This window comes from Streptomyces sp. NPDC048416 (assembly GCF_043200435.1).
Classification (GTDB): Bacteria; Actinomycetota; Actinomycetes; order Streptomycetales; family Streptomycetaceae; genus Streptomyces.
Genome location: NZ_JBICXU010000008.1, coordinates 938 through 229,410, shown reverse-complemented (window position 1 = coordinate 229,410; position 228,473 = coordinate 938). Strand labels below are relative to the sequence as shown.

General features: G+C 71.2%; 197 protein-coding genes, 1 tRNA gene and 1 pseudogene. 73 read left to right on the top strand and 126 right to left on the bottom strand.

Translation table 11 applies throughout. The annotated features are described in order from the left end of the window. Window positions 1–685: 685 nt before the first annotated feature. The 3 genes from ACGFW5_RS13920 to ACGFW5_RS13910 all read left to right on the top strand — a co-directional run bounded on the left by ACGFW5_RS13920 (window position 686) and on the right by ACGFW5_RS13910 (window position 3,712). On the top strand, window positions 686–1,594 hold the full coding sequence (locus tag ACGFW5_RS13920) for a 5'-3' exonuclease H3TH domain-containing protein (protein WP_393834464.1): 909 nt from the start codon (window positions 686–688) through the stop codon (window positions 1,592–1,594). Between the two features lie 48 nt (window positions 1,595–1,642). Continuing rightward, window positions 1,643–2,488 (top strand): siderophore-interacting protein, encoded by an 846-nt coding sequence (locus tag ACGFW5_RS13915; RefSeq protein ID WP_393834428.1) that lies wholly within the window; start codon window positions 1,643–1,645, stop codon window positions 2,486–2,488. A gap of 363 nt (window positions 2,489–2,851) precedes the next feature. Continuing rightward, window positions 2,852–3,712, top strand: coding sequence for an alpha/beta fold hydrolase (locus ACGFW5_RS13910; RefSeq protein ID WP_393834427.1), 861 nt, complete (start codon window positions 2,852–2,854; stop codon window positions 3,710–3,712). Between the two features lie 228 nt (window positions 3,713–3,940). Here ACGFW5_RS13910 and ACGFW5_RS13905 read toward each other — a convergent pair whose 3' ends face one another. From ACGFW5_RS13905 to ACGFW5_RS13855, 11 genes are all read right to left on the bottom strand, one after another. Then, window positions 3,941–6,769 (bottom strand): DEAD/DEAH box helicase, encoded by a 2,829-nt coding sequence (locus tag ACGFW5_RS13905; RefSeq protein ID WP_393834426.1) that lies wholly within the window; start codon window positions 6,767–6,769, stop codon window positions 3,941–3,943. 190 nt (window positions 6,770–6,959) lie between these two features. Then, complete coding sequence (gene tatC / locus ACGFW5_RS13900; RefSeq protein ID WP_393834425.1) at window positions 6,960–7,916, bottom strand: twin-arginine translocase subunit TatC; 957 nt, start codon at window positions 7,914–7,916, stop codon at window positions 6,960–6,962. Between the two features lie 73 nt (window positions 7,917–7,989). Beyond that, a complete protein-coding gene (gene tatA, locus ACGFW5_RS13895) occupies window positions 7,990–8,274 on the bottom strand; it encodes a Sec-independent protein translocase subunit TatA (protein WP_393132623.1) in 285 nt (94 codons plus the stop codon). Window positions 8,275–8,485: 211 nt separating this feature from the next. After that, entirely contained in the window at window positions 8,486–8,683 is a 198-nt protein-coding gene (locus ACGFW5_RS13890) for a hypothetical protein (RefSeq protein WP_393834424.1), read from the bottom strand. Then, entirely contained in the window at window positions 8,668–8,949 is a 282-nt protein-coding gene (locus ACGFW5_RS13885) for a hypothetical protein (protein WP_393834423.1), read from the bottom strand. Before ACGFW5_RS13885 ends, ACGFW5_RS13890 begins: the two co-directional genes overlap by 16 nt. Window positions 8,950–8,963: 14 nt before the next feature. Further along, a complete protein-coding gene (locus ACGFW5_RS13880) occupies window positions 8,964–9,938 on the bottom strand; it encodes a helix-turn-helix transcriptional regulator (RefSeq protein ID WP_393834422.1) in 975 nt (324 codons plus the stop codon). 15 nt (window positions 9,939–9,953) lie between these two features. Next, window positions 9,954–10,904: a helix-turn-helix transcriptional regulator gene (locus ACGFW5_RS13875; protein WP_393834421.1), complete on the bottom strand. Its 951-nt coding sequence runs from the start codon at window positions 10,902–10,904 to the stop codon at window positions 9,954–9,956. A gap of 147 nt (window positions 10,905–11,051) precedes the next feature. Beyond that, the gene (locus ACGFW5_RS13870; RefSeq protein ID WP_393834420.1) at window positions 11,052–11,423 is read right to left on the bottom strand and encodes an FKBP-type peptidyl-prolyl cis-trans isomerase; all 372 of its coding nucleotides are present in this window, start codon (window positions 11,421–11,423) and stop codon (window positions 11,052–11,054) included. A gap of 40 nt (window positions 11,424–11,463) precedes the next feature. Further along, window positions 11,464–12,477 (bottom strand): FKBP-type peptidyl-prolyl cis-trans isomerase, encoded by a 1,014-nt coding sequence (locus ACGFW5_RS13865; protein ID WP_393834419.1) that lies wholly within the window; start codon window positions 12,475–12,477, stop codon window positions 11,464–11,466. A 138-nt stretch (window positions 12,478–12,615) separates the two neighbouring features. Next, window positions 12,616–13,977 carry a Pup--protein ligase gene (gene pafA / locus ACGFW5_RS13860; RefSeq protein ID WP_267054116.1) on the bottom strand — a complete coding sequence of 454 codons (1,362 nt, stop codon included), beginning with the start codon at window positions 13,975–13,977 and terminating at the stop codon, window positions 12,616–12,618. Between the two features lie 9 nt (window positions 13,978–13,986). Continuing rightward, complete coding sequence (locus ACGFW5_RS13855; protein ID WP_393834418.1) at window positions 13,987–15,246, bottom strand: MFS transporter; 1,260 nt, start codon at window positions 15,244–15,246, stop codon at window positions 13,987–13,989. 55 nt (window positions 15,247–15,301) lie between these two features. Here ACGFW5_RS13855 and ACGFW5_RS13850 point away from each other — a divergent pair, with 55 nt between their 5' ends. Beyond that, window positions 15,302–16,456, top strand: a complete 1,155-nt coding sequence (locus ACGFW5_RS13850) for a LacI family DNA-binding transcriptional regulator (RefSeq protein WP_393834417.1) — start codon at window positions 15,302–15,304, stop codon at window positions 16,454–16,456. Window positions 16,457–16,501: 45 nt separating this feature from the next. On the opposite strand, the gene prcA is transcribed toward ACGFW5_RS13850, so the two are convergent. The 6 genes from prcA to arc form a co-directional block, all read right to left on the bottom strand. Continuing rightward, a complete protein-coding gene (gene prcA / locus ACGFW5_RS13845; protein WP_393834416.1) occupies window positions 16,502–17,260 on the bottom strand; it encodes a proteasome subunit alpha in 759 nt (252 codons plus the stop codon). Window positions 17,261–17,315: 55 nt separating this feature from the next. Beyond that, window positions 17,316–18,161 carry a proteasome subunit beta gene (prcB, locus tag ACGFW5_RS13840; RefSeq protein WP_393834415.1) on the bottom strand — a complete coding sequence of 282 codons (846 nt, stop codon included), beginning with the start codon at window positions 18,159–18,161 and terminating at the stop codon, window positions 17,316–17,318. Further along, complete coding sequence (locus tag ACGFW5_RS13835; protein WP_393834414.1) at window positions 18,113–18,718, bottom strand: endonuclease VII domain-containing protein; 606 nt, start codon at window positions 18,716–18,718, stop codon at window positions 18,113–18,115. Before ACGFW5_RS13835 ends, prcB begins: the two co-directional genes overlap by 49 nt. Before the next feature lie 5 nt (window positions 18,719–18,723). Next, the gene (locus ACGFW5_RS13830; RefSeq protein ID WP_393834413.1) at window positions 18,724–18,942 is read right to left on the bottom strand and encodes a ubiquitin-like protein Pup; all 219 of its coding nucleotides are present in this window, start codon (window positions 18,940–18,942) and stop codon (window positions 18,724–18,726) included. A 134-nt stretch (window positions 18,943–19,076) separates the two neighbouring features. After that, window positions 19,077–20,588 (bottom strand): depupylase/deamidase Dop, encoded by a 1,512-nt coding sequence (dop, locus tag ACGFW5_RS13825; RefSeq protein WP_393834412.1) that lies wholly within the window; start codon window positions 20,586–20,588, stop codon window positions 19,077–19,079. A gap of 234 nt (window positions 20,589–20,822) precedes the next feature. After that, window positions 20,823–22,589: a proteasome ATPase gene (gene arc, locus ACGFW5_RS13820; protein ID WP_393834411.1), complete on the bottom strand. Its 1,767-nt coding sequence runs from the start codon at window positions 22,587–22,589 to the stop codon at window positions 20,823–20,825. Between the two features lie 240 nt (window positions 22,590–22,829). On the opposite strand from arc, the gene ACGFW5_RS13815 reads away from it, so the two are divergent. After that, window positions 22,830–23,108, top strand: coding sequence for a ferredoxin (locus tag ACGFW5_RS13815; RefSeq protein ID WP_388411314.1), 279 nt, complete (start codon window positions 22,830–22,832; stop codon window positions 23,106–23,108). A 74-nt stretch (window positions 23,109–23,182) separates the two neighbouring features. Here the strand turns inward: ACGFW5_RS13815 and ACGFW5_RS13810 are convergent, their stop codons facing one another. From ACGFW5_RS13810 to ACGFW5_RS13800, 3 genes are all read right to left on the bottom strand, one after another. Continuing rightward, window positions 23,183–23,761: a hypothetical protein gene (locus ACGFW5_RS13810; protein ID WP_393834410.1), complete on the bottom strand. Its 579-nt coding sequence runs from the start codon at window positions 23,759–23,761 to the stop codon at window positions 23,183–23,185. A gap of 186 nt (window positions 23,762–23,947) precedes the next feature. Then, the gene (locus ACGFW5_RS13805) at window positions 23,948–24,835 is read right to left on the bottom strand and encodes a tRNA (adenine-N1)-methyltransferase (RefSeq protein ID WP_393834409.1); all 888 of its coding nucleotides are present in this window, start codon (window positions 24,833–24,835) and stop codon (window positions 23,948–23,950) included. Window positions 24,836–24,894: 59 nt separating this feature from the next. Continuing rightward, window positions 24,895–26,142, bottom strand: a complete 1,248-nt coding sequence (locus ACGFW5_RS13800; RefSeq protein WP_393834408.1) for a site-2 protease family protein — start codon at window positions 26,140–26,142, stop codon at window positions 24,895–24,897. Between the two features lie 178 nt (window positions 26,143–26,320). Here ACGFW5_RS13800 and ACGFW5_RS13795 point away from each other — a divergent pair, with 178 nt between their 5' ends. Continuing rightward, a complete protein-coding gene (locus ACGFW5_RS13795) occupies window positions 26,321–27,178 on the top strand; it encodes a RecB family exonuclease (RefSeq protein ID WP_393834407.1) in 858 nt (285 codons plus the stop codon). Between the two features lie 140 nt (window positions 27,179–27,318). Then, entirely contained in the window at window positions 27,319–27,984 is a 666-nt protein-coding gene (locus ACGFW5_RS13790) for a response regulator (protein ID WP_393834463.1), read from the top strand. Between the two features lie 381 nt (window positions 27,985–28,365). Here ACGFW5_RS13790 and ACGFW5_RS13785 read toward each other — a convergent pair whose 3' ends face one another. The 4 genes from ACGFW5_RS13785 to metH form a co-directional block, all read right to left on the bottom strand. Then, window positions 28,366–29,955, bottom strand: a complete 1,590-nt coding sequence (locus ACGFW5_RS13785) for an ABC transporter substrate-binding protein (RefSeq protein WP_393834406.1) — start codon at window positions 29,953–29,955, stop codon at window positions 28,366–28,368. A 75-nt stretch (window positions 29,956–30,030) separates the two neighbouring features. Further along, window positions 30,031–31,632: an ABC transporter substrate-binding protein gene (locus ACGFW5_RS13780; RefSeq protein WP_393834405.1), complete on the bottom strand. Its 1,602-nt coding sequence runs from the start codon at window positions 31,630–31,632 to the stop codon at window positions 30,031–30,033. 485 nt (window positions 31,633–32,117) lie between these two features. Then, the gene (locus tag ACGFW5_RS13775; protein ID WP_393834404.1) at window positions 32,118–32,819 is read right to left on the bottom strand and encodes an HAD family hydrolase; all 702 of its coding nucleotides are present in this window, start codon (window positions 32,817–32,819) and stop codon (window positions 32,118–32,120) included. Window positions 32,820–32,948: 129 nt separating this feature from the next. Further along, window positions 32,949–36,458 carry a methionine synthase gene (gene metH, locus ACGFW5_RS13770; protein WP_393834403.1) on the bottom strand — a complete coding sequence of 1,170 codons (3,510 nt, stop codon included), beginning with the start codon at window positions 36,456–36,458 and terminating at the stop codon, window positions 32,949–32,951. A 288-nt stretch (window positions 36,459–36,746) separates the two neighbouring features. On the opposite strand from metH, the gene ACGFW5_RS13765 reads away from it, so the two are divergent. From ACGFW5_RS13765 to ACGFW5_RS13740, 6 genes are all read left to right on the top strand, one after another. Beyond that, window positions 36,747–37,511, top strand: a complete 765-nt coding sequence (locus ACGFW5_RS13765) for an IclR family transcriptional regulator (RefSeq protein ID WP_393834402.1) — start codon at window positions 36,747–36,749, stop codon at window positions 37,509–37,511. A 328-nt stretch (window positions 37,512–37,839) separates the two neighbouring features. Continuing rightward, the gene (locus ACGFW5_RS13760) at window positions 37,840–38,616 is read left to right on the top strand and encodes an MIP/aquaporin family protein (protein WP_393834401.1); all 777 of its coding nucleotides are present in this window, start codon (window positions 37,840–37,842) and stop codon (window positions 38,614–38,616) included. Window positions 38,617–38,659: 43 nt separating this feature from the next. Then, window positions 38,660–40,186, top strand: a complete 1,527-nt coding sequence (gene glpK / locus ACGFW5_RS13755; RefSeq protein ID WP_393834400.1) for a glycerol kinase GlpK — start codon at window positions 38,660–38,662, stop codon at window positions 40,184–40,186. 5 nt (window positions 40,187–40,191) lie between these two features. Then, window positions 40,192–41,820, top strand: a complete 1,629-nt coding sequence (locus ACGFW5_RS13750) for an FAD-dependent oxidoreductase (protein ID WP_393834399.1) — start codon at window positions 40,192–40,194, stop codon at window positions 41,818–41,820. A gap of 236 nt (window positions 41,821–42,056) precedes the next feature. Continuing rightward, window positions 42,057–43,067 (top strand): PAC2 family protein, encoded by a 1,011-nt coding sequence (locus tag ACGFW5_RS13745; protein WP_393834398.1) that lies wholly within the window; start codon window positions 42,057–42,059, stop codon window positions 43,065–43,067. A gap of 160 nt (window positions 43,068–43,227) precedes the next feature. Continuing rightward, on the top strand, window positions 43,228–44,634 hold the full coding sequence (locus tag ACGFW5_RS13740; RefSeq protein ID WP_393834397.1) for an NADP-dependent succinic semialdehyde dehydrogenase: 1,407 nt from the start codon (window positions 43,228–43,230) through the stop codon (window positions 44,632–44,634). Window positions 44,635–44,777: 143 nt separating this feature from the next. Here the strand turns inward: ACGFW5_RS13740 and ACGFW5_RS13735 are convergent, their stop codons facing one another. The 5 genes from ACGFW5_RS13735 to ACGFW5_RS13715 form a co-directional block, all read right to left on the bottom strand. Continuing rightward, window positions 44,778–47,825, bottom strand: coding sequence for an NPCBM/NEW2 domain-containing protein (locus ACGFW5_RS13735; protein WP_393834396.1), 3,048 nt, complete (start codon window positions 47,823–47,825; stop codon window positions 44,778–44,780). A 115-nt stretch (window positions 47,826–47,940) separates the two neighbouring features. After that, window positions 47,941–49,170 carry a cysteine--1-D-myo-inosityl 2-amino-2-deoxy-alpha-D-glucopyranoside ligase gene (gene mshC, locus ACGFW5_RS13730; RefSeq protein WP_393834395.1) on the bottom strand — a complete coding sequence of 410 codons (1,230 nt, stop codon included), beginning with the start codon at window positions 49,168–49,170 and terminating at the stop codon, window positions 47,941–47,943. Between the two features lie 596 nt (window positions 49,171–49,766). After that, a complete protein-coding gene (locus ACGFW5_RS13725) occupies window positions 49,767–50,597 on the bottom strand; it encodes an SCO1664 family protein (RefSeq protein WP_393834394.1) in 831 nt (276 codons plus the stop codon). Next, the gene (locus ACGFW5_RS13720) at window positions 50,561–51,151 is read right to left on the bottom strand and encodes a DUF3090 domain-containing protein (RefSeq protein ID WP_053723476.1); all 591 of its coding nucleotides are present in this window, start codon (window positions 51,149–51,151) and stop codon (window positions 50,561–50,563) included. The genes ACGFW5_RS13725 and ACGFW5_RS13720 overlap by 37 nt, the downstream gene beginning before the upstream one ends. A gap of 83 nt (window positions 51,152–51,234) precedes the next feature. Continuing rightward, window positions 51,235–51,921, bottom strand: coding sequence for a histidine phosphatase family protein (locus ACGFW5_RS13715; protein WP_393834393.1), 687 nt, complete (start codon window positions 51,919–51,921; stop codon window positions 51,235–51,237). Between the two features lie 59 nt (window positions 51,922–51,980). Here ACGFW5_RS13715 and corA point away from each other — a divergent pair, with 59 nt between their 5' ends. Next, on the top strand, window positions 51,981–52,976 hold the full coding sequence (corA, locus tag ACGFW5_RS13710) for a magnesium/cobalt transporter CorA (protein WP_393834392.1): 996 nt from the start codon (window positions 51,981–51,983) through the stop codon (window positions 52,974–52,976). Between the two features lie 205 nt (window positions 52,977–53,181). Here corA and ACGFW5_RS13705 read toward each other — a convergent pair whose 3' ends face one another. Together ACGFW5_RS13705 and ACGFW5_RS13700 are read right to left on the bottom strand one after the other, a co-directional pair. Beyond that, window positions 53,182–53,970: a ferritin-like domain-containing protein gene (locus tag ACGFW5_RS13705; protein ID WP_393834391.1), complete on the bottom strand. Its 789-nt coding sequence runs from the start codon at window positions 53,968–53,970 to the stop codon at window positions 53,182–53,184. 255 nt (window positions 53,971–54,225) lie between these two features. Continuing rightward, the gene (locus ACGFW5_RS13700; RefSeq protein WP_393834390.1) at window positions 54,226–55,287 is read right to left on the bottom strand and encodes an LLM class F420-dependent oxidoreductase; all 1,062 of its coding nucleotides are present in this window, start codon (window positions 55,285–55,287) and stop codon (window positions 54,226–54,228) included. Between the two features lie 174 nt (window positions 55,288–55,461). Between ACGFW5_RS13700 and ACGFW5_RS13695 the strand changes: the two genes are divergently transcribed. Both ACGFW5_RS13695 and ACGFW5_RS13690 read left to right on the top strand, forming a co-directional pair. After that, window positions 55,462–56,445: an aldo/keto reductase gene (locus ACGFW5_RS13695; RefSeq protein ID WP_393834389.1), complete on the top strand. Its 984-nt coding sequence runs from the start codon at window positions 55,462–55,464 to the stop codon at window positions 56,443–56,445. A 350-nt stretch (window positions 56,446–56,795) separates the two neighbouring features. Next, a complete protein-coding gene (locus ACGFW5_RS13690; RefSeq protein WP_393834462.1) occupies window positions 56,796–59,159 on the top strand; it encodes a helix-hairpin-helix domain-containing protein in 2,364 nt (787 codons plus the stop codon). A 275-nt stretch (window positions 59,160–59,434) separates the two neighbouring features. Here the strand turns inward: ACGFW5_RS13690 and ACGFW5_RS13685 are convergent, their stop codons facing one another. After that, a complete protein-coding gene (locus ACGFW5_RS13685; protein WP_393834388.1) occupies window positions 59,435–60,112 on the bottom strand; it encodes a hypothetical protein in 678 nt (225 codons plus the stop codon). 47 nt (window positions 60,113–60,159) lie between these two features. Here ACGFW5_RS13685 and ACGFW5_RS13680 point away from each other — a divergent pair, with 47 nt between their 5' ends. Continuing rightward, window positions 60,160–60,348 (top strand): DUF5703 family protein, encoded by a 189-nt coding sequence (locus ACGFW5_RS13680; protein ID WP_111666225.1) that lies wholly within the window; start codon window positions 60,160–60,162, stop codon window positions 60,346–60,348. Between the two features lie 112 nt (window positions 60,349–60,460). Here ACGFW5_RS13680 and ACGFW5_RS13675 read toward each other — a convergent pair whose 3' ends face one another. From ACGFW5_RS13675 to ACGFW5_RS13665, 3 genes are all read right to left on the bottom strand, one after another. Further along, complete coding sequence (locus ACGFW5_RS13675) at window positions 60,461–61,312, bottom strand: chaplin family protein (RefSeq protein ID WP_393834387.1); 852 nt, start codon at window positions 61,310–61,312, stop codon at window positions 60,461–60,463. A 139-nt stretch (window positions 61,313–61,451) separates the two neighbouring features. Beyond that, window positions 61,452–61,685, bottom strand: coding sequence for a chaplin ChpH (chpH, locus tag ACGFW5_RS13670; RefSeq protein WP_393834386.1), 234 nt, complete (start codon window positions 61,683–61,685; stop codon window positions 61,452–61,454). 161 nt (window positions 61,686–61,846) lie between these two features. Further along, window positions 61,847–63,178 carry a M20/M25/M40 family metallo-hydrolase gene (locus tag ACGFW5_RS13665; RefSeq protein WP_393834385.1) on the bottom strand — a complete coding sequence of 444 codons (1,332 nt, stop codon included), beginning with the start codon at window positions 63,176–63,178 and terminating at the stop codon, window positions 61,847–61,849. Window positions 63,179–63,365: 187 nt separating this feature from the next. Between ACGFW5_RS13665 and ACGFW5_RS13660 the strand changes: the two genes are divergently transcribed. Then, window positions 63,366–63,453, top strand: a tRNA-Leu gene (locus ACGFW5_RS13660). A 1,107-nt stretch (window positions 63,454–64,560) separates the two neighbouring features. On the opposite strand, the gene ACGFW5_RS13655 is transcribed toward ACGFW5_RS13660, so the two are convergent. From ACGFW5_RS13655 to ACGFW5_RS13615, 9 genes are all read right to left on the bottom strand, one after another. Beyond that, window positions 64,561–64,920: a hypothetical protein gene (locus tag ACGFW5_RS13655; protein ID WP_393834466.1), complete on the bottom strand. Its 360-nt coding sequence runs from the start codon at window positions 64,918–64,920 to the stop codon at window positions 64,561–64,563. A 2-nt stretch (window positions 64,921–64,922) separates the two neighbouring features. Continuing rightward, window positions 64,923–65,858 (bottom strand): sulfate adenylyltransferase subunit CysD, encoded by a 936-nt coding sequence (gene cysD, locus ACGFW5_RS13650; protein ID WP_393834384.1) that lies wholly within the window; start codon window positions 65,856–65,858, stop codon window positions 64,923–64,925. Continuing rightward, entirely contained in the window at window positions 65,855–66,166 is a 312-nt protein-coding gene (locus tag ACGFW5_RS13645) for an adenylyl-sulfate kinase (protein ID WP_393834383.1), read from the bottom strand. Before ACGFW5_RS13645 ends, cysD begins: the two co-directional genes overlap by 4 nt. 526 nt (window positions 66,167–66,692) lie before the next feature. Next, window positions 66,693–67,442, bottom strand: a complete 750-nt coding sequence (locus ACGFW5_RS13640; RefSeq protein ID WP_393834461.1) for a class I SAM-dependent methyltransferase — start codon at window positions 67,440–67,442, stop codon at window positions 66,693–66,695. Window positions 67,443–67,588: 146 nt separating this feature from the next. Next, a complete protein-coding gene (locus ACGFW5_RS13635; protein ID WP_393834382.1) occupies window positions 67,589–68,473 on the bottom strand; it encodes a sulfotransferase family protein in 885 nt (294 codons plus the stop codon). 46 nt (window positions 68,474–68,519) lie between these two features. Continuing rightward, a complete protein-coding gene (locus ACGFW5_RS13630; RefSeq protein WP_393834381.1) occupies window positions 68,520–69,119 on the bottom strand; it encodes a nitroreductase family protein in 600 nt (199 codons plus the stop codon). Between the two features lie 4 nt (window positions 69,120–69,123). Further along, window positions 69,124–70,650 carry a hypothetical protein gene (locus tag ACGFW5_RS13625; protein ID WP_393834380.1) on the bottom strand — a complete coding sequence of 509 codons (1,527 nt, stop codon included), beginning with the start codon at window positions 70,648–70,650 and terminating at the stop codon, window positions 69,124–69,126. 2 nt (window positions 70,651–70,652) lie between these two features. Then, a complete protein-coding gene (locus tag ACGFW5_RS13620) occupies window positions 70,653–71,255 on the bottom strand; it encodes a TOMM precursor leader peptide-binding protein (RefSeq protein ID WP_393834379.1) in 603 nt (200 codons plus the stop codon). Next, a complete protein-coding gene (locus tag ACGFW5_RS13615; protein ID WP_393834378.1) occupies window positions 71,234–72,403 on the bottom strand; it encodes a YcaO-like family protein in 1,170 nt (389 codons plus the stop codon). Before ACGFW5_RS13615 ends, ACGFW5_RS13620 begins: the two co-directional genes overlap by 22 nt. A gap of 740 nt (window positions 72,404–73,143) precedes the next feature. Here ACGFW5_RS13615 and ACGFW5_RS13610 point away from each other — a divergent pair. Further along, window positions 73,144–75,009 (top strand): BTAD domain-containing putative transcriptional regulator, encoded by a 1,866-nt coding sequence (locus tag ACGFW5_RS13610; protein ID WP_393834377.1) that lies wholly within the window; start codon window positions 73,144–73,146, stop codon window positions 75,007–75,009. A gap of 634 nt (window positions 75,010–75,643) precedes the next feature. Here the strand turns inward: ACGFW5_RS13610 and ACGFW5_RS13605 are convergent. Beyond that, window positions 75,644–77,167, bottom strand: a complete 1,524-nt coding sequence (locus tag ACGFW5_RS13605) for a beta-ketoacyl-[acyl-carrier-protein] synthase family protein (protein ID WP_393834376.1) — start codon at window positions 77,165–77,167, stop codon at window positions 75,644–75,646. A 204-nt stretch (window positions 77,168–77,371) separates the two neighbouring features. Here ACGFW5_RS13605 and ACGFW5_RS13600 point away from each other — a divergent pair, with 204 nt between their 5' ends. Further along, window positions 77,372–78,337 carry a pseudouridine synthase gene (locus ACGFW5_RS13600; protein ID WP_393834375.1) on the top strand — a complete coding sequence of 322 codons (966 nt, stop codon included), beginning with the start codon at window positions 77,372–77,374 and terminating at the stop codon, window positions 78,335–78,337. 206 nt (window positions 78,338–78,543) lie between these two features. On the opposite strand, the gene ACGFW5_RS13595 is transcribed toward ACGFW5_RS13600, so the two are convergent. The 4 genes from ACGFW5_RS13595 to ACGFW5_RS13580 form a co-directional block, all read right to left on the bottom strand. Next, window positions 78,544–79,179: an MBL fold metallo-hydrolase gene (locus ACGFW5_RS13595; RefSeq protein ID WP_393834374.1), complete on the bottom strand. Its 636-nt coding sequence runs from the start codon at window positions 79,177–79,179 to the stop codon at window positions 78,544–78,546. Then, window positions 79,179–80,267, bottom strand: coding sequence for an S-(hydroxymethyl)mycothiol dehydrogenase (locus ACGFW5_RS13590; RefSeq protein WP_393834373.1), 1,089 nt, complete (start codon window positions 80,265–80,267; stop codon window positions 79,179–79,181). The genes ACGFW5_RS13595 and ACGFW5_RS13590 overlap by 1 nt, the downstream gene beginning before the upstream one ends. A 46-nt stretch (window positions 80,268–80,313) precedes the next feature. Beyond that, window positions 80,314–81,957 (bottom strand): amidohydrolase, encoded by a 1,644-nt coding sequence (locus tag ACGFW5_RS13585; protein WP_393834372.1) that lies wholly within the window; start codon window positions 81,955–81,957, stop codon window positions 80,314–80,316. A 166-nt stretch (window positions 81,958–82,123) separates the two neighbouring features. Then, a complete protein-coding gene (locus tag ACGFW5_RS13580; RefSeq protein WP_393834371.1) occupies window positions 82,124–83,689 on the bottom strand; it encodes an APC family permease in 1,566 nt (521 codons plus the stop codon). A 69-nt stretch (window positions 83,690–83,758) separates the two neighbouring features. Between ACGFW5_RS13580 and ACGFW5_RS13575 the strand changes: the two genes are divergently transcribed. Further along, complete coding sequence (locus tag ACGFW5_RS13575; RefSeq protein ID WP_393834370.1) at window positions 83,759–84,466, top strand: TetR/AcrR family transcriptional regulator; 708 nt, start codon at window positions 83,759–83,761, stop codon at window positions 84,464–84,466. Window positions 84,467–84,661: 195 nt separating this feature from the next. On the opposite strand, the gene ACGFW5_RS13570 is transcribed toward ACGFW5_RS13575, so the two are convergent. Next, window positions 84,662–86,119 carry an amino acid permease gene (locus ACGFW5_RS13570; RefSeq protein WP_393834369.1) on the bottom strand — a complete coding sequence of 486 codons (1,458 nt, stop codon included), beginning with the start codon at window positions 86,117–86,119 and terminating at the stop codon, window positions 84,662–84,664. Window positions 86,120–86,326: 207 nt separating this feature from the next. Further along, window positions 86,327–87,028, bottom strand: coding sequence for a FadR/GntR family transcriptional regulator (locus tag ACGFW5_RS13565; protein ID WP_393834368.1), 702 nt, complete (start codon window positions 87,026–87,028; stop codon window positions 86,327–86,329). A 138-nt stretch (window positions 87,029–87,166) separates the two neighbouring features. Here ACGFW5_RS13565 and ACGFW5_RS13560 point away from each other — a divergent pair, with 138 nt between their 5' ends. Then, window positions 87,167–87,676, top strand: a complete 510-nt coding sequence (locus ACGFW5_RS13560; protein ID WP_393834367.1) for a gluconokinase — start codon at window positions 87,167–87,169, stop codon at window positions 87,674–87,676. A 12-nt stretch (window positions 87,677–87,688) separates the two neighbouring features. Beyond that, the gene (locus tag ACGFW5_RS13555) at window positions 87,689–89,095 is read left to right on the top strand and encodes a gluconate:H+ symporter (protein WP_393834366.1); all 1,407 of its coding nucleotides are present in this window, start codon (window positions 87,689–87,691) and stop codon (window positions 89,093–89,095) included. Here the strand turns inward: ACGFW5_RS13555 and ACGFW5_RS13550 are convergent. From ACGFW5_RS13550 to ACGFW5_RS13530, 5 genes are all read right to left on the bottom strand, one after another. Continuing rightward, the gene (locus ACGFW5_RS13550; protein WP_393834365.1) at window positions 89,081–89,779 is read right to left on the bottom strand and encodes a cytochrome b/b6 domain-containing protein; all 699 of its coding nucleotides are present in this window, start codon (window positions 89,777–89,779) and stop codon (window positions 89,081–89,083) included. The two genes, ACGFW5_RS13555 and ACGFW5_RS13550, sit on opposite strands and share 15 nt — an antisense overlap. Continuing rightward, window positions 89,721–90,452: a molybdopterin-dependent oxidoreductase gene (locus ACGFW5_RS13545; protein WP_393834364.1), complete on the bottom strand. Its 732-nt coding sequence runs from the start codon at window positions 90,450–90,452 to the stop codon at window positions 89,721–89,723. The genes ACGFW5_RS13550 and ACGFW5_RS13545 overlap by 59 nt, the downstream gene beginning before the upstream one ends. A 133-nt stretch (window positions 90,453–90,585) precedes the next feature. Further along, window positions 90,586–91,257: a formylglycine-generating enzyme family protein gene (locus ACGFW5_RS13540; protein ID WP_393834363.1), complete on the bottom strand. Its 672-nt coding sequence runs from the start codon at window positions 91,255–91,257 to the stop codon at window positions 90,586–90,588. Between the two features lie 12 nt (window positions 91,258–91,269). Then, window positions 91,270–91,647 carry an SCO0607 family lipoprotein gene (locus ACGFW5_RS13535; RefSeq protein WP_393834362.1) on the bottom strand — a complete coding sequence of 126 codons (378 nt, stop codon included), beginning with the start codon at window positions 91,645–91,647 and terminating at the stop codon, window positions 91,270–91,272. 136 nt (window positions 91,648–91,783) lie between these two features. Beyond that, window positions 91,784–93,439, bottom strand: coding sequence for an FAD-binding dehydrogenase (locus tag ACGFW5_RS13530; RefSeq protein ID WP_393834361.1), 1,656 nt, complete (start codon window positions 93,437–93,439; stop codon window positions 91,784–91,786). 166 nt (window positions 93,440–93,605) lie between these two features. On the opposite strand from ACGFW5_RS13530, the gene ACGFW5_RS13525 reads away from it, so the two are divergent. From ACGFW5_RS13525 to ACGFW5_RS13500, 6 genes are all read left to right on the top strand, one after another. After that, complete coding sequence (locus ACGFW5_RS13525) at window positions 93,606–94,502, top strand: DMT family transporter (RefSeq protein ID WP_393834360.1); 897 nt, start codon at window positions 93,606–93,608, stop codon at window positions 94,500–94,502. A 52-nt stretch (window positions 94,503–94,554) separates the two neighbouring features. Beyond that, entirely contained in the window at window positions 94,555–95,058 is a 504-nt protein-coding gene (locus tag ACGFW5_RS13520; protein ID WP_393834359.1) for an NUDIX hydrolase, read from the top strand. A gap of 92 nt (window positions 95,059–95,150) precedes the next feature. Continuing rightward, on the top strand, window positions 95,151–95,543 hold the full coding sequence (locus tag ACGFW5_RS13515) for a YidH family protein (protein WP_393834358.1): 393 nt from the start codon (window positions 95,151–95,153) through the stop codon (window positions 95,541–95,543). A 161-nt stretch (window positions 95,544–95,704) separates the two neighbouring features. Beyond that, a complete protein-coding gene (locus ACGFW5_RS13510) occupies window positions 95,705–96,025 on the top strand; it encodes a DUF202 domain-containing protein (protein ID WP_393834357.1) in 321 nt (106 codons plus the stop codon). Window positions 96,026–96,166: 141 nt separating this feature from the next. Continuing rightward, window positions 96,167–97,189, top strand: a complete 1,023-nt coding sequence (locus ACGFW5_RS13505) for a phosphotransferase family protein (RefSeq protein ID WP_393834356.1) — start codon at window positions 96,167–96,169, stop codon at window positions 97,187–97,189. A 9-nt stretch (window positions 97,190–97,198) separates the two neighbouring features. Then, entirely contained in the window at window positions 97,199–98,413 is a 1,215-nt protein-coding gene (locus tag ACGFW5_RS13500; RefSeq protein WP_393834355.1) for an acyl-CoA dehydrogenase family protein, read from the top strand. 12 nt (window positions 98,414–98,425) lie between these two features. Here ACGFW5_RS13500 and ACGFW5_RS13495 read toward each other — a convergent pair whose 3' ends face one another. The 4 genes from ACGFW5_RS13495 to ACGFW5_RS13480 all read right to left on the bottom strand — a co-directional run bounded on the left by ACGFW5_RS13495 (window position 98,426) and on the right by ACGFW5_RS13480 (window position 103,431). Then, window positions 98,426–99,022 (bottom strand): TetR/AcrR family transcriptional regulator, encoded by a 597-nt coding sequence (locus ACGFW5_RS13495; RefSeq protein ID WP_393834354.1) that lies wholly within the window; start codon window positions 99,020–99,022, stop codon window positions 98,426–98,428. Between the two features lie 143 nt (window positions 99,023–99,165). Continuing rightward, a complete protein-coding gene (locus tag ACGFW5_RS13490) occupies window positions 99,166–100,818 on the bottom strand; it encodes a class I adenylate-forming enzyme family protein (protein WP_393834353.1) in 1,653 nt (550 codons plus the stop codon). After that, a complete protein-coding gene (locus ACGFW5_RS13485; RefSeq protein WP_393834352.1) occupies window positions 100,815–101,588 on the bottom strand; it encodes an SDR family oxidoreductase in 774 nt (257 codons plus the stop codon). The genes ACGFW5_RS13490 and ACGFW5_RS13485 overlap by 4 nt, the downstream gene beginning before the upstream one ends. 538 nt (window positions 101,589–102,126) lie before the next feature. Then, complete coding sequence (locus ACGFW5_RS13480; RefSeq protein WP_393834351.1) at window positions 102,127–103,431, bottom strand: hypothetical protein; 1,305 nt, start codon at window positions 103,429–103,431, stop codon at window positions 102,127–102,129. 212 nt (window positions 103,432–103,643) lie between these two features. Between ACGFW5_RS13480 and ACGFW5_RS13475 the strand changes: the two genes are divergently transcribed. After that, a complete protein-coding gene (locus ACGFW5_RS13475; RefSeq protein ID WP_393834350.1) occupies window positions 103,644–104,927 on the top strand; it encodes an exo-beta-N-acetylmuramidase NamZ domain-containing protein in 1,284 nt (427 codons plus the stop codon). Window positions 104,928–105,038: 111 nt separating this feature from the next. Continuing rightward, window positions 105,039–106,340 (top strand): serine-threonine protein kinase, encoded by a 1,302-nt coding sequence (locus tag ACGFW5_RS13470; protein ID WP_393834349.1) that lies wholly within the window; start codon window positions 105,039–105,041, stop codon window positions 106,338–106,340. Window positions 106,341–106,366: 26 nt separating this feature from the next. Here ACGFW5_RS13470 and ACGFW5_RS13465 read toward each other — a convergent pair whose 3' ends face one another. Next, on the bottom strand, window positions 106,367–109,204 hold the full coding sequence (locus ACGFW5_RS13465; protein ID WP_393834348.1) for a penicillin acylase family protein: 2,838 nt from the start codon (window positions 109,202–109,204) through the stop codon (window positions 106,367–106,369). A 546-nt stretch (window positions 109,205–109,750) separates the two neighbouring features. On the opposite strand from ACGFW5_RS13465, the gene ACGFW5_RS13460 reads away from it, so the two are divergent. Next, window positions 109,751–110,362, top strand: coding sequence for a hypothetical protein (locus tag ACGFW5_RS13460; RefSeq protein WP_393834347.1), 612 nt, complete (start codon window positions 109,751–109,753; stop codon window positions 110,360–110,362). Window positions 110,363–110,570: 208 nt separating this feature from the next. Here the strand turns inward: ACGFW5_RS13460 and soxR are convergent, their stop codons facing one another. Beyond that, window positions 110,571–111,032, bottom strand: coding sequence for a redox-sensitive transcriptional activator SoxR (gene soxR / locus ACGFW5_RS13455; RefSeq protein ID WP_393834346.1), 462 nt, complete (start codon window positions 111,030–111,032; stop codon window positions 110,571–110,573). Window positions 111,033–111,149: 117 nt separating this feature from the next. On the opposite strand from soxR, the gene ACGFW5_RS13450 reads away from it, so the two are divergent. After that, the gene (locus ACGFW5_RS13450; protein WP_393834345.1) at window positions 111,150–111,611 is read left to right on the top strand and encodes a MaoC family dehydratase; all 462 of its coding nucleotides are present in this window, start codon (window positions 111,150–111,152) and stop codon (window positions 111,609–111,611) included. Between the two features lie 222 nt (window positions 111,612–111,833). On the opposite strand, the gene ACGFW5_RS13445 is transcribed toward ACGFW5_RS13450, so the two are convergent. The 3 genes from ACGFW5_RS13445 to ACGFW5_RS13435 all read right to left on the bottom strand — a co-directional run bounded on the left by ACGFW5_RS13445 (window position 111,834) and on the right by ACGFW5_RS13435 (window position 114,161). Next, window positions 111,834–112,469 carry a TetR/AcrR family transcriptional regulator gene (locus tag ACGFW5_RS13445; protein WP_393834460.1) on the bottom strand — a complete coding sequence of 212 codons (636 nt, stop codon included), beginning with the start codon at window positions 112,467–112,469 and terminating at the stop codon, window positions 111,834–111,836. Window positions 112,470–112,541: 72 nt separating this feature from the next. Then, a complete protein-coding gene (locus tag ACGFW5_RS13440; protein WP_393834344.1) occupies window positions 112,542–112,829 on the bottom strand; it encodes a YiaA/YiaB family inner membrane protein in 288 nt (95 codons plus the stop codon). Between the two features lie 180 nt (window positions 112,830–113,009). Beyond that, the gene (locus tag ACGFW5_RS13435) at window positions 113,010–114,161 is read right to left on the bottom strand and encodes an acyl-CoA dehydrogenase family protein (RefSeq protein WP_393834343.1); all 1,152 of its coding nucleotides are present in this window, start codon (window positions 114,159–114,161) and stop codon (window positions 113,010–113,012) included. A gap of 55 nt (window positions 114,162–114,216) precedes the next feature. On the opposite strand from ACGFW5_RS13435, the gene ACGFW5_RS13430 reads away from it, so the two are divergent. Both ACGFW5_RS13430 and ACGFW5_RS13425 read left to right on the top strand, forming a co-directional pair. After that, window positions 114,217–114,882: a TetR/AcrR family transcriptional regulator gene (locus ACGFW5_RS13430; RefSeq protein WP_393834342.1), complete on the top strand. Its 666-nt coding sequence runs from the start codon at window positions 114,217–114,219 to the stop codon at window positions 114,880–114,882. Between the two features lie 147 nt (window positions 114,883–115,029). After that, window positions 115,030–115,998, top strand: coding sequence for a DMT family transporter (locus ACGFW5_RS13425; RefSeq protein WP_393834341.1), 969 nt, complete (start codon window positions 115,030–115,032; stop codon window positions 115,996–115,998). A gap of 151 nt (window positions 115,999–116,149) precedes the next feature. On the opposite strand, the gene ACGFW5_RS13420 is transcribed toward ACGFW5_RS13425, so the two are convergent. The 5 genes from ACGFW5_RS13420 to ACGFW5_RS13400 form a co-directional block, all read right to left on the bottom strand. After that, window positions 116,150–117,229, bottom strand: a complete 1,080-nt coding sequence (locus ACGFW5_RS13420) for a Zn-dependent alcohol dehydrogenase (protein ID WP_393834340.1) — start codon at window positions 117,227–117,229, stop codon at window positions 116,150–116,152. Between the two features lie 47 nt (window positions 117,230–117,276). Continuing rightward, window positions 117,277–118,671, bottom strand: a complete 1,395-nt coding sequence (locus tag ACGFW5_RS13415; protein WP_393834339.1) for an aldehyde dehydrogenase family protein — start codon at window positions 118,669–118,671, stop codon at window positions 117,277–117,279. A 124-nt stretch (window positions 118,672–118,795) separates the two neighbouring features. Beyond that, a complete protein-coding gene (locus ACGFW5_RS13410) occupies window positions 118,796–120,187 on the bottom strand; it encodes a CitMHS family transporter (protein ID WP_393834338.1) in 1,392 nt (463 codons plus the stop codon). A gap of 122 nt (window positions 120,188–120,309) precedes the next feature. Further along, complete coding sequence (locus ACGFW5_RS13405) at window positions 120,310–122,535, bottom strand: molybdopterin oxidoreductase family protein (RefSeq protein ID WP_393834337.1); 2,226 nt, start codon at window positions 122,533–122,535, stop codon at window positions 120,310–120,312. Between the two features lie 78 nt (window positions 122,536–122,613). After that, window positions 122,614–123,234, bottom strand: a complete 621-nt coding sequence (locus ACGFW5_RS13400) for a TetR family transcriptional regulator (RefSeq protein ID WP_393834336.1) — start codon at window positions 123,232–123,234, stop codon at window positions 122,614–122,616. Window positions 123,235–123,336: 102 nt separating this feature from the next. On the opposite strand from ACGFW5_RS13400, the gene hmgA reads away from it, so the two are divergent. Genes hmgA through ACGFW5_RS13385 form a run of 3 tightly spaced genes read left to right on the top strand, consistent with a single transcriptional unit; the run spans window position 123,337 to window position 126,697 of the window. Then, the gene (hmgA, locus tag ACGFW5_RS13395; protein WP_393834335.1) at window positions 123,337–124,680 is read left to right on the top strand and encodes a homogentisate 1,2-dioxygenase; all 1,344 of its coding nucleotides are present in this window, start codon (window positions 123,337–123,339) and stop codon (window positions 124,678–124,680) included. A gap of 29 nt (window positions 124,681–124,709) precedes the next feature. Then, a complete protein-coding gene (locus ACGFW5_RS13390; protein ID WP_393834459.1) occupies window positions 124,710–125,456 on the top strand; it encodes a GntR family transcriptional regulator in 747 nt (248 codons plus the stop codon). A 35-nt stretch (window positions 125,457–125,491) separates the two neighbouring features. Next, complete coding sequence (locus ACGFW5_RS13385) at window positions 125,492–126,697, top strand: type ISP restriction/modification enzyme (protein ID WP_393834334.1); 1,206 nt, start codon at window positions 125,492–125,494, stop codon at window positions 126,695–126,697. A gap of 30 nt (window positions 126,698–126,727) precedes the next feature. Here the strand turns inward: ACGFW5_RS13385 and ACGFW5_RS13380 are convergent, their stop codons facing one another. Together ACGFW5_RS13380 and ACGFW5_RS13375 are read right to left on the bottom strand one after the other, a co-directional pair. Further along, on the bottom strand, window positions 126,728–127,261 hold the full coding sequence (locus ACGFW5_RS13380) for a GNAT family N-acetyltransferase (protein WP_393834333.1): 534 nt from the start codon (window positions 127,259–127,261) through the stop codon (window positions 126,728–126,730). A 53-nt stretch (window positions 127,262–127,314) separates the two neighbouring features. Beyond that, window positions 127,315–128,022 carry a TetR/AcrR family transcriptional regulator gene (locus ACGFW5_RS13375; RefSeq protein ID WP_393834332.1) on the bottom strand — a complete coding sequence of 236 codons (708 nt, stop codon included), beginning with the start codon at window positions 128,020–128,022 and terminating at the stop codon, window positions 127,315–127,317. Between the two features lie 64 nt (window positions 128,023–128,086). Between ACGFW5_RS13375 and ACGFW5_RS13370 the strand changes: the two genes are divergently transcribed. The 3 genes from ACGFW5_RS13370 (at window position 128,087) to ACGFW5_RS13360 (ending at window position 131,158) form a co-directional block, all read left to right on the top strand. Further along, window positions 128,087–129,049, top strand: coding sequence for an ATP-binding cassette domain-containing protein (locus tag ACGFW5_RS13370; RefSeq protein ID WP_393834331.1), 963 nt, complete (start codon window positions 128,087–128,089; stop codon window positions 129,047–129,049). Then, the gene (locus tag ACGFW5_RS13365) at window positions 129,046–129,828 is read left to right on the top strand and encodes an ABC transporter permease (protein WP_393834330.1); all 783 of its coding nucleotides are present in this window, start codon (window positions 129,046–129,048) and stop codon (window positions 129,826–129,828) included. The genes ACGFW5_RS13370 and ACGFW5_RS13365 overlap by 4 nt, the downstream gene beginning before the upstream one ends. Window positions 129,829–129,961: 133 nt before the next feature. Beyond that, on the top strand, window positions 129,962–131,158 hold the full coding sequence (locus ACGFW5_RS13360; protein WP_393834329.1) for a CaiB/BaiF CoA transferase family protein: 1,197 nt from the start codon (window positions 129,962–129,964) through the stop codon (window positions 131,156–131,158). 29 nt (window positions 131,159–131,187) lie between these two features. Here the strand turns inward: ACGFW5_RS13360 and ACGFW5_RS13355 are convergent, their stop codons facing one another. Beyond that, complete coding sequence (locus tag ACGFW5_RS13355; RefSeq protein WP_393834328.1) at window positions 131,188–131,451, bottom strand: hypothetical protein; 264 nt, start codon at window positions 131,449–131,451, stop codon at window positions 131,188–131,190. A 350-nt stretch (window positions 131,452–131,801) separates the two neighbouring features. Next, window positions 131,802–132,611: an SGNH/GDSL hydrolase family protein gene (locus ACGFW5_RS13350; protein WP_393834327.1), complete on the bottom strand. Its 810-nt coding sequence runs from the start codon at window positions 132,609–132,611 to the stop codon at window positions 131,802–131,804. Between the two features lie 309 nt (window positions 132,612–132,920). On the opposite strand from ACGFW5_RS13350, the gene ACGFW5_RS13345 reads away from it, so the two are divergent. The 4 genes from ACGFW5_RS13345 to ACGFW5_RS13330 all read left to right on the top strand — a co-directional run bounded on the left by ACGFW5_RS13345 (window position 132,921) and on the right by ACGFW5_RS13330 (window position 136,319). Next, entirely contained in the window at window positions 132,921–133,298 is a 378-nt protein-coding gene (locus ACGFW5_RS13345) for a hypothetical protein (protein WP_393834326.1), read from the top strand. 329 nt (window positions 133,299–133,627) lie between these two features. Continuing rightward, the gene (locus ACGFW5_RS13340; protein WP_393834325.1) at window positions 133,628–134,491 is read left to right on the top strand and encodes a glycosyltransferase family 2 protein; all 864 of its coding nucleotides are present in this window, start codon (window positions 133,628–133,630) and stop codon (window positions 134,489–134,491) included. Beyond that, on the top strand, window positions 134,488–135,513 hold the full coding sequence (locus tag ACGFW5_RS13335) for a glycosyltransferase family 2 protein (RefSeq protein ID WP_393834324.1): 1,026 nt from the start codon (window positions 134,488–134,490) through the stop codon (window positions 135,511–135,513). The genes ACGFW5_RS13340 and ACGFW5_RS13335 overlap by 4 nt, the downstream gene beginning before the upstream one ends. Beyond that, window positions 135,510–136,319 (top strand): polysaccharide deacetylase family protein, encoded by an 810-nt coding sequence (locus tag ACGFW5_RS13330; RefSeq protein ID WP_393834323.1) that lies wholly within the window; start codon window positions 135,510–135,512, stop codon window positions 136,317–136,319. The genes ACGFW5_RS13335 and ACGFW5_RS13330 overlap by 4 nt, the downstream gene beginning before the upstream one ends. A 19-nt stretch (window positions 136,320–136,338) precedes the next feature. Here the strand turns inward: ACGFW5_RS13330 and ACGFW5_RS13325 are convergent, their stop codons facing one another. Next, a complete protein-coding gene (locus tag ACGFW5_RS13325) occupies window positions 136,339–137,661 on the bottom strand; it encodes a xylan 1,4-beta-xylosidase (protein ID WP_393834322.1) in 1,323 nt (440 codons plus the stop codon). 398 nt (window positions 137,662–138,059) lie between these two features. Between ACGFW5_RS13325 and ACGFW5_RS13320 the strand changes: the two genes are divergently transcribed. Next, window positions 138,060–139,154: a DUF5925 domain-containing protein gene (locus ACGFW5_RS13320; protein ID WP_393834321.1), complete on the top strand. Its 1,095-nt coding sequence runs from the start codon at window positions 138,060–138,062 to the stop codon at window positions 139,152–139,154. A 42-nt stretch (window positions 139,155–139,196) separates the two neighbouring features. On the opposite strand, the gene ACGFW5_RS13315 is transcribed toward ACGFW5_RS13320, so the two are convergent. Further along, window positions 139,197–139,571 carry a GntR family transcriptional regulator gene (locus ACGFW5_RS13315; RefSeq protein WP_393834320.1) on the bottom strand — a complete coding sequence of 125 codons (375 nt, stop codon included), beginning with the start codon at window positions 139,569–139,571 and terminating at the stop codon, window positions 139,197–139,199. Between the two features lie 367 nt (window positions 139,572–139,938). Between ACGFW5_RS13315 and ACGFW5_RS13310 the strand changes: the two genes are divergently transcribed. After that, window positions 139,939–140,445, top strand: coding sequence for a DUF402 domain-containing protein (locus tag ACGFW5_RS13310; protein WP_393834319.1), 507 nt, complete (start codon window positions 139,939–139,941; stop codon window positions 140,443–140,445). 129 nt (window positions 140,446–140,574) lie between these two features. Here ACGFW5_RS13310 and ACGFW5_RS13305 read toward each other — a convergent pair. Further along, window positions 140,575–141,147, bottom strand: a pseudogene (locus ACGFW5_RS13305) (class I SAM-dependent methyltransferase); the annotation flags it as partial. A 313-nt stretch (window positions 141,148–141,460) separates the two neighbouring features. Between ACGFW5_RS13305 and ACGFW5_RS13300 the strand changes: the two are divergent. Next, entirely contained in the window at window positions 141,461–142,546 is a 1,086-nt protein-coding gene (locus ACGFW5_RS13300; protein WP_393834318.1) for a lytic polysaccharide monooxygenase, read from the top strand. A gap of 93 nt (window positions 142,547–142,639) precedes the next feature. Here the strand turns inward: ACGFW5_RS13300 and ACGFW5_RS13295 are convergent, their stop codons facing one another. Further along, window positions 142,640–143,500, bottom strand: coding sequence for an esterase/lipase family protein (locus ACGFW5_RS13295; RefSeq protein ID WP_393834317.1), 861 nt, complete (start codon window positions 143,498–143,500; stop codon window positions 142,640–142,642). 216 nt (window positions 143,501–143,716) lie between these two features. After that, a complete protein-coding gene (locus tag ACGFW5_RS13290) occupies window positions 143,717–144,364 on the bottom strand; it encodes a TetR/AcrR family transcriptional regulator (protein WP_393834316.1) in 648 nt (215 codons plus the stop codon). A 102-nt stretch (window positions 144,365–144,466) separates the two neighbouring features. On the opposite strand from ACGFW5_RS13290, the gene ACGFW5_RS13285 reads away from it, so the two are divergent. Beyond that, a complete protein-coding gene (locus ACGFW5_RS13285; RefSeq protein ID WP_393834315.1) occupies window positions 144,467–145,204 on the top strand; it encodes an SDR family oxidoreductase in 738 nt (245 codons plus the stop codon). Window positions 145,205–145,495: 291 nt separating this feature from the next. Here ACGFW5_RS13285 and ACGFW5_RS13280 read toward each other — a convergent pair whose 3' ends face one another. The 3 genes from ACGFW5_RS13280 to ACGFW5_RS13270 form a co-directional block, all read right to left on the bottom strand. Continuing rightward, window positions 145,496–146,464 (bottom strand): hypothetical protein, encoded by a 969-nt coding sequence (locus tag ACGFW5_RS13280; protein ID WP_393834314.1) that lies wholly within the window; start codon window positions 146,462–146,464, stop codon window positions 145,496–145,498. After that, the gene (locus ACGFW5_RS13275; RefSeq protein WP_393834313.1) at window positions 146,461–149,958 is read right to left on the bottom strand and encodes a DNA polymerase III subunit alpha; all 3,498 of its coding nucleotides are present in this window, start codon (window positions 149,956–149,958) and stop codon (window positions 146,461–146,463) included. The genes ACGFW5_RS13280 and ACGFW5_RS13275 overlap by 4 nt, the downstream gene beginning before the upstream one ends. A 237-nt stretch (window positions 149,959–150,195) precedes the next feature. Then, a complete protein-coding gene (locus ACGFW5_RS13270) occupies window positions 150,196–150,984 on the bottom strand; it encodes a VOC family protein (protein WP_393834312.1) in 789 nt (262 codons plus the stop codon). Window positions 150,985–151,148: 164 nt separating this feature from the next. Between ACGFW5_RS13270 and ACGFW5_RS13265 the strand changes: the two genes are divergently transcribed. Next, complete coding sequence (locus ACGFW5_RS13265; protein WP_393834311.1) at window positions 151,149–152,171, top strand: ABC transporter permease; 1,023 nt, start codon at window positions 151,149–151,151, stop codon at window positions 152,169–152,171. A gap of 33 nt (window positions 152,172–152,204) precedes the next feature. On the opposite strand, the gene ACGFW5_RS13260 is transcribed toward ACGFW5_RS13265, so the two are convergent. Both ACGFW5_RS13260 and ACGFW5_RS13255 read right to left on the bottom strand, forming a co-directional pair. After that, window positions 152,205–153,332 (bottom strand): SPFH domain-containing protein, encoded by a 1,128-nt coding sequence (locus tag ACGFW5_RS13260; RefSeq protein ID WP_393834310.1) that lies wholly within the window; start codon window positions 153,330–153,332, stop codon window positions 152,205–152,207. Between the two features lie 72 nt (window positions 153,333–153,404). Next, window positions 153,405–154,208 (bottom strand): aminoglycoside N(3)-acetyltransferase, encoded by an 804-nt coding sequence (locus ACGFW5_RS13255; protein ID WP_393834309.1) that lies wholly within the window; start codon window positions 154,206–154,208, stop codon window positions 153,405–153,407. Between the two features lie 853 nt (window positions 154,209–155,061). Between ACGFW5_RS13255 and ACGFW5_RS13250 the strand changes: the two genes are divergently transcribed. Then, the gene (locus ACGFW5_RS13250) at window positions 155,062–155,958 is read left to right on the top strand and encodes a DUF4231 domain-containing protein (protein ID WP_393834308.1); all 897 of its coding nucleotides are present in this window, start codon (window positions 155,062–155,064) and stop codon (window positions 155,956–155,958) included. Between the two features lie 12 nt (window positions 155,959–155,970). Here ACGFW5_RS13250 and ACGFW5_RS13245 read toward each other — a convergent pair whose 3' ends face one another. The 5 genes from ACGFW5_RS13245 to ACGFW5_RS13225 all read right to left on the bottom strand — a co-directional run bounded on the left by ACGFW5_RS13245 (window position 155,971) and on the right by ACGFW5_RS13225 (window position 161,728). Continuing rightward, the gene (locus ACGFW5_RS13245) at window positions 155,971–156,450 is read right to left on the bottom strand and encodes a hypothetical protein (protein WP_393834307.1); all 480 of its coding nucleotides are present in this window, start codon (window positions 156,448–156,450) and stop codon (window positions 155,971–155,973) included. A 164-nt stretch (window positions 156,451–156,614) separates the two neighbouring features. After that, window positions 156,615–157,526: a S1 family peptidase gene (locus tag ACGFW5_RS13240; protein WP_393834306.1), complete on the bottom strand. Its 912-nt coding sequence runs from the start codon at window positions 157,524–157,526 to the stop codon at window positions 156,615–156,617. A 331-nt stretch (window positions 157,527–157,857) separates the two neighbouring features. Then, window positions 157,858–159,819 (bottom strand): hypothetical protein, encoded by a 1,962-nt coding sequence (locus tag ACGFW5_RS13235; protein WP_393834305.1) that lies wholly within the window; start codon window positions 159,817–159,819, stop codon window positions 157,858–157,860. Window positions 159,820–159,958: 139 nt separating this feature from the next. Further along, complete coding sequence (locus tag ACGFW5_RS13230; protein ID WP_393834304.1) at window positions 159,959–161,185, bottom strand: helix-turn-helix domain-containing protein; 1,227 nt, start codon at window positions 161,183–161,185, stop codon at window positions 159,959–159,961. 228 nt (window positions 161,186–161,413) lie between these two features. Next, window positions 161,414–161,728: a hypothetical protein gene (locus tag ACGFW5_RS13225; RefSeq protein ID WP_393834303.1), complete on the bottom strand. Its 315-nt coding sequence runs from the start codon at window positions 161,726–161,728 to the stop codon at window positions 161,414–161,416. A 277-nt stretch (window positions 161,729–162,005) separates the two neighbouring features. Here ACGFW5_RS13225 and gntD point away from each other — a divergent pair, with 277 nt between their 5' ends. From gntD to ACGFW5_RS13170, 11 genes are all read left to right on the top strand, one after another. Next, complete coding sequence (gene gntD / locus ACGFW5_RS13220; protein ID WP_393834302.1) at window positions 162,006–163,028, top strand: guanitoxin biosynthesis L-enduracididine beta-hydroxylase GntD; 1,023 nt, start codon at window positions 162,006–162,008, stop codon at window positions 163,026–163,028. 49 nt (window positions 163,029–163,077) lie between these two features. After that, a complete protein-coding gene (locus tag ACGFW5_RS13215) occupies window positions 163,078–164,181 on the top strand; it encodes a GNAT family N-acetyltransferase (RefSeq protein ID WP_393834301.1) in 1,104 nt (367 codons plus the stop codon). Then, the gene (locus tag ACGFW5_RS13210; RefSeq protein WP_393834300.1) at window positions 164,174–164,551 is read left to right on the top strand and encodes a nucleotide pyrophosphohydrolase; all 378 of its coding nucleotides are present in this window, start codon (window positions 164,174–164,176) and stop codon (window positions 164,549–164,551) included. Before ACGFW5_RS13215 ends, ACGFW5_RS13210 begins: the two co-directional genes overlap by 8 nt. After that, window positions 164,548–165,219 (top strand): hypothetical protein, encoded by a 672-nt coding sequence (locus tag ACGFW5_RS13205; protein WP_393834299.1) that lies wholly within the window; start codon window positions 164,548–164,550, stop codon window positions 165,217–165,219. The genes ACGFW5_RS13210 and ACGFW5_RS13205 overlap by 4 nt, the downstream gene beginning before the upstream one ends. Continuing rightward, complete coding sequence (locus tag ACGFW5_RS13200; protein WP_393834298.1) at window positions 165,216–166,562, top strand: hydroxymethylcytosylglucuronate/cytosylglucuronate synthase; 1,347 nt, start codon at window positions 165,216–165,218, stop codon at window positions 166,560–166,562. Before ACGFW5_RS13205 ends, ACGFW5_RS13200 begins: the two co-directional genes overlap by 4 nt. A 13-nt stretch (window positions 166,563–166,575) precedes the next feature. After that, window positions 166,576–167,568: a cytosylglucuronate decarboxylase gene (gene blsE / locus ACGFW5_RS13195; RefSeq protein WP_393834297.1), complete on the top strand. Its 993-nt coding sequence runs from the start codon at window positions 166,576–166,578 to the stop codon at window positions 167,566–167,568. Between the two features lie 89 nt (window positions 167,569–167,657). Beyond that, window positions 167,658–168,557, top strand: coding sequence for a CGA synthase-related protein (gene blsF / locus ACGFW5_RS13190; protein WP_393834296.1), 900 nt, complete (start codon window positions 167,658–167,660; stop codon window positions 168,555–168,557). A gap of 162 nt (window positions 168,558–168,719) precedes the next feature. Further along, the gene (locus tag ACGFW5_RS13185) at window positions 168,720–169,883 is read left to right on the top strand and encodes a DegT/DnrJ/EryC1/StrS family aminotransferase (RefSeq protein WP_393834295.1); all 1,164 of its coding nucleotides are present in this window, start codon (window positions 168,720–168,722) and stop codon (window positions 169,881–169,883) included. A gap of 69 nt (window positions 169,884–169,952) precedes the next feature. Next, window positions 169,953–171,182, top strand: coding sequence for an MFS transporter (locus ACGFW5_RS13180; RefSeq protein WP_393834294.1), 1,230 nt, complete (start codon window positions 169,953–169,955; stop codon window positions 171,180–171,182). Between the two features lie 231 nt (window positions 171,183–171,413). Further along, window positions 171,414–172,643, top strand: coding sequence for an ATP-dependent carboxylate-amine ligase (locus ACGFW5_RS13175; RefSeq protein WP_393834293.1), 1,230 nt, complete (start codon window positions 171,414–171,416; stop codon window positions 172,641–172,643). A gap of 83 nt (window positions 172,644–172,726) precedes the next feature. Next, on the top strand, window positions 172,727–174,346 hold the full coding sequence (locus ACGFW5_RS13170) for an ABC-F family ATP-binding cassette domain-containing protein (RefSeq protein WP_393834292.1): 1,620 nt from the start codon (window positions 172,727–172,729) through the stop codon (window positions 174,344–174,346). Window positions 174,347–174,386: 40 nt separating this feature from the next. On the opposite strand, the gene ACGFW5_RS13165 is transcribed toward ACGFW5_RS13170, so the two are convergent. Continuing rightward, entirely contained in the window at window positions 174,387–175,562 is a 1,176-nt protein-coding gene (locus ACGFW5_RS13165; protein WP_393834291.1) for a DUF5685 family protein, read from the bottom strand. Between the two features lie 322 nt (window positions 175,563–175,884). On the opposite strand from ACGFW5_RS13165, the gene ACGFW5_RS13160 reads away from it, so the two are divergent. Next, window positions 175,885–176,325, top strand: a complete 441-nt coding sequence (locus ACGFW5_RS13160; protein WP_393834290.1) for a cell division protein SepF — start codon at window positions 175,885–175,887, stop codon at window positions 176,323–176,325. 103 nt (window positions 176,326–176,428) lie between these two features. On the opposite strand, the gene ACGFW5_RS13155 is transcribed toward ACGFW5_RS13160, so the two are convergent. After that, window positions 176,429–177,622: an acyl-CoA dehydrogenase family protein gene (locus ACGFW5_RS13155; RefSeq protein WP_393834289.1), complete on the bottom strand. Its 1,194-nt coding sequence runs from the start codon at window positions 177,620–177,622 to the stop codon at window positions 176,429–176,431. A gap of 73 nt (window positions 177,623–177,695) precedes the next feature. Further along, window positions 177,696–179,399 carry an MFS transporter gene (locus ACGFW5_RS13150; protein WP_393834288.1) on the bottom strand — a complete coding sequence of 568 codons (1,704 nt, stop codon included), beginning with the start codon at window positions 179,397–179,399 and terminating at the stop codon, window positions 177,696–177,698. Window positions 179,400–179,925: 526 nt separating this feature from the next. Between ACGFW5_RS13150 and ACGFW5_RS13145 the strand changes: the two genes are divergently transcribed. Then, on the top strand, window positions 179,926–180,927 hold the full coding sequence (locus tag ACGFW5_RS13145; protein ID WP_393834287.1) for a phosphatase PAP2 family protein: 1,002 nt from the start codon (window positions 179,926–179,928) through the stop codon (window positions 180,925–180,927). Window positions 180,928–181,028: 101 nt separating this feature from the next. Here the strand turns inward: ACGFW5_RS13145 and ACGFW5_RS13140 are convergent, their stop codons facing one another. The 4 genes from ACGFW5_RS13140 to ACGFW5_RS13125 all read right to left on the bottom strand — a co-directional run bounded on the left by ACGFW5_RS13140 (window position 181,029) and on the right by ACGFW5_RS13125 (window position 185,176). Next, the gene (locus tag ACGFW5_RS13140; RefSeq protein WP_393834286.1) at window positions 181,029–181,244 is read right to left on the bottom strand and encodes an I78 family peptidase inhibitor; all 216 of its coding nucleotides are present in this window, start codon (window positions 181,242–181,244) and stop codon (window positions 181,029–181,031) included. 590 nt (window positions 181,245–181,834) lie between these two features. Then, window positions 181,835–182,668, bottom strand: a complete 834-nt coding sequence (locus tag ACGFW5_RS13135; RefSeq protein ID WP_393834285.1) for a hypothetical protein — start codon at window positions 182,666–182,668, stop codon at window positions 181,835–181,837. Then, complete coding sequence (locus ACGFW5_RS13130) at window positions 182,665–183,945, bottom strand: glycosyltransferase family 4 protein (RefSeq protein WP_393834284.1); 1,281 nt, start codon at window positions 183,943–183,945, stop codon at window positions 182,665–182,667. Before ACGFW5_RS13130 ends, ACGFW5_RS13135 begins: the two co-directional genes overlap by 4 nt. Before the next feature lie 541 nt (window positions 183,946–184,486). Beyond that, complete coding sequence (locus ACGFW5_RS13125) at window positions 184,487–185,176, bottom strand: transglycosylase family protein (RefSeq protein ID WP_393834283.1); 690 nt, start codon at window positions 185,174–185,176, stop codon at window positions 184,487–184,489. Between the two features lie 505 nt (window positions 185,177–185,681). Between ACGFW5_RS13125 and ACGFW5_RS13120 the strand changes: the two genes are divergently transcribed. Then, window positions 185,682–186,452 (top strand): hypothetical protein, encoded by a 771-nt coding sequence (locus ACGFW5_RS13120; RefSeq protein ID WP_393834282.1) that lies wholly within the window; start codon window positions 185,682–185,684, stop codon window positions 186,450–186,452. A gap of 311 nt (window positions 186,453–186,763) precedes the next feature. Beyond that, window positions 186,764–187,153 (top strand): hypothetical protein, encoded by a 390-nt coding sequence (locus ACGFW5_RS13115; RefSeq protein WP_393834281.1) that lies wholly within the window; start codon window positions 186,764–186,766, stop codon window positions 187,151–187,153. Window positions 187,154–187,243: 90 nt separating this feature from the next. Here ACGFW5_RS13115 and der read toward each other — a convergent pair whose 3' ends face one another. The 5 genes from der to aroH form a co-directional block, all read right to left on the bottom strand. Continuing rightward, window positions 187,244–188,692 (bottom strand): ribosome biogenesis GTPase Der, encoded by a 1,449-nt coding sequence (gene der / locus ACGFW5_RS13110; RefSeq protein WP_393834280.1) that lies wholly within the window; start codon window positions 188,690–188,692, stop codon window positions 187,244–187,246. A 70-nt stretch (window positions 188,693–188,762) separates the two neighbouring features. Beyond that, entirely contained in the window at window positions 188,763–189,350 is a 588-nt protein-coding gene (locus tag ACGFW5_RS13105; protein ID WP_393834458.1) for a lysophospholipid acyltransferase family protein, read from the bottom strand. A gap of 53 nt (window positions 189,351–189,403) precedes the next feature. After that, on the bottom strand, window positions 189,404–190,111 hold the full coding sequence (cmk, locus tag ACGFW5_RS13100) for a (d)CMP kinase (protein ID WP_393834279.1): 708 nt from the start codon (window positions 190,109–190,111) through the stop codon (window positions 189,404–189,406). Window positions 190,112–190,212: 101 nt separating this feature from the next. Then, the gene (locus ACGFW5_RS13095; protein WP_393834278.1) at window positions 190,213–191,298 is read right to left on the bottom strand and encodes a prephenate dehydrogenase; all 1,086 of its coding nucleotides are present in this window, start codon (window positions 191,296–191,298) and stop codon (window positions 190,213–190,215) included. Next, window positions 191,295–191,657 (bottom strand): chorismate mutase, encoded by a 363-nt coding sequence (gene aroH, locus ACGFW5_RS13090; RefSeq protein ID WP_393834277.1) that lies wholly within the window; start codon window positions 191,655–191,657, stop codon window positions 191,295–191,297. Before aroH ends, ACGFW5_RS13095 begins: the two co-directional genes overlap by 4 nt. 267 nt (window positions 191,658–191,924) lie before the next feature. Between aroH and ACGFW5_RS13085 the strand changes: the two genes are divergently transcribed. Both ACGFW5_RS13085 and ACGFW5_RS13080 read left to right on the top strand, forming a co-directional pair. Further along, entirely contained in the window at window positions 191,925–192,377 is a 453-nt protein-coding gene (locus ACGFW5_RS13085; RefSeq protein ID WP_393834276.1) for a Rieske (2Fe-2S) protein, read from the top strand. A gap of 18 nt (window positions 192,378–192,395) precedes the next feature. After that, window positions 192,396–193,088: a DNA polymerase beta superfamily protein gene (locus ACGFW5_RS13080; RefSeq protein ID WP_393834275.1), complete on the top strand. Its 693-nt coding sequence runs from the start codon at window positions 192,396–192,398 to the stop codon at window positions 193,086–193,088. 10 nt (window positions 193,089–193,098) lie between these two features. Here the strand turns inward: ACGFW5_RS13080 and ACGFW5_RS13075 are convergent, their stop codons facing one another. The 14 genes from ACGFW5_RS13075 to ACGFW5_RS13010 form a co-directional block, all read right to left on the bottom strand. Continuing rightward, window positions 193,099–193,854: a DNA polymerase beta superfamily protein gene (locus ACGFW5_RS13075; RefSeq protein ID WP_393834274.1), complete on the bottom strand. Its 756-nt coding sequence runs from the start codon at window positions 193,852–193,854 to the stop codon at window positions 193,099–193,101. Window positions 193,855–193,857: 3 nt separating this feature from the next. Next, a complete protein-coding gene (locus tag ACGFW5_RS13070; RefSeq protein ID WP_393834273.1) occupies window positions 193,858–194,871 on the bottom strand; it encodes an ADP-ribosylglycohydrolase family protein in 1,014 nt (337 codons plus the stop codon). Beyond that, on the bottom strand, window positions 194,868–195,542 hold the full coding sequence (locus tag ACGFW5_RS13065) for an NUDIX domain-containing protein (RefSeq protein ID WP_393834457.1): 675 nt from the start codon (window positions 195,540–195,542) through the stop codon (window positions 194,868–194,870). The genes ACGFW5_RS13070 and ACGFW5_RS13065 overlap by 4 nt, the downstream gene beginning before the upstream one ends. A gap of 125 nt (window positions 195,543–195,667) precedes the next feature. Continuing rightward, a complete protein-coding gene (locus ACGFW5_RS13060) occupies window positions 195,668–196,750 on the bottom strand; it encodes an AAA family ATPase (protein WP_393834272.1) in 1,083 nt (360 codons plus the stop codon). Next, the gene (gene pnuC / locus ACGFW5_RS13055) at window positions 196,747–197,364 is read right to left on the bottom strand and encodes a nicotinamide riboside transporter PnuC (RefSeq protein WP_393834271.1); all 618 of its coding nucleotides are present in this window, start codon (window positions 197,362–197,364) and stop codon (window positions 196,747–196,749) included. Before pnuC ends, ACGFW5_RS13060 begins: the two co-directional genes overlap by 4 nt. Window positions 197,365–197,638: 274 nt before the next feature. Continuing rightward, on the bottom strand, window positions 197,639–198,841 hold the full coding sequence (locus ACGFW5_RS13050; protein WP_393834270.1) for a pseudouridine synthase: 1,203 nt from the start codon (window positions 198,839–198,841) through the stop codon (window positions 197,639–197,641). Beyond that, the gene (scpB, locus tag ACGFW5_RS13045; RefSeq protein WP_393834269.1) at window positions 198,841–199,476 is read right to left on the bottom strand and encodes an SMC-Scp complex subunit ScpB; all 636 of its coding nucleotides are present in this window, start codon (window positions 199,474–199,476) and stop codon (window positions 198,841–198,843) included. Before scpB ends, ACGFW5_RS13050 begins: the two co-directional genes overlap by 1 nt. Continuing rightward, window positions 199,473–200,660 (bottom strand): segregation/condensation protein A, encoded by a 1,188-nt coding sequence (locus ACGFW5_RS13040; RefSeq protein WP_393834268.1) that lies wholly within the window; start codon window positions 200,658–200,660, stop codon window positions 199,473–199,475. Before ACGFW5_RS13040 ends, scpB begins: the two co-directional genes overlap by 4 nt. 63 nt (window positions 200,661–200,723) lie before the next feature. Further along, window positions 200,724–201,254, bottom strand: coding sequence for a hypothetical protein (locus ACGFW5_RS13035; RefSeq protein ID WP_393834267.1), 531 nt, complete (start codon window positions 201,252–201,254; stop codon window positions 200,724–200,726). Beyond that, the gene (locus ACGFW5_RS13030; RefSeq protein ID WP_393834266.1) at window positions 201,239–202,357 is read right to left on the bottom strand and encodes a ParA family protein; all 1,119 of its coding nucleotides are present in this window, start codon (window positions 202,355–202,357) and stop codon (window positions 201,239–201,241) included. Before ACGFW5_RS13030 ends, ACGFW5_RS13035 begins: the two co-directional genes overlap by 16 nt. Window positions 202,358–202,761: 404 nt before the next feature. Further along, window positions 202,762–203,877, bottom strand: a complete 1,116-nt coding sequence (ald, locus tag ACGFW5_RS13025) for an alanine dehydrogenase (RefSeq protein ID WP_393834265.1) — start codon at window positions 203,875–203,877, stop codon at window positions 202,762–202,764. A 163-nt stretch (window positions 203,878–204,040) separates the two neighbouring features. Next, a complete protein-coding gene (locus ACGFW5_RS13020; protein WP_393834264.1) occupies window positions 204,041–206,068 on the bottom strand; it encodes a tetratricopeptide repeat protein in 2,028 nt (675 codons plus the stop codon). A 208-nt stretch (window positions 206,069–206,276) separates the two neighbouring features. Then, window positions 206,277–206,903, bottom strand: coding sequence for an NUDIX domain-containing protein (locus tag ACGFW5_RS13015; protein ID WP_393834263.1), 627 nt, complete (start codon window positions 206,901–206,903; stop codon window positions 206,277–206,279). 104 nt (window positions 206,904–207,007) lie between these two features. Beyond that, window positions 207,008–208,690, bottom strand: coding sequence for a CTP synthase (locus ACGFW5_RS13010; RefSeq protein WP_393834262.1), 1,683 nt, complete (start codon window positions 208,688–208,690; stop codon window positions 207,008–207,010). A gap of 434 nt (window positions 208,691–209,124) precedes the next feature. Here ACGFW5_RS13010 and ACGFW5_RS13005 point away from each other — a divergent pair, with 434 nt between their 5' ends. Continuing rightward, window positions 209,125–210,930 (top strand): glycoside hydrolase family 15 protein, encoded by a 1,806-nt coding sequence (locus tag ACGFW5_RS13005; protein WP_393834261.1) that lies wholly within the window; start codon window positions 209,125–209,127, stop codon window positions 210,928–210,930. 198 nt (window positions 210,931–211,128) lie between these two features. After that, the gene (locus ACGFW5_RS13000) at window positions 211,129–212,763 is read left to right on the top strand and encodes a PucR family transcriptional regulator (RefSeq protein ID WP_393834260.1); all 1,635 of its coding nucleotides are present in this window, start codon (window positions 211,129–211,131) and stop codon (window positions 212,761–212,763) included. A 193-nt stretch (window positions 212,764–212,956) separates the two neighbouring features. Here the strand turns inward: ACGFW5_RS13000 and ACGFW5_RS12995 are convergent, their stop codons facing one another. Then, window positions 212,957–214,036 (bottom strand): glycosyltransferase family 4 protein, encoded by a 1,080-nt coding sequence (locus ACGFW5_RS12995; RefSeq protein WP_393834259.1) that lies wholly within the window; start codon window positions 214,034–214,036, stop codon window positions 212,957–212,959. 881 nt (window positions 214,037–214,917) lie between these two features. Further along, complete coding sequence (gene recN / locus ACGFW5_RS12990; protein ID WP_393834258.1) at window positions 214,918–216,663, bottom strand: DNA repair protein RecN; 1,746 nt, start codon at window positions 216,661–216,663, stop codon at window positions 214,918–214,920. A gap of 150 nt (window positions 216,664–216,813) precedes the next feature. On the opposite strand from recN, the gene ACGFW5_RS12985 reads away from it, so the two are divergent. Then, a complete protein-coding gene (locus ACGFW5_RS12985) occupies window positions 216,814–218,166 on the top strand; it encodes an FtsX-like permease family protein (RefSeq protein WP_393834257.1) in 1,353 nt (450 codons plus the stop codon). 177 nt (window positions 218,167–218,343) lie between these two features. Here ACGFW5_RS12985 and ACGFW5_RS12980 read toward each other — a convergent pair whose 3' ends face one another. From ACGFW5_RS12980 to ACGFW5_RS12970, 3 genes are read right to left on the bottom strand one after another with little or no spacing between them, the layout of a single operon-like run. Further along, window positions 218,344–219,288: an NAD kinase gene (locus ACGFW5_RS12980; protein ID WP_393834256.1), complete on the bottom strand. Its 945-nt coding sequence runs from the start codon at window positions 219,286–219,288 to the stop codon at window positions 218,344–218,346. Further along, window positions 219,285–220,100, bottom strand: coding sequence for a TlyA family RNA methyltransferase (locus tag ACGFW5_RS12975; protein ID WP_393834255.1), 816 nt, complete (start codon window positions 220,098–220,100; stop codon window positions 219,285–219,287). The genes ACGFW5_RS12980 and ACGFW5_RS12975 overlap by 4 nt, the downstream gene beginning before the upstream one ends. Before the next feature lie 49 nt (window positions 220,101–220,149). Continuing rightward, on the bottom strand, window positions 220,150–220,476 hold the full coding sequence (locus tag ACGFW5_RS12970; RefSeq protein WP_393834254.1) for a hypothetical protein: 327 nt from the start codon (window positions 220,474–220,476) through the stop codon (window positions 220,150–220,152). Between the two features lie 42 nt (window positions 220,477–220,518). On the opposite strand from ACGFW5_RS12970, the gene ACGFW5_RS12965 reads away from it, so the two are divergent. Next, entirely contained in the window at window positions 220,519–220,866 is a 348-nt protein-coding gene (locus ACGFW5_RS12965) for an SCP2 sterol-binding domain-containing protein (protein ID WP_393834253.1), read from the top strand. A gap of 228 nt (window positions 220,867–221,094) precedes the next feature. On the opposite strand, the gene ACGFW5_RS12960 is transcribed toward ACGFW5_RS12965, so the two are convergent. The 4 genes from ACGFW5_RS12960 to ACGFW5_RS12945 all read right to left on the bottom strand — a co-directional run bounded on the left by ACGFW5_RS12960 (window position 221,095) and on the right by ACGFW5_RS12945 (window position 225,163). Beyond that, window positions 221,095–221,895 carry an ABC transporter ATP-binding protein gene (locus ACGFW5_RS12960; RefSeq protein WP_393834252.1) on the bottom strand — a complete coding sequence of 267 codons (801 nt, stop codon included), beginning with the start codon at window positions 221,893–221,895 and terminating at the stop codon, window positions 221,095–221,097. 101 nt (window positions 221,896–221,996) lie between these two features. Further along, on the bottom strand, window positions 221,997–222,971 hold the full coding sequence (locus ACGFW5_RS12955; RefSeq protein WP_393834456.1) for a FecCD family ABC transporter permease: 975 nt from the start codon (window positions 222,969–222,971) through the stop codon (window positions 221,997–221,999). A gap of 50 nt (window positions 222,972–223,021) precedes the next feature. Next, complete coding sequence (locus ACGFW5_RS12950) at window positions 223,022–223,981, bottom strand: FecCD family ABC transporter permease (protein ID WP_393834455.1); 960 nt, start codon at window positions 223,979–223,981, stop codon at window positions 223,022–223,024. A 153-nt stretch (window positions 223,982–224,134) separates the two neighbouring features. Further along, window positions 224,135–225,163 (bottom strand): HAD-IIA family hydrolase, encoded by a 1,029-nt coding sequence (locus ACGFW5_RS12945; RefSeq protein WP_393834251.1) that lies wholly within the window; start codon window positions 225,161–225,163, stop codon window positions 224,135–224,137. Between the two features lie 72 nt (window positions 225,164–225,235). On the opposite strand from ACGFW5_RS12945, the gene ACGFW5_RS12940 reads away from it, so the two are divergent. Then, window positions 225,236–226,519: a DUF1015 family protein gene (locus ACGFW5_RS12940; protein WP_393834250.1), complete on the top strand. Its 1,284-nt coding sequence runs from the start codon at window positions 225,236–225,238 to the stop codon at window positions 226,517–226,519. 133 nt (window positions 226,520–226,652) lie between these two features. Here the strand turns inward: ACGFW5_RS12940 and ACGFW5_RS12935 are convergent, their stop codons facing one another. Together ACGFW5_RS12935 and ACGFW5_RS12930 are read right to left on the bottom strand one after the other, a co-directional pair. After that, a complete protein-coding gene (locus ACGFW5_RS12935; protein ID WP_393834249.1) occupies window positions 226,653–227,552 on the bottom strand; it encodes a hypothetical protein in 900 nt (299 codons plus the stop codon). Next, window positions 227,552–228,473 (bottom strand): hypothetical protein (locus ACGFW5_RS12930; RefSeq protein ID WP_393834248.1); only part of this gene is annotated, 922 nt, incomplete at its 5' end. The genes ACGFW5_RS12930 and ACGFW5_RS12935, both read right to left, overlap by 1 nt.

Below are 228,473 nucleotides of genomic sequence, written 5' to 3'. Positions count from 1 at the left end.
GCCGTGGAGCGGCGCGGATTCGGTCCGCAGCCCGAGAAATGGTTGAAATCCATACCTGGGTCCGCTCCGGCGACGCGCCTGCCCGGGTCCTGGCGGGGCAAACACAACAGTGACCCAGTTCACTTGTTCACGAGCGCCTGCGTCGCGCCGGCGGGGCCCCGGCCCGCATGAGCGCCGTCAACCCGCCTGCGGGTGCGGACCGTGCATGGCCGGGCGGCCCGGCACCCTTGACCCGCGCCTCCGGGTGCGGACCGTGCTCGGCTGAGCGCGCAGTTCCCCGCGCCCCCAGCCACTCGACGCCGGGCGGCACGGCACCCTTGACCCGCGCCTCCGGGTGCAGACCGTGCATGGCCGAGCGCGCAGCTCCCCGCGCCCCCAGCCACTCGACGCCGGGCCGCACGGCACCCTTGACCCCGCCCGCGGGTGCAGACCGTGCTCGGCCGAGCGCGCAGCTCCCCGCGCCCCCAGCCACTCGCCGGGCGGCCCAGCACCCTTGACCCGCCCTGCGGGTGCAGACCGTGCATGGCCGAGCGCGCAGTTCCCCGCGCCCCCAGCCACTCGACGCCGGGCCGCACGGCACTCTCGGCTACCTCGCACGGGCGGCCATCCGGCCCGGCTCCTCGCCGGTGGGGCGAGGTGGCTGTCGGTGGTGTGCGGCATCATCGGGAATGTGACGCGACGCCTGATGCTCCTCGACACCTCCTCCCTCTACTACCGGGCCTATTTCGGGGTTCCCGACACGGTCAGGGCTCCGGACGGCACGCCGGTCAACGCCGTGCGCGGCCTGCTCGACTTCATCTCCCGGCTGGTCCACGACCACCGCCCCGACGACCTCGTGGCCTGCATGGACGCGGACTGGCGACCCCAGTGGCGGGTCGATCTGATCCCCTCCTACAAGGCGCACCGGGTAACCGAGGAGACGCCGGTGGGACAGCCCGACGAGGAGGAAACCCCGGACACGCTCGCTCCGCAGGTCCCGGTGATCGACGACGTCCTGGATGCCCTGGGCATCGCCCGCGTCGGCGTGCCGGGCTACGAGGCGGACGACGTGATCGGCACCCTGTCCGGCCTCGCGACCGGCCCGGTCGACATCGTCACCGGCGACCGCGACCTCTTCCAGCTGGTCGACGACGTGCGCGCGGTGCGGGTGCTCTACCCGCGCAAGGGCGTGGGCGACTGCGACCTGGTGGACAACGAGCTGATCCGGACGAAGTACCAAGTACGCCCCGATCAGTACGCGGACTTCGCGGCTCTGCGCGGCGACGCGAGCGACGGGCTGCCCGGCGTGAAGGGCATCGGCGAGAAGACGGCGGCCCAGCTCATCAACGACTACGGGGACCTGGCGGGGGTGCGTGCGGCCGCCGCCGACCGGTTCTCCAAGCTGACCCCGGCCAAGCGCCGGGGAATCCTGGAGGCGGCCGACTATCTGGACGTCGCGCCGAAGGTCGTGCGGGTCGCGATGGATGTGGCGCTGCCCGAGTTCGACCCCGTCCTGCCGTCGGAGCCGCGGGATCCGGCGGCCCTGGAGAAGCTGGTGACCCGGTGGGGCCTCACGGGAGCGACGGGCAGGCTGCTCTCCACGCTGCGCCCCTGAGTGCTAGCTTAGGTAAACCTAACTCATGGTGGATCAGGGGAGCGCACTGTGGCAGAACGTCCGTCTCGCAAGGCACCGAAAATCAACGAGGCGCAGGTGGTGCGCACCGAACGGATCACGCCGCACATGGTGCGCGTCGTGCTCGGCGGTGAGTCGCTGGCCGGTTTTCCCGTGGGCGAGCACACCGACCACTACGTCAAGCTGCTGTTCCCTGCCGAGGGCGTGAGCTACCCGGAGCCCTTCGACATGGAGCGGATCCGCGCCGAGTTCCCACGCGAGCAGTGGCCCAGCACGCGTGCGTACACGGTGCGCGGCTGGGACGCGGAGCTCGGTGAGCTGTCCCTCGACTTCGTGGTGCACGGCGACGAAGGCCTCGCGGGACCGTGGGCGGCCCGGGTACAGCCCGGCGAAACGGTGCGCTTCCTCGGCCCCGGCGGCGGATACGCCCCGGACCCGGCGGCCGACTGGCACCTGCTCGCCGGCGACGAGAGCGCCCTGCCGGCCATCGCGGCGGCCCTGGAGCGCATGCCCGCGGGGGCCGTGGTGCATGCCTTCGTGGAGGTGAGCGGGCCCGGTGAGGAGCAGAAGATCAGCACCCCGGACGGCGCCACGGTCACCTGGCTGCACCGGGGGGACGCCGCGGTGGGCTCCGAACTGGTGCGCGCCGTCAAGGACTTGGAGTTCCCGGCGGGCGAGGTCCACGCCTTTGTGCACGGCGAGGCGGGTTTCGTGAAGGAGCTGCGCGCCCTGCTCCGCGTCGAGCGCGCCGTACCGCGTGAGCGCCTGTCGATCTCGGGCTACTGGCGCCTCGGCCAGGACGACGACGCCTGGCGCGCGGTCAAGCGCGAGTGGAACGCGCAGGTCGAGCGCGAGCAGGAGCCCCCGGCCGCCTGAGCCCCACCCGACTGAGCCCCGCCTGGCTCAGCCCCACCCGCCCGGCGGGCCGGGGCACTCCCCCACCGAGATCCCCACCGAGACCCCCGGCGTCTGCTTCGCCGGGGGTCTCGCACATCCGGGCCACCCCTCCGCCCGCCCTCCCTCCCCGCACAGCGGGAACTGGGCGTCCACGCAACGCCGGTGCCGCATGAGGCAGTTGTGTGCACCACCCCGACGGGGGCAGAAGGCAGGGCGTGCCGGTTCAGCACGCGTCGGCGGGATGAGCGTCTGTCGGCCGGGGGGGCAGCGAGTGAGGGGCCGCCCCGGACGGGTGGGTGCCGCCGTGGGCGGATGCGTCAACGAGGTCGGGGGGAACAGGGCGTGTTCGAGGGCTTTGAAACCAGGCGGGTTCAGGTCGATGGAGCGTCCATCTTCGTGCGTCACGGCGGGGAGGGGCCGCCGGTGGTGCTGCTGCACGGCCACCCCCGGACGTCCGCGACATGGCATCGCGTCGCTCCCCTCCTCGTCCGGCGCGGCTTCACCGTGGTCTGTCCCGACCTGCGCGGGTACGGCCGGTCCACCGGCCCGACGCCCACCGCGGACCACGCGGGACACTCCAAGCGTGCCGTCGCCGGTGACGTGGTCGAGGTGATGCGCTCGCTCGGCCATGAACGGTTCGCGCTCGCCGGGCACGACCGGGGAGACCCTGTCGCGCTGCGTCTCGCACTCGACCACCCGGGGGCGGTCTCACGGGTGGCGCTGCTCGACTGCCTGCCCCTGACCGAGCATCTGTCGCGCATCACGGCCACGTTCGCCACCCAGTGGTGGCACTGGTTCTTCTTCGCCCAGCCGGACATTCCCGAGCGTGTCATCAACGCCGACCCGGACAGCTGGTACCGCGGCGATCCGCAGGTCATGGGGCAGGAGAACTACGACGAGTGGCGCGCGGCCACGCGGAACCCCGATGTGGTGCGCGCGATGCTGGAGGACTACCGGGCCGGCCTCACCATCGACCGGCGGCACGAGGAGGACGACCGCGCCGCCGGGACACGGATCCAGTCCCCCGCCCTGATCCTCTGGTCACTCCGCGACGACCTGGAGGACCTGTACGGGGACCCGCTGAAGATCTGGCGACAGTGGGCCCCGGACGTACGCGGCCACGGCATCGACTCCGGGCACCACATGGCCGAAGAGGCACCGAAAGCCCTCGCGTCCGCCCTCGCGGACTTCTTCGCCGAGTGACCCCACGCCCCCCTCGCAGTCGAGAAGCACCCCGTCCGACGCCGCGCCCCTACGCTTCCCCCTTGACCAACTCCTTTGCCAGGGAGGCCAATTCGGCAGCCCCCGGCATCCGTGGGGAAGCGAGCCGCATGCGTCGGGGTCCGTCCACCCGTGCCGCGGCCCCCGCCGGAGTCCCGGTGGGGGCCGTTCGCTCGGGGGTGGTGCGGGGTGCGCACCGTGGGCGGTGGCTCAGCCGACCGAGCTGTAGGCGACGACGCCGCGCAGCAGGGCGTCGACCGCCTTGCGGGCGTTCTTGGACACCGTGCTGTTCTCGCGCGGTGCCGCGGCCGCGATCTGGCCCAGGACGTCGATCACCTGCTTGCACCAGCGGACGAAGTCGCCGGCGGGCATGTCGGCCTCGCGCAGCACTTCGTCCAGGCCCTTGTCGGAGGCCCACTGGTAGGCCGCCCACGCGAAGCCGAAGTCGGGTTCGCGCTGGCCCACGCCCTCCGCCTGGTTGATCTTGTGGTCCTCTTCGAGGGCGTCGAGCCTGCCCCAGATCCGTACCATCTCGCCGAGCGCCGCCTTGGCGTTGCCGGACGGCGTCTTGGGCGCCACCGCGTCGTCGGACTGGCGCGCCTCGTACACCAACGCCGATACGCACGCGGCGAGTTCGGCCGGGGTCAGGCCTTCCCAGACGCGGGCGCGCAGGCATTCGCTGGCCAGCAGGTCGAGCTCGCCGTAGAGACGGGCGAGGCGCTTGCCGTGCTCGGTGACCTCGTCGTTGCGCAGGTAGTCGAGCTCGGTGAGGAGCGACACGATGCGGTCGAAGGTGCGCGCGATGGTGTTGGTGCGCCCCTCGATGCGCCGCTCCAGCTGCTGGGTGTCGCGCTGGAGACGGTGGTAGCGCTCGGCCCAGCGGGCGTGGTCCTCGCGCTCGTCACAGCCGTGGCAGGGGTGGGCGCGCAGAGCGGTGCGCAGCCGGGTGATCTCGCGGTCGTCGGCCGCCTCGGAGCGGGCCTTGCGGTGCCGCTCGGGGACGATGTGCCCGGCCTTGGTGCGCAGCGCGGACGCCAGGTCCCGGCGGGACTGCGGCGAGCGCGCGTTGAAGGACTTCGGGACCCGCATCCGCTCAAGGGCCTCCACCGGCACCGGGAAGTCCATCGACGCGAGCCGTTTGACCTGGCGCTCCGCGGTCAGCACCAGCGGGCGCGGCCCGTCGTGCTGCTCGAAGCCGCGGTGTCCGTTGGTGCGGCCCGCGGGGGTCCCCGGGTCGAGGACCAGGGCGAGGCCCGCGAACTTGCCGGTCGGCACGTGGATGATGTCGCCCGGCTTGAGCTTTTCCAGGGAGGCGGCGGCAGCGGCACGGCGCTGGGCGGCGCCGTGCTTGGCGAGCTCGGTCTCGCGGTCCTTGAGGTCGCGCCGCATCCGCGCGTACTCCTCGAAGTCCCCGAGGTGGCAGTGCATGCCCTCCCGGTATCCCGTCAGGCCCTCCTCGTTGCGCTGGACCTGGCGCGAGATGCCGACCACGGACTTGTCCGCCTGGAACTGCGCGAAGGAGGTCTCCAGCAGTTCGCGCGAGCGGTGCCGGCCGAACTGCTGGACCAGGTTCACGGCCATGTTGTACGAGGGCCGGAAGCTGGAGCGGAGCGGATAGGTGCGCGTGCCGGCCAGGCCCGCAAGGGCGTCCGGGTCCATGCCGCGCTGCCACAGCACCACCGCATGGCCTTCGACGTCGATGCCGCGGCGGCCGGCCCGGCCGGTGAGCTGGGTGTACTCGCCGGGCGTGATGTCGGCGTGCTGTTCGCCGTTCCACTTGACCAGCTTCTCCAACACCACGGACCGGGCGGGCATGTTGATGCCGAGGGCCAGGGTCTCGGTCGCGAAGACGGCCTTCACCAGGCCGCGCACGAACAGCTCCTCCACGACCTCCTTGAAGGTCGGCAGCATGCCGGCGTGGTGGGCGGCGATGCCGCGCTCCAGGCCCTCGATCCACTCGTAGTAGCCGAGGACGTGCAGGTCCTCACCGGGGATGGAGGCGGTGCGCTCCTCGACGATCTCGCGGACCTTCTGACGGCCCTCCTCGTCGTTGAGCCGCAGCCCCGCGTACATGCACTGCTGGACGGCGGCCTCGCAGGCGGCGCGGCTGAAGATGAAGGTGATGGCCGGCAACAGGCCCTCGGCGTCGAGCCGTTCGATGACTTCGGGGCGGCCCGGCGTCCAGATCCGGGAGCGCGAGCGGCGCTCGCGCTCGCGGTCGGCCTCGCGCACCATCTTGCCGCGGCGCCGGTCACGCGGGTTGTACGTCTTCTGGTTCTCCAGGCGCGCCATGCGCAGCAGGTCGGGGTTGACCTCGCGCCGGGCGATGCCGCGGCCGCCGTGGTCGGACTCCTCCTCGAAGAGGTCGTACATCCGCCGCCCCGCCATGACGTGCTGCCACAGCGGCACCGGACGGTGCTCGGAGACGATCACTTCGGTGTCGCCGCGGACGGTGTCGAGCCAGTCGCCGAACTCCTCGGCGTTGGAGACCGTCGCCGAAAGGGAGACCAGGGTGACGGACTCCGGGAGGTGGATGATCACCTCTTCCCAGACGGCGCCGCGGAAGCGGTCGGAGAGGTAGTGCACCTCGTCCATCACCACGTACCCGAGACCGATGAGCGCCTGGGAGCCGGCGTACAGCATGTTGCGGAGCACTTCGGTGGTCATGACGACCACCGGCGCATCCGCGTTGACACTGTTGTCGCCGGTCAGCAGGCCCACCTTGTCGGCGCCGTAGCGTCGCGCGAGGTCGGCGTACTTCTGGTTGGACAGCGCCTTGATGGGTGTGGTGTAGAAGCATTTGCGGCCCTGCCCGAGGGCCAGGTGCACGGCGAACTCGCCGACGATGGTCTTGCCCGAGCCGGTGGGGGCCGCGACGAGCACGCCCTTCCCGGCTTCGAGAGCCTGGCACGCCTCGATCTGGAACGGGTCCAGATCGAATTCGTACAGGTCACGGAAGGGTGCGAGCGCGGTGGCCTGCTCGGCGGCGCGGAGCCGGGCAGCTGCGTACGCTTCGGCTGGTGAGAGGTCCTCTGTCATCTTGTCTTCGAGCCTACCCGCCGCCTCTGACAGAGGTCGCGATCTTTATTGGAGGCCGGCTTCCACCGGCCTTCCGGCCGGGCGCCGGTACCGGTGGGGATACCCGCGCCGCGGGGCGTGCACACTCCCGGTGAGCCGCCCGTCACGCGGGCGGGCGCCGGACCCCGCGAGGCCCGGCGGCTCTTGTGGATCAGGTGACGTCGTCGTAGCCGTTGAGCCTGCTGCCGCGTCCGCCGTCGGACTGCTCGGGCAGCGCAGGGGGCGACGTCACGGCTTCGACGGTGCCGATGTCCTCGGGCGTGAGGTCGAGGTCGGATGCCTCGTCGTCGGCGGGCCCCGCTGCGGCGCGTTCCTTGCGCCGCTTGTCGTTCACCATCGAGATGCCGACGGCGACGAAGTAGAGGGCGACGATGGGGGTGGCGAGCGAGAGCATCGAGACCGGGTCGACGGTCGGCGTCGCGAACGCCGCGAAGACCGTGACGCCCATGATCATGCCGCGCCACCAGCCCAGCATCCGGCGGCCGGTGAGGATGCCGCTGAAGTTGAGCATGACGAGGAACAGCGGCAGCTCGAAGGAGAGGCCGAAGACGATGATCATGCGGGTGACGAGGTCGATGAGCTCGTTCAGCGGCAGGAGGTTGGCCACCCCTTCGGGGGTGAAGCCCAGCAGCACCTCGGCGGCCGCCGGCAGGACGTGGTACGAGAACCAGCCACCGGCGAGGAAGAGCGGGAAGCCCGCCGCGACGAAGCTCAGCGAGTAGCGCTTCTCGTGCTTGTGCAGGCCGGGCGAGACGAACGCCCACAGCTGGTAGAGCCAGACCGGGCTGGCCGCGACGACGCCCGCCACGAGGGACACCTTGATCATCAACGTGAACGGCCCCATGAGGCCGGACATCGTGATGTTGCCGCAGACCTTCGCGCCGTCCTTCTCGGTGAGCTTCGTGAACGGCACCGTGCAGTCCACGGCCTCCTTGATCGGCTTGGTGATCAGCTCGGCGATGTCCTTGTAGTAGAACGCCGCCACCACAGCGCAGATCAAAATGGCGAGCACCGACTTCGCGAGCCGGTTGCGCAGCTCACGAAGGTGGTCCGAGAGCGGCATCCTGCCCTCGGGGTCCCTCTCTTGTTTGCGGGCAGACTTGAGCAACCCACGTCCTCATCTCGTGCGGCAGGTCGCTCTGGTCACACCGGAGGTGAACAGCGCCTGCTGGGGCCCGGTGTCAGCGCTGCGTCGTGTCCGTCGGCTCGTTCACCGGACGCGCGCTGCTCACGTCGCCGGGAGCCGACTGGATCGTGCGCTGGGCCGGCGGCTGCTCGCCCGGCACCGGCGGGTCGGCCGGTGCGGGCTGCTGGCCCTCGGACTTCATGGCCTTGGCCTCGCTCTTGAGGATGCGGGCCGACTTGCCGAGCGACCGCGCCATGTCCGGGAGCTTCTTCGCGCCGAACAGCAGGACGACGACGATGAGGATGAGAATGATCTCGGGGGCGCCGAGCCTTCCGAACATAAGCGTTTACCTTCTCACCGAGGCTGCAGGGGTGGGACTGCTTGAGGACTGCCGGACTCTTGTCCGGCCGCCTTACGTGCAGCGATCGTAACGCGCAAGGGTGAACGCCGGGCAATCCCCGTGCGCACTCCCGTTTGCGGACCGTGCCTCGCTCTCTGGACCGCGTTGTGCAGCGTACCGCCCCGAAACGGGCGGCATCGGAGCGCACCGGTCATCCCCGTGTCTCTCCGGCCCCCGCGAGGTGGACGGCGGCGCGCTCCAGGTCCTCGGCGGCGCGATTGATCTTGTGTGTGGTGTCGGCCACCTGGCGGCCGAGCCGCTGGGCCTCGACGAACACCTTGACGGCGAGCACGCCGAGGACGGCGATCCCGAGGAAACCGAGGGCGATGGCGGTCATCGGCCAGAACATGGATGCGGCCCCTGGACGGTGGAGTGGAGGCGGAGGGTGCGGACGCCGCCGCCGGTGAGGAGTTCGACGATGCGCTCCCCGGCCGGCTTGCGGACGGCGGAGCCGCACTCGGGGCAGGTGAAGGAGTAGAAGGTCGTACGGCGGCTGGCGCCGATCGCCAGGCGGAACGCGGGCGCGCCGAGCTCGAAGCGGGCCCGGCACTCCGGACAGGCCGCCCTGAAGAGCACCGGGATCACAGGACGGGAAATACCGGGCAACACCGACACGTTCCGTACTCTCCTCAGCGCTGGTCGTCGAGCGAAGGCTTGTCCTCGTACGCCGCGAGCGCCTCGGTGGCCGCACGCCGGGCGCTCTCGGCGAGATCGTCCGGCGAGACGATCCGGCCGTCCTGGCCAAGGCGCAGCGCCAGGCGGCGCAGCGACGCCGGGTCGGGGGTGCGCAGCGTGATCCGCAGGCCGCCGTCGGGCAGTTCATCGGCGCTGTCGTGCGGGTAGTACTCGGCGACCCAGCGGCCGCCGGGGCTCACCTCCACCACGACCTCGGGGTCGTCGGCGGAGGGCTGGACGAGCCCTTCGGACAGGTCGCGCAGCTCCAGCTCGGGCGGCGCGGACGCCTCGTCGAGCAGCCGGATCTCGGCGACCCGGTCCAGGCGGAAGGTGCGGCGGGCCTCGGAGAGGCGGCACCACGCCTCCATGTAGGTGTGGCCGACGGCGAACAGCCGGATAGGGTCGACCTCGCGCTCGGTGAGCTCGTCGCGGGCCGGTGAGTAGTACTTCACCCACAGGCGGCGCCGCTCGGAGATGGCCCGGTCGACCTCGGCGAAGACGCCGCCCTCGGATTCGAAGGTGACCGAGAGCCGGGAGCTGGCGCCTGCTGCCTCGCCGGCCGCGGCCTCCAGCTTGGCCGTGGCGCGCAGCAGCGCCTGCCGGTCGCCCTCGCGCAGCCCGGGCAGCGTGGAGACGGCCCGCGCGGCCACGAGCAGCGCGGTCGCCTCGTCGGCGGCGAGCCTGAGCGGCGCCGCGACGTCGTCGGGGTTGTGCCACCAGATGCGGTCGCCGTCGGTGTCGATGTCCAGGAGGTCACCGCCGCGGAAGCTGGTGCCGCACATGGGCAGCACGTCGAGGTCGGAGATCAGTTCGTCCTCGGTGATGCCGAAGGCGCGGGCGACGTCCGCGACATGGGCGCCGGGGCGCTCGCGCAGATAGGTCACGAGCGACAGCATCCGCCGCGTCTGGTCGATGGCGTTGGCAGCCATGGTCTACGGTTCCCCTCAGCCCTTGGCCACGGCGCGCAGCCGGTCCATCACGTCGGCCCGCAGATCGGCGGGTTCCAGCACGACCACGTCGGGGCCGAACTCCACGAGGTGGGCATCCAGCCCGTGCCCGTACGGAATCTCCAACTCGTCCCACCCGTCGCCGAGTTCCCGGGCCGCGGTGGCCCGCGAGCGCAGCGGGTAGCCGGCGCCCGCGCGCAGCCGGATCCTCGCCGAGCGGGTCGCGGTCTCCCCCGCCCAGGTCTCGACGGTCTCGCGCACCGTGACGACATCGGGCACGGGGGCGGTGAAGGCGCCCGCGCGGGAGCGGACCCGGCCGCAGATGCGGCTGAGCCGGAACACCCGCTCGGCGCCCCGGTCGCGGTCCCAGCCGGCCAGGTACCAGTGGCCCCGCCAGCATTCCAGGCCCCAGGGCTCGACCTGGCGCACCTCGGGGCGTACGGCGGTCACCTTGCGGTAGTCGAAGACGACCGGGCGCCGGTCGCGGCAGGCCAGCATCAACGGCTCGAAGGCCGCCTCGTGGACCGGGATGCGCGGCTCGATCGCGCTGTGCTCATACGGATTGTCCGCTTCGGGCATGCCGGCGGCGCGCAGCTTCTGGAGTGCGCCGCTGGCCGCTCCCGCGAGCCGGGCCTGCTGCCAGACGCGGGCGGCGAGCCCGAGGGCCGCGGCCTCCTCGGCGTCGAGCTGGACCGGGGGCAGACGGTTGCTGTCACGGCGGGCGAGATAGCCGGTCTCGCCGTCCATGTTCTCGACGGTGTCGATGACCAGGCCGAGTTCCCGCAGATCGTCCTTGTCCCGCTCGAACATGCGGTTGAAGGAATCGTCGGAACCGGCTTCGAGATAGGCCTCGATGGACTCGCGCAGCTCCCGCTTGCTGAGTGCGCGCCGTGTCCCGAGCAGACACAGCGCCAGGTTCATCAGCCGCTCGGCCTTGGCAATCGCCATCGATGCCCTACGCCCTCTCTCATTGTGCGCTACGACCGTTGACCGTACCGCTCCGCGCTGCCGGGGCAAAAGCCGAGGGCCCATGCCCGCAGGCATGGACCCTCGGTCCGATCAGGTCCGATCACTCGGGACCGGTCACGGTGTGTCTCAGACGGAGACCAGGTCGCAGACGAAGATCAGCGTCTCGCCCGGCGCGATGGCGCTACCGGCGCCGCGGTCGCCGTAGGCGAGGTGCGGGGGAATGGTCAGCCGGCGGCGGCCGCCGACCTTCATGCCCTGGATGCCCTGGTCCCAGCCGCGGATGACACGGCCGGTGCCGAGCTGGAACTGCAGCGGGGTGCCGTGGTTCCAGGAGGCGTCGAACTCCTCGCCGGTGGAGAAGGCCACGCCCACGTAGTGGACCTTGACATTGTCCCCGGCCTTGGCGACGGCGCCGTCGCCCTCCCAGATCTCCTTGATCTCCAGGTCCGCCGGCGGCTGACCCTCGGGGAAGTCGATCTCGGGCTTGTCGATGCTCACGTAATGCTCCTACTGATCGCTAAGTGCAACCGGAACAGTCTTACATTGCTCCGAGGATGTCCACGACGAAGACCAGGGTCGAGTTGGCGGGGATGTCCGTGCCCTGCGCCTTGTCCTTGTAGCCCTGCTCCGGCGGAATGACGAGCAGCACCCGGCTGCCGACCTTCTTGCCGACCAGGCCCTTGTCCCAGCCCTCGATGACCTGGCCCTGGCCGATCGCGGTCGAGAACGGGGCGCCGGTCTTCCAGGAGGTGTCGAACAGCTTCGCCTGCGGCGCGCCCTCGTTGGGCTTCCAGGTGGCGCCGCTGTACTGCATGTAGACGGTCTGGCCGCTCTTGACCTCGGCGCCCTTGCCCTCGATGAGCACCTGGTCGACGAGCTTCTTCGGCGGGTCGTTCTTCGGGACGGTGATCGTGGCGGCCTCTTCCTTGTCCGCCTTGATCTGCGGCAGGTCCGACGGGATGGCCGCCTGGGTGCCGTCGACCTTCTTCGGCATGATGCTGTCGACGTCCAGGACGAAGACCAGGTTGTCGGTGCCGCTGACCCCCAGCTGCTCCTTGCCCGCGGTGCCGAACGCGGCGGCCGGCGGGGCGACGACCAGGACGCGGGCGCCGACCTTCTGGCCGAGCACCGCCTGGCTGAACGCCGGGATGTACGTCTGCGAGCCCGCCGGGATGACCTGGGGCACGCCACCCTGGTCGTAGGAGCCCGCGAGATCCTTGCCGCTCTTCCAGATCTTCCCGGTGTACTTGGTGACCGCGAGGTCGTCCTTCTTGACCTCGGCGCCGGTGCCCGCGGTCAGCGTCTTGACGACGAACTTCCCGCTCGGGTCACCCTTGGGGATGGTGATCGTGGGCTTCTTGCCCGCGTCACCCGCGACGGTGGGCATCGGCGAGGCGTCGGACACCGGCTTGGGCGCGGGAGCCTGCGACGGCTGCGCGGAGGGGGAAGCGGACGCGTCCTTCTTCTTCGCTGCGTCGTCGTCACCTCCTCCGCAAGCCGCGGTGAGCATCAAGGCCGGCACGATGAGCGCGGCTGCAAGTCGGCGTCGCACAGTGGTCCTCGGGGGTAGCTGGAACGGTCGGAGCGGCCACTCTACGGCCCCCAACGGCCACCACAAGGGTCCGGCATGCCCGGGGGCCCCGTGCGCCACAGCGCACGGGGCCCCCGGATCACGGCCTCTGCCGAGGCGTCACATACCGGCGATCAGCTTCTCCACCCGGTCGTCCACCGACCGGAAGGGGTCCTTGCACAACACGGTGCGCTGCGCCTGGTCGTTGAGCTTCAGGTGCACCCAGTCGACGGTGAAGTCCCGCCGCTGTTCCTGCGCGCGGCGGATGAAGTCGCCGCGCAGTCGGGCCCGAGTGGTCTGCGGGGGCACCGACTTGCCCTCGAAGATCTTCAGGTCGTTGCAGATGCGCGCCGCCTGGCCCTTGCGCTCCAGCAGGTAGTACAGACCCCGCCTGCGGTGGATGTCGTGGTAGGCGAGGTCTATCTGGGCGACCCGCGGGTGCGACATGGTCATGTTGTTCTTCGCCCGGTACCGCTCGATGAGCTGGTACTTCATGACCCAGTCGATCTCGGTGCCGATCCGGTCGAGGTCTTCGGCCTCGATGGCGTCCAGGGTGCGGCCCCACAGTTCGAGTACCTGGGCGACGGTGCCGGTGCGGATGCCACGGTGCTCGACGAAGTCCACGGCCTTCTCGTAGTACTCGCGCTGCACTTCGAGGGCGGAGGCCTCGCGGCCGCTGGCCAGGCGCACCTTGCGCTGGCCCGTGATGTCGTGGGAGACCTCGCGGATGGCCCGGATCGGGTTCTCCAGGGTGAGGTCGCGCATGACGGTGCCGGCCTCGATCATCCGCAGCACGAGGTCGGTGGCGCCGACCTTGAGCAGCATCGTCGTCTCCGACATGTTGGAGTCGCCGACGATGACGTGCAGACGCCGGTAGCGCTCGGCGTCCGCGTGCGGTTCGTCGCGGGTGTTGATGATCGGACGCGAGCGGGTGGTCGCGGAGCTGACGCCCTCCCAGATGTGCTCGGCACGCTGGCTGACGCAGTAGACCGCGCCGCGCGGGGTCTGGAGCACCTTGCCGGCGCCACAGATCAGCTGGCGGGTGACCAGGAACGGGATGAGGATGTCCGCGAGCCGGGAGAACTCCCCATGGCGGGCGACCAGATAGTTCTCGTGGCAGCCGTAGGAGTTTCCCGCCGAGTCGGTGTTGTTCTTGAAGAGATAGACGTCGCCCGCGATTCCCTCCTCGTGCAGGCGTCGTTCGGCGTCGACGAGCAGGCCTTCGAGAATGCGCTCACCGGCTTTGTCGTGCGTGACCAGTTCGGTCACGTTGTCGCATTCGGGTGTTGCGTATTCCGGATGCGATCCCACGTCGAGGTAGAGGCGGGCGCCGTTCCGCAGAAAGACGTTGCTGCTGCGGCCCCATGACACAACACGGCGGAAGAGGTAGCGCGCCACTTCGTCAGGAGACAGTCGGCGCTGTCCCCTGAACGTGCACGTGACGCCGTACTCGTTCTCCAGCCCGAAAATGCGGCGGTCCATGAGTGAACATTACGCCTGATGGCCTGAGCTGAAACCGGGTTCGACGGCACGGTTTCGATCATTTTCGTCAACTCCGACGACATCGCGCCGATACCCGGGTGCGGCCAGCACCTTGTGCGTCGCGAGCAGGACGACAAGCGCCGCCACTCCGCCGCCTCCCGCGACCGCGAAACCCGCTCCCGTTCCGCCGAGTTCGAGCATGGGCCCGGCGACCGCGGTGCCGATCGCGGTGCCGACGCCGAACGCCGTCACCAGCCACGAGAACGCCTCGGTGACCGTGCCGCGCGGCGCGTGCCGGTCCACGACGATGAACGCGCAGGCGATGCAGGGCGCGAGGAACACGCCGGACACGACGGTCAACACGGCCATCGCGGGGACGCCCGGGACCAGCGCGAGCGGCAGGTAACCGACGGCGAGCAGCGCCACCAGGACCCGCAGCCGCCTCTCGGGGGCTCCGCTCCACTGCCGGGCCCCGTAGACGAGCCCGCCCAGCAGGGCGCCGAGGCCGTTGGCCGCCATCAGCCACCCGTAGACGGTGTCGCTGCCGTGATCGTCGGCGTAGGCGGACGCGGCGACGATGATGGCGCCGAGCGCGAGCCCGACGAAGAAGAACGAACCGAGCAGCGCGAGAAGCCCGGACGAGCGCAGCGCGCCCAGCCAGTGCGCCTCACGCGGCGCCGAACGCCACGCCCTTGACGGCTGGGACAGGACGACGCTCAGCGCGCCGATGACCCCGAGCGCGTTGATCAGGAGCAGGGCCGTGGCGGGCGACCAGAGCGCGATGGAGACGGTGACGAGCAGCGGGCCGACCGTGAACATCACCTCCTGGGCTATCGCGTCCATGGCGTACGCGGTGTGCACCTGGTCCTCGCGCCCGAGGACGCTGGGCCACAGCGCGCGAAGGCCGCCCTCCAGGGGCGGGGTGGCGATCCCGGCCACGAAGACGGCCGCGTACGCCAGGAACACCGGCTCGATGCCGACGACGGCGAGCAGGGCCATGCCGAGGGCGGCGAGCACGGACGCGGGGAGCATCACGCGGGGCTGTCCGTACAGGTCGACGGCGCGCCCGAGCACGGGCTGGCCCACGGCGGTGGCCACCCCGTACACGGCGGTCAGCGCGCCCGCGAGGGAGTAGCTGCCGCCCTCGGCCCGCACGAAGAGGACGACCGCGATGGCGGCGGTCGCGTTGGGCAGCCGGCCGGTGAGGGTGCCCACGAGCAGCCGTGCGGCATGCCGGGTCCGAAGGATCTCCGCGTATCCCGCCGCCATGGCCACTCCTCAAGTGTTACGTATAACGTCCGACGTCATACGTACCATGTGGCCCATGGGCGGGTCCACCCCGCGCACCTCGACCACCCGCCCCGGAGGACCCGTGTCAGGACCGGACGCCCCGCAGACCCCGCACCCCGCACCGGTGCCGGCCCGTGCCGGGGTGCGCGCCGCCCGCGCCGCGCTGTCCGGACGGCCCGCCGGCGCCCGGCCGCCGACCAGCAGGGACGTGGCCGGCGCGGCAGGCGTCTCCCAGGCCACCGTGTCACTGGTCCTCGGGGACAAATGGCGCGGCCGGGTCTCCGAACGGACCGCAGGCCTGGTCAGGGAGGCCGCTCAGGAACTCGGCTACCGCCCCAACCTCGCGGCCCGCAGCCTGCGGCTCGGCCGCACCCGCACGGCGCTCCTCGTAGTGCCCGCCATGACCAGCGAATTCTTCGCCCAGGTCTACGCGGGCGCGGCCAGGGTCGCCGCCGAGCACGGCTTCGGCGTGGTGCTCTATCCCTCGCCCGAGGGCGTCGGCCCGGCCCGGGACCCCTTCGACTCCGCCCGCACCGCACTCGACGGAGTCATCGCCTCCTCGATGGCAGCCGGAGCCCTCGCCTCCATCCGCGGCAGCGACCTGCCCCTGGTGATGCTCGACAGCGACCCCGCCGAACCCGGCCCGGCGGCCCATGTGAACCTCGACATCGCCGACGGCGTACGCCGCCTGACGGAACATCTGCTGGGCCTCGGCCACCGCCGGTTCACCCACATCGCCGCCGACGTGGACTCCTGGACCTTCGTCGTACGCGCCCGGGCGCTGGCCGACGCCCTCAGCGCAGTGCCGGACGCCGAGCTGCGCACGATCCGGGCCGCACTCACCGTGGACGGCGGCCGACAGGCCGCGGAACAGGCCCTGCGCTCCCCCGGTGCGCAACCGACCGCGCTGATCTGCGACGACGACTTCCTCGCCGCGGGCACCTGCAAGGCCGCCCACCGGCTCGGGCTGCGCATCCCCGACGACCTCTCGGTCACCGGCTTCGACGGCCTGACCCTCGCGACCGCCCTCGAACCCGAGCTGACCACCCTCGCACTGCCCGCCGAACAGGTCGGCGCCCGCGGCATGACGGCACTGCTCGCCGTCCTGGAGGGCCGCAGGCCCGAGACATCGGATCTGCCCGTTTCACTCGCCGTACGGGGCTCAACGGCCGCGCCCCGGCCCGCCTGAGGCGGAACCGGGGCGCGCGAACAACAGCATTCGGGGCAGCGGGGACTACTTGTCCTCCGTCTCCTCCAGGTCCGAAGGGGCCTCGGTGGGTTCGGTCTTGGCGACATCGGCCTGGAGCAGCCGGGACAGCTGACGGCCGACGATGCGCTTGAACTTCCGCTGCTGGGGGCGCGTCCGGTCAAGGACCGCGACCTCAAGGCGCTCGGCGGGAATCTCCCGGTCGGCCCCGTTCGACTGGCTCGACAGAGCCTGCACGGCCAGCATCAGGGCCTCGGCGAGCGACATCCCGTCCTGATGACGCTGGTCGAGGAAGGTACTGATCTGCTCGGCATTGCCACCGACCGCGACCGAGCCGTGCTCGTCCACGATCGAGCCGTCGTGCGGCAGCCGGTAGATCTGGTCCTCCTCGGGCGTGCTGCCCACCTCGGCGACGACCAGCTCCACCTCGTACGGCTTCTCACCGACGCTGGAGAAGATGGTGCCCAGCGTCTGCGCGTAGACGTTGGCCAGCCCACGGGCCGTCACATCGTCGCGGTCATAGGTGTATCCGCGCAGATCGGCGTAGCGCACGCCGCCGATCCGCAGGTTCTCGTACTCGTTGTACTTGCCGGCCGCCGCGAAGCCGATCCGGTCGTAGATCTCGCTGAACTTGTGCAGCGCGCGGGACGGGTTCTCACCGACGAACACGATGCCGTCGGCGTACTGGATCACAACCAGGCTGCGGCCGCGGGCGATGCCCTTGCGGGCATACTCCGCACGGTCGGCCATGGCCTGCTGGGGTGAGACATAAAACGGGGTCGACACCGGCTAACCGTCCCTTTCTGTCAGTGGCTGAGTCATCTCGTGGCCTGCCCGGGCCTCAGAGGAGGGAGGCCCGGGGGCCGTCGGGCTGCTCCAGCCGCCGTGCCAGGACGGAGCGGGCAAGCTCGGAGGACTCGGCATCGGTGAGCCTGCGGAAGCCGTCCTCGGTGATGACCGTGACGATCGGGAAGATCCGGCGCGCCATGTCCGGGCCGCCGGTCGCCGAGTCGTCGTCGGCGGCGTCGTAGAGCGCCTGGATGACCAGAGTGGTCGCCTCCTGCTCCGTCAGGTCCTCGCGGAAGAGCTTCTTCATGGAGCCCTTCGCGAAGATCGAGCCAGAACCGGTGGCGGCGAAGCCGTGCTCCTCGGAGCGGCCGCCGGTGACGTCGTAGGAGAAGATGCGGCCCTTGTCGCGGTCGACGTCGTACCCGGCGAACAGCGGGACCACGGCCAGCCCCTGCATGGCCATGCCGAGGTTGCCCCGGATCATCGTGGAGAGCCGGTTGGCCTTGCCCTCCAGGGAGAGCGTGGTGCCCTCGACCTTCTCGAAGTGCTCAAGCTCCAGCTGGAAGAGCTTGACCATCTCCACCGCGAGGCCTGCGGTGCCCGCGATGCCGACCGCCGAGTACTCGTCGGCCGGGAAGACCTTCTCGATGTCACGCTGGGCGATCATGTTGCCCATCGTGGCCCGCCGGTCACCGGCCAGGACGACACCGCCGGGGAAGATCGCCGACACGATGGTCGTGCCGTGCGGCGCCTCGATGTGGCCCTGCATGGGAGGCATGACGCGCTTACCGGGCAGCATCTCCGGCGAGTGGTCGGAGAGGAAGTCCATGAATGAGGAGGAGCCAGGCGTCAGGAAGGCAGCTGGTAGACGCCCGGTGCCACGAGTGTTGGCTTCCACGAGTTTCCTTCCAAGTAGGCGGCAGCGCGACGGACGGTGCTGGGGTTTTCCCCCAACTTGCCGATGGCCGAATTGCAGTTGAAGCAGAGTACGCCTCGGACCCTACCCGTCTTGTGGCAGTGATCCACGTGAACAGCGGGGGCGGAGAGGCAGATGACGCAGAGACCCTTCTGTACAGCGATCATCCGGTCACGGTCGTCTTCGGTGATGCCGTACTGGCGCTTGAGGTGCCCCGCACGACCCTCGATGGCCCGGCACGCCTTGCAGCGCGTGGAGAGGCCATCAGAAGCGGTCACATTGCGGTGCCACTCACTGTGAGGCTTCACTTCGCCGCAGGAGCGGCACTCTTTGTAGCCCGGCGGGACGTCCACCTTCTCGCGCACACTCTTGCCTTGGGCCTCACGTCGGCGTCGGCAATGCGCGGCCCCGTACTCCGCCACGCATTCCCGACACCTGACCTGAAGGCCGTCGCGCCTGTTCCTGTCGGCAGCGAAAGAGTCGAGAGAAAGGGTCCGCTTGCAGCCGGTGCATTTCTTCACATCGACTGAATCGGGCATAACGCCTATTGACCACCTTTTTGCACAAATGAGCGCACGAAGTCCTCTGCGTTTTCCTCAAGTACGTCGTCGATTTCATCCAGCACGGAGTCCACGTCGTCCGACAGCTTCTCCTGCCGTTCCTTGAGGTCTTCCGAGGCCTGCGCGTCCTGCGTCTGCTCCTCGGCCTCCTCGGTGGAGCGCGTCGCCTTCTGCTGCCCACCGCCGCTGTCCTTGGTCGCCATCTACCTCACCCCGCTCGGTTCGATGTCCGTGATCAGAGTCCTTGATCAGACCCTACAAGCCGGGTCCGACATCGGCCCCGCACTTTGGTGGAACGCGTGGGGCCTACCCCTGTGTTTCCCACACCCGCGGGCTTTCAGCCGCCCGAGAGGACCCGAACCAGATCTTCGGCCGTCCGGCACCGGTCGAGCAGCGCCTTCACGTGGTTACGCGTTCCGCGTAGGGGCTCAAGGGTTGGCACCCGCTGGAGCGAGTCGCGGCCCGGCAGGTCGAAGATCACCGAGTCCCAGGAGGCCGCCGCGACGTCGTCCGCGTACTGCTCGAGGCAGCGGCCGCGGAAGTACGCCCTGGTGTCCTCGGGCGGGGCCGTCCGGGCCCGGGTGACGGCCGGGTCGTCCAGGAGCCGCTTCATCTTGCCGCGGGCCACCAGGCGGTTGTAGAGCCCCTTCTCGGGCCGTACGTCCGCGTACTGGAGGTCCACCAGGTGGAGCCGGGCCGCGTCCCACTCCAGGCCGTCACGGCGCCGGTAGCCCTCCATCAGCTCGCGCTTGGCGACCCAGTCCAGCTCGCCCGACAGGCTCATCGGGTCGTTCTCCAGCCGGTTCAGGACGTCCTCCCAGCGGACCAGGACGTCCTTGGTCTGCTCGTCGGCGTCCGCCCCGAAGCGTTCGTCCACGTACTTGCGCGCCAGCTCGAAGTACTCCATCTGGAGCTGCACCGCCGTGAGGGTGCGGCCGCTGCGCAGCGTGATCAGTCGCTGCAGGGTGGGGTCGTGCGAGACCTGGTGGAGGGTGCGGACGGGCTGGTCCACGGCCAGGTCGACGTTGATGAACCCTTCCTCGATCATGGAAAGGACCAGGGAGGTGGTGCCCAGCTTGAGGTAGGTCGAGATCTCCGAGAGGTTGGCGTCGCCGATGATGACGTGCAGGCGGCGGTACTTCTCGGCGTCGGCGTGGGGTTCGTCGCGGGTGTTGATGATCGGGCGCTTGAGGGTCGTCTCCAGACCGACCTCGACCTCGAAGTAGTCGGCGCGCTGGCTGATCTGGAAGCCGTGCTCATGGCCGTCCTGGCCGATGCCGACGCGTCCGGCGCCGGTGATGACCTGGCGCGAGACGAAGAACGGCGTCAGATGGCGCACGATGTCCGAGAAGGCGGTCTCCCGCTTCATCAGGTAGTTCTCGTGCGTGCCGTACGAGGCGCCCTTGTTGTCGGTGTTGTTCTTGTACAGGTGGATCGGCTGGGCTCCGGGCAGCTGGGCCGCGCGCTCGGCCGCCTCGGCCATGATGCGCTCGCCGGCCTTGTCCCACAGGACGGCGTCGCGCGGGTTGGTGACCTCGGGCGAGCTGTACTCGGGGTGCGCGTGGTCGACGTACAGCCGTGCCCCGTTGGTGAGGATCACGTTGGCGAGGCCGATGTCCTCGTCGGTGAGCTGGGTGGAGTCGGCGGCCTCGCGGGCGAGGTCGAAGCCGCGGGCGTCCCGCAGCGGGTTCTCCTCCTCGAAATCCCAGCGGGCGCGGCGCGCCCGGTGCATCGCCGCCGCGTAGGCGTTGACGATCTGGGACGAGGTGAGCATGGCATTGGCGTTGGGGTGGCCGGGGACGGAGATCCCGTACTCCGTCTCGATGCCCATTACTCGCCGTACGGTCATGCGGCCCTCCTTGCCCGGCGGCGCTCCCCCGCGGGGGCGTCGCTCAAGTACCGCTGGTTCTCCGGTGCGTGTGCGGTGTCCGTCCCCGCACTGCGCGACTCGGCGGTACCGAAGAGCCTAGAACGCCTTTGCGCTGGTGGGGAGATCAATTGCGTCATTGCTGTGGTCTGCTTGTGGCCTGAAAAGCAGTCGGCTGCGGATGCCCGCACCGGGCATCCGCAGCCGGCCTGCCTTTTACAGGTATTGACCGGTGTTGGCCACCGTGTCGATGGAGCGTCCGGTGTCGGCGCCCTGCTTTCCGGTGACGAGCGTGCGGATGAATACGATCCGTTCGCCCTTCTTTCCGGAAATCCGGGCCCAGTCGTCCGGGTTGGTGGTGTTCGGCAGGTCTTCGTTCTCCTTGAACTCATCCACGCAGGCCTGGAGGAGGTGGGAGATGCGAAGGCCCTTCTGGTTCTGGTCGAGGAAGGCCTTGATGGCCATCTTCTTGGCCCGGTCCACGATGTTCTGGATCATGGCGCCGGAGTTGAAGTCCTTGAAGTAGAGGACTTCCTTGTCGCCGTTGGCGTACGTGACTTCCAGGAAGCGGTTCTCCTCGGATTCCGCGTACATCTGCTCCACCACGGACTGGATCATCGCGTGGGTGGTGCCGTCCTTGTCCCCGTCGTGTTCGGCGAGGTCGTCGGCGTGCAGGGGCAGCGAGGACCTGAGGTACTTGGCGAAGATGTCCTTCGCCGCCTCCGCGTCCGGACGCTCGATCTTGATCTTCACGTCGAGCCGGCCGGGCCGCAGGATGGCGGGGTCGATCATGTCCTCGCGGTTGGAGGCGCCGATGACGATGACGTTCTCCAGGCCCTCCACGCCGTCGATCTCGGCGAGCAGCTGGGGGACGATGGTGTTCTCCACGTCCGAGCTGACGCCGGATCCGCGGGTGCGGAAGAGGGATTCCATCTCGTCGAAGAAGACGATGACGGGGGTGCCCTCGCTCGCCTTCTCCCTGGCTCGCTGGAAGACGAGACGGATGTGCCGCTCGGTCTCACCGACGTACTTGTTGAGGAGCTCGGGGCCCTTGATGTTGAGGAAGTAGCTCTTCCCCGCGGGCTGGCCGGTGACCTCGGCGACCTTCTTGGCAAGGGAGTTGGCGACCGCCTTGGCGATCAGCGTCTTGCCGCATCCCGGCGGTCCGTAGAGCAGGATGCCCTTCGGCGGCCGCAGTTCGTGCTCCTTGAAGAGGTCGGGGTAGAGGTAGGGGAGTTCGACCGCGTCGCGGATCAGCTCGATCTGGTTGCCCAGGCCGCCGATCTTGTCGTAGTCGACGTCCGGGACCTCTTCGAGGACCAGTTCCTCGACCTCGCTCTTGGGGACCACTTCGTAGACGTAGCCGGACCTGGGTTCCAGCAGGAGCGCGTCGCCGGGGCGGATGGTGATGTCCAGTAGCGGCTCGGCGAGCCTCACCACCCGTTCCTCGTCGGTGTGCCCGATCACCAGGGCGCGCTCGCCGTCCTCCAGGATTTCCTTGAGGGTGACGATGTCCCCGGCGCGCTCGAACTCCATGGCCTCGACCACGTTGAGCGCTTCGTTGAGCATGACTTCCTGGCCGCGCCTCAGTTCGTCGGGTTCGACGCCGGGGCTGACGTTCACCCGGAGCTTGCGGCCCCCGGTGAAGATGTCGACGGTGCCGTCCTCGTTGGACTGCAGGAAGACTCCGAAGCCGGCCGGCGGCTGCGCGAGCCGGTCGACTTCCTCCTTGAGGGCCACGATCTGGTCGCGGGCCTCACGGAGGGTGTTGGCGAGCCGCTCGTTCTGTGCGGACACGCCCGCCAGGCTGGTCTGCAGCTCGACGATCCGCTCTTCGAGAATCCTCGTATGACGCGGCGAGTCGGCGAGCTTACGTCGCAGGACGGCGATTTCCTGCTCTAGATAGGCAACCTGGCCGGCTGGGTCCTCAGACCCCCGCCCGGGCCGGATGCCGCGGTTGTTGTCGTCGTCGTGGGCTGCCACGGTCCTCACCTCCTCCAAGGGGAGCTGGACGCTTCCTGACCCTACCTGGGCTGGTGGTGATTGAAACCCCTAGATCACAAAGACTCTGAGGTGTGTCTGATCTTCACCCTTGCGCTCTCCCTCACGTCAGGGGAATACCCACCCAACAACATCGGAAAGCGGGCGGTTGTTATCGTCGATGGAGTCAACACCCGTCAGGGCTGGCACCGATTGATTCATTCGCGCAGGAACGGCAGGCACATGAACGAGGCTCTTGAAGTCTGGATCGACCAGGACCTGTGTACCGGCGACGGCATCTGCGTCCAGTACGCCCCCGAGGTCTTCGAGCTGGACATCGACGGGCTTGCGTATGTGAAGAGTGCCGACGACGAGTTGCTGCAGACGCCGAAGGCCACAACACCCGTGCCGCTGCCCCTGCTCCAGGACGTCGTGGACTCGGCGAAGGAGTGCCCGGGCGACTGCATCCATGTGCGCCGGGTTTCGGACAGCGTCGAGGTGTACGGGCCCGACGCGGAGTAGCCGAGGGGTGACCGCGCGCCGCGCGGATCGGCCCGTTCTCCGGTGCTGGGCCCGGACTTCCGTCCGCCCTCGGTTCAGATGCCCATCGCGGCGGTGCCGGTCGAGCGCACGAACTTTCCGCCCCGCCAGCGCCACTTGACCTCCTGGCGCACATCCGGTTCGTAGCGCGGCACGTCGTCGGAGGAGTAGCCGAGCAGTGTGGCCGCCACCGCGTGGTCGCGTACCGCGAAGTCGGTCACGGTCTGCTTGTCCTTGGGGTCGACCAGGGTGGCCACCACGCGCGGCGGGGCTCCGGGGACGGCGGGCCGGGTCAGGACGTAGACGCCGCTGGGCGGGGTGCCTCCGCCGGCGTTGCAATGCACGACCGCGACGGTTTCCGGGACGCCGTCGCCGTCGAGGTCGCCGGTTGCCTTCTTCTCCACCACCGTGCCGAGGTTCCCGCAGTCCAGCGGGAAGGTGACCGTACCCGCGTCGGGGGCGGCGGCCGTCGTGAGCGGGGTGTCCTGTCGGCCGGGGGTCGGGGACGCCTTGGCCGGATCCGGCGTCAGGAAGCCGGCGAGCGCGACCACGGCGGCCATCGCGGTGGCGGTGGCGAGCCAGTGGACGGGGCGGGCGTGGGTGTGCGCGAGCTCAGGGACGGCGGCATTCTGCACGCGGTAGGTCTCCCGTGGAGGGCGGTGCGGGTGGTGGGGTGGCCAGCATCGTGCCACACGTCACAGGTGGGCGGAATACCGGGGCTACAGGCTCAACGCGAAGGCGCCGCCGCCGAGTTCCCGGGTCGGTCCGGGAACTCGGCGGCGGCGCCGGTTCGTTGTACGAGGCCCAGCCTCAGGACTGGGTCAGTCCTTGTTGGGGCCCTCGTAGTCGTCGCCGTAGGCGCCCTTGGCGGGGCGGCGGCGGCGCATGGGCGGCTCCACGCCGTCCGCGAGGCGGCGGGCGGTCACCAGGAAGCCGGTGTGGCCGATCATCCGGTGGTCGGGGCGTACGGCCAGGCCCTCGACGTGCCAGTTGCGGATCATCGACTCCCAGGGCTGCGGCTCGGCGAAGCAGCCGATCTCGCGGATGGACTCGACGGTGCGCGAGAGCTGGGTGGTGGTCGCCACGTAGCAGCACAGGATGCCGCCGGGCACGAGCGCCTTGGAGACCGCCTCCAGGCACTCCCAGGGGGCGAGCATGTCCAGGATGACGCGGTCGACGTCGGTGTCCGACAGGTTGTCCTGGAGGTCGCCGACGGTGAGCTGCCAGGCGGGGTGCGGGCCGCCGAAGTAGCGCTCCACGTTCTGCGTGGCGATCTCGGCGAAGTCCTCGCGGCGCTCGTAGGAGTGCAGCATGCCGTGGTCGCCGATGGCGCGCAGCAAGAAGGCACTGAGCGAGCCCGAGCCGACGCCGGCCTCGACGACGCGGGCGCCGGCGAAGATGTCGGCGAAGGCCAGGATCTGCCCCGCGTCCTTGGGGTAGACCACGGCTGCGCCGCGGGGCATGGACAGGACGAAGTCGGGGAGCAGGGGGCGCAGCGCGAGGTAGGCGACGTTTCCCGTGGTTCGGACAACACTGCCCTCGGGAGCACCGATCAGCTCGTCGTGCGGGAAGGAACCCTTGTGGGTGTGGAAATTCTTCCCGGCTTCGAGCGTGAACGTGTAGTGGCGTCCCTTGGGGTCGGTGAGCTGGACCTGGTCCCCGACCTTGAAGGGCCCGCGACGGCGGGCGGCACCGGTCGGTTCGGACATACGACCAGAGTACCGGCCGTTCCAGGTCTCGAACGCCACGCCGCCCGGTGGCGCGGGGGTCAGGAGCCGGGCCGCGCCATGGCGGCCACGAAGGCCTTCTCGACGTCGGCGGCGGACAGCACCCCGTAGATCTCGCCGGTCTCCTCCACGACCAGGTATTCGGTCGCGGGGGTGGCCCTGAGCAGGTCGAGCAGGGGCTCTCCGGCGAGTTCGGCCGGGACGCGCATGCCGTCGGTGAGGTCCTGGGCGAGTCCGCTGACGGCGACCCAGGGGCGGCGGTGTTCGGGTACGCCCACGATGGCCGCCTCGCGGACCAGGGCCGTCGGGTCGCCGTGTCCGTCGACGACGACCAGGGCGCGGGCGCCGGACTGGTTGGCTCGGCGCAGCGCCTCGGACAGCGGCGTGGTGGACTCGACGGGAACGGCCCGCCGGGTCAGGGTGCGGGCGCGCAGCTCGGGAAGGTGTTCGCGCAGCCGGGCCATGCGCAGGCTGTTGCCGGCGCCGGTCCAGATGATCGCGGCGAGGATGGCGGCGAGCAGCGCGTCGGTGACGGTGTCCATGCCGCTGACCTCGTCGGGCGAGTTGCCGAGCGCTCCGGTCTGGGTGAGCATCGGCAGGCCGATGAGGACGGTGACGGCGAGCGCGCGGCCGACCCAGGCGGCGGCGACGGTGCCGCTCATGGGCTTGCCGGTGATCTTCCAGACGACGGCGCGGAGCATGCGGCCGCCGTCGAGGGGCAGCCCGGGCAGCAGGTTGAATCCGGCGACGATGAGGTTGGAGATCATCAGTCCGGCCAGCAGGACGCCGGGGACAGTGCCGGGTTCGACGCCCTTCATGCCGAGGTAGAAGAGGCCGGAGAGGACCAGCGAGAGCAGGGGGCCGACGAAGGCGAGGACGAATTCACGCCCGGGCGTCTCGGTCTCCTTCTCGATCTCGGAGACACCGCCGAAGAACTGGAGCTGGATGCGGCGCACCGGCAGTCTGAAGCGGAGCGCGGCCACCGTGTGGGCGAGTTCGTGGACCAGGACGGAGGCGTAGAAGGCGACGGCGAAGAAGAGCGAGACGAGGTAGCGGGCCGCGCCGAGTTCGGGCAGGACGCGGTCGAGCTGTCCGCCGAAGACCCAGGTGATGAGGGCGGCGACCAGGAACCAGCTGGGGGCTACGTAGACGGGCACTCCGAAGGGGCGGCCCATCAGGAGACCGCCGCCGGGGCTGGGGCGTGGCGGTTTGCCGTTGCCCGGGCCGGTGCCGGGTTTTTTGTCCTCCGCGCCGGACCGCGGCCGTCCGCGCTTGCCGCTGTCTTCCACGGGTTCCCTTCGTCGGTACGATGTCTGCCCTGGGAATGTGCCCCCGGGGCACCGGCCGGACTCTCTTCGTCCGCCGGATGTTCGCCGCATGCTGCGATGTCACGATCATGCAGGGTGAGGGCGCCTGTCGTCGATGGTATTCCGCTCGCTGTCAGTGGCGGGTCGTAGGGTCTGAGTCATGAGTACGAGCACTGGTGGGGCCGCGGCCGCACAGCAGCCCACGTCGCTGTCGCCGTCGCGGGCGAACGACTTCATGCAGTGTCCGCTGCTCTACCGGTTCCGGGTGATCGACAAGCTGCCCGAGAAGCCGAGTGAGGCCGCCACCCGGGGCACGCTGGTGCATGCGGTCCTGGAGCGGCTCTTCGACGATCCGGCGGCCGAGCGCACCGCGCCGCGCGCCAAGTCGATGATTCCCGGGCAGTGGGACCGGCTGCTCGAATCGAAGCCGGAGCTGACCGAGCTGTTCGCCGAGGACACCGAGGGTGAGCGGTTCGCGCGGTGGCTCGGCGAGGCCGAGCGGCTGGTGGAGCGCTGGTTCTCGCTGGAGGACCCCACGCGGCTCGAACCGGTGGAGCGGGAGTTCTTCGTGGAGACCGAGCTCGACTCGGGGCTGCGCCTGCGCGGGGTCATCGACCGGGTCGACGTGGCACCCACGGGCGAGGTCCGCATCGTCGACTACAAGACGGGCAAGGCCCCGCGTCCGCAGTACGCGGAGGGCGCGCTGTTCCAGATGAAGTTCTACGCCCTGGTGGTGTGGCGGCTGAAGCAGGTCGTGCCGCGCCGGTTGCAGCTGGTCTACCTCGGCAGCGGCGATGTGCTGACGTACGACCCGGTCGAGGCGGATCTGCTCCAGGTGGAGCGCAAGCTGCTCGCGCTGTGGGAGGCGATCCGGCTCGCCACCGAGACGGGCGACTGGCGGCCCCGGCCCACCAAGCTGTGCGGCTGGTGCGACCACCAGGCGGTCTGTCCTGAATTCGGGGGGACTCCCCCGGTATACCCGCTGTCCATCACCCCGGCGTCCGATTCGGCAGGCTGAGTCCCAGCGGCGGCCCCCGGGCCCGGGGCGTTCCCTGGGCGCGGGCCGCAGGGGCCCTCGCCCGGACGAACCCTGCCTGGGGTGAGCAGGGCAGAATGGGCCCGGTCCAGCAACCCCGATGAGGAGTACCCGTGGCGACGATCCGCGTCCTATTGGTCGACGACCAGCCGCTGCTGCGCACCGGTTTCCGGATGATCCTGGAGGCCGAGCAGGACATCGCGGTGGTCGGCGAGGCCGGTGACGGTCTGCAGGCCCTCGATCAGGTGCGGGCGCTTCAGCCCGATGTGGTCCTCATGGACATCCGGATGCCCCGGATGGACGGGGTGGAGGCCACGCGTCAGATCAGCGGTCCCGGCAAGGACGGCCCGGCCAAGGTGCTGGTCCTGACGACGTTCGATCTCGACGAGTACGTGGTGGAGTCGCTCAGGGCGGGGGCCAGTGGCTTCCTTCTGAAGGACGCGCCCGCCACGGAGCTGGTGCAGGCGATCCGGGTGGTGGCGGCCGGCGAGGCGATGCTGGCGCCGTCGATCACGCGCCGGCTGCTCGACAAGTACGCCGACCATCTGCCGTCGGGTGAGGACCCGGTGCCGGACACCCTGCACACGCTGACCGACCGCGAGGTCGAGGTCTTGAAGCTGGTGGCCCGGGGTCTGTCCAACGCGGAGATCGCTGCGGATCTGTTCGTCAGCGAGACGACGGTCAAGACGCATGTGGGGCATGTGCTGACGAAGTTGGGGCTGCGGGATCGGGTGCAGGCGGCGGTCTATGCGTATGAGAGTGGGCTGGTTCGGCCTGGTGCGCAGTAGGGCGGGGTGGCTCCCTGAGCTACCGGGGGCTCCGCCCCCGGACCCCGGCTCCTCAAACGCCGGAGGGGCTTGACCGGTGTCCGCACGGACGTCGGTCGGGTGCCGGTTGGGTGTGGCCGATCGCGCAGTTCCCCGCGCCCCCAGCGGGGTTACCCGCGGGCGCGACTCACATGCTCGGGCCGCACGGCTGATGGCGCCTGCGGGTTGTTGCGTGGTCGATCGCGCCGTTCCCGCACACCCAGCGGGTCGACCCCCGGCCCCGTCTCACATGCTCGGGCCGCACGGCTGATGGCGCGTGCGGGTTGTCGCGGGCCGATCGCATCGTTCCCCGCGCACCCAACCGGCCGGCCCCCGGGCGCGACGCGGGTCCAAGGGGTCGGCTCAGCCCTTTTTGATTTCCCAGAAGCGGAAGACCGTTGAGGGGTCCAGGGTCCATTCAAGGCCGGTGATGCCGGTGCGGGCGACCGCGTACTGCTTGCCCTGCCACAGGGGCAGGACGGGGAGCTCGTCGGCGACGATGTCCTGGAGCCTGCCGAACTCCGCTTCCGTGGCGGCGCGGTCGGCCGTGGCGGCGGTCGCCGGCAGGATGTCGTCGGTGATCTCCTTGTTGGCGTAGTTGTTGGACAGCACGTTGCCCTTGCCGAAGAACGGCTGGGTGAAGTTGTCCGGGTCGGGATAGTCGGGCACCCAGCCCTTCACGTAGACGCCGTACTTCCCCGCCTCGATGTCCTTCTCGTACTGCTTGAACTCGACGGACTTCACGTCGGCGTCGAAGAGCCCGCTCGCGTTGAGCTGGGCCGCCAGGGTCCGCAACTCCTCGTCCGTGGAGGGTCCGTAGCGGCTCGGCGTGGACCACAGGGTCAGCTTGACCTTGCCGGTGATGCCCGCCGAGTGCAGCGCCGCCTTGGCCTTGGCGGGCTGGGGGCTGCTGCCGTACGTGTCGAAGAACGAGGTGCTGTGCGCGGTGATGCCGCTCGGGACGACCGAGTACAGCGGGCTCGCGGTGGAGGAGTAGACGTCGCGCACCAGGGCCTCGCGGTCGACGAGGAAGGCGATCGCCTTGCGCACCCCGAGCTTGCCGACGACCGGGTCCTTCATGTTGAAGACCAGGTCCTGGACCTCGGCGCTGGTGCCCTCGACGACGTCGACGCCCTTCTTGCCTGCGGCCGACGACGCCTGGAGGGCGGCCGTGTCCTTCGCGGTGAGGCCTCGGTAGGCGACGTCGATGTCGCCGCTGTCCAGGGCGGAGGCCAGGGCCTTCTGGTCACCGTGGAACAGCTTCAGGGTGAGGCCGGAGTTCCTGGCCTCGACCGTGCCCTTGTAGGAGGAGTTGACGGAGAAGACGGCCTGCTTCTCGCCGAAGGAATCCAGTTTGTAGACGCCCGAGCCGACGGCCTTGCCGTCGGTGCGCAGCGTGTCGGCCGGGTACTGCGTGTGGTCGACGATCGAGCCCGCGCCGGAGGCGATCTTGCTGGGGAAGGTCGCGTCCGGAACCTTGAGGTGGAAGACGACCGTCGCGGCGTCGGGGGTGTCGATCTTGCCGAGGGTGGCGAGCATCGGCGCCGGGCCGCTGGCGTCGTTGATTTTCAGGACGCGCTCGAAGGAGTACTTGACGTCCTCGGCGGTGAGTTTGTCGCCGTTGCTGAAGGTGAGGCCCGGCCGCAGGGTGCAGCGGTAGACCGTGGAGCCGCCCGTGTCGAAGCTGCACGCCCGGGCGGCTTCGGGCTGGGGCGTCGAGCTGCCCTTGGGGAAGCTGAGCAGCGACTGGAACACGTTGTTGAACAGCAGCCACGAACCGGGGTCGTAGCCGGAGGCGGGGTCGGTGGCCAGGATGTCGTCGGACATCCCCATGACCACCGAGCCGCCGTCGCCGGGCGAGGTACCGCCCTGTTGTGTGCCGCACCCAGTGAGGGCGCCGGCGGCCACTCCCGCCGCGAGCGGGGCCGTCAGCCATCGGTTGCGTATCTTCACGTGGGGGTGCCTCACAGTGCTGCGTGCGGGGGGAGGCCGGCCGCGTCGCGTGGGGGGACGCGGCCGGGTCGTGCGTCAGGCCTTGCCGCGGCCGAGCTCCCAGAGCCGGAGGTTGGACGAGGAGTCGATGGCCCATTCGGTGCCGGTGATGTCGGTGCGGGCCGCGACGTACTGCTTGCCCTGCCAGAGCGGGATGACCGGGACGTCGTTGGCGACGATGTCCTGGATCTGCTCGAACGACTTCGACGCCTGGTTGCGGTCCGCGGCCACGCGCGACTCGGGGATGAGCGTGCTGCGGATGTCGTTGTTGACGTACGGCGTGTTGAGGAAGTTGTCCTTGCCGAAGAACGGCGCGATGAAGTTGTCCGGGTCGGGGAAGTCGGGGAACCAGCCGAGGCCGTAGACCGCGTACTCGCCCTTCTTCTGCGCCGGGCGGAACTTCGACCACTCGGTGCCCTGGACGGTGGTGTTGAACAGGCCGGTCGCGTTCAGCTGCTCGGAGAGGTTCTTGAACTCGTCCGCGGTGATCGAACCGTAGTGGTCCTTGGTGTAGTTGAGCGTGAGCTTGACCGGCGTCTGGACGTTGGCGGACTTGAGGATCTGCGCCGCCTTGGACTTGCTGGCCTCGCCGTACTTGTTGAAGAACGAGTTGGTGTGCCCCGCTATCGAGGTGGGGATCAGCGAGTACAGCGGCTCGGCGGACTGCCCGTACACCTTGCTCACCAGGGAACTGCGGTCGATGGACTGCGCCATCGCCTGCCGCACGGCCTTGTTCTTGACCGACGCGTCATCGGTGTTGAAGCCCAGGTAGCGGATTTCGAGGCCCGGCATCTCGACCAGGTTGATGTCCTTGCTCGGGCTGACCTGCATCTGCTGGATCTGCCCGGGCGACATGGCGCGCGCCATCAGGTCGATGTCGCCCTTGCCGAGCGCCGTGCCCATGGCTTCGGCGGTCGGGAAGGAGCGCAGCTCGACCTTGTCGTTGGCGAACTTCACGTCGCCCTTGTAGTTCGGGTTCTTGGTGAAGGTGAACTTCACGGCCTGGTCGTTCTTGACCTCGGCCTTCATCTTGTACGGTCCCGAACCGTCCACCTGGAAGCCGCTGCGGAGCTTCTTCGGCTCGTACTTGTCCTTCGGCACGATGCCCGCGGCGGGCGTCGCCAGCTTGTACGGGAACGTGGCGTCGGGCGTCTTGAGGTGGAAGACGATCTCGGCGTCGCCCTTGGTCTCCATCGTGTCGATGTTGTCGAGGAGACCGGCGGGGCCGTTGTCGTCCTTGATGTCGATGACGCGCTGGATGGAGTACTTGACGTCGTCGGCGGTCACCTTGGTGCCGTCGGAGAATTCGAGGCCGCTGCGCAGGGTGCAGCGGTAGCTCTCGTTCTCCTTGTCGGTGAAGCCGCACGAGGAGGCCGCGTCGGGGACGGGCAGGCCACCGCCGCGCGGAACGTGGACCAGCGACTGCGTGGTCTGCATCATCACGTTCCAGATGCCGGTCTCATACGCGTGTGCCGGGTCGAAAGGAGCGGGGGCGTCCTTGGTCGCCACGAACTGGTCCGTGGTTCCCACGACGATGGTCTTGCCGCCGTCTCCCCCGCTCTCCGATCCGCCGCAGGCGGCGAGTACGGGGGCGAGCAGGCCCACTACGGCCGGCAGCACCAAAGTCTTGCGGTTCATCCTGGACGATCTCCCTTGTCCGGCACTTTGGGGTGGAGCTGTGTACGGGACACTCCGCCGCGTCCGCCCGTTCGGGGCGGGGCGATCGGGCCGGGTTTGTGCGATCGGACCTGCGCTCCCGTCCGCTGGGTGTGCGGCGGGGCAGATAAGGGTGCGGCGAAGTTCTCGCGATGAGATTAGTGCGCGCCGCGCACAAAGCTGGAACTGGCTCCGGTGTACGGGGAATCAATCGGTCCGTGCGTCCGTCGGCCCCCGGACACGGGACGCCGGAATGTTTCGTACACCGGTTCACCAAATGGGACACAAGGGCGCCCCTGGCGGCTTCGGAGGGCCGGGATCGGCTCCCTGTCGACCCTTGGGCAGGTGACGAACATCACCCGCGGGTCCCTTTGACTCCCTGTGAATTCGTGGAGTGGCAGGTCACGGACAATGCACGCGCGGATGCGATGAGTTTCCGCCACATTCCGCGGCGCGCTCCCTACCGGTCAGTTCACCCGCGTGATCAGGGCGCGCAGAAAAGCCAGATCGACTTCTTCGAGCGAGCCGACCACGGTACGGCCCCCGATGGCCGGGATGGGGGCCACCGACGGCACCGCGACGACCCGGCAGCCCGCGGCCTCCGCCGCGGCCACTCCGGTCGCCGTGTCCTCGACGACGGCGCATCTGGCGGGGTCGGCCCCGAGGCCGCGGGCCGCGATCAGATACGGGTCGGGGTGCGGCTTGGTGCGCGCCACCTCGTCGCCCGCCACCGTCAGCGCGAAGTGCTCGGGGCCGAGCGAGTGCACGATCTTGTCGATGATGCGGCGGTGGGAGGCGGAGACCAGAGCGGTGGGGATGCGGTGGGCGGCGAGCTCGCCGAGCAGCCGGGCGGCGCCGGGCATGAGCGGCACCCCGCGGGAGATGCGCGCCTCGAAGTGGTCGTTGAGCAGCACGGTCAGCTCGGCCACGGTGACGTCGGCGCCGGTGGCCTCGATGAGGAAGGCGGCGCTGCGCGTCATCGGGCCGCCCACCACCACGTCCCGCCAGGACTCGTCGAGGACGTGCCCGAGGGCCGCGAAGGCCTCGCGCTCCGCGTCCCACCAGAAACCCTCGGTGTCCACGAGGGTGCCGTCCATGTCGAGCAGGACGGCCTGAAGGGCGGAGCCATCGGCCACACGTGTGATGGCTGTGGGGACCGTACTGGTCATCGGCACACCTCCTGGGGGGACGGAAAAGCCGGTCGCCTTCCCCAGCTGGGAAGAGCGACCGGCCTTCACTGGGCCGACCAGTGTACGTCCGTCCCGCTGAACGCGCGCTGAATTGGCGGTGGCGCCCGCTCAGCGGGCGTTGAAGTACTTGGCTTCGGGGTGGTGGATGACGATGGCGTCGGTGGACTGCTCGGGGTGGAGCTGGAACTCCTCGGAGAGGTGGACGCCGATGCGCTCCGGCTCAAGCAGCTCGGCGATCTTCGCCCGGTCCTCCAGGTCGGGGCAGGCGCCGTAGCCGAGCGAGAAGCGCGCGCCGCGGTACTTGAGCGCGAACATGTCCTCGACGTCGGAGGGATCCTCGCCGGCGAAGCCGAGCTCGGAGCGCACCCGGGCGTGCCAGTACTCGGCCAGCGCCTCCGCCAACTGCACGGACAGGCCGTGCAGTTCGAGGTAGTCGCGGTAGGCGTTGGCCTCGAACAGCTCGGCGGTGGCCTCGCCGATCTTCGAGCCGACCGTGACGACCTGAAGCCCCACGACGTCCGTCTCGCCTGACTCCTCCGGGCGGAAGAAGTCCGCCAGGCACAGCCGCCGGCCGCGCCGCTGGCGCGGGAAGGTGAAGCGGGTGCGCTCGGAGCCGTCCTCGTTCAGGAGGATCAGGTCGTCGCCCTTGGACACGCAGGGGAAGTAGCCGTGCACGACGGCGGCTTCGAGCAGGCCCTCGGTGTGCAGCTTGTCGAGCCAGCCCCGCAGCCTCGGCCGGCCCTCGGTCTCGACCAGCTCCTCGTAGGTGGGGCCGCCCGCCCGGGCCTGCTTGAGGCCCCACTGGCCCTTGAACAGCGCGCCCTCGTCCAGCCAGGACGCGTACTCCTTGAGGCCGATGCCCTTGATGACGCGGGTGCCCCAGAACGGCGGGGTGGGCACCGGGTTGTCGGTGCTCACGTCGGAGCGCACCGAGCCCTCCGGCTCGTCCGGCTCCAGGACGGGAGTGTCCCGCTTTGCCACCCGGCGCTGCTTGAGCTCGGGGAGCACCGCGCCGGGCACCCCGCGCTTGACGCCGATCAGGGCGTCCATGAGGCGCAGGCCCTCGAACGCGTCGCGGGCGTAGCGGACTTCGCCCTCGTAGATCTCGTGCAGGTCCTGTTCGACATAGGCGCGGGTCAGCGCGGCGCCGCCGAGGATGACCGGGTAGTCGGCGGCCAGCTTGCGCTGGTTCAGCTCCTCCAGGTTCTCCTTCATGATCACCGTGGACTTGACCAGGAGGCCGGACATGCCGATGACGTCGGCCCGGTGCTCCTGTGCGGCGTCGAGGATCGCCGATACGGGCTGCTTGATGCCGAGGTTGACCACGTTGTAGCCGTTGTTGGACAGGATGATGTCGACGAGGTTCTTGCCGATGTCATGGACGTCGCCGCGCACGGTGGCCAGCACGATCGTGCCCTTGCCGTCCGCGTCGGACTTCTCCATGTGCGGCTCCAGGTGGGCGACCGCCGCCTTCATGACCTCGGCGGACTGGAGCACGAACGGCAGCTGCATCTGGCCCGAGCCGAACAGCTCACCGACCACCTTCATGCCGGCCAGGAGCGTGTTGTTCACGATGTCCAGGGCGGGCGTGGTCCCCAGGGCCTCGTCGAGGTCGGCCTCCAGGCCGTTCTTCTCGCCGTCGATGATCCGGCGCTGAAGGCGCTCGTCCAGCGGCAGCGCCGCCAGCTCCTCGGCCTTGCCGGCCTTCATCGACTTCATGTTGACGCCCTCGAACAGCTCCATGAGCCGCTGGAGGGGGTCGTAGCCCTCGGCGCGCCGGTCGTAGATCAGGTCGAGCGCGACCTTCACCTGTTCCTCTTCGAGACGGGCGATCGGCAGGATCTTGGAGGCGTGCACGATCGCCGAGTCCAGGCCCGCCTTGACGCATTCGTCGAGGAACACCGAGTTCAGGACGACACGGGCGGCCGGGTTCAGGCCGAAGGAGATGTTGGAAAGGCCGAGGGTGGTCTGCACGTCGGGGTGGCGGCGCTTGAGTTCGCGGATCGCCCCGATGGTGGCGACGCCGTCGCCCCGGGACTCCTCCTGGCCGGTGCAGATGGTGAAGGTGAGGGTGTCGATGAGGATGTCCGACTCGTGCACCCCCCAGTTGCCGGTCAGGTCCGCGATGAGGCGTTCGGCGATGGCGACCTTGTGCTCGACGGTGCGGGCCTGGCCCTCCTCGTCGATGGTCAGCGCGATCAGCGCCGCGCCGTGCTCGGCGGCGAGCTCGGTGACCTTCGCGAAGCGCGACTCGGGCCCGTCGCCGTCCTCGTAGTTGACGGAGTTGATGACCGCGCGGCCGCCCAGCTTCTCCAACCCGGCCCGCAGCACCGGGAGTTCGGTGGAGTCGAGGACGATGGGCAGCGTGGAGGCGGTCGCGAAGCGGCCGGCCAGCTCGGCCATGTCGGCCACGCCGTCGCGGCCCACGTAGTCGACGCACAGGTCGAGCATGTGGGCGCCCTCGCGGATCTGGTCGCGGGCCATCTCCACGCAGTCGTCCCAGCGGCCCTCCAGCATGGCCTCGCGGAACTTCTTCGACCCGTTCGCGTTCGTGCGTTCGCCGATCGCGAGGTACGCGGTGTCCTGCCGGAACGGCACCGTCTGGTAGAGCGAGGCGGCGCCCGGCTCGGGACGCGGCCTGCGCTCGCCGGGGGCGACGCCCCGCACCCGCTCCACGACCTGGCGCAGGTGCTCCGGCGTGGTGCCGCAGCAACCGCCCACCAGGGACAGCCCGTAGTCGCGTACGAAGTTCTCCTGCGCGTCGGCCAGGCCCTCGGGGCCGAGCGGGAAGTGGGCGCCGTCGCGGGTCAGGACGGGCAGGCCGGCGTTGGGCATGCAGAGCAGCGGGATGCGGGAGTGCCGGGCGAGATAGCGCAGGTGCTCGCTCATCTCGGCGGGGCCGGTCGAGCAGTTCAGGCCGATCATGTCGACGCCGAGGGGTTCCAGCGCGGTCAGCGCGGCGCCGATCTCGGAGCCGAGCAGCATCGTGCCGGTGGTCTCGAACGCCAGCGAGACCACGAGCGGCAGGTCGGTCCCGGCCGCCTCCATGGCGCGGCGGGCACCCAGGATGGCGGACTTGGTCTGGAGCAGGTCCTGGGTGGTCTCGACGATCAACGCGTCGGCGCCGCCCGCGATCAGGCCCTCGGCGTTGGCCTGGAAGCCGTCGCGCAGCGTGGCGTAGTCGATGTGGCCGAGCGTCGGCAGCTTCGTACCGGGGCCGATGGAGCCGAGGACCCAGCGCTGCTGTCCGCCGGACACCGTGAACTCGTCGGCGACCTCGCGGGCGATCCGGGCGCCGGCCTGGGACAGCTCGAAGACCCGCTCGGGGATGTCGTACTCGCTCATCGCGGTGTGGTTGGCGCCGAAGGTGTTGGTCTCCACGCAGTCCACACCGGCCGCGAAGTACGCCTCGTGCACCGAGCGCACGATGTCGGGCCGGGTCACGTTCAGGACCTCGTTGCAGCCTTCGAGGTCCTGGAAGTCCTCCAGGGTGGGGTCCTGCGCCTGCAGCATGGTGCCCATCGCGCCGTCGGCCACCACCACGCGGGTGGCAAGAGCCTCACGGAGGGCGTCGATACGGGTCCGGCTGTCAGCGGAAGGGGTCGGCAACGAGGCCATGGATGTACTCCCTGGAGTGCGACGGCTGTCGGCTTTGCGCCTTCCGGTGGGAGGGCGCACGTCGTCAGCCTAACCGGGCCCGCCCCGGGCGCGCGCGGGTGTATCAGGGGGCGGACGCCGGGGGCGGGCCCGTCGGTCGCTGTCCCGATGTGTCACGCGAAGCCACCGTCACGGTGACACGGGTCGACAACGGCCGATACTGTTCAGCATTGTCGAACCACACGAATTCAGGGCGACCGCCGCAGCGTCGACAGCCGGCTCGGCAGTGCCAGAAGGGGAGGGAGCGCGATGGCGCGCAACATCCAGTCGCTCGAACGGGCGGCCGCCATGCTGCGGCTGCTCGCCGGGGGCGAGCGGCGGCTCGGCCTGTCCGAGGTGGCCTCCACGCTCGGCCTTGCGAAGGGTACCGCGCACGGCATTCTGCGCACCTTGCAGGCCGAGGGCTTCGTGGAGCAGGACCCGGCGTCCGGCCGCTACCAGCTGGGCGCGGAGCTGCTGCGCCTGGGCAACAGCTACCTGGACGTGCACGAGCTGCGGGCCCGTGCGCTGGTGTGGACGGACGACCTGGCGCGTTCCAGCGGCGAGAGCGTGTACGTGGGGGTGCTCCACCAGCAGGGGGTGCTGATCATGCACCACGTCTTCCGGCCCGACGACAGCCGCCAGGTGCTGGAGGTGGGCGCCATGCAGCCGCTGCACTCGACGGCCCTGGGCAAGGTGATTTCCGCGTACGACCCGGTGGCGCACGGCGAGGCCGTCCACAACGCCCGCGAGGCGTTCACGCCCCGCACGGTGACGGGCGCCGAGGAGTTCGAGGGGCTGCTCGACCTGATCAGGGCGCGCGGGTGGGGATCGGACGTCGAGGAGACCTGGGAGGGCGTCGCCTCGGTGGCCGCGCCCATCCACGACCGGCGCAGGATGCCGGTCGGCGCGGTGGGCGTCACGGGCGCCGTCGAGCGGGTCTGCAAGGACGACGAGGTACGCCCGGAGCTGGTGGCGGCGGTGCGCGACTGCGCCCGTTCGGTCTCGCGCGACCTGGGCGCGGGGCGCTTCTAGCGGGGCGCTTCCAGGGTGCGCCGGGCCTTTCGCCGGGGCGGCCCATAGCACCGCACGATCTTGGTGCGGGGTCCGGGTCCATGTTTGGCGGTTCGTACCACCTGGTAACGATCAGGGATTCCCGTCACAGAAGTCTTGACGGGCAGTTGACCCGAGGACAAAACTGCCGTTCAACGGTCGGCATTGTCGAACACCTACCGGCAATACGAGTTAGAGTGTGACAACGCCATGGGCCGGCAGCCCTCAGCCATGAGGGCGCGGTTCACCGGAGGAACCCGGTGTTCCGCCTGTTGGGGTTTCCCCTGGACGAAGGACAAAGGAGTCGCGGGTGTCCAGCCACGACATCTTCATCGGCGAGACCATCGGTACCGCCGTGCTCATCCTGCTGGGCGGTGGCGTGTGCGCCGCCGTCACTCTGAAGCGCTCGAAGGCGCAGAACGCCGGCTGGCTCGCGATCACCTTCGGGTGGGGCTTCGCGGTACTGACCGGCGCCTACATCTCCGCGCCCCTCTCGGGTGCCCACCTCAACCCCGCGGTGACCCTGGGTCTCGCGATCGAGGGCGGCACCAAGTGGAGCGACGTCCCCGTGTACCTCGGTGGACAGATCCTCGGCGCCATGCTCGGCGCGGTGCTCGTGTGGCTGGCCTACTACGGCCAGTTCCACGCCCACCTGACCGACCCCGAGATAGTGGGCGAGAGCAAGTCCGTCGAGGCGCGCGAAAGCGCGGCCGGCCCGGTGCTCGGCGTCTTCTCGACCGGCCCGGAGATCCGCAACGTGGTCCAGAACGTGGTCACCGAGGTCATCGCCACCATCGTGCTGGTCCTGGCGATCCTGACCCAGGGCCTCAACGGAGACGGCAAGGGTCTCGGCGTCATCGGTGTCCTGATCACCGCGCTCGTCGTCGTCGGCATCGGCCTCTCGATCGGCGGCCCCACCGGCTACGCCATCAACCCGGTCCGTGACCTCGGCCCGCGCATCGTGCACTCCCTGCTGCCGCTGCCCAACAAGGGCGGCTCGGACTGGAGCTACGCGTGGATCCCGGTCGTCGGACCGCTGATCGGCGGCGCCATCGCCGGCGGTATCTACAACATCGCCTTCGCCTGACGAGACACGTCGAGAACCCCCTTCGGACTTTCCAGGAGCACCCATGAGCGACATCCACTCCACCGGCCCGTTCATCGCCGCCATCGACCAGGGCACCACCTCAAGCCGCTGCATCGTCTTCGACAAGGACGGCCGGATCGTCTCGGTCGACCAGAAGGAGCACGAGCAGATCTTCCCGAAGCCGGGCTGGGTCGAGCACGACGCCACCGAGATCTGGACCAACGTCCAGGAAGTCGTGGCGGGCGCGATCGACAAGGCGGGCATCACCGCCGCCGACGTCAAGGCGATCGGCATCACCAACCAGCGTGAGACCACGCTGATGTGGGACAAGAACACCGGCGAGCCCGTGCACAACGCGCTGGTCTGGCAGGACACCCGTACCGACGCACTCTGCCGCGAGCTCGGCCGCAACGTCGGCCAGGACCGCTTCCGCCGCCAGACCGGGCTGCCGCTGGCCTCGTACTTCGCGGGCCCGAAGGTGCGCTGGCTGCTCGACAACGTCGAGGGCCTGCGCGAGCGCGCCGAACGCGGCGACATCCTCTTCGGCACCATGGACTCCTGGGTCATCTGGAACCTGACCGGCGGCACCGAAGGCGGTGTGCACGTCACCGACGTCACCAACGCCTCGCGCACCCTCCTGATGAACCTGCACGAGATGGCGTGGGACGACAAGATCCTCGCGTCGATGGACATCCCGGCGGCCGTGCTGCCCGAGATCCGCTCCTCCGCCGAGGTGTACGGACACGCCAAGGGCGGCGTCCTGAACGGCATCCCCGTCGCCTCCGCGCTCGGCGACCAGCAGGCGGCCCTGTTCGGCCAGACCTGTTTCTCCGAGGGCGAGGCCAAGTCCACCTACGGCACCGGCACCTTCATGCTGATGAACACCGGTGACAAGCCGGTGAACTCCTACAACGGCCTGCTCACCACCGTGGGCTACCAGATCGGCGACCAGAAGCCGGTCTACGCCCTCGAAGGCTCCATCGCCGTCACCGGCTCGCTCGTCCAGTGGATGCGCGACCAGATGGGCATGATCAAGACCGCCGCCGAGATCGAGACCCTGGCCTCCTCGGTGGAGGACAACGGCGGCGCCTACTTCGTGCCGGCCTTCTCCGGTCTGTTCGCCCCGTACTGGCGCCCCGACGCCCGCGGTGTGATCGCCGGCCTCACCCGGTACGTCACCAAGGCGCACATCGCGCGCGCCGTCCTTGAGGCCACCGCCTGGCAGACCCGCGAGATCAGCGACGCCATGACGAAGGACTCGGGCGTCGAGCTGACCGCGCTGAAGGTCGACGGCGGCATGACCTCCAACAACCTGCTGATGCAGACCCTCTCGGACTTCCTGGACGCGCCGGTCGTGCGTCCGATGGTCGCCGAGACGACCTGCCTCGGCGCCGCCTACGCCGCCGGTCTCGCCGTCGGCTTCTGGCCGGACACCGACGCTCTGCGCGCCAACTGGCGCCGGGCGGCGGAATGGACCCCTCGCATGGACGCCGACAGGCGTGACAGCGAGTACAAGAACTGGCTCAAGGCCGTCGAGCGGACCATGGGCTGGATCGAGGACGAGGAGTAATCGACATGACCACCCTGCAGAGCGTCCCTGCCCTCGGGACGCACCCGGCTTCCGGCTCCACTGTGTCTTCCTTCAAGGCAGTGAGCCGCGCCGAGACTCGGGAGCAACTGTCCAAGGCGACGTACGACCTCCTGGTCATCGGCGGCGGCATCCTGGGCATCTCCACCGCCTGGCACGCCGCGCAGTCCGGTCTGCGGGTGGCCCTGGTGGACGCCGGCGACTTCGCCGGCGCCACCTCATCCGCCTCCTCCAAGCTGCTCCACGGCGGTCTGCGCTACTTGCAGACCGGCGCGGTGAAGCTGGTCGCGGAGAACCACTTCGAGCGGCGTGCGGTGTCCCGTCAGGTGGCCCCGCACCTCGCCAACCCGCTCACCTTCTACCTGCCCGTGTACAAGGGCGGCCCGCACGGCGCCGCCAAGCTGGGAGCCGGTGTCTTCGCCTACTCGGCGCTCTCGGCCTTCGGTGACGGCGTCGGCCACCTGCTCTCCCCGGCGAAGGCCTCGGCGGACGTGCCCGAGCTGCGTACGGACAACCTGAAGGCCGTGGCCGTGTACGGCGACGACCAGATGAACGACGCCCGCATGGCTCTGATGACGGTCCGCGCGGCCGTCGAGGCCGGCGCGGTCGTCCTCAACCACGCCGAGGTCACCGGCCTGCGCTTCACCAAGGGCCGGGTCACCGGCGCCGACCTCAAGGACCGCCTGGACGGCGAGGAGTTCGGCGTCGACGCGCGCCTCGTCCTCAACGCCACCGGTCCCTGGGTCGACCACCTGCGCAAGATGGAGGACCCGAACTCGGCGCCCTCCATACGCCTGTCCAAGGGCGCGCACCTGGTCCTCAAGCGCACCGCCCCCTGGAAGGCCGCGCTGGCGACCCCCATCGACAAGTACCGCATCACCTTCGCCCTCCCCTGGGAGGACATGCTCCTGCTCGGCACCACCGACGAGGAGTTCGAGGGCGACCCGGCGGACGTCCGCGTCACCGAGGCCGACACCGCGCAGATCCTCGACGAGGCCGCGTTCTCGATCCGCGACCAGCAGCTGTCCCGCGATCTGATCACGTACTCCTTCGCCGGCCTGCGGGTCCTGCCCGGTGGCCCCGGCGACACCTCGAAGGCCAAGCGCGAGACGGTCGTCACCGAGGGCCGCGGCGGCATGCTGTCGGTGGCCGGCGGCAAGTGGACGACCTTCCGCCACATCGGCCGTACGGTGATGAAGAAGCTGGAGCAGCTGCCGGGGCACCCCCTCGGCGACGACTTCGAGCCCATCTCGCAGCTCCCCGGCAAGATGCCGCTGCCCGGCATCGCCAACCCGCGCGCGGTCGCCCACCGTCTCATGGTGGACGGCCCGGCGCCCGGCCCGCGCATGTCCGCCGACACGGCCAAGCACCTGGCCACGCACTACGGTTCGCTGTCCTTCGACATCGCGCGCCTGGCCAACGAGGACGCCTCGCTCGCCGAGCGCATCCACCCGGACGCCCCGGAGATCTGGGCCCAGGTCGCCTACGCCCGCGACCACGAGTGGGCCGAGACGGCCGACGACGTCCTGCGTCGCCGTACGACCCTGACGATCCGGGGTCTGGCCACCGACGAGATCCGCGGCAAGGTCGACGACCTCCTGAAGAAGAAGGACTGACAGCGCGACAGCCCGGCAGCGCGCGGCGCTGACCGAGGGGGCGGTTCCGTGAGGGGCCGCCCCTTCGGCGTGCCCGCGGGCGGGAACGCGCACGGGGTGCGCATCGGGCGCGCAACGGACCGCCCCCACCTGTCCCATACACCGCGTCATGGGGCCGTGCACAGGGGCTGCGGCGGGGTAGGTCTGAAGCCGTAAGGTTGGGGCGTACACATGGGAACTTCGGAGGGAGGCACTGGGTGATCGAGCTGGAGGGCGTTCCCGAGCTGGTCGACCCGGTCATGATCGCCGCGTTCGAGGGCTGGAACGACGCGGGCGACGCCGCATCCTCCGCGGTCGCGCACCTGGACGCGGTATGGAAGGGCGAGGTCTTCGCGGCACTTGACGCCGAGGACTACTACGACTTCCAGGTCAACCGGCCGACCGTGTGGCTGGACGGCGGGGTCCGCAAGATCACATGGCCCACCACCCGGCTCTCCGTGGTCCGGGTGGGCGGCGACAAGCCGCGCGACCTGGTCCTGGTGCGCGGCATCGAGCCGTCCATGCGGTGGCGCTCGTTCTGCAACGAGATCCTGGGCTTCGCCCATGAGCTGGGCGTCGAGATGGTGGTGGTCCTGGGCGCACTGCTCGGCGACACCCCGCACACCCGGCCCGTGCCGGTCAGCGGTGTGACCTCCGACCCGGACCTGGCGCGGACCATGGATCTGGAGGAGACCCGGTACGAGGGTCCGACCGGCATCGTCGGCATCCTCCAGGAGGCCTGTACGCATGCGGGCGTTCCCGCGGTCAGCCTGTGGGCGGCGGTGCCGCACTACGTGTCCCAGCCGCCGAACCCGAAGGCGACGCTCGCCCTGCTCAACCGCCTCGAAGACCTGATCGACCTCAGGATTCCGCTCGGCGAGCTCGCCGAGGACGCGCGGGCCTGGCAGCTGGGCGTCGACCAACTGGCCGCCGAGGACAGCGAGGTGGCCGAGTACGTGCAGACGCTGGAGGAGGCGCGGGACACCGCAGACCTGCCCGAGGCGTCCGGCGAGGCCATCGCCCGGGAATTCGAGCGGTACCTCAGGCGGCGTGACGGCGGGCCGGGGCCCGGTGGCCAGAGCACGGCGGGCGGCCATGCCACCGAAGCCGACGGTTCGTATCTGCGGGACACCTCCAGCGGGCGCACCCGGCCGCCGAAGCCCCCCAGGGCGGAGGACCCCAAGGACCCCAAGGCGGAGGGCCCGGGCGAGGAGCCACCCGACGAATAACCGCGTAGCCGCGTAGCCGCGCAGCCACGCAGCCGCCCGGTTCCGGTCACCGGCCGCCCACCGGGGTGGTGCCTCGCGTTGCGGGGCCCGACGTCGCGCGGGATGGTCGAAGCACCAGTGCCTTCAGTGCACCAGTGCCTTCAGGAAGGTGTCGTACGCCATGCCCATCGCCACGGTGAATCCGGCTACCGGTGAGACGCTCAAGAGCTTCGACTCGATGGGCTCCGAGGAGGTGGAGCGCCGGCTCGCCACGGCCGAGACCGCCTTCGGCGCCTACCGGACGACGCGCTTCGACGAGCGCGCCCGGCTCGTGCTGCGGGCAGCCGATCTCCTGGACGGCGACCGGGACGACATCGCGCGCACCATGACCCTGGAGATGGGCAAGCCGGTGTCGGCGGCGCGCGCCGAGGCGGCGAAGTGCGCGAAGGCGCTGCGCTGGTACGCCGAGCACGCGCCCGCCCTGCTCGCCGACGAGGAGCCCGCGGCGGACGACGTCCACGACTCCGGCGCCGACCGGGCCCGGGTCCTGTACCGGCCGCTGGGCGTGGTCCTCGCCGTGATGCCGTGGAACTTCCCGCTGTGGCAGGTCGTGCGCTTCGCGGCGCCCGCTCTGATGGCGGGCAACGTGGCCCTGCTCAAGCATGCGTCGAACGTTCCGCAGACCGCGTTGTACCTGGAGGACCTGTTCCGCAGGGCGGGCTTCCCCGACGGCTGCTTCCAGACCCTGCTCATCGGGTCCGACGGCGTCGAGAAGGTGCTGCGCGACCGGCGGGTGGCGGCGGCGACGCTGACCGGCAGCGAGCCGGCGGGCCGTTCCGTCGCGGCGGTCTGCGGCGACGAGATCAAGAAGACCGTGCTCGAACTCGGCGGCAGCGACCCCTTCGTGGTGCTCGCATCCGCCGACGTGGAGCGGGCCGCGCGGACCGCGGTGACCGCCAGGACGCAGAACAACGGGCAGTCCTGCATCGCCGCCAAACGCTTCATCGTCCACACCGACGTCTATGACGCCTTCGCCGAGCAATTCACCGCAGGGATGCGGGAGTTGACGGTGGGCGACCCGCTGGATGAGCACACCGACATCGGCCCACTGGCCAGCGAACAGGGCCGCAGCGACCTGGAAGAGCTCGTCGACGACGCCGTACGCAAGGGAGCGACCGCGCTGTGCGGCGCGGGCCGCCCCGAGGGGATGGACCAGGGCTGGTTCTACGCGCCGACCGTACTGGCCGGCATCACCGTCGACATGCGGATCCACCAGGAGGAGACCTTCGGACCCGTCGCCACGCTGTACCGGGTGCGGGACCTCGACGAGGCGGTGTCCATCGCCAACGACACGCCGTTCGGGCTGAGTTCCAACGTCTGGACCCGTGACGACGCCGAGGTGGAGCGCTGCGTACGCGACCTCCAGGCGGGCGGGGTCTTCTTCAACGGGATGACCGCCTCCCACCCGGCCCTCCCGTTCGGCGGTGTGAAGCGCTCCGGCTACGGTCGCGAGCTCTCGGGCCACGGCATCCGCGAGTTCTGCAATGTGACGACCGTGTGGCACGGGGCGGAGCCCTCGGGTTCCTGAGGACGGTTCCCCGTATGGCGGGAGCCGGGCGGGTTGCCCCGCCCGGCTCCCGCCGTGCCCCTAGGGGGGTGTCTGGTGGATCGGGGTCGGTCAGGGTGCCGTGCCAGGCGCCGCACCCCCGGCCATGATCCACCAGACACCCCCTAGGCGCAGCTGAACTTCGCTCCGGCCCAGTCGCCGTGGTCGCCTGACTTGGAGTTGTTGGTGTCGGTGATCCTCAGGTGGACGTGCCGCGCCCCGGCGAGCGGGACGTTCACCGGCACGGGCGCCGATGCCCCGGTCACCTTCGGCGAGGTCCACAGCACCTTGCCGTCCGCCTCCACGGAGAAGGCCACCTCGCCGTAGCCGTTGATCTCGTCGTCGATGCCGGTGTCGGCGGTGAAGGCGGTGCACCGGCCACCGGTGTAGACCTCGATGTCGGAGTCGGCGTGCGCCCCGATGCCCTTGGTGTACGTGGTGCCCGCGAGCGTGAGGGGGTGGCCGTCGGCCGCCCCCGATTCGCCGTTGGACCGGTCGCGCTCCGGCGGTCCGTAGCCGTTGACCGACGTCAGCCAGACCATGTCACTGGCCCAGGTGTCACCGGAGGGCGGCGCCGGCATGACGGAGACCGCGATCCGCTGTTGTGAACTGCCGCCGCTGTAGCCGGAGTCGACGCTCAGCGTGGTCTCGCCCGGCTTGGCGTCCTCGGCGGGGGTCACCCCCACCTCGACGCGCCGGGTGGTGCCCGCCGGGACGCGGTCGAGCGCGGACGCCGGGGTCACGGACCAGCCGGCCGGCGCGGCGAGGGAGACGCGTACGTTCGTGGCGTCCCTGGTGCCCGCGGTGACATCCACGGCCACCTTGCCGGGTGCGCCCGCGCCGAGTTCCTGCCCGGCGGGCGCGGCCAGGGTAACCGCGGCGCCGGCGGTCCTGCCGCCCACGGCGCTGGTCCCCTTGAGCTTCACATCGAACGCCTTGTCGGTGCGCAGGGTGGCGGTCTTCACCAGGACCACGCCGCCCCGGTCGGCCGGGTCGTAGAACCAGCCGGTCGCCGCCTTGTCGTACGCGGCTTTCGTGCCGAGCCGGGCGAGCTTGTGGCCCTGGACCTGCACCTGGGAGGGCGCGCTTCCGGTGTGCAGGGTCAGCTGGTAGGGGCGGGCGGTCTGCTTGCCGTTGAACTGCCCCTGACTGGCGCCCACATGGACGGTCACATCACCGGCGCCGCGCTGCGGTGCGGTGACGTCGGCGCGCTGGGTGGCGTAGGCGCCGGTGCGGTGGGCGCGGGTCACGCCGTCGTCCTCGTACAGCTGGAAGGAGGAGCGGCCCTGCGGGTAGATGTCCCAGGCCAGCGGGGAGGTGGCGGTGCGGTCCTGGTAGGAGCGGATGCCGGGCCACATCGGGACGGCTGCGCCCGCCTTCACGAACAGGGGCAGCGTGTCGAGCGGCGCGCTGTAGCCGTCGACGGTCGTCGGGCCCTGGTAGGTGCGGCCGCTCCAGTAGTCGATCCAGGTGCCCTTGGGCAGGTAGATCCCGTTGCGTACGGTCGTGTCCTGGTAGACCGGCGCGACCAGGAAGTCCTCGCCGGACAGGAACTCGTACTTGGCGGCGTCGGTGGCGGCCTTCGGGTCGTCGGGGTATTCGAGCGCCAGCGGCCGGACCGCGCCCACGCCGGTCCGGGTGGCCTCGTGGGCGTAGGAGTACATGTAGGGCAGCAGCGACTCCTTGAGCTTGAGGTAGTCGCGGTTGATGGAGGTGTAGGGCTCCCCGTACTGGTAGGGCTGCTTGTCGCTCGCGGCCCAGCCGTCCATGGTCATCACGGCGGGCAGGAACGACTTCCACTCCAGGTCGCGGGTGTACGTCTTGGGGCTGCCGCCGAAGATGCCGTCGATGTCGCCGCTGGTGTAGGCGAGCCCGGACATGCTGGCGCCCGCGTAGGTCGGGATCTGCCAGCGGATGTAGTCCCAGCTGCCCGACTGGTCGCCGGACCACTGCACGCCGCAGCGCTGGGCGCCGGACCAGCTCTCGGGGGCCCAGGTGAAGCCGCGGGCGTCGCTGTTGGCCTCGATGCCCTGGTAGGCGTCCTTGCAGCCGTCGAGGGCGTGCTTGTATCCGTCGCCGACCCAGGCGACGTCGAGCTTGGCCACGCGCTGGCCGGCCTTGACCTGGTCGGCGAGCTTGTCGAGACCGTCCTCGGTCCACAGGCCCATGTGCATCGCGTCCTTCTGGAGGCCGGCGCCGGTCTCGGGAAGGTTCTCGTAGCCGCAGCCGTAGCCGTCGTTGACCAGCATCCAGCCGTTGGGCATGCCGTTGGTCCTGTACGCGTCGGCGACCTTGAGGGCGTCCAGGGTGTGGCGCTCGCCGCGGTTGGCGTTGTGCAGATAGCAGTCGGAGTCGCCGGGTTCGAGCCCGTAGACCGGCGGCAGGAACGGCTTTCCGGTCAACTGGGTGTAGTCGCCGATGACGTGCTTGCTGTCGCCCGCGAAGTAGTAGGCGTCGAAGCGCTGTTCCTTGGCGCTGGTGGTGACGGGCTGCCCGAAGACGTACGTGTTGGGGGCGTACGTGTTGCGGAAGACGCCGTAGCCGGCCGTCGAGAGGTAGAACGGCACCGAGTTGGGGTGGCCGCCGTCGTTCCAGTTGTCGTCGACGCCGATCTGGACGGTCTGGTCGCGGTGCGAGGTGTTTCCGCGGCCGTTCTGCATGCCGCCGCCGTAGAACTGCTCGGTGGCGCCGCGGGACAGGGTCTGGGTGGTGGTGTCCTTGGTCCAGCTGAGGGGCTTGGTCTCGGACCAGAGCTGGGTGCCGTCGGCCTTGTAGAGCGCGAAGTGGAGCGGGGACTTGAAGGCACGCAGGGTGACCTTGTCGGTGCTCAGCTCGTAGCGGTCGCCCTTGTCCTTCCAGCGGGCGGCGGGCGGCTTGCCCTGGGGCAGGACGATGTCGGAGCCGGTCGGGTCGGTGAACGTGCCGTCCGGGGCGAGCTGGATGCGGAAGGTGTCGGCCGTCACGAAGCTGACGCGGGCTTCGGCGGCGCCCGCGCGCAGGGTGAAGACCGAGCCCGGGTCGGCCTCAAAACCGGTGACATCGCCGACGGAGGTACTGGCCGGGGCATCGGCGGACGGGTCGGCCTGCGCGCTGCCCGGTCCGGTGAACACCGTGAGCAGACCGAGCACGGTCGCACCCGCGAGCGCCACTCTCATGCGTATTGGTGATTGCATAGAGCGTGTTTAGCGCAGAAACGAGCATTCGACCATGGGGTGCGCTCAGGAAAAACGAAAACCGCCCCCGGACTCACACGGAGTCCAAGGGCGGTTCGGGGCTTGCGTGTTGGGGTTACAGAGCCACGCCGAGCAGGGCGTCGACCGTACGGGACACGAGGCCGGGGGCGGACTCGTCCGTGCCGCCGTCGGCGTCCTGGCGTGCGGCCCAGCGGTCGACCGCGGCGAGCGCGGAAGGCGCGTCGAGGTCGTGGGCAAGGGCCTCGCGGACCTCGTCGACCAGCGCGTCGGCGGACGGCCCGTCGGGCCGCGACACAGCGGCCCGCCAGCGGTCCAGACGCTCCACGGCGTCCTGGAGGACCTGGTCGGTCCACTCCCAGTCCGCGCGGTAGTGGTGGGCGAGCAGCGCGAGGCGGATCGCGGCCGGGTCGACGCCGTCGCGCCGCAGCCGGGAGACGAACACGAGGTTGCCCTTGGACTTGGACATCTTCTCGCCGTCGAGGGCGACCATGCCGGCGTGCACATACGCCTTGGCGAAGGGGTACTCGCCGGTCAGCGCCTGGGCGTGCGACGCGCCCATCTCGTGGTGCGGGAAGACCAGGTCGGAGCCGCCACCCTGCACGTCGAAGCCCATGCCGAGGTGGTCGAGGGCGATGGCGACGCACTCGATGTGCCAGCCCGGACGGCCGCGCCCCAGCGAGGCGCCGTCCCAGCTCGGCTCGCCGTCGCGCGCGGCCATCCACAGCATCGGGTCGAGCGGGTTCTTCTTGCCGGGCCGCTCGGGGTCGCCGCCGCGCTCGGCGGACAGCGCCTTCATGGCCTCGGCGTCGTAGTGCGAGACGCCGCCGAAGTGCGGGTCGCTCTCGACGGAGAAGTAGACGTCCCCTTCGAGCTCGTACGCCGCGCCCGCGTCCCTCAGCCGCTCGACGAGCGGGACGATGCCGGGTATCGACTCGACCGCGCCGACGTAGTGCTTCGGGGGGAGCAGGCGCAGGGCGGTCATGTCCTCGCGGAACAACGCGGTCTCGCCCTCGGCGAGCTCCACCCAGTCCTTGCCGTCGCGGATGGCTCGCTCCAGCAAGGGGTCGTCCACGTCCGTCACGTTCTGGACATAGTGAACCTGCCGCTTGGTGTCGAGCCACACGCGCTGAACGAGGTCGAACGCGTTGTAGGTCGCCGCGTGACCCATGTGGGTCGCGTCGTACGGCGTGATGCCGCAGACGTAGATACGGGCGACGGGACCGGGGTCGAGGGAGACGAGTCCGCCGGTCGCGGTGTCGTGGATCTGGAGGTCGCGGCCCTTGCCGGGCAGGGCGGGGACCTCAGAAGCGGGCCAGGCATGCATGCCTTGAGCGTAACCGGACGCAGGTTCCGGATACGAACCGGATACCGCTCTTGGCCGAATGCCGCCCCTGCCAACCCCCTGGGGCTCCGCCCCAGACCCCGGGAGACACCCCACCCCGCCCCTTCCCGAAATCCTCCGGAGGTGAAAAGACCCCCAAGGCTCCACCCCGGACCCCGTTCACGCCCGAACGACGCTCGTCCTCAAACTCCCCCAAGGCCTCAAGGGCCAAGGGGGGCCCCCATGACAGGCTGAGGATGCCTGCACAAGGCACCCCGCCAAGCACAGCCCACCCAGCCCAGGGGCGCGGGGAACTGCGCGAAAAGCGAGCACGGTCCGCAGCCAAGCCCCCTGGGGCTCCGCCCCAGACCCCGGGAGTCACCCCACCCCGCCCCTCCCCGAAATCCTCCGGAGGTGAAAAGACTCCCAAGGCCCCACCCCGGACCCCGTTCACGCCCGAACGACGCTCATCCTCAAACTCCCCCAAGGCCTCAAGGGCCTCAAGGGCCAAGGGGGACCCCCATGACAGGCTGAAGATGATGATGCCGCCAGGGGCGCGGGGAACTGCGCGACCGGTCCCCACTGCTCGCAGGGGAAAGTCAGACCGGCGGCCACGGAATGGCGGGCCATTCGCCCGAGGGGGCGGGGTGCACCCCGCTGGACAGCAGGCCGCCCACCCGCGCCCGGGTCGCGTCCAGCTCCGCCTCCGTGATCAGCGAAGCCAGCCGCACCGCAAGCGGCTGACGGGGTCGAAGGGCCTCGGCCAGGCCCTTCAGGGCGCCCACCGCCTCCGAGGTGAGCGATTCGCCCGCCCACCCCCACAGCAGCGTCCGCAGCTTGTCGTCCACGTTGAACGTGACCCCGTGATCAATGCCGTACAGCCGCCCGTCGGGCGCGGGCAGCAGATGCCCGCCCTTGCGGTCCCCGTTGTTGATCACCGCGTCGAGCACCGCGAGCCTCCGCAGCCGCTCGTCGTCGGCGTGCACGAGCAGCGCGGTGCGCCCCTCGTCGACCTCCGCGAGCGCGACCGCCTTCCAGCCGTCGGCCGGCTCCTCGTCCTCGACGAGCGCGAGCAGCCCGGGGTCGCCCTCGGCGGGTTCCACCGGCTCGATCCACAGCTGGACCATGCCCTCGCCGTAGGGACCGCCCCGCAGCACGGTGGGCGGGACCAGGTCCCAGCCCGTCGCGCACGACACCTCGTACGCCGCGACCTCGCGCTGGGCGAGTGTCCCGTCGGGGAAGTCCCACAGGGGCCGCTCCCCCGCGACGGGCTTGTAGACGCATGCGGCGCTCTCGTCCCCGTACGCCACCGAGCAGTACAGGACGGCGTTGGACGCCTCGCGGATCTGCCCGAGGACGGTGAGCTCACCCCGGGCAAGGAGCTCGGCGGAGGTCAGGCTCCGCGGCGGTATCCGTTCTGGCGCGGGCATACGTGTCCTTCCGGATCGAGCGGCAGGCTGCACAGCGGGCACGGCGGCCGGCCCGCGTTCACGACGTCCAGGGCACGCTTGGCGAAGGCACGGGCCTGAGCACCGGTCAGGCGCACCCGCAGCATCGGCGGGCCGTTCTCCTCGTCCTGGAGCATCCGCTCCTCGGCCTCGGCGAGGTCGTCCTCGGTGTCCGCGTCCAGCTCGACCAGGGCCTGCGCCTCGATGATCATGCGTTGTTCGTCACCGTCCCAGGCCAGCGCCATGGTGCCGACCCGGAACTCCTCCTCGACGGGCGAGTCGAGCGGCGCGCTGTCGGTGACGTCGGGCGGGGCCACGGCGGGCACAGGAGCGTTTCCTCCGGTCCTGCGCACGACCTCGTCGAGCAGTTCGTCGATCCGCTCGGCGAGCGCCGCGACCTGGGTCTTCTCCAGGGCGACGCTGGTGGTGCGGCTGCCGGCGGACGCCTGGAGGAAGAACGTACGGCGCCCGGGGAGCCCGACCGTGCCGGCCACGAAACGGTCCGGCGGGTCGTAGAAGAACACCTGACGGGACACGTTCTGGTCTCCCTAGTTCGGAGGTGGAGCAGGCGGAGTTGGAGCGGCGCTTTTCGGCGCGTCCACCCTACTGCGCTGAGCGATCACGGTGCTCCCGCACCGCCACCGACCTCGGCCTGTTCCTGCGCGGGAGTCTCGCGCGGCATCAGCGAGGCGAGGTCGCCGGTGTCGCCGAGGCGTACGAGGTAGGGACGCAGCCGGGTGTAACGGATCACGGTGAGGGAACACGGTTCCACCGAGATCCGCTGAAAGAGGTCCAGATGCATGCCGAGGGCGTCCGCCACGACGGACTTGATGATGTCGCCGTGCGAACACATGGCGTAGACGGCGTCGGGGCCGTGCTCCGTCTCGATCCGCTCGTTCCAGTCCCGTACCGCGCCGACCGCGCGGGCCTGCATCGCGCGCATCGACTCGCCGCCCGGGAAGGCCGCGTTGGACGGGTGCTGCTGCACGACCTCCATCAGCGGGTCGGTGGAGAGCTCGGCGAGCTTGCCCCCCGACCAGTCGCCGTAGTGGCACTCGCCGATCAGGTCCTCGGGGTGCAGCGGCAGGCCGGGGCGGGCGTCGAGGAGCGGCTGCACGGTCTCGCGGCAGCGTTGCAGGGGGCTGGTGACGACGGCGGCGAGCGGCACTTTGGCGAGCCGGGCGGGCAGGGCGGCGGCCTGGGCGTTGCCCCGCTCGTCGAGGGCGACACCCGGCGTCCAGCCGGCCAGCACCCCCGCCGTGTTGGCGGTGGAGCGTCCGTGACGTACGAGGATCAGCGTGGCCATGGGCGCCAGCCTAGGCGGCCGGTGTCTTCGGGGTGCGGGCGGCTCCCTTTCACGGGAGAATGCCCCCGATGATCGTCGACTGCGCCATTTACGACGAAGGCCGCCGTACCGAGGGCCCCAAGGACTTCTCGGACGCCCTGACCCAGGCGCGCGCCGCCGGTGACAGCTTCCTCTGGGTGGGGCTCCATGAGCCGACGGAGGAGGAGTTCGAGCTGGTCAGCACCGAGTTCGGGCTGCATCCGCTGGCCGTGGAGGATGCCCTCAAGGCGCACCAGCGGCCCAAGCTGGAGGTCTACGACGACTCGTTGTTCATGGTCCTCAAGCCCGTCGTGTACGAGACGCAGAGCGACACCGTGTCCTCCGGCGAGCTGATGCTCTTCGTGGGTGACAGCTTCGTGGTGACCGTCCGCCACGGTGAGGGCGCGCCGCTCAAGGCGGTGCGCAAGCGCCTGGAGGCGGAACCCCAGCTGCTCAAGCACGGGCCCACCACCGTCCTGTACGCGGTGAGCGACGCGGTCGTCGACCACTACACGGAGGTCGCGGCCGAGCTCCAGAACGACCTGGAGGAGCTGGAGGCGCAGATCTTCTCGCCTTCGGGCGGGCGCGACACGAAGGACACCGCGTCGCGGATCTACACCTTCAAGCGGCAGCTCCAGGAGTTCCGCCGGGCGACCGGGCCGCTGGCGCAGCCGGTGCAGCGGCTCGCGAGCGCGGGCGTGCCGTTCGTGAACGCCGCCTCCCAGCCGTTCTTCCGTGACGTGGACGACCACCTGATGCGGACCAATGAGGCGGTGGAGGGCCTGGACCGGCTGCTCTCCGACATCCTCTCGGCCCATCTGGCGCAGGTCAGCGTCCGCCAGAACGACGACATGCGCAAGATCTCGGCGTGGGCGGCGATGGCGGCGGTCCCCACGATGCTGGCGGGCGTCTACGGCATGAACTTCGACCACATGCCGGAGCTGCACTGGGCGTGGAGCTACCCGGCCCTGATCGTGGTGATGGTGCTGCTTGAGGTGGGCCTGTACCGCCTGTTCAAGCGGCGCGGCTGGCTGTAGCCGTGGCCGGGGCGGCGGACCGGGCGACCTGGTCCTGCCGCTAGGGGGTGTCTGGTGGATCAGGGTCGGTCAGGGTGCGGCGCCTGGTGCGGTGCATCGCAAGGCGCCGGAACGTCGTGATAGCGGAGCTATCGGGGCGTTTCGGCAACGCCGCGAGGTGCCGTGCCAGGCGCCGCACCCCCGGCCATGATCCACCAGACACCCCCTAGGCGAACTCGGGCGCGGTGACGGCGGGGCCGCCCAGCGCGTCGCGCCGGCGCGGGGTGGCGAGGCTGACCATGCGCCGCCACCCCGCGAGTCGTTCATAGGCGTACACGGCGTGGATCGCGGCCGTCAGGGCCGCCGCCTTGGGGCGTGGCCAGCCGAGGATCCGGCCCATGTGGGCCATGACGGCGAGGCTGACGTCGCGGTACACCCGGATCTCGGCGAGGGCGCACTCGCGCAGCACCCGGTGGATGGTGGGCCCGTGTCCGGCGCGCGCCAGGCGCAGCAACTCCTCGTGGCAGTAGGCGAGATGGTTGTCCTCGTCGGCGGAGATCATGCGCACCGCCCGCCCGAGGTCGGCGTGGCCGCCGAAGTGCTTGCGCAGCAGCTCCATCTGCTCGGAGGCGCGCTGTTCGGTGACCCGGCTGTGGGCGAGGTAGACGACGACGTCCCGTTCGGTGAGCCGGTCCTCGCGCCGCAGCTTGGCGTGGCCGAGCCCGATACCGCGCCGTTCGAGCAGCATCGTGTAGTCGGTGTCGTCGGGTACGTCGGCGGGGCGCAGGCCGCGCTTCTTCATGAGCGCGTGGAAGATCCGCCCGTGCTTGTCCTCGTCGGCGCCGTGCCGGGCCACCTTGGGGGCGAGGGCGCGGCATTTCTCGGGCAGGAGGGCGGCGATCCGGCCGTTCTCCCAGCCGCCCTGGGCCTCGCCACTGGCCGCGATGGAGCAGAAGAGCCGGAACGACTCGTCGTGGTCGAGGATCTCCTGGAACAGGCTCTTGGCCGAGAGCATCGTTGCCGTACCTCCGGGTGCGCGCAGGACTCTGCGCAACCGAGTCAAATGCGGCATTGCGGTAGCGGCAACAGGGGTCGTGCCGCACTGGGCCGAACGAAGGAATGTGCGGTGCCCACGCCGCCGTAACCGTCCGGCCCAACCGCGCGTTGATACGCGTGACGGCCGTGGCGGGGAAGACCCCCGAGCCCCCACCACGGCCGCAGAGACAATCCCCCTTGAGGCCGCTCGGCCCCCGCGCGGCCGACTGTCCCCTTACGCTGACGCGAGGCCCGCGCGCTCCAGCGCCTCGGTGCCGGCGCGCAGCGAGGCAAGCCGCTCGTCCAGGGTGAATCCGGCCGGGGCCAGGGTCAGCGTGGTGACACCGGCGGCGGCGTAGGCCTGCATCCGGTCAGCGATGCGCCCCACCGAGCCGAGCAGCGTGGTCGAGTCGATGAGCTGCTGCGGCACGGCGGCGCCCGCGCCCGCCTTGTCGCCGGACAGGTACTTGTCCTGGATCTCGGCGGCCTCCTTCTCGTAACCCATGCGCTGCGCCAGCTGGTTGTAGAAGTTCTGCTTGCGGCTGCCCATGCCGCCGACGTACAGCGCGGTGTACGGGCGGAACATGTCCGCCAGCGCCGGTACGTCCGCGTCGGCGCCGAGCGAGATCGGCAGGGTGGGGCAGACGTCGAAGCCGTCCATGGTCAGGCCGGCCTTCTCGCGGCCCGCCCGGATGTGGGAGATCGCGGTGGCCTCGATGTGCTCGGCGGCCGGGAAGATCAACAGCGCGCCGTCGGCGATCTCGCCGGTCTGCTCCAGGTTCTTGGGGCCGATCGCGGCGATGTAGAGCGGGATGTGCTCGCGCTCGGGGTGCACGGTGAGCTTGATGGGCTTGCCGGGGCCGCCGGGCAGCGGCAGCGTCCAGTGCTCGCCCTCGTAGGAGAGCCGTTCGCGCGTCATCGCCTTGCGGACGATCTCGACGTACTCCCGGGTGCGGGCCAGCGGCTTGTCGAACTTGACGCCGTACCAGCCCTCGGAGACCTGGGGCCCCGAGACGCCGAGGCCGAGACGGAAACGGCCGCCGGAGAGGGAGTCGAGGGTCGCGGCGGTCATCGCGGTCATGGCGGGCTGACGGGCCGGGATCTGGAGGATCGCGGAGCCGACGTCGATGCGCTCGGTCTGCGCGGCGACCCAGGCGAGCACCGTCGGCGCGTCCGAGCCGTACGCCTCGGCCGCCCAGCAGACGTCATAGCCGAGCCTGTCCGCCTCCTTGGCGACGGCGAGGTTGTCGCCGTCCATTCCCGCGCCCCAGTAGCCGAGGTTGATGCCGAGCCGCATGGCCGATCCCCTAACTCGTCGCGACGCGTACGCGAGCGTCCGTCCACGCACATGTCGTACTCATGAGTAACGTTCCTGTGCCGGGGACTCTAGCGCGCGTGGGCGCGATGCGGCAGGGCCGAGTTGTCCACAGGCTCTCTCCCCGTGGGCCCCTGGCCAGTAATCTCAGCGCCCATGGAGCAGAGGCATCTCGGCCGCACGGGCCTGCGCGTATCCCGGATCGGGCTCGGCACCCTCACCTGGGGCCGGGATGTCGGCGAGCAGGATGCCGCCGATCTCCTGAAGGCGTTCTGGGAGGCGGGCGGCACGCTGATCGACACGGCGGACGTGTACGGCGGCGGGGACGCGGAGTATCTGCTGGGGCAGATGATGCAACGTCTCGTGCCGCGAAGGGATCTGGTCCTCGCGACCAAGGCGGGCAGCGTGCCCGACCCCGACCGCCGCTTCGACGGTTCGCGCGGCCATCTGCTGAGCGCGCTCGACGCCTCCCTCGAACGGCTCGGCACCGACCATGTGGACCTCTGGCAGGTGCACGCCTTCGACGCGGAGACGCCGCTCGAGGAGACTTTGCAGGCGCTCGACATCGCGGTCAGCAGCGGACGGGCGCGCTACGCCGGCATCTCCAACTTCAGCGGCTGGCAGCTCGCCAAGGCCGCGACGTGGCAACTCGCCGCGCCCGGCGTGCGGACCCGCCTCGCGAGCACGCAGATGGAGTACTCGCTCCTCCAGCGCGGCGTCGAGCGCGAGGTCCTGCCGGCCGCCCTCGACCTGGGCGTGGGGCTGCTCCCCTCGTCACCGCTGGGGCGGGGCGTGCTGACCGGGAAGTACCGGCACGGCGTGCCCGCGGACTCGCGGGGTGCCTCGGACGGCCTTTCGGCGTTCGTCGCGCCCTACCTCGACGAGGCGGCCGGGCGGATCGTCGACGCCGTCGCCATAGCCGCCGACGGGCTGGCCGCGACACCCCTTCAGGTGGCGCTCGCGTGGGTGAGGGACCGGCCGGGAGTGGTGGCGCCGATCGTCGGCGCGCGCAACGCGCACCAGCTCGCGGCGGCATTGTCAGTGGAGGCCCTTAGTCTTCCTGACGAGATCTGCCAGGCGCTCGACGATGTGTCGGCGCCCGTGCACCGCTATCCCGATCAGGACTGGAGCACGCTGTGACTGCGCTTCCCCAGGGCTCGGCCCCTGGATCCACGGCCGACGAACCCGCCGAGGCGGAGGTGGCGCGGGTCGCGGCCGCGGGCGGAACGGAGGCGCACAGCGACTCCGCGACGGCCACGGCCGATGCGCCGCCGCCTGCGGGCGCGGCGGGCGCGGTTGAGCCCGCGGAGCCTGTCGAGGCCCTTGAGGCCACGGGGTCTGCCGGGGCGGCAGGGTCCGGGGGGTCCGCGGAGGCCGGAGAGTCCGGGGAGTCCGCCGAGGCCGGAGAGTCCGGGGAGTCCGCCGAGGCCGGAGAGTCCGGGGACGTCGCCGAGCCCCCCGCGTCCGCCGAGGCCGGAGAGCCTGGGGACGTGGCCGAGCCCAGCGCGTCCGCCGAGGCCACAGAGCCCGTGGACGTCGTCGAGCCCAGCGCCCCTGCCGAGGCCGCGGAGTTCGTGGAGCCCACTGAGGCCGCGGTGTCCGGGGAGTCCACCGAACCCTCCGCGTCCGCCGAGGCCGGAGAGTCCTGGGAGTCGGCTGAGCCCGGCGGCACCGGCGGAAGCGCCAACGCGAGCGTCGAAGAGACGCAGGCCGGCGGCGAGTCCGGGGGCGGCGAGGGGGGCGACGAAAAGGGCGCTGCGGACGGGGACGGTGTCGCGGGTGTCGGAGACGGCGAGGGTGGCAGCGGATCCGAGGCCGATGACGGGACGGGCGACGCCGTCGACGCCAAGGCGCCGGAGCTGTCCGAGGCCGCCGCCGAGCTCGCGGCCCAGCGGGAGTTGCGGGCCAGGATCGAGCAGCGCAAGGCCGAGAAGGAGGCGCCGATCCCGGCCGGCACCAAGCTGAGCGGGCAGGCGGCCGACCTCCTCGCGGCGGTCCGCGCCGTCGAGAAGGGCGAGAAGTCGGGAGCCGCGTTCTTCGCGGGGCCCCCGCCCGCCCCGCGCAAGCCCGCCCCAGGCCCCGCCCAGGAGGCGGCTTCGGTACGGCCCCGCGCACCCGAGCCGGCACGGGCGCAGGCTCCCGTCACGTCGGCCGAGACCCTGGCCTCCGTACGTGCCGTGCTCACCCGGGGCGGCGCCCCCGAGGCACTGGCCGGGCAGGTCGCCGGCGCCCTCGGCGAGCAGGCGGCCGAACGGCTTGGCGCCGATCCCTGGCAGCTCCTCGCGGTGCCCGGGGTGCGCCCCGAGCAGGCGGACGGCTTCGCACGGGCGCTGCTCGGCGCCGAGTGCCGGCCCGACGACGAGCGCAGGGCGGCCGCGCTGGTCGGCTGGATCCTGGAACAGGCCGCCGCACAAGGACATACGGCGCTGGCCGCCGACGACGTGCGCAAAAGCCTTGCCGCGCGATCCGTTCCAGATCCCGACGAGGCGGTTCAGCTGGCCGTCGCCGAGGGCGTGGTGCTGGTCTTCCAGGACGGCGTCCCGGACGAGCCGGGTGGTGACGACGTGGCGGACGACGAGGCGCAGGAGACCTCCGAGGCGGAGCCGGTCGAGGTGCTGCTCGGGCTCGACCGGTACGCGCTGGCCGAGGAGAGCCTGGCCGACGGCCTGGCCCGGCTGCTCAACTCGCCGGTGCGGGAGGACGGTTCGGTGTGGCCCGAGGCCGGCGAGCTGGTCCGCGCGGTCGCGGGCAGCGGCCTGGTGGCGCACACCGGCGGGGAGGCCGCGCGCGCCGAGTCGGCGGCGGTCGTGACGGCCGCGGCGGCCGCCGGGCTACGGGCAGCGGGCGCCGCGCACACCGCGGACGGACAGCGCCGCCTGGCCGAACTGACCGGCCCGCTGGCCGCGTTCACCGTGGCGGGGCTGCTGTCCGGCGAGGGCCCGGGGCGGGACGCGGAGGGCGCACTCGCCCTCGACGTCCTGGTGGTGCAGGACGCGACGCAGCTCGACGTGGAGACCGCGGCCGTGCTCGTGGAATCGCTGCCCGACGGTTGCCGCCTCGTGCTGAGCGGCGACCCGGGCGTGCTCCGCCCGGCGGGCGCCGGCCTGGTCTTCCAGGATGTGCTGACCGCCCGCATCTGTCCCGTGGTGGCCTCGCGCATGCCCGATCCGGGGCCGGTCGGCGAGCTGGTCTCGGGCATCGGCATCGGCGAGTTGAACCAGGTCGAGGCCCCGGGCAAGGAAGTCGTGATCGTGCCCGTACGGGATGCGGGCGAGGCGGTTCACCGCGCCGTCCAGCTCCTGGCCGACTCGATCCCCCGGGCGATCGGCATTCCGGCGGAACAGACCCAGGTCGTCACGGTCGGCCACGGCGGCTCGGCGGGCACCCGCGCGCTGAACGCGGCCCTGAAGCAGCGCCTCAACCCGGGCCCCGGCCGCTTCGGCGGCTTCGACCCGGCCGACCGGGTGGCGTACGCGCAGAGCCCGGGGCGCACGGTGACGGGCACGGTGGTCGGGGCGGACGCGGAGGGCCTGCGGCTCGACTGCGCGGGCACCCCCGTCCTCGTACCGAAGGAGCGGGTCGAGTCGTCGCTCCGGCACGGCTGGGCGCTCACCGCGCACCAGGCCGCCGGGATGCGCTGGCCCGCGGTGGTCGTGGTGCTGCCGGGCGACGCGGCGCAGGGACTCAGCCGGGCCTGGGTCTACACGGCCTTCGGCCGGGCCGAGCGGCATCTTTCCGTCGTCCATGGCGTGGACCAGGCGCTCCCCCGCGCGGTGGCCGAGATCCTGCCGCCGCCGCGCACGACCCGGCTCGCGCCCTTGCTGCACGGTCTCCTGAAGACCGCGGAGCAGTAGTCGCGTACGGCGTACGGGGCGTACGGGTCGTACGCGTACGGGAGCAGGAGCCGCGGACGCCGTGCGGATCGGCGCACGGTACGCACGGCACGCACGGCGCACGCGGCACGTGCAGGGTCTCGGCGCGTGCCGCGGTCTCGGCGCGCACGCGGCGTGCGGCGTGCGGCGTGCGGTGTGCACGCGCCGCGCAGTGTGGTTCACGGCAGCCACGCCGGAGACGGCAGAGGCCGCGCACCCCGTTCATGGGGTGCGCGGCCTCTGCCGTGGTGGCCGGGTCAGGGGGCCGGCGGGAGGTCGTCCTCGTCGTCGAGGTCGTCCTCCAGCTCCTCCTCGTCGAAGACGGCGCTCACGTCGAAGCGGCACACCACCCGCTGGGGGTCGGCGTGATCGAACGGTGTGCTCAGCCACTCGCCGGGCTCGGGGAGCTCGTCGGCGGCCGACACCCACAGCGTGGAATCGCCCTCCTCCAGGCCGAACTCCTTGTGGCGCGAGGCGATTTCGTCCGGTTCGTACTCACCGAACAGCACGCCGAGCGCGGCATGGACGCTGCCGCCGACGACAGCGGCGGTGCGCTCGCCCTCGTCCGCCTCCTCCGCACCCGGATCGAGATCGGTGAGACGCTGCGCCTGGGCGAGCAGCCGATGGGGCTCGGCCACGGCGTAGTCGCGCCGGATGAGGACGCTGAGGGCGTGTGGCTCCTCGGGGCCCGCATAGGGCGGCAGTGAGTCGTCGGCGCCGGGGATCTCGAAGGGGGTCACCTCGTCGTAGCGGTCGTACAGCCGCTCGTCGTACGCCTCGGCGGCCGCCGCGAGCGCGTTGAACGCCTCGTACACGTCTGGATCGTCGTCCCCCGTGCGGCGTTCCACCGCATCGAGGTGACGGTCCAGCGCGGCTTTGACCGCCTCGGCGGCGGCACGTACCTCGGCAGCGGTGGGCTGCGCAGCATCAGACATAGTGCAGACGCTATCCGTACCGGGCCTCTGCCCGCACAATAGATGCGATGCCGGAATACGAATTTGTCGACGTGTACGTACCGCGCGGGGTCTCCCGCAAGGATGCGACGCGTCTGCTGACCGACCATGCCGAGTACGGACACTGGGAGTTGGACCGACTGAGTCTGCGCCGGGACGGCAGCCGCCGAGTGCGGCTGCGCAGGCGGATCATCCGCCAGGTGCGCGCCACGTGGTGATCGCGGCGAGCGCATCGCGACGACGGAGCGGGCCCCGCGTGTGCGGGGCCCGCTCCGTCATGTCCGTCCGTGTGGCACGGCCGCGGGACTGTTGCGCGGCGCGTGCACGGGACTACTGCGCGGCGCGGCCGCGGCGGTAGAGCACCGCGCCGCCGAGCACGAGACCGGCTGCGGCGGGAAGGGCGAAGCCCATGCCGTCGGCGCCGGTGTGCGCCAGCGCGGCCGGGGCCTGCGCCGCCGCGTTCACACCCTGGGCGACCGGGGCGCCGCCCGTGCCGGCCGTACCGGGCCGCACCGGGTTGGCCGGCTGCACGGGTGCGGCGGGGTGATGCGCGATCGGGCCGACCGGGTGCTGCGGAACCCCGGGGTGGCCCGGGTGCTGGGGGTGGCCCGGCTGCCCCGGGGTGCACGGCGGTTGGTGCTGACCCGGGTGCCCGGGGTGCTGGGGGTGCCCGGGGTGCTGGGGCTGGCCCGGGTGTTGCGGGTGTCCGGGGTGGCCCGGGTGCTGCGGACGGCCGGAGTGACCGCCCTCGTCGTTCACACAGTGGTTGCCGAACGCCGGGTTGCCGACGCCCACCACGTTCACGCTGTTCCCGCAGGCGTTCACGGGTGCGTCGATGGGTGCCTGGATGGTGTTGCCCGAGCCGACGCCGGGCGAGTCACTGGCGTGACCACGGGCGCTCGCCCCACTGCCCGAGTGCCCGCCGCCGCGCTGCCCGCCGCCCTTGTTGGCACAGCTGTTGGCGAACGTCGGGTTGAGCGCGCCGATCACGGTGACGGTGTTGCCGCAGGCGTTGACCGGTACATGCACCGGGACCTGGACGGCGTTGCCGGACAGCACGCCCGGCGAGTTCGACGCGCTGCCCTGAGCCGCCGAGTCGGCGTGCGCGGCGCCGCTGCCCATGGCGATGACGCCGCTCGCGGCCGCCATGGTGATCAGTGACTTACGGGTGACCTGTCGCATGGTTTCGTTCCCTGCCTTCTGCCTACCGGAAAGCCCGGCCGCGCCGTTGCGCCCGGGCTGAAACGCCGGGCGGCCCCGGAGTGCATGGCGCGCACTCCGGGGCCGCCCGGCTCAGACCCTCACGGGTTGAGGCACAACGTCACTTGTTGATGCAGGTGTTGCCGAAGGCGGGGTTCAGCAGCCCGATCACGGAGACCGTGTTGCCGCACACGTTCACCGGCACGTGCACGGGGACCTGGACGACATTGCCGGAAACGACACCCGGGGAGTGCACAGCGGCACCCTGGGCACCCGCGTCGGCAACGGCCATTCCGGCACCCGCCAGAACCAGACCACCAGTGACAGCCGCAGCAGCGACGACCTTCTTGATCATTACTTCCTCCTTGTTGGCATATGTGCGATCCCAGCCGCGGACCGCACACCCTGTAACGAGGGGGAAGTTATGGGGCTACGAGCATATGAGTGCATTCACTCTTTTCAGTCAGGTGCGTACGTTCAGACGATTAACAGAACGTCGCGTCGGGGCGCGCCGCCTCAGGACGCGTCGATGAACCGGTCGAGGACGCGTACGCCGAACTTCAGGCCGTCCACAGGCACCCGCTCGTCCACGCCGTGGAACATCCCGGCGAAGTCCAGCTCCGGCGGGAGCTTCAGCGGCGCGAAGCCGAAGCCGCGGATGCCGAGGTCGTCGAAGGACTTGGCGTCGGTGCCGGCCGAGAGCATGTACGGCACGGCGCGGGCGATCGGGTCCTCGGCCCGCAGCGCGGTCTGCATGGCGTCGACCAGGGCGCCGTCGAACGTGGTCTCCAGGGCCTTGTCGGCGTGGACGTCCTCGCGCTTGACGCGCGGGCCCAAAATCCGGTCCAGGTCGGCAAGGAACTCTTCCTCGTACCCCGGCAGGAAACGCCCGTCGACATGGGCGGTGGCCTGCCCCGGAATGACGTTGACCTTGTAACCGGCGCCCAGCTGCGTCGGGTTGGCGGTGTTCTGGAGCGAGGCGCCGATCAGCTTGGCGATGCCGCCCAGCTTGGCGAGCGTGCCGTCCATGTTCTCGGGGTCGAGCTCGGTGCCGAGCGCGTCGCCGAGCTCGTCGAGGAAGTGCCGCAGCGTCTTGGTCACCCGCACCGGGAACTTGTGGCGCCCGAGCCGCGCCACGGCCTCGGACAGCTCTGTGATGGCGTTGTCCCTGTGGATCATCGAGCCGTGTCCCGCGGTGCCGTCCACGGTCAGCTTCATCCAGTGCATGCCCTTCTGGGCGGTCTCCACGAGGTAGAGCCGCAGGTTCTCGTTGACCGTGAACGAGAACCCGCCGACCTCGCTGATCGCCTCGGTGACCCCCTCGAAGAGCTCGGGGTGCTTGTCGACGAGGAAGCGCGCCCCGTACGTGCCGCCGGCCTCCTCGTCGGCGAGGAAGGCCAGGACGATGTCACGCGGCGGCTTACGGCCGCTGCGCAGCCGGTCGCGCACGACCGCGAGGGTCATCGCGTCCATGTCCTTCATGTCGACCGCGCCGCGGCCCCACACGCAGCCGTCGGCGATCTCGCCGGCGAAGGGGTCGTGGGTCCAATCGGCGGCGTTGGCGGGCACGACGTCGGTGTGGCCGTGGATGAGCAGCGCGGGCCGTGAGGGGTCCTCGCCGGCGATCCTGGCCACCGTGGACGCGCGGCCCTTGTGGGACTCGAAGATCTTCGGCTCAAGGCCGACCTCGGCGAGCTTTTCCGCGACGTACTCCGCGGCCGCACGCTCACCGGGTCCTGAATGGTCGCCGTAGTTGCTGGTGTCGATCCTGATCAGGTCGCGACAGAGGTCGACGACCTCGTCCTCACCGGTCACGCCGCCGGTCCGGGTCGTGCTCGACTCGCTCACGCTGCTTCCTCCCACTGTCGCTCCGTGTGGTCCGCCTCCATCCTGCCCCCGCGCCCCCTCGCCGCCCAAGGGCGGCCCCGCGCCGACATCCGGAGTTCATGCAGGCCAGGGGGGTGATCGAGCACCCCCGGATGTTTGCTATTGTTTTCCACGTCGGAACGGGCACGGCCCGCGAGACAGACACCTTGTCCGGGTGGCGGAATGGCAGACGCGCTAGCTTGAGGTGCTAGTGCCCTTTATCGGGCGTGGGGGTTCAAGTCCCCCCTCGGACACCAGCTGAGACCCCTGTTCATCAGGGGTTTTTTGCTTTTCCGGGGTGCGGCGTGACCGACCAGGTGACCAACAGCCCAGAGAGTTGCCTGGTCAGACCCCTCGGACACCAGTCCAAGACGGTTCACGAGATCGTCCCGAGGCATCCACGACGTACCGGTTGAATCCTGCGAATCGCCGCCATCTCGTCGTTTCTCGTCCTTGAGCCTCGTGTTCAGCCCGATGGGGCGGCGAGGTGGCGGCGGCTCAGGTACTGCGCCTCTCAGGGGCGGAGCGCGGGGAGGTGTGTCACTCGCGTGGCGGAGGAGCGTCCTGCTCGACCGGAAGCGGGCGCGCCTGGAACTCACCGGGTTGTGTTGTCGCGCTCCGCGTGCTGGCTTTGCAGGGCTGGATACCCTCGTGGTTGTCGTTGCCACCCTCGTTCTGACTGCGCAGCCCGGACCAGACTTCTTGCCATAGAAGGATGAGCAGGGGTTATTTTCTGCCGCTACTTGGCCAATATGGTGCGCGGGACGGTGATGCTGTCCCTCCTGCAGATGTCGGGGTGAACGAAGTGTCCCGCCTGGGGCTGGCGAGCAGGGCTGCCAGGGTACGGACTGGAGATGTCGAGGTCGACGACAGTGGCTGGGCATGGCTGGAGCCAGCGTCAGCAGGGACCGTGGCCTGCGGCCGGAGGACGGGGCCTGTCGACGCCGGTCCCCTGCAGGCCCGCACTCCTTGATTTTGGTCGGTGTCCTTCCGGGACTGGATCGCGGTGGCGTGCTGGGCGCGGCCCCCGTCCGTGCGGCTCTCGATATATTTATGGCGCCCGCGGTGATGGGCGGGAGAGCATCAGCAGCAGGGCTCGCCGCCGACAAGCAGCATTCCGCGGCACTCTCGCTACGGACCGCCTTGTCGTCATGCGCCCGACCTCAACCCGGTCGAGGGCATCTGGCGCCTCACCGGCACCAGCCTCCGGCACCAGCCACCATGACGACATCACACATTCATGGTCAGTAGCACGGGCATTCCACGCCTGTCGGACTTGTTGGCCTCGCTGAGTGACAGCTGCTTACGGAGGTCGCGTGGTGCTGTAACGAGGCTCCAGACCGGTGGATTCGCTTCAGCGACCCTCACTGGTGGTGCGCTACGCGATCGATCTCTTCCCTTTCGCCCTCGCGGATGTGCAGGCCAGCATCGGAGGCCGTGTAGGGGTCCCTCAGACCCTGGAGACAGGGGGAATAGGAGCGTCTCCCCCGGTCGCTGATGTTCCGCTCTTCCCCTTGTACTGCCACATGATCAGGTTGATCAGCACTGTGCGGACCGGGAAGGCCCTGAGACCCGTTCCACGGCTCCAGCTGGTCGTCGAGGATCAACTTGGAGGTGTGCAGCAGCCGTCCGACCAGCGTGAATTTACCGTCGTCGACGGAACCGGCAGTGGCGAACCGCAGCAGGGCGATGGCCGAGAGCTCCTCGCTCGTGGACGTGATCATGCCTAGAAGTACCCGTCGCGCTTGCGATCTTCCATCGCGGTCTCGGACAGCTTGTCATCGGCGCGGGTCGCGCCCCGCTCAGTGAGCCGGGAGGCGGCGATCTCGGCGATCACGGCGTCCAGCGTGGTGGCGTCGGAGTCGACGGCGCCTGTGCAGGACATGTCGCCGACGGTGCGGTAGCGGACCTGGCGCCTTTCCACCGTCTCGTCGTTCTTCGGGCCGCCCCACTCGCCGGCCGTCAGCCACATGCCGCCCCGCTGGAACACCTCGCGCTCGTGCGCAAAGTAGATTTGCGGCAGGTCGATGTCCTCGCGGGCGATGTACTGCCACACGTCCAGCTCGGTCCAGTTCGACAATGGGAACACGCGCACGTGCTCACCAGGGGCGTGTCGGCCGTTGTACAGGTTCCACAGCTCGGGGCGCTGACGGCGCGGGTCCCACTGCGAGAACTCGTCGCGCAACGAGAACACCCGCTCCTTCGCGCGGGCCTTCTCCTCATCCCGGCGGCCGCCGCCCAAGACCGCGTCGAACCTCTCGGCTCGGATCGTCTCCGTGAGCGGAAGCGTCTGCAGCGGGTTGCGGGTGCCGTCGGCACGCTCCTTGAGCACACCGCGGTCGATGTGACTCTGGACGGAGGCAACATGCAGGCGTAGACCGTGCTTCTCGACCGTGCGGTCCCGGCACTCGAGGACCTCCGGGAAGTTGTGCCCGGTGTCCACATGAAGGAGCGAGAACGGCACCCTCGCCGGAGCGAAGGCCTTCAGGGCCAGGTGCAGCATGACGATGGAGTCCTTGCCACCGGAGAACAGGACCACCGGGTTCTCGAACTCTCCCGCCACCTCGCGGAAGATGTGCACCGCCTCGGACTCCAGCGCGTCCAGGTGTGACAGGGTGTTCGGACTGGCCGTGCCGTCGTGCACCTTGGCGGCTGTGGTCATGCCGGTCCCCCCGCGCTCAGCAGGGCGTACACGGAGGCTGAGGACTCCTGCACAGTCTGGTGCTGCGATTCCATCCGCGGATCGTGCGTCTCCGGCTCCTCATACGGGTCGTGAACACCCGCCGGCCCGGCCGGCTCCCCCGTCACATCCCGCCCGCTGCACACCTCCAGCAGGGTGGCCGCATGAACCTCGAAGTACGGTATACGGCCAAGGTCATGGCGCAGTCTGACGACCTCTCGAGGGCTCCAGTACGGAGCGGTGATTTCCAGGAGGACTTGACGCCTCGCTGCGGCTTCACTGACTCGCACGGCAACTAGGATGTCGGCCGCACCCGCCCCCACTACGGCTACAGATCCTCGCACTGCAGATGCTGTCACGCGATGCCTCCTGTCGGCGTGGCCGGCCAGCCACGTCAGCGGACCGGCATCGGATCAGCACTCGCCGACCGAACCGTCGTTCACTTGTTGCCCAGCGCGCACCGATCACAAGCCGGATCTCAACTGGCGGGACCAGCCGAGGAGATCAGCATCGCCGCTGTAATCCGCGCGGCGGAGGAGTGCATTGCCCCTGTCCGCAATCACACGAAGCAGGCCTTCTCCGCAAGAGGAACGAAGCAGTGACGCTTACGTATGGCACACCCTTGTGTCCGATGCCCTGAATGCGACGGTGAGCGACTCAAGCGTCGGTGCGGCCTCCTCCGGCGTGAGAAGTATGGCGCCCTCGGCATCGGCGCGGACCAGAAGCCGAGCCGTCGGACCATCGGCTCGCAAGAAGCCACCGGGACACGTCCATGTGCGAACTCCGCACAAGGACGCCAACCGTGATCAACTCGCCCTACGTGCCACTGTCTTTGAGTAACAGTCGTACGGAGTAGAGAGCCCGCTCCTGAAAACTGTCGTCCAAGACCCACGGACTGTCGGCGATCAACTCGGTGAGTTCGTCGAGCGAAACGAAGAGGTAATCGAACCATGGAGTAGCGGTGTTGCGGTGGCGGATTCGGAAGCGCTCCTGTCCGGGCAGACGTCCGGCACTCCTGTTCCATTCTTGGTAGGCGATCTCTATCGGATCACGCACGGCATGCGGGTCGCGGCTGGAAGCCAGAATCTGCGCTCCTGGGCGGGCGACCCGAGCGATTCGGGAAAGGAGATCGCTCGCTTCCGAGCCGCTCCGGAGCAGGCCGAGGTTGTTTCCCAGAAGCAAAATCGTGTCGAACAGACCTAGCCGCTCAACATCGTCGATGCCCCCCTCGACGACCGTAACTCCGCGAGCCCCGGCTACGGCGACCGCTCCGGGCGACGGGTCGAGTCCGATCACATCCAGTCCTTGATCCGCCAGTACTAGGGCGTGGCGCCCTGAGCCGCAACCTATGTCAAGGACCCTCCCGGAGGCATACTTGCATGCCCAGCGCTCAGGAGCGGGCCATCGCTCTGGTGGGGTGAACCAGTGATAGGTATCCGACACCCAGACGGCGCCGTCGCTGCGCTCGAGCACCTCAAACACCGTCCCTGGACGGGCACCCGCTGACCAGCATCGCTGGAGGACTTCACCGAAGGCGTCGCCGATTACGGGCTCACGCCCCTCCATTCGGTCGCTTGGAGCCGAATCGGCGGTTTGCTCCACTCCCACATATTCTCCTGACGTCGTGGACTGGTCGAGCCGAATTGCCGCGGCAACGTCCAGAGCGGCGGGTGGTTACGAATAGCCTCGACGGTAACGATGAGATTTCCGAGTCAGCGGTAGCCCAGCTCGTGTGCAAGTTCAGTCATTTTGTCACACATCTCTCCCCGAAGGTTCCACTCTGGAGGGAAAACTATAGGCCCGGGATCGGCCACAGGACGAAGCTGAGGATTGAGCAAAAACTTCGGATCCCCACCGTAGAGGTTTGCCGACTCTCCGTTCGACGCGAAGACCCACCGCTCGGTCTCGGTGATCCCCTGGATCGTTTCCTCACTGGAGTCGAGCCCGAGCCATTCAAATATCGAGGGCGCGAACCGATGCGGATTTTGGATCAAATCCTCCGCGCGAACCCGAATCCAGCGGTCTTTGGGGAGCAACGAGAGGGTTCCGAGGATTCTGAGGTGTGAAATATACCAGGCAGAGGCGCAGCTCGCGGAGCGAAACTCGACCGAGCGGCCTTTGTGCTCAAAGCGCCAGTGTTCCCGCATTGATCGCTGCGTCGTCACCGGGTGGCGGGTGAGATGGATGAACCTCGCGTCGGGAAAACTCTCCAGACATCGGGCCAGACCCTCCTTCGACGAAGTGGCAGGGGACTTCTCCAAGGGTATCTGGGGGTCGACCCGGTCAAACAAGTATTTCATGACAGAGGCGGGGCTCCAGTGCCTCCTCTCCTTCAGCCAAACCTGTGCACGAGCGATTTCATCTCTACCTTGACTGCCCTCGTTTATCTGCGCAATGGCGCGGAATATACCGTTCACGCGAATTTCTTCACTCCGGTCCGACTCGGAACGTTTCCGGGCGAGGACCTCATCAAGCGTGTCACCAGTGAACATCAGCAGCTCGGGAAACCCGAAGATGTCCGGATGACCAGACAGAAGGGCAATGGAAACCGTCGAGTAAGAACGGGCCGGGGACAGAAGAAAGATAGGGGGCTTCATAAAACCTGCCGTTGTCTCGGAGATGCGTCGTGATGACAGTCGCTGTTCAGCAGCCGTGGCCGATGGCCAGCGTGAATAGATGGCTCCAACCGAAGGAGCGACGAACAGCTTCGTCCGTCTCGGAGAAGGAGCGGCCATGGACGCTGCCGTGCAGTCCGAGCGATACCGCGGTGAGCCACGCGGCATGACCGGCTGCACCCGCCTGTACAAGTAGTCGGCTGTAGCCGGCGACGCCGTCGCGATCGCATGCGGTCGCGAGGTCCCCGCAGATCATCAGCAGTACGGCGGCATCGGCGTAGACACGTTCCACCGGACCGAGGTGCAATCCAGAGGCGGGAGTGAGACCGGTCCCTCGGCTGAACAGATACGAGCCGACCGAGACCTCTTCGATACGTCGGGCCGAGATGATCAACGAGGTGTCTCCCCCGATGTCCAATGCCGCTTGTCCGATCGCTTCGACACAGTCACGGCTGACGGGCTGCGCAGTGAAGGAACGAACCGACCGTCTTGTGCTCAGAACCTGCTCGACAGGCCGACCCAGTCGGGGAGGCACAGGCGTGGTCGCGGTCGCGGTCGCGGCTTGTAGGGGGGAGGTCAGCGAGTCCAGCACTCGCGCGAAGAACTCACCCTCCGGGACGATGGGCATATGGTCAGTCCTTTGGGTATAGGCCGGCAACCGCAGTGACGAACTCGCGCCGCCCATCGAGTTCCAGTGCGGCCGTCAGTCGTCCGTCCCATCCGGCTGCATATCTCGCCTCAAGACCGTATTCCTGAGCCATCACGGAGAACTGGGCCGCTGCGCACCCCGCGTCCAAGAGAGCCAAGCGGCAGGAGAACCGCTCATACTTCGCTGTCAACCGCCACAGCGAACCGCAGAACACCACCGCCGCGATCAGCCCCTCCTCGACTAATCCCGTCCCTTCGAACATGGCCGTCATGGACACTCGATCGCGCCGCGCGGCAACGAGCTCATCCGTCTCGCTGAGGTACCTGAAGATGTTTCCTGGCAAGTCGGCAGGAGGTGTATCCGAGATCAGAAACAGATCAACCGATCTGAGATCTCCTCCCGTTGGGGCCCAGCGTCTGTTGGTGCCCCCCTGAAGCCCGGCCGTTTTCGAAAGCAGCGAGGCCAGCATGGGATTAGAAAGATCGGACAGCCGGCAGCGGGGGTGCGAGGCATAATCGGCAGCCTCGGACAACAAACGTTTGGGGGAGGGTGCTGCGGGCTGGAATTCAGCACGGTCCAGATCCCAAGAGGTCGCCTGCACCTGCCACTCGTAGCTCAGAAAGAGGTCAGCAACCCCTCCATGCACATGGGCATAGCCGCCGCAGTGATCGCAATCCGCTTCGGGCGCGACCACGAATCGCTCCTCTGAAAGGTCTCCTGTCTGGACGCGGCGCAGGACGTGGGGATTCGATGGGCCACCCACACCAAAAGTGGCCAGTACTTCGGTGACAACGAGTGCCGAGACCAGGTCGATGTGATCGACGACCGGCCCGTCTATCGCTGCGGGCGCCTGAATGGGGTCGCTCCCCTTGAGACAGGATGGGCAGGGCGTGTTACCCACGCCGAACTTGGGGCCGACCTCCACCATTTCTGCCTGAGAGCTGCAACGCAGTACAGGGATGCCACGTGGACCACAGAGCTCGACGATTTCGCTCAGGTTGTGGCCGTCGTCGTACGCGACGACGAGGTCGCAGTCCTCAGGAAGTCCGGTGCAGAGAAGCCCGACGCTGCCGACCCCTGACGCTGTGAGATCGGCGGCGATGCGCGCGCCGAGATCCGGACCCGTTGCGAGCAGGATATTCAGCTGCCCGAGGAAGCGACGCGCCTCATTGCCGCTGCGATAGCTGACGCTGGTGGTGCGGGACAGGTACACATGTGTCTCCTCGTCCCCCTCACTCGCTTCCGGTTCGAGGAACCCCAGACCGGCCAGGAGGCCGAGCATCTGGCGCACATGGTCGTCGGTTACGCCGAGTTGAGCGGACAGAGAAGAAACCTTCGTAGAACCGTCCAGCAGCGGGAACAACCTGCCCAGAACATCCGTCGCTGCGGCACCGGTGAAGTGCTGTCTGCGGTCGCCACCCTCGATGATCAGTCCGTCCGTGACTGGAATGATGGCGAGGCCCTTGCGAAGCGCGGGATGGTTGCCGTACGGGAGAGTCTCCGTGGTCATGGTCATCTCTTCACTGACAGAGCGGTGAACTCTGCGGAGGTGCAGGGGTCTGATATGGACGGTCCGCAGCGGCCGCAGCCATGGCAGGCGACCACACGATGGGTGGCGATGTGGGCGCTTGAGAGGCGCACCGTCGTCACGGTGTTGGGGTTGTCGGCGCGAATGTGAAGAACGGCTGTCGCGGCCGCTAGGCGGGCGTGATGGGGCAGATGCCCTCCAGGCCCAACCTCCTCGGCGGCATCGTAGGCGTCGTACAGTGCGGCAGTGGTGCGATGGTGTTCGTCGTGCTGGCGTCTGCGGCTCTGATAGCAGTCGAAGCACGGCCCCTGACCCGGGTGGACGTACGGGCCAATCCGCAGCACGGGATGCTCCAGAATTACCGGCAGCCACGGGACTGCATATTCCGCCGCCAACCTGTCGGCACGCTGACATAGGCCGGGGCTGGGGCGCCACAAAGCCAGCACAACCAGAGACGGGTTACCCATGAAGGCACGGGAGAGGTCATTCGGGGCCAGTGCCTCCGTATCGGGGAGCACTTCCCGGAGCTTGGTGACGACCGAGTCGCCGAACGCGCCGGTTGCAATCAGGCGAATGGCTGTGGCCATGGATTGAGATCCCCTTCAGCAAGGACCCGATGGCCCATCAGTCGTGGTGCCTCGTACAAGCGTGGATGTCCCTTGAACTGGGCATGAGGAAGGAGCGACATCGGCTGGAGCCGGGGAATGACAACACTGACGGACGTCAGGCCGACCTCCGCAAGTTCGCGCGTGGTCCGATCGACGGCGATGACCTCCATCTGGCGTTCCCGGAAGATGCTGCGTAACTCTGCCAGGGCCTCCCGGGAACCGGCTGGCAGACCATGTCGAGTGGGTCCGGTGCCTCGCGCGTATCCATCGTCGAGAAAGGAGAACGCCTGGGCTCGATCCGCACTGGCCATGTACCGGGAGCCGTCCATGATCGTGGAGATCTGGTCGACGGAGCTGGGGCCGGTTCCGGCCCGGAGGATCGTCAGGATGGAAAGACATTCCGCCAGGGCCTTCTCAGCAGCCGCCGCCAATGTGCGCTCCGTGGCGCAGCCAACCACTTGGTGGCAATGGTGATCGTGTGGCATCCGAAGTCTGCAGTAGACCGTGGGAACCCCAAGATCCGTCGTTGCGTCGAACAACAACGGCTCGATGAAATGGCGCTGGGCTGCGTCGACGAGATAGGCCAGTCCGTCCGATGTGATCTCGTCGGACAAGCCCGGCAGCGGGAGTTGCTGAAGCCAGGTGATTGCCACGGCGTCCCGCTCGACAACTTCGAGTATCCCGCCCACCAGCGCTTCGTCGCGGTCAAAATGGACGGCGTGTCCGGTGGATATGCGATAGGAGAACTTTTCTGCCGGGACGCAGTCGTCCAAGGCGTAGTTCGCCATCACTGCCGGAATCCAAATCGGCGATCCGGACACCACCTCCTCGCCCGGTAACCAGCGAATGAGGGCAGTTTCGTCAAACGGCACGATTGAGCACTTGGGATGTGCGTACTCCTGGGCGGAACACCGGGGGATGGAGTTCAGATCCATCACTTCCCCGTCGAGTTCATCGGCGAGGGACCAGCGGTAGCCGTCGCATGGCGCCGACGCGGAATAACGTTCTGCTGCTTCCGCGATGGCGATGAGCCGGGCACGATCGACGTCTCCCAGCGACCTGCCGGAGCCGCCGTTGGACTCGCCGGTATGCCCCTTTCCTGCCCTGCCGCTTCCTATGGTCGCCACCTGTACATGGAACTGGTCTACACCTCGGAGCCCGAGGCGGTCGTCGCGGCAACCGGCCACAACTCCGTATGGGGACACCAGTTGTTCAAGCACGTTGAGGGGCCGCTCGCCTGATGATGTGAATGCTTTCATGGACCGCTTCGCTCGTGTGACGGGGCCGTTCGGGCTTGGACCTGCCTCCCGAACAGGCCCGCCAGATCTACCTCACTCGCTTTCCGACGCCCCCGCACAGTCACACGGGGGGCGGCAGGACATGCAGCTGACGGTACTGCACCATTTGGTGTAGTTCTCCACCGAGAAGTCGGAGTCCATCTGGCCCGCGAGTTCGAGCCACACAGCTTCCGAAACATCCGTTGCCTTGAGATCCAGTGCGTTCGACATGTTTCCCCCTCGTTCGTTGTCTCGACTTCTGCTGCGGATGCCGCGACGTTCGGCGGCACCTGAAGAGCACTTCGGTCGGTGGTACCGGCCGCGTTTGGAGCAGAGATCAGCTTGCCAGCACGGGCTACCGGCGGGCTGCCTTCCAACTACCGAAGTGATGCGCCATCAGCGATCGATTGTGGACCTTCTCCTTAATCGGGGAAGTACTGCCAGGTGGGAGCGCCCTTCATCGCTTCCAGAACTGATACTCCGGGTGCCGCGATCACAGGCAGAAGACGGAACTAGCGACGATCGGCTGCCAACGCAACCCATTAATGAACTTATGTTCACGTATCGACCTGGTGTGCCATCATGGCGCGATGACGATCACCGCACCTCTTCGCGGCAATGTGCTGGGTCCGGTTGAGGCGAGTTGGTGCACCACGCCGATAGCCCTGGGGGGACCGCGCAGACGGGCCTTGTTCGCCGCACTGGTCCTGCACGCAGGGCAGGTGATGTCGGTAGACAGACTCGTGAGCCTGGTGTGGGGAGCCGATCCACCGAGCAGTGCGGTGACTAAACTCCACGGCCAAGTGAGTGGCCTTCGGGCTGCCATTGATGCGGTCGCCGGCAGTGGTTCCGGGCGCAATGTCGTCCTGACCCGCTCCCCCGGCTACCTGGTGCCCACTGAGGTGGTGAGCACCGACATTGAGGAGTTCGAGGCTCTGCTCACCAGTGTCCAGTCGCTGAGTCCGCGGCCTGCGGAGGCCGCGGCTCGCTATGAGAATGCGCTGGCCTTGTGGCGGGGTCGGGTTGCTGAGGATGTGCTCTGTCATGAGCCGTGGCCCGTCGTCGTCGCTCTGGAGGCGCGGCGCTGGCAGACCGTCGAGAGTAGAGCCAGAGCCGACCTGGCTGCGGGCAATGCCGAAACGGTGGTTGACACCCTCGCGAAGGAAATGGAGTCGGCACCATACCGTGAAACGCTTATAATATGCTATGTCCGTGCTCTGTACCAGTGCGGACGGCAGGTGGACGCCCTTGACGTACTCCGAGCCGCGCACGAGCGACTGCGCGTGGAACTTGGACTGGACCCCAGCCCTGAGTTGCAACGGCTGGAGGCGGAGATCCTGCGCCACGACCCGAGTTTGGTTGGCAGCACGAACGGACCGAAAATCCCTTCCTCCCTGCCACCGGGGCCCCGCGCTCTTTTCGGACGGGACGCCGAACTCGGCGCGCTGCTCAGGATCTGCGACATTCCGGCCCCACACGCCGTCGTCGCCGCGGTGAGCGGCTTAGCCGGTATAGGCAAGACCGCGCTGGCCCTGGCCGCCGCGCACCAGCTCCGCCCTCACTATCCGGACGGCAGCCTGTACTTCGACCTTCGCGGCAACGAAAGAAAACAGCTTCCGCCTGCGCGGGCCATGGTGCGAACGCTTCGTTCTCTGGGGCTCGACGACCTGAGCATCCCGGGGCATCCGGAAGAGATCCTGGATCTGTACCGCACGACTCTGGCGGACCGCCGGATCCTCCTGGTTCTGGACAACGCCGGCAGCGAAGCCCAAGTGCGACCATTGATTCCGGTGAGCAACCGCTGCGCGGCCCTGATCACCAGCCGCAAAAGGCTCTCCGGACTCACTCCGTCAGTAGCGTTCAGTCTGACGCCGCTTGCGCCGTCGGCAGCGCTGTCCCAGTTCAGCGGCCTCGTCGGCGCCAGGCGGGTCGCGGCCGAGCCCGAACGCACGGACGTCATCCTGCGTCGGTGCGGATACCATCCGCTCGCTGTGCATATCGCCGGTGCGCGGCTGGCCACTCGCCCCCACTGGTCGATCGGCGAGTTGGCCGATCGGCTGGAGGGCGGACCGAACAGCATCGACGAACTCGCTGTGGGCAACGTATGTATCCGGACCTTTTTGGAAGAGAGCTACCGCAGTCTCAGCCTGGAGATCCGGCGCGCCTTCTCGGCGCTCATGTCGCTTCCTACGATCGAGTACCAGCCCGGGATGCTGGCCAACCTCTTTGACACTTCACGCGCCGCCGCAACGGATCTCCTGGACACCTTGGTCGACCACGGCCTCATGGAAGTCTCAGGCCTCGGGAATGCAGGAGCGCACTGCTATCGAGCAAACGAACTGGTCCGTGCTTTCATGACCGACTTTGCGGCCAAGGTGTGTTACCCGCCGCCAAATACAAATTCGGCACGTTTCTCCGAGTGCCACAACCAGGCAATCGTGCGACCGCAGAAATAGCAGGTGGCTTGGACCACGGCCGACGTCCGTCTGCTCGCCGGAGTAGTGCGCCCCGGTGAAGGGTCGGCCAGCATGGCGGGCGAGGCCCATGAGGCAGGACCCGCGATCGGCGCCACTGTTGGCGCGCACGCTGAAGTCGATCGGCTGGCACATGGCCACCAGGATCTGCCGAGTGCCGCGGAAGGAGCCGCGGCCGGCCGTGAGCCTGTTGCTGGGGGGCGTACCACGGCGGGTCGGCGCTGCACGGTGCTGAGGTCGCCGTCGCGCTGTCGGGCACAGGCAATGGCGTGCGTCTCTCAGCACTTCGCGGCCTCTCCGGCCGGCCGCGGCGAAGGCCGTCGTTCTGGGCAGGGTCGTCACACTCGTAGCACGTGCCGCGTCAGCAACCAGCCCTTGGTCCGGAAACGGCCAACCAGTTCCAGCGCCAGCCGGGCCGGCACCTCTCGGATGTCGAAGACGGTCGTTGCCCCCTCGTCGGGAGCCTCAAGGCAGCAGAACAACAGCAGGCCACGGAAGTTGACGTGGTAGCTGCTCGTGCAGGGCAATGAGCTGGGCGGCGGGGATGTCGGTGGAGGAGAACACCAAGCCGCCATAGCCGCCGCGCGACATGGTCTTGTCCTGTAGCCCGACCGTGTCACCTCCTGCGCAAAGCCAGGACCGCGTTGTGGCCGCCGAAGCCGAAGGAGTTGCTGAGGACCGTGTCGCCGCATGGCGGCAGGGCGCGGGGGGAGCCGCGCACGATGTCGAGGCCGAGGCCTTCCTCCGGGTCGTCGCAGCCGACGGTCGGCGGGATCAGGCCGTCGCGCAGGGTGAGCACCGCGGCGACGGCCTCCACCGCGCCGGCTCCGCCCTGGAGGTGGCCGATGGCGCCCTTGTTCGCGGTGACGGGGATGTCCCGGATGTGGCTGCCGAAGAGTCTGCCGAGGGCGAGGGCTTCCGCACGGTCGCCGTCGACGGTCGCCGTGGCGTGCGCGTTGATGTGGGCGATGTCGGCCGGCGTGGCTCCCGCGTCCGCGAGTGCGGCCCGTAGCGCCGACTCGACGCCGCGGCCTTCGGGGTGGGGTGCCGCCATGTGGAAGGCGTCCGCCGACAGGCCCCAGCCGGCCGCCTCGCAGTACACGCGGGCACCCCGCGCGCGGGCGTGCTCCTCGTCCTCCAGGATGACGATGCCCGCGCCCTCGCCCAGGACGAATCCGTCGCGGGCGTCGTCGAACGGCCTGGAGGCGTGCTCGGGCTGGTCGTTGCGGGTCGAGACGGCCCGCATCGCGGCGAAAGCGGCCAAAATCTCCGGGGTGATCACCGCTTCGGTGCCGCCCGCGACGACGAGGTCGAGCCGGCCGGAGCGGATGGCGTCGATGGCCTGCCCGATCGCCTCGGTGCCGGACGCGCAGGCGGACACGAAGGTGCGGGACTGGCCTCGGATGTCGAGGTCCTTGGATATCTGGGCGGCCGACGCGGACGGCACGATCATGGGCGTGGTGTGCGGGGAGACCGCCCTGGGCCCGCGCTCGTCGAGGGCGAGCCGGCTCTCGACCATGACGGGCGCGCCGCCGATGATCGTGCCCATCGACACCCCGGTACGGTCGGGCCGCAGCCCGGCGGCCACGGTCCCGGCGGGGTCGAGTCCCGCGTCGCGCCAGGCTTCCCGTGCGGCGAGCAGCGCGAACTGGGCGGACCGGTTCATCCGGCGTGCCACCGGCCGCGGCAGGAGGGTCGCCGGGTCCACCGCGGCCCGCGCGGCGAGGCGTACCGGCAGCCCGTCGAACGCGGGCCCCGTCACCAGGGACACCCCGCACCGGCCGTCCAGCAGCCCCTGCCACAGACCCGGCACGTCACCGCCGAGCGGGCTGAGGGCGCCGAGACCGGTCACCACCACCCGGCGCCGGGGCGCGTCGCCCTGCGCGGGGCCGGGCTGTTCGGCGGGGTCCACCCGCGTCCTGCGGACGACCTGGCGTTCGTAACGCGGCAGTACGCGCTCCCGGTCCGGGCCGCCGGTCACGGGGCGCAGCTGGAGTCTGGTCTTGGTCTCGGTCGCGGGCGCCGTGCGCACCACCACGAGCCAGGGGCCGTCCGGGTCCGTCGCGATGACGTCACCGGGCACCAGTTCACTCGTGGTGAGCAGACAACAGGCGCCGCCCATGACCGACTCTTCGTTCATCGTGGACCTTGCCTCGCATGTGACATACGTGAATGTTTGGGTGCGGCCCCCTAGGCAGCATGCCTCCGGAACGCCGGTAAGGCAGTCCAGGGAGGTCTGCCCGACGGGCAAGGCGAGGCGCCGCCTGCTCCGGTGACCTGTGCTGACCTGTGCTGACCTGGGGTTCTCTTGCTTTCGACGGGGTTCGTGGGGTTCTCTGGTTCCGTGAGACGCAGATCCAGGACCCCGGCCCCGCCGCTCGCTCAGCGCGACGGAATCGACCCGGTGCGTGTGCGGCTGCCCGCCGATCCCGAGGGGGCCTGGGCTACGGTCGGTGACCACCTGATGAGCCGGTTCGAGGGCGCGATCGGCGCGGAGCGGGTGGCCGCGATGCTGCGCGAGGGGCGCTTCGTCGGGGCCGAGGGCGTACTGCGCGGGACGGAGGCGTACCAAGCGGGGACGCAGGTGTGGTTCCACCGGGATTTCGCGCCGGAGACTCCGGTGCCGTTCGAGGTGGGCGTCGTCCACCGCGACGAGCGGATCGTGATCGCGGACAAGCCGCACTTCCTCGCCACCACGCCACGTGGCCGGCACATCACCGAGACGGCGCTGGCCCGGCTGCGGCGGGATCTGGCGCTGCCCACCCTCCAGCCCGCGCACCGGCTCGACCGGCTGACTGCGGGCCTCGCCCTGTTCGTCGTGCGGCCCGAGGACCGGGGCGCGTATCAGGGTCTGTTCAGCGGGCGCCGGGTGCGCAAGGAGTACGAGGCGGTGGCGGCGTACGACCCGGGCGTCGCGCTGCCCGTGACCGTGCGCAGCCGGATCGTGAAGGAGCGCGGGGTCATGGCCGCCCGCGAGGAGGCGGGCGAGCCCAACGCCGAGAGCCGGATCGAGCTGCTTGAGCGGCGCGGCGGCCTCGGCCGCTACCGGCTGCTGCCCGCCACCGGCCGCACCCACCAGCTGCGGGTCCATATGAACGGGCTGGGTCTGCCCATCCTCAACGATCCCCTCTATCCGGCGGTCCTGCCGGAGCCGGCACCCGACGATTTCGGTGCGCCGCTCCAACTGCGCGCCGCCGTCCTTGAGTTCACCGATCCGGTGGATGGCCGGCCCCATCGCTTCGAGAGCGAACTGCGGCTCGCCCACTGGCCCGACGCACAGCCACCCGCCCCGCAGACAGCGGACCAGTAGGGCCTCCGGGACCGGACCACCAGGGGCGCGAGGAACTGCGCGACCAGCCACCCCCGGCCCGAGGCCGAAGACCAACCCGGGGCGCCGGGAACTGCGCGACCGGCCGCCCCCGCCCCGAGGCCGAAGACCAACCCGGGGCGCGAGGAAAGGCACGACCAGCCACCCCGGGCCAGAGCAGGGGGCGGGGATCACGGGGGCACCCGGGGTCAGTGACCCCGGGCCACCCACTCCTCCAGATGCGGAGCCTCCGCGGCGAGGGTCGTCCCCTCCCCGTGCCCCGTACGCACCACCGTCTCCCCCGGCAGCCTCAGCAACACGTCCCGGATCGAGTCGATGATCGTCGGGAAGTGGGAGAACGAGCGCCCCGTCGCGCCGGGACCACCGGCGAACAGGGTGTCCCCCGTGAAGACCGTGCCGAGGGCCGGTGCGTGGAGGCAGACCGCACCGGGCGCGTGGCCCGGGGTGTGGAGGACCTTGAGCACCACGTCCGCGACCAACACCGCTTCTCCGTCGGCCAGTTCACCGTCCGGCAGGCGCTCCGGGTGGGTCTGCTTCCACAGCGGGAGGTCCGCCGGGTGGAGGAGGATCGGCGCGCCCGTCGCGTCGGCCAGGGCCGGCGCCGCGTCGATGTGGTCGTTGTGGGCATGCGTGCACACGATGGCCCGCAGGGTGCGGCCGCCCAGCGCCGCCAGGATCGCGTCGGCGTCATGCGCCGCGTCGATGACGACGGCCTCCTCGTCGTCCCCGACGATCCACACGTTGTTGTCGACGTCCCACGTGCCGCCGTCCAGGGAGAACGTGCCGGACGTGACCAGATGATCGACGCGTGCGCGAACGGCCATCAGAACACCACCACCGAACGCAGCACATCGCCTTCGTGCATCCGCTCGAAGGCCTTTTCGACCTCGTCGAGCGCGATCGTCTCGGTGACGAACGCCCCGAGGTCGATCCGGCCCTGCTGGTGCAGATCGATCAGCATCGGGAAGTCCCGGGACGGCAGGCAGTCCCCGTACCAGGAGGATTTCAGGGCGCCGCCGCGTCCGAAGACGTCCAGGAGGGGCAGCTCCAGGGTCATGTCCGGGGTGGGCACGCCGACCAGAACCACCGTGCCGGCCAGGTCGCGTGCGTAGAACGCCTGCTTGTACGTCTCGGGGTGGCCCACCGCCTCGATGACGACGTCCGCGCCGTTGCCGCCGGTCAGCTCGCGGATCGTCTCGACGGCGTCCTGGCCGCGGGAGTTGACCGTGTGCGTGGCGCCCATCGACTTCGCCGTCGCGAGCTTGCGGTCGTCGATGTCGACGGCGATGATCCGGGCCGCGCCCGCGAGCCGGGCGCCCACGATCGCCGCGTCGCCGACGCCGCCGCAGCCGATGACGGCGACCGAGTCGCCGCGGCCCACGTTGCCGGTGTTGATGGCGGCGCCGATACCCGCCATCACGCCGCAGCCGAGCAGGCCGGCCACGGCAGGCGAGACCGACGGGTCGACCTTGGTGCACTGGCCGGCCGCGACGAGAGTCTTCTCGGCGAACGCGCCGATGCCGAGCGCGGGCGACAGCTCGGCGCCTCCGTCGAGGAGCGTCATCTTCTGCCGTGCGTTGTGCGTGTTGAAGCAGTACTGCGGGCGGCCCCGCAGACATGCCCGGCAACTGCCGCACACCGCACGCCAGTTGAGGATCACGAAGTCACCGGGGGCGACCTCGGTGACGCCCTCGCCCACCGACTCCACGATCCCGGACGCCTCGTGGCCCAGCAGGAAGGGGAAGTCGTCGTTGATGCCGCCCTGCTTGTAGTGCAGATCGGTGTGGCAGACGCCGCAGGCCTGGATCTTCACCACCGCCTCGCCGGGGCCCGGGTCCGGCACCACGATGGTCTCGACGCGTACGGGCTGGTTCCTGCCCGGTGCGATGACCCCTTGGACCTGCTGCGCCATGCCGCCACTCCCTGTTCCATGCCGTCGGACGTATCAGGAATACACCCTATGAGGAGACCTGGTGCACGCGTCCGCCTCCCACATAGGTCGCGAGCACCCGGGTGGCGCCGATCTCCTCCGGGGGCCCGGCGTACGGATCACGGTCGAGCACCGCAAGGTCGGCGAGGGCGCCCGGGCGGATCGAGCCCGTGTCGTCGAGGTGGTTCACATGAGCCGTGCCCGCGGTGTACGCGGCGAACGCGGCGGTCAGGGTGATGCGCTGGGCCGGCAGGAACACCGGGCCCTGCTCGCCGGGCGCGACCCGGTTCACCGCCGTGTGGATGCCCTCCATCGGATCGGGGCTGCTGACCGGCCAGTCCGAGCCCGCGGCCACGGTCGCCCCCGCACCGAGGAGCGCCGCGAAGGGGTACTGCCATCCCGCCCGTTCCTTCCCGATGAAGGGGATGGTCAGGTCGTCCATCTGTGGTTCGTGGGAGGCCCACAGGGGCTGGATGTTGGCCGTGGCGCCGAGCGCGCGGAAGCGGCCGATGTCGTCGGGGTGGACGATCTGGAGATGGGCGAGGTGGGGCCGGGTGTCGGTCCAGCCGTTGGCCTCGCGGGCCGCCTGCACCGCGTCCAGCGCCTCGCGCACGGCGCGGTCGCCGAGCGCGTGGAAGTGGGCCTGGAAGCCGAGGGCATCCAACTGGGTGACGTAGGAGCGCAGTTGGGCCGGATCGACGAAGCTGGTGCCGGTGTTGGCGGTGGCACAGCCGCAGGCGTCGAGGTAGGGGCCGAGCAGCGCCGCGGTGCCGGTCTCGGCGACACCGTCCTGCATGATCTTCACCGATCCGGCGCGGAACCGGCCCTGGCTGAGCTCGCGTCGGCGCTCGACCAGTTCCGGTATCTGTTCGGCGCCGCGCTCGCGGTCCCACCACAGGGCGCCGGCCACCCGCGCGGTCAGCGAGCCGTCGCGGGCGGCGGTCACATAGGCGTCGGCGGGGTCGTCCATGGAGCCGAAGGTACCGACGATGGCGTCCTGCCAGGCGGTGATCCCGTACGAGTGGAGGTACGCCTGCGCCCGCAGCAGGGCGGCCAGGCGGTCGGCCGGTGAGGAGCGGGGGGTGAGCCGGCCGACGAGGTCCATCGCGCCCTCCTGGAGCAGCCCGGTGGGCTCGCCCGACGCGTCGCGTTCGATGCGGCCGTCGGCGGGGTCGGGGGTGTCCCGGGTGATGCCGGCGAGCGTGAGGGCGCGGGTGTTGACCCAGGCGCCGTGGTGGTCCCGGTTGGGGAGGTAGACGGGACGGTCGGGCACGGCGCGGTCGAGCAGGTCCCGGGTGGGGCTGCCGCCGTCGAAGGCCTCCATGGACCAGCCGCCACCGGTGATCCACTCCTGCTCGGGGTGGGCGTCGGCGTAGGCCCGTACGGCCGCCAGGGTGTCGGGGGCGGTCCGCAGTCCCGTGAGGTCGCAGCGCGCCAGCTCGATGCCCGCCGACACCGGGTGGACGTGGGCGTCCTGGAAGCCGGGGATCAGCAACTTGCCCGCGAGGTCGACGACTTCGGTCTTCGGGCCGATCAGGTCGCGCACCTCGTCGTGGCCGACGGCGGTGATCCGTCCCTGGGTGACGGCCACGGTGGTGGCGCGGGAGCGCGCGGCGTCCAGGGTGAGGACAGGGCCGCCGGAGAAGACGAGGTCGGCGGGGTCGTGGCGCATGAGCGGGTCCATTCTGTGGGCGAGCGGGTGGTGGTTCTGCGTGCGGGCAGGGGGCGGTTCTGCGTGCGGGCAGGGGGCGGTTCTGCGTGCGGGCGGGTGACGGTTCTGCGTGCGAGCAGGGGGCGGTTCTGCCTGGAGGCGGCGGTTCCGCCCGGAGGTAGCGGGTTCAGACGGTTTCGGCGGTGTCGGCGTTTTCGGGTGAGGCGCCGAGCGGCGCGGGTTCCGCTTCGCCGACCGAGCGTCCGGTGACGAAGTACGGTGATTTCCTTACCCACTTGGCCCAGGCGGCTGCGGCCACGCCGCTGAGCAGCATCGCGGCGGGACAGGCGAGCATGAACCAGCCGTTGTCGGCGCTGACTTCGAAGTGGTCGGCCGAGGTGTAGAACGTCCAGGCGAGGTAGCCGCCGAGGGCGAGCAGGAAGAGGGCGCTGAGGGTCGGGATCACGACGGCCCGTACCGCATCGCCCATGCTCTCCTTGAGTGCGCCGCGAAAGCGGCTCGCCGCGGCCAGGGCGGTCAGCGCGTAGTAGAGGGACACCACGATCCCGATGGCGTTGACGGAGGCCAGGATCAGGTCGCCGATCTTCGGGATCAGCAGCGACAGGACGGCGATGGCAGCCGCGACGCAGCCGATCGCGACGGTGCCCGCCGCGGGAGTCCCGTACCGGGGGCTGATCCTGAGCCAGAGCGGGCCGAGCGTGCGGTCGCGGCTCATGGCGAACATGCCGCGCACGGTGGGGATGACGCCGGACTGGAGCGAGGCGACCGCGGAGAAGACCAGGGCGACGAGGGGCAGGGCGGCGAGCGGCTGGGAGGCGAGGCGGTCGCCGAAGAAGGTGAGCCCCTGAGCTCCGTGACCCACCAACTCGTCCTGGCCGAGCACCCGTTGGAAGGCGAAGGAGCCGAGCAGGAACAGGCCGAGCATGGTGAACAGGGTGATGAGTCCGGCCCTGGAGGCGTCCTGCGGGTCGCGTATCTCCTCGTTCACGCTGAAGGTCGACTCGAACCCCCAGTAGCAGAAGACGGAGAGGAGCAGTCCTTGGGCGAGGGCCTGGCCCGAGGGGATGGTGAACGGGTTCAGCCAGTCGAGGCTGAAGGGGTGCGGGCCCTGGATCAGCCCGTACCCGCAGAAGCCGAGGAGCACGGCGTACTCGAAGACCAGGAGCCACTTCTGAAGGGTGGCGGCGGAGCGGGTGCCGATGACCGCGGTGAAGGTGACGGCGATGAGGATCACGATGCCGATGGCGGTCGACTGGGCCGTGGAGTCGGGGTCAAGACGCAGCCCGCCGAGCGTGTGCAGCCCGCTCTCGCCGGCCAGTTGGATCAGCGCCGAGCCGGTGACGGCGGTGGTGTAGGCGAGGAAGACGACGGTGGAAACGATGCCGATCCAGCCGGTCAGGAAGCCGAGCCAGGGGCTGAGCGAGCGGCCCACCCACGCATAGCCGCTGCCCATGTTGGGCTCGACCTTGTTGAGCCGGGTGTACGCGCTCGCGATGCCCAGGATCGGCACGAAGGCGAGCAGCATGACGATCGGCAGGTGCAGGCCCACGGCGCCGGCCGTGACGCCGAGCCCGATGCCGATGCTGGTGGTGGCCGCCGTGGAGGAGGCGGCGATGGCGACGCCGTCCAGGACTCCGAGGCTCTTGCGCAGAACGGGCGGGTCGCTGCCGGGGGGAGTGGGCACGCGGGCTCCTTCGCCGAGGGGCGCTCGTCGGCCCCGATGGCGGCACATCGAACTCTCCGCGGCTGCGTTGCGTCAACGCTGTTGTCATAAGGGGCGCCGGTTCGTAGGGTGCGGCGCATGAGCGAGCGAGTGGTGGCGGACGGGGAGCGGCGGCGCCGGCGGCCCACCAAGCGGGGCACGGTCCTGTCCGAGGAGCTGATCGTCGAGACCGCGCTGCGCCTGATCGGCGAGCACGGGGCCGCGGCCCTGACGGTGCGCAGGCTCGGCACGGCGCTCGGCGCGGATCCGAGCGCGCTCTACCGGTACTTCCAGGACACCGACGACCTGCTGCTCGCGGTGGCGGACGAGCTCATCGGGCGCTCCCTGCGCTCGTGGCGGCCGACCGGCGAGTGGCGGGCCGATCTGCGCTCGCTGGGGCTGCGGGTCCACACCGACTACCAGGCCCATCCGCAGGCGGCGCTGTTGACCTGCACCCGGGTGACCGGGCGGGCGAACGAGATGCGGTCGGTGGAGACGATCCTGGGGATCCTGCGCGGGGCCGGGTTCCCGGACGCCGAGGCGGTGCGGATCTACCACGTGTTCGTGGACCAGACGCTGGCGTTCGCGGCCCTGGACGCCGCGGTGTTCACGCTGCCTCAGGAGTCCCGGGAGCTTGAGCGGCGGGCCTGGCACGAGCGGTACGCGCGGCTCCCCGCGCGGACCCACCCCCATGTGGCCGCGAACGCGCCGACCCTGGTGGCGGAGATGGGCCGCAGCGCCTATCCGGCGGCCCTGGAGATGATGCTGGCGGCGGCAGCGGCACGCTTGCAGCACGTACGGGCCTGACGATCCCCGCCCCGGACCGCGGGCGGTCGATTCGCGGAAGGCGGCGTCGATCCGCGGAGAGCGGGCGGACGATCTACGGAGAGGCGGCGGTCGATCCGCGCACGGCGGGCGGGACGGTCCGGCGGTAAGCGGGCGCGGGCGTGAAAAAGGGCGGCGTCCCGGTGTCCGGTGGCGCCGCCCCTCGAAAAGCGGGTGCTACTCGCCCGAGGCGGTGGCGAAGACGCGCTTGCGCACGAGGTACCAGCCGCCGACGAGCAGGGCCGCGATGATCGGCAGGCAGTAGATCGTGGTGCGGCCGACCCCGCCGCCGTACCACATCAGGAAGGCGACGCTCGCGAGGAAGACCAGCGTGACGATCTGCGTGTACGGGGCCCACGGCAGCTTGTAGGCCGGGCGCTGGACGCCGCCCGCCTGGGCGCGGCGCCAGAACAGCAGCGAGCAGATCATGATCATCGCCCAGGTGCCGAGGATGCCGATGGAGGCGAAGTTCAGCACGATCTCGAAGGCGTCGTCGGGGACGAAGCCGTTGAGGGCGACGCCGAGGACGCCGAAGAAGGCGGTGAAGAGCACGCCGCCGTAGGGGACCTTGCCCCGGTTCATGACGCCGACGAACTTGGGCGCGGAGCCTGCGAGCGACATCGAGCGCAGGATGCGGCCGGTGGAGTACAGGCCCGAGTTGAGGCTGGAGAGCGCGGCGGTGAGGACCACGAGGTTCATCACCCCGGCCGCACCCGGCACACCGACCTTGTCGAGGACCGTGACGAACGGGCTCTGGCCCTCGGAGTACTCGGTGTACGGCAGCAGCAGCGCGAGCAGCACCACGGAGCCGACGTAGAAGATGCCGACCCGCCACATGATCGAGTTGATCGCCTTGGGCAGGATCTTCTGCGGGTTCTCGGTCTCGCCGGCGGCGACACCGCACAGCTCGACGGAGGCGTACGCGAAGACGACACCCTGGATGACGAGCAGCATGGGCATCATGCCCATCGGGAAGATGCCGCCGTGGCTGGTGATGTTGGCGAAGCCCGGCGTGGAGCCGTCCACGTCGTGCTGGGTGACCACCAGGTAGATGCCGACGATCATGAAGGCGACCAGGGCGACGACCTTGATGATCGCGAACCAGAACTCCATCTCGCCGAAGTACTTCACGGAGATGAGGTTGGCCGCCAGGACGACGGCGAGCGCGACGAGGGCGCAGACCCACTGCGGTACGTCGCTGAACATGGCCCAGAAGTGGGCGTAGGTCGCGGCCGCGGTGATGTCGGCGACGGCGGTGGTCGACCAGTTCAGGAAGTACAGCCAGCCCGCCGTGTAGGCGCCCTTCTCCCCCATGAACTCACGGGCGTAGGAGACGAAGGCGCCCGATGAGGGGCGGTAGAGCACGAGCTCGCCGAGGGCCCTGACGACGAAGAAGGCGAAGACGCCGCAGACCGCGTAGGCGATCGCGAGCGAGGGGCCCGCGCCCGCGAGGCGGCCGCCGGCACCGAGGAAGAGGCCGGTGCCTATCGCGCCGCCGATGGCGATCATGTTGATGTGGCGGGACTTGAGGTCCTTGCTGTAACCGGCGTCACCGGCGTCGATGTGGGGGGTGCCCGTCGTCGCCCCCGCGGGGGCGCTCTGGGGCTCGGCCGCAGGCATGGTGCGGTCACTCATGGAGTAGTTCGCCTTTGTGAGGGGTCATGCGGTCGTGCGGACCGGTCGTGGCGGTGATGCAGGTCGTCACCTTGGCACGGGATCGGCGGCCCATACTCCCGGCTGTCGGCACAGTTTGGCAGTGGCCAATGTCACGTACGGGCAGATTTGAGGTGTTTCTGAGGTAACCGAAAGGTATCCGGTGAGCCTTTTTGTTGCTCAGGGTACCTAGGGTGCGAGGACGTCCAGCTCCTGGAGGGCGCCGACCGCGATCTCGCGGGTCAGCCGCTCGGCCTGTGCCGCGTCGCGTGCGCGCACGGCTTCGGCCACCCGCACATGCAAAGTGACGGCCGCCGGATCGGGGTCGGGGAACATCACATGGTGGTGGGTGCGGCCGGTGAGGACCTCGGCCACGACGTCGCCGAGCCGGGCGAACATCTCGTTGCCGGAGGCGTTGAGCACGATCCGGTGGAAGGCGACGTCGTGCACGAGGTACGCCTCAAGCCGGCGCCCGCGCGATGTGGCGACCATACCGAGGGCCTGCTCGGTGAGGGCGGCGCACTGCTCGGGGGTGGCGTGCAGCGCGGCGAGTCCGGCGGCGGCGGGTTCGACGGCTGAGCGCAGCACGGTCAGGGAGCGCAGCTGGCGCGGCCGGTCGGCGCCGGCCAGCCGCCACCGGATGACCTGCGGGTCGTACACGTTCCACCGCTCGGCCGGCTGCACGGTCACCCCGACCCGGCGCCGGGACTCGACCAGATACATGGATTCGAGGACCCGCACCACTTCGCGGACCACGGTGCGCGAGACGTCGAAGCGCTGGGCGAGCTCATCGGTGCGCAGCACGCTGCCCGGGGGGTACTCCCCCGCGGTGATGGCCAGGCCCAGGCTGTCGAGCACATGCGTGTGAAGGCCCCGGGCCCCAGTCGTCATGGGCCAAGCCTACGGGTGCCCTTTGGGCGCTTAAAAGTATGACTTTTACATCACGGACTCTTGAATATGTCGTACCTAATGGGTTTGAGTGTGCGCGACGGACATCGATGTCGATGAGGACAGCGAGGCACCACCCGCATGAGATCCCCCCTGACCATCGTGGTGATGGGCGTTGCCGGGACCGGCAAGACCACCATCGGACCGCTGGTGGCGGCACGGCTCGGCGTCCCCTACGCCGAGGGCGACGACTTCCACCCCGCGGCCAACGTCGCCAAGATGTCCGCGGGCATCGCCCTGGACGACGCGGACCGGTGGCCCTGGCTCGACGCCATCGGCGCGTGGGCCCACGAACGTGCCGGGCTCGGCGGCGTCGTCAGCAGCTCGGCGCTCAAGCGGAGCTACCGCGACCGGCTGCGGGCGGCGGCCCCGGGGATCGTCTTCCTGCACCTGACCGGCGACCGCGCGCTCATCGAGCGGCGGATGACCGAGCGCAGGGGCCATTTCATGCCGACCGCGCTGCTCGACTCGCAGTTCGCCACCCTTCAGCCGCTCGGCCGGGACGAGGCGGGCGTCGCCGTCGACGTGTCCGGCACCCCCGAGGACATCGCGGAGCGGGCCGCCGCCGCGCTGCGCCCGCTCACCATCTAAGGAATCCCCACCGTGACCAGACTCAGCGTCGAGTTCCTGGCAGCGGACGCCACGCAGCCGATCACCTCGGCCGGCAACACCCAGCTGGGCATTGCCGTACTCGCGGGCATCGCCGTCATCGTCCTGCTCATCACCAGGTTCAAGCTGCACGCCTTCCTGGCTCTGACCATCGGCTCGCTCGCGCTCGGCGCCTTCGCGGGCGCCCCGCTCGACAAGGCCATCACCAGCTTCAGCTCCGGGCTCGGCAGCACGGTCGCCGGGGTGGGCGTGCTGATCGCGCTCGGCGCGATCCTCGGCAAGCTGCTCGCCGACTCCGGCGGCGCGGACCAGATCGTCGACACGATCCTGGCCAAAGCCGGGAAGTCCGGCGGGCGCGCGATGCCCTGGGCGATGGTGGCCATCTCCGCGATCATCGGGCTTCCGCTGTTCTTCGAGGTCGGCATCGTGCTGCTGATCCCCGTGGTGCTCCTCGTCGCCAAGCGCGGCAACTACTCGCTGATGCGGATCGGCATTCCCGCGCTGGCCGGCCTGTCCGTGATGCACGGGCTCATCCCGCCGCACCCGGGGCCGCTGGTCGCCATCGACGCGATCGGCGCCAACCTCGGGGTGACGCTCGCGCTCGGTGTCGTCGTCGCCGTGCCGACCGTGATCATCGCGGGCCCGGTGTTCTCGAAGTACGCCGCCCGCTGGGTCGACATCCCGGCCCCGGACAAGATGGTCCCCACCCGGCCCTCGGAGGACCTGGAGAAGCGACCCGGCTTCGGCGCGACCCTCGCCACGGTGCTGCTTCCGGTCGTCCTGATGCTGGCCAAGGCGCTCGTCGACATCGCGGTCGACGACCCCAAGAACCACCTCCAGCGGGTCACCGACGTCATCGGCTCACCGCTGATCGCCCTGCTCGCGGCCGTCCTCGTCGGCATCTTCACGCTGGGCCGGGCGGCCGGGTTCACCAAGGAGCGGATCTCGACGACCGTCGAGAAGTCCCTCGCGCCGATCGCCGGCGTCCTGCTGATCGTGGGCGCGGGCGGCGGATTCAAGCAGACACTGATCGACGTGGGCGTCGGGCAGATGATCCTGGACTTCTCCAAGGACTGGGCGATCCCCTCGCTGCTCCTTGCCTGGCTGATCGCGGTGGCGATCCGGCTCGCGACGGGCTCCGCGACCGTGGCGACGATCTCCGCCGCGGGTCTGGTGGCACCGCTGGCGGCCGACATGTCGACCGCGCACACGGCCCTGCTGGTGCTTGCCGTCGGCGCCGGTTCGCTCTTCTTCAGCCATGTCAACGACGCCGGGTTCTGGCTGGTGAAGGAGTACTTCGGGATGAACGTCGGCCAGACGGTCAAGACCTGGTCGGTGATGGAGACGATCATCTCCGTGGTGGCACTCGGCTTCGTGCTCCTGCTGTCACTGGTCGTCTAGCTCGCCCCGGCGCCGGTCCGGCTCTTCGTCCGACTCCGGCTCCCACAGGGGGTGTTCACGCTCGGCCCACCGCCGCGCGACCGACCCGGTGCGCATGCCACGGCGTGCCTCCGGGTCGCCGAACGCCATCCACACATGCCCGGCGACGACGATGCCGATGGCCAGCGACAGCCAGTCGTGGACGAACGTGGACCCGATCCGCACCTCGATGGGCGCGAGGTGGGTGAACCACATGACAAGGCCGGTGCCGAGCATCACGAGCGCGGCGCCCGCGATCCAGCCCCCGTACACCTTCTGTCCGGCGTTGAACTTGCCCGCCGGCCGCGGCTCGCGGACCCGGCGCAGCGCGCTGCGCAGCCAGGTGCGGTCGTACGGGTGGAAGCGGTTGAGCCGGCCGAGGTCCGCCCGGAAGGCGCGCGACGCGAGGCCGGCGAGGGCCGGCACGGGCAGCAGCACACCGCAGATCTCGTGCACCTGCACCACCAGTTCGCGGCGTCCGACCGCCTCGGCGAACTGCGGGATGTACAGGATCGCCGCGGTCACCACGCAGGCGCCCATCAGCCAGGCCGTGGTCCGGTGCACCCAGCGCACCGCTGGCGTGAACCTCCGTACGGCGTAAGGGAGTTCAGGTGGTGGGGGTGTCTTCGCGTCCATTGGACCGGCCGACCCAGGCGTCGGTGTCATAGCCTCGCTCCTCCCAGAATCCCCGCTCGACCTTCTGTGTCACGGTGATCCCGGACAGCCATTTCGCCGATTTGTAGAAGTACATGGGCGCCACGTACAGCCGGACGGGGCCGCCGTGCACGTGGCTGACCGGCTTGTCCTGCATGCTCAGGGCGATCAGCACATCGTCGCGGCGCGCCTGTTCGAGGGTCAGGCTCTCGCTGTACGCGCCGTCGAAGCAGGTGAAGCGGACCGCCCCGGCGCCCGGCCGGACCCCCGCCGCGTCGAGGAGCCGGGACAGCTGGACCCCGGCGAAAGGGGTGCCGGGAACCCGCCACCCGGTCACGCACTGCACATCGCGCACGAGCCGGGTCTGCGGCAGCGCGCGCAGCGCGTCGAGCGTGTACGTCGACGGCTTGGTGACCAGGCCGTCGACGGTGAGCCGGTAGTCGGCGGCGCTCCTGTCCGGCACCGACGAGGTCACCGAGTAGTAGCGGAAGCCGCCGCCGTTGGGCAGCAGACCGGTGAGCCCGGTGGGGTCCTTGTCGGCGGCGGCGCCGAGGAAGGCTTCGAGGCCGCCCTGGACGTAGCGCGCGGAGGCGACCCCGGCCACGCCGAGTCCCAGCATGCCGAGCACGAGCCGCCGCCCGACGGGTGTGCCGCGCGGGGGCGGCGGGGTTGGTTCTGATCTCACCCGATGATTCGAACACCCGCGGGCCGGTCCTGCCAGGGGTCGGGGCCGTACGTCACCGTTCCGTCAGATTCCACCCAGCCGACGCACGGCCCGGGGCGGGGGTGCCCAGAGCGGACGGGGCGACGAAGGGGCCTCACACCAGGGAGCGCGCGACGCGGAAGCCCACGTCGTCGACCTGGAACGTCGGGTGGCTGCGGCGCCGTGCGGAGGCCCGGCAGCTCCAGTGCTCGTCGAACCAGCCGCCGCCACGGAGTACCCGGTAGGCGCCGTAGACCTCGGCGTCGTAGACGTCCCAGCACCAGTCCCAGACGTTGCCGAGCATGTCGTGGAGCCCCCAGGAGTTGGCTCGTTTGCCGCCCACCTCGTGGATGCGCTCGTGCGAATTGTCACGGAACCAGCCGATCTCGTCCAGTTCCCCATACCGCGGTCCTTCGGTACCGGCGCGGCAGGCGTGTTCCCACTCGGCTTCGGTGGGCAGGCGGTAGCCGTCGGCGCAGGTGTCCCATTGGATGCCTTCGGCCTCGGCACCGAAGTGGTAGGCGGGGGTGAACCCGGCACGCCGGGACAGGGCGTTGCAGAACCGCACCGCGTCCCACCACGAGACGCACTCGACGGGCAGCAGGTCCCCGGGGGTGGCGCTCGGGCGCTCGCCGGTGATCTCCGCGTACAACGCCTGGGTGACGGGGGACGCCGCGAGCCGGTAGCCCGCGAGCTCGACCGGCCAACTGCGCTGCGTCCGCCGGTCCGACAGCGTCACCCGCCCCGGCGGTATGGCGACCATCTCGTTCCCCGTCATCACGTCCATGATCACGAGATCCTAACGAGGCACCCCGGTGATCTTCCCGTTCCCATCGACGGTGTGGCTCCGCCAGTACCGGTCCCACGTGTCGTCCACGTGCTGAGGGACCTTGCCCTTGGGATAGCGGACGTAGCCCTTGGGCGGGCCCTGGTCGGCGTCGACGCAGGCGCGGCCCGTCGATCCGACGGTCACGACCGGGTACTCCCCGCCTCCACAGATCGCGTCCTGCGACGAGCACCCCGGGACGGCGAGGGCGACAGCCGCCGAGGCCGTCAACCACACCGGCACCTGCCTCCGTCGCACACCGCCGAAGCGGGCCTCGCGGGCAAGCAGAGACGAAAGGAGCTGGCGCACGGTGAACTCCAGGTGAGTGGTCGGACGGCTCGTATCCACCACCCTGCCCAGAATGGCGGCATGAAGCGGCCCTGATCACCTGACCGGCCCGGCGGTCGCTCCAGTGCCCGGACACGGCCGGATCCTCCGGTCGGGCAAGGCGCGGCCGAGGCGGGGCCGGAGCGCAAGCTCGGCCGGCCTACGAGACCGCCTTCGCCGCCGCCCGGCCCGCCGCCCGGCCCGAGAAGATGCAGCCGCCGAGGAAGGTGCCTTCCAGGGAGCGGTAGCCGTGTACGCCTCCGCCGCCGAACCCGGCCGCCTCCCCCGCCGCGTACACGCCCGGCAGGGGCTCGCCGCCCGCCATGAGGACACGCGAGGACAGGTCGGTCTCCAGGCCGCCGAGCGACTTGCGGGTCAGGATGTGCAGCTTGACCGCGATCAAAGGGCCGGCCTTCGGGTCGAGGATGCGGTGCGGGGGCGCGGTGCGGATGAGCTTGTCGCCGAGGTAGTTGCGCGCTCCCCGGATGGCGGTGACCTGGAGGTCCTTGGTGAACGGGTTGGCGATCTCGCGGTCGCGGGCCGTGATCTCGCGGCGCAGCGCGGCCTCGTCGATGAGGGGTTCGTCGGTGAGCGCGTTCATGCCGCGCACCAGCGAGGCGAGGTCCTTCTCCACGACGAAGTCGGCGCCGTGGTCCATGAACGCCCTGACCGGGGCGGGCACGTCGGCCCGCGCCCGCCCGATGACACCGCGTATCGACTTGCCGGTCAGGTCGGGATTCTGCTCGGAGCCCGACAGGGCGAACTCCTTGCCGATGATCTTCTGGTCGAGCACGAACCAGGTGTGGCCGTACCCGGTCTTCATGATGTGGTCGAGGGTGCCGAGGGTGTCGAAGCCGGGGAAGAGCGGGACCGGCAGCCGGTTGCCGCGCGCGTCGAGCCAGAGCGAGGAGGGGCCGGGCAGGATGCGGATGCCGTGCCTGGCCCAGATGGGGTTCCAGTTCTGGATGCCCTCGGTGTAGTGCCACATCCGGTCGCGGTTGATGTGGTGGGCGCCGGCCTGTTCGGTGATGCCGAGCATGAGGCCGTCCACATGGGCGGGCACGCCGGACAGCAGGTGCTCGGGCGGGGTGCCGAGGCGCTGCGGCCACTGGGCCCGTACCAGGTCGTGGTTGCCGCCGATGCCGCCGCTGGTCACGATCACGGCCTGCGCCGTCAGCTCGAAGGAGCCGGTGACGGTACGGCTCGACGCGGTCCCGCGCTCGGCGTCGGACGGCGCCAGGATCTCGCCGGTCACGGTGTCGACGGCTCCCGCACTGCGGCCGAGCCCCGTCACCCGGTGGCGGAACGCGAACCGGACGAGGCCCCGCGCGGCCGCTTCCCGCACCCTGCGCTCGAACGGCGCGACGATGCCGGGCCCGGTGCCCCAGGTGATGTGGAAGCGGGGCACGGAGTTGCCGTGCCCGGTGGCGTCGTAGCCACCCCGTTCGGCCCAGCCGACCACGGGGAAGAACCGGACGCCCTGGGCGTGCAGCCAGGCCCGCTTCTCGCCGGACGCGAAGTCGACGTATGCCTCGGCCCACCGGCGCGGCCAGTGGTCCTCCGCCCGGTCGAAGCCCGCCGTCCCGTGCCAGTCCTGGAGCGCCAGCGCCCGGCTGTCCTTGATCCGCATACGGCGCTGCTCGGGCGAGTCCACCAGGAAAAGCCCGCCGAAGGACCAGTGGGCCTGGCCGCCGATCGACTGCTCGGGTTCCTGGTCCAGCAGGATCACCTTCTTGCCTGCGTCCGCCAGCTCGGCGGTGGCCACCAGGCCCGCGAGCCCCGCCCCGACCACGATCACATCGGCGTCGTACGCCATCGGCCGCTCACTCCGCTCGTCCGCCACGTTACCCGTGGGTCAGATCTTCGGCGGGCGCCCACCCGGCGTCAACCGCCCGACTGCGGGCACCCGACGGGCATCCATCGCCCAGGAGCGCTATCGTCGGCCAAGGCAGCGCCCCCCGGCCGTACTTGAGGTGTACGTCGTGTCGGTCCTGGTCCTCGTCCTCGCCGTGAGCGCAGCGTGTTGTCTGGGCTCGGGCTTCGTGCTGCAGCAGAACGCGGCGCAGCACGCCCCGCTGAGCGACTTCCTCTCCCCGAGGCTGCTGCTCGACCTGGTGCGGATGCCGCGCTGGCTGGCCGGCATCGGCCTGATGGTGGCCGGCATGGTGCTCAGCGCCCTCGCGCTGGGCTGGGGCGAGGTGTCGCTCGTCGAACCGCTGGTGGCGACCAATCTGTTCTTCGCGATGTGGCTGTCCAGGCTCTGGACGCATCAGCCGCTGGGCCGCCAGGGCTGGGCGGGGCTCGCACTGCTGGCAGGTGGGGTGACCGCGTTCATCGTGGCGGGCCAGCCCCAGGGCGGTGTCGCGGTCGCGGGCGTGCTGCGGCACTGGCTGATCGTGGGCATCGTGGTCGGCGTCGCGCTGCTGCTCGCGGCGCTCGCCAAGCACGCCCGGCTCAGTGTGGCGGCGCCGGTGCTGCTGGCCGTCGCCGCGGGCATGCTGTACGGACTTCAGGACGCGCTGACCCGGATCAGCGGTCAGCGGCTCTCCCGCGGCGGCTGGCCGGAGCTGATGACCAGCTGGCAGCCGTACGCGGTGATCGCGCTCGGGGTCACGGGCCTCGTCCTGGTGCAGAGCGCCTTCGAGACGGCCCCGCTGCGGATGTCGCTGCCCGCCCTGACGGCGGCCCAGCCGCTCGCGGGGATCGCCTGCGCGGTCGGCTTCCTCGGCGACCGGCTGCGTACCGACACGGGCGCGCTGGCCTGGGAGGCGTCCGGGCTCGCGGCGATCGTGGCGGGGATCGTACTGCTCGGGCTGCATCCCGCGATGCCGTCGGGCACGGCCTCACCGGAAGAGGCCCGCGACCTCCAGCCGCACTGAGCCGTTGCGGGCCCGGGGGCAGGCGGTGAGGGGGCGGTGATTTCATGGACCCATGAATCCGGCTGACGAGATCCTGGACGTCGTGGACGAGCACGACACCGTGACCGGGCAGGCCCGGCGGGCCGATGTGTACGCGCGGAACCTGCGCCACCGCTGTGTGTTCATCCTGGTCCGGGACGCGGCGGGCCGGATCTTCGTGCACCGCCGCACCCCGGACAAGCTCGTCTTCCCCTCCCTGTACGACATGTTCGTGGGCGGGGTGGTCGGCGCGGGCGAGTCGTACGACGACGCGGCACTGCGCGAGGCCGAGGAGGAGCTGGGCGTCTCGGGACTGCCACGCCCCACGCCGCTGTTCACCTTCCTCTACGAGAACGGCGAGCAGAGCTGGTGGTCGGCCGTGTACGAGGTGCGGTGCGAGCTGCCCGTACGGCCGCAGGTGGAGGAGGTCGCCTGGCACGACTTCCTGCCGCTCACCGAGCTCGAAGACCGGATCGGGGTGTGGGAGTGGGTGCCGGACGGGCTCGCGGCGTGGCGGCGGCTGCGCGCCCAGGGGTGACGGGTGGAGCAGGGTCGCCCCCGGCCCTGGTCCGTCGGAGAGCCCCCGGGGGCTCGGGCCGTCCTGAGGGAGCGCCGGGTAGGGTGCGGCGAGTGATCACGATCGTGCAGACCCTGCGTCTGTGGTTCGCGCCCCAGCGCATCGGCGAGGAGGGCGAGACCCCCGACTACCGCTTCTCGCTCGCCAACGAGCGCACCTTCCTGGCCTGGATCAGGACGTCGCTCGCGCTGGTCGGAGGCGGTTTCGCGGTCGACCAGTTCCTGCCGGACCTGCGCCGGGGCATCCGGGTCGCCCTCGCGCTCGCGCTGCTCGCCGCGGGGGTCCTCTGTGCGCTGCGGGCGGTGAACCACTGGGTGCGGTGCGAGCGGGCCATGCGGCGCGGCGAGGACCTGCCCGTGTCGCGGTTCCCCACCCTGCTGAGCCTCGCCGTGGCCGTGGTCGCCGTGGTGATGGTGGTGGTCGTCGTACTCGGCTGGGCCGGCTGATGGCCGCGCGTCCGAGCCGCGGACCCGGGTGGCCACTGACACCGAGGCGCGGTCACGCCACGGACCTGGGGGGCCGCCGATGACCCCGCGCGGCCAGACCACGAACCCGGGGGGCCGCCGATGACCCAGCGCGGCCACACCCAGAACCCGGGGGCCCGCCGGTGACCCCGCCCGCCCCCTTCCGGGATCCCGGGCTCCAGCCCGAGCGGACCCGGCTCGCCTGGCGGCGTACGACGCTTTCGTGCACGGTCGCGGCCGTGCTGGCCGCCAAGCAGACGCTGCGGCACGGGAGTTCACCGGCCGCGTTCGCCGCCGTGACGCTCAGCGCACTGGCATGGCTGGGATTTCTCGTCGTGGCACACCGCCGCATCCACGCCCTGAGCGGCGCCGCGCGCCCGGGTGTCCTCGGCGTGCGCGCCGCGGTCGCCGCGGCCGGCTGCGTGGTGGCCCTGGCCTGCTTCGCGGTCGCCGTGCTGTTCTGAGCGCACACCCCGGCTCGGGCCGTCGCGCCCGGCCCACCCTTCTGCCACACCACAATTCGCGGGCCGCCCTGGACGACATACCGACTGGTCGGTAGCGTATGCCGGGACATGATGACCGACCCCGCTGTGGAGGTGCCGACCATGAGCGCAGTCCCCCCGCCAGGCCTCGATCCGGAGCAGCTGCGGGCGCACCTCGACCGCGTGCGGCCAGGTTTGGTGAGCGGACCGCTCAGGGCCCGTCTGATCGAGGGCGGCCGGTCGAACCTGACGTATGTCGTCACCGACGGGGCCGGGCAGTGGGTCGTACGGCGTCCCCCGCTCGGCCATGTGCTCGCCACCGCGCACGACATGAGGCGCGAGCACCGGGTCATCAGGGCCCTGCACCCGACGGCCGTGCCGGTGCCCGAGCCGGTGCTGCTCTGCGAGGACGAGTCGGTGCTCGGCTCGCCGTTCTACGTCATGGAGTACGTGGCGGGCACGCCCTACCGCACCGCCGAACAGCTCGCGCCGCTCGGCCTGGAGCGGACGAGGGCGGCCGTGCTCTCGCTGGTGGACACGCTCGTCGACCTGCACGCCGTGGACCCCGCATCGGTCGGTCTCGGCGACTTCGGGCGACCCGAGGGCTTCCTCGACCGACAGCTGCGCCGCTGGGGCAAACAGCTCGACGCCTCACGCAACCGGGAACTCGCCGGGATCGACGAGCTGCACGCCGCCCTCGGCCGCGAGCTGCCGGCCTCCCCCGCGCCGACCGTCGTGCACGGCGATTACCGTCTCGACAACGTCCTGATCGGCGACGACGACCGGATCAACGCGGTCCTCGACTGGGAGATGTCCACCCTCGGCGACCCGCTGACCGACCTCGGGCTCCTCGTGATGTACAGCGCGAAGCTGGACCTGCCGCACTCGCCGGTCTCCACCACGGCAGGCGCCGCCGGCCACCCCTCCCCCGCCGAGCTGATCGAGCGCTATGCGGCCCGCTCCGGGCGCGACACCTGCGCCATCTCCTGGTACACGGCGTTCGCCTGGTTCAAGCTCGCCGTGATCCTCGAAGGCATCCACTACCGCTACACCCTCGGCCAGACCGTGGGCGCGGGGTTCGACCGCATCGGCGAGCTGGTCCCCGTCTTCATCGAGCACGGTCTCACCACCCTTCAGGAAGGCTGAACCCCCGCCATGGACTTCGCATTCGACGCCCGCACCGAAGAACTGCGGACCAGGCTCCTCGCCTTCATGGAGGAGTACGTCCACCCCGCAGAGGCCGTCGCGCACGAGCAGCACGCCCTGCTCGCATCGCCGTGGGACACCCCGCGGGTGGTGGAGGACCTGAAGGCCGAGGCGCGCCGGCAGGGCCTGTGGAACCTGTTCCTGCCCGACGCGGAGTACGGAGCCGGCCTCACCAACCTCCAGTACGCGCCGCTCGCCGAAATCACCGGCCGTTCCCCGCACTTGGCGCCCACCGCCCTCAACTGCGCGGCCCCCGACACCGGGAACATGGAGGTGCTTGCGCAGTTCGGCACGGACGAGCAGAAGAAGCAGTGGCTTGAGCCGCTGCTCGCCGGGGAGATCCGCTCGGCGTTCGCGATGACCGAGCCCGAGGTCGCCTCATCCGACGCCACCAACATCGAGACGCGCATCGAGCGGGACGGCGACGGTTACGTCGTCACCGGCCGCAAGTGGTACATCTCCGGGGCCATGAACCCGGACTGCAAGATCTTCATCGTGATGGGCAAGACCGACCCCGCCAACGCCGATGTGCGCCGCCAGCAGTCGATGATCCTGGTCCCGCGCGACACCCCGGGCGTCGAGATCCGCCGCGCCATGCAGGTGTACGGCTATGAGGACCACTCCCACGGAGGCCACGCCGAGGTCGTCTTCCACGGGGCCCGGGTCCCCGCGAGCAACCTCGTCGGTGAGGAGGGCGGCGGCTTCGCCATCGCGCAGGCCCGGCTCGGGCCCGGCCGGATCCACCACTGCATGCGGCTGATCGGCATGGCCGAGCGGGCGATCGAGCTGATGTGCCGAAGGGCGGTGTCCCGTACGGCGTTCGGCAAGCCGATCGCACAACAGGGCGTGGTGCAGGAGTGGATCGCGGACGCCCGGGTCGCGGTCGAGCAGCTGCGCCTGCTCGTCCTGAAGACGGCCTGGCTGATGGACACCGTGGGCAACCGCGGGGCCCACACCGAGATCCAGGCCATCAAGATCGCGACCCCGCGCACCGTGGTCGACATCATCGACCGCGCGGTCCAGCTGCACGGTGCGGGCGGCGTGAGCCAGGACTTCCCGCTGGCCGAACTGTGGGCCGCGGCAAGGACGTTGCGGCTCGCGGACGGTCCGGACGAGGTGCACCAGCGCTCGCTGGCCCGCCGCGAGCTGAAGAAGTACCTGTAGCGAGGGGCCGGTTCAGGGGCGCAGTGCGCGCAGCAGCAGGTCGGCCAGATGGTCGGCGACCTGCTGCTGGGTGAGCGGGCCGCCCGGCCGGTACCAGGTGGAAAGGTGGTGGACGGAACCGAAGTGGTAGTCCACCACCAGGTCGGCCGGGGTGGCCGTGGAGAACACGCCGGCGTTCTGACCCTCTTCGATGAGCGCGCGGAACCGTTCGTGGTAGCGGCGGCGCTCGGCACGGACCTGCTTGTTCTTCTCCGGGCTCAGGTGATGCATCGAACGGAAGAAGATCGCCGCGTCGTCGAGGTTGTCGATGGTGGTCACCACCACGTCGGCGGCGGCCTCGCGCAGCCGCTGCTCGATCGGCGCGTCGGCGCCCGCGAACGCGTCAAGCCGCTCCTGCTGGAGGCGCAGCACGCGCGCGTACACCTCCTGGAGAAGGTCCTCCTTCGAGCCGAAGTAGTGGTAGAGCGCGCCCTTGGTGACGCCCGCCGCTTCGACGATCTCCTGCACGGAGGTGCGGTCGTAGCCGTTCTCCGCGAACAGCCGGGTGGCGGCGGCGAGCAGCCGCTGGGGGACGGGGGTGGTGCCGCTCGTGTCCGTCGCCTTGGCCATCGCCGCCACCTTTCTGAATACGTGCGCGAAGGGTCGTACCCCGCGCTGTGTGCATGTCGTGCGGCACCGGTCGTGCCGCGCCGGTCCGGAACTCGTGTCCGGGGGCCGGGCCCGCGGGCCCGGCCCGATCCAAACGAGAGGCCCTACGCCTGGGTGCGCAGTTCCCGCCTGAGGATCTTCCCACTCGTGGTCTTGGGAAGCTCCGTCAGGATCTCCACCTCGCGCGGGTACTTGTAGGCGGCGAGCCGTTCCTTGCAGTACGCGGCGAGCTCGGCGGGGCCGGTCATTGCGCCGGGGCGCAGACTGACGTACGCCTTGACGCTCTCGCCCCGGTAGGCGTCGGGGATGCCGACGACGGCGGCCTCGCGCACGGCGGGGTGGGTGTACAGGACGTCCTCGACCTCGCGCGGCCAGACCTTGAACCCGGACGCGTTGATCATGTCCTTCATGCGGTCGACCACGTAGAGCCAGCCGTCGCGGTCCATGAAGCCGATGTCGCCGGTGCGCAGTTCGCCGTCGGGGAAGGCTTCGGCGGTGGCGTCGGGGCGGCGCCAGTAGCCGGGCACCACCTGCGGTCCGCGCACCACGATCTCGCCCTGCTCGCCGAAGGGCACCTCGTCGCCCGCGAGGTCGACGATCCGTACGACCGTCTCGGGACCGGGCACGCCGACCGAGAGCGTGCCGGAGACCGGGTCGACGGGCGCCTCCTTCTCGGGCGGCACCGAGGCGCAGGGAGCGGTGCACTCGGTCAGGCCGTAGCCGTTGCGGATGTACGGCCCGAACCCCGCGCGGAACTGCTCCACCAGCGCGGGCGGCAGCGGGGCGCCGCCCGAGGAGATGAGCTGGAACGAGGCGAAGTGGTCGCGGGTGACGCCCGGGGTGGCGGCGAGCGCCATGAACGCCGTGGAGGGGCCGACCGTGTAGGCGGGGCGGTGTGCGGCGAACGCGTCGAGGACGACGCCCGGGTGGAAGCGGTAGGTCAGGATCAGGGTGCCCGCGTTGGCGACGCAGGTCGCGAGCTGGCAGACCATGCCGGTGATGTGGAAGAGCGGCGCGAGCGCGAAGTAGCCCGAGCCTTCCGCTATCGGGTGTCCGGTGCGCTGCCGCTCCGCCTGGTAGGCGATGCCGCGATGGGTGTTCATCGCGCCCTTGGGGGTGCCGCTGGTGCCGGAGGTGTAACTGATCAACGCCGTGTCGTCGCCGGAGAGTTCCCGGTCCAGGGGGGCGCGGATTCCCTGCCGTGCGACGGTGACGAGGTCGTCGGTGTCGGTGGGCGCGGGCAGCCGCTCGAAGCCGAGGACGCGTTCGTCGTCGCGGGTCTGGAGGTCGCGCTCGCATGCGGTGAGCGCGACGCGGACGGGGGAGCCGGCCGCGGTGTCCCGCAGATAGCTCTCCCAGGCGCGGTCCGAGCAGATCAGCGCGCTGACGTCGGCGTCGTGCAGGACGTGCGTGACCTCGCCCGACTTGTACATCGGGTTGAGCGGCACGACGGTGGCGCCTGCCTTCCACGCGCCGAGCAGGGCGATCACGAAGTGCGGGGTGTTCTGGAGCATCAGCGCGACGCGGTCGCCGCGGGCCACACCGCGCGCGGCGAGGTGACCGCCCACGGAATCGGACAGCTCATCGACCTCGCGATAGCTGAGACGGCCGTCGAAGTAGGCCAGGGCGGTGCGTTCGGGGGCGCGGGCGACGGCGGCGCGGAAGGAGTGCAGCACCGTCGCGGGCGGGCTGATGTCTGCCCGCTGCTCGGCGCTGAGCTGGGCGAGCCACGGCTTGGCCGCGTAGATCGAGGTCACCTGGCGTCCGCCTCCCACTTCTGCTGAAGGTGATTCATGCTGGTCAGCCAGCGGTCCGGGGTGGCGGCGCGAGCGGTGTAGTAGTCGGCCACCTCCGGGTGGGGCAGCACGAGGAACCGGTCCTCGGCCATCGCGGCGAACAGCGCGTCGGCGACCTCGTCGGGCTCGATCGCGGTGGGCTTGAGCACGAGGTCGCCGGCCGAGCCGGTGGCGGCCAGCATGTCGGTACGCACTCCCTGCGGGCAGATCGCGTGGACCTGGACGCCGCGGTGGCGGTAGGTGAGCGAGAGCCATTCGGCGAAGGCGAGCGCGCCGTGCTTGGTGACGCTGTACGGGGCCGCGCCGATCATGGTGAGCAGGCCGGCGGCGGAGACGGTGGAGACGAAGCGTCCGCTGCCGCGCTCCAGCCAGTCGGGCAGCAGCTCGCGGGCCGCGCGGACGTGGGCCATCACGTTGACGTCCCAGGCCGCGGCCCACACGTCCTCGGGGGCGGCCTCCGAACCGGCCGAGCCCAGGCCCGCGTTGGCGCAGTAGACGTCGATGCGGCCGCCGAGCGCGTCGCGGGCGGCGTCGACGACGGTGGACGCGTCGCCCGGCACGGCGATGGCGCCGATCTCCTCGGCGGTCCTGCGGGCCTTGTCGGCGTCCAGGTCGTTGACGACCACGCGGGCGCCTTCGGCGGCGAATCTGCGGGCGAGGGCGGCTCCGATGCCGCCGCCCGCGCCGGTGACCACCACCGCGGTGCCGTGGGCCGACTGTGCCGTGCTCATGGGGGACCCGCCTCTCTGCGTGCCGGATACCCCGGCAGACTAACCGGTCGGTATGTCCGGGGGGAACCCCCGGCCCCCTTGCCCGTGACCCCCCACTTTGCCAGGCAGCCGCGCCTCTCACTCCGTGGTGCACCTTGGACCGTGCGGGGTTGCTTGCGCCGTTCCCCGCGCCTCTCACTCCGTGGTGCACCTTGGACCGTGCGGGGTTGCTCGCGCCGTTCCCCGCGCCCCTGACACCCTTTCGGCTGCGGACCGTGCCCGCTTCTCGCGCAGTTCCCCGCGCCCCTGGCCCCCTTTCGGCTGCGGACCGTGCCCGCTTCTCGCGCAGTTCCCCGCGCCCCTCCAGGGTTGGCCACCCCGGGCCGTGCGGGGCCGGGCGCGCCGTTCCGCGCGCCCCTGCCAGGGTTGGCCACCCCGGGCCGTGCGGGGTTGGGCGCCCCGGGCCCGTGGGCCACGGTGGCGTGATCCAGCGGGGGACGGGCGTCGAGGGCCCTGTCGGCGCGCCGACCATCGTGCGGGGTGGCTCCGGAACCGGCTTCTACCGGCGGCGTACGGCCCGCCGTACGAGCGTGCCCGCGGCGAGCAGGGACAGTGCGCCGGCTCCGGCCAGCGCGGCCGACGAACCGGTCGAAGCCAGGCTTCCGCCCTGCGCGGAGGCGGACGTCGCCGTGCCGCCCGAGGTGGTGCCGGCCGTGGATCCGCCCGCGGTCGTCCCGGCCGACGTCGAGCCGGACGTGCCGGAGGAGCCCGACGTCCCCGCCGAGCCGGAGGCACCCGACGCAGTCGTCCCGCCCGTCGACCCGGCGCCGCCGCTGCCACCGGTGGTCGCGTTCCCGCCCTTGGTCTTGACGACGATCTCGGCCCGGTCGTCCTGCGGCTTGTGGTCGAAGCCCGACATCATTTTGCTGAGCACGGTGATGGAGCCCTTGCCCGTGCCCGGGTGTGAGCCGAGTTGGAGCTCGAAGGGGTAGCTGACCTTCTCGTGCTCCAGGACGAACGCTCCGGTCATGCACCGGTAGTCGACACCGGCCGCCTCCACGGGGGCGTTCGGGTGGTCCTCGTCCTGTTCCTTGTGCGCCACCCAGCAGCCCTTCGGCGCCTTGATGACCTTGACTCCATCGGGGAAGTCGATGTCGACATAGGCGATGGGGCTGAACTCCCACAGCTCACTCACCCAAGCGGGCCCGAGGTTGTTCATTTCCAGGGCCGCCGTTACGTGCGCTCCGGCCGCGCCCTCGACCTGCGCGCCCTTGACCGACAGATCGGCCGTATTGGGATAGCGGAAGTCGTCGTCCGAGTCCACCTGAGGCGCGGGCTCACCCTTGGGCAGCTGCTCCAGCTTCAACGCGGGCCCGGTCCCCTTGGCTCCCGGCTTTTCCCCGCGCAACCGTGCCCGCGTGGCCGGCGTATCGGCGTAGGCAGCGGTCTGGAACCACTCCTTGTACGCGACGTCGCCGCCCACCATGTCGATCTTCGGCGCCACGTCGTAGGACGCACCGGGCTCATAGGTGCCGGGCACGAAGCAGAGCACGCTGTTGTGGATGAACTGGATCTTGCTTGCATCCTCCTGGAGGGTGCTGTACTCACAGTTGGAGAAACGCTGTGGCAACTCGATGCCGCGCGTGGTCTTGAATTCCAGGATGACTCCGTCGACCGCGTGCTCGCCCTTGTTGGTGAGGGCGAACCGGCCGTGCTGGACGACGCCGTGCTGACTGTCCTTGGGCAGATCGACCCATCCGAACTTCAGTTGCTCGCCAGTGGGTTGGCCGTCCGCGTGTGCCGAGCCCATCGCGCTCAGGGTCAGCAGTGCGGTGGCCGCCAAAATCGTCAGGTGACTTCTCATGCCGGTCCAGACCCGCAGCTCACCCCAGAGGTTGCCCCCCTGTCACCAGCCTGTCGCATTGCCGCGATTCCGTACAGGACGCGCTCGCCTCCCCGGATCGGCCGGCCCGCGTGCGGGCGTTCTGGCATTCTCGGGCTGTCCGGCGACGGAGGACCAGCGCCACCCAGGCGCGGCCCCGGGGTGTCCGGGCGCGGGAATGCGGAGGTATGCGGATGGGTCTCACTCGGCGAACCCTGCTCGCGGGCGCGACCGCGGGAACGGCGGCGACCCTCACCACCCCGGCCAACGCGACCCCGGCCCACGCCTCCCCCGAACACGCCACGCCCGCACCCGCCACGCCCCACACCCACCCCGCACGCACCGGCTTCGACCGCCTCGCCGCCGACGGCTACACCGCCCTGGCCGGCCAGAAGGTGGGTGTCGTCACCAACCCCACCGGGGTGACACGCGACGTGCGTCACATCGTGGACGTCATGCACGCCGACCACCGGGTCGACCTGAGCGCCGTCTTCGGCCCGGAGCACGGGTTCCGCGGCACGGCCCAGGCCGGCGGCTCCGAGGGGCGCTACGAGGACCCGGCGACCGGGCTGCCCGTGTACGACACGTACACGAAGAGCGGCCGCCCCCTCGCAGACATCTTCACCACCTCCGGCGTGGACACCGTCGTGTTCGACATCCAGGACGTCGGCGCCCGCTTCTACACCTACATCTGGACCCTGTACGACTGCATGGAGGCCGCCGCCCTCGCAGGCAAGCGGTTCGTCGTCCTGGACCGGCCCAACCCGGTGACCGGACGAGCCGCGTACGGGCCCGTCCTCGACCCGGCGTTCGCCACCTTCGTCGGACGGCAGCCCATCGCGCAGGCGCACGGAATGACCGCGGCCGAACTCGCCCGGCTCTACAACGCCGAGTTCCTGGGCGGGAAGGTGCGCTTGACCACCGTGCGCATGACCGGGTGGCGGCGCTCGGACTTCCACGACGTCACGGGGCTGCCGTGGGTGCCGCCCAGCCCCAACATGCCGACACCGGACACCGCCCTCGTCTACGCGGGCACCTGCCTCTTCGAGGGCACCAATCTGTCCGAAGGGCGCGGCACCACACGGCCCTTCGAGCTCCTGGGTGCCGAGGGCGTCGACGGCCGCTGGGCCGCCACGCTCCATGAACTCGCCCTGCCCGGCGTCCTGTTCCGTGAGACCTACTTCGCGCCGACGTTCTCCAAGTTCCAGGGGAGGACGGTGGGTGGCGTACAACTGCACATCCACGACCGGGAGTCGTTCGATGCCGTACGTACCGGCGTCGCCCTGCTCGTGACCGCGAAACAGGCGTGGCGCGGGTTCGCCTGGCGGCCCGACCACTGGATCGACAAGCTCACGGGCTCGGCCCTGGTACGGACGATGGTCGACGCGGGCGCCGGCCCGGACGAGATCGTCGCCGCCTGGCAGCCGGGGCTCGACGCCTTCCGGGAGGTACGCCGGGCGTACCTGATGTACGCCTGAGCGCAGCCGGCGGCCCCTCGCTGCGACCTTCGCCGTCGCGCGTATGGCCGACGGCGTGGTGCGGCGGGACGATGGGGGGCGCTCATCGTCGAGCGGACCGGAGGTCTGGCCATGACGGACATCGGAGTCGAGCCGTACCGGGAGATCACCTTCGACGCGGACGGCGACGCCGATCCCGCCGAGCGTGCCGCCCTGACCGCCGTGGACGCCACGGACCTGGTGCTGTTCGCACACGGCTGGAACAACACACCCGACACGGCACGGGGACTGTTCCGGAGGTTCTTCGCCGCCTTCCCCCCGCTACTGGCCACCTCCCCGGGGGCGCGGCTCGCGTACGGGGGTGTGATCTGGCCGTCGATCCGCTTCACGGACGAAAGCATCCCCGACTTTCCGCACGCCACGGCGGATGCCGTCGGCCCCGGCCTGGACGGCGCGACCGTGGCGGCGCTCAAGGGGTTCTTTCCCGGGCAGGACCATGCCATCGACACGATCGCCTCCTATCTGCGGGAACGGCCCGACTCCGAGCAGGCGTTCACGGACTTCGGGCGGCTGACGCGGCAGCTGGTCACGGCCGCCGCGGGCGCGGCCGGCGACCTGGCGCTCGACAGGGGCACAGGGGCGCCGCCCGCGATCCTGACGGACGACGTCCTGGAGCTGTGCCGGCGGTTCACGGCCGCGCTGGCCGAGACCGGGATGGACGTACAACCGGGCCCCGCGGGACCGTCGTTCTCGATCGGCGGCTCGCTCAAGCACCTCTGGGACGGCGCGAAGGAAGTGCTGCGCCAGTTGACCTACTACGAGATGAAGCACCGCGCCGGCACGGTGGGGCAGCACGGGCTGGGGCCGCTGATCGGACAACTCGCCGTCGCCAGACCCCAGGTGCGCGTGCACCTCGTCGGACACAGTCAGGGGGCCCGCCTCGTCGCGTTCGCCCTGGCGGGGCTGCCGCAGGGGGCGCGCAACCTGAAGTCGGTGACCCTGCTCGAAGGGGCCTTCTCGCACTACACCTTCGCCGAGCGGCTGCCCGAGGGCCTGGCGGGAGCGGGCGCCCTGAGCGACGCCCAGGGGCGGATCGACGGTCCGGTCGTCTCCTGCTACTCGCACTTGGACACCGCGCTCGGCGTCATCTACCCGCTGGCGTCCGCACTGTCCGGCGACTACGCGAGCGCCCTGCCCGGCCTCGACCGGCGGTGGTGGGCCATCGGCCACGACGGCATCCAGGCCGTCAGCCCCTGCACCACGCTGACCCTGGCCGAGGCGCTGCGCGACGGAGTGCCCGACTCGGGGTGCGTCAGCATCGACGCGGCGGCCGTGGTGAAGGACGGCGGGCCGCCCTCCGGCGCGCACAGCGACATCTGCCACCCCGAACTGGCCCGGGTGGTGCTGGCCGCGGGCCGGATCCTGGGGACCTGACCCGCGGCCGAACACCTCCCGGAGTCCTAGCGGTGGCTGGGGAACTCGACGACCTGCTGGTACGTCGGCCGGTTCTGCCAGTTGATCGCGGACTGGGTGATGCCACCGAGCGGGCGCTGCACGATGGAGTCGGCGCACCACTGGTCACCGGCCTTGCAGCCGGCGTCCCCCGGATAGACCTGGGCCGGGGTCTTGGCGGCGGCCTGCTTCAGCGTGGTGAGCAGGCTGTCGCGGCAGGCGTCGAGCTTGCCGTCGCCGCAGTAGGCGCGGGCCAGCGGACCCTGCACCGGCTGCCCGAGCACCGTACGCAGATCCTTGTCGACATAGCTCCACCAGCCGTACTGGAAGGCGGAGCCTGCGTGCGAGCCGGTCGGGCCGTGCCCGGCGGACGGTGATTCGTCGATGCCGAGGTTGGCGGTCAGAGCGGCGTAGAGCGGGTCGCCGAGCCCGGGACGGAACTCGGCCTCGACCAGCAGGGGCCACCAGGCGTCCATGAGGCGCACCGCATCGGGATGGGTGTACGTGTGCGAGCCCTGCGACGTCTCGCGGCGCTGGGTACCGTCGGCCGACCACGACTCCAATTGCTGCACCGCGGTGGACAGTTGAGGGTCGGTGACGGGGGCGCTGCGCAGCACCTTGAGCAGTTCGGGCAGCACGTCCTCGCCGCGCAGGTCGGTGACGGCGGCCTGCGCCATCGCCCGGGTCAGCGAGGAGCGGGTCACGCCGCCCTGTGCGACCAGCGCCTTCACCCGGCCGTCGAGGAGGTTCGCCCGGTGCACGGAGCCGTCGCCGAAGCCGGCCGTGGAGAAGTCCTTGGCCTGCTTGTTGTTCCACGACACGTAGTAGTCCTGGCCGGCCGACTGGGGGTGCTGGGCGGGCGGGGTGTAGGCGGCCGTGTTGGCGGCGGGGTCGAAGCCCTGCCATTCGTAGGCCTGCTCCGCCTTGACCGGCAGCGACGGGTCGACGTGGGGGTTGCGGACCGGGTTGAGGCCGCTGTTGTAGTACGCGGCGGTGCGCGAGTCCGCGTAGAACCAGTTGAAGGTGTAGTCGACGGACTGCGCCGCCTCCTGGAACGACGTGGCGTCCTTGACGAAGGAGGGGTCGTTCATCATCTGGAAGCCGATGATCGAGTCGGCGTCGTGGCGGTAGGTGGAGCGCAGTGAGGTGTACGCGACGGGCTTGCCTGCGACGGTGGCGCGGGCGGTGACGATGCCGTAGTTGGTGCGCCACACCTGCATCCGGTAGGAGCCGGCCGCGGTGGTGTCGGCGACGGTCGGCTTCCAGGAGTTGGTCTTCTCCAGCTTCTCCATCGGCGTGCACACGCCGCGGTAGACATAGTGGGTGGCGTCCTGGCACAGGTCCACCGCGTAGGTGTCGGTGATGTCCTGGCCCGCCGACGTGGCCGACCAGGCGTAGTCCTGGCCCCGGCCGAGCTGGACGTACATGCCGACGCCCGCGAAGGAGGCGCCGCGGGCGCTGATGCCGGGGCCCTGGATCTCCTGGAGCATCAGCAGCTGTGGCGCGAAGTAGCCGGTCTGGGGGCCGAAGACCGCCACCGGGTTGCCGCTCGCGGTGTGCGAGCCGGACACCACGAGGGCGTTGGACATGCCGCGCGGCTTGCCGAGGTCGATGCCGGGCAGCGCCCCGTTGTCGTACATGCCCTTCAGCGGCTTCAGCTTCGGCGGCACCTTCACGTCCGCCTTGGCGCCCGTGTTCGCCGAGCCGGTGCGGTCGTAGACGAGCTGTTCGGGGACGACGGAGCCGGGGTCGGGCATCGCGGCGCCCTGCGGGTCGGCGGGCTTGCCCGCGTAGGGGAAGCTGGTGCCGTCGTGGACGGTGAGCACGGCCTCGGGGTCGTTGCGCTCACGGAAGGACTCCCAGACCTTGGTGCCGTCGGCCACGCCGTACTTGGCCTGGGCCGCCTGGAGCGAGAGCGCGGCCTGCACCTCACCGCCTCCGCCGCCGCCGAAGAGGCCGCCCACCACGGAGGCGAGCGCGATCAGGTCGGTGAGCTTGAACGGCTGGATCTCCCCCACGTTCGTGATGGAGTCGATCTTTCCGGTCAGGACGTACTCACCGGGGAAGTAGCGGCCGTCCTTGGACTGCTTGGCGTAGGCGTTGATGCCGTCGACATAGGCCTGGGCGTCGGCCATGGCCTGTTCGCCGCGGGCGCCGTTGGCGGTGCGGATGCGGTCGACCTGCGCCTGGAGATCGGCCTCTGTGTACGGGGCCTGCGGCCAGAACTCCTGCTCAAGGCCCTGGTTGGCGAGGGCGCCGCCCGCGAACGAGGTGAGTTCGCCGCGCCCGATGTGCCGGAAGAGGTCCATGAGCCAGAGCCGGTCCTGCCCGGCCGCGTACCCGGCGCCGTACTCGGTGCCGTACCGCGTGGTGCCCTTGATGTGCGGGACGCCCGTCGCCTTGTCGCGGGTGATGGTGACATCGGGCCGGGGTGAACTCGACGACTGCGCCTGCCCGTTGGGCACGCCGAAGGAGGCGTCGTTGAAGAAGGCGTTGAGTTTGTCGTCGGTGAGTGAGGACTGGCCGGCCACCAGGGCGTCGTACTTGCCCAGCTCGTCGTCGCTGTGCGCGGGGTGGGTCCCGAAGACCTTGTTCCCCAGGATCTCGGCGAGGGTGGCGTTGCCGTTGGCGCCGGGCGGCAGGATGTCGGAGCACTGCCCCTGGCAGTGGTCGCCGTCGGTGGGCTCGGCGGCGCCGGCGGGTATCGCGGGGCCGAGCAGGGCGGCGCAGAGAGCGGTGACGGTGGCGGCGCAGGCGACAGCCCTGCCCCGTCCGACACTGCCCGTCAGGAGCCGGAGTCCCTTGCTTCTACTGGAAGTTCTGAGCCTTGCGGTGCGTCGTCGCATGCGCGCTCCTAGTGGGGGCCGATGCGCGGGAGGCTACTCAGGGGTACGGCGCCGCGTAAGGTGAACATGCGTCACCTTCTCCGAATGTCCACACGCCCGCACACCGCCGCCCGATCACGCCCCCGAGCACGGCGGGGGCCCCGGAAACCGTGCCCTTTCGGTCTACGCCGAAACGCGTATTCGTGACGGGTCCCGGGGGTTCTGCCGGGCGGGCCCGTACGGAACGGGCCGGTGAGACCCAAGTGCCCTGCGATGAAAGACCGGTTGACGGGTCTGGGGATGTGGCGGTGGCCTGGGGCTTGCGTCGCGGGGGGCTTTCCCGGAACCGCTTCCGGCCTGGCGTTTCGGCCATTCCGTCAGGTCGGCGGGGCAACCGGCCCATACGCGCCACGTTCTGAGGAACCCGGGAGAATCGGATTCCAACCCCGGGGACAGGGTAGGCGAAACCCCCGTAACGGACGTCACCGGAAATTCGATGGAGCCGGATCGCCTTCCGGTACGTCCATTCCTCGACGCCGAAGTACGAGCGACGGAGGTGGCAGGGCCATGGCTGGTTTCCGCAGTCTGGCAAGACAGGTGCGCGACCCGAGGAACGATCTCGCGCTGCGGCGGTACTCGCTGCGCAAGTGCCTGGAGCGGTTCGCCCCTTACGGGCACCGGGCGACCTGGGACCACTTGTGCGGCAGGCACCGCATCGGGCCCGAGGACCGGGCCCCCGATCCGGGGCGGCTGGTGGCCGCACTGGAGGAGCTGGAGGCGGCGCGGGCCGTCTGGCTCGCCTACGAAGTGGAGTTCGCCAGGCGCAGGAAGCGCGAGAAGCACGCGGGGCTGCGCCGCCCGGGCTCCTTCGACGACTGGCACCGGCGCACCTGGGGCGGTTTCGGAATCGCCTGGTGCGACGATCCCGCCACCCATCCCACCGAGCCCCTGGCCGAGGTACTGGGCCGCATGATCTCGGCACTGCGGTCCGCGCCCGGCGCGGCGTGCCCGGTCTGCGGAGAGAGCCGGCTGGTGTGGAGCCAGGACCTGGCCCACGAGCCCTGGTTCGGACCGGTCTGCTCGGGTTGCGGGATCCTGGTGCCGCAGCCGGTGCTGACCTGCGAGGCCCTGACGCGGGCGAAGGCGGCATGGCGCGGAGAACTGGCATCGGTGGCATGAGGCGCGCGGGGGCGAGCCGACTCTCCCCCGCGTCGTCAACGGCCCTTTCACCACCGGGTGCCGCCCGGCCACGCCTCGGTCGGCCGGCACGAGGAGGACGCCGACGAACCGGCGGCCGCGTTGCTCGACCGGCGTGGGCGTCGAGGCACGCATCCGGCCCGGCACGAACACCGCGCGCCGCTTCGGCGGCCGCTGGGGGCACCAGCCGTCAGGGCTTGCGTTCGGCCAGGAGGCGGGAGCCGGCCCTGCTGGTGCCGAAGACGTCGTCCGGGTTGGACAGGACGCAGGTGTCCAGGGACAGGCAGCCGCAGCCGATGCAGTCCGTGAGGTGGTCGCGCAGGCGACCCAACTGCGCTATACGCTGGTCGAGTTCGGCCCGCCAGGCCTCGGACAGGCGCGCCCAGTCCTCCCGCGTCGGAGTGCGCTCCTCGGGGAGCTCGGCCAGCGCGTCCCGGATCGTGGCCAGCGGGATGCCCACGCGCTGCGCGGCCCGGACGAACGCGACACGGCGCAGGGTGTCCCGGTCGTAGCGGCGCTGGTTGCCGGAGGTGCGGCGGCTGCTGATGAGCCCCTTGGACTCGTAGAAGTGCAGGGCGGACACGGCGGCCCCGCTGCGTGCGGCCAGCTGCCCGACCGTGAGCTCGTGGATCTTCTCTGGAATCTGCGGCACCCCGCGAACCCTACTGGCCGCTCGTTGACAGGACCGGTGGCCCCAACCATGCTGAGCTAGCTGAGCAAGCGCTTGGACATGTGCGCGTGAGCGTCGCGAGAGGCAGGGACCAGGGACATGGCAGAGCCGAGGATCTTCACGTCCGCCGAAGAGCTGAGGGCCGGTGTGGGCGAGCAGCTGGGGCACAGCGACTGGCTGGAGATCGACCAGAAGCGGATCGATCTGTTCGCCGATGCGACAGGCGACCACCAGTGGATCCACGTCGATCCGGTGCGGGCCGCGACAGGACCCTTCAAGACGACGATCGCGCACGGCTATCTCACGCTCTCACTGCTGCCCACCCTGACTCCGCAGGTCCTGCGCGTCGAGGGCATGAAGATGGGCATCAACTACGGCACCAACAAGGTCCGCTTCCCCTCCCCCGTGCCGGTCGGCTCGCGACTGCGCGCCACCGCGGAGCTGACCGAGGTCGTGGAGGCGGGCGGCGGCGTCCAGGTCACCGCGAAGGTCACCGTGGAGCGCGAGGGCGGGGACAAGCCGGTGTGCGTGGCCGAATCGGTCTCGCGCTACTTCTTCTGAGCAGACCGGGGCCTCGAACCCGCCCCGCCCCGCTCGGCACGGCACGGCACGGCACGGCACGGCACGGCACGGCACGGCACGGCACGGCACGGCAGCACGCTAAGACGCGGGCGCACGCTCAGGCACGGCCGCACGCGAAGGCGCAGGCGCACGCGCACGCGCACGTGAAGGCACGGGCGCCCGGCGCCGCTCCCGCGCGGCCGGGCCGAGCGCCGGGGCCCGTTACTTCTGCGCGCCGACCATGCGCAGCACGAGGTCGGCGTACAGCGCGCCGACCTCGTCGGGTGTGCGGCGGCCCTCGGTGTTGAACCAGCGGGCCACATCGATGCAGAGCGACAGCACGGCGAGGGTGGTGCCCGGCACGTCCGGCACGTCGAACTCGCCCGCCGCCACCCCGTCGTTGAGGATGCGGCGCACCGCGGCGTCGCTCTGCCTGCGCAGTTCCACGATCTCGGTGCGGTGCTCGTCACCGAGCGCGTCGAGCTCGTACTGGACCACCCGCGCCGTCGTGTGATGGCCCGCGTGCCAGCGGACGAAGGAGCGGACCGCGGCGGCCAGCCGGTCGGCGGCGCCGCCTTCGCCCTCGGCCGCGGACCGCAGGATCTCCAGGGCCTTGTCGTGGCCGATCCGGCTGATCCGGTGGAGCAGTTCTTCCTTGGTCTTGTAGTGGATGTAGAGCGCCGCCGGGCTCATGCCGGCCCGGCCGGCGATGTCCCGGGTGGTGGTCGCGTGATAGCCGCGCTCGGCGAAGGCCTCGACGGCGGCGACGAGCAGCCTCCTGGCAGCCTCGGGCGTGACCTCGCCCCACGGCTTTTCCTCGCCGCCGGCCGTCTCCTCGGTCACGTCAGCCGTGCCCATCGCTCCGCCCCTTTCGTCCGTCCGCGCTTCGTTCAGCAGGACGAACACCATACCCCGAGGGTGAGCAAGCGCTTAGAGCTTCTGGAACGGATCGTGTTCGGCGAGCAGCTTCTCCAGGCGGGCCTGGTCGACGCGGCTGACGATCTGGCCGGCCTCCTGCCGGTCCCTGATCACCTTGGCCAGCGTGAAGGCGGACGTGACGAGGTAGAGGACCGCCATGGCCAGGAACGCGCGCACCCAGGCGTCCGCCTGGAGCCGGAGGATGCCGATCGCGGTGGCGACGAGAGCGATCGAGAAGGCGGCGACGGCCTGGCCGTAGTAGGCCGCGGTGTTCTGCTGTTTGACCTGTGTGTCACTCATGGGCGACAGCATGCGGCGGATGTGGCACGGGCCACATCCGCTCTCGTACTCAGGACGTACTCAGCCGGCCCTCGCAGACGTCTCTCGCAGACGTCTCTCGCAGACGTCTCTCGCAGCTGCCCCTCGCAGACGTTCGCCGCAGGTGTCCGGGAGCTCGGCGCATGCTCGACGGCCAGGGGGTCAGAAGGCCGAAACTCCGGTCTCCGCACGGCCGATGATCAGCTTCTGGATCTGGCTCGTGCCCTCGTACAGGGTCATCACACGGGCGTCGCGCAGCAGCTTTCCGACCGGGTACTCGTCGATGTAGCCGTAGCCGCCGAAGACCTGGAGGGCGTTGTTGGCGGCGCGCACCGCGGCCTCCGAGGCGAACAGCTTCGCCTTGGAGGCGGCGGTCGCGAACTCCTCACCCCGGTCGACGAGGTCGGCGACCCGCCAGGTGAGCAGCCGGGCCGCGTCGACGTCGACCGAGATGTCGCTGATCAGCTCCTGCACGAGCTGGTAGTGGGCGATCGGCTTGCCGAACTGCTCGCGCTCCGTGGCATACCGCACGGCCGCGTCCAGTGCGGCCTGCGCGATGCCGACGCAGCCGGCCGCGACCGACATCCGCCCCTTGGCGAGCGCGGACATCGCGATGGAAAAACCCTTGCCCTCGGGGCCCATGAGCGCGCTCGCCGGGACCCGCACGCCGTCGAGCACCAGCTCGGCGGTGGCCTGGCCGCGCAGGCCGAGCTTGCCGTGGATGGTGCGACGGATGAGCCCGGGGGTGTCGGTGGGGACCAGGAAGGCGGAGATGCCGCGGTGGCCCGGGGTGTCGTTGGTGCGCGCGAAGAGCAGCACCACATCGGCCCAGGTGCCGTTGGTGATGAACATCTTCGCGCCGTCGATCACATACCCGTCGCCGTCCCGCACGGCCTTCGTGGCGAGGCTGCCCGCGTCCGAACCCGTGCCAGGCTCGGTCAGTCCGAAGCAGCCGATCGCGTCACCCGAGGTCAGCCGGGGCAGCCAGGCGCGCTTCTGCTCCTCGTCGCCCCAGGACGCGATCGTCTTGGCGACCAGGCCGAGGGAGACCGAGACGATGCCGCGGACCGAGGAGTCGCCACGGCCCAGCTCCTCGGTGACCAGGCAGTAGGCGAGGTGGTCGCCGCCCGAGCCGCCGTACTCCTCGTCGATGGTGAGCCCGAGGAAGCCGAGCGCGCCCAGCTTCTTCACGATCGACTTGTCGACGTTCTCGGCGCGGTCCCAGTCGACGACGTGCGGGGTGATCTCACGGTCGACGAAGTCCTTGGCGAGCCGGCGGACGGCTTCCTGTTCCTCGCTCAGCTCCAGGTTCATGCCCCTGCACCCCAAATTTAATTACCACTGCTAGTTTTCGGTTGGCAGGCCTACTATGTGCCGCATGGCCCGACCGCGCAAGCCCCTCCTGAGCACCGACCGCATCGTCGCGGGGGCGGGCGCGCTCGTGGACGCGGAAGGGCTCGCGGCCGTGTCGACCCGCCGCCTCGCGGCCGAACTGGGCGTCAGCGGACCCTCGCTCTACAACCACTTCCGCACCAAGGACGAGATCCTGGAGGCCGTCGCCGACGCCACCTCCGCACAGGTCGACCTGTCGATGTTCGACGAGGGCGACGGCCGCGACTGGCGGACCGCCCTGCACGACTGGGCGGTCGCCTACCGCGCGGTCCTGACCCGGCACCCCAACATCGTTCCGGTGCTCGCCCAGGGCCCCGGCCGCCGCCCGGCCGGACTGCGGCTCGCGGACGCGGTGTTCGGGGCGATGGTCGCGGCCGGCTGGCCGCCCGCCCAGGCCACCAGGATCGGCGCCCTGATGCGGTACTTCATCATGGGCTCGGCGCTCGGCTCCTTCGCCCGGGGCTTCGTGGACGACGAGGCGGCGTACGACCCGGCCAACTATCCGCACCTGGGCCAGGCGCACCTCCTCGCCGAGCGCCAGGAGAAGATCGACGAGGGCGCCTTCGAGACGGGCCTGCGGGCCTTGCTCGACGGGCTGGCGCTCCAGTACGAGGCGCTGCGGGCCGAGGGGCCGAAGGGCTGAGCGAGGGGGCTGAGCGAGGGGGCTGGGGGCGCGGGTCGGGTCCGCGCGGGCCCGTGCCGAGTGCGGGTGCCCGGGGTCGGCGGCCGGGGGCGGCGGCCGGGGTGAAATTCCCGGAGGACGGACGCGTCCTGTGCCTACTGTCCTCCCATGACGAACTCCTCCTCCGAGCCCCGTTCCGCTCGGCTCGCCCTCGCCGCCGCGGGGGTCTCCGTGGTGCTGTGGGCCTCCGCCTTCGTGTCCATCCGCAGCGCCGGCGCCGCCTACTCGCCGGGCGCCCTCGCCCTGGGCCGGCTGCTCGCCGGAACGGTCGTGCTCGGCGTCCTGCTGCTGATACGCCGCGAGGGGCTGCCGCCGCGGGCCGCATGGCCGGGCATCATGGCTTCCGGAGTGCTGTGGTTCGGCTGCTACATGGTGGCTCTCAACTGGGGTGAGCAGCAGGTCGACGCCGGGACCGCGGCGATGATCGTGAACATCGGCCCCATCCTGATGGCGCTGCTCGCTTCACGCTTCCTCGGCGAGACGCTGCCGCCGCGACTGATCGCGGGAATGGGCGTCTCCTTCGTGGGCGCGGTGGCGGTGGGAATCTCGATGTCGGGCGAGGGGCACGCGTCCGTGCTGGGCGTGGTGCTGTGCCTGTGCGCGGCGGCGACGTACGCGGCCGGCGTGGTGTTGCAAAAGCCGGCGCTGCGCCACGGCAGTCCGCTCCAAGTCACCTTCTTCGGCTGCCTGGTGGGGGCGGTGGCCTGTCTGCCATTCAGCGGGCAACTGCTGTCGGACGCGGCGGACGCACCCGCCTCGGCGACGCTCAACATGGTCTACCTCGGCGTGTTCCCCACCGCGCTCGCCTTCACCACGTGGGCGTACGCGCTCGCCCGTACCTCGGCGAGCCGGATGGGGGCGACGACGTACGTGGTGCCGGCGCTGGTCGTGCTGCTGTCCTGGGTGGCGCTCGACGAGGTGCCGGGGGTGCTGACGCTTCTGGGCGGGGCGATCTGCCTTGCGGGGGTGGGGGTTTCGCGGTCGCGAGGGCGGGTCGGGATGCGCGGGGCCGCGCCGGCGCCTGGGGCCGCCCCGCTGTCCCCTCCTTCGAGCGAGACAGCGGGGCGCGTCAACTGAGCGTGGGTGGGGGCCGGATGCTCGGGTGCGTGCTGCGTGTGGCCGGGCGCGCAGTTCCCGCCCCCCATCGAGGTCCGGCCTCCCCCGAAACGCGAGGCCCGGCCTCCCCCGAAACGCGGGGCCCGGCCTCCCGCACCCCGTGGCCGCTCCGCTAGAACACCACCAGCGCCCTGCCGCCCCGGCCCGCCAGCATGGAGTCGAAGGCCGTCGGGATGGCGTCCAGCGTGATGTGGTCGGAGACCAGGGTGGTCAGGTCCAGGCGGCCCGCTCGGACGTGGTCGGCCAGGACCGGGAGGTCCTTCGCCGGGTCGCAGTTGCCGTAGACACAGCCCGCCAGGGTGCGGCCCCAGTGGAAGATCTCCAGGGCGTTGAAGGTGACCTGCTGGTCCTTGCCCCCGATGCCGACGACCGTCGTGCGGCCGCCGCGCCGGGTCGACTCCCAGGCGGTACGGATGGTGACGGCGCGGCCCACGCATTCGACGGCCACGTCGGTGCCCTGACCGCCGGTGAGCCTGCGGATGTCCTTGGCGGTGGTCTCGGAGGCGACGACGAAGTCGGTCGCGCCCGCCGCGCGGGCCAGCTCCTCCTTCTCCGGGGAGACGTCGACGGCGATGATCTGCGCGGCGCCCGCGATCCGGGCCGACTGGAGGGTGGCGAGTCCCACGCCGCCCGCGCCGAACACCGCGACCGTCTCGCCCGCCCGCACCCGCGCGGAGTGGTGGATCGCCCCGTACCCGGTGAGGACCGCGCAGCCGAGCAGGGCGGCCTCGGCGAGCGGGATGCCTTCGGGGAGCGGGATCAGGCAGTTCTCGGCCACGACGGTCTCCTCGGCGAACGCCGCCACGTTCAGGCCGGGGTGCAGCTCCCTGCCGTCGGCGGTGCGCGCGTACACCGAGGCCGCGCCGTTCAGCGCGTTGACGCAGAGCCACACCTCGCCGAGCGAGCAGGGGTGACAACTGCCGCAGGAGGGCGCCCAGTTGAGGACGACCTCGGCGCCGGGCGCGACGGAGGTGACCCCCTCGCCGACGGCGACGACCGTGCCCGCCCCCTCGTGGCCGAGGACGGCCGGGACCGGGACCCTCATGGTGCCGTTGGTGAGGGAGAGGTCGGAGTGGCAGACCCCGGCGGCGGCCAGGCGGACCCGCACCTGGCCGGGGCCGGGCTCGGGGAGTTCGATGTCGGTGATCTCCAGCGGAGAGCCGACGGCGGGCAGTACGGCGGCGCGAACCATGGCTTGCGTTGCTCCTGAACGGTGGGAGGAGAAAGGGGGCGGCGGTCTCAGAACTGGAGCGACTTGGTCTGCACATACTCCGTCAGACCGTGGACGCCGAGCTCGCGGCCCACCCCCGACTGCTTGTAACCGCCGAACGGGGCAAGGGGGTTGAACCGGCCGCCGTTGATGTCGACCTGGCCGGTGTCCATGCGGCGGGCGAAGGCGACGGCCTCCGCCTCGTCGGCCGCCCAGACCGCGCCGGCCAGGCCGTACACCGTGCCGTTGGCGATCCGCAGGGCGTCGTCCTCGTCCTCGTACTTGATGAGCGAGACGACCGGGCCGAAGATCTCCTCCTGGGCGATGGTCATCTCGTGGGCGACGTCCGCGAAGACGGTCGGCGCGACGTAGTAGCCGCGCTCCAGGGGCGCATCGGCGCCGCCCGCCACGACGCGGGCACCCTCGCGCACGCCCGTGTCGATGTACCCGCGGACGCGCTCGCGCTGCTTGGCGTTGACGAGCGGGCCGACACGGTCGCCGACGGTGTACTTGGCGGCGGCGGCCGATGCGAGCTCGACGGCCTCCTCGTACTGGTCGGCGTGGACCAGCATCCGCGTCCAGGCGCTGCACGTCTGGCCGGAGTTGCTCATCACGTTGGCGACGCCCACGTTGACGGCCTTCGCGAGGTCGGCGGAGGGCAGGATGACGTTGGCGGACTTGCCGCCGAGCTCCAGGGCGACCCGCTTGACCGCCGCGCCGGCCGTCGCGCCGATCTTCTTGCCGACGGCCGTCGAGCCGGTGAAGGAGACGAGGTCGACCCCTTCGTGCTCGGCCAGCGCCTGCCCGGCGACCGGCCCGAGGCCGGTGACCAGGTTGAACACCCCGGCGGGCAGGCCGGCTTCGTGCACCGCCTCGGCGAAGAGCTGCGCGGTCAGGGGTGTGTCCTCCGCGGGCTTGAGGACGACCGTGCAGCCCGCCGCCAACGCGGGCGCCACCTTGTTGACGATCTGGTGCAGCGGATAGTTCCAGGGCGTGATCGCGCCGACGACACCGACCGGCTCCTGAAAGACGGTGGAATTGCCGACCTTCTCCTCGAAGGCGTAGGAGGCGGCCAGTTCGGCGTACGAGCCGGCGATCGCGATGGGCAGCCCGGTCTGCACGGCCTGGGCGAAGGGCAGCGGGGCGCCGAGTTCGGCGTTGATGGTCTCGGCGATCTCGTCCTTGCGGGCCACCAGCCGGTCGCGCAGCGCGGCGAGCTTCGCGGCGCGCTCGGCCGGCGCTGTCGCCGCCCAGGCCGGGAAGGCCTCGCGGGCGGCGCGTACCGCCGCGTCGATGTCCTCGGCCGTCCCGGCCGGGACATGGGCGATGACCTGTTCGTCGACGGGGTTCACCACCGCGATGCCGTCCTGGCCCGCGGCGGCTCGCCACTCGCCGCCGATGTACATGCCGTCGTGGGCCTTCATCGCATTTCCTCCCGGGGAACCAGTGTCGTCCGCCCCTCAAACTAGCGCTGTTAGTTTTTGGGCGCCAGGGGTGTCTCGCGGGCCCGGGTCCGGCGCCGGGCGCGGTGGGACGCGGACACGGGGGTCAGATGATGCCGAACAGGATGCCCGAGCCCAGCACCACGAGGCAGGTGATCGCCGCCCACTTCACGGTGAAGCGCGTGTGGTCGCCGAACTCCACCTTGGCCATGCCGACCAGGACGTACACCGCCGGGACCAGCGGGCTCGACATGTGCAGGGCCTGACCGGCCAGTGAGGCGCGGGCGATCTCCAGGGAGGAGACGCCGTGCGCGGCGCCCGCCTCGGCGAGTACGGGCAGGACGCCGAAGTAGAAGCCGTCGTTCGACATGAAGTAGGTGAGCGGCAGGCTGAGGAGGCCGGTCACCAGGCCCATCTGCGAGCCCATGCTGTCCGGCACCACACCGACCAGCCAGTCCGCCATGTGCTTGACCATGCCGGTGCCGTTCAGCACACCGGTGAAGACGGCGGCCGCGAAGACCATGCCGGAGACGTTGACGACATTGTCGGCGTGGGCGGCGATGCGGGCCTTCTGGTCCGGGATGTGCGGGAAGTTCACCGTCAGCGCGAGGGCGGCGCCGATCAGGAAGAGCACCGGGATCGGCAGCCACTCCATGATCATGGAGGTGAGCAGCGCGACGGTGAGCAGCGCGTTGAACCAGTACAGCTTGGGCCGCAGGGTCTCCCGGGCGGCGTCGAGCCCCTGGAAGTCGTCGCCTTCCGGGGCGTGGGTACCGTCACCGCCACTCGCGCCGCCGCCCGTCGTACGCGGGGCGTCCGCCGAGCCGCCGGCGCCGACCAGGACGGTCTCGGACTCCGGTTCGAGGACGTTGTCCAGACAGAGGTAGCCGACGCGCTTGCGCTCGCGCATGCCGAGGACGTACGAGAGGACGAGTACGGCGACCAGGCCGACGGCCAGCGCGGGGATCATCGGCACGAAGATGTCGGAGGCGTCCACCTTGAGCGCGGTCGCGGCGCGGGCGGTCGGGCCGCCCCACGGCAGGGTGTTCATCACGCCGTTGGCGATGGCGGCCACGCCGGTCATCACGACGAGGCTCATGCCGAGCCGCTTGTACAGCGGGTACATCGCCGAGACGGTGATCATGAAGGTGGTGGAGCCGTCGCCGTCGAGCGAGACGATCGCGGCGAGCACGGCGGTGCCGACGACCACGCGCATCGGGTCTGCCTTGCAGAAGCGCAGAATGCCCCGGACCACCGGGTCGAAGAGGCCCACGTCGATCATCACGCCGAAGTAGACGATCGCGAACATGAGCATCGCTGCGGTCGGTGCGAGCGACCCGACGCCCTTGATGACGTAGTCGCCGAGATGGGCTCCCTTGCCGACGAAGACACAGAAGAGAGCGGGGATCAGAACCAGCGCCGCGATCGGCGACATCTTCTTCAGCATGATCAGGACCAGGAAGGTCGCGATCATGGCGAAGCCGAGGATGGTCAGCATGGAGGACACCTAACGTTCACCCTTGAACTTCCACCAGGGGCTGGCGGTGCGGATGACGTTAGGTCGCCGTTTCTCTCCTTAACAAGACGTTGACACCTGAGCAATAAGAGCAAAACTCCAGGTCACGACAGGGGTACGAGCTCGACGGGGAAGCCGTTGAGCACGGAGGTCCCCGACAGCGGGTCGAGCCGCGAGCCGTCCAGGAGCTGGTTGACGTTGACGCCGGGGCGGCTCGCGGCCACGGCGAGCCTGCTGCCCGCCCTGCTGTGTCCCCAGCCGTGCGGCAGGCTGACCACACCCGAGCGGACGCTGTCGGTGATCTCCACGGGCGCCACGACCGCTCCCCCGTCCGCCGTGATCCGTACGTCGGCGCCGTCGGCGAGGCCGAGCCGTGCCGCGTCCTCGGGGTGGATCTGGAGGGTGCAGCGGTTGGAACCGCCGTTCAGGACGGGGATGTTGTGCAGCCAGCTGTTGTTGGACCGCAGATGCCGCCGGCCGACCAGGACGAGGGAGTCGGAGCGTTCGTCCAGGGCCGCCCGCAGTCGGGGCAGGTCGGCGGCGATCGGCGCGGGGAACAGCTCGATGCGTCCGCTGCGGGTCTTGAGCACCTGCGGCAGGCGGGGCTCAAGGGGGCCGAGGTCGATGCCGTGGGGGTGCGCGAGCAGGCGCTCCAGGCTGAGCCCGTCCGGGTCGGCGCCGAAGCCGTCGCCGTACGGGCCGAGCCTGAGCATCAGGTCGAGGCGTCGCTCGGGGCCGTTCTCACCGGTGAGGCGGGTGGCGAGAGCGGCCGGGTCCTGGCCGTGCACCGGCGCGTGCGGGTCGGCGACGGCCTTGGCCAGGGTGCGCTCGACGACCGTCGCGTCGACGGCGGTGGGGTCGGCGCCATGCAGGCCGCTCACGGCGAGTATCAGGCGGGCGTGGATCTCGCTCTCGTCCATGCGCCCTTCGTCGAGCGGGACGGCGGGCCGGGTGTAGCGGACCTGGTTGCGGACGGCGAAGCCGTTGAAGGCGAAGTCGAAGTGTGCGCTCTGGGAGGGCGGCGGCGGGGGCAGCACGACGTGGGCGTGGCGCGAGGTCTCGTTGAGGTACGGGTCGATGCTCACCATGAAGTCGAGTCCGGCGAGCGCCCCATCGAGCCGGTCCCCGTCGGGCGCCGAGAGCACCGGGTTGGCGGCGCAGGCGATGAGCACACGGATCTGTCCCTCGCCCGGCGTCTCGATCTCCTCGGCGAGGGCGGCGAGCGGCAGTTCACCCTTCACCTCCGGGTGCCCACCGACGCGGCTGTTCCAGCGCCCGAGGTCGAAGCCCCTGCCGGGGCCCGCCGGGCGGGGCGCCCGGTCGGTGGCGGAGAGCGGGAAGAGCGCGCCGCCCGGCCGGTCGAGGTTGCCGGTGAGGACGTTGAGTACGTCGACGAGCCAACTGGCCAGGGTGCCGTGCTCGACGGTGCAGCTGCCGATCCGGCCGTACACGGCGGCGGTGGGCGCGGCGGCGAGCTCCCGGGCGATGGCCCGGATGTCGTCCGGGTCCACGTCGCACCGGGGGCCCACCGCATCGGGGGTGAACTCCCTTACCGCATCGGCGACTTCGTCCAGGCCTTCGAGGTGCGCCTCGATCGCGCCCGGCGCGAGGAGCTTGTCCTCGCACAGCACCTGGGCGATCGAGGCGAGCAACAGGGCGTCGGTGCCGGGCCGGATCGCGACATGCCGGTCGGCGAGCTTCGCGGTGCGGGTGCGGCGCGGGTCGACGACGGTGAGGGTGCCGCCGCGCCGGCGCAGCGCGCGCAGCTTGCCGGGGAAGTCGGGGGCGGTGCACAGACTGCCGTTGGACTCCAGGGGGTTGGCGCCGAGCAGCAGCAGATGGTCCGTGCGCTCCAGGTCGGGCACCGGGATGGCGAACGGGTCGCCGAACAGGAGCCCGCTGGAGACGTGCTTGGGCATCTGGTCGAGGGTGCTCGCGGTGAACAGGTTGCGGGTGCGCAGCGCGCCGAGCAGGGCGGGCGGGTAGAGGGCGCCCGCCATGGTGTGGACGTTGGGGTTGCCGAGGACCACGCCGACCGCGTTCGCCCCGTACCGCTCGACGACGGGGCGCGTCCGGGCCGCGATCAGGTCGAAGGCCTCGGCCCAGGTGGCCTCCTCCAGGACCCCGTCGCGGCGCACGAGCGGGCCGGTGAGCCGGTCGGGGTCGGCGTCGATCTCGCCGAAGGCGGCGCCCTTGGGGCAGATGAACCCCTGGCTGAACACGTCGTCCGCGTCCCCGCGGGCGCCGGTGACCCTGGCCCCCTCGACGGTGAGGCTCAGCCCGCAGGTGGCTTCGCAGAGCGGACAGATACGCAGAACGGTGCGGGACATGCGTCCTCCCAGGGCGACGGCGCGCGGGCCCTCGGAGCATACCGACCAGTAGGCATGCGCGGGAGGTCGCGGCCGGGGTCAGTCCAGGGTGTGGGCCAGGTAGGCGTGCAGGAGCCGGCGGGTCTCCGCCACGATGTCCGGATCGCCCTGCGGATCCATGCGGAACGCCAGACGCAGGGTGGCGTCGGCCGCCTCCACCGCGACCAGGATCGTCCGGCGCAGGCCGGCGTCCGGGGTGCGGCCGAACTGGGTCGGCAGGAGCTCGGCGAGACGGGCGGCCAGGAGGTGGTTGGCGTCGGCGTCCGGGTCGGGCACCGGCTGGGGGCCGCCGAAGTCGACCAGGTTGAAGCCGGGCACCGTCTGTTTCAGGACGAGGTATTCGTCGAGGACCGCGTCGACCGCACCCCGCCAGTCGGCCGCCTCGATCGTCGCAAGGCGTGCGTTGATCATGCCGGCGTAGCGGTCGAGGTTGCGGGCGGCCAGCGCCTCGGCCATGGCGCGTTTGTTGCTGAAGAAGCGGTAGACCGAGCCGATCGGCACGCCCGCGCGCTGGGCCACGGCCCGGGTGGAGAGGTCTTCGTAGCCCGTTTCGTCCAGGAGCTCGGCGCAGGCGTCGAGTATCCGGGACAGCCGCTCCGCGCTGCGCTGCTGCACGGGCGCGCGGCGGAGGTTCGCGTGGAGATGAGGAGCAGGAGGCACGCGCCCATCATCCCCCGCCCGGCCGGTTTTCCCGTTGACGCGACCGCATCGTAATCCTACGGTTGAGCATAGGATTTCGGCACGTGAGCAGGAGAGCGGACGATGACGACACCCACGGGCGAACAGGCGAGGAAGATCGCGGAAGGCCTTGGCCACTCGCACGGTTTCGGCAATGAGCACAGCTCGGAAGCCGTGCCGGGAGCCCTTCCGCACGGCCGCAACGCGCCGCAGCGCGCGCCGCTGGGCCTCTACGCGGAGCAGCTGAGCGGTTCGGCCTTCACCGAGCCGCGCGCGGGCAACCGCCGCTCCTGGCTGTACCGGATCCGGCCATCGGCCGCGCACCCGCCGTTCACCCGCGCCGACAACGGCCACCTCCGCTCGGCGCCCTTCACCGACACCGTGCCCGACCCCAACCGGCTGCGCTGGAACCCGCTGCCCGAGCCCCCGGCGGGCACCGACTGGCTGGCCGGCCTGTGGACGCTCGGCGGCAACGGCGACGCGACACAGCGCACCGGCATGGCCGTGCACCTCTACCACGCCAACTCCTCCATGGAGTCAAGGGTGTTCAGCGACTCCGACGGGGAGCTGTTGATCGTCCCGGAGCGCGGCGGGCTGCTGCTGCGCACCGAGCTCGGCCTGCTCGCCGCCCGCCCCGGCGAGGTCGCCCTGATCCCGCGCGGTGTGCGCTTCCGGGTCGAGCTGCTGGACGAGAGCGCCCGCGGTTACGTCTGCGAGAACTACGGCCGCCCCTTCGAGCTGCCCGAGCTCGGCCCGATCGGCGCCAACGGCCTTGCCAACGCACGCGACTTCCGGGCCCCGCTCGCCGCGTACGAGGACCCCGACGCCACAGAGGGCCCGGTCGAGGTCGTCAACAAGTTCTGCGGCAACCTCTGGACCGCGAGGTACGACCACTCGCCGCTCGACGTCGTCGCCTGGCACGGCACCCACACGCCGTACGTCTACGACCTGCGCACGTTCAACGTGATCGGCTCCATCAGCTACGACCACCCCGACCCGTCGATCTTCACCGTGCTCACCTCGCCCTCCGACACCCCGGGCCTGGCCGGCGTCGACTTCGTGGTGTTCGCGCCGCGCTGGCTGGTCGGCGAGGACACCTTCCGGCCGCCGTACTTCCACCGCAATGTGATGAGCGAGTACATGGGCCTGATCGAGGGCGCCTACGACGCGAAAACAGCCGGAAAGGGGGGCTTCGTGCCCGGCGGCGGCTCGCTGCACAACATGATGTCGGCGCACGGCCCCGACCGCGAGACCTTCGACCGGGCGAGCGCCGCCGAGCTGAAGCCGCAGAAGATCGACGACGGGCTTGCCTTCATGTTCGAGACGCGCTGGCCGGTCACGGCCACCGCCCAGGCGGCGTCCGCCGGACACCTCCAGCGGGGCTACGACGACGTGTGGCAGGGTCTTCAGCGCCACTTCCGCTCCTGAGCACCGCCTGATACGGAATCCCTGTGACCATCTCCTCCTTCGCTCCCGACTCGCTGGTACTGAACCGGAAGCTGCCGCTCTGGTACCAGGTGTCCCAGTCCCTGCGCGCCTCGATACTGGGCCGCTCCCCCGACGCCTCGCTGCGGCTGCCCACCGAGGAACAGCTCGCCGCGCACTACGGGGTGAGCGTGCTCACGATGCGCCAGGCACTCAAGGAGCTGGAGGAGGAGGGCCTGATCAGCCGGCACCGGCGGCGCGGCACGTTCATCGAGCCGTCCGCCCGCCGTGCGTCCCCGGTCCGGCTGCTGGGCTCGATCGACGCGATCGTGGCCCAGCAGTCGGGCGAGCGCACCACCATCCTTGGCCACGGACCGGAGCCGCTGCCCGGTGACCTGGCCGAGCACTTTCCCGGCTGCGCCGAGGTCGTGACCTACCGGCGGCTGCGCTGCGACGAGAATGGCGAGCCCACCAACTGGGCGTACAACGCGGTGCGTCCGGAGGTGGCCGCCGCGATCGGCCTCGCCGACCTGGAGCGCTGGCCGATGACCAAGGTGCTGCGCGACGCGGTGGGGGTGGACATCGCACGCATCACGGACACCGTGGAGGCGCGGCTCGCCGACCCCGTCACCGCCGATCTGCTCCAGGTGCCGCTGCTCTCCCCGATCCTGCACTACACGGGGGTCACCTACGACGGAAAGGGCCAGGTCGTGGATGTCGCCCGCATCCACTACCGCGGCGACCGCTTCTCGTTCTCGGTGACGGTCGAGGCCCGTTGACGCACGCCTGATACCGGCGCGCCTTCGTCACTAGCATGCTGGCTGTGAGCGATGACCTGCCTCTCCTCGACGACCTGATGCCCTGGTCGGTGGCCCCGCTGCGACTGGGGCGCGACTGGGTGGTGGCTCCGGACGAGCGGACCCTGCGCTCGCGCTGGGACCTGTTCGTACGGTCCGAAGGGGCCGAGCGGGAGCGCCTGTTCGGGCCGACGCGCTCCCGCACGCTGTCGTCCGCGGTGGCCGCCCTGCCCGGCCGCGTCCACGGCACCGGGCCGCTCGCGCGGGAGCGCGGCGCGTGCGCGGACCCGGTCCGCGTCCAGTACGGGCCCTTCGACGAGCAGTGGTTGATACCGGACCAGCGCCTGATCGACGCGGCCCGGCCGGAGCTGTGGCGGGTGGCCGACGAGCACCAGCTCTTCGCGGTCGAGCAGGGGTATGTGCCGAAGGCCGCGGGGCCCGCGCTGACCGTGTCGGCCCTGCTGCCCGACGGCCGCTCCGCCACCGGGCGCCCCGGCCGCATCCGCCCGCTCTACCGCCGCCCGGGCGGCCTCGAACCCAACCTCGCGCCCGGATTGCTCCCCTTCCTCCGCGAGACGTACGGGGCCGAGGTCTCGCCGGACGACGTGCTGGCCTGGGCTCTGGCGGCGGGTCGCCCGAGCGCCGCCGGATGCGTGGTGCCGCTGCCCGCCGATGCCCAACTGTGGTCGGCAGGAGTCGAGTTGGGGCGCCGCACGAGGACGCTGATGGTGCGTGGGGCGCGCGGTGGCGAGAAGCCCCGGCTGCCCGGCGGGCGGCGGCCGTACGTACGGGCGCAGCTTCCGGCCCGGCCGCGTGAGCTGCGCTACGACGCCGAGGAGGAGGTGCTGCACGTGGGCGAGGGGGGCCGGATCTCACCGGTGCCGCTCGCGGCCTGGGAGTTCCAGGCGGACGGGGTGCGGATGCTCGACGTCTGGTTCCGGCGCCGCACGGAGCCCGCCGAGCCGGGCACGCTCGCCGCGGCCGGCCCGGCCGGCTGGCCCCAGGAGTGGACGTCGGACCTGCTCGAACTGATCACCGTGCTCGCGCTGCTCGGTGAACTGCGCTCACAGCGGGCCGCGTTGACGGACGCCGTCACGAAACCGCTGACGCGGGACGGGCTCCGCGCCGCCGGCGTCCTGCCCGTACCGGACGGGGCGCGGCACCCCGCGTCCGTACTCGATCATCACGAGGAGGGGCCCGGGGGCCAGTTCGCCCTCATCTGAGGGGCGCCTCGCGACGGGGCCGGACCGGGCTCAGGCCTGGTACTCGGTGAGGTCGATGGCGTGGATGTTCAGCGCGTGCCCGAACGCCGGGTGCACCGTCTCGCGCTCCAGCTTCATCCCCAGCTTGCGCATCACGTTCTCCGAAGCGTCGTTGCCCACCCGGGAGATACTGATGACCCGGCCGAGCCCGCGGTCCTGGAGCGCGAACTCCAGCGACGCGTGGGCCGCTTCGGACGCGTATCCCTGGCCCCAGAACGGCATGCCGAGCCGCCAGCCGATCTCCACCTCGTGCGCCATCTCGGGCAGGAAGTGCGGCACGGACAGACCGGTGAAGCCGATCAGTTCACCGGAGCCGAGAAGCTCGACGGCGAAGAGCCCGAAGCCCTCGTCGTCCCACTCGTCCTCCCAGCGCTCGATGTCCGCGGCGGTCCGCTCCAGGTCACGGACGGAGCCGTCGCCGATCCAGCGCATGACCTCCGGGTCCGCGTTGATGTCCGCCATGGGGGCGAGGTCGTCGTCGGTCCAGCGGCGCAGCAGCAGGCGGGGGGTGCGGATCTCGGTCATGGGGCCATCCTGCCCGGCCCGGGGCCGAGCCGGAAATCCGCCCTCGCCGCCGGCTACCCGCCGAACGCGTCGAGCGTCCTGGCAAGCGCCCTTTCGAACACCGCGTCCAGGTCGATGGGGCCCGCGTCCTCCGCGAAGGCGGCGGCGAGGCGGGGGTAGCGGCCGGTGGCGACCTGGCTGAAGAGGTAGGCGATCCGCACGCCGTGCTCCTGCTCCGGCGACCACGGCAGCGAGCGGGTGCGCTCGGCGGTGGCGATCTCGTTGGCGACATAGGTCGTGACGACGCCGTTCACCGAGGCGATCAGCTCCATCTTGGTGCCGTACGGCGTTTCCAGCGGGTCCAGGCACGTCATGCAGTGCTCCAGAAAGCGCAGGGCGTTGGGGCTGAAGCCGTACACCGGGGACATGAGGCGCGGCACCCAGGGATGGCGGTGCATCAGTGCCCGGGTCTGATGAGCCAGAGCGAGCATGTCGGCCCGCCAGTCGCCGGTCGCCCCACTCAGCTCGTACTCGGCGCTGACCGCGTCCACCATCAGCTCGTACAGGTCCTCCTTGCGCGGCACGTAGTTGTACAGCGACATCGTTCCGCAGCCGAGGTCGGCCGCGACCCGGCGCATGGAGACCGCGTCGATGCCGTCCGCGTCGGCGATCCGCACGGCGGCGGCCGCGATGTCGGCACGGCTGAAAGCGGGCCTGGGGCCCCGTCCGGCGCGCTCGGGGCGCGCCCAGATCACTTCTGGTTCAGCAGGTCGCCCTGCCATGGATCATCACCTCGCCCACCATCGTAGTTACGTACGGCGTACGTAGTGCGCTATGGTGAGCCGCATGACAACTACGTACGCTGTACTTAGTGAAGGTCTGGAGAAGAGTTTCGGCGAGGTCCACGCGGTGCGGGGGCTCGATCTCGCGGTCGCCGAAGGCACCGTCTGCGGGGTGCTCGGCCCCAACGGAGCGGGCAAGACGACGGCCGTACGGCTGCTGACGACGCTCCTCGCGCCGGACGCCGGCTCGGCCCGGGTGGCCGGCCACGACGTGGTGCGCGAGCAGGACGCGGTGCGCCGCCGGATCGGCGTGACCGGCCAGTCGACCTCCGTCGACGTCGAGCTCACCGGACGGCAGAACCTCCGGCTCTTCGCCAAGCTGCACGGCCTGCGCGGGGCGGCCGGGCGCGCCCGCGCCGATGTGCTCCTCGACCAGTTCAACCTCGCGGACGCGGCGGACCGGGCGGCCGGAACGTACTCCGGCGGGATGCGCCGCCGCCTCGACCTCGCCGCGAGCCTGCTCAGCCGCCCCGCGGTGCTCTTCCTCGACGAGCCCACCACCGGGCTCGACCCGAAGAGCCGCCGCCACATCTGGGACGCCGTGCGCGCCCTGACGGCCGAGGGCACCACGGTGCTGCTCACCACCCAGTACCTGGAGGAGGCGGACCTGCTCGCCGACCACATCGTGATGATCGACCGGGGCCGGGCCGCCGTCACCGGCTCCCCCGCCGAACTCAAGGCACGGATCGGCTCGTACGCGCAGGTGGTCGTGGCGAGCGAGGACGCCCTGCCGCGGGCGGCCGCCGTACTCGACCGGCTGACCGGCGCGGAGCCCCGCCTCGACGCCCCCGGCCTGACCGTGGGCGCCGTCTCCATGGATCCCACGCTGACCCTGCCGCGCCTCGTGCGCGAGCTGGACGCGGCAGGCGTCCCGGTCCTCGACGCCGGCCTGCGCCCGCCCACCCTCGACGAGGTGTTCCTGCGCCTCACCGACGCCACCGACTCCCGTAAGGAGCTTGTGACATGACGTCGCTCGCATACGACAGCACGGCCATGCTCGGCCGCCAGCTCCAGCGCATCAAGCACGCGCCGGGCGTGCTGATCCTCACCCAGACGATGCCGGTCTCGATGCTGCTGTTCTTCGGCTACGTCTTCGGCAGCGCGCTCGCCATGCCGGGCGAGGAGTACCGCGCCTACCTGGTGCCCGGCCTCCTGGTGGCGACCGCCGCGAACGGCCTGATGACCGGGATGTTCACGGCCGCACAGGATTCCCACCGCGGCGTGATGGACCGGCTGCGCACCCTGCCGATGAGCCGGGCCGCGGTGCCGGTGGGGCAGAGCGCGGCCGACCTGCTGACCACGGCGCTCGGCCTGATCCCGCTGATGCTGGTGGGACTCGCGGTGGGTTGGCGGATCGAGGGCGGACTGCCGGGCGCGCTCGGCGCCTTCGGGCTGCTCCTGCTGTTCCGCCTCACGGTCACCTGGATCGGCGCGTTCCTCGGGCTGCTCACGCGGAGCGAGGAGGCAGCGGGACAGCTGGGATCGGCGACGTTCATGCTGCCGCTCCTGTCCAACGCCTACATCCCCACCGACCGCCTCCCCGGCTGGCTGCGCACGGTCGCCGAGTGGAATCCGATCAGTGCGGTCGCCTCGGCCGTCCGCGACCTCTGCGGCAACGCCTCGCCGGCCGCGGACGCCGCCTGGCCGGTCGCCCACCCGGTGGCGGGCTCGCTCGCCTGGTGCGCCGTGCTGCTCGTGGCCTTCGTGCCACTGGCGGTACGCCGCTACGCGAGCAACGGCCGCTGAACGGCCCGGCCCGCTCACGGCGGGAGACCCGCGGGGTGGCTCGCGGGGAGACCCGCTGCGTGGCCCGCGGGGTGACCCGCTGGGTGATCCGCTGCGTGACAAGAACGGTCCGTACGCGATAAGTACGGCTGTCATGAGCACTCAGCCCCTGCCCCTGGCGGGCATCACCGTCGTCGCCGTCGAGCAGGCCGTCTCGGCGCCGTTCGCGACGCGGCAGCTCGCCGACCTGGGCGCGCGCGTCATCAAGGTCGAACGCACCGACGGCGGCGACTTCGCGCGCGCCTACGACACCGCCGCCCGCGGCCTCGCCTCACACTTCGTGTGGTGCAACCGGGGCAAGGAGTCGGTCGCCCTCGATCTGAAGGACCCGCGCGGGCTCGACGTCCTGCACCGGCTGATCGCGGACGCCGACGTGTTCGTGCAGAACCTGGCGCACGGGGCGGCGGCCCGGCTCGGCCTGGACGCGGCGGCCCTGTGTGCGGCCCACCCCCGCCTCGTCGCCGTCGACATATCCGGCTACGGCGCCGACGGCCCGTACGCGCACAAGCGGGCCTACGACATGCTGGTGCAGTGCGAGGCGGGCCTGGTGTCGGTCACCGGGACACCCGAGCGGCCCGTCAAGGCCGGCATCCCGGCCGCCGACATCGCGGCCGCCATGTACGCCTTCTCGGGCGTCCTGGCGGCCCTGGTGCGGCGCGGCACCACGGGGCGCGGCGGCCCGGTGGAGATCTCGATGCTGGAGGCGCTCGCCGAATGGCTGGGGCACCCGCTGCACCATGTGATGCACGGAGGCACCGAACCGGCGCGCACGGGTGTCGCGCACGCCGTGATCGCGCCGTACGACGCCTACGCCACGGCCGACGGCGGGCAGGTGCTGCTCTCGGTCCAGAACGACCGCGAATGGCGCCGGCTCGCCGAACTGGTCCTCGAACGGCCCGAGTTGGCGCACGATCCGGCCTTCGCCACCAACGCGGCCCGGGTCACGCACCGGACGAAGACGGACGAGACGGTGGCCCGGGCGCTGGCCGGCCTCACGGCGGCCGCTGCGGTGGAGCGTCTGGAGACGGCCGGGATCGCCTGCGCCCGGCTCAACACGGTCGGCGAGGTGGCGGAGCATCCGCAGCTCGCGGCGCGCGAGCGCTGGCGGGAGGTGGAGTCACCGGTGGGGCCGCTGAGGGCGCTGCTGCCGCCCATCAATCTGGGCGGCAGTCAGGAGGCTCGGATGGGTGCGGTTCCCGCGCTCGGCGAGCACACCCGTGCAACCCTGCGGGCCCTGGGAATGACGGACGAGCAGATGGCCGAGCTGCGCCGGGACGGCGTGATCGTCTGAACGCGGTGCGCGTGGTGTCGGGAGTGGGTTCAGCCGCGGCTGCCGAAGAGCGAGCGGCGCAGCCGCCGCAGTGGCGCGAAGAGCGAGACGCGAGCGGTCTTGCTCCTGCGGGTGTGCGCAACGTCACGCGAGGTCAGCTCACGCATCAGCAACGTCGCCTCGGCCGCCTCGCGCTGCGGGACGGCGGGACCGCCGAGCACCGAGAGGTGGCGGTCGAGGCGCGAACTGGTCGCGCTGCTCCCGCAGGTGATCGCAGGCACTCGCGCCCTGCTGCGCACTGTTATCTGTTCCATGTCACTCCCCACCCGTACGAGGGCACCCGGCCCCGGGCAGGGTAACCCTATCGCCCCCGCACCACACACGTGTATCCCGGTGACCGGATTCACCTGGAGGGGGCGCACGTTGACGATCGCACGCCGAATGCGGCGAAACCCAGGGCGAGTTGGACAGATCACTGACGGCCCATCACGCAGCGTCGCGGCCCGTGTTCGCACGGGCGGCGCAATGCCGTTCAAGGGAGCGGACGCCAGGGGCCCGCGGCCGTTTGGACTACGCGTGTCGCGCGAGGAGGGGACCCGACGGACGCGGCCTCCTCCTCGCGACGCCGGCGGGCGCTGCGTGCCCGCCCGCCGGCCGGGCGTGATCAGGCGGCGCGGGTGAAGGTGGGCAGGTAGGCACCCGACTGGCCGGAGGCGGTGGGGTGGTAGGACTCGCCGATGTTGGTCCATTCGACGCTGTTGAGCCACGGGCTGCTGGAGCAGATCTCGTGGTTGGTGAAGCCCGCCACGACGTCCGCGAAGCTGAATCCGTGGTCGGCGGCGCGCTTGGCGGTCACCGAGTTGAGCTCGTCGGCGGCGCCGTTGATCGCCGAGCGTGAGGTGTCGCTGAGCCCGCCCCAGCAGCTGCCGCCGATCCTGTAGAAGTGCGGGTAGCCGATGACGACGACGTGGGCGTTGGGGGCCTTGGATCTGATCGCCGAGTACACGGAGTCGAGCAGGCCGGGCAGCGTCGAGTCGACGTAGGCGCGGGCCGCGGCCACCTTGCCGAGGCAGGTGGACTCCGAGTACAGGACGCAGTTGGTCATGACGTCCGAGAAGCCGGCGTCGTTGCCTCCGATGGTGATCGAGACGAGGTCGGTGGTGGAGCTCAGCGGGCCGAGCTGGCTTGCCGTCACATCACCCGTACGAGCGCCGGAGCAAGCGGTGAAGTTGAACGAGGCGGGCGAGTGCGCCGCTGCCCACAGGGCCGGGTAGGCCTTGGTGGAGCGCTTGCAGCTGCCGCTCGCGCTGTCGTAACTCCCGGATCCGACACCCGAGGAGTACGAGTCGCCGAGGGCCACGTAGTGGGATCCGGCCGCCTGGGTTGCTGCCGCCACCACGCCGGCCCCGGTGAGGGACAGCGCGACAGCCAGCACGAGCGCCCATGCATAAGCCGCGATTCGGGACAGTTTCATGGAACCTCCTTGTAGCGGGTTTTCCGCCACGGCAGTGGTACCAGCCCCTTCGGGCCGCGGGAAGTGTCCATGCCAAGAACACCAGGCGGACATCTGCGGCTATCTGGTGATCCGTCAGCAACTCGCGAGTAATCCTTCACCGGAGCACCACACTCCGCTGACGGAGCGTCAACTCCCGTACGCCATACGCCCTGTGCCGTCTTGACGGGACTGTCCGGACTGCGTCACATTGAAGCCTCGCATCCGGCGCATCGGGGGGAACCGTCGCCAATGCAGACCATCAGTGACAGATCGGCAGGGAACGCGCCCTTGGGCGCCGATCTGCTGCCCGTCCTCGCGGGAGCGGCACTCGCCGTCTCGGCCGTGGGCGCCGCCCTGGTGCTCTTCGACCCGGGCTCCGCGCTGCGCGCTCCGCTCGCGCTCTTCTGTCTGGCCGGCGCGCCCGCCGAGGCCACCGCATTCGCCCTGCGCCGAATGGAACCGCTCCCGCGGGCGGTGATGGCCTTTTCGGGAGCGGTACTCATCGACCTCCTGACCGCCGAAGGCATGGCGGGCCTGCACCTCTGGTCGGTGCGCAACGGTATTGCGGCGGTGGGCGCGATCAGCCTCCTTGTGTTTCTCCTGGGAACGGGAGCGAATCGCCCCGGGCATGATCGAAGAAGCCCGGTCCACCACACCGGAGAATAAGGCGTGGTTTCAGGCCTTGCTTTACGGTCCCAGACATCAATACCGTCTACATCCATTCGCATCGGTCCATCACGCATATCGGCGCCGGGGAGGGCTGGAGCGCCGCGGTGGATATCCGAGCGGGGCGCGGTAGGGGGGTGCCGTGGCCGGTCCTCGCCCTGCGGGGAGCCGGAACACGGGCCGTGCGGCCGACAACGCCAGCTCATGCGGACAGTGCGGTGTGCCAGGCCGTCATGCCCTGCGTGAAAACCCCCCTTTCGTCACAGGACAAACAACCGGACCACCCGGGGGGCGGGCGGTCCACCGGACGAGAGGGACAGAGAATCACCATGACTCCTTCCGTACGCCCGGCCGTTCCGGGCCAAGATCCATTAATGGTGGAACCGCCGGACATCGCATCGTCCGCCGCCGCGAACAGCCGTATGTCCACTGCTTATCGGCCGGTTTCGGCGAATCTCGCGATCGCGCCGCCCGTAAGCGTGGTGATTCCGGCGATGAATGAGGCCGAAAACCTTCCCCATGTCTTCGGGACACTTCCGCAATGGATCCACGAAGTCGTCCTGGTGGACGGGAATTCCACCGACGACACGGTGCGGGTCGCCCGCGAGCTGTGGCCCGGCGTCAAGGTGGTCAAGCAGGTCGGCACGGGCAAGGGTGACGCGTTGATCAGCGGCTTCGCCGCCTGCACCGGAGACATCATCGTCATGGTCGACGCGGACGGGTCGGCGGACGGCGACGAGATCGTCAGCTACGTCTGCGCCCTGGCCGGCGGCGCCGACTTCGCCAAGGGGTCCCGCTTCGCCAACGGCGGCGGCACCGCCGACATGACCCCGATCCGCAAGCTCGGCAACGCGGTGCTGTGCGGCATCGTCAACCGCAAGTTCGGCGCCCGCTACACCGACCTCTGCTACGGCTACAACGCCTTCTGGAAGCACTGTTTGGACAAGATCGTGCTCGACTGCTCCGGGTTCGAGATAGAGACCCTGATCAACATCCGGATCGTCAAGGCGGGACTGCGCGTCCAGGAGGTGCCGAGTTACGAGTACAACCGGATCCACGGGGTCTCCCACCTCAGTGCGGTGCGTGACGGCATCCGCGTGCTGAAGGTGATCCTCAGGGAGAAGGCGGTGCCCCGGGCACTGCGCCGCACGCAGGCCGTCTTCCTGAACGCACGCCGGGGTGAAGCGACTTGAGGAGCGTTGCGTTCTCGGTGGTGATCTGCGCGTACACCGAGGAGCGCTGGGAGGACATCCTCGCGGCGGTCGCCTCGGTGGGCGCGCAGTCGCTGCCCGCCCTGGAGACGCTGCTCGTGGTGGACCACAACGAGCGGCTACGGGGCCGGCTCGCCGGGCACTACGGCGAGCAGGCGGCGTCCGGCGAGGTGCGGGTGCTCGCCAACGCGGGTCCCCGGGGCCTCTCGGCCGGCCGCAACACCGCGATCGCGCTCGCCCGCGGCGAGTTCGTGGCCTTCCTCGACGACGACGCGGTGGCCGAGCGGCACTGGCTGCGGTACTTCGCCGAGGGGTACGACGATCCCCGGGTCGTGGCGGTGGGCGGGCGGACCGTGCCCGCCTGGGCCTCGGGCCGCAGGCCCGCCTGGTTCCCCGAGGAGTTCGACTGGATCGTGGGCTGCACCTACCGGGGCCTGCCGCCGGGCCGGACCGCGGTGCGCAATGTCCTCGGCGGCAACGCCTCCTTCCGCGCGTCCGCCTTCGACGCCGCGGGCGGCTTCGCCACCGGCATCGGCCGCGACGGCGACAAGCGGCCGCTGGGCTGCGAGGAGACGGAGCTGTGCATCCGGATCAGCGAGGCGCTGCCCGGCGCCGTGCTGCTCATCGATGACCGCTCGGTGATCCACCACCGGGTGCCCGCGGCGCGCGAACGCTTCGGCTACTTCCGTACGCGGGCCTACGCGGAAGGGCTCTCCAAGGCCCTGGTCGCCCGAAGTGTCGGCGCTGCCAAGGGACTTGCGTCCGAGCGGCGCTACACGACGCGGGTCCTGCCGGCCGGAGTGGCACGCGGCGTCCGGGACGCGGTGCTCGGCCGGCCCGGCGGGGCGGGGCGCGCGGCCGCGATCGTGACGGGCGTCGCGGCGGCGGCCGGCGGCTATCTGCTCGGCGCCGTACGGGCACGCAGGGGCGGGGCGCCCTTCACCGTCGCCCCCGTCGAACGCACGGGGCGGGCCGGGCCCGCCGAGGAAGGGGAAGCGGCATGAGGACCAGGCGGACGGGGCCCGTGCCCATTGTGATGTACCACGCGGTGGCGCACTCCCCCGCGAAGGCGGCGTACGGGCTCTCCGTCGCGCCGGACGCCTTCGAAGACCAGATGGACCTGCTCGCCGAACTCGGGCACACGCCGGTCACCACCGCCCAGTTGGCACATGCCTGGCGCACGGCGGGAGCACTGCCGCGCCGCCCCGTCCTGATCACTTTCGACGACGGCTACGAAGGTGTGCACCGGCACGCCCTGCCGGTGCTCGCCAGGCACGGGTTCACCGCCACGCTCTTCGTCGCCACGGGCTGGCTGCGCGGCGCCCACGACGCGGGCGGCGCCCTGGACACCATGCTGGACTGGGACCAGGTGCGCGAGCTCGCCGCGGCCGGCGTGGAGATCGGCGGCCACAGCCACAGCCATCCCCAGCTGGACCAACTCGCGGACGAGCGGCTGTGGTTCGAGACGTCGCGCTGCAAGGACATCCTCACCGAGGAGCTGGGCCGGCGCCCCGCCTCGTTCGCCTATCCCTACGGCTACTCCAACCGCCGGGTGCGGCGGACGGTGCGCTCCGCGGGTTTCGGCCAGGCGCTCGCGGTGGGCAACGCGCTCGCCGAGCGCCGCCAGGGCCCTTACGCCCTTGAGCGGGTGACAGTCCGGCGCGGCACCGGCCTCGACGCGTTCGAACGGCTCGTCGCGGGCACCGGCCGTGACATCGCGCGCACCTTCGTCGCGGACCGCGTACTGACGAAGGGCTACGCCCTGGTCCGTGGCGCGCGCCGGGCCGGGCGGGTGCTCGGCGGCGGCTGACGGGCGACCGCGGGGCGCGTCAGTGCTGCGCGTGGGCGCGGGTCAGCCAGCGCACCTCGTAGGCGGCCAACCGCAGCGACCTGCCGTCGATCTCCGCGTCGACGGGACGGTCGAGCGTGTTGACGACGAGCATGTCCTTGGCGCTCGCGAGCACGCGCACGGCCCGCGCGTCACCTGCGGCGACATCGACGGCCGTGAACCGGGTGCCCGGAGGGAAGGCTCCGGCGAACTTGGCGATGAGCGCGTACATCGGCAACCCGGCTCCTCCGGCGCTCTGTTGGGTCGGCCTCCACAGACATCCGGGGCAGGGTCCTCCGCGCTCCTCGGGGCTCCAGTAGAACGCGGTGCTGACGCCGCCGCGTGCCAGGGCCGCCATGCCCACGGCCTGGGTGGCGACGCGGCGCTGCTCGCTCCACCCCGACCGCTCGGGCTCGACGTAGTACTCGGCCCACCACAGCGGCAGTCCGCTCCGCTCCCGCACCCAGTCGCTGACGGCCGTCAGTTTGTCGGTGGCGCCGAAGGCGTCGGGGAGCGTCTGGCCGGTGCGCGTGAAGTCGGCGCCGTCGACGACCACGAAGTCGGCGCCCTTCTTGTGCTTGTTCCAGTAGGTGAAGGCGTCGAGCACCCGCTGGTCGACCGAGCCCCAGGGCCCCTTCAGGGCGGAGGCGTACGTCTGGTCCTGCGGCCCGTAACTGTCCATGACCAGGTAGGGGCCGCCCACCAGATTGTCGGCGCCGGCCTTCTTCAGGGCGGCGTAGACCTGGTTGTAGAGCTGCGTGTAGCCCTGGTAGTCCCAGCGGCCGCCGCTGTCGTCGTAGAAGCCCTTGAACTCGTTCCAGACGATGAAGTGCCGTACGTCCGGATAGCGTGCGGCGACCCTGGCGGCCAGGGCGGCGAAGTCCTTGTAGTGGGCGGGCAGCGGCGCCGACTCCAGCGCCCGCACGCTCCAGTCCGTCCTGCCGGCGCCGGCTCTGCCGCCCTTCATCCAGTCGGGGGCGCAGCACAGCGTGATGACGGGGGTGCCTTTGGTGGAGCGGATGTAGGCGATGCGCCGGTCGAGGTCCGAGAAGTCGTACACGCCCGGCGAGGGCTCGGGGTTGCCCGCGCCCCAGCCCATGATCGCCTGGTTCTGTGGCAGGCCTTGCGCCGACAACAGCATCCGGGCGCGCGCCACGGCGTCGTCGTCGCCGGTGTCGGCGCTGTACTCGGTGTGGGTGAAGCCCCAGCCGAGCGCGGGGTCGGTGTTGCTCGCTCCGGTCGGGCCGGGGCCGCCCGTGGTGGTGTCCGCCGGGCCGCACCGCGTCAGGAGCAGGGTGAGCGCGGCGAGGACGGCGGCGGCCACCGCCACCGCGATCCAGCGCCGGGGCGGGCCGCCCGGCCGGGCGCCGGGCCCGCCGCCCGGCCGGCTGCCAGACCCGAGGCCCGTTCCGCCGATGGGTCCGGTGCCGGGTCCGGTGCCGGTGCCGGGTCCGGTGCCGGTGCCGGTGCCAGGTCCTGCGCCGGTGCCAAGTCCTGCGCCGGGTCCCGAGCCGGATCCTCCGCCGGGTCCGGTACCGGGCCCTGCGCCAGGTCCTCCGCCGCTCCGGGCTCCTCGTCCCTGGTGACGTTCCATCACGAGCGAGCGTAGCGACGGCAGTTGGCATTCCGGCCGGTTTCACCGGAACGGGTGCGAATCGTCCGCGAATCACCAACCGGACAAAGCGCGTGCACGGGCGGTCGTGTTGCCGGATCATGGGCGGCATGTCTGCCAACCCAGAAGCCGCGCTGCCGATTCGGCTGACCATGGACGACAGCGATTCGCCGTCCGATGTCGTCGACGCGCTCTTCCTCGGCCGCTTCGCCACGGGCGAGCAGCCGTTCTCGCACAGTTCCTCCATCGACCGGGTCAAGAAGGGTGTCAGTCTGCTGCCACCCGCCGCGAAGGTGCTGCGGGCCGCCCGCGACGACGACCGCAGCGCGACACTCGCCGAGGGCAAGGGCTGGACGCTGCTGGTCTCGCGCTGGAACCGGGGCGCGGACGTGACGGTGACCGCGACCAGCGAGGAGCTGGCCGAGCAGGTACTGAAACAGGCCACCGAGGGAGCCGTGGACGAACCTGAGCCGCAGCCCGAGAACGTCACGATGGGCTTCTGGTACGTGTCGCCGCGCCGTGGCCCGCACCGCACGACCCGCCAGATCGCGGCCGGCACCTGGGACGAGGTGCGGCCCAACTACACGGCCCCGGTGGCCGACGCGCTCGACCGCCTGATGAAGATCACCCCGGACGACATCGCGGGGCGCCTCCTGCTGCTGCACGGGCCGCCGGGGACCGGCAAGACCTCGGCGCTGCGCACCCTGGCCAGGTCCTGGCGCGACTGGTGCCAGGTGGACTGCGTGCTCGACCCGGAGCGCCTGTTCAACGACGTCGGCTATCTGATGGACATCGCGATCGGCGAGGACGACGGCAGCGCGAAGGGCCGCTGGCGCCTGCTGCTCCTGGAGGACTGCGACGAGCTGATCCGCGGCGAGGCCAAGCACACCGCGGGCCAAGCGCTTTCGCGGCTGCTCAACCTGACCGACGGCCTGCTGGGCCAGGGCCGCAACGTACTGGTGGGCGTCACGACCAACGAGGATCTGGAGCGCCTGCACCCGGCAGTGGTGCGGCCGGGCCGGTGCCTCGCGCGCATCGAGGTCGGCCCGCTGACCCGGGCGGAGGCGGTCGGCTGGCTGGGCCGGGAGCAGGGCGTCACCCGCGACGGCACCACGCTGGCCGAGCTGTACGCCCTGCGTCGCGGCACGTCCCCGGCGTCCGTCCCGGACCAGCGACCGGATTCAGACGCGGGGCTCTACCTCTGAGAGCGGGACCACGCCCGGCCCGCGCGGTCCGCTGCTCCCCCGTCATGTCCCGTACGCCACCCGCAGCGCGTCCTCGACCGCGGCGCGGGCGGCGTCCCGCCCGAGGCCCAGCCTGCGGACCTCCCCCGCGTACGCGGCGGCCGCCGCCGCAGCGAGCCGTTCCGAGGCATCGCCCGCGGCCGCGACGAACGTCCCGTTGCGGCCCCGGGTCTCGATGACCCCGTCCGCCTCCAGGGCCCGATATGCCTTGGCCACCGTGTTCGCGGCGAGCCCAAGGTCCTCGGCGAGGCCACGGACCGTGGGCAGTTTGTAGCCGACCGGCAGCTTCCCCGAACGTGCCCGGTCGGCGATCTGCGCGCGCAGTTGCTCGTACGGCGCGGTGGCCGCGCCCTGGTCAATCACGATCTTGAGGGTCACAGCCCGATTCTCCCCCGCGCCGTCGCCCCGCGAAAACCGGATGCGCCCCGCGATCCGGCGAAAACGGGAGGCGTCGGCGCACGGGCCGACGTACCGTGCGAAGCCACGCCCGAGACCGTGCACGATTCCCGACCCGCCGACGGCGACGTCCGCGCCATGCAGCACGCCCGACGACCACGCCCACACGACCACAACGGCCTGCCCGGTCCGGCTACGGCTACGGCTACGGCTACGGCTACGGCTACGGCTACGGCTACGGCTACGGCTACGGCTACGGCTACGGCTACGGCTACGGCTACGGCTACGACAACTCCGGCTCCCGCTCCACGATCCGGCTGTTTTTCGATACGCGTCACGGAGGTATGTCTTGTCCACGAGCTCGGCCGAGGCCGGCGCCGGCACCCCCATCCATGTCGTCCTGGTCAAGTCAGGGCGTACGAAGTTGCGTTACCCGGCATCGGTGGTGTCCGACGACGGGGCCCGGCTGGTCGTGCGCGCGCCCTGGGCGGCCGAGAGCCCACGCGACTTCGGCTTCGTACGGTTCGAGCCGGGCGATGTGTTCACCGAGCACTACTGGCGCGACCGCTGGTACGCCGTGAAGGAGGTACGCGGCGCGGACTCGGCGCTCAAGGGCTGGTACTGCGACATCACCCGGCCCGCGGTGGTGCGGGACGGCGAGCTGATCGCCGAGGACCTGGACCTCGACCTGTGGGTCTCGGCCGACGGCGCCGCCGTACTGCGCCTGGACGAGGACGAGTTCGCCGAAAGCGGTCTGGCCGAGCGCGACCCCGCGGCGGCGGCCCATGCCGTCGCCGCGCTGGACGAGCTCGAACTCCTGGCCAAACTGGGCCAGTTCACCGCGCTCATCGACTGACGCGCCGCCGAACCGCCGGGCTCGCGCGTGCGCCCGGCCGCGCGCGACGGCGCCCGGCCGCGCGCGGCGGCGCGCGATGCGGGCCCACGGCAGGTCTGCGGGCTCCGGCAACCCTGGCCGGCGTCAGGCCGCCGTGGCGATCACCACGTACCGCTCGTCGTGCACGGCGCGTCCCCACAGCCTCGCGTCCTGGGACAGCCGTTCCTGACGCGTCTGGGCCTTCAACTCCGCGAGCACTGCGGTGAGGCGCCGGGCGGGTATGCCGACGTCGCCCCACACTCCCTCGATCAGGATCAGCCGGCCGCCCGGACGCAACAGCGACCACCAGTGCCGCAGCGCCGCTTCGTGGTCGGGCAGGGCCCACACGACATGGCGGGCCAGCACCACGTCGAAGGTGCGCCCTTCGACGGGGGGCCGCGCGGCGTCCCCGACCAGCACTTCGGCGCCCGTGCCGGCCAGTTTGGCCCGGGCCCGCTCCGTCATCCGGGGCGACAGATCGACGGCCGTGACCCGGTGGCCCCGCGCGGCGGCGAGCAGCGACAGGCTCCCGGTGCCGCATCCGAGGTCGAGCACTTCGCCCGCACGGCCCGGCAGCCAGCTCCCGAGACGTTCGTCCCACGCGGCCCGCACGGCAGGGTCGAGCAGGCCGTGGTCGGGCTCCTCGTCGAAGGTGGCGGCGGCCTCGTTCCAGTCGATGTCCATGCCCCGATGCTGCCAGGCGCCACTGACAATCAGCGCCGGTCCGCCTCCGCACCGGCCGCCCGCAAGGGCACTCACCGGGTAGTTCCGGGGGTGTTCACGGGGGGTTGCCGCAGCCACGGCACATCGCGGACAGGCCCGTTCTTAATCACTTCTCAGGGGCTCCTTAACCGCACCATAAGGATGGCCATCCCCCGCTCCCAGCAGGGGATTTCGCGATTTCTTGGGGCTAGCGTGCTGATCGCCGGACGGGACGTCCGGCGATCGGGACCCCCATCACCCGCACGCCGGTGCACCGTCGAAGGAGTACGCCACGATGACCTTCCCCCAGCTCTCCACCGCGTCCGGGCAGCGGGGCCCCCGTCGGCGCAGGGCCGCCGCCACCGCTGTCGCCGTCGGCTTCGTGCCGCTCGCCCTTGCGGGGCTCGCGGCGGGGCCGGCGGCGGCCCACGGTTCCATGACGGATCCGGTCAGCCGGGTCTCGGCCTGTTACGCGGAGGGCCCGGAGAGCCCCAAGTCGGCGGCGTGCAAGGCCGCTGTCGCGGCCAGTGGAGCGCAGGCCTTCTACGACTGGAACGCGGTGAACATGGCCAACGCCGCGGGCAGGTCGAAGGAGATCATCCCGGACGGCAAGCTGTGCAGTGCCGGCAACGACAAGTACCGGGGGCTCGACCTGCCGCGCGCGGACTGGCCCGCCACCCAGCTCACGTCGGGCAGCCACACCTTCCACTACAAGGGAACGGCCCCGCACAAGGGCTCGTTCGCGCTGTACATCACCAAGGACGGTTACGACCCGTCGAAGCCACTCAGGTGGTCGGACCTGGAGGCAACTCCGTTCGCCCAGGTCACCGACCCGCCGATGCGGGGCGGTGACTATGTCTTCGAGGGGAAGATCCCGGCCCGGTCGGGCCGTCACCTGATCTATTCGATCTGGCAGCGTTCGGACAGCCCCGAGGCCTTCTACACCTGCTCCGACGTGGTGTTCGGCAAGGACAGCGGCGGCGCGGGCGCCCCGGTTCCGACGGCGTCCGCGCCCACCGAACAGGAGATCGCGGACGGCGCCGCCAAGTCGACGGTCCAGCACCATCACGGCTCCGCCGCCCCGAGCACCCAGCCGGGCGCCGGCGCGGCGTCCGAGACCGGGACCTCCGGCAACCAGCCTCGGACGGACTCGGCCGCGGCCGCGCCGGCCGGCACGACGGGAACGTCCGCCACGACCGGCTCAACCGGCGCCACCGGCACGGCCGCTGCGGGCGGTACGCAGAACCTCGCCGAGACGGGGAGCGGCAGCAGCACCCCGTATCTGGCGGTGGGAGGCGCGGGGGCGATCGCCGTCGGTGCGGCGGCGCTCTTCGCGACGCTCCGGCGCAGGGGCGCCGCGGCCGGGCGCCACGGCCGCTGACCCGCACGCCCCTGCACGCCCCCGCACGCCGAGCCGCCCCTCCCGGATTGCGGGAGGGGCGGCGGCGTACGGTCGTGCGATCCGGTGGCGCGGTCAGCCGATGACGGAGGCGCAGGTGGTGGGGGTGGCGTGCGCGGGGTCGAGCGCGTTGGTCACCTCGTGGTAAGTGACACGGTCGGTGAGGCCGATCGCCACGTGCTCGGAGAGGTCGAGCGCGCACTTGTCCTGGATGAGGACGTTGTGCACGTCGGGCCCGTTCAGGAACTGCGTCCGGTAGGGGGTGACGACCTCGTCGTACTTGGTCGCGATGACCGTGTAGTGGACGCCGGGGACGGTGTCGCCGCCCTGGTTCAGCTTGGTGACGAACGGGGATCCGGCCATCTGGTCGGCGAGGCCGGGCGTGGCGAGGGTCAGCAGGTCCGCGGCGCCGGGGAAGTACGGCAGGAGCTGGGTCAGGCCGTCGAGGGTGGTGCCGTGGTTGTCGGGAGCGATCCCGACGAGGGCGTTGACCTTGGCCGCGCCGCCGAGGAACTTCAGATACCAGCGCGGCATCATGCCGCCCTGGGAGTGGCCGACCAGATCGGCCTTGGGGGTGCCGGTGGCGGCGAGCACTTTGTCGACGAAGGTGGCGAGCTGGGCGGCCGACTTGTCGATGGGGCCGAGACCGTCGAAGAGGGGCACGCCCGGGAGCTGGCCGTAGTCGAGCGAGAAGACGCAGTACCCGCGGTCGACGAGGTACGGGGCGAGGGCCAGCCAGTTGTCGGTGCCGTTGCCGAAGGTGCCGTGCACCAGGACGACGGGCCGGGGGTGGGTGGCGGAGGGTTTGCAGGAGTAGTTGTTCCAGCCACTGCTCGGCGCGGACTGGGCGTGCGCGGCGGTCGCGGGGGCGAGCGCGGCAGCGGCGGCGAGCAGCAGCGCGGACAGGGGTCTGAGCACACGTTTCCAGGGCAGCATCGGGTGGTCTCCTTGCGGCTCAAGGGGAGTTGCGATGGGGGATTCGCCCTGCGGCCCGGACCACAAGTGAGGTGCCGTACTGGGTGCGTACGGGGCGTGCTCATGCCAAATTACGCACCGGTAGCGTGGGAGTGAAGTTACGCGTCAGTAAAACCTGCGGAGTCGTGCGCCAAGGGTGATAAGGGCGGGTGCGTGGGCGCCGTCATCCGCGACACATCACCCCCGGTCCGCGGCCTCGCTCGCGAGCAGCGTCCCCAGCGCGGTGGCGATGTCCCCGGCGAGCGACTCGTCGACCGGGGCGTGCCCGCTGAGCAGGCGGTACCACATGACACCGAAGGCGAAGTCGACCGCGAGATCGAGGGACACGGCGCCGTCCTGGCGCAACTGGCCGCGCTCCACGCCCCGTTCGAGGATGTCGCGCAGCGCCGCTCGGCGCGGGGTGATCACGTCCTCCTGGAGCTTGCGGGCGAGAGACGCGTCCGCCTGCGCGTCGGCCATCAGGCCCACCACCGCCCGGCCCGCGGGGCCCCGGGTCAGCCGGAAGGTGTGGCCGAGCAGTTCCGCCACGTCGCGGTACACGTCCCCCGTGTCGGGGAACAGCTCGGCGCGGGTGCGGTGCGGGAGCTCGGTCAGCACTTCGAGCAGCACGTCCTGCTTGGTGGGCCACCAACGGTAGATGGTCTGCCGCCCGACCCGCGCCTCGTCCGCGATGCCCTTCATCGTGAGCTCCTGATAGCCGTCCCGTCGGCAGAGCTCCAGCGCGGCGTCGAGCACGGAGCGCCTGGCCGTCTCGCTGCGGGGGCGCCCGCGGGGCGGAGAGCCGTCCGTGGAGCCGCCCTCTGCTTCGTTCTCGTTTTTCTTCATGCGGACAGTTTACAAGACACCGTGCCTCGGAATACTCTTTACGAGACAGCAAGCCTCGAAATGAACGAGGACCTGCGCGACAGGGTCTGGAAGGACTGCACCATGAACGAGCGAGTTGTGATCGTCGGCGGCACATCCGGCATCGGCCTGGCCACGGCGCGGCGCCAGCTCAAGGAGGGCAGGGATGTCGTGGTCACCGGCCGCAGCTCTGAGCGGCTACGGGCGGCGCTGGATGAACTGGCCGCGCTGGAAGGCGCGTCGGGCACGGCGAGCGGTTCGGTCGTGGACGCCCGGGACGAGGCGGCGACCCAGGAATTCTTCGCGGAGCTCGGCCGGGTCGACCATGTGATCGTCGCCGCGACGGGCTCCACGGCGGCGGGACCGTTCCGTTCGGTGACGACGGACGCGTTGCGCGACGCCGCGGAGGGCAAGCTGATAGCGCACAGCCTCACCGCGCGGGCCGCGCTCGACGTCCTCTCCCCCACCGGTTCGATCACCTTCGTGACCGCCGCGTCGGCGGGGGCCGCCATGCCCGGCACGGCCGGCCTGGCCGCGGTCAACGCGTCGGTGGCGGCGATGGTCCCGGTCCTGGCGGTGGAGCTGGCCCCGGTCCGCTGCAACGCGGTGTCCCCGGGGATCGTCGACACCCCGTGGTGGGACTGGATGGACGCCGAGGCGAAGGCGGAGACCTTCGCCGCCTACGCCAAGTCCACACCGGCCGGCCGCTGCGGCCACCCCGAGGACATAGCGGACGCGCTCTCCTTCCTGGTGGGCAACAGCTTCACGACCGGCGTCGTCCTCACGGTGGACGGAGGTGCCCGCCTGGCATCGGGTGCGTAGCCCCGGGGACGGCGGGGCGGATTCGCCAACCTGCCCCCGGCCGGCAGGGGGCCCGAACCGCCGAGCGGTAGCCGCTTGAGCCGGCACGACAGTCCCGAATCGCCCCTGGTCATGGTCCAGGCAGGGGCCAGACCGCGCCCGACAGCAGGTGCCGGGGCACGCCCGACCCGCGTGCGACAGCAGGTGCCGGGGCACGCCCGACCCGCGCCCGACACCGGGAGCCAGGGCACGCCCGACCCGCGTGCGACAGCAGGTGTCAGGCCGCGTCCGACCCGCGTGCGACAGCAGGTGTCAGGCCGCGTCCGACAGGGATCCCGGGATGATGGCGCGGGGGCCGAACTTGGCGCGGGCCCGGTCTGCCACCGCCTCGATACGGCGCGCCCGCTCGTCCTGGGGGTCGAATGTGAGCTGGTGTGCGGCGAGTTCGGCCGTCGCGAGGCCCTCGGCCCGCAGCGCGATGCCTCGCACCCGGGCGCGTTGCAGACCCAGGGCCGCGTGGAGGCCGTAGGCCAGGTCGGCCAGGGCGGGCGAGTGGGCCGAGGGCTCGCGCAGGGCGCGGGTACGGGTCGTGGTGGACTGGTCGGCGTAGCGCACGGTGAGGCTGAGGGAGCGGCACACCTGGCCCTCGCCGCGCAGCCGGACGCCCAGCTCCTCCGCGAGGGAGAGCAGTGCCCGGCGCTGGCGCACCGGGTCCAACTCGTCGCGGGGGAAGGAGCGTTCGGAGGCGATGGAGCGTGCGGAGGCGTTCGGGACCACGGGCGTGCGGTCGATGCCGCGGGCACGTTCTTGGAGCTCGCGTCCCGGCCTCGCGCCGAGGATCCGCTGGGCGGTGCCCGCCGGGGCGTCGGCGAGACGCCCAGCGGTGTCGAGTCCGTACGCGCAGAGGGTGCGGGCGGTCGAGCGGCCGATGCCGTCGAGGGCGCGGACCGGCTTGGTGGCGAGGTAGCGGTCCACCTCGTCCGGGCGCACTGTGCGGGTCGTCCCGGGTCCGGCGTCCCTGGCCGCCATCCTGGCGAGCATCGGGTTGGGTGCGAGCCCGATGGCGCACTCCAGGCCGAAGTGGGCCAGGGCGCGCACCCGCAGGACCGCGGCGAGCTGTCCCGCGTCCTGGCCGAAGTACTTCTCGGCGCCGCTCAGGTCGGCGAGCAGCCCGTCGGGAGGGAGGGCCTGGACGACCGGGGTGAGGTTCTCGGTCAGCGCGATCAGGGGGGAAAGCGCCGCTCCCGCGTCCGCGAGGGCGAAGCGCGCACAGAGGATCATCCCGCGCTCCCTGGGCTTGAGTGCCACAACTTCCGCCCGGTGGCGGCCGGTTCGCCCGCAGGACGCAGGTCGGCCCAGGGGTTCAGTTCGTAGCCGGTGGACAGATGGATGCGGCGGCCGTTGTCGGTGGACGGCTCGGCGGTCGTCGCGGCAGCCGGTTCGGAGGGGCCGGGCCGCTCGGAGGGGCCGGGCTGCTCGGAGGGGGCGGAAGGGACGGGCGGCTCGGGCGGGGCCGCGAGGTGGGCCGCGACCGCGTCCAGGCCGCCCACGCGGCGCAGTTCCACGAGTTCGGCGAGGTTCCAGGCGCGGGCGCCGACCACGCTGAGGCTGCGCGGGCCGCGTCGTTGCACCACGCCGCGCACCAGCAGGAGCCAGGAGTGGAAGACGGTGTAGGCGCAGGCGTCGTGGCTGTCGTCGAAGAAGGCCAGGTCGACCAGGCCCGTGCCGTCGTCCAGGGTGCTGAAGACGACGCGCTTGCCGGAGCGGATCGGCGGGGTCTGGGTGGCCGCCTTGGCGCCCGCGACCAGAACGGTCTGTCCGTGTTCGGCATCGCGCAGCCGCTTGGCGGAGACGACGCCGAGTTCCTTCAGGAAGGCGGTGTGGTCCTCCATCAGATGACGGGAGGCGTCCATGCCGAGGACGCCGAGTTCGGCGCTGAGCCGTTCCGCGTCGTCCAGGTCGGGCAGCCCCGCACCGGCCGTCAAGGCGCCTCCGTCCAGCGGGAGTTGGGAGCCAGGAGCATGACGCAGGCCATGGAGTTCGGACAGGTGGAGCAGCAGGTCGCGCCGGTTGCCGCCGAACGCGTCGAGCGCGCCGATCCGGGCGAGCCGTTCGGCGACCGGGCGGCCGGGCCTGGCCCGCTGCCAGAAATCGCGCAGCGAGGCATAGGGCCGGCCGGCCTCGATCCGCGCGCTCTCGGCCTCGCTGATGCCGTGGACGTCCGCAAGGGCGAGCCGCACCCCCCAGGTGCCGGACACCAGTTCGATTGTGTGGGCGACCGAGGACCGGTTCACGTCCACCGGCAGGATCGGCACTCCGTGCCGCCGCGCGTCCGCGAGCAGCAGGCGCTTCGGGTACATCCCGGGGTCGTGGGTGAGCAGCCCGGCGTAGAAGGCGGCCGGGTGGTGCGCCTTGAGCCAGGCCGACTGATAGGTCGGCACGGCGAACGCGACGGCGTGCGCCTTGCAGAAGCCGTACGAACCGAAGGCCTCGACGATCTCCCAGGTGCGGGCGATCACCTCGGGCGCGTAGCCGCGTTCCTCGGCCCGCTGGGCGAACCAGACCTTGATGCGTGCCTGCGACTCCGGGTCGGAGAGCCCGCGCCGCACCCGGTCGGCCTCGCCCCGGCCGCAGCCGGTCATGATGTTCACGATCTCGATGATCTGCTCGTGGAAGACCACCACCCCGTAGGTGTCGCGCAGCGCGTCCGCCAGGTCGGGGTGCGGGAAGCGGGCCGGGGCCCGCCCGTGCCGGGCTTCGATGAACGGGCGCACCATGTCGGCGGCGACCGGCCCCGGCCGGAACAGCGAGATGTCGACGACGAGGTCGTGGAAGGTCGACGGCTGGAGCCGTCCCACCAGGTCGCGCTGGCCCGGCGACTCGATCTGGAAGCACCCCAGCGTCTCGGCGGATGTGATGAGCCGGTATGTCTTCGCGTCGCCCGGCGGCACCTGCGCCGGGTCGTCGATGTCGAGCTCCTTGCCGGTGGTGCGGCCGATCTCGGTGACCGCGTGGGCCATCGCGGACTGCATCCGCACCCCCAGGACGTCCAGTTTGAGCAGGCCGAGGTCCTCCACGTCCTCCTTGTCGAACTGGGACATGGGAAAACCTTCGCCGCTGGTGGGCATGACGGGGGTGCGGCGCAGCAGCGAGGCGTCCGAGAGGAGCACGCCGCACGGGTGCATGGCGATGCCGCGCGGCAGGGCGTCCAGGGCTTCGACGAGCTCCCAGAGTTTGCCATACTTCTCCATCTCCCCGGCCAGGGACCGCAGTTCGGGGAGTTCCTTCAGGGCGGTGCGGGCGTCGCGGGCCCGGATGTGCGGGAAGGACTTGGCGATCTTGTCGATCACGGCCGGGTCCATGGACAGCGCGGCGCCCACGTCCCGGATGGCGTGCCGCACCCGGTAGGTCTCGGGCATGGAGACGGTGGCGACCCGTTCGGTGCCGAAGCGGTCGATGATCGCGCGGTAGACGTCGAGCCTGCGGGCGGACTCCACGTCGATGTCGATGTCGGGCAGCACCGGCCGCTGCTTGGACAGGAAGCGCTCCATCAGGAGCCCGTTCTCGACGGGATCGGCGTGGGCGATGCCGATGAGGTGGTTGACGAGCGAGCCCGCGCCGGAGCCGCGCGCCGCCACCCGGATGCCCATCTCCCGTACGTCGCCGACGACTTGGGCGACGGTGAGGAAGTACGAGGCGAATCCCCAGTGCGCGATGATGTCCAGCTCGTGGTGCATGCGCTCCCAGTAGGCGCGCCGGCCCGCATAGCCGCGCAGCACCATGCCGGCGGCGGCCCGGGAGGCGAGGACGCGCTGCGGGGTGCGGTCGGCGGCGCCGACCAGATGCGGTTCGGGGAAGTAGGCGAAGGTCTTGATGCCGAGGTCGTCCTGGGGGTCGACGAGGCATTCGGCGGCGCTCTCCTCGGTCATGGCGAGCAGCCGGTGGGCGACGTCACGCCGCCAGCCGGCCGCCTCGGCGACCCGCTCGGCGATCTTGAACATGGCGTCCGGGCCCTTGAGCCAGCGCTCCCCGCTGTCGAACGGCGCCCGTACCGGCACGAGCCGCCGCGCCGCGTCGAGCACGTCGGCGACCTGGCCCTGCCCGGGGTCGGCGTAGCGCGCGGCGTTGGTCAGGACGGCACGTACGCCCTGTTCGGCGGCGAAGCCCACGGTGCGCGCGGCGAGCCGCAGTGAGCCGGGGCCGGTGCCCCTGAGCCCGTGGTGGACGGCTTCGAGACGGAGCGCGTCGCCGTAGATCTCCCGCCAGGGCGCGAGCAGTTTCGCGGCCCGGTCGGGGCGGCCCGCGCTGAGCGCGCGGCCGATCTCGGAGGCCGGCCCGAGCAGCACGGTGAGCCCTTCGGCGGGCAGATCGTCATGGGCCAGGAGCGGGCGGCCCTCGGCGGTGTGCGCGGCGCTGACCAGACGGCAGAGCTCGGCCCAGCCGGTCGCGCCCGCACGGGCGAGGAAGGTGACACGGGGGGCGGATTCGTCGACGAACGCGCCGCCCCGTACGGGGGTGCGCCGGGCCTGGCCCCGGGTGGGACCCGCGTCCCCGAGGTGTTCCGGCACGGCGAGGTCGACGCCGAACAGCGGCCGGATGCCCGCCGTGGCACAGGCCTTGGCGAAGCGGACCGTGCCTGCGAGGGTGTCCCGGTCGGTCAGCGCGAGGGCATCCATGCCCCGGTCGACGGCGCGCTCGGCCAGCCGCTCCGGGTGGGAGGCCCCGTACCGCAGGGAGAACCCGGAAACGGTGTGCAGATGCGTGAAACCGGGCATCCGCACCTCCTACCAATCCGTTCTCACCACCCCCTCCCTTCCACCATAGACCAGTTTCGAACGTACGTGCGACATGTTCGAACGGCCACCTGCCGGGCGGCTCCGGCAGGCGGCCGTCGGGGGCCGACCGGGGGTCCCGACCGTGGTCCCGGCCGTGGTCCCGGCCGCGGTCGGCACGCGGTCAGGCCGTGCCCGGCCGTGATCCGGGCCGCGGTCCCGGCCGCCGTCGGCGCGTGGTCAGGCCGTGGCGCTCGTGATGACCGCGAAGGGCGCACCGAAGGGGTCCAGAAGCATCGCGATGCGCCCCACACCCTCGGTGTCGACGGGGGCGATGATGGCGGTGGCGCCCATTCCCTTGGCCCGGGTCACGGTGGCATCGCAGTCCTCGACCTCGAAGTACGGGTGCCACTCGGAGCGCGAGCCCGCGTCCTGGTTCTGCGGGGGCAGTTGCATGATGCCGCCGTGCATGGTCCGCTCGCCGCCGCCCGCGGGCCCGGCGATGGTGTAGACGACGCCCTCGCCCATGGGCATGTCCCGGGTGTCCCAGGACAGGACGGTGCGGTAGAACTCCTTCACCGTCTCGGCGTCGGTGGTGTACAGCTCGATCCAGCTGACGCTGCCCGGCTCGTTGACGAGTTCGAGGCCGTCGGTGTCCCGGGGTTCCCACACGGCGAACTCGGCGCCCGCCGGGTCCGCGAAGCCGGCCATCCGCCCGGCCGTGAAGACCTCCGCCGGCGGCACGCGCACCGAGCCCCCCGCCTGCTCGACGGCCTTGGCGGTGGCGTCGGCGTCCTCGGTGCGGAAGTACACCGTCCAGGCGGAGTGCGCGCCCTCCTCGGTCAGCAGGCCGATGGCGCCGACGGTCCTGCCGTCCTTCTGCAGGAAGCCGTAGCCCCCCGCCTCCGGGCCCGCGGACTGGAACCGCAGCCCGAACAGGCTCTCGTAGAAGGCGGCGGCCGTGTCGATGTCGGGGGTCCCCAGGTCGAGCCAGGCCAGCCCGCCCGGTACCTGCGTGGAGGTCAGCATTGAGGGTGCTCCTGTCGCGTACGTCGTCCTCCCGGGACAGGCCGCCCCGGGAGCCTGGATCCAGCGTGGCAGCGGGCGCCCCCTCCCGACAGCCGAACGGGTCCGCTCAGCCATTCGGCCCCGCCCCGACTGCGTGAGTGCGTGGCGGGGCCGAGCGTGGGGGCATGACTTTCGTCGACGAGGTGAAGAACGCCGTCAGCGTGCGGGCCGGACTGCTGGTCGTCGGCGTACTGGGACTGATGGTCGCCTTCATCGCGTCCTATGCCGGTGCCTTCCACAGCCCCAAGCCGAAGGACATTCCCTTCGCCGTGGTCGCGCCCCAGCAGGTCAGCGGGCAGCTCACCCGGCGCCTCGGCTCACTGCCCGGCGATCCGCTGGACGTACGCACGGCCAAGGACGAGGCCGACGCCCTGCGGCAGATGCGTGACCGCAGCGTCGACGGGGCCCTGCTCGTCGACCCCCGGGGCACCACCGACAAGCTGCTCGTGGCGAGCGGCGGCGGGGCCTCGCTCGCGCAGGCCGTGGAGGCGATCGCGACAGCCGCAGAGAAGGCCCAGCAGCGCGCCGTCAAGGTGGTCGACGTCGCACCGGCCGCCCGGGACGACTCCCGCACCCTGTCCTCGTTCTACCTCGTCGTCGGCTGGTGCGTGGGCGGCTATCTGTGTGCCGCGATCCTCGCCATCAGCGCGGGCGCCCGGCCCGCCAACCCCCATCGCGCGCTGATCCGGCTCCTGGTGCTCGCGGGGTACTCCATCGCCGCCGGGCTGCTGGGCTCGCTCATCATCGGGCCGGTGCTCGGCGCGCTGCCCGGCAGCTACATCGGGCTCGCCGGGCTCGGCGCGCTGGTCGTGTTCGCGGTGGGGGCCACCACGCTCGCCTTCCAGGGACTCGCCGGAATCATCGGCATCGGACTGGCCATCCTGGTCATCGTCGTCCTCGGCAATCCGAGCGCGGGCGGCGCCTACCCGTATCCGCTGCTCCCGCCGTTCTGGCGGACGATCGGGCCCGGGCTCCCGCCGGGCGCCGGGACCTGGGCGGCCCGGTCCATCGCGTACTTCAAGGGCGAATCCCTCAGTGGCCCCTTGCAGGTGCTCTCGATCTGGGCGGTGCTCGGCGCCGTCGTCACCGTGCTCCTGGCCGGGTTCCGCCGGGACCGGGCCCGCCGGGACGAGCCGGCGGGCGTCTGACGCGACGCGGGCGGGCCCCGCGTGCGCGGGACCTCACACGGGGGAAGGCGGCCACGCCGAAGGATCATCACCGGCCGGCTCCACGGGCGCCTGCGCCGCAGGCACGTCGGGTTCCGTGAGCGCCTGGGCCGCAGGCACGTCGGGTTCCGTGGGCGCATGGGCCGCAGGCACGTCGGGTTCCGTGGGCGCCTGGGCCGCAGGCACGTCGGGTTCCGTGGGCGCCTGGGCTGCAGGTATTGCAGGAGGAGCGGGGGTCTGTGCCGCAGGCACGTCCGGTTCCGTGGGCGCCTGCGCCGCAGGCACGTCGGGGGCGGCAGGCGTCTGCTCCTCGGGCGCATCCAGGGCGACCGGTGTCGGCGTCGCAGGCACGTCCGGGGCTGCGGGCGCCGGGGAGGGGGCACCCTGCTGGGCGCGTTCCAGGAACCTCAGAAGCTCCACCGGGAACGGCAGCACCAGGGTCGAGTTCTTCTCCGCGGCCACCGCCACCACCGTCTGTAGCAGCCGTAGCTGGAGCGCGGCCGGCTCCTGCGACATCACCCCGGCCGCCTCGGCCAGCTTCTTCGAGGCCTGGAGCTCGGCGTCCGCGTTGATCACCCGGGCCCGCCGCTCACGGTCGGCCTCCGCCTGGCGGGCCATCGAGCGCTTCATCGTCTCCGGCAGCGACACGTCCTTGATCTCGACGCGGTCGATCTGGACGCCCCAGCCGATGGCCGGGCTGTCGATCATCAACTCCAGGCCCTGGTTGAGCTTTTCCCTGTTCGACAGGAGGTCGTCCAGGTCACTCTTTCCGATGATGGAGCGCAGCGAGGTCTGGGCCATCTGCGCGACCGCGAACTGGTAGTCCTCGACCTGGATGAGCGCATCCGTCGGCTCGATCACCTTGAAGTAGATCACCGCGTCCACACGCACCGTGACGTTGTCCCGGGTGATGCCGTCCTGCGCGGGCACCGGCATCGTCACGATCTGCATGTTCACCTTCCGCAGCCGGTCGACGAAGGGGACGATCATCGTCAGACCGGGGCCGCGCACCGAGTCCTTCAGCCGGCCGAGCCGCAGCACCACCCCGCGCTCGTACTGCTTGACGACCCGCGCCGCCGCCAGCACATAGACGACGCCGACCGAGCCGACGGCGATGCCGGCCGTCACGAGTGCCTCGACCATCACGGCCCCCAAGGGTGGCGAATCGGACGTGTCCTTCGACGGTAACTCCGCTTCTCCCCCAGGGGGAGGCGTTCAGCGCCGGTTGCGGTTGCCGGCCATCCAGGCGGCAGCGTGCTCGACGGCCGCCCGGACGGGGAAGAGCTGTGCGCCGCCCCGCCCCAGGGCGCCGCGGGCCAGGTGCCGGGCGGGAAAGGCGGCGCCGATGCGGGCGAAGTCGCTGTCGTCGAGCTCGGCGTCCCGGTAGGTGAACCAGGTGGCCGCGCCCGCGTCGTCCTTGATCACCGCCCGGTAGGTACGCACCGGCCTCGGCGGCACCAGGTACTCCGCGAAGTGGAAGGCGGTGCACACCTCGAACCCGACATTGACCAGGAGGACCTGCGCCTCGGCGGCGATCAGCCCGGCGAGCGGGGAGTCCTCGCCGAAGTGGCAGTCCCTGGCGTGGCCCTTCATGAGCTCCGCGGCCCGGCCGCCGAGCGCCGCGAAGGAGGTCTGGGGGTGGTCGCTGCGGGCGGCGCCGGGGGTGGTTCTGACCCGTTCGGCCAGCCGTCCCATCCCCGGGCACGGGGTGCGCTCCGGGTCGAAGGGCGCCATCGCGGCCCGGAAGGCGGCCGGATCGGGGGCCCGGCTCACCAGGGCGAGATGGGCCGGCGAGGTGTCGGAGTTCTCGGGCGTGAACGCCGGGACCACCAGAGTCCCCCGGGGCCCGAGCACCGTACGCAGCGCGTTCAGGAGCACGTCGTCGCGCAGCCCGGTGCCGCGCAGCGAGGCGTGGACGAGGAGGACCCCGCCTTCCTGGACGCCGAGTGCGCGCAGTTGGGCGACCGGACCGGCCGCGTCGCGCCCCGGCCCCCGATGGTCGGCGCCACCCCCGGCCACATGCTCGGAACGGCCCTCGGTACGGGCCTCGGCACGACCTTCAGTACGGCCGTCGGTACGACCTTCAGTACGGCCCCCGGTACGGCCCTCGGCTCTGCCCTCGACGCTGTTTTCGGTTCTGTTTTCGGCGGTTTGGCCAACGGCGCTGTCGGCACAGTTACCGGCACTGTTGTCGGCGCTGCTGTCGGCACCGTTGTCGGCCACGCGAGACCTCTTCCCCTTACCGGCAGGGCGCGCATCGAGCACCGTCCACTCCCCCACTCGCCCACTCCCCACTCCCCACTCCCCCATGACAATGGCCACGGGCCGGCCACGCCCCCGCCGCGCACCTGCCCCACAATCTCGCGAAAAGGAAGCAGGAGCCAGCGGTTCCTGTCATTCCGCGGTTTTGGCGAGGGTGGGAATTCGACCGTCCGGCCCGGGAGTTCTCCCGGGAATGCCCTCGTGCCCCGCGCCACCCGCCCGTCGCAGCCTTCCCGCCCGACACGCCCAGGGGAAGAATCCTGCCAACTCCGTTCGCAGCGACACGAGTTGAAGGTACGGACTTGCGGCCAGGACAGCCCACCCGAACGTCCGGAGACCTCATGGGCATCCTGCCGACGGCCCGGTCCGCACGGCGGACGGGGCTGAATTCGCGGGGTTTTCACTTACGCCCCGCAGTGGGGGACAACCGCACCTGGACAGTGATACCGGCACATGCACCGTTGCAGTGTCGGCGGGACGACTTTACTCTCGTCCCCACCAGCGGATGGAGCACGCAAACAGGGCGCACACCTGCCATCCCTCACCAGGAATGCAGGAAAAACCGCAGACGGGGGTGCATGTGACGGCGATTCCCGGCCCATTGCAGAGCATGGTCTTCCGGAACGCGGATCTGCCGGGCCTTTTCCATCACGCGGACACACTGGCGATCGGCCGCCAGCAGTCGGCGGTCAAGCTCACCCGCACCCAGCTCTCCCTCCTGGTGGTGGGTGCGGCGGCCTCGGCACTGCCGCACGTGCGGGTCGGCCACGACTTCCAGGTGTTCAGTTCGTTGAGTGCCCTCGCCTACGCCGGGGCGCTGCTCGCGACCTTCGGGGCGGCCCGGCGCCACGCCGCGTCGCACTGGCAACTCAACCGGTCCGCCGCGGAGTTCATCAAGTCGATGTGCTGGCGCTACGCCGTGCACGGCGCCCCCTTCGACCTCGGAGCCCCCGACCCGGACGCGCTGTTCGTCGCCCGCGTCGAGGAGGGGCTGCGGGAGCTGAAGAAGGTGGGCTGGCGCGACCCACGCGACGACGGTGAGCTCGCCTCCGGAGGCCTTGTCACGCCCAGCATGCGGGAGTTACGGGGCAAGTCGTTCAACGTGCGCAAGGAGACGTACGTACGCGACCGGCTGATCGAGCAGCGCAACTGGTACCGGCGCCGGCAGGAGACCTCGCGGCGGGCGACCCGGCTGTGGTCGACGGCGATCACGCTGCTGACCCTTCTCGCGCTGTTCTTCGCCGTGCTCCAGACCTTCTCGGTCGCCCGGGAGGTCGACACGGCGGGATTTCTGTCGGCCGCGGCCGCGGCCTGCCTCGCCTGGAGCGAGATCCGCCGCCACCAGCCGCTGATATCGGCCCACGCGCTGGTGGAACAGGATCTGATGGAGATGCATGTGGCGATGGAGCACACGGTGACCGAACGGCAGTGGCCGCAGGCCGTGTACGAGACCGAGCGCATCGTCTCCCCGCAGCACACCGACTGGCTTGCCCGGCTGCGCAGTTGACCCGCGCCGGTCTCACGCCCGGCGGCTGCCCTCGCGCCAGACGACCGTGACCGGCCTGCCGAGGCCCCGGGCGTACCGCACGATGTCGCCGGTGCCGCCGAGGCCGCGGGCCGGCAGGCCGTCCCAGACGGCGACGAGCCGGTCGCAGTTGTCCGCGATGTACGCACCGGCCGCGTAGTACGCCTCGTCCGTGGAGTGCGGGTAGCCGAGCGCGACCTCCTGGCTCGCCCGGCGCTTCAGGCCCCGGTAGTGGGCCAGTTCGGCGGCGTCGGCGAAGCCGTCCTCGTAGTCGCCGCTCGGGATCACCACGGTGAGGGCGGCGCCGCAGTCCAGGGCGATGGCGGCGAAGAGCTGGTCGGCGCCGGTGGCGAGGCTGGAGAGCGCTTCGAGGGAGCCTTCCAGCCCGCACAGCAGCGCGCGCAGCCGGTCACGGATCTCCTCGAAGGCGTCGGGAGGGATGTCGCGGTGGCCGGTCACTCCGATGCGCTTCACTGCGTCTCACCCCGTGTGTCCGGCGCCGGTCACCGGCGGACCGCTCTTCGTCCCGCCCCTGCACATCCTCTCAAATCAGCGCATCACGTCCAGCCGGAAGCCCTCGTCCGGTTCTCCCGGACGAGGGCTCGGGCGGTGCCGTACACAGCGGAGCTGAGGGAACGTCAGAAAAGGCTCACGCCATAGGCGTTCATGGCTTCGACCACCGGCTGGAAGAACGTCGTTCCGCCGGATGAGCAGTTGCCGCTGCCGCCCGAGGTGAGACCGAGCGCGGTGGAGCCGGCGTAGAGGGGGCCGCCGGAGTCGCCGGGCTCGGCGCACACGGTGGTCTTGACGAGGCCGGAGACGACGTCACCGTTGCCGTAGTTGACCGTCTGGTTGAGCGCGGTGACCTTGCCGCTGTGAACACCGGTGGTCGAGCCGCGCCGGGTGACCGTCTGGCCGACCGTCGGATTGGCGGCGCTGGTGATGGGCTGGCTGCCCACCGCGCTCGGGTGCGCGAGCGAGGTGTTGGTGTACTGGACGAGCCCGTAGTCGTTGCCCGGGAAGCTGGTGCCCACGGTGGGGCCGATGCTCGTCGAGTGCGAGGAGTTGGTGTAGTAGTTCGGGTAGCCCTCGGTGCAGTGACCCGCCGTCAGGAAGTAGTACGTGGAGCCCTTCTTGACGTTGAAGCCGAGCGAGCAGCGCCAGCTGGTGGCGTAGATGGCGTCGCCGCCGGAGAGCAGCTTGGTGAACTTTCCGGGGGTCCGCTCGATGGATATCGCGCCGACGTTGGCCCCGGCCTCGCGTCTGATCTTCGCCAGGTCCGCCGCCGAGACGGTCGAGTCGGCGGTGACGAGGACCTTGCCGGTCGCGCTGTCCACGCTCCAGGCGGTTCCGGCGACGTCCGCGCCGAGGACGGCGTCGCTCGCGGCGGTCAGCTCGGCGGCTTGGAAGGCGTGCGCCGGGGCGGCGTTGGCGTTGGCGTTGGGTACGGCGATCGCCACGGCGGCGAGCAGTCCGGCGGCGACGGCGCCGATCTTGAGGCGTCTCGCCGGGCCTGACGGGGATGTGGGGGTGGTGCGCTTGATCCTCACTCTTTTCCTCCCGAGGGGAATCGTGGGGTCCGTGCACATGGGGGGACCCCGTGAGGCGCAGCCAAGGATGACGGCAGCACGGAAAGACGCCGACCGTGCTCCTGACAAGCGCTGCGGAGGAGTATTCGGGGGGCCGGCCGGGGCGCGCAAGGGGGCCTTCTGGCCGGAACTCGCAGGCGTGCGTATCCCAGGGGCAGTTGGTGCCGGAGGTGCGGACGGGGTGCTTCCGCGTAGGGATGCAGAGGGCGGGGGCCGCCCGTCGGCCGGAAGGTGTCCGCGCCCGTCCACCGGCCCCCGCGCGCGTCGCACAAGGCACAAGGAGGTGGCGGGTTCACATCGGCCGGGGGGTTTCGGCGGGGACGACGCCGAAGTGGCGGCGGGCGGTGGTGAGAGCCAGGTCCTGCACGGCGAACGCGGTGAGGTAGTACGCCTGTGGGGGCGTCCCCGGCTGCACGGTCAGCGTGAAGTCCGCCTCGCGCTCCCCGTCGGCGGTGGCACGGATTTTCCGGAGGCGGGGGCTCACCTCGCAGTTGGCGCGCAGATAGCCGGGGACGAACAGGCCCACCCGCACGGGACCGCTGCGACTGCCACGCACGGCGACCCGGACCCGCAGGGTGCCGCCCTGGCTGACGTCGTCCTCGGCGTGGACCGAAAGGGCGGGCGAATCCGGGAGACGGAAGGACACGTCGCCGCAGCGGGGGCAGATGACGCACTCGGTGTCGAGTGCCGTGGGCACCAGGGCGCGCTTGATGTAGAGCTGCGCCGGGCGGCCGCACTGGCACAGCACCTCCCGTACGGAGTCCGGGTCGGCGGTGCTGCGGTCGCCGAAGTGGGCCGGATAGTCGGCGAGTTCGTTCTCCGGTTCCTCGCCGAGCTGCTGGGCGATGGTGTGGTCGAGGGACTGGAGGTCGTCGAGGAGGACGCGCCGGGCCTGAGCCGCGTCCTGCGCGGCCACCGCACGCCGCGTGACCTGCTGCTCCACCTTGCCCGCGAGCTTGACGAGACGGGGACGCAGCCGGTTGCTCCCCGGCAGCAGTCCGCCGGCGAGGTAGGCGGTGAGCCGTGCGGAGGCGGTGAGCAGCAGGGGGTCGGGAGCCGACGACGGCCGGGCGGGGGCCGTGCCGGTGTCGGGGGCCATGCCGAAGTGGAGGTAGGCGGGGAAGGGCTGAGCGGTGGCGATGCTCTCGTTGAGCGCGGTGACGGAGGGGGCTCCGGCGAGGACGGCGTCCATCCAGGCGGTGTTCTCCGGCCGGTCCGAGTCGTGGACGGTGATGGCCGCGACGACGTCCTTGGCGGTGCCGTCGATGGCGTTGAGCATGAGCTGGTACTTGGGGTCGTAGGTCGCCGCGTCGGCGAAGGGCGCGTTGTTGCACGAGCTCAGGACCACCTCGGCGGCGCGCACCTCACGCAGCTGGATCAGTTTGTCCATGGGCTTGTAGCAGGTGGGCCCGTAGGCGCAGGAGGGCCCGAGCAGACCGGGGCTTCGGGGTGCGGCTTCGTTGAGGCCGCAGACGGTGAAGTCGGCGAGGTTGATCGAGTCGTCCTTGCCGTGGCCCTGGAAGAGGATCCGCCGCCATGGGGTGCCCAGCACCTCGGCCTTGACGTCCTCGCTCTCCACACCGCGTTCGTCCCGCAGCAGCACACCGGCGGGGGCGGCCGGCCGGTCGGTGGAGGTGAACAGCCCGAGCGCGACGACGTCGGGGGCCACCTGGGCGTACTGCTTGGCGGTGAACCAGGCGAGGGAGACGGCGTCGCGTCCGGTGAGGAAGGTCGCCTGGATGCCGTGGTGGCGCTGGGCGGCGAGCAGCGTCCGCCACAGCGGGGCGAGCGTGAAGTGCTCGTACGTTCCGGCCACCAGCAGGGCGTGCTCGCCGTGGTCCGCGTCGAACAGTGCCTCGGTCAGTTCCGCCTCGTCGAGCCAGGTCGTGGCGAGGGGTGTGATCAGCTCGGCGAGTCCGGCGGGCAGGGCGTCGGCGCCCAGGAGTACGCCACGCGCGTGCGGCGCCGGGCGGCTCACCGCCGCGTAGAGGGACGCCGACCGCTCCACGGAAGCCAGCACGTCCGCGCGCCCGCCGGTCAGGACCGGGACGGGTCCCGAGGACGCGGCGCCGAGGAAATCCTCGACCGCGGCGGCGTATGCGCCGGGGTCGTCGGTCGCGGCGAACACCGGGGCGGCCGGGGGGCCGGCGGGCGCCGACGACACCGGGGGGCCGGTCGGCGCCGGGGACACCGCGGACCCGGCGGGCACGGCGGACGCCGGTTCTTCGGCGGGGGCGTGGGGCGCGGACTGCATGGCGGTGACTCCTTCACGAAGGGCTGGGGGGCTGGTGGATCAGGGTGTGCCGGGGCGCGGCGACTGGCGCGAGGTGCCGTGCCGGATGCCGCGACCCCGGCCCCGGTCGCGACCCCGGCCCCGGTCCGCCAGGCCCCCCCTACGGCTCCGAGTCCCAGGCAAGCGTCTCGGCGAGGGTGCGCCAGATCTCGGAGGCGAGATGGATGTTGGAGGCGTCCTCCGCCTCCCGGGCGAGCTCTTCGACGTTGCGTACGCCGGTGTCGCGGTCGCCCTCCAGGATCAGGATCTGGTTGGAGAGCACCTCAAGGCGGACGCGGTCGCGGAACGTGAGCTGTGGGAGGGCGTCCTTGAGCTGGTCGTACAGGGCGCGGGCCTGCTCCAGATCCCTCTGCTGGAAAGCCAAATGGGTCTTGATGACGAGCATTTCCTGCCGGTGCAGCGGGCTGCCCACCAGGTCGAGGGCCCGTTCGGCCTCTTCGAGGCACCGGCGGGCCTCGGCCACCCGGCGCGGCGTCATCTGGAGATACAGCGAGCATGCGGCCAGCCGCAACCGCAGCCACAGGATGAGCCCGTCGTGGCTCGGCAGTTCGTCCAAGGCGCGCTCCAACAGCTCCGAGGCGCCGGTGTAGTCGTTCTGACGGATGCGTACGTTGGCGACCGCCCACAGCACCTCGGCCCGCAGGACGGTGCCCAACTCCTCGATCACGCCCAGCAGTTGCTCGGCGTGCGAGCGCGCCTCGGCCATCATGCCCGATTCGGACTCCACCGAGATGAGCACCAGCTGGGCACGGACGGTGTCGGACACCGGAAGCACCTGGTCGGCGACGGTGGAGACGGCCATCTGCGCGACGACGCGGGACTCCTCGATCTCGCCGACCGCGCGCAGACACCTCGCGAGCAGCGTGCGGGCACGCACCTGGAAGGTGGGGACCCCCATGCGGTCACTGAGTTCGGTGAGTTCCCGTGCGGTGGAGAGCTCCTGCTGCCGGGTGCCCAGCTTCGCGTGGAGCTGGGCGAGTTTCCACAGCGAGAGCCAGCGCAGGCTCAGGTCCTCGCCCCGCTCGGCGCGTACGACCTCTTCGAGGAGCCTGACGGCGTCGTCGTTGTCGTCCGACGAGCTGGCCGACGCCAGCGCCCGGCCCAGCGGGGACATCTGCGTCGCCTCGAAGACCGACGACGGGACGCCCAGACGCTCCGTCAGATGAGTGAGGATCTTCACGGTCGGGCGTCGGGTACCGGACTCCAGACGTGACAAGTACGCGGTGGACATGCCGCCCTCGGCGACCTGGGCCTGCGACAGGCCACGTTCTTGCCGGAGTGCTTTCAACTGCTGTCCGAACGAAGGTTGTTCGAGCACTTCCGCCATCCCATGCTCCGCGAGCCAGAAGATCGGGGCTGTCCCGTCGGGCACTGCCCGGGCCGGCCCCCTGTCGTGCTTGCCACCGGGTGGGGCAATGCCGAAGCATGGTGCCACGCCCGTCAACGCATTGCCAATATCTGCAGTGCGGGTTGCCGCCGCGGGGACGGGCCTGCCCCGGGCCCGCCCCGTCCGTCCGCACGGAACGCCGTCGGGTCCCGGCGCGCACGACCCGGACTACGGCCAGTCGATCACCCTGCCCGCGGTCACTCCAGGCCCGGCGGCATCCGGGCGCGCCGCGGCGGGCCAGTCGATGCCCGCCTTCGGCGACGTGCCGACGCCCGGCCAGTCGATGCCGGACGCCGCCCGGCTCGTGGCGGGCCAGTCGATGCCCGAGGTCGGAGAGGTGCCGACGCCCGGCCAGTCGATGCCCGAGGTCGCGGAGCTCGCCGGTGTGCCGTTCGCCCCGGTGAGCGCGCTCGCTCCGGAGGCTCCCATCCCGAGCGTGAGGGGCAGGACGGACAGGGCAGCGGCTACGGCGAAGCGGTGCATGTTCTTCAAGGTGTCCCCCCAGGGAGTTCTCGGGCGATGCCGCCGCATCGACATATGCGGCGGGATATGCAGCGAATTCTCCGGGCCGCGGCTGGTCGGTGCCGACGCCCGGTGATGCCGTGATGCGTCACAAGCTAGATCAGTTGCCAAAAATTGACAACCGTTGATTGACCGTTGACAGACTTGTCCAAACGCCTTTAGCGTCCTGGTCGAACGAGACCCGCGGCGAGTGGCCGAAGCCCCCCGCGGGAGATGGCGACACACGATGCGGAGTCCCATGAGCTCGCCCACACATGTGCTTACTTATCGCCTGTCGGAGCCTGAGATCTGTCAGCTCGACAGCCTGCTCACCGCACTGGCGCAAGGGGATCACGATCCGGCGGCGCCCGGCTTCCACGACGGCCTGTGGCGCTTCGTCGCCGAACTGCCCGTCGGCCTGCGCGAGTTCCTGGCCGATTTCCGTACCCACGAGACGGCCGCGGCCTGCAAGGTCACGGGCCTGCCGGTCGACGACGAGGCGGTGGGGCCGACCCCGCTGCACTGGACCGAGGCGGCCAAGAGCGATGCCGCCCGCCGCGAGGAGTTCTTCCTCTCGCTCCTGACGGGCTGCGTCGGCGAGGTGTTCGGCTGGCCCACCCTCCAGGAGGGGCGCCTGATCCAGAACGTCCTGCCGATGCCGGGGGAGGAGACCCAGCAGAGCGGCCACAGCAGCGACGTCCTGCTCGCCTGGCACACCGAGGACGGCTTCCATCCCTACCGGTGCGACTACCTGGGCCTGTTCGGCGTACGCAACCAGGACCAGGTGCCCACCACGCTGGCCTCGGTGGCCGACATCGACCTGGACGGACGATCGCGCCGGATCCTCCACGAGCGGCGCTTCACGACCCTGCCGGACGACGAGCACCTGCGGCAGCTGCGGCTGACGGCGCCGGACTCGCCCGCGCTGCTGCGCCTCCAGCGGATGCGGGACGAGCCCGAGCCGGTCGCCGTCCTGTTCGGCGACGAGAGCGATCCCTATCTGCGCATCGACCCCTACTTCATGCCCCAGCTGAACGACGACGACGAAACCGCGCGGGCGCTGCGCCGGCTGACCGCCGAGCTCGACCGCGTCCAGAGCGACGTCGTGGTCGAGGCGGGTTCCCTCCTGTTCGTGGACAACTACCGCGCCGTTCACGGCCGCAGGGCGTTCGCCTCCCGCTACGACGGCACCGACCGCTGGCTGAAGAAGACCGTGTCCACCCGGGACCTGCGCAAGTCCCGCGACATGCGCGGACACTCGGCCGGACGCCATCTGACATGAGCGGCAGCGCACTTCGGCACTCCCGAGACCAGGCCAAGGTGATCACACGGTGACAGCCCCTACCTACACTCCCCGCTCCACGACCCAGCCGCTGCCGTCCGGGGCACCCCGCATGCGCCAGGCGACCGAGGACGACCGGGACTTCCTGCGGACCCTCTTCGCCCAGACGCTCGAACCGTTCTACAACGGCGACCACGTCGCCCACGCGGACCGCGTCCTGGACGCGCATCTCGCCTCGGGACGCGACCGGTTCGGCCACTTCTCCCTCACGCAGCGCACCTTCGTCCTGTGCGCGGACGAGGAGCATGACGCGGCACGGCTGGGCGTCCTGCACCTGGTGGTCAAGCGCCAGGGCACGGTGAAGATCAGCCCGCTCATCCTCGTACCGGAGCAACGCAGCCGGTCCGGCCTCGGGACGGCGCTGCTGGGGGCCGCGGAGGAGTTCGCCCGCGAGGCCGGCGCCCGTCAGCTCTACTGCACGGTCGCCGCCGCCAACACCGCGGCGCTCGGCTTCTTCCTGAGCCACGGCTTCGTCCTGGCCGGCGGGGCACCCGGCCAGTACAAGCCGGGCGTCACCGAGTACATGCTCTACAAGGACGTACCCGCGGCGCCCGGGCACCTGCCCGCCGACGACGAGACGGACACGGTGGGCGACCTGCGGGTCCGGCTGTTCCAGCCGCAGGACGCGCCCGGACTGCGCGACCTGATCCTGCGCACCATGCCCGAGGCGTACCGCGGCGTCGACACGGACTGGGTGGACGCCCTGGTGGCCGGCCACAACAGACGGCACGCGGCCGACGTCAACCACAAATTCAAGATCATCTACGTGGCGGTGGACGACCGGGGCACGGTGCGCGGTGTCGCCGCGGCCGGGCCGAAGAAGGGCGAGCCGGTCAAACTGATGCCGCTGTGCGCGGACAGCCCCGCGCTCCTGGGCCGCCTTCTCGACCAACTGCCCGGTCTTTTCGCGGGACTTGGCCGCAAGCTCTACTCGCATCTGCCGCCCGACCCCGCCATCACGGCGCGGATGCAGGGCAGCGGATGGTCCCTTGAGGGCCTGCTGCCCGCCGCCTACCACCCCGACACCTGCACCGTCCAGTGGGGCCTGTTCCTGCCCTCGGCGCAGCCCCGATCCGGAGAAGCACATGACTGACCTCGAACAGTACGCCGCCGACCTGCGGACGTTCGTCGCCGCCCGCGGCTGGGACGCGTTCCAGAATCCGAAGAACCTCGCGATGGCGCTCGGCGGCGAGACCGGCGAGCTGCTGGCGATGCTCCAGTGGCTCACGCCCGACGAGGCACAGCACAAGCCCGTCGAGGACGCCGGCTTCCGACGCGCGTTCGGCTTCGAGCTCGCCGACATCCTCAACTACCTTCTGCGGCTTGCCGATTCGGTGGACATCGACCTGCTCGCCGCGGCCCGCGACAAGCTCGCCGTCAACGAGCAGCGCTATCCGGTGGAACTGGCCCGCGGCAACGCCCTCAAGTACGACCAGCTCGCCGCGAACGGGGGGACGGCATGACGGGGAACACCGCACAGGATGCCGCCCACGACGCCGGTACGGGGTCCGGTACGCGATCCGGTACGGAACCGGGCACACGAGCGGCCACGGAACCCGGCACGAGGTCCGGCACGGAGTCCGGCGGGCTGCGGGTGTTCCTCGCGGCTCCGTTCGTCCAGTTCATCGACGCGGACGACGGTGTGGTGGGCCCGCTGTGGCGCGCCCGCCTCTCGTCGCTGCGCGACGCCCTGATGGACGCCGGGCACGCCGTGTTCAACGCCCACCACAACGAGGGCTGGGGAGAGTGGGGGCTGCCCCCGCAGGAGTGCGTCCCCTCCGACTTCCGCGCCCTTCAGTGCGCCGACCTCGTCCTCGCCTACCCCGGCACCCCCGCCTCGACCGGGGTCGCGCTCGAACTGGGCTGGGCCTCCGCGATGCGCAAGCCGGTGGCGCTGCTGCTCGACCCCGGCACCTCCTACAGCCCGATGATCTCGGCGCTCGGCGAGGTCTCCCCCGTGCTGCCACTGGACTTCGACGGCAGCTGGAGCAAGGAGGCCGTCACGGCGGCGGTCTCGGCGGCCCTCGGCTGGGCGGGCGCCCTGGGTGCCCGCCCGGGACCGTGGGGCGCCGCGGACCTCGACACGGCGCTCGCCTATCACCGTCGCACCCAGGAGGCAGCCGCATCATGACGATCACCTCTACGACCGCACGGGACGCCACGGCGTCCGGGAGCACCGCGCCCACCGTGGCGCTGTGCGGGGTCGAGTTCGGCTGGGGCAGCGCGGGCAAGCTCGGCGCGGTCATCGACGCGCTGCGCGCCCGGCTCGGCGACGACATCCGTTTCGTCGGCATCGGCTCACGGCTCGGTCGCGACGTCGTACGGGGCTACGGCGTCACCCAGTGGCACGACGTCGACGTCGCCGACCGGCGGGCCCTGCGCGCCCTGGTCGAGGAGCAGTCGATCGACGTCGCCCTGTGCGTCCTCGACCGCGCGACCGCGGTCGGCCTGGAGGAGGCCGGCTGTCCTGTCGTCTTCGTCGACAGCCTCCCCTTCCTGTGGACCGAGGAGGACCTGGCCGGCCTCCCCCTGCGCGCCGCCGTCTACTGCGCCCAGCTCTGCCCCGGTCTGCCGGGCCCGGCGTGGCCGGTGATGGCGCGGGTGGAGAACCTGCGGTGGGTGGAATCGGTGGTGGTGCCCGCCCCCGCCCGCCCCGAGCGGGACGTGCGGCCGCCGGGCCTGCGCCGGGCCGTCGTGAGCCTGGGCGGACTGCTGTCGCCGTTGCTGGACGACCCGAGCGAGTATTTGTCGCTGGTGGTGCCGGCCGCGCTGCGGGCACTGGCCGCGTGGGGGGTCACCCAGGTCACCCTGTGCGGCAATCTGTCCGCTCCGCTGCCGGACGGGCTCCGCGATGCGGCGCCGCAGGGCATGGAGGTGCGCGGCGGCGCCCTCGGACACCAGGGCTTCCTCGAAGCCGTCGCCGAGGCCGATGCGCTGCTGGCATCGCCCGGCCTCACCACGCTCCTCGAGTCCAGCACGCGAGGAGTCCCCGTGGTGTGCCTGCCACCGCAGAACATCAGCCAGATCCTCAACGCGACGTTCTACGCCCAGGCGTCCGGCGCCCCGACCGCCGCCTGGCCGGACAGCGTCTTCCGCGCCCAGGACGTGCTCGACGCCCGCCTCGGCGACGGCGGCCCGACGAACGACGCCGACACCGGCACAGCCATCGACACCGGGATCGGCACCGGCACCGGCACCAACACCGGCACCAACACCGAGCAGGACAACGGCGGTTCACCCGGCGAGGACGCAGCCCTCGAACTGATCTACGGCGGGATCTCGCGCGCCGCCGCCGACCCCGAGCCGGTGCGCGCCGCCCTCACCGCACGGATCGGCACCTGCCTCGCCGCGGTCGAAGCGCACGCCGGTCACTGGACCGCGCTGGCCCGCCTCGTCGGTACCGGCGGCGCCGCGCAGGTCGCCGACGCCGTCCTCGCCACCGCCCGCGCCGGCTCCGCGCGCACCTCCCTCTGAAAGGTGGTCCCTCATGCAGAACCGGCACCGGTATCTGTTCGTCCGCGTCCTTGAGGCGTGCAACGCCGACTGCTTCATGTGCGAGTTCGCCCTGTCCCGCGACAGCTACCGCTTCAGCCTCGAAGACTTCGCCGAGCTGCTTCCCGACGCGGTGGCCAACGGTGTGGGGTACGTCCGTTTCACCGGCGGTGAGCCGCTGATGCACCGCGACGTGGTGGAACTGGTGCGGCTTGGCACCGAGCACGGCATGCGCATGTCGATCATCACCAACGGCATGTTCCTGCCCCGCTTCGTGGACCGGCTGGCCGACGCCGGGCTCGCCCAGGTGATCGTCAGTCTCGACGGTTCGTCGGCGGCCACCCACGACGTCTACCGACGCTCACCCGGCATGTTCGACAATGGCGTCGAGGGGCTGCGCAGGGCGAAGGAGCTCGGCATCATCCCGCGCGTCAACTCGGTCGTGGGCCCGCACAACTTCGCACAGATGCCCGAGTTGCAGAACGTCCTCACCGACATCGGCGTACAGCAGTGGGAACTCTCCGCGATCAAGCTGGACCGCGAGATCCGCTATCCCTCGGGCCAGGAGGTCATCGAGGCCTGCGAACCCATCTACACCGCCGATCCGGCCGCCAAGCTGGTGCCGCTCGGCAAGCGTTTCTACGGCGACACCCCTCAGGAACAGCGGGACTTCTTCGAGGACTCGCTTCCGCCGCGCGCCTCCGAGCCGCTGTGTCTGGTCACCGACGACGTGATCTACCTGGACGGCAAGAACGGCCGCACGTTCTCGTGCAGTTGCCTCCCGCACAAGGAGGGCGACGAAGGGCCCGGCGGGGCTCCGCTGCACAACGACGACGGCAAGGTCATGCTCGACAGTCCGGTCTTCCGCCAGCACGCCGAGCTGTTCAAGCAGCAGGGCCCGTCCATGTGCAGCGGCTGCTCGGCCACCGCCGCCGGGTACAGCGACGACCTGGCCCGCATGGGGACCGTGCCCGCCTGGAGCTACTGAACCCGCCAAGGATTCCCTTCACACGGCCCGGAGCCCCCATGTCCTCTCCCACCGTTACACCCCGATCCGCACCTCCCCGGCTGCGCGTCGTGGCCGGTTCCCACGACGACCTGGAGTCGAGCGCCGTCATGCGCTACATCGGCGCCCACCTCACCGAGGTCGACCTCGTCGGCGCGCAGTGGACCGGCCGCGCCCCCGACGCCGCCGTGGTGTGCGACGACACCGAGCTCGCGGCACGCCTGAGCGCGTCCGGCGTGCCGGTGGTGTTCGTCGACGCAGGCGGCGTCCGGGACACCGACAGCCGGCCGGCCGCGCTGATCCACTGCCGTCACCGGCCGGGCTGGCTGCCCGCCCGACGCGTCAAGGGCGTGCACGGCGTGGGGACCATCGCCCCGCCGCGTGCCGCCAGGGCCCGTGCGGCACGCGGCGCGGTCGTCCAACTGTCCACGCCCGTCGGGCTGTTGGCGGGGACACCGGATTTCGAGCGGGCGAGCACCGTGCTGCGCGCCGCCGCCGACGCCGCACGCCGGGACGGCCTGCCGGTGCCGGCCCTCGTGCTGGACGCGCCGGAGCCGACGCGGGCGTCCCTGCTGTCCGCCGCGGGACTCGGCCCGCAGCCCGGCGCCGACGGCGTGCCGGTGCACTCCGGGGCCGACGCGCACACCGAGCGGCTGCTCGCGCAGGCGTCCGTGCTCATCTCGTCCCCGCTGCTGAGCGCCGTCAACCAGGCGCACGCGGCGCGCGTACCGCTTCTGCTGCTCCCCGCGCTCGGCGACGAGCAGGAGCGCCGGCTGGCCGAGATCACCGACGCGGTGGGAGCTCCCGTGCTCGACCCGCGAGGACCGGGGCCGGCGGTGGACGCCGCCGTCCGGGGCGCGGACGCGCTGTGGCAGCGCGTCTCGGCCGCCCTGGACGAGGCCGGGGACGACCGGCGGGGCGCGCAGCGCGTGGCCCGCCAGGTCCGCCAGCTGCTGCTCGCCCCGTTCTGACCCCGCGCGCGGCCGGTCGCAGCGCCCGCGCCTTCGGCCCCCGGTCGCCCGCGCGCACCCTTCCGGCCCCGCGCTCCACTCCCCCGCCCTTGCCGGTCCTCCCGGTCTTCCCTCCCCCTGGCCTTCCCGATCCTCAGACGTCCCAGAGAGGAACCTCCCACCGTGCTGCGTCCCCTTCCCTACGGCGCCAATTACCTCGGCTGGCGCGAAACCCCCGAGCTGCGCCAGGCCCTCGACAACAAGGTCCTGTTCCGTTACAGCGCCCCCGCCCCCAGCAACGCCGACCAGCTGGAGTCCTACGCCGTTGAACGGCTCGGCGCGGCCCGCGCGTTGGCGGTGCCCAACGGCACGCAGGCCCTTCGGGTGGCCCTCATGGGCACCCGCCCCCGGGTGGGCGACCCCGTGTACATACCGGCCGTCACCTTCGTCGCCGTGGCCGGAGCGGTCCTGTCCTGCGGGCTCGTGCCGGTCCCGGTGGACGTCGACGCGCGCTTCGGCCTGGACGCGTCGCTGCTGCCCGAAGGCGCCGAGCGGGTCGTCGTCGCCCACATGGAGGGCCTGGTCGCCGAACTCCCCGAGCACGTGCCATACATCATCGAGGACACCGCCCAGGCCATGGGCGGCCGCCACGAGGACGGCCGGCACGCCGGCACCGTCGGCTACGCGGGCACCTTCAGCTTCCACCACGCCAAGATCCTCACGTCCGGCGAGGGCGGCCTCGTCGTGGTCCGCGACGGCGCCGACTGGGACGTGCTGAGGTCCTACACCGACCATGGCTCGGCCCGTGAGCAGGGCAAGTACCCGGCGTGGAACGCGGGGGCGTTCTACGGCGAGAACCTGTGCGCCAACGAGGCGGTCACCGCGGTCCAGCTCCAGCAGTTCCGGCGTCTCGACGAGATCCTGGACAGCCTGGAGCGCCATTACGCGCTCGCCCTTGAGACCATCGCGGCCCGTCCCGGCATCACGGTGGCCGCCAAGCGCTCCGGCGACGTCAAGACGAGCGTGCGGCTCGTGCTGGACTCGCGCGAACTGCGCGACCTGGCCCTGAACCGGCTCACCGAGCAGGGGCTGCCCTGCTGGAGCCTCGACAAGTACCTGCTGCCGGACCACCCCGTCGTCGCGGGACGTGCCTCGCTGTACGCCGACGGCTTCCCCTGGAACCTGGCGGACGGCGACGACCGCTACCGGCCGCTGAGCCACGACGGCTTCGCCGCGACCCGTGACCGGCTCGGCCGCACCCTGTGCATCCCCCTGGCCCCCGAACTGGACGCCGAGGGGCAGAGGTTGATGGCCAAGCAGATCGCCACCGTCCTCGCCGCGCTCTGACAGCCCCGACACCCCCCTGATCGTCGACCCGCGAACGCCCCGCGACAGCCGCGAGCACCGGAGAAGTTCATGTCAGCCGAGAACAGATTCGTCACCCTGTTGAAGAACGGGGCTGTGCGTGGACCCCTGCTGTGGAGCGTCGTCGGGCGTTTCCCGCTGTACCTGGTCACGCTCGCCCTCGTGGTCCTGACCACGTCACGCGGCACCGACTACGGGTCGGCGGGCCTGCTGCTCGCCGCGTACACGCTGGGCGGCGCCGTCCTGGCGCCCGTGGTCGCCCGCCGGGTCGACGTGCACGGGCAGCCGCCGCTGCTCCTCGTCACCGGCGTCGTCCACCCCGTAGCCCTGATCTGCCTGGTCCGCGCCTCGCCCGACGCCGAGGGTGTGCAGCTCGCGTGCGCCGTCGTCGCGGGCGCGACCATCCCGCCGGTCAGCGGGTGCATCCGGTCCCTGTGGACCGCGCTGCCCGACGGCCGCGAGGCGGGCTTCTCACTGGAGGCCGTCCTCAGCGAGGTGTTCGTCATCGGCGGCCCGCTGCTGCTGAGCGCCGTGCTGTTCTGGGGCAGCCCGGGTACCGCCCTGGTCATCGGCGGGCTGCTGGCCGGCGCCGGAGCCATCGGCCTGGCCACCACGCGAGCCTCCCGCGCCTGGCGTGCCGAGCCCACCGAACGCGATCTGCTCGGCGCCCTGCGGTCACCGGGCCTGGTGTGGCTGCTCGCCGTCCTGGCCTGCTGCGCCGTCTCCATGGGCGTGTTCAATCTCGTCCTGCCGGCCTTCGCCGCGGACCACGGCTCCGCCGACAGCGTCGGTCTGATCTTCGGCGCCTGGGGCGTGGGCGGCGTGATCGGCGGAGTCTGGTACGGCAACCGCAGGCAACACGGGCCCGCCGAGCGGACGTTCACGATCGGGCTGCTGGCCCTGGCCGTCGCCACGGCGCTGCCGCTGCTGGCCTGGGACAACTGGTCGATGGGCGTCGCGCTGGCCATCGGCGGCCTGGCCATCGCGCCGGTGACGGCGGTGGAGTACGAACTGGTGGCCCGCACCGCGCCCGCGGGCACCGTCACCGAGGCATTCACCTGGGTGATCACCGTCAATGTGATCGGCAGCGCGGTCGGTGCATCCGTCGGCGGCCTGCTCATCAGCGGGTACGGGACGTGGGCGGCGTTCGTGGCGGCGATCGCCGCGCTCCTGCTCGGCACGGCGCTCGCCTTCGCGGCACGCCACCGCTTCGTCGCCGCGGGGCCGTCGCCGGACGAGCCCTCGGTCCCGCCAGTGGCCGCCGCCCTGTCGCAGGACTAGGGGGTGTCTGGTGGATCAGGGTCGGTCAGGGTGCGACGCCTGGTGCGGTGCATCGCAAGGCGCCGGAACGTCGTGATAGCGGAGCTATCGGGGCGTTTCGGCAACGCCGCGAGGTGCCGTGCCAGGCGCCGCACCCCCGGCCATGATCCACCAGACACCCCCTAGGACCTCGTCGTCCGGCCGTGGCCACCAAGTCCCCGCCCCCCGTGCCCGATTCAGCGAAGGAACCCCATGGCAGACCACCGGCCCTCCCTCCTCCTGGTCGACGGACGCCCAGGCAGTTTCACCGACTACGTCATCGGCCGCACCGACATCGCCGTCACCCTGCTCCGCTTCGAGCGCTGGGCGTCGTACCTGCCGCTGGACTACCGCGAGCGCACCCGGCACCTGCCCACGTTCACCGTCGCCGACGGCGTACCGCTGGAGCAGGAGGCGGCGCGCTACCGGGCATGGGCAGCTGAACAGGCCTCGCGGCCGCGCCACTTCTGCAATCCGCAGGAACCGCTCCAGGAGATCGCCCAGGCCTTCGCCGGGCTGGCCGGGCTGCCGCACCTGGACGCGGAACAGGTCGCCTGGGTCCGCCACAAGCCGAGCATGAAGGACCGGTTCGCCGAACTGGGGGTGCCCTGCGCCGCGTACCGGATGGTGCGCTCGGCCAACGACATCACCGACCACGCGAAGGAGTGGGGCTGGCCGCTCATCCTCAAGCCGGTCGACTCCTTCTCCAGCATCGACACCTTCAAGCTCGACGGGCCCGGCGACCTCGACGGGCTGCCGGCGCTCGACGGCCGCGCGTGGATGGCCGAGGAGTTCCTGACCGGCAAGGAGTACCAGCTGTGCGCCCTGGTGGCCCACGGCACAGTCCTCGACGCCTGGCCCTCCTGGACGCCCGCCGCGCTCCTGGAGACCGTGGACGGCGCGATGAACGCCAACGTCACCATCGCCGGCGGTCATGAACTGCCCATCGACGTACGGGAGATCACCCAGCGCCTGGTCGACGGGATGCGGCTCGACCACGGGTATCTGCACATGGAGTTCTTCCTCGACGAGGACGGCTCCTACCGGATGAGCGAGATCGGGGCCCGCCTGGCCGGCTGCGAGATCCCCACGAATCACGGGCTGTCGTACGGCTTCGACGTGTTCGCCGCGATACTCGACAGCTACCTCGGGCGCGTCCCCCGCCTGCGCTACTCACGCCGGCGCTGCGTGGGCGACCTGCTGCTGCCCCTGCCCGCGGGACACATCCGCAGCGTCACGCCGCTGGACGAACTCCTGAAGCTGCCCGGTGTCCTGGCCGGGCGGGTGTCCGTCACACCCGGCACCTTCACGGACCCCCAGCGCGCCTCGCACGCCTCGTCGGGCTATGTGCACGTGGAGGGGTCGGACGTGGCCGAAACCGCCGCCCGTATGGCGAACGTACTGGAACATTTTCGAGTCGAGGTCGCCGCGGCGACGCCGTGACCAGCGCACATCGCCCCCTCACCCCCACCCGCACCCAAAAAACGCCGTGCGCCGTTTCGCACGGCAGGTAAGGATTCTGGACCATGGGACACCTGGAAGCATCGCACCTGGAGTACTACCTGCCGGACGGGCGGGTGCTGCTCGGTGATGTGTCGTTCCGGGTGGGCGAAGGTTCCGTGGCCGCGCTCGTGGGGGCCAACGGCGCCGGCAAGACGACGCTTTTGCGGCTGATCTCGGGGGAACTGCTGCCGCACGGCGGGTCGGTGACGTCGAGCGGCGGCGTCGGTGTCATGCCGCAGTTCGTCGGGTCGGTGCGCGACGACCGTACGGTGCGTGACCTGCTGGTCTCCGTGGCGCAGCCGCGGATCAGGGCGGCGGCGGCCGAGGTCGACGCGGCCGAGCACCTGATCATGACGGTGGACGACGAGGCCGCGCAGATGCAGTACGCGCAGGCCCTCAGCGACTGGGCCGAGGCACGCGGCTACGAGGCCGAGACGCTGTGGGACATGTGCACCATGGCCGCGCTGGGAGTCCCGTACGACAAGGCCCAGTTCCGTGAGGTGCGCACGCTCAGCGGCGGCGAGCAGAAGCGGCTCGTGCTCGAAGCGCTGCTGCGGGGGCCCGACGAGGTGCTGCTGCTCGACGAGCCGGACAACTATCTGGACGTGCCCGGCAAGCGCTGGCTTGAGGAACGGCTGGGCGAGACCCGCAAGACCGTCCTGTTCATCTCGCACGACCGGGAACTGCTGGCCAGGGCCGCCGAGCGGATCGTGGCCGTGGAGCCGAGCCCGGCCGGATCCGATGTGTGGGTGCACGGCGGCGGTTTCGGGACATTCCACGAGGCCCGCCAGGAGCGGTTCGCGCGGTTCGAGGAGCTGCGGCGCAGGTGGGACGAGAAGCACGTCCAGCTCAAGCGGCTCGTCCAGGACATGCAGCAGTACGCCGCGCGGAGCGACGACATGGCGTCGCGCTATCAGGCCGCGAAGACCAGGCTGCGCAAGTTCGAGGAGATCGGGCCGCCCCCCGAGCCGCCCCGCAAGCAGGAGATCCGGATGCGCCTGCACGGCGGCCGCACCGGAGTGCGGGCGGTGACGTGCGCGGACCTGGAGCTCACCGGGCTCATGAAGCCGTTCTCGCTGGAGATCTTCTACGGTGAGCGCGTCGCGGTGCTCGGCTCCAACGGCTCGGGCAAATCGCACTTCCTGCGGCTGCTGGCCGGCGAGCCCGTGGCCCATACCGGCACCTTCAGACTGGGCGCGCGCGTCGTGCCCGGGCACTTCGCGCAGACCCATGCGCATCCCGAGCTCATGGGCCGGACGCTGGTCGACACCCTGTGGTCCGAGCACGCCCAGGACCGTGGCGGCGCCATGTCGATCCTGCGGCGCTACGAGCTGGAACGGCAGGGCGACCAGGCCTTCGACCGGCTGTCGGGCGGCCAGCAGGCCCGCTTCCAGATCCTGCTCCTCGAACTGGCGGGCACCACGGCCCTGCTGCTGGACGAGCCGACGGACAACCTGGACCTGGAGTCGGCGGAGGCGCTTCAGGAGGGGCTTGAGGCGTACGAGGGGACGGTGCTGGCCGTCACGCACGACCGGTGGTTCGCGCGGTCCTTCGACCGGTACCTGGTCTTCGGCTCGGACGGGGTGGTGCGCGAGACGCCGGAGCCGGTGTGGGACGAGCGGCGGGTCGCCCGGGCCCGCTGACGCCCCCAACTGGGCGCCCTGCACCGGCTGTTGAGCGGCGTCAGCAGCTGGCGCAGCTCAGGCACTCGCAGCATTCACAGCACTGGCACACCTCGCAACAACCGCAGTCGCAGTCGCAGTTGGTGCAGCAGCCCTCGCGCCTCTTGCGCGACCAGGGGCCCTCGTACTCGTCGGCGCAGCACATCGTGCAGGTGCAGCACAATCCGGCGAACGCGGCGCAGCCCGCGAAGAAGCCGCGTCCGTCGGGGCGCGGCGGCTCGGGGGTGTAGCGCCTGCGGAAGGGGTCGTCGTCCTGCCGGGACGGCTGCCCGTGGGGGTGGTGCGCGGCGTCGTGCTCCGCGCCGCCGGTGTGGCCGCAGGCGGTGGTGGCGAAGGAGCGGCTGACCGACCGGCTCAGCTCGTGGGCGAGCAGGACGTGGGCCAGGCGCCCGTCCACGAAGTCGACGTCGCGCAGCGCGAGCCGGATGCCGTGCACGGCGTCGTCGGCGAGCCCGCGGGCCTCGGTGAGCGTCGTGCCGGTCGCCGTCAGGGGGTTCCAGGCACCTGACGCCGCGTCGGATTCGCGGTCCTCCACGGCGTCCAGGAGGTGTGCGAGCCGCCCGAAGAGCCGGCCCGCCTCGGCTAGCGGCTCGGCGTTGTGCGGCTTGCCCGCGAGCACGGCGGTGTGCGCGAAGGCGGCTGCGGTGGCCGTCTCGGTGGGTTCGGTGACCGTCAGGAGCGAGGTGCCGGGGCCCGCGAGCGCTTCGATGCCGGTCTGCCGCTCGACGGCATCGACCAGCACGGCGGTGTCGAACCCGAGCGAGGCGCCGGTGCGTGCTCCCGCGCGGTTCCAGCTCCGGGCCACGCGGCCGGCGGCGAGCGCGACCGGCTTGCGCCGCAACAGGCCGTCCCCGTCGGCGACGTGGTCGCGCACCTTGGCCGAGGCCAGGACCAGCGAGACGGCGGCGGCGAGACGCGCGCCCTCGCCCCGGGCGACCGGCGCGGTCTTCATGGCGCGCAGCGGGCAGGGGCCCGCGGTGCGGCGCCCATGGGCGCTCCGCTCGGCCTGAGCCTCCGTCAGGACCGAGACGATCAGGCCGTCGTAGTTGGTCACGACCCGGGCCAGCTGCCCGTGGTCGGCGCGAAGTGCCAGGCAGAGCCCGCAGAGATGGGCCATCCACTCGGCCTTCAGGCCCTCGGTGAGCCGGTGCGAGCACGGCCTGACGATTCCGAACACAGCTCTCCCCCGGCGGCGTCGAGCACTTTGGCCGACGCGTCGTTCTTCAGTGCGGCACGCATCGTATCGAGCGATCCGTTCACCCGTACGACCCGTGCGTCACTCATGTGGAGGGGGATTCGTCATTTTGTTACACCGGGCTTCCCGTACCGGCCTTATCCCTGAAGTTTCCTGACGAATCGCCACATCCTCTGTGCCAGTACCGTCACGAATCACCTGCGCGGCGACTATCCACTTGGCGCGGGATCCGCATCATGGACGACCATAGGGATAGGGAACAGAAGAAGTCGCAAGAAGAAGACCGCTGCGAGAGGAGGCGTCCATGGGATCGGTGCGCAAGGCGAGTGCCTGGCTGGGACTTGTCGAGGACAACGACGACCGCTACTACGACGACGAGTACACCGAAGGTGCGGCCGCCGAATCCGGCGAGGCCTGGGTGACGGACCCGCGGGTGCGGGTGGCCTCCGAGGCGGCCGAGCAGCAGGACCGCCGGATCGCCACCGTCACCCCGGACGGCTTCCGGGACGCGCGGGGCATCGGAGAGCTGTTCCGGGAGGGCGTCCCGGTGATCGTGAACCTGACGGGCATGGACGCCGGGGACGCCAAGCGCGTGGTCGATTTCGCCGCGGGTCTCACCTTCGGCCTGCGCGGCTCCATCGAGCGGGTGGCGACGAGAGTCTTCCTGCTGACCCCCGCCGACACCGAGATCGTCAACGGCGAGGCCGCCGGCCGTCAGACCGGTGGGTTCTTCAACCAGAGCTGACGACGTACGGATGCCTCCCGGCCGGGGGGCCGGCCCACGGCGCGATCGCCGTGGGGCACGGCGCCCCGGGATGCGGGCCCGGCCGCGCGGCCGGGCCGAGGACTCACCGGAAGGCGTCGAGTCCGGTGAACGCCTTGCCCAGCACCAGCTGGTGCATCTCCACGGTGCCCTCGTAGGTGAGCACCGATTCGAGGTTGGTGGCGTGCCGCATCACCGGGTATTCCAGGGAGATCCCGTTCGCGCCGAGGATGGTGCGCGAGGTGCGGCAGATCTCGATCGCCTCCCGCACGTTGTTGAGCTTGCCGAAACTGACCTGCTCCGGGCGCAGCCGTCCCGCGTCCATGCGACGCCCCAGGTGGTGCGCGAGCAGGATCCCCTTGTGCAGTTCGAGCGCCATGTCGGCCAGCTTGGCCTGGGTGAGCTGGAAGCCGCCGATGGGCCTGCCGAACTGTTCGCGGGTCTTCGCGTAGTCGAGCGCCGCCTCGAAGGAGGCCCGGGCCGCACCCATCGCACCCCAGACGATTCCGTAGCGCGCGTGCGAAAGACAGCTGAGCGGCCCCTTGAGCCCGGTGACGCCGGGGAGCACGGCGTCGGCGGGCAGCCGCACCTCGTCCATGACCAGCTCGCTGGTGACGCTGGCGCGCAGGGACCACTTGTGCTTGATCTCGGGGGCGGAGAATCCGGGGGCGTCGGTCGGCACGGCGAAGCCGCGGACGCCGTCGTCGGTCTGGGCCCAGACCACCGCGACGCCCGCCACCGAACCGTTGGTGATCCACATCTTGCGGCCGTTCAGCACCCAGTCGGTGCCGTCCCTCTTCGCGTACGTGCGCATGCCGGCCGGGTCGGAGCCGTGGTCGGGTTCGGTGAGGCCGAAGCAGCCGATGATCTCGCCCGCCGCCATGCCGGGCAGCCAGCGCTGCTTCTGCTCCTCGGAGCCGAACCGCCAGATCGCGTACATGGCGAGCGAGCCCTGGACGGAGACGAGGGAGCGGATGCCCGAGTCGGCGGCCTCAAGCTCCAGACAGGCGAGCCCGTACTGGACGGCCGTGGCGCCCGCGCAGCCGTAGCCGGTCAGGGACATGCCGAGCGCGCCGATCGAGCCGAGCTCGCGGGCCAGTTCACGGATGCCCGGCAGCTCGCCGTTCTCATACCACTCGGCGATGTGCGGCAGGACGCGGTCGGCGGCCCAGGAACGCACGGTGTCGCGGATCGCCAGGTCCTCGGCGCCGAGCAGGTCGTCGATGCCGAGCGGGTCGGCCGGGTCGAAGGGGGGCAGCTTGGAGGAAGGAGCGGACATGAGGGCGCCTCCGCGGCTCTCGCTCAACTAAAACTAGCAGTGTTAGTTATTACCTGAGCGCTGACGTTACGGGTCAGTGTCCCGTGCGTCCAGACTCCACGGCCGCCACATCGCCCGGCCGCGCCTGAGAGGGCAGCTTCCTGCTGCGCTGCTGCTGTGCCGGCTTCTGCTCGGGGCGCGGATCGCAGCTCGGCTCGAATCCGGGCTCGAACCCGGGCTCGCATCCGCGCTCCTGGCCGGCCACCGAGCAGTCCATGACGCGGGGCAGCCGCAGCCCGGCCACCGCGCCGAGGAGCAGGAGGCCCGCGCTGACGAACAGGGTGACGTGCAGCCCGTGCACGAACGAGGCGCGGGCCGCGGTGCGCAGCGCCGCACCGGCCGGGCCGCCGAGGCGCCCGGCGACCTCGTAGGCCTCGCCCAGCGAGTTGGACGCGGCGGCCGATGCGGACGCGGGGACGCCGGCGACCGAGGCGAGGCCGGGCGCGTAGGCGGCGTTCATGACGCTGCCGAGCAGGGCGATGCCGATGCCCGCGCCGAGCTGGTAGGAGGTCTCACCGATGGCGGCCGCGCCACCGGCCCGCTCGGGCGGTGCCTCGCTGAGCATCGATTCGTACGCGGCGAACAAGGTGGTCTGGAGCCCGAAGCCGAGCACGACGAACGACACCAGCATCAGCATCGGCCAGTCGGTCTGGCCCATCGGAACGAGCAGCAGTACGGCGGCGGCCACCAGCACGAAGCCCGTGCAGACCATCCGGCGCGGGCCGAGCCCGCGCAGCGTGTACGAGCCCGTCGCACCGGCCGCCATCGCGGCGAAGGTCAGCGGCAGCATGCGCAGACCGGTCTGGAGCGGGGAGAGGCCGAGGACGAGCTGGAGGTACTGGACGGCTATGAGTTCGAGGCCGACCAGCGCCAGCATGGCGATGATGATGCAGCCGACGGAGGTCGCGAAGGCGGGCCGGGAGAACAGACTGATGTCGACGAGCGGATGGGTGCGGCGGCGCTGCCTGCGCACGAAGACGACGAGCAGCGCGGCGCCGACGCACAGGGCGGCCAGGGTGGGGCCGTCGAGGAAGCCGTCTCCCGCACCGAGGCGCTTCACGCCGAAGACGGCGGCGAGTATGCCGCCGGCCGCCATCAGCGCCCCGAGCACGTCCCACGGACCGTCGGAGCTGCCCTTGGACTCGGGCAGGATCCAGCGGCCGAGCGGCAATATCAGCGCCATCAGCGGGATGTTGACGAGGAAGACCGAGCCCCACCAGTAGTGCTGGACGAGGAAGCCGCCGAGCACCGGTCCGACCGCTGCGCCGATCGCGGCGACCGCCGTCCAGATGCCGATGGCGGTGGCCCGCTCGCGGCGGTCGGGGAAGACGACCCGCAGGATGGAGAGGGTGGCGGGCATGATCATCGCACCGCCGATGCCGAGCAGCGCCCGGGCCACGATGAGGACGGGCGCGGATTCGGCGAGGGCGGCGACCGCGGAGGCGGCGCCGAAGATCCCGTAGCCGAGCAGCAGGATCCGGCGCCGGCCGACCCGGTCGCCGAGGGTGCCGAAGAGGATGAGCAGCGCGGCGCAGACCAGCGGGTAGGCGTCCACGATCCACAGGAGTTCCACGGAGCCGGGCCGCAGGTCCTCGGTGACGGAGGGGATCGCGACATGCAGGACGGTGGCGTCGAGCGCCACGAACAGCAGGCTCACGCAGAGGACGACCAGGATGACCCAGCGGTTGGCGCCGGCGGCGGCACGCGAGCGCGCACCGGTCATGGTCGTCCCTGTCATGTACGTACCTCCCAGTACTGCGGGCCTCCGCGACCCGGGACGGCTCGGCCGCCGCGGCCGCACCCTCACCGCTCTCGCGGTCGGCGGGCCCGGCAGGCCCGGCAGGCCCGGCGAAATCCTGACAGGACCTGATCAGCACGGTCCGCCCGGGGCCCGGCGTCGACGGGCGAGTGATGGGTCAGCGTACGCGAGTTCGCCCGCACGGCGCGTGGTCCACCTCTCACCGCGCGACCGGACCGGGTGTGGTGTGCGCCACGCACGGAGTACCCCGCCGAGATGATCTTTACACTGCGTACCGGACCGGTGACCGGAGGGCCAATTCCGCTTCCCCGCACGGAAAAGAGAATTGCACGGCATACGGACAAGGCCTTCCGGAAGCGGATGCCGCGAATGGAGAACGAGGTCACGGGGTATTCGGCGGAACCCGGGAACAAAAGGCGGAGTGAGACATACTCCACATCACATCGTCATCACGAAGATCCCGGAACGGCCTGGGCGGTCTCTCACCCGCTGTAACGTCGATTGAGTGCGTACTGACCGAATCTTCGCCCGCCTGGACCGGGAGCCCGAGCCACCGAAGATAGAGATCCCGCGGATGAGCCGTCACCGCGAGGTCCTCTTCGGCGCGACGTTGGCGTTCTACCTCGCCATCGTCGTGGCCGTGCTGGGGTCGTCCTGGCTCGTCGAGCTGGACTGGAAGGTCATGCTGTTCCGGCCGTACGAGCGGTGGCCGCAGCTGCGCGGCTTCCTCGACTACTTCGTGGTCCTCGGCCAGCGCGGCCCGACCGCGGTGATGGTGCTGGCATGGCTGGGCTGGCGCTCCTGGCGCCAGCACACACTGCGGCCGCTCCTGAGCCTCGGGGCGGCCCTTCTGCTGCTCAACATCACGGTCGGCGCGGTCAAACTGGGTCTGGGCCGTCTCGGCCCGCACTACGCCACGCAGATAGGGTCCGCGGAGCTCTTCGCGGGCGGCGACATATTTCCTTCGGGACACACCGCCAACGCGGTCGTGACCTGGGGCATCCTCGGCTACCTCGCCACCACGCCGCGCGCCAGACGCTGGCTGTCGGTCACCTCGGCCATGGTCGCCCTCGGTGTGGGGGCGACCACCGTCTATCTGGGCACGCACTGGGTGAGCGACGTACTCCTCGGCTGGGCCGCCGGTCTGCTGATCCTGCTGGCCCTGCCCTGGTTCGAGCCGCTGATCGCCCGCGCCGAGGTCTTCGTCCTCGCGGTGCGCGAGAAGGTGCGCGAGCGCAGGCGCTCCGGCGGCGCGGCCCTCCCCGCCCCGGCGCCGGCTCCCGCGGCGCCCGCGATGGTGCCCCAGCGCGGGCACGAGGAGGACGACGCGCAAGTGCGCGAGCCGGTCGGTGTGGCGAGCGGTCGCGGCCCCGGCAGGCCGCTCCCGGCCAGGCCCCACCAGCCGGCCCGCTCGGAGCGGCCCCCGGTCGTCCCTTCGGGCACCCGGCGCCCGCCGCACACCGAACGCTCGCCGCGCACCGCCCCGGCCCGCCCCCTGGGCGGCTGACAGCGGCGCGGGCGGCGCGCCCGCCACGACGAAGGCCCCCGGTGCACACCGGGGGCCTTCGTCGTGTCCTGAGGCCCTGTCGACCTCCGGAACCGGCGGGCTCAGCCGTGCCAGCAGCGGATCACGGTGCCGTCCTCGACCTCGAAGTTCAGCCGCCCGGCCAGATACTCCATGGTGATGACGGAGCCCGGCGGAAGCGACCTGACGGTCGGCCAGCCGCGGGACGCGGCACGCCGTTCGGCTTCGTCGGCCGCGAGACCGACGTAGGACTCGGGGGCGTCGTCGGGATGTGCGGAGTGGGACGGTATGGGTGCCATACGGCCCACCGTAGGCGGACCCGGCGGGAGACGGAAGCGGGGGCCCCGGTGACGCGTGGGACGCACGCGGAACCCGTTGGTTGTCCGCCCCCGGTCCCCCACCAGTCACACTTCTGTCACAGGATCGGCGCCGCGCCCCGCCTCGAACTCCGTCACTCGTACGGGCAGTTCCTGACCCGTCGTCCGGTTATCGCGGGGCGCGCCCGTGACCGCCGAAACGCAATTCCACAGGGGCCGCAATTTCTTCGACGGCCGCTCGACGAATTTGCACTCGACGGCGCCCGAAAGGGAATTGACGGCGCATGGGCAATTCACCGCCGCCTCGCACAATCCCCGGCCGCCGGACCCGTGCCGGGACCGTCGAAGCTCGGCCGGATGGCGTACGCCCTCTGTTGCGCGGAGGGCGGGCGCGAGCATCATGGCCCCCGGCCCGAGGCCGAAGATCCCTGGGGGTGCGACGGGTACGCGGACGGCGGTCCCCGCGGCGGAACCCGCACGGACCGAACGGCCGGGCCGGGCGCTCGTCGACCGGCCGGCCACTGGCCGGCCAGGACGGCGGGCGCGGACGTTCCCGGCCGGTGCCGCGGTGCTCACTTCCGTGGGGCGTCGACCCGTACGCTCAGGTCGTTGGCGCCCGTGTAGTACGGGCGGACCACGCCGGGGCCCACCGCCGACCCCGGGTACACGAAGATCACCTGCTTCATGGGGACGTCGTCAAGGAGCCGGGCGAGGCGGACCTCGGCGCCCCCGGTGCCGGTGATCAGCCACAAATCCCAGAGCCATTCCTTGGCGTCGAGACCGTCGGACAGCGGCGCGTACGGCAGCGTGAAGGTGAAGCCGCCGTTCGTGCCGTCGGCGGTCGCCGGGACGCGGTGGACACGTCCGCCCCTGCCCCGCCGCCGCGCCTCGACGGCTGCGCCGGGGCCGAGTGCGGTTCCGTACAGCCGTCCGTGCACCGTGACGCAGTCCGCGCCGAAACCGATCGTGCCGGTCTCGGCGTGCGGTCTGCGCAGCCAGCTGCGGACGACCAGCTCGCCGGAGCGCCCGGGATAGGGGATGCGCACCGCGACCCCGTCGGCGTCCGGCCCCGGCTCCCGGTCGACGAGCGCCCGCAGGTCCCGTACGCCCGGTTCCAGGCGCTGCTCGGCGCCTTCACCGAAGCGCAGGTACGCGTCCCACACCCCTTCGGCGAGCTCGACCGTGCTGGGCAGCACCGCTCGGAGCAGCCCCTCGGCCGCCGGGGTGAGGGGCAGCAGCACATCGGCGCCCGGCGCGGTGGCGCGCAGGCGCAGGACGAGCGTGGCGCCCGGCCGCGCGGCACCCGTGACGTCGAAGGTCACCCCGCCGGCGGAGTCGGCTATGCAGTGGGCGCGCGGCACGGCGGGGGCGCTGCCCGTGTCCGGGGACTCGGCGGTGGTGGTCATGCGGTCTGCCCTTTCCGGAGCACGGAGACGGCCTTGTGGCGCAGGGCGTAGGCCCCGTCGAGGGCGCTGCTGTGGGCCCGGTGCAGGGAGCCGCGCAGCAGCCCGGCCGAACGGCTCGCGCCGCCCCGTGCGTGCAGCGCGCCGAAGATCTCCTCGTGGTGTTCCGCGGTCCTGGCCGGGTCGAAGCGTTCGGAGTTCTCCAGGGCCGCCTTGGCCATGCGGTGGCGCAGTTCGTCGTCCTGGATCAGTTCGAGCAGGGCGGAGGCCACCGCGTCGGCGTTGCCCATTTCGACGAGCCGGCCGTCCACGCCGTCGTTGATGATTTCGCGTGGTCCCTGTGGGCAGTCCGTGGAGACGACGGGCAGCCCGCAGCGCATGGCCTCGACGATGGTCATGCCGAAGGACTCGTGGCTGGAGGTGACGGCCGCGAGAGAGCCCTTGACCCACTCGCCGTCGAGGTCTCGGACCAGGCCCATGAGGAACACATTGTTGTAGAGGCCAAGATCGTCGATGAGGTTGCGCAGGGCGTCGCGTTCGTTCCCGAAGGTGTCGCCCGAGCCGTATATCCGCAGTTTCCAGTCCGGCCGTACGGCGGCCACCTGCGCGAAGGCCCGCACCAGCAGGTCATAGCGTTTGACCGGGGTGAGGCGGCCGGCCGCCACGACCAGTTTCCCGTCCCCGCAGGCGGGTTCGACACCGGGCGCGGGCACCGCGTTGGGCACCGCGTCGATCCGCACGCCGGGCAGCCGCAGCTCCTGGTACGCCGCCGCGTCGGCCCGGGTGACCGTGGTGATCGCGTCGAGCAGCGGATAGAAGTGGGCTATCTCCCGGCGCAGCCGGTAGCCGTGCCCGGTCAGCGTCAGGTGTTCCTGGCCGACCCGGACCACGCCGGGCCGCGTCTCGCGGGCTATGTGGACGTTGAGGCCGGGCCGGGTGCCGATGACGACGTCCGCCTCGGTCTCGCGCAGGTGGGTGCGTATGCGGGCGTCGGTGAGCCGGCTGTACTGGCGGTGCCTGCCGTCCCCGCGCGGGAAGACCTTGGCCGGCTGCTGGTGCTGGGGGTGGTCGCCCTCGTATCCGGCGCCGCCCTTGCGGAGGTCCACGAGGTGCCTGAGGCGGACGCCTTCGGGCGCGGTGAGGGTGGGGTCGTCGCGGTGGCGGAAGACGGAGACGATCTCGACGTCGTGCCGCCGTGCGAGCTCACCGGCCAGGTTGAAGGTGGACCGGATGGTGCCGCCCAGGCTGTACGCGTTGTGCAGCAGGAATGACAGGTGCATGCGCCACGCGTCCCCTTGGTCGTTCGGTCGGTCCGCCGATCATGCAGGTGATCATCCGGTCGGCCGGGTTGGTCTGAATCGAAACTCGTCGGTCTGAAACGGACTGTACTTGGCTCGACCGAGGTGGTGCCGCGCGGACGGATCCCCTCCGCCCGCACCGGAACGGAGGCGGACGGAGCCGCTACGGAGCGTGGTCCGCGGAGGGACGCGAACAGGGGGGCCCCGCCGGACGGATCCATTACGGGGCGTGGTCCGGGCGGAGGGACGCGCAGGACGCGCACGGGAGCAGGGACGCGCACGGGGGGAGCCCCGCCCGGCCGCCCGGGCGGCCGGGCGGGGCTCCTGCCGTACCTGGAAACCCTGCCGAGTGGGGCTCCTGCCGTACCTGGAAACCCTGCCGAGTGGGGCTCCTGCCGTACCTGGAAACCCTGTCGGGCCGGGCCTTCGGGCCTCAGACCCTGCCGGGCGGGGTCTACCTGTTTCAGACTCTGCCGGGCGGGGCCTACGTGCCCCAGGCCCCGCCGGGCCGGGCCTTCGGGCCTCAGACCTTGAGGTGCTGGCCCGGCAGGATGAGATCGGGGTCGGCGCCGATGACGGCCCGGTTCGCCGCGTACAGCGTCTCCCAGCCGGTGCCGTGGGCCGCCGCGACGTCCGAGAGCGTGTCACCGCTCCTCACGGTGTAGGACCCTGCCGTACGGGCCGGCCCGGCCGCCGCCTCGCCGGTGCGGGGCGCGGCCGGACGCCGCTGTGACGCGGGGGTCTCGTGCTGCGGTGGCGCGGGGGCCCGATGCGGCGTCGGCGCCGCCTCCGGTACCCGCCCGGCCCTGCGCCCGGCGGGCGCGGCCGCCGCCGGGGCGCTGCCGTACGCCCCCGCGTGGCGTGCGCAGACCGGCCAGGCTCCCCAGCCCTGCGCGCGCTGCACCGTGGTGGCGACAGCGATCTGCTGGGCCCTGGTGGCCCTGTCGGCGGTGGGCGCATACGCCCCGCCGCCGTGCGCGCGCCAGGTGCCGGCGGCGAACTGGAGGCCGCCGTAGTAGCCGTTCCCGGTGTTGATGTGCCAGTTTCCGCCGCTCTCGCACTGGGCGATGCGGTCCCACACGCCGCCGTCGGCCGCTGCGGCCTGACCGGTGGCGGTGCCGAGCAGGGCGAGCGGCGCCACGAACGCGGCTCCGATCAGCGCCGCCGTCCCACGCCTGCGCGGGGAGCTGGAACCACTGGTACCAACGGACATGGAATCCCTTTCGAAGGACCCGGGGTCCCCCTGGGCGGCCCGGTCTCCGGCGCGTCCGGCGCCTCGTTCCGTGCCGCCCCCGCCCACCGGAAGGTCGTAGCTGGCTGTGCGGCCGGCGGGCGATCCCGGGCGGTGCTCGATGCACACGGCGGTGGAATCTAGGGACCCGTGCGCCCCGGAATCAACCAACGCCCCGTCATTCCAGGCCAGTTGCCTGTTACCCGGAGTATCGGCGATTTTCGGACACCCCTTTGATCCATGGATATCGGCATTTGATGACCCCGCACCGAAACGATCTGTGACCCGGCTCACCGCGCCAACTTCCATGCACCCCGCATGTGTTGACAGGGAGTGAGGGGTTCCGGGGGTGGTCTCACCCTCCGCCGGGGACGGTTCGATTCCGTTCGCCTTCGCGCGTGACCCCGGCCACAGATCCTCCGTTGTCGTTTGTACGAGAGAAGCCGGGAACCGCCCGGCGCATCCACTCAGTTCCTAGGAGCCACCCGTGCCGCGCATGCTCGACGTCAGTGAGGACGTCCGCGCCGAGATCGGCGACGAAGAAGCCGAGCGGCTGCTCGCCGGCGAGAACGCCCCGGGCAGCTACGACTGCACCTCCTGCCGCACGCCGGGCGACTCCGAGCAGGAGCGCACCAGCACCGTCCTGTTCGTCGGCGAGGAGACCGCGGTGCTCGCCTTCGCCCACGCAAGCTGTATCCCCTCGCAGGTCGTCCAGGTCGCGGAGGAACAGCTCCAGGGCGCCGTCCGCTCCATCACGGGCGAGGAGCCGGTCGGCGGGGCCGCCGGGCAGGCGGTGCTCGGCATCACCAGTGGGCTGGTCCTGATCGAGGGCGATCTGCACCCGGCGCTCGTGGTGGAGCCGACCGTTCCGATCGCCCGGCCCGGCTCGGGCGGCACCAGCGACGAATTCCTGCCGCTCCTCATCGAGCAGGGCTTCGTGCCGGTGACCGACATGAGCCTGCTGCCCGCGGTGCTGCCGGGCTGGTCCGTACTGCTCGCGATGGGCCAGCTGCACGCCGTCCTCCAGCCCGGCACCGGCGGCAGCGGCTCGGTCTCGTGGTGGCAGGCGCACCAGCCGCTCCAGGTGACCGAGGGCTGGCGTGCCGCCGCCAACAAGTCCCAGCGCGTGCTGGTCTTCGCCGTACCGGTCGGCGTCATCGGCCAGCAGCCCCGCGAGGACCTGCTCAGGGACGCCCTGGAGAAGGCCGCAGCCGACGGCCGTCTGGTGGCCGCCGCCATGCCGCTGGCCGGCACGTGAGGATGGCCGCCACCTGAGGATCCTTCCCCCGGGACGCCCCTTCCGCCCTTCCGCGCCCTTGCCGGCCCCGGCACAAGGGCCGGGATCACGGAAGGGGCGTCCGGCGTGAGCCCGCGGCGCGAGACCGCCGCGCGAGACCGCCGCGCGGAAGGGGCCTCCGGCCTGAGCCCGCGGCGCGAGACCGCCGCGCGGAAGGGGCCTCCGGCGTAAGGCCCGCGCCGCGCGGGAGGGGCGTGGGGCGCCCCGTGCCGCGCTACCGATAAACCGGGGCGGCCCGCATCCCCGGGCCCGGCGGGGTCGTTGGCACATACGTGCACTCATACGACCCCTCCCGCCAGCCGTACCAGTCCCAGATCCCGGCCATGCGCCCCTCGGGCGACGCATCGGGAGCCCACTCCCCCACGCCGATCTACGACGCGCTGTACTCGGAGTACCGGCGGTCCTTCCGTGCCCTCCCCGGCGACCGGTCCGGCGAGGAGAACCTCGGGTTCACCGGGTTCGGAGCGCTCGGCACCGGGTTCGTACCGGTGGCGCACGGCACACGGGCCGGCCATCAGGCGGGTCACCAGACCCAGCACTTCCCCGCCACCTACGTGGGGAACTGGCACGTGCACCCCGCGATGAACGCGAGCGGGCGGCAGTACGCCGGGCAGCATCAGCTCCCGGCGGCACTGCCGCCCGGCCCCCGCAGGGGACTGTGAACCGTCGCCCGTGAGTCTCCCGTGAGGCGATCACCCCCTCACGGGGCTCCCGTGCGGGGGTCGCCGTTTCCCACGGCCCCCGCGAGGGTGTTACTTCTTACGGCCGCGCTTCTCGCGCACCCGCACCGAGATGTGGATCGGGGTGCCCTCGAAGCCGAACTCCTCGCGCAGCCGGCGCTCGATGAAGCGCCGGTAGCCGGCCTCGATGAAGCCGGAGGCGAAGAGCACGAAGCGCGGCGGCTTGGTACCCGCCTGCGTACCGAACAGGATGCGCGGCTGCTTTCCGCCGCGGATCGGGTGCGGGTGGCCGGCCACGAGCTCGCCGAGGAAGGCGTTGAGGCGGCCGGTGGGGACGCGGGTCTCCCAGCCGGCGAGCGCGGTCTCGATCGCGGGGACCAGCTTCTCCATGTGGCGGCCGGTCAGCGCGGAGACGTTGACGCGGGGCGCCCAGGCGACCTGCTGCATCTCCGTCTCGATCTCGCGCTCCAGGTAGTAGCGCCGCTCCTCGTCGAGGGTGTCCCACTTGTTGTATGCGATGACCAGGGCGCGCCCGGCCTCGACGGCCATCGTGATGATCCGCTGGTCCTGCACGGAGATCGACTCGCTGGTGTCGATGAGGACGACCGCGACCTCCGCCTTCTCGACGGCGGCGGCGGTACGCAGCGAGGCGTAGTAGTCGGCACCCTCCTGGAGGTGGACGCGGCGGCGGATGCCGGCCGTGTCGACGAACTTCCAGGTGATCCCGCCCAGTTCGATGAGCTCGTCGACCGGGTCGCGGGTGGTGCCGGACTGGGCGTTGACGACGACCCGGTCCTCCTTGGCGACCTGGTTCAGGAGCGAGGACTTGCCGACGTTCGGCCGGCCGATGAGCGCGATGCGGCGCGGGCCGCCCACCGCGGTGCCGAAACGCTGCTCCGGGGCCTCGGGCAGCGCCTTCAGGATCTCGTCGAGCAGGTCGCCGGTGCCGCGGCCGTGCAGCGCGGAGATCGGGAAGGGCTCGCCGAGGCCGAGCGACCACAGGGTGGCGGCGTCGGACTCGCCGGACATGCCGTCGACCTTGTTGGCGGCGAGCACGACGGGCTTGCCCGCGCGGCGCAGGAGGCGGACGACGGCCTCGTCGGTGTCGGTGGCGCCCACCGTGGCGTCCACGACGAAGACGACGGCGTCGGCTGCCTCGATGGCGAACTCGGCCTGGGCCGCCACCGAGGCGTCAAGGCCGAGGACGTCCTGCTCCCAGCCGCCGGTGTCGACGACCTTGAAGCGGCGGCCCGCCCACTCGGCCTCGTAGGTGACGCGGTCACGAGTGACGCCGGGCTTGTCCTGGACGACGGCCTCGCGGCGGCCGATGATGCGGTTCACCAGGGTCGACTTGCCGACATTGGGGCGGCCGACGACGGCGAGGGCCGGGAGCGGGCCGTGGCCGGCTTCGTCGAGGGCGTCCTCGATGTCCTCGGCGTCGAAGCCCTCCTCGGCGGCGAGCTCCATGAACTCCGCGAACTCGGCGTCGCCGAGTGCTCCGTGGTCGTGCTGGTCGTTCATGAAGTCCGTACCTCGTTCATCGTCGTGATCGGTGGACCGCGATCGAGCGGTCCACTACTGAAAGTCTGGCCTAGCGCCCGGTCAGGCGCCTGGCATGCGCCAGGTGGCCGGTGAGCCGGTCCTGGATGCGGACGGTGGCCTCGTCGAGTGCCTTGCGGGTGCGGCGTCCGCTGCCGTCCCCCGCTTCGAACGGGTCTCCGAAGACCACGTCGACGCTGCTGCGCAGCGGGGGCAGCGCCTTTATCAACCGGCCGCGGCGCTCGGTGCTTCCCAGGACGGCCACCGGAACGATGGGCGCCCCCGACCGGACGGCGAAGTAGGCGAGGCCGGCCCGCAGCGACGCGAAGTCGCCGTCGCCCCGGGTGCCCTCGGGGAAGATCCCGAGGACGCCGCCGCGGTCGAGCACGGCCAGCGCGTCGGTGATCGCGGTGCGGTCGGCGACCGTCCGGTCGACCTTGAGCTGGCCGATGCCTTCGAGGAACGGGCCGAGCGGCCCCACGAAGGCTTCCTTCTTGATCAGGAAGTGGGTGCCGCGCGGGGCGGTGCCCATGACCATCGGGCCGTCGATGTTGTGGGAGTGGTTGACGGCGAAGATCACCGGACCGCCCGCCGGAACCCGCCAGGCGCCGAGCACCCGGGGCTTCCAGAGCCCGTACATCAGACCGACACCGATCCGGCGGCCGATCTCGGCGCCTCGGTTCGAGGGAACCGTCACTTGGCGGCCTGCTTCTCCTCGATGAGGGTGACGACGCACTCGATGACCTGGTCGAGCGTGAGCTCGGTGGTGTCCACCTCGACCGCGTCGTCGGCCTTGGCCAGCGGGGACGTCTTGCGGCCGGAGTCGGCCGCGTCCCGCTTGATCAGGGCTTCCCGGGTGGCGGCCACGTCGGCGCCCTTGATCTCGCCGCTGCGGCGGGCCGCACGCGCCTCGGGGGACGCGGTGAGGAACACCTTCAGGTCGGCGTCGGGCAGCACGGTCGTGCCGATGTCACGGCCCTCGACCACGATGCCCTGCCCGGCGTGGGCGGCGATGTCGCGCTGGAGCTGGGTGATCAGGGCCCGCACCTCGGGGACGGCGCTCACCGCGCTGACCTTGGAGGTGACCTCCTGGGTACGGATCGGGCCCGAGGCGTCCTCACCGTCGACGGTGATCGTCGGCGCCGAGGGGTCGGTGCCGGAGACGATCACGGGCTTGGCGGCGGCGACGGCGATCTCCGCCGCATCGCCGATGTCGATCCCGTTGCTGATCATCCACCAGGTGATCGCCCGGTACTGGGCTCCGGTGTCCAGATAGCTCAGCCCCAGCTTGGCGGCGACCGCCTTGGAGGTGCTGGACTTGCCGGTGCCGGAGGGGCCGTCGATGGCGACAATCACTGCTGCCGGAGTGCTCCTGGCGGCGCTTTCCACGGTGACGGACACCTTCCTGGTACGGGGCGGGGAATGCTCGGGACGCAAATCCGCCCCGTACAAGGTTACTGGCTCGTGCGAGCCCCCCGTCCCGCACGGGCGGCACGACCGCGTCACTGCCTGATGGACCAGCCCCGCTCCCGCAGCGCCGCGCTCAGGCCGGGCGCCGACGCGGGCTCGACCATCAGCTGCACCAGACCGGCCCGCTGGCCGGTCGCGTGCTCGATGCGGACGTCCTCGATGTTGACCCCGGCCCGGCCGGCGTCGGCGAAGAGCCGCGCGAGACCGCCCGGCTCGTCGCTGAGCAGCACGGCGACGACCTCGTAGGTGGCGGGCGCCGTGCCGTGCTTGCCCGGCACCCTGACCCGACCCGCGTTTCCGCGCCGCAGCACGTCCTCGATGCCCAGCGCGCCGCCCCGGCGCTTGTCCTCGTCGGCGGACTCGAGGGCCCGCAGGGCGCGCACCGTCTCGTCCAGGTCGGAGGCGATCCCGGACAGCACGTCGGCCACCGGGCCCGGGTTGGCGGAGAGGATGTCGACCCACATCCGGGGGTCGGACGCCGCGATGCGGGTGACGTCGCGGATGCCCTGGCCGCACAGCCGTACCGCCGTCTCGTCGGCCTCTTCGAGGCGGGCCGCGACCATCGAGGAGACCAGCTGCGGGGTGTGCGAGACGAGCGCGACGGCCCGGTCGTGTGCGTCGGCGTCCATGACCACCGGCACGGCACGGCACAGCGCGACCAGCTCCAGCGCCAGGTTCAGCACCTCGGTGTCGGCGTCGCGGGTCGGCGTGAGCACCCAGGGGCGCCCCTCGAAGAGGTCGGGGGTGGCGGCGAGCGGGCCCGAGCGTTCCTTGCCGGCCATGGGGTGCGTACCGATGTAGGAGCTCAGATCGCAGCCGAGCGCCAGCAGCTCGCGGCGCGGGCCGCCCTTGACGCTGGCCACATCGATGTAGGCGCGGGCCACGCCACCGCGTATGGCCTCGGCGAGGGTCGCCGCCACGTGCGCGGGCGGCACCGCCACGACGACGAGGTCGACCCGGCCCCCGGGCGGCTCGTCCGTACCGGCACCGAGCGCCGCCGCGGTACGGGCCTGGCCGGGGTCGTGGTCGGCGAGGTGCACGATGATGCCGCGGCCTGCGAGGGACAGGGCCGCGGAGGTGCCGATCAGGCCGGTGCCGATGACGAGGGCGGTTCTCACTGGGCGATGTCCTTACGGAGGGCGGCGGCTGCGCCGAGGTAGACATGGGCGATCTCGGACCGGTCGAGAGAGGTCTCGACGTGCGCGAGGACACGTACCACGCGGGGCATGGCCCCGGTGATGTCCAGCTCCTGCGCGCAGATCAGCGGTACGTCGGCGATGCCGAGGCGGCGCGCGGCGGCGGCCGGGAAGTCGCTGTGCAGGTCGGGGGTGGCCGTGAACCAGATGCTGATGAGCTCGTCGGGGGTCAGGCCGTTGCGCTCAAGTATCTCCGTGAGCAGCGCGCCGACCCGCTCGTCCATGTGCCCGGCTTCGTCCCGCTCCAGCTGGACGGCCCCGCGGACCGCTCGTACCGCCACGACGTACTCCTCGGACTTTGGCCTTAGGTCATTGCTCCCGTTCAGCGTAGTCAGCCCCCGCCGGTCCGGCACGGGGCGCCCTGCGGGCCCGCCGCGCCGGGCGCGGCTCCTCTATGCCGGGTGCGCTACAGGGGCGCGGGGCCCGGGGTCACCTCGGCCGGCCGGGTGGGACGCCGGCGTCACCCCCGCGGTGGAGCCGTCGGTGCTTCGTCCCGGGGCCCGTGGGCGCCAGGATGCTCCTGCCAGCGACGACCTGAGGAGCACACGATGGAAGCAGTCACCAGCCGCCGGACCGTACTCGTGGCGGCGGCCGGCGCCGCAGCCCTGGCGGGGTGCTCCAACTCCGGTGACAGTGAGGGGAGTTCGGCCCCGACCCCCAGCGCACCGGGCACGCCGGGCACGCCGGGCCGGGCGAGCTCGCCCGCCGGGGCCGGGCAGGTCCTCGCCAAGACCTCGGACATCCCGGTCGGCGGCGGCAAGATCTTCGCCGAGCAGAAGGTCGTCGTCACGCAGCCGCAGGCGGGCACCTTCAAGGGGTTCTCGGCGATCTGCACGCACCAGGGCTGCACCGTCTCCAGCGTGTCCGGCGGCACCATCAACTGTCCGTGCCACGGCAGCAAGTACCACATCGCGGACGCGTCGGTCGCCCAGGGCCCGGCCACCCGCCCCCTGCCCGCGCGGCAGATCACCGTGGAGGCGGATGCGGTCCGGCTGCCCTGACCGGCGACCATGGGTGGCATGACGCCCGAAGAACTCGTCGCCGGCCACACCGTCTACTCCTGTGTCATGGGCTCACGCGCCTTCGGGCTCGCGACCGAGGACAGCGACACCGACATCCGCGGGATCTACCTCGCGCCGACCCCGCTCTACTGGCGCTTCGAGAAGCCGCCCACCCATGTGGAGGGCCCGGCCGACGAGCAGTTCAGCTGGGAGCTCGAACGGTTCTGCGAGCTTGCCCTGCGCGCCAATCCGAACATCCTGGAGTGCCTGCACTCCCCGCTGGTCGAGCACATCGACGACACCGGGCGGGAACTTCTCGCGCTGCGCGGGGCGTTCCTCTCCCGCAGGGCCCACGAGACCTTCGCGCGCTACGCGCTGGGCCAGCGCAAGAAGCTCGACGCGGACGTACGGCAGCACGGCGCGCCGCGGTGGAAGCACGCCATGCATCTGCTGCGGCTGCTCATGAGCTGCCGCGACCTGCTGCGTACCGGCGTGCTCACGGTCGACGTGGGCATCGCACGCGAGCAGCTGCTCGCGGTCAGGCGCGGCGAGGTCTCCTGGCCCGAGGTCGAGTCCTGGATGGCCCGTCTGATGGCCGAGTCCGACGCGGCGGCCGGCCACAGCCCCCTGCCCGCCGCCCCCGACCGGGCCCGCGTGGCGGACTTCCTGTACCGCACCCGCCGCGCATCGGCCCTGGCGGGCCACGCGTAGCGCAGCCCGCTCAACCGACCAGGCGCTGCCGTACGACGAAGTCGTGCAGCGCGTCGTACCCGGTGGCGGCCTCGGGCAGGCAGGACACGGCCTGGGCCGCGTCCAGGACGGCGTGCAGCGCCTCGATGTCGGCGGCGACGCGCTCCCGGTCGAGCCCGGTCGCCGCGCCGTGCTCGGCCTCGGCCTTCACGGCGATCAGCTCGGGCAGATGGCCGGGGGCCTCCGGTATCTCGCGGGCGAGCACGGCCAGGTCCGCCTCCATCCGCCCGCTGCGCATGAGGTGGATGCCGGTGAGCAGCACCCGGAACGTGTAGAGCAGCGGCTTCAGTTCACCGCTCTTCTCGAACAGCCGCCACTGGGTGCCCGCGAAGCCCCGGTAGTGGTGGGCGTGGTGCGAGGTCAGCACGGACGGCGCGAGCGCCACGAGTTCGGCGTGCGCGTCCGTCGTGTGCACGACCAGCGGCGAGAGCAGCTGCTCCAGTACGTATCCGTTGCGGCGCAGCATCAGGCGTACGAACTTGCGCAGGTCATGGGTGACGAGGTCCATCTCCACGCCGTCCTGCGACCACATCCGCGACCGCGTCTCCTCCGGCTCCCGCAGCCCGATCAGCGCTTCGGTCGGCAGGATGTGCACGCCGCGCAGGTCGACGTCGGAGTCGCGGGAGGGGAAGCCGTACAGGTGCGCGCCGGAGACCGTGGCGAACAGCAGCGGTCCTGGCTGTCCTGCGATGACGGGCGCGAGGGTGGCGAGGTCGAGGTCGATCATGGCTCAAGCATCCCAGAGCGCCCCCAGGGTCAGGAGTTCGCTGCGGTACTCGATGCGCTCGGCCCACTCCTTGGGCCAGGCCGCCGCCCCGAGGTGGGCGCCCGCGAAGGCGCCGGCCAGGCACGCGATGGAGTCCGAGTCGCCCTGGGTGCAGGCCGCCCGGCGCAGGGCGGTCAGGGGCTCGTCGGGAAAGAGCAGGAAGCAGTGCAGGGCCGTGGCGAGGGCTTCCTCGGCGATCCAGCCGTCCCCCGTGGCCAGGCAGGGGTCGGTCTCGGGCGAGGGGTCGCGGAGCGCCTTGAGCACCCGGTCCAGGGCGTCGAGGCAGTCGTCCCAGCCGCGTGCGATGAAGTGGCCGGGGCTCGGGTCCTGCGAGCGCGTCCACAGGTCGCCGAGCCAGCGCTCGTGGTAGCGGGTGCGGTTCTCGTACGCGTAGGAGCGCAGCCGGCCGACCAGGCCCGCCGGGTCGGCGCCCTGGGCGAGCAGGTGCACGGCACGCGCGGTGAGGTCGGATGCGGCGAGCGCGGTGGGGTGGCCGTGGGTGAGCGCGGACTGCAACTGGGCGGCGCCCGCCCGCTGTTCCTCGCTCAGGCCGGGCACCAGGCCGATGGGCGCGACCCGCATGTTGGCGCCGCAGCCCTTGGAGCCGATCCGGCTCGCCTGCCGCCACGGCAGCCCCTGGTCCAGCTGGGCGCAGGCCACCAGGCAGGTGCGGCCGGGGGCGCGGTTGTTCTCGGGCGAGTGGTACCAGGCGATGAACTCCTCGCGGACCGGGCCTTCGAGGCGGCCGGGGTCGAGCAGCCCGCGGGCCATGGCAGCGCGGATGCCACGGCCGAGGGCGAGCGTCATCTGGGTGTCGTCGGTGACGGTCGCGGGTTTCGGCAGCGCCATCTCGCGCCACGGTCCGCACTTGGCGAGGATCGCGGGTACGTCGTTGAACTCGGTCGGGAAGCCGAGGGCGTCCCCCAGGGCGAGGCCGATCAGGGCTCCGGTGGCGGTCTGTTTCGCGGCACGGTTCATGTCTGTCGTCCCTCCGGGCGCAGCAGGGGCGGGTGCAGCACGGTCGCTGGACCGGCCCGGTGGAGCGCGGCCGGTTTGCCCCGGCCGCCGGTCAGCCGCGAGGCGCCTGCCACCTGCTCGACGAAGCCGGGCGTGGCAAGCACCTTGCGGCGGAAGTTGGGGCGGTCGAGCACGGTGCCCCAGACCGTCTCGTACACCTGCTGGAGCTCGCCGAGGGTGAACTCGGGCGGGCAGAACGAGGTGGCGAGGCAGGTGTATTCGAGCTTGGCGCCGACGCGAACGCGCGCGTCGGCGAGGATGTCGGCGTGGTCGAAGGCGAGCTGTCGGTGGCTGGTGAAGGCGACCCACTCGGCGTGCGCCGCGTCGCCGCCGCCGCGCGGTTCGGGCAGGTCGGGCACGAGCGCGGTGTACGCCACCGACACGACCCGCATCCGGGGGTCGCGGTCGGGCTCGCTGTAGGTGCGCAGCTGTTCCAGGTGCAAGGTGGCCACCACGTCGTCCGGCAGGCCCGTCTCCTCGGCCAGTTCGCGGCGGGCCGCGGCCTCGGCGGACTCGCGGGGCCGTACGAACCCGCCGGGCAGCGCCCACGCCCCGGCGTACGGGTCCTGGCCGCGCCGGATGAGCAGCGCGTGCAGGGCGCCCTCGCGCACCGTGAACACGGCGAGGTCCACGGTGACGGCGAACGGTTCGAAGGCGTGCGGGTCGTACCCCTCGGGCGCTGTGCCCGCACGGGTGCGGCCCTCGCCGCGCGCCGTCCCGGTGGGGTCCTGGTGCGGGCCGCCCGGCCCGGCGGCGCTCACCGCCGCTCCCGCAGCGGGTCGGCGAGGTCCCAGCCCCGGTCAAGCAGCGCGTCCACGGCGGCGACCGCAGTGGCCAGACGCTCCTCGTGCGGGCCGCGCAGTGCGATGAACTCCCGCCCTGTACGGGCCAGTTCGGCCCGGAAGCGGTCGGTCATCCAGGGCCGCAGCTCCTCGCCGTCGCGCAGCCCGTCGTCCTCGAAGGGCACCCCTTCGTGGTCGGTGAGCAGCCACAGGTGGTGGGGCGCGGCCCGTTCGGCGACCGCGTCGACGCGCGGGTTGCGGTCGCCCACGTAGCGCTCGTGCCACACCGTGGTGGCGAAGGAGTCGGTGTCGCAGAACAGCACGGGCGAGCCGAGCCCGGCGGCACTGTTCTCGCGCTCGTTCTGCCGCTGGGCGATCACCGGGAACTCGTCCGAGCCGAACGCGACGTCCTCCCACCGCGCCTGCGGGTGACCGGCGCGCAGCGCGGCCAGCTTGCCCTCGCTGTACTCGCGCCCGTACTCCTCGACCCATCGGGTGTGGGCCCAGACGCCGCCTCGGGCGCGGTAGTGCCCGGCGAGGGCGCGGGCCATCGTGGTGGTGCCGGTGGACTCGGCGCCGAGCACGACCACGCGCCGGGCGAGCCAGGCCCGTACCGGGGCCGCGAGGTAGTCCCAGCTGCCCACGGGGTCCTTGCGCACGGCGGTGCCGGAGACGGGGAACAGCGTGCGGTCCTGGTCGACGAGGACGTGCTCGGCGTCGAAGCGGCGGGCGAGTTCGTCACCGTAGGACTCGGAGGTGAAGACCGCGTCCACCCGCTCGGGGACCGCGCCCCGGAAGACCGCCATGTGGGCGTCCCATATGCGCGGGTCGACCAGGTCCATCTCGGTGTCGTCGACGGCCCCCACGATGCGGGCGCCCGGATGTGCCTCGCGCATCCACCGGACCCGTTCGGCCAGCGGGATCGTCTCCACGGAGGCCGCGCACACCAGGACCGTGAGCCGTTCACAGCGGCCGGCCGCGGTGTTCACCAGGTGGTGGTGGCCGGCGTGCGGCGGATAGAACTTGCCGAGGACCAGGCCGTGTTCGTAACGCTTCACGCCGTCGCCTCCACGAGCCCGCCGGGCCGGGCACCCAGCTCACGCCGCCAGCCCCGCAGTCCGATCAGGCACAGGGTCAGGAAGCCGACGTACAGGAGCGAGGTCAGATAGAGCTCCTTGGAGGCGTAGAGCGGGATGTACACCACGTCCGCCGCGATCCACAGCCACCAGGACTCGACGAGCTTCTTGCACTGCCCGTACGTCGCCGTCAGGGACAGCGCCGTGGTGAGCGCGTCCCAGAACGGGACGGTCGAGTCGGTGGCCGCGCCGAGCAGGAAGGTCAGCGCGACGGTCCCCACCGCCCCCGCCGCGAGCAGCCACTGCCACTCGGTGCGGGTCGTCCGCCGGACCGCGAGTGCGCCGGGACCTGGTCCACCCCCGTGGGCCCAGGTCCACCAGCCGTACGCGGCGAGGACGATGAAGACGACCTGGAGCCCGGCGTCGGCGTACAGGCCCGCCTGGAGGAACAGCACGATGAAGAACACGTTGTTGGCAAGGCCCACCGGCCAGTTGGCGATGTGCTGCCGGGCCACCAGCCAGACGCAGAGCGCGCCGCTGGCGAAGCCGAGGATTTCCGTCCAGGTGAGGCTCACGCCGACCTCCTTAATGGTCACTGTGACTATAAAGGGGGTCGGCGTGGGCGCACAAGGCCTCGGGCCGCGCACGACGAAAGAGCCCGGCTTCCCCTCGACAGGGGGAAACCGGGCTCTCTCAGCGGGTGTTGCGGGTCCTTGGAGCGCGACCTCCTTGGAGCGCACCTTGTTGGAGCGCGACCTGGTTGGAGCGCGACCTCCTCAGACCTCGGCCTCCTCAGACCTCGGCCTCCTCAGACCTCGGCCTCCTCAGACCTCGGCTCTTCAGACCTCGGCTCTTCAGACCTCGGGTGCTTTAGAGCTCGACCTCGCGCATCAGCATGCCGACCTCGGTGTTGGTGAGGCGGCGCAGCCAGCCGGACTTCTGGTCGCCCAGCCCGATCGGGCCGAACCCGACGCGCACCAGCTTCTCGACCGGGAAGCCCGCCTCGGCCATCATGCGGCGCACGATGTGCTTGCGGCCCTCGTGGAGCTCGATCTCGACGAGGTAGTTCTTGCCGGTCTGCTGGATGACGCGGAAGGCGTCGGCGCGCGCGTAGCCGTCCTCCAGCTGGATGCCCTCCTTGAGCCGCTTGCCGATCTCGCGCGGCAGCGGGCCCGTGATGGCGGCCAGGTAGGTCTTCTTCACGCCGTACTTGGGGTGGGTCAGACGGTGGGCCAGCTCGCCGTGGTTGGTGAGCAGGATGATGCCCTCGGTCTCGGTGTCGAGCCGGCCGACGTGGAAGAGCCGGGTCTCGCGGTTGGTGACGTAGTCACCGAGGCACTGGCGGCCGTCCGGGTCCTCCATGGTGGAGACGACGCCGGCCGGCTTGTTCAGCGCGAAGAACAGGTACGACTGGGTGGCGACGGTGAGGCCGTCCACCTTGATCTCGTCCTTCTCGGGGTCGACGCGCTTGCCCTGTTCGAGCACGATCTCGCCGTTGACCTCGACGCGGGCCTGCTCGATCAGCTCCTCGCAGGCGCGGCGCGAACCCATGCCGGCCCTGGCCAGCACCTTCTGCAGGCGCTCGCCCTCCTGCTCGGCGCCGGGGAACGTCTTGGGGGTCTTCACGTCCGGCTTGTCCGCGTACCGGTCGCGGTTGCGCTGCTCGATCTTGGCGTCGAGCTCGCGCGGACGGGCCTGGCCGAGCCGCTGGCCGTGCGGGCCCCGGCGGACCGGGGTGCCGCCCTGCGGCGACTTGGGGCCGCCCTTGGCGCCGCCGCGCGCCGAGGCGCCGCGGCCGCTGCGCGGGGTGCCCGACTTGTCGTCGAAGCCGCCCACGTCGTAGGTGCGCTCCTCGGGGCGCGGGGGGCGCTGCTTGCCGCTGCCGCTCTGGCGCGGGCCGCCGCCCTGGCGCTGGCCGTCCCGGCCGCCGCCGCCACCGGCGCCGCGGTTACCGCCGCCGCCGCTGCCGCCCCGGCCTCCGGCACCACCACCACTGCTGCCGCGGCCGCCGCTGTTGCCACCACGGCTCCCGCCGTTGTTTCCGCTGCTGTTCCTGCCGCTGCTGCTTCGCATCACATGTCCGTCTTGTCGTCTGCGTGGGTCTCCGGCGCGTCCGGCGCGTCCGGGTCGAACGACGGAACACCCTCCAGCGTCTCTGCCTCGATCGCGTCCGCCTCGGGGAGGAAGGGCGCGAGCTCCGGGAGCTCGTCCAGGCCGCGCAGGCCCATCCGCTCCAGAAAGTAGTTCGTCGTCCTGTAAAGGATCGCACCTGTTTCGGGTTCCGTGCCCGCCTCGTCGACCAGACCCCGCTGGAGCAGGGTCCGCATGACCCCGTCACAGTTCACTCCGCGCACCGCGGAGACCCGCGACCGGCTCACCGGCTGGCGGTACGCGACGACCGCCAGGGTTTCCAGGGCCGCCTGGGTGAGCCGCGCCTGCTGGCCGTCCAGGACGAAGCCCTCGACGGCGTCGGCGTACGCGGCCCGGCTGTAGAACCGCCAGCCGCCCGCCACGAGCCGCAGCTCGAAGCCGCGGCCCTGGACGGTGTACTCGTCGGCCAGCTCCCGCAGGGCGTCCGCCACGGCCCGTCGCGGCCGTTCGAGGACCTTGGCGAGGTGTTCCTCGGTGGCGGGCTCGTCGACGACCATGAGGACGGCCTCCAGGGCGGGCTTCAGCGCCAGTTCCTCGCTCACGCCTTCTGCGCTCATGCCGTCTCCTCCTCCGTCACCACATGGTCGAACTCATCGGTCACCGTCGGCATCGCGTCGCCCTCCTGGCCGCTCCAGCGCACCATCAGCTCCCCCAGGGCCTCGTCCTGGTCCAGGACGACGGCTTTCTCGCGGTAGAGCTCCAGGAGGGCCAGGAAGCGGGCGACCACGGTCAGGGTGTCCGGGGCGTCCGCGGCCAGTACCCGGAAGCTGGTCTCCCCTGCCTCGCGCAGCCGCGCCACCACGATCGCGGCCTGCTCCCGCACCGAGACGAGCGGGGCGTGGATGTGGTCGACGTACACCTGCGGCTTCGCCCTGGGCTGCATGGCCTTGACGGCCAGCTTCGCGAAGCCCTCCGCGCCGATGCTGATCACGACATCGGGCAGCAGCTCGGCGAGGTGCGTCTCCAGGCCCACGGTACGGGGATGTCTGCGCGCCTCGCCGTCCAGCCGCTCACTGAAGATGTCCGCGACCCGCTTGTACGCCCGGTACTGGAGCAGCCGCGCGAACAGCAGGTCACGGGCCTCCAGCAGCGCGAGATCGGCCTCGTCCTCGACCTCGGCGGCGGGCAGCAGCCGGGCCGCCTTGAGGTCGAGCAGGGTGGCGGCCACGACCAGGAACTCGGTCGTCTGATCCAGGTCCCAGTCCGGGCCCATGGCCCTGATGTGCGCCATGAACTCGTCGGTGACCTTGGACAGGGCGACCTCGGTCACGTCCATCTTGTGCTTGGAGATCAGCTGGAGGAGCAGGTCGAAGGGCCCCTCGAAGTTGGCGAGCCGCACGGTGAACCGCCCGTCACCGGGCTCGGGTGCGGGTGCGGGTGCGGTACCGGCTTCGGAACCGGGCTCCGGTGCGGGTGCGGTACCGGCTTCAAAACCGGCATCCGGTGCGGCTTCGGCTTCGGCGGGCGCCGGCTCGTCGTCAGCCGTTGGCGATGCAACCCCGTCAGGCCCACATTCAGCCCCTGAGGCGTCTGAGGAGCGGGGGTCCGGGGGCGCTGTGCTCATGGGCGGCTCCGCCGCGGGCCCCGCGGGCCCTGGCGCCACCCACTCGGCCTCACCCGAATCCGACCCCCTGAGGGCCTCGGGAAGGGGCGGGGTGGGGGTCATCCCCCCGGGCCCCCGCCCCAGCGCACGCCGCACCCCTCGCGCAGCGGGAACGTCGGGCTCGTCAGCAGTCGGCAAGGGTGGTCCAGGGGAGAAAAAGGCGGGTGGGCGGGGCGAGGGGGCTCCGCCGCAGGCTAACCGCTACCGCCCCCGAAGACGCCGTACGAGAATGCTCGCGTCGCCCCGCGACTCCAGGTCGGCGAGGACCACGGCGACCGCCTCCCGCACGATCCGCCCGCGGTCCACCGCGAGCCCGTGCTCACCGCGCAGGACCAGGCGCGCGTGCTCCAGGTCCATCAGCTCCTCGGCGGACACGTACACGGTGATCTTCTCGTCGTGCCGCTCGCGCCCGCTGGGCCGCCGGTTGGCCGCCCGCTGACGGCGCCGCTGCTGTGCGGTGCCGGAGCCGCCCTGCGGGGGCGTGCGCCGGGCCTTGGCCTCCGCCTCGGCGGCGCCGCGGCTGCGCGGTTCCGCCGTGCCGGAGTCCTCGTCGGCGGCGGTGTGCTCCGCCTCGGGGGCCTGCTCGGCGGCGACGGGCTCGCTCTCACCCGCCGGGGCGGGCACCCGCGCCTCCGCGTTGGCCCCCCGCCTCGGAGCGGACGGCGACAGCGCCATCCCCCCGGTCGTACGGAACAGCTCGTCGGCCCCGGGCAGACTCACTCGGCGTGACACCGGGCGAGCACCTCCCTGGCAAGCTGACGGTAGGCGGCCGCGCCGACGGAGTTGGACGCGTACGTCGTGATCGGCTCACCGGCGACGGTGGTCTCCGGGAAGCGCACCGTCCGGCCGATGACCGTGTGGTAGACGTGGTCGTCGAAGGCCTCGACCACGCGGGCCAGGACCTCGCGGCTGTGCACCGTGCGCGAGTCGTACATCGTGGCGAGGATGCCGTCCAGCTCCAGGTCGGGGTTGAGACGTTCCTGCACCTTCTCGATGGTCTCGGTCAGCAGGGCCACACCGCGCAGCGCGAAGAACTCGCACTCCAGCGGCACGATGACCTTGTGAGCCGCCGTCAGGGCGTTGACGGTGAGCAGACCGAGCGAGGGCTGACAGTCGATCACGATGTAGTCGTAGTCCTGCATCAGCGGCTTGAGCGCCCGCTGGAGCGTGGACTCGCGCGCGACCTCGCTGACCAACTGCACCTCCGCGGCGGACAGGTCGATGTTGCTCGGCAGCAGGTCCATGTTGGGGACCGCGGTCTTGAGCAGCACCTCGTCGGCCGACATGCCCCGCTCCATGAGCAGGTTGTAGACGGTGAGGTCGAGTTCCATCGGGTTGACGCCGAGGCCGACCGACAGAGCTCCCTGCGGGTCGAAGTCGACGAGCAGCACGCGCCGTCCGTACTCCGCGAGCGCGGCACCCAGGTTGATGGTCGACGTCGTCTTGCCCACGCCGCCCTTCTGGTTGCACATCGCGATGATCTTCGCGGGACCGTGGTCGGTCAGCGGACCGGGGATCGGGAAGTACGGCAGCGGCCGTCCGGTGGGGCCGATCCGCTCGCGACGCTGGCGTGCGGCGTCGGGCGCGAGGGTGGCCGCGTACTCGGGGTCGGGCTCGTACTCGGCGTCGGGGTCGTAGAAGTGCCCCTGGGGCACCTCGTCAAAGTCGGCGAGGGCGGCGGTGTCCCGGCCGCTCTCGTTGCCGGCCGTGGCGTTCACGTGTAGGCCGTCCATCATCCGTGGGGCTGTCGTCATGTGCTGGGTGGTTTCGAAGGTGCGGACCGCGACGGAGCCGACAGCCTTGGGCCCCGAAGGGCTCTGGCCCCGTACGGACATCCCCGCAGGGATTCCTGAGTGACCACCTCCGGGAGTAAATGTCGACTCATTCACAAGTCGTCTTACCTCCTTGGACGTGACCAGGAAACTTTATCGATAGGTCAGCGTGGCACCATGCCGACGGTTGGCGACTCTATGGCGTGTCACCGGTCCGCAGCAACACAATCCGCCGGACCCGGCCCGATGTGTCGGCAACCGAACACCGCTCTGTCAAGGGCGTGCAGGCACCGGAGCCCACGTTTCACCCGTGCTCGAAACGGTTAAAGGGTTACGTTCGAGGCGAGTTGAGCGAGCCGGTCACAGGGGGGCAGAAGTGTCGCGATACACATCCGGCCGGACCTTGGTCCACAAGGTCCGGCCGGATGTGTGACGTTGACGGTCCGCGTTGACGAACCGGCGTTTTACTAGCCGAGGAGCGAGTGCAGCTCCACGTGCGGCAGGCCGTGGGCGTCGGCGACGGGACCGTAAACGACCTGGCCGTCATGGGTGTTGAGGCCCAGCGCGAGCGCTGCGTCGCGACGCAGCGCCTCGACCCAGCCGTTGTTCGCCAGCGACACGATGTAGGGCAGCGTGGCGTTGGTGAGGGCGTACGTGGAGGTGTTCGGCACCGCGCCCGGCATGTTGGCGACGCAGTAGAAGACCGAGTTGTGGACCATGAAGGTCGGCTCGGCGTGGGTGGTCGGACGCGAGTCCTCGAAGCAGCCGCCCTGGTCGATCGCGATGTCGACAAGGACACTTCCGGGCTTCATCTTGGCGACGAGCTCGTTGGTGACCAGCTTCGGGGCCTTGGCGCCGGGGATGAGCACCGCGCCGACGACGAGGTCGGCCTCGACGACGGCCTTCTCCAGCTCGTAGGCGTTGGAGACGATCGTCTGCACCTTGGTGCCGAAGACCTTGTCGGCCTCGCGGAGCTTGTTGATGTCCTTGTCGAGCAGGGTCACGTGGAAGCCCATGCCGACGGCGATCTGCGTGGCGTTCCAGCCGGAGACGCCGCCACCGATGACGACGGCCTTGCCGGCGTGGGTGCCGGGGACGCCGCCGGGCAGCACGCCGCGGCCACCGGCCGAGCGCATCAGGTGGTAGGCGCCGACCTGGGGGGCGAGCCGGCCCGCGACCTCGGACATCGGGGCCAGCAGCGGCAGCTGGCGGCCGGCCGTCTCGACGGTCTCGTACGCGATCGCGGTGGTGCCGGACTCCAGGAGGGCGTCCGTGCACGCGCGGGAGGCGGCGAGGTGCAGGTAGGTGAAGAGCGTCTGGTCCTTGCGGAGGCGGTGGTACTCCTCCGCGATGGGCTCCTTGACCTTGAGCAGCAGGTCGGCGGTGGCCCAGACCTCGTCGGCGGTGGGGAGGATCTCCGCGCCGGCGCCCACGTACTCGGCGTCCGTGATCGAGGAGCCGACGCCGGCGTTCTGCTCGACGAAGACCTGGTGGCCGTGGCGCACGAGCTCGTGCACGCCGGCGGGGGTGATGGCCACCCGGAACTCGTTGTTCTTGACCTCGCGGGGGATACCGACCTTCACGTCGATCACGGTCCTTGGCTCAGGGGAAAAGGGGGGCAATGCCATACATACCCGGACGCACGACGGCACACCGGGAGGCACCGCAGGGAGTTGCGGCAGAGCCAGTCTAATGAAGGTTTTCCCGCTGTCTACCCTTACAAAGCTCCAACCTTTGGCTGAAGCGCTACGGATTTCGCAGGTCGTTTGGGGCTGCTGCCTCATCTTCCAGAAGTCGATCGGCCGTCGTGCGGTGCAATCGGGCGGCCGTGGGGTCGCCGAGCCGGTCGAGGGTGTCGGCGAGCCGGAGCTGGAGCGCGGCCTGCAACCGCAGATCATCGGCCCTGCGCGCCTGCTCCACCGCCTCCCGGCAGGTGCGCAGCGACTCCTCGGGGCGCCCGGCGTACTCCTGGACCCGGGCCGCCTCGCTCAACGCCCTTGCCTGGCTGGGGAGATCGCCGAGCCGTCGGTATCCGGCCACCGCGGCGCGCCAGCACCGCAGCGCCTCGCCGTAGCGGCCCGCATAGGTGTGCACGGTGGCGAGCCGGCCGTACAGCCGGGCCTCGTCGGCGCGCTCACCGCGGGCGAGCCGCTGGGAGAGGGCGCGGCCGTACCAGTCGGACGCCCGGTGCCAGTCCCCCAGCTCCTGGTGCGCGCCGCCTACGGATTCCATCGCGCGGCCGGTGGCGTACGGATCGTTCGCCGCGCGCCCGGCGTCCAGCGCGAGCCGGTAACGGGCCAGCGCCTCGGTGGTGCGTCCGGTCCCCGCGTCCAGGTCGCCGAGGTTGAGCAGCGCGGCCGCCTTCTCCCGGTGCAGTGCGCGCCGCTCGGCGACGTCGAGGACGAGCTGGTGCAGGCCGTACAGGTCGGGGGCCGCGGCCTCGGCGCCCCGGTGGGCGGCGAGCGCCCGCACCAGGGCCGCGACGAGACGGCGGGCGAGGGTGTCGAGCTCGCCGTCCTGGACGGCGACGCGGGCGGCGGCGAGCAGGGCCGGCCGCCGGCCGCTGAGCCAGGCGTCGGCCGCCGAGCGGCTGGGGAAGCGCAGGGCGCGCGGAAGCCCCGCGAGCCGCTTGCGGGCGGGCGAGCCCTCCGGCTCGGTGACGGCGCGGCAGGACTGGAGCAGCCGGACGGTCCGCTCCAGCATGCGGGCGCGGGCCAGCTGCACCTCGCCGGGCCGGTCCACGCTGTCGCAGAGCGTGTGCAGCAGCGGCGCGAGCGCGCCGGGCACCCGGTACTGCTCGGGCGCGTCCGGGTCCCTGCGCAGCAGTCCGTACGCCACGAAGTCGTTCAGGGCCGTCTGGGCGCCCGAGACCGAGCAGCCGGCCAGCGCAGAGGCGGTGTGCGCGTCGGCGATCCCGGCGGGAGCGAGACAGAGCAGTCGCAGTATCCGCGCGGCCGGCTGCGAGAGGCATTCGTACACGAGGCGGAAGGAGCGGGCCAACGGCCGTGCGGCGAGGGGGAGTTCGGCCACGTCGTCGGACATGGCACGCAGTTGCTTGGCCACGTCGGCGACGGCGGCCTTGGGCCGGGCCGCGAGCCAGCCGCCCACCAGGACGAGGGCGGCGGGCTGTCCCCCGCACGCCTCGACAAGGCTCTCGGCGGCGCGCGGGTCCACCGTGACGCGCACCGCGCCGGTGAAGCCCTCCAGGAGCTCGACGGCCGACTTGACGTCGAGACCGCCGAGGGTGCAGGGGCGGACGTCCGGGATCCCGGTGAGCGGTCCCGCCGCCGTCGCCACGACCAGGCAGCGGGAGGTGTCGGGCAGGAGCGGGCCGACCTGCTCCGCGTCCGCCGCGTCGTCGAGCAGCACGATCGCCCGGCGGTCCGCGAGCGCGCCCCGGACCAGCTCGGTCAGCTCGTCCTGGCCCGCCCCCGGCGGGGCCGGCACTTTCAGGACGTCGAGCAGGTCCCGGGCGACCCGCTCGACGGGGACCCGCGCTCCGCCGGGCTCGGTGAGCGCGGCGCGCAGCACCCCGTCGGGGTAGCGGCCCGCGACCTGGCGGGCCAGCTCGGCCGCCAGCGCGGTGCGCCCGGATCCGGGCCGTCCGGCGATGAGCAGAACCCTGGCCCGGGGCGACTTCTTTCCTGACAGGGTGTCAAGTCCGGCCCGTTCGATGTCGGCCCGGAGTTCCTTCAACTCCCGGTGCCTGCCCAGGAATTCCTCCGTGCGCTGCCCGGCGGCTGCGCCACCCACGTCCACCGCCTGATCCGTCACGGGCCACGCTCCGTCCGCCTGCGCACTGGAGACCGTGCGGGTCTCCGCACGGGCAGTCCGAGCGTAGTTCACGCTTCGTGACCGTTCGGGTGGAGCGCGGCGGGGATGTCGCCCGATCGGATCAGCAGATTTTCAGATCGCAAGGGCGCGAGGTGGGCAGGCGGCCGCGCGCGCGGCCGAGCTCACGCGCCGAAGCGAGAGGCCGAGCTCACGCGTCGAAGGGGCGGGCGGGCCACGGCGCCTCGGCCGGGCGCAGCGCGTCGACGCCGTCACCGCGCAGCACGGCCGACAGCGCGAGCACGCCGACCACCAGGCACGTGTTGTGCAGCTCCCCGGCGAGCACGCCGCGTACGAGGTCGTCGAGCGGCACCCGGGCGAGCTCCATGTCGGCCTCCTCCTCGGCGACCTCGAAGCGCTCGCCGTCGGCCTCCGAGAGGTCCCGGGCCAGGAAGATCCGTACGGCTTCGTCGCTGCCGCCGGGACTCGTGTACACATCGCTCAGGACGTGCCACCGCTCGGCCTTGACGTGCGCCTCCTCGTACAGCTCGCGCTGGGCGGCGTGCAGCGGGTTCTCACCGGGCACGTCGAGCAGCCCGGCCGGGATCTCCCAGAGCTTGTGGCGCACGGGGTGGCGGTACTGGCGCAGCACCAGGACCCGGCCCTCGTCGTCCAGGGCGAGGATCGCCACCGAGCCCGGATGGACCTGGTAGTCGCGCTGATGGACCGAGCCGTCGGGCATCACGACGTCGTCGGTCCGCACGCCGGTCTTGTGCCCGGTGAAGGGGGTGGCACTCGCCACGACCTGCCAGTGTTCGGCGGTGTCCTCGATGGCCATGTCGGCGTCCTCCCACGGTGCGCGCACAACTGAAGAGCAAAAACAGAAACCGGGGCAGGGGCCCCGTGAGGGACCCCTACCCCGGCAACGTTAACGCGCCCCCATTACTTGGCGGGCTTGCCCGTCTTGCGCGCTTCCTCCTGCCGCTGCACGGCCGCCTTGACCAGGCCCGCGAAGAGCGGGTGCGGACGCGTGGGACGCGAGCGCAGCTCCGGGTGGGCCTGGGTGGCGACCAGGTAGGGGTGCGCCTCGCGCGGGTACTCGACGTACTCGACCAGCTTGTTGTCCGGGGAGGTGCCGGAGAAGACCAGACCGGCCTTCTTCTCCAGCTCCGCGCGGTAGGCGTTGTTCACCTCGTAGCGGTGACGGTGGCGCTCCTCGACGTAGGGCTGGTCGCCGTAGGCCTCGCGGACCACGGAGCCCTCGGCGAGCTTCGCCGGGTACATGCCCAGGCGCATCGTGCCGCCCAGGTCGCCCGCGCCCTCGACGTAGGCCAGCTGCTCCTCCATCGTGGAGATGACGGGGTGGGCGGTGGCGGCGTCGAACTCGGTGGAGTTGGCGTCGGGGATGCCCGCCAGGTTGCGTGCCGCCTCGATGACGATGCACTGAAGGCCCAGGCAGATGCCGAGCAGCGGCACCTTGTTCTCGCGGGCGTACTGGATCGCGCCGATCTTGCCGTTCACGCCGCGGTCGCCGAAGCCGCCGGGGACCAGGATCGCGTCCACGTCGCCGAGGGCCTTCTTGGCGCCGGCCGGGGTCTTGCAGTCGTCGGACGTGACCCACTTGACCTTGACGCGGGCCTTGTTGGCGAAGCCGCCGGCGCGCATGGCCTCGGTGATGGAGAGGTAGGCGTCGGGCAGGTCGATGTACTTGCCGACCAGCGCGACGGTGACCTCGTGCAGCGGGTTGTGGACCCGGTCGAGCAGGTCGTCCCACTGCGTCCAGTCCACGTCGCGGAACGGCAGGTCCAGCTTGCGCACGACGTAGGCGTCAAGGCCCTCGGTGTGCAGCACCTTGGGAATGTCGTAGATCGACTTGGCGTCGATGGCGGCGACCACGGCGGCCTCGTCCACGTCGCACATCAGCGAGATCTTGCGCTTGATGGACAGCGGCACCTCGCGGTCGGCGCGCAGCACGATCGCGTCGGGCTGGATGCCGATGTTGCGCAGGGCGGCGACCGAGTGCTGGGTCGGCTTGGTCTTCAGCTCGCCCGAGGGGCCGATGTAGGGCAGCAGCGAGATGTGCACGACGAAGACGTTGTCGCGGCCGACCTCGTGGCGGACCTGGCGCACGGTCTCCAGGAACGGCAGCGACTCGATGTCACCGACCGTGCCGCCGACCTCCGTGATCACGACGTCGACGTCGTCGGTGGCCATGCGGCGGATGCGGTGCTTGATCTCGTTGGTGATGTGCGGGATGACCTGCACGGTGTCGCCCAGGTACTCGCCGCGCCGCTCCTTGGCGATGACCTGCGAGTAGACCTGGCCGGTCGTCACGTTGGCCGAACCGTCGAGGTCGACGTCGAGGAACCGCTCGTAGTGGCCGATGTCCAGGTCCGTCTCGGCGCCGTCGTTGGTGACGAACACCTCACCGTGCTGGAACGGGTTCATCGTGCCCGGGTCGACGTTGAGGTACGGGTCGAGCTTCTGCATCGTGACCCGAAGGCCCCGCGCCTTGAGGAGCGCACCCAGGCTGGAGGCAGTCAGACCCTTGCCGAGGGAAGAGGCGACACCCCCGGTGACGAAGATGTGCTTGGTCGTCGAGGATGCCAAGGATCGAGTCTGCATGGCCAAGAGGGGGCTCCCGTGGTCGCTGTCTGGAGTGCGTGCCGGTCACCCTGTGTGGATCTTGTGCGAGATTTCGCGGGATTACGCGAGATCTCAGCGGGCGCCGTCGCTGCGGTTCGGGGCTTTTTTCAGCACCCGGCCACGGGCTACCAGGGTATCAGCGCCAGCGGCGGACCGCGTCCGGCCACGCTCTGTATGCCGCTGGTCAGCCCTGAGTACGAGCCTCACTCGTTCGGCGCAATGGTGTTCAAGGGAGGCTCCAGCGGATCACTGAGGTGCGTCGTATCCTGCTCGGACACTCGCTTGCCGAGCCACCTGGTAGCACGGCACCACCCAGCCCGTCATCCGGAACATGCGCTCGTTGGCGAGCCCTTGACCGCTGTCGCTGTAAGCGCCCCCAGGGGGCGACGTGGCCGTTCGACTGGAGATTGCACGTGGCCGGGCGCATCGAGGATTACGCACTCATCGGAGACATGCAGACCGCCGCACTGGTCTGCCGTGACGGCACGGCGGACTGGCTCTGCCTGCCCCGCTTCGACTCGCACGCCATCTTCGCCGGACTGCTCGGCACCGAGGAACACGGCTTCTGGCGGGTCGGACCGGCGCACCACACGGACGATCCGCCCCCGACGGCCGACCGCCGTCGCTACCGGGGCGACTCGCTCATCCTGGAATCGGAGTGGGACACCCCACGCGGCACGGTCCGCGTGACCGATTTCATGCCGCCGCGCGACGGCGCACCGCAGCTGATCCGCATCGTGGAAGGCGTGACCGGCCGGGTCCCGATGCGCTCCACCCTGCGCATGCGGTTCAGCTACGGCCGGATCACCCCGTGGGTGCACAAGGTCGACTCCCGCACGGTGGCCGTGGCCGGGCCCGACTCGGTGTGGCTCGACACCGAGGCGGAGACGTACGGCAAGAACCTCACGACGTACTCCGACTTCACCGTCTCGCCCGGCGAGCGGGTCGCCTTCACCATCAGCTGGCAGCCCTCGCACCGCGAGCCGCCCGCGCTGCCGGAGCCCGAGGCCTCCCTTGAGGCGACCGAGGACTTCTGGCGGGAATGGGTGGACCACGGCACCTACCACGGGCCCTACCGCGAGGCCGTGGTGCGTTCCCTGATCACCCTCAAGGCGCTCACCTACGCCCCGACCGGCGGCATCGTGGCCGCGCCCACGACCTCGCTGCCCGAGCACATCGGCGGCGAGCGCAACTGGGACTACCGCTACACCTGGCTGCGCGACGCCGCGATCACGCTGTCCTCGCTGCTGCGCACCGGCTACCGCGACGAGGCCCGCGCCTGGCGCGAGTGGCTGCTGCGCGCGGTCGCGGGTGACCCCGAGAACCTGCAGATCATGTACGGGATCGCGGGCGAGCGCGAGCTGGGCGAGACCGAGCTCGACTGGCTGCCCGGATACGAGAACTCGACCCCGGTACGGGCCGGCAACGGCGCCGCCCACCAGCTCCAGCTCGACGTGTACGGCGAGGTCACCGAGGCCCTGCACCTGGCGCACATGACGGGCCTGGCCCGCAACGACTACGCCTCGCTGCTCCAGCTCAAGCTGATCCGCTACCTGGAGACCCACTGGGACCAGCCCGACGAGGGCATCTGGGAGGTGCGCGGCCCGCGCCGCCACTTCGTCCACTCCAAGGTGATGGCCTGGGTGGCCGTCGACCGCACCATCAAGCTCATCGAGTCCGGCGACGCGGACGGCCCGCTCGACAAGTGGCGCCGGCTGCGCGACGACATCCACCGGGACGTCTGCGAGAAGGGCTACGACAGCGAACGCAACACCTTCACGCAGTCCTACGGCTCGCAGGAGCTCGACGCGTCCTTGCTGCTCATCCCGCAGATGGGCTTCCTGCCGCCGGACGACAAGCGTGTGATCGGCACCATCGAGGCGATCCAGCGCGAGCTGTCCACACCGGACGGGTTCATCCTGCGTTACCCGACGACGGGCGGCGACGACGACAACCTGGACGGCCTCGCGGGCGAGGAAGGCGCGTTCTTGGCCTGCTCGTTCTGGATGGCGGACGACCTCGCGATGATCGGCCGGGTCGACGAGGCCCGCAAGCTCTTCGAGAAGCTGCTCGCCCTGCGCAACGACCTGGGCCTGCTCGCGGAGGAGTGGGATCCGCACCTCCAGCGCCAGGTGGGCAACTTCCCGCAGGCCTTCAGTCACGTTCCGCTGATCGACACGGCGCTGCGGCTCACCGCGTCGGGCGCGTACGGCGGCTGACGGCCCGGGCCGTCCGGCGCGTTGCCCGCAGGGCCGTCCCCGCGTCGTGTCGCGGGGCGGCCCGCGGGCGTCCGTCGCGACCCGCGTGACGTACACCACACGGCGCGGGTTCCGGGACGTATCCGCAGGTAGCGTCCGCCGCATGCGGTGCCGTCCCGGGGTCGGACCCCGGGTCCCGCAGGACGAGAGGTGGGCGCAGTGGACACGCAGGGCGGGATCACCGTGCAGCGGGCGCTTGAACTGCCGGGGCTGCGCGGGGGCCTCCCGGAGGTCGTCGCGGGAGCCGACCGGCTCCAGCGCACCGTGCGCTGGGTGCACGCCGGCGAGGCGCCCAACATCGCCTCGCTGCTCAAGGGCGGGGAGCTGCTGCTGACCACCGGCATCGGCCTCGGCACCCGCCCCGCCGAGCAGCGCGCGTTCGTACGGCGGCTCGCCGAGCGCGGCATCGCCGCCCTCGTCGTCGAGCTCGGCCCGCGCTTCGCCCGGCTCCCGGCCACCCTGGTCGAGAGCGCGCGCGCCGCCGGGCTCCCCCTCGTCCAGCTGCATCGCGAGGTGCCGTTCGTCACGGTGACCGAGGAGATCCACACCGAGATCGTCAACGGCCACTACGCGCTGCTGCAACGTGCCGAGGAGGTCCACCGGCGCTGTACGGGCGCGCTGCTGGGCGGCGGTGGCATCCCCCAGGTCCTGGGCATCCTGGCCGACTTCACCGCCAACCCGGTCTTTTTGGAGACCCCCGACGGGCAGCTCCTGTACGCCGCGGCCTGCGAGGCGGGCGACGCGGCGGCCGATCCGCTCCAGGTCTGGGAGGGGCTGCGCGGCCGGCGCGAGGCCCGCGCCTCGGGCCCGCCGGTGGGCGCGGTCCTGGTCGACGTGCCCGGCGGCGGCCCCGGCGCGGGTTCGGTACGGGCCCGCCTGGCGCTGCTCGCGGTGGGCGCGCCCCTGCTGCCGGTGCACCGCATGGCCGCCGAGCGGGCCGCGGGCATCCTGGCGGTCGTCCTCATGCAGGCCCGCCAGGAGGAGGAGCTTGCGGCGCGCGGCCGCGGCGACTTCCTGACCGACCTCGCCGAGGGCCGCATCACGCCCGACGACGCGCCCGGTCAGGCCAAGGTCCTCGGTTTCAGGCCCGGCGACGGGCCGCTCCTGCCGGTCGTGATGCGCCTCGCGTCCGAACTCGCCCCGACGGGCAACTGGGCGGTCCTCGCGCGGGCCGTCCTCGAAGAGCTGTCCTCGGTGGGTGTGCCCGTCCTGCTCGGCGTACGCCCCGTCGAAGGCCGGGTGCCGCTGCTGCTCGGGCTGCGTTCGGAGTCGGAGCGCACCGCGGTCGCCGACCGGGTCGCGGCGGCCCTGCGGGCCGGCGTCGAACGCGCCGGGCTCATGGGCGCGCGGGCCGGGACGCAGCCCGTGGTCGTGGTCGGCGTGGCGGGCGGCTGGGCCGCGGCGGGCGCGGGTCTTCGGCACGCGGCGGAGACGGCGGCCGCGGCGCAGGGCCTGCCCGAGCGGCCCTGGTACGACGCCCGGCGCCTCGACATCGACCTGCTGCTGTGGCGGCTGCGCGAGCACCCCGACCTCGCGGCGTTCGTGGAGCGGGCGATCGGCCCGCTCCAGGCACACGACCGGGCCTCCCGCCCGCCGCTGCTGCCCACCTTGGAGACCTACCTCGCCCACGCCGGCCGCAAGGCGGAGACCGCCCGCGAGCTCCATCTCAACCGGCAGACCCTGTACAACCGGCTGGCCCGCATCGCGGACCTCCTGGGCACCGATCTGGACGACCCGCAGACGGTGCTCGCCCTCTCGCTCGCGCTGCGGGCCCGTCGGCACGCGGCCGGTTAGGGGGTGTCTGGTGGATCAGGGTCGGTCAGGGTGCGGCGCCTGGTGCGGTGCATCGCAAGGCGCCGGAACGTCGTGATAGCGGAGCTATCGGGGCGTTTCGGCAACGCCGCGAGGTGCCGTGCCAGGCGCCGCACCCCCGGCCATGATCCACCAGACACCCCCTAGGGCACGCGCCGCCGAGGCCGGGTGTGTCTCAGGCGCCTGCCAACTCGTCGTAGACGGCGAGGACTTGAGCGACCGTTTCGTCCTCGGTGGGCCAGCTCTCGGCCTGCGCGAGCCCCGCCGCGGCCAGCGTGTGGCGCGCCCCGGGGTCCGCGAGCAGGCCCACGACGGCGTCCGCGAGCGCTTCGGCGTCCCCGTACGGCACGAGCAGGGCCGCGTCCCCGACCAGCTCGGGCACCCCGCCCACGGCCGTGGCGACCAGCGGCACGCCCAGGCGCAGCGCCTCCTGCGCGAGCAACGAGCGGGCCTCCCAGCGGCTGGGCAGGATCGCGATGTCGGCGGCGGCCAGCAGCTCGGTGATGTCGTCGCGCCGGCCGATGAGCCTGACCGGCAGGCGATCCTCCTCGATCCGTCGTTGCAGGGCGGGCCGCGCGTGCCCCTCCCCCGCGATGACGAGCAGCGGCGTGGCGTCGAGGTCGCGCCAGGTACGGGCCGCTTCCAGCAGCACCTCGTACCCGCGGTGCTCGACCAGACTGCCCACGGCCATCAGCAACGGCCGTTCCACGGCGCCCAGTTCGGCCCGGGCCTTGCCGTCCGCGTGCCCGCTGGGCAGCCGCGGGGCGGGGACGGCGACCGGCGCGAGCCGGGCATCGCGCGCGCCACGGCTGCGGGCCCGGTCGACGAGCTCGGAGGAGGCGGCGAGCACCACGGCGGCGGCCCGCACGACGCGGCGCTCCACCAGCCGCAGCACCTGCCCTCGGGCGCCCTGCGCGTGTGAGCGGGTGTGCCAGGTGACGACGAGCGGCACGCCCCTCCTGCCGTGCAGCGCGAGCGCGGCGCGGGCCGCGGCGTGCAGGCCGTGCGCGTGCACGACGTCGGCGTCGGCGCAGGCGGCACGCAGCGCGCCGACCGCCGCCGGGTCGCCGCGCCGCGCCACCGGCACGAAGAAGGCGCCCGCGCCGCGGAAGTCGTACTCCCCCTCAAGGCCGGCGGGGGCGCAGACGGTGACGCGTACGCCCCGCGCGACCAGGCCGGCCGCCAGCGACCTGACGTGCGCGCTGCTGCCCGCACTGCCACCGCCCAGCACTTGGACCGTACGCAGCTGTGACACGTGAACAGGCTCCCGGAGCGGACGGGTCGGCGGTGGAGGTCGGTGGTGCCCGGCCAAGGATGCCAGTCCGTACGGGCGTTCCGGGACCGTCCGGAGGTTCCTGCCGCGCCGGACCGGGGATCCCCGCCCCCAAAACACCCCCACGGGTGAACGACCGTGCCGCGCCGAACAGGGCGCCACCCCCATGAACCCGACCCCTCGCACCCCGGCTGCGGACCGTGCGGGACCGTGCGCGCAGTTCCCCGCGCCCCTGGGTGGGCTGCCCCTGGCAGGGTGCCCCGCAGCAACCACCCCAGCCGTCTGGAGCCGAGCCTCAGGCCCCCGGCTGCAGACCGTGCGGGGCCGTGCGCGCAGTTCCCCGCGCCCCTGGGTGGGCCGCCCCAGACAGGGTGCCCAGCAGAAGCCACCCCAGCCCGTCCGGCGCGCCCCAGGGTGGGCTGCCCTTGGCAGGGTGCCCAGCAGAAGCCACCCCAGCCCGTCCGGCGTTTGAGGACGAGCGCCGTTCAGGCGCGGCACGGGGTCTGGGGCGGAGCCCCAGGGACCCCGGCTGCGAACCGTGCGGGGCCGGTCGCGCAGTTCCCCGCGCCCCTGGGTGGGCTGCCCTGGGCAGGGTGCCCAGCAGCAACCACCCCAACCTCGGCTGCGGACCATGCGGGGCCGGGCGCACAGGTCCCCGCGCCCCTGGGTGGGCCGCCCCTGGCGGGGTGCCCAGCAGCAACCACCCCAGCCCGTCCGGCGCTTGAGGACGAGCGCCGTTCAGGCGCGGCACGGGGTCTGGGGCGGAGCCCCAGGGACCCCGGCTGCGGACCGTGCGGGGCCGGGCGCACAGGTCCCCGGGCCAGGGCCGGCTGACCACGGCGGGGTGGGGGCGGAGCCCGGGGTCAGCCGTCCGCGCGGGCCGTGGCGAGAAGTTCCTCCGCATGGGCCCGCGCCGTCTCGGAGTCCTCCTGCCCCGCCAGCATGCGCGACAGCTCACGCACCCGGTCCTCGCCCTCCAGGACCGTGACGCCGGACCGGGTGACCGTGCCGTCGTTGGTCTTCTCGACCAGGAGCTGACGGTCGGCGAACGCCGCGACCTGCGGCAGATGCGTGACCACCACGACCTGCGCCGACTTGGCGAGCTTCGCGAGCCGCCGGCCGATCTCGACCGCCGCCTTGCCGCCGACACCCGCGTCGACCTCGTCGAAGAGGTACGTGGGCACCGGGTCCGTGCCCGCGAAGACGACCTCGACCGCAAGCATGACCCGGGAGAGCTCACCGCCGGACGCGCCCTTGGCGATCGGCCGGGGCGGCGCGCCCGGGTGCGGGGCCAGAAGCAGTTCGACCTCGTCGGCGCCGGTCGGCCCGTACGCCACGGCCCTGCCGCCCACGTGGACACCCGAAGCCTCGTCGACGGACTCGTTCTGGCCGACCGCGAACGACACCCGCGCGTGCGGCATCGCGAGAGAGGCGAGCTCGGCGGTGACGGCCTCGGCGAACCGGGCCGCCGCCTCGGTACGGGCGTCCGTCAACGCCTGGGCCAGCACGGACAGTTCGTCGCGAAGGCCGTCCCGTTCGGCGGTCAGCTGCTCGATCCGGTCGTCGTCGCCGTCGAGTTCGGTCAGCCGCGCCGCACCCTGCTGCGACCAGGCGAGCACGGCCGTGATGTCCTCGCCGTACTTGCGGGTCAGGGCGGTCAGCGAGGCCCGGCGCTCCTCCACGGCGGCGAGCCGCAGCGGGTCGGCGTCCAGGTCGTCGGCGTATCCGGCGAGTTCCCCGGCCACGTCGCCGAGCAGGATGGCGACCTCACCGATGCGTTCGGCGAGCGCGGCGAGGGCGGGGTCGTGGGACCGTACGGCCTCAAGAGCCCGGTGGGCACCGGCGACGAGGGTCGTCGCGTCCACGCTCTGCGGGTCCTCGGGATTGCCGGCGAGCGCCGCGTGGGCGACGGCCGCGGCCGAGGCGAGTGCTTCGGCGTGCCCGAGCCGTTCGGCCTCCGCCGCGAGCTCGACGTCCTCGCCCGGCAGCGGCTCCACCGCGGCGATCTCGTCGAGCCCGAAGCGCATGAGATCGGCCTCCTGCGCACGCTCGCGCGCCCGCGTGGTCAGCTCCTCCAGCTCGACGGCGACGGCCCGCAGCCGCCGGTAGGCACCGGCGTACTTGGCGAGCGGACCCGCCACCGCGTCACCGGCGTACCGGTCGAGGGCTTCGCGCTGCCTGGCCGGACGCAACAGGCCCTGCTGGTCGGTCTGGCCGTGCACCGCGACGAGGTCGTCGGCGAGCTCGGCGAGCATCCCGACCGGCACCGACCGCCCGCCGAGGTACGCCCGTGAGCGGCCCTCAGCGGAAACGGTACGGCTCACGAGCAGCGCACCGTCGTCGAGCTCCGCCCCGGCCTCCTCGGCGCGCAGCACGGCCGAGCTGCCGGGCCGCAGCGCGATCCGCCCCTCGACGACCGCCGCCTTGGCGCCGATCCGCACGAGCGCGGGGTCGGCACGGCCGCCGAGCAGCAGCCCCAGGCTGGTGACGACCATGGTCTTGCCCGCGCCGGTCTCGCCGGTCACCGCGGTGAAACCGGGTGACAGCTCGACGACAGCGTCGTCGATGACTCCGAGCGACCGTATCCGCATCTCCTCCAACACGGACACGACCTTACGAGGTCCTGGGCCCTGTGTGCGACGTGCCCCGTGCCGTCACCCTCTCGTGGAGGCCGAACCGTCGACGCGGGGGAAAGCCCCAGCATGATCGGGGGGCCCGCCGGATGGCCCTGGCGCCACCCCAGAAGCGAGCCTTGTCGCATGAGCACAGGACTGGCCCGATCCGCCCTGCGCGGCCACCGCCCGGCGTTCGTCGGCACGTTCGTGGCCGCGCTGTTCGCCGCGACCGTGGTGAGCGCGTCGATGACCCTGCTGGTCAGCACATCGACAAAGCGCTTGTCGGCGGGCGCACGCGACGAGATGTCGACGCATGACGTGGGCGACATGGCGGTCGTCATGCTCATCGGTTCCATCTACATGTCGATTTTCGTGATCGCCTCGACCATGGGCACCGCGATCACGCAGCAGCACAGGGAGCTCGCTCTGGTGCGGGCCGTCGGAGCCCGGCCCCGTCAGGTGCGGCGGGCCGTGGTGGTGCAGGCGGTCGCCGCCGCCGCGCCGGCCGCGGTGTGCGGGTTCCTGCTCGGCGGCGCGCTGCTCGGCCGCGTCTGGCTCACGGGACTGCGCGACCACGGCCTGGTGCCGGCCGAGGTGACGTACCGCTTCACGTGGTGGGCCCTGGTGGTCGCCCTGGCCGTCGCCGTGGTCACCTCCGCGCTCGCCGGCTTCCTCGCTGCGCTGCGCTTCTCGCTGCTGCGCCCGGCACGGGCCCTGGACGAGGCATCGGCGGGGCGGCGCGGGCTCGGCCGGGTACGGCCCGCGCTGGGCGTCCTCGCGGTGGCGGGCGGCGCCGCCCTTTCGGTGTCCCTTGCCCTCCAGTCATCGGACGACGCTGCGCAGGCCTCGTTCCTGGTGCTGCTGCTGTTCTGCGTCGGCGCGGGGCTGCTCGGCCCGAAGGTGGTCGGGCCCGCCGCCCGGCTGGTGTCGGCGCCGGCCCGCCGGTTCGGCGGCAGTGCGCGCCTGGCGATGCTCAACGTCCGCTCGCAGCCGCGCCGCTTCTCGGCCGCGGTGGTCCCGCTGGTCCTCGTCACCGGATTCGGGCTCACCAAGATCGCGATGCATACCACCGCGGCCCACTACACGGGTTCGGCGGGCAGCCCGGGCGAGGTCTGGCTCGACTACTTCGGCACCGCCCTCTACGCGGGCTTCGCCGCGATCGCCGCGGCCAACACCCTGGCGATGATCTCCTTCGAGCGGCGTCGCGACATCGCCCTGCTGCGGGTGGTGGGGGCGCTGCCCGGTCAGGTCCGCTCGATGGCCGCGTGGGAGGCGGGCATCGTCGCGGTGACGGCCCTTGTGCTGGGCGCGGTGGTCGCGCTTGCGACCCTGGCCCCGATGCTGACGGCGGCGTTCGGGTCGTGGCTCCCGTACCTGCCGTGGCCGATGGCGCTCGCCACGGCGGGCGGCGTCCTCGCACTGACTCTGCTGGCCACGGGAGTTCCGGTGCGCCGGACCCTGCGCGGGCGGGCGATCAGAATGCTGGCCGCATCCTGACGCCCGCCGCGCGGCAAACGGCAGGACCGCTCGGCCGGTGCGGCGTCCTGAAGGCCCGCCCTCCGGCAGGACCGGTCAGCGCTGTGTTCTGAAGCCCGCCTTTCGGCAGCACCAGTCAGCACCGCGTCCTGAAAGCCCCCCCCTCCGGCAGAACCCGGGTGAAGTCAACAGAACCGGTCAGTGCGGCGCTCCGCGCCACCCCTGCACCGGCAGCGCGAACTTGGCGACCAGACGGTCCGTGAACGACGCGTGGTGCAGCCGCGCGAGCCGTACCGGCACGGCACCTCGCCGCACCTCCACCCGCGCCCCCGCGGGCAGTTCGACCGTACGGCGCCCGTCGCACCACAGCACGCCGTGCGGCGTGTGCGGCTGCACCTCGACCGCGAGCACCGACGTGGGCGAGGTGACCAGGGGCTTGGCGAACAGCGCGTGCGCGCTGATCGGCACCATGAGCAGCGCCTCGACCTCGGGCCACACCACGGGCCCGCCGGCCGAGAAGGCGTACGCCGTCGAACCGGTCGGGGTGGCGCACACGATGCCGTCGCAGCCGAACCCGGTGACGGGCCGGCCGTCGATCTCCAGGACGACCTCCAGCATCCGCTCGGGCGAGACCTTCTGGACGGCCGCCTCGTTGAGGGCCCAGTCCCGGTGCACCACGGTCCCGTTGTTGTGCACGAGCACGTCGAGCGTCATCCGCTCCTCGACCTCGTAGGCACGCGTCACGACACGGTCGACGACCTTGTCCAGGTCGTCGCGCTCGGCCTCCGCGAGGAAGCCGACGCGGCCCAGGTTGACGCCGAGCATCGGAACGCCGGACGCCCGGGCGAGCTCGGCGCCGCGCAGCAGGGTGCCGTCACCGCCGAGGACGATCAGCAGTTCACAGTCGTCGAGGCATTCGGGGTTGGCGTCCTCGACGATCTCCGGCTCGGCGGGCAGCGGCAGGTCGGCCGCCTCCGCGCGCAGGACGCGCACGCCGATGCCGCTGCGCAGCAGGCCCCTGACGACCAGCTCCGCGCTGCGGATGGCCGCGGGTCTTCCGGTGTGCGCGAGCAGGAACACGGTGCGTGCCGCCGCCGTGCCGTTCTCCTGCTTGTTCTCCGGGGTGTTCTCCGACGGGCTCAACGGGGTCCCTCCGCCACTGCGCGCTCCACGTCCGCGGGATCCAGCGCGGGCGCTCCGGCCCGCAGCCACAGAAAGTACTCGACGTTGCCGGAGGGCCCGGGCAGCGGGCTGGCCGTCACACCGACCACGCCGAGGCCGAGCGCGGCCGCCTGCGCCGCCACCGTCCGCACCGTCTCGGCCCGCAGCTCGGGGCTGCGCACGACGCCGCCGCTGCCGAGCCGGTCCTTGCCGATCTCGAACTGCGGCTTGACCATGAGGACCAGGTCCGCGTCGGGCGCCGAGCAGCGCACGAGGGCCGGCAGCACCAGGCCGAGCGCGATGAAGGACAGGTCTCCCACCACGAGGTCGGCGGGCTGCCCGTCGATGTCGTCGAGCGTCAACTCGCGTACGTTCGTACGGTCCTTCACGGTGACCCGGTCGTCACTCTGGAGGGACCACGCGAGCTGTCCGTAGCCCACGTCGACGGCGACGACATGGCCGGCTCCGGCGCGCAGCAGCACATCGGTGAAGCCGCCCGTCGAGGCGCCCGCGTCGAGCGCGCGCCGTCCCTCGATCTTCAGCCCCTGCGGGACGAACGCCTCGAACGCCCCGGCCAGCTTGTGGCCGCCGCGCGAGACGTAGTCGGGGTCGCTGTCGTCGTCCACCACCACGATCGCCGCTGCGGTCTCGACCTGGGTGGCGGATTTGGTGGCGACGGTCTTGCCGACGCTCACCCGCCCCGCGGCGATCAGCTGGGCGGCGTGCTCCCGCGACCGTGCGAGTTTCCGGCGCACCAGCTCGGCGTCGAGGCGGCGGCGTGCCACTCCTGCCACGTCTCGTTCAGCTCCTGTAAGTCGTAGGTGTCGGCGGCCCGGCGGGCCGTCAGGGGCGGTGATCGGCCAACGGCCGGGCCGGGCCGGAGGTTCCCGGCGCCGCCCCCGGTCCGGGGGCCGGCCCCCGGTGGGCGTCGAGTGCGCTCAGTGCGTCGCGCAGCCCACGGTGTACATCCTCGTACACACCCAGGTGGCCCTCGGTACCGAGGCGGTCGACGTCCCCCAGCCGCTCGATCTGGGCGTCGACCCCGGCGTGGCCGGTGGGGACGCGGGGCACGCCCAGGGCCGAGGGGCCTGCCACCTCGGGTTCCGCCGTGGCGTACGCGCCGGACTGCGCCTCGGAAGCGGGCGGCGCGGGCGGCATCGAGTCGTTCATGCCAAGACGCTACCGCGAAGCCCTGCGGTACGGTCGGTGACGATGGCGACCATGCAGGAGTGCCGCGGCGCACTCGACAGACTTTCGGACAATCTGGCCCGGGCGGAGGGTGACGTGCACGCCGCGGCCGCGCTCGACCGCTCCCTGAGCTGCCACATCACCGATCTGGACGCCACGTTCGTGGGCCGTCTGCGCGACGGCCGCATCGCGGTCCTCGACACGGTGCCGGGGCCGCCACGCGACAAGGCGCAGATCCGGCTCGCCATGACGGGTGACGATCTGGTGGCGATGGTGGGGGGCGAGCTCAACTTCGCGAAGGCGTGGGCGTCGGGGAGGGTCCGCCTGGAAGCGGGCTTCCGCGACTTGCTCCGCCTACGCGCCCTGCTCTGACCGTGCCCTGACCGTACGCGGTCTGCTCGCGCCCTGCTCTGACCGGCCCTGCCCGTACGCGGCCCTGCTCGCGCCCCGTTCTGACCCACTCTGACCGTACGCGGCCCTGCTCACACCCCGCTCTGACCGGCCTTGACCGTACGCGGCCCTCCGCGGGCAGTTCCCCGCGCCCCTGACAGCACCCTTGAGGCGCGAACGGGGTTCGGGGCGGAGCCCCAGGGACCGTCCTCAGCCGGCCCGAACCGCCCGCCGCCGAGCCGCCGGCACCACCAGCGGTGTCCCCGTCTCAGGATCGGGAATCACCTGGCACCGCACCCCGAACACCCGCTCCACCAGCTCGGAGGTGACCACCCGGGACGGCGGCCCCTCCGCCACCACCTCCCCCTCCCTCATGGCGATGAGATGCGTGGCGTACCGAGCCGCCTGGTTGAGGTCGTGCAGCACCGCCACCAGCGTGCGCCCCTGCTCCTCGTGCAGCTGGGCACACAGGTCGAGCACCTCGAACTGGTGCTGGATGTCCAGGAACGTCGTGGGCTCGTCGAGCAGCAGCAGCGGCGTCTGCTGGGCCAGCGCCATGGCGATCCAGACGCGCTGGCGCTGTCCGCCGGACAGCTCGTCGACGTACCGCTCCCCGAGCCCCCCGACCCCCGTCGCGTCCATGGACTCCCGCACGATCCGCTCGTCCTCGGGCGACCACTGCCGCAGCAGCCCCTGGTGGGGGTAGCGCCCGCGCGCCACGAGGTCCCCCACCGTGATCCCGTCCGGCGCGATGGAGGACTGCGGAAGCAGCCCCAGCGTCCGAGCCACCTTCTTCGCGGGCAGCGCGTGGATGGACTGCCCGTCGAGCAGCACCCGCCCCTCGCTCGGCTTGAGCATCCGGGACAGCGCCCGCAGCAGGGTCGACTTGCCGCATGCGTTGGGTCCGACGATCACCGTGAAGGAGTGGTCGGGGATCTCGACCGACAGGTCCTTGGCGATCACCCGCTGGTCGTAGCCGAGGGTGACCGATTCGGCGCTGAGGCGCTGCATGCTCGTACTCCTGGTAGAAGTGCCGGAATTCGCAAGGGAGTTGACCGCGACGGAGCCGTCCGCAGGGGAGCCGGATGAAGGGACGGGTGTCGCACGCCGGCTCATATCCGGCCCGCCCGGCGCTCGGTGACGAGCAGCCACAGCAGATAGACGCCGCCGACCATCCCGGTCAGCACCCCCACCGGCAGTGTGCTCTCGCCGAACAGCCGCTGCGCGCCCCAGTCCGCGACGACCAGGAGCGCCGCTCCCATGCACGCGGACGCGAGGATGTTGGGCCCGGTGGCCCGGGTGAGGCGCCGGGCCAGCTGCGGCGCGGTCAGCGCGACGAAGGCGATGGGCCCGGCGGCCGCGGTCGCCGATGCGTTGAGCAGGACGGCACTGAGCATCAGGACGGTACGGGTCCGCTGGACGGGCACACCGAGCGCGTACGCCGCGTCGTCACCCATCTCCAGCATGCGCAGCGGGCGCCCGTAGGCGAGGACCACCGGCAGGAGCACCACGAACAGGACGAGCAGCGGCCACACCTGCGCCCAGTCGCGCCCGTCGAGGGAGCCGGTGAGCCAGACCATCGAGCGGGCGGCGTCGACCAGGGTCGACTTGGTGAGCAGATAGTGGATGCAGGCGGTGAGCATCGCTGCCGCCCCAATGCCCACGAGCACGAGGCGGTAGCCGTGCACACCCTTCTTCCACGCCAGCAGATACACCGCCACACCGGTCGCGAGTCCGCCGGCCAGCGCGCCGAGGGAGACCGCGAACGCGCCGCCGTGGAAGAACACGATGACCGTGAGCGCACCGACCGAGGAGCCCTGCCCGAAGCCGATGACGTCCGGACTGCCCAGCGGATTGCGGGAGATGGACTGGAAGAGCGTGCCGGAGATGCCGAGCGAGGCACCTACCAGGAGGGCCACCAGCACGCGCGGCAGGCGCAGTTCGTTGATGATGAAGTCCTGGGCGGGGGTGCCGGAGCCGAGCAGTCCGCGTACGACATCGGCGGGGGCGATCGTGAAGTCGCCGGTGCCGATCAGGACGACCGCGGCGGCGAGCGCCAGCAGGGCGAGCCCGCCGACCACGGCCATCGCGCGCGGCTCGGCCCGGAAGGACAGGCCGCCGGGGGTACGTATCGCCTTCACAGCTGGGCCATCCTCCTGCGCCGTACGAGATAGATGAAGACGGGCCCGCCGATGAGCGCGGTGACGATGCCCACCTGGAGTTCGGCGGGCCGCGTGATGACCCGCCCCACCACGTCGGAGCCGAGCAGCAGCACGGGCGAGAGCACGGCCGCGTACGGCAGGATCCAGCGCAGGTCGGGCCCGGTGATGGCACGGACGATGTGGGGCACCATGAGCCCGATGAACACGATCGGCCCGCACGCGGCGGTCGCGGCCCCGCACAGCACGGTGATCACGACCATCGAGGTGACGCGGGTCCGGGTCAGATGGGCGCCGAGCGCGCGGGCGGTGTCGTCGCCCATGGCCATCGCGTTGAGCGGCCGGGCGAGCAGCAGGGCGACGACGATTCCGACGAGGATGAACGGTGCGACCTTGCGGACGGTTCCCATGTCCGCCGATGCGAGCGAGCCGACCTGCCAGAACCGGAGCTGGTTGAGGGCGGCGGAGTCGGTGAGCTGGACGGCGTTGATGTAGCCGTAGAGCGCGGCGCTCGCCGCCGTCCCCGCGAGCGCGAGCCGCACCGGGGTCGCGGCCCGGCTGCCGCCGAGCAGGTACACCGCCGCCGACACGACACCCGCGCCGAGGAACGCGAACCACACGTATCCGGTGAGGGAGTTGACGCCGAGGAAGCTGATGGCGGAGACGACGGCGGCGGCCGCTCCGGCGTTGACCCCGAGGATGCCGGGCTCGGCGAGCGGGTTGCGGGTGAGCGCCTGCATGACCGCGCCGGCCAGCCCGAGCGCGGCCCCGACGAGCAGACCGAGCAGCGTGCGCGGCACCCGCACGTCGTGCACGAGAACGTCGTTGGCGGTGCCGGATCCGTGGAAGAGGCCGTGCCAGACGTCGCCGAGCGGCATGGGTTTCGCGCCGACCGCGACGCTCGCGACGACGACGAGCGCCAGCACGCCCACGGACACGAGCAGACCGGCGGCGCGCAGCGTACGGCGCTTCGCGGTCGGGGCCGGAGGCACGGAGGTGGCCCCGCCGCGCGGCTGAGGAGGACTGTCTACCAACACGCAAGTTAGGTTAGCCTACCCTGCGCGTTGTCGAGAGCGCCCCCGCGCGAAGCCTCAGAGCCCCAAGCGCGCAAGCACCTTCGCCGCGTCCAGCTCACAGACGCCGTCCCCGGCCCGACTCCAGGCCGCCGCGCACAGCGCCCGCAGCCCGTCCATCGCCTCCCCGTCCCCGTCCAGCGCAAACTCCCCGTCGGCGATGGACGCGGTCCACCCTCCGCACGCGAACCCCCCGCCCGCCTCGGTCACTTCGGGCTGCCCGGTCAGCAGGCCGCGCAGATCGGCGTCCACGAAGGTGGGCCGGTGCTCGGGGCGTGCGGCCAGGAGCTGGGCGCCGTCCGTCACGCCGGTCAGCACGAGCAGCGAGTCGACGCCACCGTTGAAGGCTCCCTCGATGTCCGTGTCGAGCCGGTCCCCGACCACCAGGGGCCGCTCGGCGCCGGTCCGCAGCACCGTCTCGCGGTGCATCGGCGGCAGCGGCTTTCCGGCCACTTGGGGATCGGCGCCGGTCGCGATGCGTACGACCTCGACCGCCGCACCGTTGCCGGGCGCGATACCCCGCCCGCTGGGAATCGTCAGATCGACATTCGACGCGAACCAGGGAAGCCCGCGGGCCACCGCGTAGGAGGCCTCCGCGAACCGTGACCACGTGATGTCCGGGCCCCCGTAGCCCTGCACGACGGCGACCGGCTCGTCGTCGGCCGACTCCACCGGTACGAGCCCGCGCTCGGTCAGCGCGACCCGCAGGCCCTCGCCGCCGATCAGCAACACCTTTGATCCCTGCGGCAGTTGATCGGACACCAGCCGGGCCACCGCCTGCGCCGACGTGATGACGTCCGTCGGCCCGGCGGGCACCCCGAGCTCCGTCAGGTGCTCGGCGACCGCGTCCGGCGTCCGCAGCGCGTTGTTGGTCACATACGCGAGACGCATCCCGCCGTCCCGCGCTTCGGCGAGCGCGTCGACGGCGTGCGCGATGGCCGCGCCCCCGGCGTAGACGACCCCGTCCAGATCCAGCAGAGCCGTGTCGTACGCCTCGCTCAGCGGCTGTTCGCTGCCGCGCGGCATGATCCGGCCGGTCTGGCTCATCTTCATCCACTCCTCGTTCGATGCTCTCCCCCCGATCATCGCGCATGCCCCAACCCCACATACCATGCACGGATGAGCACAACTGGGCGTGCGGACCTCGGGCTGCGCCTGATCCCGTTCCGCGGACTGCGCTATGTCCCCGAACGGGTCGGCAGCCTCGCTGCGGTGACCTCACCGCCGTACGACGTGGTGGTGCGCCCCGACGGGCTGCTCCACCTGGAGTCGGCGGACCCGTACAACATCGTCAGGCTCATCCTCCCGCAGGCGTCCTCACCGGCCGCCCGCAACCAGCAGGCAGCCCTGACCCTGGACGACTGGCTCGACGAGGGCGTCCTGGCACCGGACCCCGAGCCCGCCCTGTACGTCTACGAGCAGGAGGGCGACGGCATCCTCCAGCGAGGAGTGATCGGCGCGCTGGCCCTTTCGGAACCGGCCGAAGGCGTCGTCCTGCCGCACGAGGACGTCATGCCGCACGTCGTCGAGGACCGCGCGGCCCTCATGCGGACCACCGCCGCCCACCTCGAACCCCTGCTCCTCACCTACCACGGGAGCACCACAGCGACCGGCGCGAACGCCGTCATCGACCGCACCATCGCCCGCGAACCCCTCCTGCGCACCACGACGGAGGACGGTTTCAGCCACCGTCTGTGGGCCCTCACGGATCCGGCCGATCTCGCAGAGGTCCAGTCGGACCTGAGCGCCCACCAGGCGGTCATCGCCGACGGCCACCACCGCTGGGCCACCTATCTGCGCCTGCGCGACGAACAGTCCTCGCCCGGCCCCTGGGACTTCGGCCTGGTCCTCCTCGTCGACACGGCCCGCTACCCGCTGCGCGTCCGCTCCATCCACCGTCTCCTGCACCGGGTCCCGGTGGCCAAGGCGCTCGCCGCGGTCACGGCGGCCGACGCCTTCCGCGTCCGCACCCTCGACGTCCCGCTCGACCGCGCCATGGAAGCGCTCGCGCAGGCCGCCGCCGAAAGCAACGCCTTCCTGCTCGCGGGCGACGGCCGCTTCCACCTCCTGGACCGCCCGGACGAAGCGCTGCTCGCCCGCACGGTCCGCGCCGACCGGCCGCCGGCCTGGCGCTCCCTCGACGCGACGGTGCTGCACGCGACCCTCCTGGACGACATCTGGCGCATCCCCGACACCCCGGAGGAGATCGCGTACATCCACGACACGGCCGCCACGGTCGAGCAGGCGGAACGCCACGGCAAGACGGCGGTCCTGATGCATCCGGTCCGCGAGGAAGTCGTCCGTGACCTGGCCCGCCAGGGCGTCACCATGCCCCGCAAGTCGACCTCCTTCGGACCGAAACCGGCCACCGGTCTGGTGCTGCGCAGCCTGACCGTGAACTGACCAGGCCGAGGCCCGACCACAGAACGCAGAATTGCAGCACGCAGCACGCAGCACGTAGAACGCAAAAAAGAGGCGGCGCCCCGTGGGGGGCACCGCCTCTTTTCAGCTGTCAGACGTCACACCCCACGAGGTGTCAGGCGTCCTTGTCGCCGGACGGAGCACGCGTCGCGCCGGACTCGTCGCCCTTCACGGGCTTCTCCGCGTCGGCGTCGGCCGCGGGCTCGTCCAGGTCGACGTCGACGATCTCGGCGGCGCGCACCACATCGGTGTCGTCACCCTCGAACTCGTCCTCTTCCTCGCCCTCGTCGTCGAAGTCGGGGTCCTCGGGCAGGTCCACGACCTCGGTCGCGTCCGAGCCCTCGGGCCGCTCGGCACGAGTGGCGACGGCCTCGCCGTCCACGTCGTCCTCGGCCTCGGCCATGGCGTCGACGAAGTCGACACCGTCGAGCTCGGCGAGCCGGTCGGACGCGTCGGTCGTGCCGTCCTTGTCCGCCTCAAGAGCCTTGGCGAACCACTCGCGGGCCTCATCCTCACGCGTGGCCGCGAGAAGCGCGTCGGCGTACGCGTACCGCAGGCGCGCGGTCCACGGCTGTACGGAGTTCGACGCGAGCTCGGGGCTCTGGAGGGTCACGATGGCGGCGTCCAGCTGCCCCATGTCGCGACGCGCACCGGCCGCGACCAGGCGCATCTCGACCTGGCCGGGCTTGTCGAGCTTCTGCACCTCGGGCTCGCCGGCCATCGCGAGCGCCCGCTCGGGACGCCCGAGCCCACGCTCGCAGTCCGCCATCACGGGCCAGAGTTCGACGGACCCGGTCATCCGACGCGCGGCACGGAACTCCGCGAGCGCTTCCGAGTACTTCTGAGTCGCGTACGCGGCGAAGCCGGCGGCCTCACGCACGGCGGCCACACGGGAGGCGAGCCGCAGCGCGATGCGCGAGTAGGCGTAGGCCTGCTCGGGCTCGTCGTCGATGAGCCGCGCCACCATCACCAGGTTGCACGCGACCTCTTCGGCGAGCCCCTTGGGCAGGCTCATCAGTTCCTGACGAACGCCCTCGTCGATCTCGTTGCCGGTGACGTCCTCGTCGATCGGCAGCCGCTTGACGGGCTCACGGTCGCGGTCCCGGTCCCGGTCGTCCCGACGCCCGTAGCCACCACGGTCGTCACGGGCACGGTCGTCGCGGCCGCGGTCGTCACGCCGGTCGTCACGCCCGCGGTACCCACCGCGGTCGCCACCCCGGTCACCACGGTCGCCCCGGTCGTCGCGGCGGAACCCACCACGGTCGTCATCACGACGGGGAGCCGGGCGGTCATCGCGCCGGAAGCCGCCACGCTCGTCGTCGCGACGGGGGGCCGGACGGTCATCACGACGGGGGTACGAGCTACCACCACCACGGCTGTCGTCACGACGCCCGTACGGGCTGCCACCGCCACGGTTGTCATCGCGACGGAAGCCACCGCCACCGGCGCCGCCACCACGGTTGTCATCACGACGGAACCCACCACGGTCATCGTCACGACGGGGAGCCGGACGGTCATCACGACGGGGGTACGAGCTACCACCACCACGGCTGTCGTCACGACGCCCGTACGAGCTGCCGCCCCCGCGGTTGTCGTCACGGCGGAAGCCACCGCCACCGGCGCCGCCACCACGGTTGTCATCACGACGGAACCCACCACGGTCGTCATCACGACGGGGCGCGGGACGGTCGTCACGACGGGGGTACGAGCTACCGCCATCGGCGGGGCGACCACCACGGTCGTCACGCCGGAACCCACCGCGGTCGTCGTCACGACGGGGGGCCGGACGGTCATCACGACGGGGGTACGAGCTGCCACCACCACGGCTGTCGTCACGACGGAAGCCACCGCCACCGGCGCCGCCACCACGGTTGTCATCACGACGGAACCCACCACGGTCGTCATCACGACGGGGCGCGGGACGGTCGTCACGACG

Bases quoted from the DNA above. Each gene is read 5' to 3' on its own strand.
- ACGFW5_RS13050 (WP_393834270.1), bottom strand. From the start codon at position 198,841: ATGCGAAGCAGCAGCGGCAGGAACAGCAGCGGAAACAACGGCGGGAGC.
- ACGFW5_RS13495 (WP_393834354.1), bottom strand. From the start codon at position 99,022: ATGGCCAAGGCGACGGACACGAGCGGCACCACCCCCGTCCCCCAGCGG.
- ACGFW5_RS12965 (WP_393834253.1), top strand. From the start codon at position 220,519: ATGGCGACCATGCAGGAGTGCCGCGGCGCACTCGACAGACTTTCGGAC.
- ACGFW5_RS12945 (WP_393834251.1), bottom strand. From the start codon at position 225,163: ATGAGCCAGACCGGCCGGATCATGCCGCGCGGCAGCGAACAGCCGCTG.
- tatA (WP_393132623.1), bottom strand. From the start codon at position 8,274: ATGTTCGGAAGGCTCGGCGCCCCCGAGATCATTCTCATCCTCATCGTC.
- ACGFW5_RS13830 (WP_393834413.1), bottom strand. From the start codon at position 18,942: ATGGCGACCAAGGACAGCGGCGGTGGGCAGCAGAAGGCGACGCGCTCC.
- ACGFW5_RS13835 (WP_393834414.1), bottom strand. From the start codon at position 18,718: ATGCCCGATTCAGTCGATGTGAAGAAATGCACCGGCTGCAAGCGGACC.
- chpH (WP_393834386.1), bottom strand. From the start codon at position 61,685: ATGATCAAGAAGGTCGTCGCTGCTGCGGCTGTCACTGGTGGTCTGGTT.
- ACGFW5_RS13630 (WP_393834381.1), bottom strand. From the start codon at position 69,119: ATGCCCATCGTCCCGGAGGGTGAGTTCTTCGCGCGAGTGCTGGACTCG.
- ACGFW5_RS13520 (WP_393834359.1), top strand. From the start codon at position 94,555: ATGAATCCGGCTGACGAGATCCTGGACGTCGTGGACGAGCACGACACC.
- ACGFW5_RS13080 (WP_393834275.1), top strand. From the start codon at position 192,396: ATGACGCCCGAAGAACTCGTCGCCGGCCACACCGTCTACTCCTGTGTC.
- ACGFW5_RS13640 (WP_393834461.1), bottom strand. From the start codon at position 67,442: ATGGAGGGGCGTGAGCCCGTAATCGGCGACGCCTTCGGTGAAGTCCTC.
- ACGFW5_RS13350 (WP_393834327.1), bottom strand. From the start codon at position 132,611: ATGAAACTGTCCCGAATCGCGGCTTATGCATGGGCGCTCGTGCTGGCT.
- ACGFW5_RS12955 (WP_393834456.1), bottom strand. From the start codon at position 222,971: ATGGCCGTGGTCGGCGGGCTCGCCCTGCTGGCGCTCGCCGCCGCGGTC.
- ACGFW5_RS13805 (WP_393834409.1), bottom strand. From the start codon at position 24,835: ATGTCCGAACCGACCGGTGCCGCCCGCCGTCGCGGGCCCTTCAAGGTC.
- gntD (WP_393834302.1), top strand. From the start codon at position 162,006: ATGAGCTCGCCCACACATGTGCTTACTTATCGCCTGTCGGAGCCTGAG.
- scpB (WP_393834269.1), bottom strand. From the start codon at position 199,476: ATGAGCGCAGAAGGCGTGAGCGAGGAACTGGCGCTGAAGCCCGCCCTG.
- ACGFW5_RS13465 (WP_393834348.1), bottom strand. From the start codon at position 109,204: ATGCGACGACGCACCGCAAGGCTCAGAACTTCCAGTAGAAGCAAGGGA.
- ACGFW5_RS13285 (WP_393834315.1), top strand. From the start codon at position 144,467: ATGAACGAGCGAGTTGTGATCGTCGGCGGCACATCCGGCATCGGCCTG.
- ACGFW5_RS13530 (WP_393834361.1), bottom strand. From the start codon at position 93,439: ATGGCGTACGACGCCGATGTGATCGTGGTCGGGGCGGGGCTCGCGGGC.
- metH (WP_393834403.1), bottom strand. From the start codon at position 36,458: ATGGCCTCGTTGCCGACCCCTTCCGCTGACAGCCGGACCCGTATCGAC.
- ACGFW5_RS13585 (WP_393834372.1), bottom strand. From the start codon at position 81,957: ATGCGCCACGACCCCGCCGACCTCGTCTTCTCCGGCGGCCCTGTCCTC.
- ACGFW5_RS13795 (WP_393834407.1), top strand. From the start codon at position 26,321: ATGAGTACGAGCACTGGTGGGGCCGCGGCCGCACAGCAGCCCACGTCG.
- ACGFW5_RS13140 (WP_393834286.1), bottom strand. From the start codon at position 181,244: ATGGCACCCATACCGTCCCACTCCGCACATCCCGACGACGCCCCCGAG.
- ACGFW5_RS13780 (WP_393834405.1), bottom strand. From the start codon at position 31,632: ATGAACCGCAAGACTTTGGTGCTGCCGGCCGTAGTGGGCCTGCTCGCC.
- ACGFW5_RS13225 (WP_393834303.1), bottom strand. From the start codon at position 161,728: ATGCACCGCTTCGCCGTAGCCGCTGCCCTGTCCGTCCTGCCCCTCACG.
- ACGFW5_RS13625 (WP_393834380.1), bottom strand. From the start codon at position 70,650: ATGACCACGGAGACTCTCCCGTACGGCAACCATCCCGCGCTTCGCAAG.
- ACGFW5_RS13380 (WP_393834333.1), bottom strand. From the start codon at position 127,261: ATGACCGAGATCCGCACCCCCCGCCTGCTGCTGCGCCGCTGGACCGAC.
- ACGFW5_RS13360 (WP_393834329.1), top strand. From the start codon at position 129,962: ATGAGCACTCAGCCCCTGCCCCTGGCGGGCATCACCGTCGTCGCCGTC.
- ACGFW5_RS13565 (WP_393834368.1), bottom strand. From the start codon at position 87,028: ATGACGACTGGGGCCCGGGGCCTTCACACGCATGTGCTCGACAGCCTG.
- ACGFW5_RS13675 (WP_393834387.1), bottom strand. From the start codon at position 61,312: ATGCGACAGGTCACCCGTAAGTCACTGATCACCATGGCGGCCGCGAGC.
- ACGFW5_RS13700 (WP_393834390.1), bottom strand. From the start codon at position 55,287: ATGCGGCTCGGCATCAACCTCGGCTACTGGGGCGCGGGAATGGACGGC.
- ACGFW5_RS13415 (WP_393834339.1), bottom strand. From the start codon at position 118,671: ATGAAGGCCCACGACGGCATGTACATCGGCGGCGAGTGGCGAGCCGCC.
- ACGFW5_RS13365 (WP_393834330.1), top strand. From the start codon at position 129,046: ATGACGTCGCTCGCATACGACAGCACGGCCATGCTCGGCCGCCAGCTC.
- ACGFW5_RS12970 (WP_393834254.1), bottom strand. From the start codon at position 220,476: ATGAACGACTCGATGCCGCCCGCGCCGCCCGCTTCCGAGGCGCAGTCC.
- ACGFW5_RS13385 (WP_393834334.1), top strand. From the start codon at position 125,492: ATGCTGGCTGTGAGCGATGACCTGCCTCTCCTCGACGACCTGATGCCC.
- ACGFW5_RS13635 (WP_393834382.1), bottom strand. From the start codon at position 68,473: ATGAAGCCCCCTATCTTTCTTCTGTCCCCGGCCCGTTCTTACTCGACG.
- ACGFW5_RS13210 (WP_393834300.1), top strand. From the start codon at position 164,174: ATGACTGACCTCGAACAGTACGCCGCCGACCTGCGGACGTTCGTCGCC.
- ACGFW5_RS12960 (WP_393834252.1), bottom strand. From the start codon at position 221,895: ATGCAGCGCCTCAGCGCCGAATCGGTCACCCTCGGCTACGACCAGCGG.
- ACGFW5_RS13370 (WP_393834331.1), top strand. From the start codon at position 128,087: ATGACAACTACGTACGCTGTACTTAGTGAAGGTCTGGAGAAGAGTTTC.
- ACGFW5_RS13290 (WP_393834316.1), bottom strand. From the start codon at position 144,364: ATGAAGAAAAACGAGAACGAAGCAGAGGGCGGCTCCACGGACGGCTCT.
- ACGFW5_RS13130 (WP_393834284.1), bottom strand. From the start codon at position 183,945: ATGCACCTGTCATTCCTGCTGCACAACGCGTACAGCCTGGGCGGCACC.
- ACGFW5_RS13595 (WP_393834374.1), bottom strand. From the start codon at position 79,179: ATGGCCGTTCGCGCACGCGTCGATCATCTGGTCACGTCCGGCACGTTC.
- ACGFW5_RS13180 (WP_393834294.1), top strand. From the start codon at position 169,953: ATGTCAGCCGAGAACAGATTCGTCACCCTGTTGAAGAACGGGGCTGTG.
- pafA (WP_267054116.1), bottom strand. From the start codon at position 13,977: ATGGACCGCCGCATTTTCGGGCTGGAGAACGAGTACGGCGTCACGTGC.
- ACGFW5_RS13920 (WP_393834464.1), top strand. From the start codon at position 686: ATGCTCCTCGACACCTCCTCCCTCTACTACCGGGCCTATTTCGGGGTT.
- ACGFW5_RS13655 (WP_393834466.1), bottom strand. From the start codon at position 64,920: ATGATCACGTCCACGAGCGAGGAGCTCTCGGCCATCGCCCTGCTGCGG.
- dop (WP_393834412.1), bottom strand. From the start codon at position 20,588: ATGACCGTACGGCGAGTAATGGGCATCGAGACGGAGTACGGGATCTCC.
- ACGFW5_RS13375 (WP_393834332.1), bottom strand. From the start codon at position 128,022: ATGGCAGGGCGACCTGCTGAACCAGAAGTGATCTGGGCGCGCCCCGAG.
- ACGFW5_RS13725 (WP_393834394.1), bottom strand. From the start codon at position 50,597: ATGCCCGCGCCAGAACGGATACCGCCGCGGAGCCTGACCTCCGCCGAG.
- ACGFW5_RS13680 (WP_111666225.1), top strand. From the start codon at position 60,160: ATGCCGGAATACGAATTTGTCGACGTGTACGTACCGCGCGGGGTCTCC.
- ACGFW5_RS13410 (WP_393834338.1), bottom strand. From the start codon at position 120,187: ATGCTGACCATCCTCGGCTTCGCCATGATCGCGACCTTCCTGGTCCTG.
- ACGFW5_RS13560 (WP_393834367.1), top strand. From the start codon at position 87,167: ATGAGATCCCCCCTGACCATCGTGGTGATGGGCGTTGCCGGGACCGGC.
- ACGFW5_RS13480 (WP_393834351.1), bottom strand. From the start codon at position 103,431: ATGAGAAGTCACCTGACGATTTTGGCGGCCACCGCACTGCTGACCCTG.
- ACGFW5_RS13340 (WP_393834325.1), top strand. From the start codon at position 133,628: ATGACTCCTTCCGTACGCCCGGCCGTTCCGGGCCAAGATCCATTAATG.
- ACGFW5_RS13075 (WP_393834274.1), bottom strand. From the start codon at position 193,854: ATGATCGACCTCGACCTCGCCACCCTCGCGCCCGTCATCGCAGGACAG.
- ACGFW5_RS13070 (WP_393834273.1), bottom strand. From the start codon at position 194,871: ATGAACCGTGCCGCGAAACAGACCGCCACCGGAGCCCTGATCGGCCTC.
- ACGFW5_RS13485 (WP_393834352.1), bottom strand. From the start codon at position 101,588: ATGAGCACGGCACAGTCGGCCCACGGCACCGCGGTGGTGGTCACCGGC.
- ACGFW5_RS13270 (WP_393834312.1), bottom strand. From the start codon at position 150,984: ATGCTGACCTCCACGCAGGTACCGGGCGGGCTGGCCTGGCTCGACCTG.
- ACGFW5_RS13170 (WP_393834292.1), top strand. From the start codon at position 172,727: ATGGGACACCTGGAAGCATCGCACCTGGAGTACTACCTGCCGGACGGG.
- ACGFW5_RS13905 (WP_393834426.1), bottom strand. From the start codon at position 6,769: ATGACAGAGGACCTCTCACCAGCCGAAGCGTACGCAGCTGCCCGGCTC.
- ACGFW5_RS12935 (WP_393834249.1), bottom strand. From the start codon at position 227,552: ATGAGCCTGCCCAAGGGGCTCGCCGAAGAGGTCGCGTGCAACCTGGTG.
- ACGFW5_RS13405 (WP_393834337.1), bottom strand. From the start codon at position 122,535: ATGTCCCGCACCGTTCTGCGTATCTGTCCGCTCTGCGAAGCCACCTGC.
- glpK (WP_393834400.1), top strand. From the start codon at position 38,660: ATGAGCGACATCCACTCCACCGGCCCGTTCATCGCCGCCATCGACCAG.
- ACGFW5_RS13580 (WP_393834371.1), bottom strand. From the start codon at position 83,689: ATGTGCCGCCATCGGGGCCGACGAGCGCCCCTCGGCGAAGGAGCCCGC.
- ACGFW5_RS13105 (WP_393834458.1), bottom strand. From the start codon at position 189,350: ATGTACGGGCTCTGGAAGCCCCGGGTGCTCGGCGCCTGGCGGGTTCCG.
- ACGFW5_RS12940 (WP_393834250.1), top strand. From the start codon at position 225,236: ATGAGCACAACTGGGCGTGCGGACCTCGGGCTGCGCCTGATCCCGTTC.
- ACGFW5_RS13685 (WP_393834388.1), bottom strand. From the start codon at position 60,112: ATGTCTGATGCTGCGCAGCCCACCGCTGCCGAGGTACGTGCCGCCGCC.
- ACGFW5_RS13620 (WP_393834379.1), bottom strand. From the start codon at position 71,255: ATGGCCACAGCCATTCGCCTGATTGCAACCGGCGCGTTCGGCGACTCG.
- ACGFW5_RS13010 (WP_393834262.1), bottom strand. From the start codon at position 208,690: ATGCAGACTCGATCCTTGGCATCCTCGACGACCAAGCACATCTTCGTC.
- ACGFW5_RS13470 (WP_393834349.1), top strand. From the start codon at position 105,039: ATGACGGACATCGGAGTCGAGCCGTACCGGGAGATCACCTTCGACGCG.
- ACGFW5_RS13440 (WP_393834344.1), bottom strand. From the start codon at position 112,829: ATGAGTGACACACAGGTCAAACAGCAGAACACCGCGGCCTACTACGGC.
- ACGFW5_RS13430 (WP_393834342.1), top strand. From the start codon at position 114,217: ATGTGCCGCATGGCCCGACCGCGCAAGCCCCTCCTGAGCACCGACCGC.
- cysD (WP_393834384.1), bottom strand. From the start codon at position 65,858: ATGACCACAGCCGCCAAGGTGCACGACGGCACGGCCAGTCCGAACACC.
- ACGFW5_RS13500 (WP_393834355.1), top strand. From the start codon at position 97,199: ATGGACTTCGCATTCGACGCCCGCACCGAAGAACTGCGGACCAGGCTC.
- ACGFW5_RS13590 (WP_393834373.1), bottom strand. From the start codon at position 80,267: ATGGCGCAGCAGGTCCAAGGGGTCATCGCACCGGGCAGGAACCAGCCC.
- der (WP_393834280.1), bottom strand. From the start codon at position 188,692: ATGAACGACCAGCACGACCACGGAGCACTCGGCGACGCCGAGTTCGCG.
- ACGFW5_RS13425 (WP_393834341.1), top strand. From the start codon at position 115,030: ATGACGAACTCCTCCTCCGAGCCCCGTTCCGCTCGGCTCGCCCTCGCC.
- ACGFW5_RS13435 (WP_393834343.1), bottom strand. From the start codon at position 114,161: ATGAACCTGGAGCTGAGCGAGGAACAGGAAGCCGTCCGCCGGCTCGCC.
- ACGFW5_RS13320 (WP_393834321.1), top strand. From the start codon at position 138,060: ATGTCTGCCAACCCAGAAGCCGCGCTGCCGATTCGGCTGACCATGGAC.
- ACGFW5_RS13890 (WP_393834424.1), bottom strand. From the start codon at position 8,683: ATGTTCTGGCCGATGACCGCCATCGCCCTCGGTTTCCTCGGGATCGCC.
- ACGFW5_RS13475 (WP_393834350.1), top strand. From the start codon at position 103,644: ATGGGTCTCACTCGGCGAACCCTGCTCGCGGGCGCGACCGCGGGAACG.
- hmgA (WP_393834335.1), top strand. From the start codon at position 123,337: ATGACGACACCCACGGGCGAACAGGCGAGGAAGATCGCGGAAGGCCTT.
- ACGFW5_RS13550 (WP_393834365.1), bottom strand. From the start codon at position 89,779: ATGACACCGACGCCTGGGTCGGCCGGTCCAATGGACGCGAAGACACCC.
- ACGFW5_RS13135 (WP_393834285.1), bottom strand. From the start codon at position 182,668: ATGACCACCACCGCCGAGTCCCCGGACACGGGCAGCGCCCCCGCCGTG.
- ACGFW5_RS13815 (WP_388411314.1), top strand. From the start codon at position 22,830: ATGAACGAGGCTCTTGAAGTCTGGATCGACCAGGACCTGTGTACCGGC.
- ACGFW5_RS13355 (WP_393834328.1), bottom strand. From the start codon at position 131,451: ATGGAACAGATAACAGTGCGCAGCAGGGCGCGAGTGCCTGCGATCACC.
- ACGFW5_RS13275 (WP_393834313.1), bottom strand. From the start codon at position 149,958: ATGCCCGGTTTCACGCATCTGCACACCGTTTCCGGGTTCTCCCTGCGG.
- ACGFW5_RS13125 (WP_393834283.1), bottom strand. From the start codon at position 185,176: ATGTCCGTTGGTACCAGTGGTTCCAGCTCCCCGCGCAGGCGTGGGACG.
- ACGFW5_RS13750 (WP_393834399.1), top strand. From the start codon at position 40,192: ATGACCACCCTGCAGAGCGTCCCTGCCCTCGGGACGCACCCGGCTTCC.
- ACGFW5_RS13150 (WP_393834288.1), bottom strand. From the start codon at position 179,399: ATGACAGGGACGACCATGACCGGTGCGCGCTCGCGTGCCGCCGCCGGC.
- ACGFW5_RS13260 (WP_393834310.1), bottom strand. From the start codon at position 153,332: ATGGTCGAGGCACTCGTGACGGCCGGCATCGCCGTCGGCTCGGTCGGC.
- ACGFW5_RS13015 (WP_393834263.1), bottom strand. From the start codon at position 206,903: ATGGCCATCGAGGACACCGCCGAACACTGGCAGGTCGTGGCGAGTGCC.
- ACGFW5_RS13445 (WP_393834460.1), bottom strand. From the start codon at position 112,469: ATGGGCACGGCTGACGTGACCGAGGAGACGGCCGGCGGCGAGGAAAAG.
- corA (WP_393834392.1), top strand. From the start codon at position 51,981: ATGCCCCCGATGATCGTCGACTGCGCCATTTACGACGAAGGCCGCCGT.
- ACGFW5_RS13855 (WP_393834418.1), bottom strand. From the start codon at position 15,246: ATGGCGGCGGGATACGCGGAGATCCTTCGGACCCGGCATGCCGCACGG.
- ACGFW5_RS13235 (WP_393834305.1), bottom strand. From the start codon at position 159,819: ATGCAGTCCGCGCCCCACGCCCCCGCCGAAGAACCGGCGTCCGCCGTG.
- ACGFW5_RS13705 (WP_393834391.1), bottom strand. From the start codon at position 53,970: ATGCTCTCGGCCAAGAGCCTGTTCCAGGAGATCCTCGACCACGACGAG.
- ACGFW5_RS13740 (WP_393834397.1), top strand. From the start codon at position 43,228: ATGCCCATCGCCACGGTGAATCCGGCTACCGGTGAGACGCTCAAGAGC.
- ACGFW5_RS13460 (WP_393834347.1), top strand. From the start codon at position 109,751: ATGGCTGGTTTCCGCAGTCTGGCAAGACAGGTGCGCGACCCGAGGAAC.
- ACGFW5_RS13250 (WP_393834308.1), top strand. From the start codon at position 155,062: ATGGTCTTCCGGAACGCGGATCTGCCGGGCCTTTTCCATCACGCGGAC.
- ACGFW5_RS13030 (WP_393834266.1), bottom strand. From the start codon at position 202,357: ATGTCCGTACGGGGCCAGAGCCCTTCGGGGCCCAAGGCTGTCGGCTCC.
- ACGFW5_RS13295 (WP_393834317.1), bottom strand. From the start codon at position 143,500: ATGCTGCCCTGGAAACGTGTGCTCAGACCCCTGTCCGCGCTGCTGCTC.
- ACGFW5_RS13330 (WP_393834323.1), top strand. From the start codon at position 135,510: ATGAGGACCAGGCGGACGGGGCCCGTGCCCATTGTGATGTACCACGCG.
- ACGFW5_RS13085 (WP_393834276.1), top strand. From the start codon at position 191,925: ATGGAAGCAGTCACCAGCCGCCGGACCGTACTCGTGGCGGCGGCCGGC.
- ACGFW5_RS13160 (WP_393834290.1), top strand. From the start codon at position 175,885: ATGGGATCGGTGCGCAAGGCGAGTGCCTGGCTGGGACTTGTCGAGGAC.
- ACGFW5_RS13875 (WP_393834421.1), bottom strand. From the start codon at position 10,904: ATGGCGATTGCCAAGGCCGAGCGGCTGATGAACCTGGCGCTGTGTCTG.
- ACGFW5_RS13575 (WP_393834370.1), top strand. From the start codon at position 83,759: ATGAGCGAGCGAGTGGTGGCGGACGGGGAGCGGCGGCGCCGGCGGCCC.
- ACGFW5_RS13765 (WP_393834402.1), top strand. From the start codon at position 36,747: ATGGCGCGCAACATCCAGTCGCTCGAACGGGCGGCCGCCATGCTGCGG.
- ACGFW5_RS13300 (WP_393834318.1), top strand. From the start codon at position 141,461: ATGACCTTCCCCCAGCTCTCCACCGCGTCCGGGCAGCGGGGCCCCCGT.
- ACGFW5_RS13610 (WP_393834377.1), top strand. From the start codon at position 73,144: ATGACGATCACCGCACCTCTTCGCGGCAATGTGCTGGGTCCGGTTGAG.
- ACGFW5_RS13200 (WP_393834298.1), top strand. From the start codon at position 165,216: ATGACGATCACCTCTACGACCGCACGGGACGCCACGGCGTCCGGGAGC.
- ACGFW5_RS13450 (WP_393834345.1), top strand. From the start codon at position 111,150: ATGGCAGAGCCGAGGATCTTCACGTCCGCCGAAGAGCTGAGGGCCGGT.
- ACGFW5_RS13230 (WP_393834304.1), bottom strand. From the start codon at position 161,185: ATGGCGGAAGTGCTCGAACAACCTTCGTTCGGACAGCAGTTGAAAGCA.
- ACGFW5_RS13175 (WP_393834293.1), top strand. From the start codon at position 171,414: ATGGCAGACCACCGGCCCTCCCTCCTCCTGGTCGACGGACGCCCAGGC.
- ACGFW5_RS13420 (WP_393834340.1), bottom strand. From the start codon at position 117,229: ATGGTTCGCGCCGCCGTACTGCCCGCCGTCGGCTCTCCGCTGGAGATC.
- ACGFW5_RS13205 (WP_393834299.1), top strand. From the start codon at position 164,548: ATGACGGGGAACACCGCACAGGATGCCGCCCACGACGCCGGTACGGGG.
- ACGFW5_RS13715 (WP_393834393.1), bottom strand. From the start codon at position 51,921: ATGGCCACGCTGATCCTCGTACGTCACGGACGCTCCACCGCCAACACG.
- ACGFW5_RS13280 (WP_393834314.1), bottom strand. From the start codon at position 146,464: ATGATCCTCTGTGCGCGCTTCGCCCTCGCGGACGCGGGAGCGGCGCTT.
- ACGFW5_RS12985 (WP_393834257.1), top strand. From the start codon at position 216,814: ATGAGCACAGGACTGGCCCGATCCGCCCTGCGCGGCCACCGCCCGGCG.
- ACGFW5_RS13880 (WP_393834422.1), bottom strand. From the start codon at position 9,938: ATGGCTGCCAACGCCATCGACCAGACGCGGCGGATGCTGTCGCTCGTG.
- ACGFW5_RS13775 (WP_393834404.1), bottom strand. From the start codon at position 32,819: ATGACCAGTACGGTCCCCACAGCCATCACACGTGTGGCCGATGGCTCC.
- mshC (WP_393834395.1), bottom strand. From the start codon at position 49,170: ATGCATGCCTGGCCCGCTTCTGAGGTCCCCGCCCTGCCCGGCAAGGGC.
- ACGFW5_RS13505 (WP_393834356.1), top strand. From the start codon at position 96,167: ATGAGCGCAGTCCCCCCGCCAGGCCTCGATCCGGAGCAGCTGCGGGCG.
- blsE (WP_393834297.1), top strand. From the start codon at position 166,576: ATGCAGAACCGGCACCGGTATCTGTTCGTCCGCGTCCTTGAGGCGTGC.
- ACGFW5_RS13850 (WP_393834417.1), top strand. From the start codon at position 15,302: ATGGGCGGGTCCACCCCGCGCACCTCGACCACCCGCCCCGGAGGACCC.
- ACGFW5_RS13605 (WP_393834376.1), bottom strand. From the start codon at position 77,167: ATGAACGAAGAGTCGGTCATGGGCGGCGCCTGTTGTCTGCTCACCACG.
- ACGFW5_RS13735 (WP_393834396.1), bottom strand. From the start codon at position 47,825: ATGCAATCACCAATACGCATGAGAGTGGCGCTCGCGGGTGCGACCGTG.
- ACGFW5_RS13155 (WP_393834289.1), bottom strand. From the start codon at position 177,622: ATGTCCGCTCCTTCCTCCAAGCTGCCCCCCTTCGACCCGGCCGACCCG.
- ACGFW5_RS13540 (WP_393834363.1), bottom strand. From the start codon at position 91,257: ATGGACGTGATGACGGGGAACGAGATGGTCGCCATACCGCCGGGGCGG.
- ACGFW5_RS13570 (WP_393834369.1), bottom strand. From the start codon at position 86,119: ATGAGTGACCGCACCATGCCTGCGGCCGAGCCCCAGAGCGCCCCCGCG.
- ACGFW5_RS13695 (WP_393834389.1), top strand. From the start codon at position 55,462: ATGGAGCAGAGGCATCTCGGCCGCACGGGCCTGCGCGTATCCCGGATC.
- ACGFW5_RS13265 (WP_393834311.1), top strand. From the start codon at position 151,149: ATGACTTTCGTCGACGAGGTGAAGAACGCCGTCAGCGTGCGGGCCGGA.